The organism is Pseudomonas entomophila, assembly GCF_018417595.1.
Lineage (GTDB): Bacteria > Pseudomonadota > Gammaproteobacteria > Pseudomonadales > Pseudomonadaceae > Aquipseudomonas > Aquipseudomonas entomophila_C.
Window position 1 is genome coordinate 4,932,450 of sequence record NZ_CP070982.1, and the last position, 226,531, is coordinate 5,158,980.

Genomic DNA, 226,531 nt, shown 5'->3' on the forward strand with positions numbered 1-226,531 from the left:
TGATCGACAAGGCCGTGGCCCGCGGGCTGTAAGAGGAACGGATCATGAAACCTTTCAATCGTGATTCTGCCGTGGTGTCGGTGTCGCCGGTGTTGCGAGGGCTGCGCCCTCGATCGCGGCTGAAGGCCGCTCCTACAGAGTCCGCGCCAGCCCTGATCGACTCGATCCCTGTAGGAGCGGCCTTCAGCCGCGATCGGGTGCGCAGCGCCCGTTCGCTGGCCTGGTGTGCCCTGGCCGCCGCCATCACCCTGGCCGGCTGCGCCGGCCTGCCCGACCAGCGCCTGGCCAACGAAGCGCTCAAGCGCGGCGACACCGCCACCGCAGAACGCAACTACAAGGCCCTGGCCGACCTCGGCTACAGCGACGCGCAAGTCGGTTTGGCCGACCTCAACGTCGCCACCCGCGACCCAGCCAAGCTCAAGGAGGCCGAGGCCACCTATCGCGCCGCGGCCGCCACCTCGCCCCGCGCCCAGGCCCGCCTTGGCCGCCTGCTGGTGGCCAAGCCCGACAGCACCCAGGCCGAACGCGAAGAGGCCGAAACACTGCTCAAGCGCGCGGCGCAACAGGGCGAGGGCAACACCCTGATCCCGCTGGCGATGCTCTACCTGCAATACCCGCAGAGCTTCCCCAGCATCAACGCCCAGCAGCAGATCGACCAGTGGCGCGCCGCCGGCAATCCAGAGGCGGGCCTGGCCCAGGTGCTGCTCTATCGCACCCAGGGCACCTACGACCAGCACCTGGGCGAGGTGGAAAAGATCTGCAAGGCAGCCCTGGCCACCACCGACATCTGCTACGTCGAGCTGGCCACCGTCTACCAGAAACGCGCCCAGCCCGACCAGCAGGCCGCGCTATTGGAGCAGCTCAAAGCCGCCCATGCTCGTGGCGCGGTACCAGCCACCCGGGTCGACAGCGTCGCCCGCGTGCTGGCCGACCGCAGCCTGGGGCAGACCGACGAAAAGACCGCGAAAGATCTGCTCGAGCACGTCGCCCCGGCCAACCCGGCCTCCTGGGTCAGCCTGGCCCAGCTGCTTTACGACTTCCCCGAACTGGGCGACACCGACCAACTGATGGCCTACATCGACAAGGGCCGCGAAGCCGAACAACCCCGCGCCGAGCTGCTGCTGGGCCGCCTCTACTACGAAGGCAAGACCGTACCGGCCGACGCGCCGAAGGCCGAGCAGCACCTTCAGGCCGCCGCCGACGCCGGCGAGATCAGCGCCGACTACTACCTCGGCCAGCTCTATCGCCGCGGCTACCTGGGCAATGTCGAACCGCAGAAAGCCGTCGACCACCTGCTCAACGCCGCCCGTGGCGGCCAGCTCAGCGCCGACTACGCCCTGGCCCAGCTGTTCAGCGAAGGCCACGGCATCCGCACCGAGCCGGCCAACGCCTGGGTGTTCGCCCAGCTGGCCCAGGCCAACCCGTCCGAGCAGTCCAGCGCGCTGCTGCAACAGCTCGACCAGCAACTGACGCCCGCCCAGCGCAGCCAGGCGCAAAACCTGCTGGCCCAGGAAAAGCAGGCCCGTGCCGGCATGCTCCAGCGTGCCAGCAGCCCCCTGGCCATCGAAGCGCTGCAAGACGACAACGACGACGTAGACGCCGAGGATTCGCTATGACGCTCAACCCCTTCGTGAAAGCCGGCATCGGCCTGGGCTTCGCCCTGCTGTGGTCGATGCCGACCCTCGCCCAGGAAACCGCGCAGAAGAACTTCGGCCTGGACGTGAAGATCACCGGCCAGTCCGAGGACGACCGCGACCTCGGCACCCGCTCCGGCGGCGACGTCAACGGCCTGGGCCTGGACCTGCGCCCCTGGGTGTACGGCGAGCGCGGCAACTGGAGCGCCTACGCCATGGGCCAGGCGGTGGCCGCCACCGACATCATCGAGACCGACACCCTGCGCGCCTCCGACACCGGCGCCGCCATCGACACCGGCGACGACAGCCGCAAGCCGGACAAGAGCTACCTGGCCATGCGCGAATTCTGGGTCGGCTACAGCGGCTTCACGCCCTACCCCGGCGAACAACTGCGCTTCGGCCGCCAGCGCCTGCGCAGCGACGACGGCATGTGGCGCGACACCAACATCGAAGCGCTGAACTGGACCTTCGACACCACCCTGCTCAAGGCCGACCTGGGCGTGGCCCAGCGCTTCAGCGAGTACCGCACCGACCTCACCGAACTGGCCCCGCAAGACAAGGACCGCACCCATGTCTACGGCAACATCGCCACGCAGTGGACGCCCGGCCACTGGGTCGGTCTGCGCGCCCACCACAGCCACGACGGCGGCAGCCTGAAGAACCCCGGCGAAACCGTCGACGCCCTCGACAAGACCCGCACCGGCGACCTCACCTGGCTGGGCCTGGAAGCCAACAGCGACGCCTACAACTGGCGCAACGACCATACCGTCAACTACTGGGGCAGCGTCACCTGGCTGACCGGTGACCGCGATACGCTGAGCAGCCAGGCCATCGGCAACGAGCAGGTCGCCACCGGCAAGCAGAGTGGCGACGTCAACGCCTGGGGCACCGACCTGGGCATCCGCCTGCGCCTGGACCCGCAATGGCAGGTCGGCGCGGCCTATGCCCGGGGCAGCGGCGGCGGTGGCAGCGATGGTTCGAACAACTTCGAGCAGACGGGCCTGGAGAGCAACCGCTCCAACTTCACCGGCACCCGCTCACGCGTGCACCGCTTCGGCGAAGCCTTCCGCGGCGAGCTGGGCAACCTGCAGGCGGCCACCCTGTTCGCCTCCTGGCAGCTGCGCGACGACTACGACGCCAGCCTCATCTACCACAAGTTCTGGCGTGTCGACGGCAAGCAGAACATCGGCTCCAGCGGCATCAACGCGGTGGTCGACGACGGCGGCGTCACCCGCCCGCTGGTGCAGGGCGAGAAAGACCTCGGCCAGGAAATGGACGTGGTGGTGACCAAGTACTTCAAGCAGGGCCTGCTGCCGGCCTCGCTGAGCCAGTCGATCGACGAACCGTCGGCCCTGGTGCGCCTGCGCGCCGGCGTGTTCAAGCCGGGCGACGCCTATGGCAAAGAGGCCGACTCGTACATGCACCGCGCCTTCGTCGACGTGATCTGGCGCTACTGAGGCCGGGAGAGGAAGCCATGAACCTGCACCCGAACCTTCGCCACAGCCTGCTCGCCAGCGCCCTGCTGCTGGCCGCCGGCCTCGCCCAGGCCGCCGAGCCCGAGATGGCCAAAGGGCTGCAACAGGCCAAGACCTACACCGTCGCCAGCGCGCCGATCGAGCCGCTGCTGATGGACCCACCCAAGCTGCCCGACCTGTCCGGCTACACCGCCCAGGCCGTGCAGCGCAAGATCGACCGCGCCCACAAGGGCAAGGTCAGCGTGCGCCGCATGCTCCAGGAGGACACCCTCAAGGAGTTCGTCGGCGGCGACAACAAGGGCGCCGAATGGGTGCGCCGCCAGCACGGCATTCCCCAGGCGATCTTCATCGACGACGGGCATGTCGACCTGGTCGAACTCAGCAAGCAGGTGCCCGGCCAGTACCTGCGCGAAACCGCGCCAGGCGTCTACCTCGCCCGCCTGCCGATCGTGGTCGGGCACAAGGGCGTGCTGGAGATCGACGGCAAGGTCAAGGAACTGCGCCTGTCCGAGGAAGGCGGTGCGTTCATCGTCAACGACGGCAAGCTGTTCGTCACCGACACCCAGGTGACCGGCTGGCGTGAGCGAGCCAATGGCCCGGCCACCTTCCAGAAGCCCGACGCATTCCGTCCGTTCCTGCTCAGCTGGGGCGGCACCGAGACCTACATCGTCAACAGCAAGATGGCCAGCTTCGGTTACTCGAAGTCCAAGTCCTATGGTGTGAGCATTTCCCAGTACACGCCGAACATGGCCAAGCAGATGGGCCGCGCCGAACCCACCGGCTGGATCCTCGGTTCCGAGTTCAGCGACATGTGGTACGGCTTCTACTGCTACGAAACCCAGGACTTCGTGGTCAAGGATTCGCTGTACCGCGACAACATCGTCTACGGCATCGACCCCCACGACCGTTCGCACCGCCTGATCATCGCCGGCAACACCGTGCACGGCACCAGGAAGAAGCACGGGATCATCGTTTCCCGCGAGGTCAACGACAGCTGGATCATCAACAACAAGAGCTACGACAACAAGCTCTCGGGCGTGGTGATCGACCGCAACAGCGTCAACAACCTGATCGCCTACAACGAGATCTACCGCAACCACACCGACGGCATCACCTTGTACGAGAGCGGCGACAACCTGATCTGGGGCAACAAGCTGATCAACAACCGCCGCCACGGCATCCGCGTGCGCAACAGCGTGAACATCCGCCTGTACGAGAACGTCGCCATGGCCAACGGCCTGGTGGGGGTGTACGGGCACATCAAGGACCTCTCCGACACCGACCGCGACATCGCCCTCGACCCGTTCGACACCAAGGTGTCGCTGATCGTGGTCGGTGGCGAGCTGGCGGCCAACGGCTCCGGCCCGCTGTCGATCGACTCGCCGCTGTCGGTGGAGTTGTACAAGGTGTCGATGCTGATGCCGCGCAAGGCCAACGGCATCAGCTTCAACGGCGTGCTCGGCGAACGCCAGGACGAAATCCTCGACCTGCTGGTGCGCCAGCAGAAAGCCGTGCTGATCGACCCGGTCGAGCGCCAGACCGAAATGATCGACTAAGGAAGCCCAGACCATGACTCCACACCTGATGAAACTGCTGGGCCTGTCCGCCGCCCTCCTGGCCATCAGCCAGGGCGTGCGCGCCGAGGACGCCAAGGCACCGACCTTCACCGCCGAGCCGTGCTGCCAACTGTGCCCCGAGGCCCACGACGCCCGCCGCTACACCACGCGCTATCAACAGAACTTCACCACCCTGGTGCAAGCCCAGGGCGACTGGCTGTTCCGTACCCGCGAAGACCTGCGCACCGAGTTCGACACCACCCCGGGCGGCTACAAGCGCCTGCAGCAGGTACACGACGCGTTCAAGAAGCGCGGCGTCGAGCTGGTGGTGGTGTACCAGCCGACCCGTGGCCTGGTGAACCGCAACATGCTCAAGCCTGAAGAGAAAGCCGCCTTCGATTACCAGAAAGCCCTGGGCAACTACCAGGCCATGCTCCAGCGCTTCGCCAGGATGGGCTACAACGTGCCTGACCTGTCGCCGCTGACCAACGAACAGCTGGCCGCGGCCGACCAGGGCAAGGATTTCTACTTCCGTGGCGACCAGCACTGGACGCCCTACGGCGCCGAGCGCGCGGCGAAGATCGTGGCCGACACCGTGCACAAGATGCCGGCGTTCGCAGGCATCCCACGCAAAGAGTTCGAGACCAGGAAGTCCGGGCGCATGGGCAAGACCGGCACCCTGCACAACGTTGCCGGCCAGCTGTGCGGCACCAGCTACGCGGTGCAGTACATGGACCAGTTCGCCACCGAGCCCAAGGGCGGAGCCAGCGGCGGCGACGACCTGTTCGGCGACTCGGGCAACGCGCAGATCACCCTGGTCGGCACCAGCCACAGCGGCAAGAACTACAACTTCTCGGGTTTCCTGGAGCAGTACATCGGCGCCGACGTGCTCAACGTCGCCTTCCCCGGCGGCGGCCTGGAGGGTTCGATGATCCAGTACCTGGGCAGCGAGGAGTTCCAGAACAACCCGCCGAAGATCCTGATCTGGGAGTTCTCCCCGCTCTACCGCCTCGACCAGGAAACCATCTGGCGGCAGATCCTCGCATTGCTCGACGACGGCTGCGATGGCCGACCTGCGCAGATGAGCGCCAGCGCCACCCTCAAGCCCGGCAAGAACGAGCTGATGGTCAACGGCAAGGGCGGCGTGATCAAGGACCTGGTCAACCGCAACCACCAGTTCGACATCCGTTTCGAGGACACCTCGGTGAAGGTGCTGCAGGCCACCCTCTGGTACCTGAACGGGCGCCACGAGGACCTCAAGATCGAGAAGCCCGAGACCTCCGACACCGACGGGCGCTTCGTCTTCCAGATGCGCGAGGACGAGGACTGGGCCGGGCAGAACCTGCTCGCCCTGGAAGTCCAGGGGCCGGAAAGCGGCACCCAGAAAGTCGAAGCGAAACTGTGCAAACGCAACAACTTCGCCGGCAATGCGCAGCACACCGCGCATGCCGGCCAGTGAGGCGACCATGACCATCATCAACAGCAAGACCGCACCCGCCCTGCTCGCCCTTGCCCTGTTCGGCGGCGCGGCGCAGGCCGCGCTGGTGCCGCCCCAGGGTTACTACGAGGGCATCGAGAAGCTCAAGACCAGCGACGGCGACTTCCGTTGCGAGGCCGCGCCCCGGCCCTACACCGGTTCGTTGCGCTTTCGCAGCAAGTACGAGGGGTCGGACAAGGCCCGGGCGACGCTCAACGTCGCCTCGGAAAAGGCCTTCCGTGCCTCCACCAAGGACATCACCACCCTGGAGAAGGGCGTCAGCAAGATGGTCGGCCAGTACATGCGCGACGGCCGCCCGGCGCAGCTCGACTGCGCGCTGACCTGGCTGGGTACCTGGGCGCGCGCCGATGCGCTGATGTCCACCGACTACAACCACACCGGCAAGTCCATGCGCAAATGGGCGCTGGGCAGCATGAGCGGCTCGTGGCTGCGCCTGAAGTTCTCCAACTCGCAGCCGCTGGCCGCGCACCAGGCCGAGGCCGAGCAGATCGAGAAATGGTTCGCCCGCCTGGCCCAGCAGACCGTGCGCGACTGGAGCGACCTGCCCCTGGACAAGATCAACAACCACAGTTACTGGGCGGCCTGGTCGGTGATGGCCACCGCTGTCGCGACCGACCGCCGCGACCTGTTCGACTGGGCCATCAAGGAATACAAAGTCGGCGCCAACCAGGTCGACGAGCAGGGCTTCCTGCCCAACGAACTCAAGCGCCGCCAGCGCGCCCTGGCCTACCACAACTACGCCCTGCCGCCGCTGGCGATGATCGCCAGCTTCGCCCAGGCCAATGGCGTGGACCTGCGCAAGGAAAACAACTTCGCCCTGCAACGCCTGGGTGAGGGCGTGCTGGCCGGTGCTCGCGACCCGAGCCAGTTCACCGCCCACGCCGGCGTGAAACAGGACCTGCACGACCTGAAGATCGACAGCAAGTACGCCTGGCTCGAACCCTGGTGCGCGCTGTACCACTGCGTCGGCGACACCCTGGAACGCAAGCACGACATGCAGCCGTTCGACAGTTTCAGGCTGGGCGGGGATGTGACCCGGGTCTACGACCCGGGCGCGGAATCGAAGAAGTAAATCAAAACCCTGTAGGAGCGGATTCATCCGCGATGGCGTCGGCAGGCGCACAACGGCTGCCATGACGACCGCAATCGCGGATGAATCCGCGCCTACAGGGGCCAGGTGCCCCCTGCATTTTCGTGGGGGGTTTGGGGGGCGCTTTTGCCCCGGATGCTGTGAACAACAAGGAGAACCGGGATGGTCTTCTCGTCCAATGTGTTCCTGTTCCTGTTCCTGCCGGTTTTCCTCGGCTTGTACTACTTGAGCGGGCAACGCTATCGCAACCTGCTGTTGCTGGTGGCCAGCTACATCTTCTATGCCTGGTGGCGGGTGGACTTCCTCGCCCTGTTCGCCGGGGTCACCCTGTGGAACTACTGGATCGGCCTGAAAGTCGGCGCCGCCGGCGTGCGCACCAAGCCTGCCCAGCGCTGGCTGCTGCTGGGGGTGGCGGTCGACCTGTCGATCCTCGGCTACTTCAAGTACGCCAACTTTGGTGTCGACAGCCTCAACGCCATCATCACCTCGTTCGGGCTGGAGCCGTTCATCCTCACCCACGTGCTGCTGCCGATCGGCATCTCGTTCTACATCTTCGAGTCGATCAGCTACATCATCGACGTGTACCGCGGCGACACCCCGGCCACCCGCAACCTGATCGACTTCGCCGCGTTCGTGGCGATCTTCCCGCACTTGATCGCCGGCCCCGTGCTGCGCTTCAAGGACCTGGTCGATCAGTTCAACAACCGCACCCACACCCTCGACAAGTTCTCCGAAGGCTGCACGCGCTTCATGCAGGGTTTCATCAAGAAGGTGTTCATCGCCGACACCCTGGCGGTGGTGGCCGACCATTGCTTCGCCCTGCAAAACCCGACCACGGGCGATGCCTGGCTCGGCGCGCTGGCCTACACCGCGCAGCTGTACTTCGACTTCTCTGGCTACAGCGACATGGCCATCGGCCTGGGGCTGATGATGGGCTTCCGCTTCATGGAGAACTTCAAGCAGCCGTACATCAGCCAGTCGATCACCGAGTTCTGGCGGCGCTGGCACATCAGCCTGTCGACCTGGCTGCGCGACTACCTGTACATCACCCTGGGTGGCAACCGCAAAGGCACCTTCAACACCTACCGCAACCTGTTCCTGACCATGCTGCTGGGCGGGCTGTGGCACGGCGCCAACTTCACCTACATCCTCTGGGGCGCCTGGCACGGCATGTGGCTGGCCATCGAGCGGGCACTGGGCATCGACACCAACCCGCAGCGCTTCAACCCGGTGAAGTGGGCCTTCACCTTCCTGCTGGTGGTGGTCGGCTGGGTGATCTTCCGCGCCGAGAACCTGCACGTGGCCGCGCGCATGTACGGCGCCATGTTCAGCTTCGGCGACTGGCAGCTGTCGGAGCTCAACCGCGCCAACCTCACCGGCCTGCAAGTGGCCACGCTGGTGGTCGCCTACCTGACCCTGGCGTTCTTCGGCCTGCGCGATTTCTACCGCCATGCCCAGCCGACCCCGAGCGCCACGCCGGTGCAGGTCAACGCCGACGGCTCGGTGGGCCTGGACTGGACGCGGATCTTGACCCGCGCCCTGGTGCTGCTGCTGTTCGTCGCCTCGGTGCTCAAGCTCTCGGCGCAGAGCTACTCGCCGTTCCTCTACTTCCAGTTCTGAGGCCCTGACCATGAACCGGACACTTCGCATCACCTATTCACTGTCGTTCATGGGCCTGCTGGTCGGGCTCGGCGCCTGGTCGGTCGGCGGGCTGGACAGCTTCAGCCGCACCGGGCAGATGACCCTGCTCGACGGCAAGCTGGCCAAGGCCGCCGAAACCCACTACGACGAACAGTTCCCGATCAAGCGCGTCGGCACCAACCTGTGGGCCGCGCTGGACTACAAGCTGTTCAACGAAGGCCGCCCCGGCGTTGTGCTGGGCCGCGACCAGTGGCTGTTCAGCGACGAGGAGTTCAAGCCCACCGCCGGTGCCGAACAACAGATGCAGGACAACCTGGCGCTGGTGCGCGGCATCCGCGACGCTCTGGAGCGCCAGGGCACCGAGCTGGTGCTGGCGATCGTGCCAGCCAAGGCGCGCCTGTATGCCGAGTACCTCGGCAAGCAAACCCCGGCCAGCCTGCACGACCAGCTGTTCAACCAGTTCCACGCCCAGGCGCGCCAGGCCAACGTGTTCGCCCCCGACCTGCTGGCGCCGCTGGAGCAAGCCAAGGCCCGCGGCCAGGTGTTCCTGCGCACCGACACCCACTGGACGCCGATGGGCGCCGAGGTGGTGGCGCAGGCCATCGCCGAAGCGGTCAACCGCCAGCAGCTGCTCAGCGGCGAACCCCAGGCCTTCATCACCGAAGCCGGCGCCACGGCGCCTTACAAAGGCGACCTGACCAACTTCCTGCCGCTCGACCCGCTGTTCAGCAACCTGTTGCCGAGCCCGGACAACCTGCAGCAGCGCAAGACCCACCCGGTAGAGAGCGAAGGCGAAGCCGGCGACGCCCTGTTCGCCGAGAGCCGGATCCCGGTGGCGCTGGTGGGCACCAGCTACAGCGCCAACCCGCACTGGAACTTCCTCGGCGCCCTGCAGCAGGCCCTGCGCAGCGACGTCGCCAACTACGCCGAAGACGGCCACGGCCCGCTGCTGCCGATGCTCAAGTACCTGCAAAGCGACGCCTTCAAGCACACCCCGCCACAAGTCGTGGTGTGGGAATTCCCCGAACGTTATCTGCCAATGAAGAGCGATCTCGGCGCCTTCGATCCGCAGTGGATCGCGCAGCTGAAGAACGCCAGCAAGTCCGAAGCCAACCTGGCCCTGTCGTCCAACCGGACCGACCACTGAAGATAGAGAGGAACACGCACATGACCACCAAGACTCACATTGCCAAAGCCCTCACCCTCGCGGCGGGCCTGTCCCTGGCCTCGCTGCAGGCCTTCGCCGGCGCCGATGCCGCCCTCTACGGCCCGAGCGCACCGAAGGGTTCGACCTTCGTGCGCCTGTACAACGCCTCCGGCGCCCCCGCTGCCGCGTCGGTGGGCAACACTCAGATCAAGCAGGTCGGCGCCCAGGCCAGCAGCGACTTCAGCTTCCTGCCCGGTGGCGACTACACCGCCCAGGTGGGTGGCAAGAGCGTCCCGGTGCAACTTGCCGCCGACAAGTACTACACCCTGGTCAACAGCAGCGGCGGCAACCCGCAACTGATCGAGGAACCGCCGTTCAAGAACAAGCAGAAGGCCCTGGTGCGCGTGCAGAACCTGAGCGACCAGCCACTGACCCTGAAGACCGCCGACGGCAAGACCGAAGTGGTCAGCCCCGTGGCGGCCAAGGGCCGCGGCGAGCGCGAGATCAACCCGGTCAAGGTCAACCTGGCCCTGTACCAAGGCGACAAGAAAGTCGGCGACGTCAAACCCGTCGCCCTGGCGCGCGGCGAAGCCGCCGTGCTGTACGTCACCGGCTCCGGCAGCAGCCTGTCGCCGGTGTGGGTCACCCGTCCCGTAGCCACTAACTGATTCCTGCCTTTCACGACCCTTTTTGGAGAAACGACATGATCCCGGTAATTCTTTCTGGTGGTAGCGGTTCCCGTCTGTGGCCTCTGTCGCGCAAACAGTTCCCCAAGCAGTTCCTGGCCCTGACCGGCGAGCACACGCTGTTCCAGCAGACCATCGAGCGCCTGGTGTTCGAAGGCATGGACACCCCCATCGTGGTCTGCAACAAGGACCACAAGTTCATCGTCCAGGAACAGCTGAACGCGCTGAAGCTGGAAACCCAGGCGATCCTCATGGAGCCGTTCGGCCGCAACACCGCGCCGGCGGTGGCCATGACCGCGATGAAACTGGTCAACGAAGGCCGTGACGAACTGATGCTGGTGCTGCCGGCGGACCACGTGATCGAAGACCAGAAGGCCCTGCAACGCGCCCTGGCCCTGGCCACCGTGGCCGCCGAGCGCGGCGAGATGGTGCTGTTCGGCGTGCCGGCGACCAAGCCCGAAACCGGCTACGGCTACATCCGTTCCAGCCAGGACGCGCTGCTGCCCGAGGGCGTGGCGCGGGTCGCGCAATTCGTCGAGAAGCCTGACGAGAAACGTGCCAACGAGTTCGTCCACGCCGGTGGCTACTTCTGGAACAGCGGCATGTTCCTGTTCCGCGCCAGCCGCTTCCTCGAAGAGCTGAAGAAGCACGACCCGGACATCTACGACACCTGCCTGCTGGCCCTGGAACGCAGCGACGAGGCCGGCGATGTGCTGAGCATCGACGCAGCCACCTTCGCCTGCTGCCCGGACAACTCCATCGACTACGCGGTGATGGAGAAGACCCAGCGCGCCTGCGTGGTGCCGCTGTCCGCCGGCTGGAGCGACGTGGGCTGCTGGTCGTCGCTGTGGGACGTGCACGAAAAAGATGACAACGGCAACGTCACCAAGGGCGACGTAGTGGTGCAGGACAGCCGCAACTGCATGATCCACGGCAACGGCAAGCTGGTGTCGGTGATCGGTTTGGAGAACATCGTGGTGGTCGAGACCAAGGACGCCATGATGATCGCCCACAAAGACAAGGTTCAGGGGGTCAAGCAACTGGTCAGCACCCTCGACGCCCAGGGCCGCACGGAAACCCAGAACCACCTGGAGGTGTACCGCCCGTGGGGCTCGTACGACTCGGTGGACATGGGCGGGCGCTTCCAGGTCAAGCACATCACCGTCAAGCCGGGCGCCAGCCTGTCGCTGCAGATGCACCACCACCGCGCCGAGCACTGGATCGTGGTGAGCGGCACGGCGGAGGTGACCTGCGACGAGAACGTGTTCCTGCTCACCGAGAACCAGTCCACCTACATCCCCATCGCCTCGGTGCACCGCCTGCGCAACCCGGGCAAGATCCCGCTGGAGATCATCGAGGTACAGTCCGGGAGCTACCTGGGCGAGGATGATATCGAGCGCTTCGAGGATGTGTACGGACGCACTTCGACGCCGGTGGAGCGTGGGGTTTCGGTGAAAACCATCGCGCAGTGAGGCATCGGGACCGCCTTGCGGTCCATCGCGGCACAAGGTCGCTCCTACAGGGTATTGCGGCACCTTTGTAGGAGCGGCCTTGTGCCGTGAAAGGAGGGCAAAGCCCTCCTGCTTTTGAGACATCCCCCATTTCCCGCTAGGATGAGCAAATCACTGCCATCAAGGCCTGCCTCACCATGATCATCGGCGCCCTGCTCGTCCTCACCTGGCTGGTCCTGCTGTTGCGCTACCCCTCCAAAGCCCTGCCCATCTCGCTAGCGGCCGTATGCGGCCTGGGCCTGGTGGCCCTCGGGGTGGCCTGGCAGGACACCCGCGAAGCCTCGCAACTGGCGCGCCTGGACATCCGCCTCAGCTACGCCCCCGACCAGTGCCCCGCCGACCGCGCCCTGCAAGTGCACATGAAGAACGGCAACCAGGCCCCGCTCACCGAACTGCGCTGGCGCGTCGGCGCCTACGCGCCGGGCGACACCGTGAACCTCGCCGAGAACGCCTACAGCGCTCCGCGTTATCGCGGGCCGGGCGACCTGCAGCCGGGCGGCGAGTGGCGCGACTGCTTGCCGCTGCCACCGCTGCGTTCAGGGTATCGGCCGCAGAACCTGGAGTTCCGTGCCGAGCACCTGCAAGGTACATTCGCCAATTGATTCGTTGCCTGATCCGGCTTGTTCGCGGGTAACCCCACCCCTACAGGCATCACCACAACCCTGTGGGAGCGGGTTTACCCGCGAAGAGGCCGGCACAAGCGCCCCATTCTTTTTATCGATCACAGGCCTCTCACATGCCCACCGTATTGATCACCGGTTGTTCCAGCGGCATCGGCCGCGCCCTGGCCGACGCCTTCCGCGATGCCGGCCATGAAGTCTGGGCCACCGCCCGCAAAGCACAGGATGTCGAACAACTGGCCGCCGCCGGGTTCAATGCCCGGCAACTGGATGTGAACGACGCCACCGCCCTCGCCTGCCTGGCCGAGGAACTGCAACACCTCGACATCCTGATCAACAATGCCGGCTACGGCGCCATGGGCCCGCTGTTGGACGGTGGTGTCGAAGCCATGCGCCAACAGTTCGAGACCAACGTCTTTGCCTTGGTCGGCGTAACCCGCGCGCTGTTCCCGCTGCTGCGCCGCGCCCGTGGGCTGGTGGTGAACATCGGCAGTGTCTCCGGTGTGCTGGTGACACCGTTCGCCGGCGCCTACTGCGCTTCGAAAGCGGCCGTGCACGGGCTGAGCGACGCCCTGCGCCTGGAGCTGTCGCCGTTTGGCGTCCGGGTGATGGAAGTGCAGCCGGGCGCGATCGCCTCGCAATTCGCCAGCAATGCGCAGCAGCAGGCCGAGCAGGTGCTGGCGGCCGACTCGCCGTGGTGGCCTTTGCGTGAGCAGGTGCAGGCGCGGGCTCGGGCGTCGCAGGATCGGCCGACGCCAGCGGCAGCGTTTGCCCAGGGGTTGCTGGCGGCGACGCGCAAGTCGCCGACGCCTGCTTTGGTGCGGTTGGGCAATGGCAGCACGGCCTTGCCGTTGATGGCCCGGCTGTTGCCGCAGCGCTTGCTGGATTGGGTGTTGCGCAAGCGTTTCGGGTTATTGCGGCCGCTGTGAACAGGACGGCGAACGATCTGTAGGAGCGGCTTCAGCCGCGATGCAGGCAACGCGGTGCCTGGCACCCGTTTCGCAGGTGATCGCGGCTAAAGCCGCTCCTACAGAGGTCGTATCAGGGTTGAGCGGCCCCGCTCAAACCTGGTCGAACGCCTGCCAGCCGCCACCCAGCGCCTTGTAAAGCCCCACCAGCGCCTGCGACACCGCCGCCGAACTGTCGATCCACTGCTCCTCGCTGGCCAGCAGCGCCGACTGCACCGTCAGCACATTGAGAAAGTCCACCGCCCCTTCCACGTACTGACGCTGCGCGGTCTCCAGCGCAATACGGTTCTGCCGCACCGCCTCGGCCAGGTGATCGCGACGCAGCTGGCTGGCGTTGTACAGCCGCAGCACATCATCGATCTCATGCCAGGCACCGAGCACCACCTTGCGGTAGTTCAGCGCTGCCTCCTGCTGCTGCGCCTCGCGCAACTCCAACGTACCCTTGAGCCGCCCCCCTTCGAAGATCGGCAGCGAAAACTGCGGCCCGAAGGCAAACCTTCGCGAGTCCCAGGCACCGAAATCGGACAGTTGCATGGCCTGGAAACCGACGCTGCCGGACAGCCGGATGCTCGGGTAGAAATCAGCCTTGGCCACGCCGATGCTGGCGGTGGCCGCATGCAACCGCGCTTCGGCCTGGCGGATATCCGGCCGGCGTTCGGCCAGTTCCGATGGCACGCCAATGGCGAACCGCTGCCGAGGCGCAGGCAACTCACCGGTCTGCAACAACTCGCCCTGCAAGCTGCGTGGCGGTTCGGCGGCCAGCAGGCTCAACGCGTTGATCAGGTCATCGCGGCGGGCTTCGAGCGTCGGCAGGCGCGCCTCGATCGAGGCCACCTGGGCGCTGGCCTGGGCCACATCCAAACGCGTGGCAACACCTTCGGCCTGACGGTCCTCGGACAGTTTCAAGCTGTGTCGGGCAACGTTGAGGTTGTCCTGTGTCACGTCCAGCGTGTGCTGCACGGCACGCAGCTGGATGTAGTTGCCTGCCGTCTCCGAGAGCAACGCCAGCAGCACGCCACGACGGTCGTTCTCGGCGACCTCGACCGTGGCGTCGGCGGCCTCGACCTGACGGCGCACGCGCCCCCACAGGTCCAGCTCCCAGCCAGCCACCAGGTCGCCCTGCCACAGGTTGTACGCTGACTTGCCGGCCTTGCCGGATGGGTCGTTCAACCCTTCGGCGCTGTTGCGCGCACGGCTGTAGCCGGCGTTCACATCCACCGACGGCGCCTCGTCGGCGGCCACGGTGCTGCGCAGGGCACGGCTCTGCAGCAGGCGCGCGCTGGCCATGCGCAGGTCGAGGTTGCGCTCGGTGACTTTCTGGATCAGCGCGCTCAGCCGTGGGTCGTGAAAACTGTCCCACCAGCGCAACTCCAGAGGTTCGCTCGACGGTTGGCTGGCCGCCGCCTCGCCTTGCAGCGCGGCCCAGTCCTTCGGCGCCTCGCTGTCCGGGCGCTGGAAGTCCGGCCCGAGGGTGCAGCCGGCCAGCAGCACGGCCAGCAACAGGGGGCTCAAACGTGTGACCGATCTCATCGCACAGTCACCTCTTTGCCCGCCAGCCTGTCACCCTGGGTGTCGATGGTCGCCTCCACCGACATGCCCACGCGCAGGCGTTCGAGCAGCGGCTGACCGTCAGCGAAGACAATCTTCACCGGAATGCGCTGCACCACCTTGGTGAAGTTGCCGGTGGCGTTGTCCGGTTTCACCGCGGCGAAGGTCACGCCGGTGGCCGGGGCGATGCTCTCGACATGGCCCTGGAGTTTCTCGCCGGAGAAGGTATCGACCGTGATGCTCACCGGCTGGCCCGGCTGCACATGGGTCAGCTGGGTTTCCTGGAAGTTGCCGACGATGTAGGCATGGGCCAGCGGCACCACCGACAACAGGCGCGCCCCCGGATTGACGTAGGCACCGACGCGCAAGGCGCGCTCGCCGACCATGCCGTCCACCGGTGCGGTGATGCGGGTGTAGGACAGGTCGAGCTGTGCCTTTTCCAGCCCCGCCTCGGCCCGCTTGAGCTGCCCGTCGGCACTGGCCACCTGGGCCTGGAGAATGTCCACCTGCTTGCGCGTGGCCACCAGCGCCGCCTGGGTGTTGGCCAGGCGCGCGCGGGCCTGGTCGACCCGGCTGCGCGCCTGCTGGGCGTTCTGCACGGTGCCGGCGCCCTGCTCGGCCAGGCGGCCGTAGCGGGTCACTTCATGGTCGGCGAAGGCCGCCTCGGCCTGGGCCGCCTTCACCGCGGCCTCGGCCTGGGCGATCAGCGCGGCCTGGCGCTCGAGGGTGGCGCGGGCATCCAGGCTCTGGGCCTTGGCCACCAGCAACTGGGCCTGGGCGGCGTCGAGGGCGGCCTGGTAGTCGCGCGCATCGATGGTTGCCAGCAACTGGCCGGCCTTCACCTGCTGGTTGTCTTCCACCAGCACCTCCTTGACGAAGCCGGCTACCTTCGGCGCGACCACGGTGTAGTCGGCGGTCACGTAGGCGTCATTGGTACGTTGCCGATGATCACTGCCGAACAGCCAGGGCCCGAGGGTGGCGGCCAGCACGGCGACGGCGAGCACCGAGCCGATGAGGAGTGTCTTGCGCTTGTTGGTCATTTTCGGTTTCTCGAATTCAGCCACGGGCTCAGGCCACCGCACGCGGTGGGTAGATCCGGGTAGGCACGAAGGGGATCAGGCAGATCAGGGCGATGGCGAAGCACGCCATCACCAGGTACAGGTCGGCCGAGGTCAGCACCAGGGCCTGTTCATGGATGCGCCTGGCCAGGCCAGCGGCGCTGTCGTCGACCAGGGGCGCGTTGCCCAGGCTGTCGACCAGGTGGTTGGAATGGAAATGCCGGCGCACGGTGCCCAAGGCATCGAGCAGGCCACCGGCGATCACCGCCGACAAACCCTTGACCGTGTTGAACCAGGCGGAGGCGAACGGCCCTTCCTGCGGGGTCATGCCGTTGGTGGAGAGCATCAGCAGCGGCAGCACCGCCATCGGCTGGCCGAACACCTGCAGCAGGTAGAACGGGTAGAAATCGCCACGGATCCACTGCGAGGTCAGCAGGCTGCTGCCCACGCACGAGGCCGCCAGCATCGCCAGGCCGGTGGCCAGTACCCAGCGGCAGTCCACCGCGCGGATGTTGCACAGTGCCGCGGTCAACGGCAAAGCGATCAGTTGCGGCATGGCCACCAGCATCATCAGCGGGCTGGTCTGCGCCGGGCGGTAGCCCTGGATCTGCGCCAGGTACGCCGACGGGATGCTGCCCACGCCCGACAGCACGATCAGCACGCCGGCCAGGGTCAGCAGGGCGAAGCTCAGGTTGCGCCGGGTCAGCATGCGCAGCTGGAAGAACGGCAGTGGCTCGGACCACTCGTTGTACAGGAACAGCACCAGCAACAGCAGGCCACCGCCGAGCAGCCAGCAGATCAATGGTGAATCGAACCAGCCCCAGCGGTCGCCCAGCGACAGCCCGAGGACGATGCCGCTGATCGCCGGCAGGCCGAGCAGCACGCCGCGCCAGTCGAACTGCTTGAAACGCTCCAGGCGCAACGGGTCCTGGGGCAGGCCCCAGCCGACGCAGAAGATCGCCAGCAGCGACGGCAGGATGATCTGCCAGAACGCCCACTGCCAACCGACGTACTCGGTCCACAGGCCCGCCAGCGGCGTGCCGAGGTTGGGCCCGAAGGTGGCGGTCAGGGCATAGCAGGCCAGGCCATAGACCTTGATGCCCGGCGGCAGGAAGCGCAGCGCCACGCTCATCAGCATCGGTGGCAAGGCGCCCGAGGCGAAACCTTGCAGCACGCGCAGCAGCATCAGGCTGTGCAGGTCGGGGGCGAAGGGCTGGATCAGGCCCAGCACGGCGAACAGGCCGACAGCGCTCATGGTGAAGCGGCGCAACGAGAAGGTGGTGGCCAGCCAGGGCGCGAAGGCCATGGCCGAGACCGAGGCGGCGCTGTACACCGCCAGCAGCCAGGCCCCCTCGTCGGCGCCGATGCCCATGGCGCCGCGGATGTCGCCCAGGGAAATCTTGGTCACCGCCTCGTTGAGCCCGGCGCACAGCACCGCCAGCAACACGCCGAACAGCCCCACCACCACCCGCAGGCCGAATGCCGTCTGCGCAGGGGCGGCCGGCGCGGGAGCGGCGGCCAGCGCGGCGGAAGGCGCGGTCAGGGAATTCATGGGTAGACATCTCCAGCAACAAATTCAGGGCTGGGAGAAGTCTAAGAAGGTCGAATGCTGACGAAAACTGACTTGTCGGCAGGTTTATGTTGCGTCAGACGCAATCGTCAGGATATCTGCGGTGCCTGCCTGTAGGAGCGGCTTTAGCCGCGAATGGGCCGCAACGCGGCCCCGGCGATCATTGCATCAACGCTGAAATCCTGGGGCTGCCATGCAGCCCTTTCGCGGCTTAAGCCGCTCCTACAGGGCCCTGCAAGTCTCAAGTGATACTCAAGGCTCACTCGCGCAGCAGGCGCGCATGGTCTGGCGCAACCAGCGGTGCGCCGGGTCGTTGTCGAAGCGTGGGTGCCAGGCCTGCATCACCCGTACTTTCTCCAACGGCACCGGAATTTCGAACGAACGCAGCGGCAGGCCGAACTTCTTCACGCTGCCCAGGATGTTCGCCGGCATCGGCAGGATCAAATCCGATTCGGGCAGCGAGAACATCGCCGAATGGAAACTCGGCGTGATCAACGCCACCCGCCGCTGCACGCCATGGCTGCCCAGTTCCACGTCGATCGGCCCGTTGGCCCGCCCGCGCCGCGACACGCTGATCTGCGGGTACAGGGCAAAACGCTCCGGGGTGATCGCAGCGTCGAAGATCGGGTGGTCCGCCCGCGCCAGCCCGACGAACCAGGTGTCGAACAGGCTCTGCACCTTGATCTCTGGCCCCAGCTCGATGCTCGAGCTGACCACCAGGTCGATCTGCCCATGGCGCAGTACCAGGTCGTCGTCGCCCTGGTGCTCGGGGACGAAGCGCAGCACGGTATTCGGCGCCTGAGCGAGCATCATGTGCAGCAGGCGAGCGCCATAGAGGGCGATGAACAGGTCGTTGGTGCGAATGTTGAAAGCACGGTCGAGGTTCGGCAGGTCGACCTCGTCGCCGCTGCGGAACACCAGCCCGGCCTGTTCCACCAGCGCCCGCACCTGGTCGCGCAGGGCCAGCGCCCGGGGCGTCGGCACCAGGCCACGGCCGGCGCGCACCAGGATCGGGTCGCCCATGGCCTCGCGGATGCGCCCGAGGGTGCGGCTCATGGCTGCCGGGCTCAAGTTCATGCGCTGGGCGGCGCCGACCACGCTGCCCTCATCGAGCAGGGCATCGAGGGCGACGAGCAGGTTCATGTCCGGGAGTTGCATGGCCGTTTTCCGTGACAGCTGTGGGAAACGCGATGGTATCAGGTTGCTGGATTGCGTCAGGCGCAATGGCACCGTGCGTGGGGGGCCATTTATTCGAGCGTGGAATGCATCAAGAATGGCGTGGCCCTCTTCGCGGGCACAGCCAGCACACCCGCCAGCCCTGTTCAAGGAATCCCCATGCCCCGCCCGGTCCTGATCGCCATCGACGCCTCCCCCGCCAGCCACACCCTGCTCGACCTCGCCCGCCGCTACTGCCGCCCGGGCGAACACACCCTGCACGTGCTACTGGCCATCGACCCGACCTTCGCCGTGCACGGCCACCCCAGCGCCTATACCGAAGAAGAGCAGGAAGAGTACCCCGCCGCCTGCGATGAACAGCAACTGGCCGAACGCGCTGTGGCAAGCGCCGTGCACACCCTGCGCGAAGCCGGGTTCGACAGCCTGGGCTGCCTGGTTGCCGATCAGCCGGTGGAGGCCATCATCGCCAAGGCTGGGGAACTGGAGTGCGAGCTGGTCATCATGGGCCACCGCCACCTGTCGCGGCTGGGGCGGCTGCTGGATCCGTCGATCAGTGCCAAGGTGATCGACCGGATCGATGTGCCGGTATTGGTAGGTGCCGCGGTCAGCATCAGCCCTCGCTTGGTTTGACCACCACCGTGCACGTGGTCCCGGCCGCCAGCAGGAACCCCTCCGGCACCTCGTCGATGTGAATCCGCACCGGCACCCGCTGCGCCAGCCGCACCCAGTTGAAGGTCGGGTTCACATCGGCGATCAGCTCGCGGCTTTGCGGGTTGTCGCGGTCGTAGATACCCCGGGCGATGCTCTCCACATGCCCTTTGATGCGCTCGCCGCTCATCATCTGCAACTCGGCCACATCACCCACTTTCACATGGGGCAGCTTGGTCTCCTCGAAGAAGCCATACACCCAGAACGACTGCTCATCCACCACCGCCATCACCGCCTCGCCGGTGCGGGCGTAGTCACCCTTGTGGATATTCAGGTTGGTCACGTAGCCATCGACGGTGGCGACGATCTGCGTGCGTTTGAGGTTCAGCTCGGCGGCGGCCAGCTGGGCCTGGGCGTGCTGGTAGTCGGCCAGCGCCGAGTCGGCGATGTTGCTGGCGTCGTCGCGGTTCTCCTTCGAGATCACCAGGTTGTCCATATCGGCACGGCGCTTGGCGTTGACCTTGCGCATCTCCCAGGTGGCCTTGCGCGAAGCCACCAGTGCCTTGGCCTGGTCCACCGCCAGTTGGTAGTGCTCGGGGTCGATGCGGATCAGCACATCGCCCTTCTTCACCCGCTGGTTATCCTTGACCGGCACATCCACCACATAGCCCGGCACGTCGGCGGCGACGTTGATGATATCGGCGCGCACCCGGCCGTCGCGGGTCCACGGCGTGGTCATGTAGTGCAGCCACAACTGGCGGCCAATCACCACGGCAGCGCTCAGCACCAGCAGGGTGGCGATCAGGCTGAAGAACTTTTTCATCGAAGGATTCTCACCAGTAGAGCGACAGCGCCAGGGCGCCGAACAGGCAGACGAACAGGCTCAGGCGCAGCAGCGCCGGGTGCCAGAAGAAGCGATAACCATCATGGCTGGCGATGAACCGGTCCAGGCCCCAGGCCAGGCCCAGGGCGAACAGGAACATCAAGGTCATGGTGGGCATGTACACGCCATGGAAGGCGATCTCACGGGGCATGGTTTCACGGAACATCGTGCAATCCTTTCGCCGGTACCAAAGGCGACTGTGGGTCAAGCAGGGAGGAACGGATGAAGTGCAAATAGCTCTGCGCCCGGCGCAGCACCGAGGTGTCGAAGTGCCGGGCGAAGGGTTCGTCGGTGGCCTGCACGCGGCTGATGGCGTGGTCCACCGCCACCAGGGCGCGCTCGTGGTTGCTGGCGCTGGGCTGCAGGAACAGCCGCGCCAGGGCCCGGCCCATCACGCGGATGGCCTGGCGCCAGGGCTGCGACTCGGCGTAGGCCGGGTGCACCGGCGCGCGGGCCTGCTCCTTGCGCAGCTCGATGATCGCGTGGCCGATCTCCAGCACGGTGAACATCCAGCCCATCAGTTCGCTCTGCACCTGCGGCTTGCCGGCCGCCAGGCCGTAGGCCTGGTGCAGCAGGTCGCGGGTGCGGCTCTCGAACGCCGAGCCCAACCCGCGCAGACGCCCGCCGATGGCGAACAGCACCTGCTCGCGCAGTTCCTGTTCCAGGCGGCTCCACAGCCAACGGCTGTTGGGCGGCAGGATGATCGCCCCGGCCGCGGCGCAGACGAACATGCCGATGACCATGCCGATGTAGTCGTTGATGAAGGTGTAGGGGTCGTAGACCGTCAGGTTGTTCGGCACCGAACCGATGGCGAAGAACACCAGCAGGCCCAGGCCGTAACCGGCATAGGCAGGGCGCGAGGCGAGGAACGCACCCAGCACGAACACCGGCGCCAGCACCATGCACAGCAGCGGGAAACCGTCGATCCAGGGGAACACGAAGAAGGTCTCGAAGAACCCGATGAACGCGCCGATCGCCGTGCCGCAGGCCATCTGGAACGACATGCGCTTGGGGTTCGGCGAGGCTGCCGACAGGCCCACGGTGACCGTGGCGATCAGGGTCATCATGGCGCCGCTGGGCCAGTCGCTGAGCAGCCAGTAGCTGCCCAGCAGCAACAGCACCGCCGAGGCGCGCACACCGGCGGCCAGCGACACCAGCCAGCTGGTCTGGGCCACGTAGGGCTCGTCCCATTGTTCGCGCTCGTGCTTGTGCACGGCCAGCGAGGCATGGGTCTCGGCGTAGCTGTACATCTCGTCGACGAAGCGATAGAGCAGCTCGAAGGCGGTGTGGAAATCGAGCAGGTCGGACTCGCTGGGGTTGGTCTCCAGGTACTCGGCGCGCAGGCTGCGGACCTGGGCCTGCAGGCCTTCCTTGTAGGTGCCCAGCTCCAACGCCAGGCGCAAGGCGTCGGCATCGGTCAACGCCCGGCCCACGTAAGGCTGCAGCAACTGCGCCAGGGTTTCCAGGCCAGGCTCGATGGCACCGACGATCTGCAACGGACCACGGGCACGTAGGCGCTCCAGCAACCGGTGCAGGGCGTTGAAGCGCGTGGTGATGGCCATGAACTCGCTGTTCATGCGCACCAGCCGGCCCGAGCGCCGGCGCATGTGCGGGTCTTCGAAGGCGGTGACATTGCGCAGGCTCTCCAGGCCCACCGCCTCGGCGACGAAGCGCACGTTGCTGGTTTCGAAGCGGTCGCGCTGGCTGTCACCACGCAAGGCCTCGACCACCACCCCGGCGAACACGCCGAAGCGCTGGTACAGTGCGTTGCGCATGGCGGCACTGGCCGACTGCGGCAGGATCGCGGCGCTGACGAAGGTCGAGACGAGGATCCCCAAGGCGATCTCCAGCACCCGCCACACCGCCGCCATGAACGCCTGGTCGGGGTGCTGCAGCACCGGCAGGCCGATCATCGCCGCCGTATAGCCGGCCAGCACGAAGCCATAGGCGCGGAAGGTGCGGTAGCGCATGGCCCCCGCCGAACACAGGCCGACCCACAGCGCCAGGCTGGGCAGGAACAGCTCGGTGTTCTGCGGGAAGATGGCGATCAGCGCGATCATCATCGCCGAACCGGCCAGCGTCCCCAGCACCCGGTAGAAGCTCTTGGCGAACACATGGCCGCTCTGCGGCTGCATGACGATGAACACGGTGATCATCGCCGTGCGCGGCTGCGGCAGTTCCAGGCGCATGGCCAGCCACAGGGTGATGAACGCGGCGGCCAGCACCTTGAAGATATAGACCCAGGTGACCCCGTCGGTGCGCGCCCAGGCGAAGAAGCCCCGGCGCCATTCCAGGCTCTGCAGCCAGCGCAGGGGCAAGCTCAGTGTGCTCATTCGGCGTGGTCCGGCTGGTCGAAGATGGCCAGGGTGGCCGGCGTTTTCGGTACGGCCTGACGCTCTTCGGCCGGCACATCCTTGCCCGCCTCCAGGCCACCGCCCAGGGCGGTGACCAGTTCGGCGTGGGCGGTCAGGCGTGCGGCCTGCACCTGTTGCTGCACTTGCTGTTGGCGGAACAGCAGGGTCTGGGCATTGAGCACGTTGAGGTAGTCGGTCAGGCCACGCTGGAAGGCGACGGTAGCGATGTCGTAAGTCTTCTGCGCGGCGGCCACGCTTTCAGCGGCGAAGTGCGCCTGCTCCTTCATCGACTCGCGGCGGATCAACTGGTCGGAGATGTTCTTCAGCGCGCCGATCACCGTCTGGTTGTAGCGCGCCACGGCCACGTCATAGCCCGCCGAGGCCATGCCCAGCTGCGAGCGCAGGCGACCGCCGTCGAAGATCGGCAGGCTGATGGCAGGCCCCACGTTGTAGTTGAACTTGCGCCCGGTGAGGAACTCCAGCGGACCGCCACCGGTGGCCATGAAGCCGAGGCTGCCGACCAGGTCAACGTTGGGGAAGAAGCCGGCATGGGCCACATCGATACCCCGGGCCTGAGCCGCCACCTGCCAGCGGCTGGCGACCACGTCGGGGCGCTGGCCGACCAGTTCGGCGGGCAGGTTCGACGGCAGTTTCAGCGGCGCGCCAAGGGTCAGGGTCGGGCGTTGCAGCTTCGCGCCCTCCCCCGGCCCCTTGCCGGCCAGCGCCGCCAGTTGGTTGCGGGCCAGGGCGATCTCTTCGTTGAGGCTGTCGATCTGCCGGTGGGTTTCCGGCAGTGGCGCCTCGGCCTGGCTGACCTCGAAATGAGTGCCGATGCCGCCCTCGAGGCGACGCTTGGCCAGGGCGACGATCTGCTCCTGCTGCGCAAGCTCGGCCTGGACGATATCGCGCCGGGCGTAATGCAGGCTGAGCTGGATGTAGGCGCGCACCACGTTGTTCTCAAGCTCCAGCTGGGCCTGGCGCGCCTCGGCGACGCTCATGTGCGCCTGGTCCACGGCCTGCTCGCTGGCATTGCGCTCGCGGCCCCACAGGTCCAGCGCGTAGCTGAAGCCGATGGCGGCGTTGTTGTCCCAGGTGTTGGCGCCGGACAGCGCGCCGGGGCCGTAGAACTGATCCTCCGGCCAGTTGTGGCGCTTGAGCGTGGCATTGCCATTGGCTTGCAGCTTTTCCGCCGACTCGACCACGCCGGCCATCGCCTTGGCTTCCCGCACCCGCGCGGCGGCCATGGCCATGCTCGGGCTGCCGGCCAGCGCCTGGGCGACCCAGGCGTCGAGCTGCGGGTCGCCATAGGCGCGCCACCACTGCTGGGCCGGCCAGTGGGCGTCGCGCGCGGCCTCGCGGATCGCGTCGTCGGTGGTCAATTGGTTGGCTTGGAGTGTCTTGCTTTGCGGGGCGATGCCCCAGGTTCCGATACAGCCGCTCAAGGTGAGACAAAGGGCACAGGCACTGAACGCATGGAGCGCTCTGATGTGGCGACGCGGCACAGCTGCGATTTCCCGAGGAAGAGGTGGAGGGGCCGGGCAATTCTAGGGGCCGCCCGCACTGGCGATAAGCGCATAATCCTGCGAATCTTTGTTACCAAAACAGCGATAATCCGGCTTTAGTCGGAGGCGAAACTCCGTTACTTCATGTCACAATTTTGTCCTCTAAACCGAGAGTGACCCATGGACACCCTGCAAAACATGCGTGCTTTCAGTTGCGTGGCCCAGCTCGGCAGCTTCACCGCTGCCGCGGCGCAACTGGACACCACCACCGCGAACGTGTCGCGGGCGGTCTCCAACCTGGAAGCCCATCTGCAAACCCGCCTGCTCAACCGCACCACCCGGCGCATCGCGCTGACCGAGGCCGGCAAGCGCTACCTGATGCGCTGCGAACAGATTCTTACCTACGTGGAAGAAGCCGAGGCCGAGGCCAGCGACGCCCACGCCCGCCCTGCCGGGCAGCTGAAGGTGCATTCGATGACCGGGGTCGGCCAGCACTTCGTGGTCGACGCCATCGCCCGCTACCGCGAGTCGCACCCGGACGTCACCTTCGACCTGACCATGGCCAACCGCGTGCCAGACCTGCTGGACGAGGGCTACGACGTATCCATCGTGCTGGCCAGCGAGCTGCCCGACTCAGGCTTCGTCTCCCAGCGCCTGGGCATCACCTACAGCATCGTCTGCGCCTCGCCCGAGTACGTGGCCCGCCACGGCACCGCGCACAAGCCGGCCGACCTGCTCAAGCACGCCTGCCTGCGCATGGTCAGCCCGGTGATCCCGCTGGAGAAGTGGCTGTTCGACGGCCCGGAAGGCCAGGAGATGGTCAACATCACCAGCTCGCCGTTCCAGGTGAACTCGGCGGACGCGATGAAGACCGCGATCCGCAGCAGCATGGGGGTGGGCGTGCTGCCGATCTACTCGGCCATCGATGGCCTGCGCGACGGCAGCCTGGTGCGGATCATGCCGGAGTACCGCCTGCAGGAGCTGAACCTGTACGCGATCTACCCGTCGCGCCAGTACCTGGATGCCAAGATCAAGACCTGGGTCGAGTACCTGCGCAATTCGCTGCCGGAGATTCTTGCCGCCCATGAGGCTGACCTGAAGACCCACCAGGTGCTGATCGCCAACTGAAAAAAGCGGCTGCATTGGGGGTGGGGACAATGGTAGGTTGCTAACCATTGAATCCAGCGTCTGGCAGACAGGGCCATGGGAGGGCTTCGCCCTCCATCGCGGATAAATCCGCTCCTACAGAAAACCTGTGGGAGCGGATTTATCCGCGATGGGCCGCAACGCGGCCCCCTCTGCGCCCGACTCCGTCCTCCCGCCTTGCAGAGAAGCAGCCCGATGAAAAAGACCGTCCTGGCCTTCAGCCGCATCACCCAGGCCATGGCCGAACGCCTGCAGCAAGACTTCAACGTGATCGTGCCGAACCCCAAGCTCGGCGACATCACCGCCCAGTTCAACGAAGCCCTGCCCGAAGCCCACGGCCTGATCGGCGTGGGCCGCAAGCTCGGCCGCGCGCAGCTCGAAGGCGCGGGCAAGCTGGAGGTGGTGTCCAGCGTCTCGGTGGGCTACGACAACTACGACCTGGACTACTTCAACGAACGCGGCATCGCCCTGACCAACACCCCCGACGTGCTCACCGAAAGCACCGCCGACCTGGGCTTCGCCCTGATCATGGGCTGCGCCCGGCGCACCGCCGAGCTGGACGCCTGGACCAAGGCCGGCCAGTGGCAGGCCACCGTGGGCCCGGCGCACTTCGGCAGCGACGTGCACGGCAAGACCCTGGGCATCGTCGGCCTGGGCAACATCGGCGCGGCCATCGCCCGCCGTGGCCGTTTCGGTTTCAACATGCAGGTGCTGTACACCGGCAACAGCCGCAAGGCCGCGCTGGAGCAGGAACTGGGCGCGCAGTTCCGCAGCCTGGACGAGCTGCTGGGCGAAGCTGATTTCGTCTGCCTGGTGGTGCCGCTGTCCGACGCCACCCGCAAGCTGATCGGCGCCCGTGAACTGAAGCTGATGAAGCCCAGTGCGTTCCTGGTCAACGTCGCCCGTGGGCCGGTTGTGGACGAGGCGGCGCTGGTCGAGGCGCTACAGAACGGCACGATTCGCGGTGCCGGGCTGGATGTGTACGAGAAGGAACCGCTGAGCGATTCGCCGCTGTTCAAGCTGCCCAACGCGCTAACCCTGCCGCACATCGGCTCGGCCACCGCCGAGACCCGCGAGGCCATGGCCAACCGGGCGCTGGATAACCTGCGCGCGGCGCTGCTGGGTGAGCGGCCACGGGACCTGGTGAACCCACAGGTGTGGAAGCACTGAAGCGCGTTACCTTGTAGGAGCCAGCCTTGCTGGCGAACCAGGGCTGACGCAGACCTCGGATCTGTGCGCGGCACTGTTCGCCAGCAAAGCTGGCGCCTACAGGGGTATTGCGGTTGACCGGGAGATAGCGATCAGCAGGGATGCCGCCGGTGCTTGGTCTCCTGGTAGATCCGCCCGATGCACTCGTCCAGGGTGCCATCCGTCATTCAACGTGCCAACGCCACGGCCTCAGTCCTGACCTTGGGCTTGCGAAACACCAGCACATTCCCCGCCATCACCGCCACCAACCCCAGCAACGCCGGCGCCGTCCACTGGTACCCCTCGGCCACCGCCGATACGTTCAGCGCCACCAACGGGAACAGCACCGTGCAGTACGCTGCCCGCTCCGGCCCCATGCGCCCGACCAGGGTCAGGTAGGCGGTAAAGGCGATCACCGAGCCCGGGATCACCAGGTACAACAGCGAGCCGATGTAGCGGGCATTCCATTCCATGCCGAACGGAATGCCGTTGACCAGGCAATACACCGCCAGCATCGAGGCGCCGTACACCATGCCCCAGGCATTGGTGGTCATGGGCTTGAGCCCGGCCTTCTGCTGCACCGTGGACAGCATGTTGCCCGCCGAGAAGCACAACGTGCCGAGCAACCCCAGCCCCAGGCCGTACAGGGTCTCGCGGCTGGCGGCGTGGTGCGACAGCTCCGGCCAGAACAGCAAGCCCAACCCCAGCAAGCCCAAAGCCCCGCCGGCCAGCACGTTGGCGGCGATGCGCTGGCCGAAGAAGATCCGCGCGTTGATCGCGTTCCACAAGGTGGCGGTGGAGAACACCACGGCGATCAGACCGGTGGCGACCCACTGGCTGGCGGTGAGGAAGCACATGAAGTTGACGCAGAACAGGCACAACCCCTGGGCCAGGCACACCAGGTGGCCGCGGCGGTTCATCGGTTGCAGGCGGCGGGTGAGCAGCAGGAAGGCGAACAGGATCAGCCCGGCCAGGGCGAAGCGGTAGACGATCGACACCGGGATGGCGACCTCGCCCAGCTGCAGTTTCAGGGCGATCCAGGTGGTGCCCCAGATCAGGACGGTGAGCAGGTAGAGCGACAGGTTCATGCTGAGGTCCTCGGACAGGTTTGACCTGGGGCCGCGGTGCGGCCCATCGCAGGCTTCGCCAGCTCCCACCGCTAACCTTGTGGGAGCTGGCGAAGCCTGCAATCGAGGGCGCCAGCCCTCGCAAGGCAATCAGTCTGCGCGGCTGCAATCATCACCCGCTTGCACAAACTTGCGCTTTTCCACCCCAGGTAGCTGCCAGCCCGTCTCGCGCGCAGTACGATGGGCGCCAGAGGAGTCGCCCATGCCCCCACTCGATCACCTGCAGGTCTTCAACGCCCTCAACGCCTCGCCCCACGCCAAGCTGGAGCTGAGCGCGCACCTGGGCGACGGGCTGGCGGCGGCGTTGTGGAGCAACCGCCACGACGCCCGCGACTACCAGGCCCCCAGCCACCACACCCTGTCGTGCTACATCGCCGAAGGCACAGGCACCTTCCGCCGCCAGCGCCCGGCCGACAAAGGCGCGCCGGACAAACTGTGCGTCATGCCCGCCGGCCATGAGTCGAACTGGGTGATCAACGGCTCGATCCGCCTGGCCCACCTGTACATCAGCGAGGAACAGTTCGCCCTCGGCTGCACCCGCCTGCTCGACCGCGAACCCCGCGAGATGCAACTGCGCGAAGAAACCTTCCTCGACGACCCGCAGCAGGCCCGGCGCTTCCACCAGCTGATTCACCTGGACTGGGCCGAGCCCGGCGAACGCCTGCTGGCCAGCAGCCTGGCCCACGCCATCATCGACCACGCCGTGCTGCACCAGGCCGGGTTGCGCGAGGGGTTGAAGCTCAAGGGCGGGCTGGCGCCGCATCTGCGCCGGCAGTTGGTGGAGTACATCGAGACCCACCTCGACCAGCCGCTGACCCTTGGCGAGCTGGCGTTGCGCTGCAACCTCTCCGAATACCACTTTGCCCGGATGTTCCGCGCCAGTTTCGGCCTGCCGCCGCATCAGTACCTGTTGGCCAGGCGTTTGCACCGGGCCTGCGAATTGCTGCGCCTGGGCGACCTGCCGCTGGGGCAGGTGGCGTTGTTGTGCGGGTTCGCCAGCGCCAGCCATTTCAGCAACCGGTTCAGGCAGGCGCTGGGGGCGACGCCAGGGGACTATCGGGCTGCGTTCGCCAGTTGATCCTGGGGCCGCGTCGCGGCCCTTTCGCGACACAAGGCCGCTCCCACAGGAGATCGCCGTCTTTTGTGGGAGCGGCCTTGTGTCGCGAAAGGACCGCAACGCGGTCCCCGCGATCTAGAACTCGAAGGTACTCGACAGGCTCACCTGCCGCGCATCGCCGATCGCCACGAAATACCGGTTCACCGCCGAGCTGTAGTACACCTTGTCGAACAGGTTCTTCACGTTCAGTTGCAAGCGCACCTTGTGCTCGTCGAGTTGGGTCTCGTAGCTGGCGAAAGCGTCGGCGACGGTGTAGGCCGGCAGGTCGAAGTCGTTGGTCGCGTTCCCTGCACGCTCCCCCACGTAGCGGGCACCGGCCCCCAGGCGCAGGCGATCGCCACCGAACAGGCTGCCGTAGTCGTACACCGCCGACAGCGAGCCGCTGTGGCGGGCAACGTTCTGCAAGCGGTTGCCCTGGAGGTCCGGGTCCTTGGTCACCTCGGCATCGGTGAACGCATAGGCGCCGATCAGGCTCCAGCGCTCGCTGAGCTGGCCGGCCAGGTCCAGCTCGACGCCACGGGAGCTCACCTCACCCGCATTGCTGTACAACGTTTCGCCGGTGTTGGTATCGAAGTTGGACACCAGTACATTGCGCTTGGTGATATCGAACAGCGCCAGGGTGCCGGAGAGCCGCCCGGGCATGTCGAGCTTGGCCCCCAGCTCCCAGGACTTGCCCTCTTCCGGGGCGACTGACGCGTCCAGCACCAGCCCGCCGGTCAATGGCGCAATGCTGGAGTTGGGCTTGAACGACTCGCTGTAGCTGCCATAGAACGACAGCTGCTCGTCCACCTTGTACACCACGCCCGCGTGGGGCACCCAGGCGCGGTCGCGGGTGTCGGTGTTGGCACTGAACGGGCGGCCACGGCCGGCGTACTGGTCGTACTGCTGCAGGCGCGCGCCCGCCACCAGGATCCAGTGCTCGTCCAGGTGCAGGGCATCCTGGAAGAACAGCGCGTCGGTGCGCAGCTTGTCGGTCTGGTCGCTGTCGCTGGCGCGCACGGTGCTGCCTTCGACTTCGCGGCCGTACACCGGGGCGAGATAGCTGAAGGTCGAGCGGCTGGCCTGGCGGATCAAATCGGCGCGGTAGACCTTGCGGTCCTCATGGTCGACACCCACCAGCACGTCATGCTGCATCCCCGCCAGTTGCACGCTGCCGTTGAGGCTGAAGGTGGCGAACTGGTCGCGGCTCATGGCGCCATGGGTGCCGTCGATGCTGCGGGTGAGCGTGCCACGCGCGTCGTTGACGCCGGTCACACGCACCTGGCTGGCGTCATAGGTTTCACGGTTGAAGCTGTAGCCGACATGCAGTTTCCAGTCGTCGGCGAGCTGGTGATCGAGCTCCAGGCGGTACAGGTCGGAGCGCCCTTCCATGTCGTTGAACGGCTCGTCCAGGCGCCGCGTGGCGGGGATGTCCAGCGGGTGGTTGGTGCGGTTGCTGATGGCCGTGCCACGGTCGAACGGCGAGAGGAATTCGCGGTGCTCGTAGGCCAGCACCACCTGCGTGTCCTCGCCGTACCAGGCCAGCGACGGCGCCACCAGCGACTCGCGGTGCACGCCGTAGTTGCGCCAGTAGTCCTCGTCTTCATGGTCGACGATCAGCCGGTAGGCGAACGGGCTGTCGCCCAGCGCGCCGGTGCTGTCGAGGCCGCCACCGCTGCCGTTCTTGCCGCTGCCGTAGGTCGAACCGCGCAGCGTGACGGCGTTGTACTGCTGCAATTGCGGGCGCTTGCTGACCACGTTGATCACCCCGCCTGGGTCCTGGATGCCATACAGCAGCGACGCCGGGCCCTTGAGCACTTCCACCCGCTCGGTGCTGGCATTGAGCGCGCGGCCCTGCACCACTGGCATGCCGTCGCGCATGATCGAGCCGTCGCGGTTGTCGCCGAAGCCGCGCTTCATCACGGTGTCGGCGGTGCCACCGAAGTTGTTGCCCTGGGTGATGCCGCTGACGTTGTACAGCGCGTCATCGAGGTTGCGGGGCGCCTGGTCGCGGATCACCTGGGCGGGGACCACGTTGATCGCCTGGGGGATGTCCAGGGTCGAACCCTGGCCACGCATGATCGAGGCGCTGGCCGGCGGCTGGTAGCTGTAGTCGTCCATCTGCGAGTTGATGGTGGTGGCCTGCAGGTTCAGCGCGCCGGACGTGTCGACAGGTTCCAGGGTCAGGGTGCGGGCGTCGAGGCGGCGCCAGGCCAGGCCAGCATTGCCCAGCAATTGCTGCAGGGCCTGCTCGGCGCTGAACGTGCCATTGAGCGCGGGCGCCTGTTGCTGCGGCAGTTCCAGGGTGTAGACCACGCTTTGCCCGGTGACCCGGCTGAAGGCATTGAGCGCCTGGGCCAGCGGCTGGCTCGGCTGGGCGAAGGCATAGGCCTGGCGCTGCTGCTCGGCCAGGGCCTGGGGTGCCAGGGCCAGGGCGGGCAAGGTGCAAAGGCCGAACCAGAGAGGAACGCAACGCGGGGTGAACTTCATGGACGCTGACCTGTGAGAGGGGTAAACATTTGCGAATGAATCGCACTTCCACTCACTACACGGATGCCGTGGGGGGATACCTCATCACTTTCTCGATTTTTTCTTCACCGGCCTCTTCGCCGGCAAGCCGGCTCCTACAGGTACGGCGCTGCCTTCTGGATTTTTGGATACCGCTCCAACCTTTGGGGGCAGTCCACATTCGTAGGAGCCGGCTTGCCGGCGAAGAGGCCAGAACGATCAACACAAGGCTGTCGCTCCGACAACGTTCAACGCAGCACCGTAACCCGCCCCAGCACCGTCCGCCGCTCGAAGCCCAGCACCTTGCCCAGCGAATCCAACGCCGCCAGCGGCTGCGCCACCGGGAAACTGCCACTGACCTTGCGCTGCGCCAACTCGCCATCGAGCAACAGGATCCGCCCCGGGTAGTAACGCCCCAGGTCCTCGACCACCTGCCCCAGCGGCACCTGGTAGTAATTCAGCCAGCCCTGGCGCCACGCCAGCCGCCCCTCGCTGTCCACCGCCTCGATACCACCCGCCACGCCCTCGGCGTAGGCCAGTTGCTGGTTGGCAGTCAGCTCCCGGGCCTGCTGCCCTTCGCCCGCCGTCACCGCCACCCGCCCACTGCGCACGGTCACCTGGGCCCCGGCGCCCTGCTCGCGGACTTCGAACTGCGTCCCCAGCACACGCACCTCGCCACCAGCGGCCTCGACCAGGAACGGCTGCCCGGTATGGGTCACCTCGAAGAACGCCGCGCCCCGCAATAGCAGCACCCGCCGCTCGCCATGGTCGAAGTCCACGGCCACCGCGCTGCCAGCATCCAGGGTCAGCTCCGAGCGATCCGCCAGGGTCACCTGGCGCGGCTGCTCGCCGCTGCTGTAGTCAGCGCGCAGGTCCTGCAGCCAGGCCTGTGGATGCCACCCCGCCACGCTGCCCACCCCAAGCACCAGGCAGGCAGCCACGGCGAAACGGCGCCAATGGGCAGTACGCTGCGGCCTCTGCATCGCCTCCAGGTACTGGCGCAGGCTGCCCTGCTCTTCGGCGGCCAGGCGTGCCGCCGGGGCTTCGCTCAGGCGCCACAGGGCCTCGGCCTCGGCGTAGGCACGGCGATGGGCGGGGGCCTCCATGAGCCAGCGCTTGAACGCCGCGCTGTGCGCCTGCTCGGCCTGCTGATTGATCCGCCCCAGCCAACGCAGGGCCGCCTGGGACTGCTCGGTGGTGATCGGCTGTTCAACATTCATCGACGGGCGCTCCCTGGCCGGCGCGATGGGGGTGCGGCTTCGGCGACACTTGCCTTGCACGCTTCGAGGGCGCGCATCATATGCTTTTCCACGGCGCTCTGGGACAGCTGCATGGCCTTGGCGATCTCGCCGTAGGTGCAGCCGTGGATGCGGTTGAGCAGGAAGATCTGGCGGGTACGCTCGGGCAAGGCGTGCAGGGCCGACTCGATGCGCTGCAGGTCGTGGACAGCTTCCAGCGCCTGCTCGGGCGCCTGGGTGTCCGGCTTGTCGTCGTTGATATGCAGGCCTTCGGCGGCGCGATCACGCGAGCCTTCGCTGCGCAGGTAGTCGATGGCCAGGTTGCCGGCGCTGCGCAGCAGGTAGGTGTCGAGGGCCTCGACCTTGACCTCGGGGCGGCGCCAGAAGCGCAGGAACAGGTCCTGGACCAGGTCCGAGGCCGTGGCGCAGCAACCGATGCGCCGGCTCACCAGCGCCTCCATGCGCGCCCGCTGGGCCAGGAACACTTGGACGAAGCGCGCCCGGCCAGTGCCATCGGCCTCGGCGTCGATCACCTCCCCCGGCTCGCTCAAGCTGTCACACCGCCAGCAAGGCCAGCACCGGGCCGAGCAGCAGGCTCGCCGCCGCCAGCCCCAGCAACAGGCGAGGTTGATACGGCAGGCCGAACACCCAGACGGTGACCCCGGCCATCAGCACGGCGAGCCACTCCACCAGCCCCAGCGCCCAGCCACGCCCGTGCACGGCCAGCACCAGCGACAACAGCAGCAAGGCCCAGCCACCGAAGCGCAAGGCGCGCAGTTGAACAGCCGTGGGCTTGCGCCCGAGCAGCTCGTTGAAATGCTTTTCCATGGCCAGGCACAGCCCGGCAAAACCGGCGAAACCGATCAGCGCGACACTCAGCATCCGCTCGCCTCCACCGCTTTCGCGGCACGCGGCGCACGCTTGGTCACCGGCATGGGCGCGCGCAACATCTTGCCGGCGGCCCAGGCCAGGAACAGCCCGGTGCCCAGCGCAGTCAGGTCGAAACCAGCCATGGCCCAGTCGCCCACGGCGATGGCATGGTTCAGCCCCTGGCCCGTGGTCAGCGCGTTGAGCAAGGGCAACAGGGCGAATGCCAGCGCACCCAGCGCCAGCTGTTCACCCCAGGCACGGCGCCCGGGGCGCAGCATCGCGTGCAGCAACGACAGACCCCAGGCCAGGAAGAACCCGTTGATCTCCCAGTCGGCGCGCCCTTCCAGCGTCGCCGGTACCAGACGGTTGACCCAGAAGAACGCCGCCACGCCCAGCAGCAGGCCGCTCATGCTGGCGATATTGAGTACTTCGACCAGGCGCAGCTCGCCCGGCATGCGCGCACTCTTGGCGTGCTTGAGCTGGCGCTTGCCCAGCCACATCACCAGGCCCGTGCCGATCACCGCGGTGCCGGCCACGCCAAAGACGAAGTACAGCCAGCGCAGCCAGGGCCCGGCGAAGTTGCCCATGTGCAGGCCGACGAAGGTGAACGAGGTCAACATCGCCGCGCTTTCCGGCGCGCCCTGGGTGAGCAGCGCGCCGCTGACGCCGTCGAAGGTCCAGTTGGCGCTGCGCCGGTAGGCCACGCTGTCGGACGAAGCCCGGTTGAAGGTGACGCGGGCGTTCCGGTCGCCGGGGTTCTGCACCTGGATAAAGCCCAGGCGCGCGCCCGGCGCCTGGGCCTGCAGCTTGCCGTACAGTTCGCCCAACGGCACCAGCGGCGCGGCCTGGGCCGCCGCCTTGGGCACCTCGTCGCGGCCGAACACATCGTTGAAGTAGCGGTTGCTGTCGCCGTAGCTGGCCATGATGCTGGCCGGCATCACCATGTACATGAAGATCACCAGGCTGCTGTAGCTGATCATCAGGTGGAACGGCAGCACCAGCACGCCGATGGCGTTGTGCCCGTCGAGCCAGGAGCGCTGGCCCTTGCCCGGGCGGAAGGTGAAGAACTCCTTGAAGAGCTTCTTGTGGGTGATGATCCCGGTGACCAACCCGAGCAGCATGATGAACGCGCAGAAGGTTGCCAGCCAACGGCCCCAGGGGTGCGGCATCTGCAGTTGGAAGTGGAAACGGTAGAAGAACTCGCCGCCCCGGCTGTCGCGGGCCTCGACCTCCTGGCCGCTGCGGGCATCCAGCGTCTTGCTGACGAAGCCCCGTCGCCCACCGGCCTCGGGGTCGCGCCAGCCGACGCTCAGCGCTGCCTCGCGCTCGCTGGGCAGCCGAATGAACCAGCCGTTGGCATGCCCGGCATTGGCCTCCAGGTAGCGTTGCGCCGCCGCCAGGCTGGCTGCGGGATCGAGCGCGTGGCTGCGGATTTCCGGTTGGGTCCAGTGGCTGATCTCATCCTTGAAGTACGACAGCGTGCCGGTCAGGAAGATCGCGAACAGCAACCAGCCGAAGATCAGGCCGGTCCAGGTGTGCAGCCAGGCCATGGCCTGGCGGAAGCCTTCTTTCATGGCTGTTTCATCCAGTAGGCCAGACCGTTGATCACCCCCAGCAGCACGCTCGGCAGCAACACCCCCAGCCAGGCGCGCCAGGCGCTGCGGCAGGCGAAGCACCAGAGGAAGGCCAGCAGGTAGAACATGAACGACAGCATCATGCCGGTCATGGTCGCGTCCACCTGGCTCATGGGTGCCAACAGGGTGATGCAGACACTGGCCATGGACGCCAGCAGGTAGCCGCCCAGCAGCGCGGCCAGGCTGCGTGAGGTCACGGCCAGGCGGTAGCTCAGGGAGAGGCCGGCGGCTTTGCGGGTCATGATGGAGGTCCGGGGAACGGGGATGCAATAGTAATGATTTCAATTCTCATAAGCAAAACCCCTGTCGGACCTGTAGGAGCGGCTTCAGCCGCGATCACCCGCGAAGCGGGTGCCCTGCACCGTGTTGGCTTGATCGCGGCTGAAGCCGCTCCTACAAGGATCCCACCCGCGCCAACCCTCCTTGCGTCGCCAGCAATTGCCGAACACCGGCCGCATGAATACAATGCGAACAATTCTTACTTCCAGTTGCGCTAGCCAGCGCCGGAGTCGCATCGGTGCCCAGCGCTCTCTCATCCACCGTCGAAGGCCTCTATGTCGCCCACCACAGCTGGTTGACCGGGTGGCTGCGCCGGCGCCTGGGCTGCCCGCAGAGCGCCGCCGACCTGGCCCAGGACACCTACGTGCGCCTGCTCCAGGCCCGCGAGACGCCACAGCTGATCGAGCCCCGCGCATTCCTCACCACCGTGGCCAAGCGCGTGCTGTGCAACCACTTCCGCCGCCAGGAGCTGGAGCGCGCCTACCTCGAGGCCCTGGCCCAGGTGCCCGAGCAAGTGGCGCCGAGCGAAGAGGACAAGGCGATCATCTTCGCCACCCTGCTCGAACTCGACCGCCTGCTCGACGGCCTGGCGCCGCTGGTCAAGCGCGCCTTCCTGCTGGCCCAGGTCGATGGCCTGGGCCAGGGCGAGATCGCCCGCGAGCTGGGCATCTCGCTGGCCACCGTCAAGCGCTACCTGAACAAGGCAGCCCTGCGCTGCTACTTCGCCCTGTGAACACCAGCTTCTCGCCACAAATCGCCGAGCAGGCGGTGCACTGGCTGATCGAATCCCAAGGCGACGCCTTCGACCAGCAGCAGCGCCAGGCCCTGGAGCGCTGGTTGCAGGCCGACAGCGAGCACCAGCGCGCCTGGGCGCATATCCAGCAGGTCAACCAGCGCCTGCGCGGCGTCGCCTCGCCGGTGGTCCACGCCACCCTGCAGGCACCGCCCTCCGCAGCGCGACGCCGGGCGCTCAAGGCCCTGCTGCTGGTGGGCGTGGCCAGCGCCACCGGGCTTGGCCTGCAACAGCACAATCCGCTGCCCGGGCTGATGGCCGACTACCGCAGCCCGGTGGGCCGGCGTCGCCGCCTGACCCTCGACGACGGCAGCCAGTTGCACCTGAATACACGCAGTGCTGCCGACGTGCGCTTCGACAGCCAGCAGCGCCTGGTGCGCCTGCGCGAAGGCGAGTTGTTGCTCGACGTAGTCGAGGAACCCCGACCGCTGCGCGTGCGCACCGCTGAAGGCGAGCTGCACCTGGCCCGTGGTCGTTTCGACGTGCGCCAGTTCGATGGTTTCAGCCTGGTCTCGGTATTCAGCGGCCAAGCCAGCGTCGCCGGCCAACCCTTGCTGGCCGGGCACCAGGCCCGTTTTGCCCGAGGTGGCTGGCAGGCCATCGCGCCCCTGGACCCCAACCGCGCGGCCTGGGTGGACGGCATGCTGGTGGTGTCGCAGATGCGCCTGACGGATTTTCTCGCCGAGTTGTCGCGCTACCGGCTCGGGCAGCTCGCTTGCAGCGAGCGAGTGGCCGACTTGCGGATCTCCGGCTCGTATCCGCTGGAAGACAGCGAGCGGATCCTCGACATGCTCGAAGTGGCGCTGCCGGTACGGGTGCGGCGCTTCACCCGCTACTGGGTGAATATCGAGTCGGCATAAGCCGGTGCTCCTTGGTTTGTCCCCTCCTGTGGGAGCGGGCCTGAGCCCTCCAGCCAAAAACCTGAAACTTTTCTGACCCAACCTGAGCCATTTCCTGACCCTCGCGTGACAGAGAAGGCAGACCCCCTCGTCACAGGACCTCCGCCCCATGCCCCTGCGCCCCAGCCCGCTCGCCTTCGCCCTTATCCTCGCCGCGCCGTTCTCCCTGGCCGGTGAACCCCGCGCCTACCACATCGCCCCCGGCACCCTGGAACAGGCCCTGAACCAGTTCGGCCGCGAAAGCGGCGCGCTGATCTCGTTCAGCCCGGCCATCACCCAGGGCCTGAACAGCCCGGGCCTGGAGGGGCAATACGAGGTCGGCCAGGGCCTCGACGCGCTGCTGCGCGGCAGCGGCCTGCAAGCCCGCCGGGAGACCGACAACGCCTACAGCCTGCAACCGCAGCCCACTGGCGGCAACGGCACGGCCGTCGAGCTGGGCGCCTCGACCGTGGTCGGCGACTGGCTGGCCGAGGCCCGCCAGGACAACGTCTTCGAACACCCCGGCGCCCGCGACGTGGTCCGCCGTGAAGACTTCGAGCGCAGCGGCGCCAGCAGCGCCCGCGAAGTGCTCAACCGCATCCCCGGGGTCAACGCCCCCGAGAACAACGGCACCGGCAGCCATGACCTGGCGCTGAACTTCGGCATCCGCGGCCTCAACCCGCGCCTGGCCTCGCGCTCCACCGTGCTGATGGACGGCATCCCGGTGCCCTTCGCCCCCTACGGCCAGCCGCAGCTGTCGCTGGCCCCCATCAGCCTGGGCAACATGGACGCGGTGGACGTGGTGCGCGGCGGCGGCGCGGTGCGCTACGGCCCGCAGAACGTCGGCGGCATCGTCAACTTCGTCACCCGCGCCATCCCCGAAGAGGCCACCTTCAAGGCGGCGATGCAGAACCAGGTCAGCCCCTCGTCCAGCCAGGATGGCCTGAAGAACAGCGCCAACCTGCTGGTCGGCGGCACCAACGCCAACGGCCTGGGCGGCGCCCTGCTCTACTCCGGCACCCGGGGCAGCGACTGGCGCGAACACAGCGACACGCAGATCGACGACCTGATGCTCAAGGGCAAGCTGCAGCTCGACGACGCCAACAGCCTGCATGCCATGGCCCAGTACTACGAGGGCGAAGCCGAAATGCCTGGTGGCCTGAGCACTGCCGCCTTCGACGCCGACCCGTACCAGTCGACCCGCCTGAAAGACAAGTTCTGGGGCCGCCGCACGCTGTTCAACTTCGGCTACGACTACAAGCAGGACGACCGCCAGTTCAGCGTCAACAGTTTCTTCACCAAGACCCTGCGCAGCGGCTACCTCGACCAGGGCAGCTTCGTCTCGCTGTCGCCGCGCGAGTACTGGGTGCGCGGCATCGAGACCCGCTTCTCGCAGGGCCTGGCCCTGGGCGACAGCTGGCACGAGCTGGGCATCGGCTACCGCTACGTCAACGAAGCCGGCCACGAGCTGCGCTTCCGCGAGCCGGTCAACGGCGCCCTGCCCACCACCGCCAGCCGCAACGACCGCGACACCCGCGGCAGCACCGAAGCCCACGCCATCTACCTGGACGACCGCATCGACATCGGCCGCTGGACCATCACCCCCGGCGTGCGCTACGAGATGATCGACTCCGAGCAGAGCAACAAGCTCAATGGCCAGCGCTACCAGGGCAGCTACAACACCGCGCTGCCGGCGTTGAACGTGATGTACCACCTGACCGACAGCTGGAACCTCTACGCCAACACCGAAGGCTCGTTTGGCAGCGTGCAGTACAGCCAGATGCCCAACCGCGTCAGCAGCGGCGAAGTGAAGCCGGAGAAGGCGCGCACCTGGGAGGTCGGCACCCGCTACGACAATGGCGACCTGCAGGCCGAGATCGGCGCCTTCCTGATCAACTTCGACAACCAGTACGAAAGCAACCAGACCAACGACTCGGTGATCGCCCGCGGCGAAACCCGCCACCAGGGCATCGAGACCAGCGTGCGCTACGCCCTCGACGGCCTGAGCCCGGCGTTGGCAGGTTTCGACGTGCATGCCGGCTATGCCTTCGTCGACGCCACCATCCGTGAGGATGGGCCGAACAAGGGCAACCAGGTGCCGTTCTCGTCGCGCCACAAAGGCACGCTGGGCGTGGGTTACACCGAAGGCCCGTGGCAGTTGAACTTGGACAGCAGCTTCCAGAGCAGCCAGTACGCCGACAACGCCAACACCGCCGCCGAGAGCGCTGATGGCAGCACCGGCCGCATTCCGGGCTACATGCTGGTGAGCACCCGTGCCGGGTACGACTTTGGGCCGCAATTGTCGAACTTGAAGGTGGCGGTGGGGGTGAAGAACCTGTTCAACCGCGAGTACTACACCCGTTCGTTTGATGACAACAACAAGGGCAAGTACGTGGGGGAACCACGGACGTTGTATGTGCAGACGTCGGTTGAGTTCTGAGGGGGATGTGGGATCAGCGGTTGATGATTTCAGCCGCTGGCCTGGTGATGACGAGCAGGTGCCCGCCTGAAGATTTGTAGTGGTGCGCAAATCGAGCGCCGCCCGCGCGGCGCATCGCGGATGAATCCGCTCCTACATCGGTTGCAACGTGGCCATGACCGATAGGCCATGGTTGTTCGCCTTGTGGGCACGACGCGGTTTTTCGGCTGGCGCTGCGGGACTGTCAGATTTTTTGTGTGCGGGCCGGTAACGGCCTGCCGTCAGGCAGGCCCTGATTCTCACCAGGTCGGCCTGATGAACCGATCTCCGTACAGAATCGCAAATTGATTCATCGCGCTTTTCCAATCATGGGCCGGTTTTCCCCAATTGGCTGTTATGTTGCGCAATCCCAGCCAAATCAGTTTGGTCGCTGCGTCATCATTCGGGAAATGCCCGCGAGTCTTGATGACCTTGCGTAGCTGGGCGTTGATGCTCTCGATGGCGTTGGTGGTGTAAATCACCTTTCTGATGGCCGGTGGGAAGACGAAAAATGGAATCACTCGATCCCAGGCGCGTCTCCAGGCAGCCACCACCGTTGGATATTTCTCGCCCCACGGCCCGTTCTCAAACTCATCGAGTGCTTGCTCAGCCGCTTCAGCATTAATGGCTTGGTAAATCGGCTTCAGCTCCTTGGCCAGAGCCCGCCGCTTGTCCCAGGCCGCGAAGTCGAGGCTGTTGCGGATCAGGTGCACGATGCACGTTTGCAACGTCGTCTCTGGAAACACGGCACTGAGAGCCTCTGGCATACCTTTGAGGCCATCGGTCACGGCAATCAGCACATCTTCGACACCGCGCGTCTTGAGATCGTTAAAGACCTTCATCCAAAACTTCGCGCCCTCGGTGTTCTCGATCCAGATGCCCAGGATATCCCGCGTCCCGTCGGGGAGGACGCCCAGGGCCAGGTAAATGGCCTTGTTGCGCACCAGGCCCTCTTCGCGGATCTTCACCCGCAGTGCATCGAAGAAAATGACCGGGTACATCGGCTCCAGTGGCCGCTGTTGCCACGCGCCAATCTCGTCCATGACCTCGTCTGTCACAGAGCTGATGAAGTCGGGTGAGACCTCTGTTCCATACTGCTCGGACAAAAAGGCTCGGATCTCTCTGACCGTCATTCCACGGGCGTACATGGCGATGATCTTGTCATCGAAACCGGTGTACCGCCGCTCGTGCTTGGGGATCAGAATGGGCGAAAAACTGCCGTCTCGATCGCGAGGAATTTCCAGCCGCAGTGGGCCATCCCCCGTTAAAACCGTCTTGCCACTCTTGCCGTTACGCTGGTTGGTTTCATCCTCTGGGCGCTGCGCGCCCGGCGGATAGCCCAGGTGGTGGCCAAGCTCGGCATGCAGAGCGCGTTCGATCAGGGCCTTCTTGAACGCCGCAGAGGCATCCTCGATAGCTTCTGCGGTCATCAGGCCCTCACCGAACTGCTCCAGCAGCTCTTTGGGGATTTTGGGCAGGTCACGCAAGGGTTTCTTTTTGGTTGGCATACATGCACCTCTTACTCATGTTATGCCCGAACACAAAATTTCTGACACCCTCGGCGCTGCCGCCGCCCCGCTCGGCTCACGCCATGCGCCAAGGCAGGCAACCATGGCCTTGCAGGTGCGGCACGTTGCAACAAATGTAGGAGCGGATTCATCCGCGATGCGCCGCGCGGGCGGCGCTCGATCTGATAGGCGCTGAAGATTCTGTGGCTGGCCCTCTCGCCCACAACGCCGATCAAAAATGCCCCCCAAGAACCACCAGAAAATCAGACTAAGCCGATTTCTTGTAGTCCATTTCCCAAACATACTCCCGCCCCCCTCCGAGCCATTGCGGTGTTCCCAGTTGGCCTCTAGTCTCGGCCGGTCGCTGCGAAATCAGTGACCGGCTTTGACAGGCCGACCTAGGTTCATTCCCATGGCTCGCCCTTATGGCGGCTGTGCGTGGGGCACTTCGTGTGCGCCGGGTTTGGTGCAGATGCTCAAGGCACCACAGACGCTGCACTAGCCCGCGCCCGGCCCTGTTCGCCGGCAAGCCGGCTCTTACCGGGGGCTGCGTTTCACCTGTAGGAGCCAGCCTTGCTGGCGAAAGGGCCCGCCCAGGCCCCGAAAAATCCAGGGAGACCAAACAATGACAACAGACGAAACCACCCCCAACACCACCGCAGGCAAAACCAAGTTCTACCAAGGCGAAGGCCAGACCATCCCACTGTTCTGCATCGAACCCGGCATCCCCTGCCAGCACACCCGCGAACAGGCCTCGGAACTGATGGGCTGCGTGCGCGACCTGACCATCACCGGGATCATGGAAGAAAAGCCGCAACTGCTCTGGGCCTCGTATTACCTGAGCGCACTGGCCAAGGCGCTGATGGATGACGCCGAGCTGGGAATGACTCACTGAGTGTCGCGGTGCCTGTGGGTGAATCACACCGGCTCCCAGGCAATCGCGTCAAACGCCATTGGCTTGCTGGTACACCTCGCCTAGCCAAGTTGCAGCGAGCAGAAAGGGGACGGATTTGAATGGCACTTACTTAACATGCTTCGAATGCTCATGTCACAATCGGCGTTAATGGCCGACTGCTTGCCCCGCGAACTGAGTTTCAAGCACAGCCTCCAGCTATGGCTGGCGCTACGACAGCGCAGCTACGGCGAGGGGGAGGATCGGTTGGCAGATTTGCTGATGCTGATTGCTCAAAGGCGTGTAGGCAACCGGCCTGGTCGTGTCGAGCCTCGGGCGATAAAGCGAAGGCCTCAGGCCTACCCCTTGCTGACCAAACCACGTCGATCAGCAAGGGCAGATATCAGGAAACATGGGCATCCGAAGCATGTTAAGTAAGTGCCATTCAAATCCGTCCCCTTTTACTGATTGAAGGCGAAGCTAGTGCACATTCTTTCAATTGCGACCTGTCAAAGCCGCGCCGTCGATGAGCGACGACTCAGCGAGACTAGGGGACAGGGATTGCCGCCGCAATGAAAAGAAGGCGCGCGCATTATCTTTGGGAAATTGACTACAAAAAATCGGAAAAACCAGATAACTCAGAGAAATAAATGGTTCTTGCAAACCAGCTTCGGGCATAAGCCCTTTATAGCAATCTTACAAAGCTCTTGCCAGCCATCCAAAACATGATCCACATAACCTTAAAATACAACTACAGACCCATGCCTTATAACGACCGAGCCGGACAGCTTATACCAAATCAGGTAAAAATTCTCAATGGCAGTCTCTTTTTACCTACATGACACCCTTGGCCTCTATTAATAGACCCTTTAATATCATGGACCCCTCCTAGAGAAGCCCATGCATCAAAAAAAACTACGGACAAGCAACCACTTTGCGCACCCAGTCAACACCCCAAAAAATCTGACACCTTGACCGATAACTCTTCAACACAAAAATCTATAGCATCAGACAGACTGTCAAAATCCCTGCGCAAATAAGTTATATATAAATCAGTGGCATCCTCATATTTATCCAAGTAATGATCAAAACCTACACTAAAGCCAAAATCAGAAACCCTCAGGAAAAGCTCTTTCTTTATAAGCTCTCCCCCCTCCATATACTCTGCATTAATCCATATGCACCCCTTACTTCTAAGGCGAGCATTTATCTCTCTCAAAGTACTTGTCTCAACCATGCACCCTCCTATTTCCGCGGACAGCTAGTGCGGCGCTCTACGAATATATCAGCTCTCTTCCCCTCAGGTGTAATGACGTTCACGTGGGGGATAGTTTTATGTGGATGACCGTCCGGCAGAGATTCGTGCCCATAGAGAACACCGGTGGCAGGGTTAATTTTAAAGTCCATATGGTAAGACGCCAGACCTGATCCATTTTGACGATTCGATTTGAACGACGCCTTGTCTCTTGCAGTTTTACTTGGATCCTTATCACCCGCCCCAGCAGACTTTTGAGCGCCAGGGAAGGCTCCGAACAGAACTGCTGATGCATCCTTGAACGAGCATACCGTAACACTGCGACCCGCTCTCAGTTCAACAACTGCTTTAGCAATTGACTGGGGAGACAGCCCTAACGGGTCGGTCCATTGTGTTGGATTGAATGCATAAGCATAGACGTTTAAACCTCCAATAAAGCTGATGGGATCTTTACCAATGAAACGACCATTAGCAGCGTCATAGTAACGATACCGGTTGTAGTGCAACCCCGTCTCGTGATCGTGATACTGCCCCTGGAAGCGCAGCGGGCTGCCTAGTCCGTGCTGCCTGGCCCAGTCCGAGCGCTCTTCTTTGACTTCACCCCAGGCCTTGTACTGCCCGGCCCAAGCGACATTGCCTTGCTCATCGGTCAGCTCCATCGGCGTGCCAAGGTGGTCGCAGTGGTACCAGGCAATCGCGTCGAATGCCTGTGGTTTCACCTCGGTGTGCCACAACGGATCCTGATCGAAGTCGTATTCGCGCTGGCTCCAGTCCGGTTGCTTGTGCAGGCGGATCGGGCTGTTGCGCAGGGCTTGGGCGACCGGCACGAAACTGTTTGGCTCGTACAGGTAATGCACGGTGCGCCCGGTGTCGCCCTCGTCGCGTGGCGGTGAGCTTTCCCAGGCCAAGGTGTCGCCATCCCAGCCGAACAGGGTGAAGCCACAGCCAAGTTCGCGTTGCCGCTTGGCCCGTTGCAACTGGTTCCAGCCGGTGCCCGCTTCCGGGCGATCCCAGAAATGCGCCACCGAATGCTTGTGCAGACGACGACCCAAGGCGTCATAGCTGTAGTCGACCTTGAGCTGGTCATCGTTGTAAGAGGTCAGCCGATCAAACAGGTCCCAGGTGAAATGGGCGTGGGAGCCGTTGTGCAGGCGGTGAATCAGGTTGCCGCGTTCATCATATTTGTAGTGGGTGCCGGCATACTCGCGCAGCAGGTTATCCATCAGCTTGTTGCGGCGTGGATCGGCTTCCAGCGGGCGGTTCAGCTCCTGGGTCTTCTGGTCCAGCAGGTTGCCCGCCGGGTCGAAAGCGAAGGTTTCCACACCCAGGCGGCTGGTGGCCTGCAGCAGGCGACCGACTGGATCGTACTGGTACTCCAACGGGCCACGACGGCTGTCCTGGATATTGGTGAGCTGACTCGCGGCATCGTAGCGATACTGACGCTTGAGCAGCGTGGACTGGCCATCATGGCTGCCCAGCAGCTGTTCCTGCAAACGCCCGACCGGATCCCACGCCTGGGTTTGCATCAGTTTATTGCCCTGGTGCCGCACCACCTCGCGGTGCAGGTCATCGCGCTCGTAGGCCAGCATCTCGTGCTGATCGAGGGTCATGCCGAGCAGGTGGCCGCTGCCGTAGGTCAGCCAGCTGACTTTGTGACCGTCCGGACGAATCGTTGCAGTACGTTGGTTGAGCGCGTCGTACTCGTGCTGCCACACCGCAACCATCGGCGTGCCGGTGGCCAGGTAGTGCTGGTGCTCGCGGGTCAGGTTGCCCGCTTCGTCACGGAACCATTGCAGCTTGCTGGCGGCGTTGGTGGCCTGGATCAGCTTGCCGTTGCCGTCGTAGGCAAAGGTTTCGGTCTGGCTCTGATCGCCCAGGCGGGCGGTACGCTCGGCCAACCGGCCCATCCGGTCAAGGCGCAATTCGATACGGCGTTGGCCGACCTGAGTGCTCGCCAATCGACCGGTGTGCGGGTCGTACTGATAGCGGGTGACCAGGCCATCGAAACCGGTTTCTTGCAGCAGCCGGCCGACCGGGTCGTAGAGGAAGTTGGCCTTGCTCTCGTTTTCGTTTTCCAACCCGATCAAGCGGCCGAGCTTGTCCCAGCGGTAGCGCAGGGTATGTTCTGCCGCATCGACGCGCTCGGCCAGCAGGCCAACCGCGTTGTAGGTCCAGGTGGTGCAGCGGTCGAGCGCATCGACATGCGCCAACAGGCGGCCTTCGGCGTCGCGCTCGAAGTGTTCTGCGGTCTTGTCGGGGTGGATGACCTTGGCCAGTTGGCCAGCCTTGTATTCATAGGCGGTCTTGTTCCCCGCCGCATCGGCGAACTCGCTCAGTTGGCCGAAGGCGTTGTACGTCCACTGGCTGGTCTTGCCGGAGCAGTCGGTGTACTCAAGCAACTGCCCGGCGTCGTTGTAGGCAAGTTTCTTCTCATTGCCGATAGCATCCTTGATCGCCTTGACCAACCCGGCCGGGGTGTAGGCGAACTCGGTCTTGTTGCCCAGAGGGTCGACGGTCTCGACCAGGTTGCCGCGCTCGTCGTAATCACGCAGCCACAGCCCGCCCTCGGCATCACGGATCTTGATCAACTGGTCGTGGTCGTCATAGGCGTAGTGCACCACGCTGTGGTCGGCACGGATGTGCTTGAGCAGGTTGCTGCGTTCGTCGTAGGCGAAGCGATCCTGGCTGCCGTCGGGGTGGACGTGGCGGATGATGTTCTTGCGATCATCGCGGAACAGCCATTCGGAATTACCGTCCGGATGCTTGATGCGGTAGGTGTAGCCGAGGATGTCGTAATAGTGCTTTGTCTGCTGGCCGTGGGCGTCGGTCACGGTGGTCAGGCGGATGTGCTTGTCCCATTGCAGGCGTGTTTCGAAGCTGCCGTCGTCGGCCCACTCGCGGATGGCTTTGGCATGCGCCCCCGAGCCGTCCCATTCGAGGTTGAAACCGCGCTGGGTGCGGTCGGTGTAACGGGTCACCAGGTGATGCTGGTACTGGTAGTGCCAGGCGGCGCCGTGCTCGTCCTGGGCGATGACCAGGTCGCCCTGGTCGTCGTAGTGATAGGCGCACAGCTGGCGCAGCGGCTTGCCGTCGACCACCTGCCACAGGCCCTGGATATGCCCATGGTCGTCGAGCAGCGTGCCCAATTGCAGGTGCACCTTGGTCGGGTCGTTGTCCTCGTAGGTGTTGATATCGGACAACACCGGTCGGCCGTTGAAATGATGCTCGTAGTGCAGCATCGCGCCAGCGCCGCTGCGCAGGACGATATGAACCAGATAGAACCGATCCCCGACGCGCTCGTAGGTTTCACGCCGCTCCAGCCCTCGGGTGAGGATGATCTGGGTCTCTGTGGTGCGCACCAGGCCACGGTATTCGATCGGGTCATAGTGCGGCTTGCCCTGTTTGGGCATCGGGTACGGGTGGCTACGGCCGTCGACATCGTGGAATACCAGGCCATCGTCCACAACATCGATGCAGGTGGTGAACTCGGTCAGCCAACGGGCGCCCAGGCTGCTGTCGTCGAGTTCTGCCAGCCGTGAGTTGTAGGTCCGCGCCCAAGTGACCGGGAATGGCCCAGGCAGGCTGAAGTCGACGTGCTGCAGCGTCTCACAACCAAGGGCAAAGTTGATGTCGCGTTTGGTGCCGGTACAACTGCCGTTCTTACAGCTGTTGGCCGCATTCTTTGGCGGTGCTTCCTCGCGCTGGGTTTCAAGCTTGCCTTGCGTGGCTTGGTGCTGTGCGGTACTGGTGGAGTTGGGCTTGATGTTGGTGTTCACCAGCTGCGGATTGCGCCTGCGCCACAGTGCCACGCTGCCGGCCAGGATCAGGCGCAGCGCCTCAATCGAGTGCGGGTTGCTGGCAGAACCTAGCTTGAGGATCTCGCTTTTGATCTGAGGTGCCAGCACCCGCAATTTGGCGACTTGCTTGTGGCCGTAGACCTTGGCCTCTTCACTGATCGTCGCGCTGGCGGCCATGTTGGCCATGCCCTTGCCGGCCGCCTTGTAGGCGCTCCAGGCCGCGTCGAAGATGTTGTCGATACTGGCCAGAGGGTCATGCAGAAGCTGGTCGGCCGCCTTGCTCGCTTTCTTGCCTGCCTCGCCGAGGTCTTTGCCGCTATTGAGGTTGGCATCGATCAAGGCATCCAGGCCGTTGCAGATCTCGTTGAGTATTTCTTCGCCCTTGCCACCCGCCGCCGTCAGGGTTTTCTTGAGCTTGCCTTCGGCTTGGCTGACGAAGTCATCCAGGCTACCGACGATGTCGGCGTTCAGGTGCCCGGCAATGATCTCGATCAGCGCGTCACCGAGGATCTGCTTGCCTTCCTGGCGCACCATGAACAGCATCGGCCGCAGGCTCATGCGCGCGGCCGCCATGTTCGGCGGAATAGGTACCACGCCGATCAGGTTGATGCCCAAGCTGACCCAGTCCCACGGGTCGGGCTTTTTACTTTCAGCGAGGGTGACGATATCGCCCAGGGCGTCGACCAGGGCGATGATGTTACCCACCACCGGCAAGGCACCCGCGACGTTCTTGATGCGCTCGAGGGTGACATAGCCATCGCTGACGTCGCGCAGCCAGGCATCGAATACCGCAGCACCACGGCCGACGTCTTCGATGTGGATTTCGTTCAGGGGAACGATGGCGACTTCGCGGCCACCGGGTTGGGAAGTCTGTTCGGTCATGAAATCAGCTCGCCTGGCATCAGGTCAGTCAGGGTGTTCAGGTTCGGTGCCTTGAAGGCGGGGAGTTTGGGTGGCGCCGGCAGCTTCGGCAGGCTGGCCATGCCCCCCTGCACGACGGCACCGGCCTTGCCCGCGACGCCCAGGGTGCTGGAGGCGGCAGGCAGTGCCGAACTGGCGGCGCTCGCCAGTTGCGGCAGGCCGGCGACGCCGCCTTTCAGCGCGCCTTGCACCTGCTGCACACCCTGCAGCGCGCTCTGCCCGGTCTTGAGCAGGCTCATGCCGCTCTTGGCCGCGTCCATGCCACTGCTGGCCAGTTGCTTGATCGTGCCCATCGCCGCGCCACTGCCATCAGGCGTGAGCGTGTCGATCATCGAATCGAGCATCGAGGGCGCGCCCTCTTCAGTCATGGGCAGCTTCAGCCATGGAGCACCTTTGACGAAGCTGCCCAGGCTCCAGGTGTCAGCCGTGTCGAGGCCGAACGCCGCCGTGGCCGGCCCGGGCGCGGCGCCGGACACGGCGTTGAAGCCCTGCCCGTCCAGCGAGCCCTTGAGCACCGTGCCCAGGGCGTCGGTGACTTCGTAGTCGCCGGCCTTGATGCCCTTGGTGTTGGCGTACAGGTTGAACAGCTCCAGCGCGCCTTTGCCGGGCTTCGGTGGCTCGGGGAAGGTGCCGGCCATGCTCGCCGCGCCGATGTGGGCGAACTGCGCCGCATGGGCGGTGTAGTTGGCGCTGGTGACGTGGGTGATGCCGCTGGCGTTGTAGGTGGTGGCACTGCCGCCGCCCTGCACCACCAGTTCGGTCTTGGCCTTGAGGATGATGCGGTCGGCGTTGGCGGTGATGTCCAGCTTGGCCAGCAGGTTGATGCTGTCCTTCAGGGCGCGGATGTCGATGTCGCCGGAGGCCGACACCAGCTTCCAGCCCAGGCTCTGCACGAAGAAGCGCATGCCCTGGCTGGCACTGGCCAGCAGGCGTTTGCCGATCGACATACTGGTGTGGCCGGTACTGCTCAGCGCCAGGTGGCTGCCGCTGGTGAGGTGGTTCGGGCCGGGAGTGGTCAGGGCGATACCGGCCGGGCTCGACACGACCAGGTGCGGCTGGGTGAATTCGGCGAACTCGTTCTTGGTCAGGTCGCCCGGGCCGCTGCCGAGGATGCCCATGTGCTGCTTGTGCAGGTCCTTGGCCACGGCGTCCTGGTCGCCCGGTTCCTGGGCCTGCATCTGCTTGGCCAGCTCCGCCAAGCTGTCCTGCTGCTCGCTGGCGGTGGCCAGGCGTTCGGCGGTTTCCGGCAAGTCCTTGTGGTGCTTGGCTTCGTTGGAGCGGGGTTCAGTGGTGATCAGCAGGCCACCGGCCGCGCGCACCGCGCCGTGGCGGTCGGTGCGCAGCTCGAAGCCTTCGCCGCGAGGCGCGCCGCCACTCGGGCGTGGGTGGGTGAGGTAACCGAGGTTCAGCGCACTGGCGCCGTGGTCACTGCGCAGGGCGATGCTGATTTCGCTGGTGGTGTCGTCGATGCGCAGTTCGTTGCCGCGGCTACCCTTGTATTCCTTGCTCTTGATCGTCGCCAGGGTTTTCAGGTCGGGCAGCTTGTAGTGCGGCATGTTCACGCCGTGGTACAGGCAGCCGGTCACCAGCGGCTGGTCGGGATCACCTTCGAGGAAGCTGACCAGCACTTCCATGCCCACCCGGGGCAGTTGCAGGCCGGCGATGCCCTGCCCGGCCCAGCTGCTGGCCACGCGCATCCACACGCTGGACTTGTCGTCCGAGCGGCCTTCGCGGTCCCAGAAGAACTGCACCTTGATACGGCCGTACTCGTCGCAGTAGATCTCCTCGCCGGCCGGGCCGCTGACCACCGCGCGCTGCTCGCCCAGCACCTTGGGTTTCGGGTGGTTCAGCGGCGGGCGGTACGGTTGCTCCCACGGGGTGACCACGAAGAAGTTGCGGTAGCCCTGCTGGAAGCCGTCGAAGCGTGGGTCGATGTCGCTGGTGATGGCTTCTTCCAGCACCTGCGGCTGGCGGCCCTGGTGCTGGATTTCGGTGAGCAGCCAGAGGTCGTTCCAGCTGGCGTTGGGATGGCTCGCGAGGGTCAGGAAATGCCCGCTGGCCAGCAGTGGCTGGTCACTGTCGCCGCTCGCCTGGCGGTAATCGCTGCGGTGGCGTTCCAGGGCGCGATTGGCCAGGTGCTTACCGCGTGGGCGGTCGAGGAAGCGCCCGGGGTAGTCGTAGTCTTCCAGGGCCGGCTCGTCATGACTGTCGGCCTCGCCTTCGAGCTGGATCAGCGGCTTCTTGAAGTCGTAGTCGCGGCGGGTGACGCTGCTGGTGCGGGTTTCCAGGCGCAGGGCGAAGCGCTTGATCATCGGCGTGTCGGCGACCAGCCCGGAGTCGTGCTGGAACTGCACCGGGGCCAGTTTCGGGAACACCGTCTGGTCATCGCCGAACACCAGCTGGTGGCCGTCGGCGCTGTGGCGGAAGTGGTAGTGGATGCCTTCTTCTTCGCACAGGCGCTGGATGAACTGCAGGTTGGACTCGTCGTACTGCACGCAGTACTCGCGCTGCGGGTACGTCGCGCCCAACTGGAATTGGTAGGCGTTGGCGAGGATGCCGTGTTCCTCGAGCACCTGGGCGATGATCTCCTGCACGGTCTTGTGCTGGAACATACGCTGGTTGATGCGGTGGGCCAGGTAGGCCAGTTGCGGGCGCAGAGTCACCTGGTAGCGGGTCAGGCGCTTGCCGGCCTCGCCTTGCGCGGCGCGGTAGATCAGGCCGTGCAGGCCGCGGCCGTCGTCACCGAGCTGGAGGAACGCGGGCTTGTGCAGCAGGCTCTCCAGGTCCCGCGAGGGGTGCTCGCTGACCAGTTCCAGGTCGATGGCATAAGGTTGGCTGATGGCCTCCTTGCCGTCGAAGGCAAGCACCTGGAAGTCGTGCTCCAGGCCGTCGATGTGCAGGCTGAAATGGGTCTGGTTCGCGGCGGCAAACATCCCTGTCCCTCTGTTGCGAAAATTCGATGGTCAAAACGACCGCAGCCCGCGGCGCGAACGCGGCGGGCTACGGTGGAGTCCAGGCTTAGCCTGCGACTGGCGCGCGCCAGTCGTCGGAACCGGAAGTACCGGACACTTCGTGGGTCCAGGTGATCTTGCGGTAGGTGAAGTGCACGTCTTCCAGGTGGGTGAAGTGGGCGTTGCCCGGGTCCTGGCAGTTGTGCATGTAGTCCTTGATGTCGACGATGATCGCGTCTTCCAGGACGGTGGTGTAGTAGTGCTCCTGAGTGCCCTGGGCCGAGGTGCGGTACCACTTGATCTCGACCTTGGTCATGCGCTCGCCCGAGGTCAGGGCGGCCAGCAGCAGCGGCGAAGCCTTGTCGAAGACCTTGGTGATCTTCACCGGCTTGTGCACGCGCTGGCCGGTCGGCTGGCCGGACTGCGGGTCACGCGGGATGATCACTTCGTGTTCGAAGCCCTGGACCATGACCTGGTCTTCGTGGCCTTCCTGGTAGGTGTTGCCCACCGAGTCGGCGGTGAATGCGCCGGCAGTGATCAGACCTTGTTTTTCGCCGGTGACGGCCATGTAGGCGGGAGTTGCCATGTGTTGCTCTCCTTGCTGGATAAGTGCCTGTTCTGGCAGGAAATTGCCAGTTGGCTAGCAAGAGAGTTATCAAAAGTCGTGCCAGAAAATATTTTCATAGTATTTTCAGTGACTTATAAGAACTAAGCATCCATTTGAATGCCTTCGGAAGAAAAAACCATCCAAAAGTTGCGCAACTTTTTGCGCAGTGGTGGCAAAAAGTTGCGCAGTTGGCTGTAGACCATGGTGCATAAGGCCTACATCAATGTATTCACACACTTATCCACATTTGAGTGCGCAACTTCTTGCGCAGTTGACCCAAGGGTCAGAAATAGAAATTCCCGCCATGATCAAGGTCATGCCACTGTGCTTTTGCAACAGGAAATTTATTTTCAAAAGGGGGTTGAATTCGCTCCGCGGTTGCCTGACCTTAGAGTCAAGAGGCAAAGAAATACCAACGGCCTCAAGGGCCTAGGCACGCCTCCCTGCGAGCAAGCTGAATAAGGATTGAATCATGCAAATCCAGGTCAACAGCAGCAACCATATCGAAGGCAACATCCGGCTCGACGAGTGGGTCCGCAGCACACTGCACGCCTCGCTCGAACGCTTCGAGGACGACCTCACCCGCATCGAGGTGCACCTGCGCGACGAGAACGGCGCAAAGCCCGGACCGCATGACAAACGCTGCCAGATGGAGGCTCGCCCCAAAGGCCACCAACCGATTTCCGTGACCCACACCGCCACCTCGCTGGACCAGGCCGTCGACGGCGCGGCCGGCAAGCTGAACAACGCGCTGGAGCATTTCTACGGCAAGTTGCGCAGCAAGCGCGGCGCCCTGGAGCTGAGTGACCCGGACGCCTGAAACTCAGGTGATGCACACAACCAACGCCCGGCCTTGCGCCGGGCGTTTTCGTCCAGGCCGACCAGCGGGCCTGAACCAACCCCGCCCTGCCCCGGTCAACGCCTGCAGTCATTCAGTGCAGAAGTCGACCATGAACAACCCCTTCGAGCAGATCAGCGCCGCCTTCGCCCCCGAATACCGGGTCAACCTGAGCATCGAGCGCCTGGACGGCAGCATCATGCTGACGCTGTCCGACGACAGCGGCGTGGTCGCCAAGCGCCTGGTCAGCGAGGCCCAGCGCAACGACCCGGTGCGCCTGCAACGGGTCATCGACAGCATCCGCCTGGGCCTGGCCATCGAGCTGGGGCAGAACCCGCTGGAAGTGCTGGCCGCCCTTACCTGCCAACAACGCTTCCCAGCCAGCACGCTGGCCAACTGAGGCTTACTTGCCCTCTTCCACTTCCTTGCCGTTGGCGTCCAGCACCTTGGTCGACGGGTAGCGGTACGAGGCGTAGCGCACCACCAGGATGGCGAACGCCAGCAGCAGGATGCCGCCGCACACGTACAACAGGCCGACATCCGGCGCCTTGTGGTGCGACACGTCGCCGATCAGCAGGCGGGTCAGCGCGGTGATCGCCACGTACAGCAGGAAGCGGATGGGCATGTGGTTGGTCTTGAAGTAGATCCCCACCATCGCCCCCAGCTCCAGGTAGATGAACAGCAGCAGGATGTCATCGACGCTGACCCCGCCCTTGCCGAGCATGTCCATGAAGGTGACCACCGCCGCATAGGCGGTGATCGCGCCGATGCCGAACAGCGCCAGGTAGTGGAAGGCCTCCACGCACAGGTTGCCCAGCGAGTCGGCCGAGCCATGCAGGCCCTTGCGCAGTTTGTCTGCCCATTTGATGTTCACGATGTTCGATTCCCCGATACGGCTGAAGGATGGTGCGCCACCTCTGTGACGCTTGTGCCATGCAGTTAAAGGGCCACGCCCTTGCCTTGGAAGGCGGCCGATTGCCGCAGGGCACCTGTGGGCTACGCTGTTTTTCAGCGCAAAAGGCCATCATCGTGGTTGCGGTCCGGTGGCTTTCGCCTGTACTGTATAAAGATACAGTTATCCGCAACCCCAACCAGCAAAAAGGCACAGAGGTGATGAATGGCCGTCGAAGTGGTGTACCGCAGCAGCCGCGACCCGGAGCGCTTGTTCATGGATAAGGCCGAAGCAGACCGTCACGACAAGATGCTCGAACTGGCCGAACGCCTGGCCGAGGTGCTGCACAAGGCGGTGCCGTCGCTGAGCGAACAGCAGGTCGAGGAAGCCGGGATCTATATGGCCAAGAACCGCGATGTGTTCGCCCGGGCGTTCAAGAGCCAGCCGGATGCGTTGGCGGAGTTGCTCGAGGGTGGCGCTGCGCAGTGATTGCGGCGCAGGCCTCTTCGCGGGCAAGCCCGCGAAGAGGCCGACACTTATCGTCAACCGTACAACAAGCGCTCTGCCAGCATCTGCGCCACCCGCGCCGGCGAGCGCTTCTCCGCCTGGGCATGGGCGAACACATCGGTCAGCCGGGTCGGGATCTTCGCCAAGTGCGCAGTGATGGTACCCAGCTCCTCGCCTCGGTGCTTGAGCACCACGTAGATCAGCCCGCCAGCGTTGATCACATAGTCGGGCGCGTACAGAATCCCTCGGGTTTCCAGCTGATCGGCCACCTGCAAGGTGGTCAGTTGGTTGTTGGCCGAGCCTGCCACCGCCGCGCAACGCAACTGCATCACGCTCTGGCCGGTGAGCACCGGCCCCACCCCGCACGGCGCGAAGATATCGCACGGCGTGCTGATCAACGCATCGTTGACCACCGGATGAGCACCGAACTGCTCCACCGCCAGCCGCACCTTCCCTGGGTCCAGGTCACTGACCAGCAGCTCGGCACCCGCCGCATGCAGCTGTTCGGCCAACGCATAGCCCACATTCCCCAGCCCTTGTACCGCCACCCGCAGCCCTTCCAGGTTGTCGCTGCCCAGGCGGGCCATGGAGGTGGCGCGAATGCCGGCGAACACGCCCATGGCCGCGTGGGGTGACGGGTCGCCCGCGGCTGTGGTGCTGGTCACATGAGGGGTGCTCTGGGCAATGCAGTCCATGTCGAGGGTCGAGGTGCCGCTGTCCACGGCGGTGATGAAACGGCCCTGGAGCGTGTCGACGAAGCGCCCGAAGGCCTCGAACAGCGCAGCGCGGTTTTCCACATGGGGGTTGCGCACGATCACCGCCTTGCCACCGCCCATCGGCAACCCCGCCAGGGCAGCCTTGTAGCTCATGCCCTGAGCCAGGCGGATGGCATCGGTCATGGCGCTTTCGTCATCGGCATAGGGCAGGTAGCGGCAACCGCCGATCGCCGGCCCCAATTGCTCGCTGTGGATCACCACCACGGCCTTGAGGCCCGTGGGCGGGTCGATGAACAGGTGCAGCGACTGGGTGCGGGTACTTTGCATGAGGGCGAACATCAACAGGCTCCCCCGTGAGGTGCTCTCTCCAGTATAGGCAGGCGCAAACCAGCTGCGACGCGGTCGGACCACTGGACGAAAACCGGCGCCAGGGCTACAAGTTAAGCGTAATGGAGAGGTGCCATGAACCCACGCCAAGCCTGCCTGGCCTGCCTGGAACGCGAGCCGGCCGCCCTGCTGGAAGCTGCCCTGTGGATCGCCGCCGAACATGACCGGGCCGTCGAGCCTGAGGTCGGCCTTGCTCGTCTGCAGGAGCTGCAGCGCGAGGTCAGCGCCAGCCTGCCAATGCTGCCGCTCAGCGAATTGGCCCAGCCACTGCTGCGGCAATTGAATGCCTTGGGGTTCCAGCAAGACGAATATCACCCGCTGCGCCCGCAGGTAGCACTCATGGACAAGGTGCTGCAACGCCGCCGTGGCCAGCCGCTGCCCCTGGCCATCCTGGCCCTGGAACTGGCGCGGCGCCTGTCGATACCGCTGGAGGGGGTCAACTTCCCCGGCCATTTCCTGCTGCGCGTACCCGGTGCCGATCACCTGCTCGACCCTTGCGGGGGCCGCCGCCTCTACCCCAACGACTGCCGCGACCTGCTGGCCCGCCAGTTCGGCCCGCAGGTCACGCTGACCGCCGAGCACCTGCGCAGCGCCTCGCCGATGCAGATGCTCCAGCGCCTGTCACGCAACCTGCGCCAGTTGCACAGCAGCAACGACAACGACCTGGCCGCGCTGATCGATGCCGAGCGGGTCATGCAGCTGGGCCCGGTGCAGGTCGGCGACTACCTGGCCCGCGCCACCCTGTACCAGCACCTGGACTGCCCCCAGGCCGAACGCTTCGACCTGGAGCACGCCCTGCTGCTGACCGACGACCCGGTGCAGCGCCTCAAGCTTGGCGAACGGCTCGGCCAACTGCCCAGCGGCAAGCGCTCAATCCATTAGCGCTTCACCCTTGGGCGCCACTTCACGTGAAAGCCGTGGCGCACGCACCTGGCTGACCAGCAGCGCCCCCAGCAACGCCGGGATGGCGCAGAAGAAGAAGATTTGCTCCACCGGCATGTGCAGGGTCAGCAGCAGGCTGCCGATGAGCGGCCCGAGGATCGAGCCGAAACGCCCGACGCCCAGCGCCCAGCCGGTGCCGGTGGCGCGCACCTGGGCCGGATAGAAATTGCTGACGAAGGCATTGAGCGTCAATTGCCCGCCGATGATGCAGAAGCCTGCGGCGAACACGCTGGGCACCAGCCAGCGTGGATCGTCATGGTTCAGGCCAACCAGCACGCTGAACACCGCCGCCCCCAGCAATACGCCGGCCAGCAGGCGGGCCTTGTTCTTCATGCGGTCGGCGCACCAGGCCAGGCACACCGCGCCGAAGGTACCGGCGAACAGGAACAGCGAAGTGACCAGGTTGGCCTGGTTCAGCGCCAGCCCGCTTTCCTGCAACAGCGACGGCAGCCAGCTGATCATGAAATACAGCAGGATCAGGCTGACGAAGAAGGTGCCCCACAGCAGCAAAGTAGGCCGGGCGAAACCGTCGCGGAACAACGCCACCATGGTGAGTTTGCTGTCTGCGGGTTCATCGGTGGCGACCTGTGCCACTGGCACCTGCCAGCCCGGCAGCACGCGGGTGGTAATCCGTTGCAACCGGGCATACGGCGGCGCATCGCGCAGCAGGCGCGGCAGGGACTCGGGCAGGTACAAGGCCAGGAAGGGGAACAACAGCAACGGTGCCACGCCACCGGCGAGGAACACCGCCTGCCAGCCGTGCTGGTCGATGAAGCCCGCCGCGACGAAGCCCCCGGCAGCGCCCCCCAGCGAGAAGCCGCAGGCGGCCAGGGTCACCATCAAGGTGCGCAGGCGCGGTGGCGCGTAGTCGGCCATCAGTGCCATGGCGCTGGGCATGGCGCCGCCCATGCCGATCCCACAGAGGAATCGCGCCAGCATCAGGCTGTCGAGGGAGGTGGCAAACACCATCAGCACGGTCAGGCTGGCGTACAGCAGCACGCAGCACAGCAGCACCCGGCGCACGCCGAAGCGGTCGGCCAGGGGCGTCACCGCCAGCGAACCGACCGTCAGGCCGAACAGGTTGGCGCTGAACACCGGCCCGAAGGCGGCCTTCTCCAGCCCCCAATCCTGGGCCAGCGCCGGAATCACGTAGCCCAGCACCTGGGCGTCATAACCATCGGTGACCAACAGCAGGATCAGCAACAGCAGCAGGCGCCACTGGTAGGGTGACACCGGGCGCGCGTCGAGCGCCGCGCGAAAGCTGGCTATCTGGTTGTGCATCGCAAGGTACCTGTCTTTTGTTGTTATGCCATGGGTCGCGATGGTCATGTAGGAGCCGGCTTTGCCGGCAAGGCCGGCTCCTGCAGGTGAGGTCAGTTGGGGGTATCGGGCTGCCTCGCCGGGTGGGCTTTCTGGAAGGCCGGGTGCTGCTCGGCCAGGGCGGCGACCCGGCGGATGCGCGGGTAGCCGGCGAGGTCGATGTTGAAGCGCTCGGCTGCGTACAGCTGCGGGATCAGGTAGACATCGGCCAGCCCCGGCGTGGCGCCGAAGCAGAAGCCGTCATCACCGATCAGTTGCTCGATCGCCGCCAGCCCCTGGCTGATCCAGTGGCCGATCCACTGGTTGACCTGGTTCTCGTCATGCCCCAGCTGACGCAGCTGGTTGAGCACGCTGACGTTGTGCAGCGGGTGGATGTCGCAACCGATGATCGCCGCCACACCGCGCACCTTGGCCCGGGCCTCGGCAGAGGTCGGCAGCAGTGCAGGCTGTGGATAAGCCTCCTCCAGGTACTCGATGATTGCTGGCGATTGCACCAGCAATTCGCCGTCGTCAGTACGCAGGGCCGGCACGCGGCCTTGCGGGTTGAGCGCCAGGTAAGCCTCGCCACGCTGCTCGCCCTTGAGCAGATTCACCGGCAGGGCCTGGTAATCCAGGCCCTTGAGCGCCAGGGCGATGCGCACGCGGTACGACGAGGTGGAACGGTAGTAGGTGAACAGCTCCATCGCACCGCCCCTCAGTTGGCCGCGACGACGGTGCCGCGGCACTCGCCGAAGCCGATGCTGGCCACACCGTCACGCACGCAACGGGCGCGCAGGATGATCTCGTCGCCGTCCTCGAGGAACTTGCGCACCTCGCCGCTGGCCAGTTCCACCGGGTGCTTGCCGCCCTCGGTGATCTCCAGCAGGCTGCCGAACGAGCCCGGCGCCGCGCCGGACAAGGTGCCCGAACCGAACAGGTCGCCCGCTTGCAACTGGCAGCCATTGACGCTGTGGTGGGCGACCATCTGCGCCACGGTCCAGTACATGCTGCGCGTGTTGCTCAAGGTCAGGCGGTGGGCCGGCAGGTTCTGCTCGCGCATGCCTGCGGTCAGCAGCAGCACTTCCAGCTCGATGTCGAAGGCGCCACCGGCCTGGTCGCGCTTGTCCAGCAGGTACGACAACGGCTGCGGGTCACCTTCCGGGCGCGCCGGCTGGGCGCAGCGGAACGGCTCCAGGGCCTCGGCGGTCACCACCCACGGCGACACCGTGGTGATGAAACTCTTGGACAGGAAAGGGCCCAGCGGCTGGTATTCCCAGGCCTGGATATCACGCGCCGACCAGTCGTTGAGCAGGCAGAAACCGGCAACATGCTCGGCGGCGTCGCCGATCGGGATCGGCTGGCCCATCTCGTTGCCCTGGCCAATCCAGATCCCCAGCTCCAGCTCGTAGTCCAAGCGCGCGCAGGGGCCGAAGCTCGGCTCGGTCTGGCCGGCCGGCAGGGTCTGGCCCTTGGGGCGGCGCACGTCGGTGCCGGACGGGCGGATAGTCGAGGCGCGGCCGTGGTAGCCGATCGGCACATGCTTGTAGTTGGGCAGCAGCGGGTTGTCCGGGCGGAACAGCTTGCCGACGTTCTTGGCGTGCTCGATGCCGACGTAGAAGTCGGTGTAGTCACCGATCTTGGCCGGCAGGTGCAGCTGGCATTCACTGGCTGGATGCAGCGCAGCCTTCAAGGCGGCCTGGTGCTCGCTGCCCTCGCCCAGCAGCGCCAGCAGGCGCTCGCGCAGGGCCACGCGGGCCGGGCGCCCCAGGGCGAAGAAGGCGTTCAGCGCCCCCCCTTGGGTGGCTTCGACGGCAGCCTTGGCCTGGCCGTCGAACAGCCCGGCGGCCAGCACGGCCTCGAGGTCGAGGATGGCGTCGCCGATGGCCACGCCGCAACGCGGCGCCTGCCCAGGGCGGCTGAAGATGCCCAGGGGCAGGTTCTGCAGCGGGAAGTCGCGGTGCCCGTTGGCGTGCTCGACCCAGCTACGGGCGTTGGCGGTCTGGTTCATCGGTTATCTCCGGTTCGGGTTGAAGGTGCTCGGCAGAGTGGCCCAGCAACTATCGTAGTCGGCCTGCAACTGCGGGCTTTCGAGGGCCTGGCGGCTCGGGCGCAGCACTTGGCTGGTCTCGAACATGAAGGCCATGGTGTTGTCGATCTTGTGCGGCGCCAGGTCCACCGAGATCGCCTTGTCGCAGGTCTCGGCGTCCGGACCATGGGCGCTCATCACCCCGTGCAGCGAGGCGCCGCCGGGCAGGAAGCCTTCGGCCTTGGCGTCGTAGGCGCCCTGGATCAGGCCCATGAACTCGTTCATCAGGTTGCGGTGGAACCATGGTGGACGGAAGGTGTTCTCGGCCACCATCCAGCGCGGCGGGAAGATCACGAAGTCCATGTTGGCCATGCCGTGGACACTGGTCGGCGAGGTGAGCACGGTGAAGATCGACGGGTCGGGGTGGTCGAAGCTGACCGTGCCGATGGTGTTGAAACGGCGCAGGTCGTACTTGTACGGCACGTTGCTGCCGTGCCAGGCGACCACGTCCAGCGGCGAGTGCTGCAGCTCGCAGGCCCAATGCTCGCCGAGGAACTTCTGCACCAGCTGCACCGGGCCGCTGGTTTCTTCGTAGTGGGCCACCGGGGTGAGGAAATCACGCGGGTTGGCCAGGCCGTTGCTGCCGATCGGGCCCAGGTCCGGGATGCGCAGCGGCGCACCGTGGTTCTCGGCAATGTAGCCACGGGCCTGGTCGTCGAGCAGTTCGACGCGGAACTTCATGCCACGCGGGATCACCGCGATTTCCAGCGGCTCGACCTCCAGCACGCCCAGCTCGGTAGCGATGCGCAGGCGCCCCTGCTCGGGCACCAGCAGCAGCTCGCCGTCGGCGTTGAAGAAAACCCGCTCCATGGAGCGGTTGGCGCGGTAGATATAGATGCTCACCCCGGCCGGTTTCTCGGAAGCCGAGTTGGCCACCATCGGCAGCCAGCCTTCGATGAAGTCGGTGGGCTCGGCCGGCATCGGCTGGGGGTTCCAGCGCAGGCGGTTGGGGGTGATGGCACCCAGCGCGCCGGTCAGCGGCTGGCGCTCCAGGCGCTCGAAGCGTGGATGCAGCGCCGACGGGCGGATGCGGTACAGCCAGGTACGGCGCAGTTCACTGCGTGTCATGGTGAACGCAGTGCCCGACAGCAATTCGGCGTACAGCCCGTAGGGCGCCTTCTGCGGCGAGTTCTGCCCCACCGGCAAGGCACCGGGTAGGGCTTCGCTGGCGAATTCGTTGCCGAAGCCACTCAGGTACTGGAGTTGGGGGGATGTGTCGCGGGTCATCGGGGCCTCCGGGCTCGCGCGGAGCCGTTGCTGGCAGCTGGCTGCTGGCCCGATCCGGAGACTGGCACGGGGGTGGCAGCGCGTCTGCATTGTTTTTATCGTAATCAGATTACGAATAACGTAATTTGCTCGTGCGCAGGCGTCAAGCTATAAAGGCGCCACCCAATGAAATCTGCGTAGAAGTCCCTCATGGCCAAAGCCAGCACCAGCGCCGACAACGGCAAACAGAAGGTCCGCTCGGCGGAAGTCGGTACCGACATCCTCAAGGCCCTGGCTGAACTGTCCCCCTCCACCTCGCTGTCGCGCCTTGCTGAACATGTGCAGATGCCGGCGAGCAAGGTCCACCGCTACCTGCAGGCTTTGATCGCCAGCGGCTTCGCCGAGCAGGACCCGGCCACCAACCATTACGGCTTGGGCCGCGAGGCGTTGCGGGTGGGGATGGCGGCGCTGGGCAGTATCGATGTGTTGAAGGTGGCGGCATTGCCGCTGTCGCAGTTGCGCGACGAGCTCAACGAAAGCTGCTTCATCGCGGTGTGGGGCAACCAGGGCGCGACGGTGGTCAGCATCGAGCCGGCGGTGCGCGCGGTGACGGTGGTGACACAGATCGGCTCGGTGCTGCCGCTGCTGAGCTCATCCACCGGGCTGGTGTTCGCCGCCCATTTGCCCGAGCGGGAAACCGTCGAGTTGCGCGACCAGGAACTGGCCGCGCGGCAGCAGACTGCCGACGACTATACGGCGCTGCTGGAGCAGATCCGCCAGCGCGGCCTGCACCATGTGCACGGCCTGCTGATGCCCGGGGTGGACGCCCTGTCCGCCCCGGTGTTCAACGCCATGGGCCAGATCGCCGCAGTGATGACCGTGGTCGGGCCGACCTCGATCTTCCACGCCGATGAGCAGGGGCCTGCGGCGCAACGCCTGCTGGCGGCCGCAGGGGCCGTCAGCAGGCGGATGGGACATGACGCGGTACCCTAGTGTCCGGTCTCGACAACAAGCTGTTCACTTTTGGCGGCGTCTTGGGCGCCCGGCCGGGTCGGCAGCCTATCATCGCCGCGCATACCTCACTTCAGCGGGTGAGGTGCTCCGGCTCCTGCTGGCCAACGGACAATTGCGTATACCACGCCAGCTCTTGCTCGAATGTGCCATAAAGCTGCTTGGTCGTGAGCCCCCCGGCCTCCAGGAACATTTCGTGCTTTTCGTACAACGCCTTGAGCAACTGGACTTGCTTCTTGAGCCACAGGCTCAACGCGGATGACGGCCCAGGGAACAGGCTCGACCAAAGTTTGCTGCCCTGGTCGAACAGCCGGGTACCGTAGAACTTCAACACACCGGTAAACCCTGGCAAGTCGACGACGCCTTTGAGCAGGGCGAACAGAGCGGCGGTCTTGTCACCATCGCGCAACGCCACGATGCTTCGGTAGAGCCCGACTCCAGCCTTGATGAAGCCCAGCACGATGCGGGCGGGCGGGAAGGCCAAGGCAACGGCATCCGCCACCAGGCCGACCAGCCAGAACACTTCCTGGGTGATACGCCTCGCCACGCTGTAGGCGTCCCGTTGCGCCTCAGCCAGCAAGCGCTTTATACGTTGGCGCAAAGCGACAGACAGGTCGCGAATGTTGTGCAGCACCTGCAACGACGCGGCGATCCTGTCATTCCCCGTGTCACCCGAGTCATCATTGGCGTCATCGATGCGCACCTCCTCGTACAGCTCGCGGATCAGCCGTTCATCGTCGGTCGCAATGTGTTCGTAGATCCAGTCCTTCATGGCAGCGCCTCGCCATTGCCCGACGAAGTCCCCGATCGTGTACAGATAGCCTCCCTCGGGGCCATCGCTGAGATAGATCAATGTGCCTTGCGCCTGCGAAGATTGCAGCAGATACCCACCGGGCACGCCGGCTCCATTGATTTTCAGCTCGGCCAGCTTGCAGTCATCGACGAAACTGCCCTGGTGAAACTGCATGCACACCGATTTCAGCCAATGGGCATGATCATCACTGAGGCGACCACTTTGCAAGGCCACCAGGCAATCCCGTTGAATTTTCATGCCGGTGATATGGCGATGCAGTTCAAGGGGCCTGGACTGGGCCTCTCCATCCGGGCCGAGGTAACTGCGATGAATCTCAGCGCAATACCGCTCTCCCAACCTTGCAGTCCGGATGTAGCCATCGATGAGCGGGTTACTCAAGTGCGACAAGTCCTGGCCAATGGTGGAAGAGATCCGGGCGAAATCCTTGAAATTGAAGTTGGCGGGATATCCACCTGCCACCACCTGGGTCAAGGATTGGCGAACACCGTCCTCCAACTCGACCTGCACGGTATCGGCATCGATCCAACCGCCCGGATTGCCAGGGTAACGGTTGATGCGCTCGCTCACCTGCTCACGGGCATAGGCCATGAAAGTCGGTACTTCGGCAACTGCCTGGTAATCCGTCATGAGCACGCGTAACTCGTGGTCGATATCCACCACGCGTCGTTGCAAGGCTTCATCCGGCGCATCATACGCCGGCGGCCTGACCGGCTCGAGGTCGTCGAGAATCTTCAGCACCCTCAGGTCAGTCCAGTGCTGGATCAATTGATCCCAGCCATCGATGTTTTTCGCATGCACCTTGATCGTCTCGCGGGACCACTCCTGCGGCAGCCTGGCAATCAGCTTCAGATACCGAGCCAGTGCAGGGCGATGGGCATGCTGGACATGCTCGACAAGGTAGGCGCGCCCCTGCGGCGTGGCAGTCAGTGCACCTAATGCGAAACTCATCTGCCCGGAGGAGTTGAACGCCTGTAGGTCACCCGCCGGTGACCCGGGCGCATAAAGCACATGGATATCATCGTTGTACAAATACAGGTGATCGGTCAGCAGCATTTCACGGTTGATGGACAACAAGGCCACATTGACCGTGCCTTCACTGGAAGGCTGCATGGCCGCCTCGAACAACGCTAGAGCCTTGCGGTCGATGCCTTGGAAATCCGCAGCCTTCCGGGCGAGTTGCAGGCGGGCCCCAAGTACCTTGCCCAACAGGTGGCGAATCCATTCACTCTCATAGAGGCGCTCGACCTGCTCGACATAACCCTGATGCAGTTGCAGTTCATCGGCGACTGTCGATACCCCGGCGCCCCCCAGGGCATCACGCAAGCCCTCATGCTGGACTGTCACAGCCAAACGCTTACCGTGGTAGGCGCCGCCGCAGAACCACTCGAGCAGTGACACCACCTGCACTGGCGCATCTTGGGTGAAGTCATGCCGGATATGCAGTTGCACATCTTCTGCCTCCAAACCGGGGAAACCTTGGTCGGTCAACCAGAGACCGATTCGGTGCCTGGCATAGTCATAGAAATCGGTATGCCCAGATTGCTGGGCGAACTGGACCTCAGCCTCGTTCGCAGCCAGATCAAGCACCGACAGTTGCTCGGTGTCATCTGGCGGCAGGTTTCGCATCCAGTCTGGCGACAGGTCCTTGCGCAAAGAGCGCATGGTTTCAGCCACGCCCCCCTGCAATTGCTCGAACAGGGGTTCGAGGGCCACGGCAGCAGCCCCCGTATCATCCTCGACAGCGAGCGCCTTGAGCGCCAATTGGCGTTGCAACAGGCGCATCTCTTCGAGCAGATAGGCCTCAAGCGAAACCTCCAATGGCGTCAATGTCAGTTCCACGGACGCCGCGTCCCGCAGTGCCGCACGCGATTGCTCAGTGATGAGCTGCTGCCAGCAACCCTCGATTTCCAGGTAGGCAACCAGGGTTTCAACCATACGCTGATGCGTGTCGAACCAGACTACGCTACCCAAGCCGTAGAGAATGAACGGTTCTTCGTCATCGAACTGGCTGTGACTCAGTGCGAGAAAGCCTGGGATAGGCACCTGCTCGCCCGCGTCCGTCATCAGTGAAACGGACGTCACCACCGGATCAGCATCTGGCAGCAGAGCCTCCATGTCCGCCTTGGGGGCACCACGGCGAAGGGCACGGGCACGTACCTGCAATATCAACAATTCGCGCAGTTGTTCACCGAGCCCTGCGGACTGTTCCTCCCACCACTTATCAGCACGTTTCTGCCACTGTTCATCCAACCAAAGCTCGGGGTCGTCGAGAGGCACATCACGCGGTGGAAGGCCGGGGGCCAGGGCCACTTGCGCCTGCAGCATCATGGCGAGTACGACAAAAGCGCTCAGGGTTTCTTGCTCAACGATCGGTGAAACCAAGACAGGGGCAGTGCCGGGGAAATGTGAGCTCATGACTTCTATCTCAATGCAATGTAGGAAATTGCACAGTGCAGAAATCAGAAAAAACATAGCTGAGGGAAAGGTTGGCACAGGAGCCTACACTACCCTACGAAGCATCTACCGAAAGCGCTTCAGTAAATGCCGAAAACGTTGGGGATTATCGCGGGCGATGTAATAGAGAATGTCAGAAGCAGGTATTTTTCCCATGGCAACAAGTGCTTATTCTTACCTCACTGGTCGGCACGAAGCGCTCTCCCCCCCGCCTTTCGGGCCACCATGGTTCACCGACGTTGATTTTGAAGCTCCTTGATCTACGTCTCGATTGGCCGCTGCGGTTGCAGCGGCCTTTTTTATTCCTGCAAGAATCACCGGCTTTTTCATGCCCTTATGGGGGGCGGTAAAAGGCCGGCTCCTTGAGCTGTGCAAAACCCTCTGTAGGAGCGGCTTTAGCCGCGATATATTCAACGCGGTCTGGCCCCAGCTTCGCGGGTGATCGCGGCTCAAGCCGCTCCTACAGAGGTCGCCCCCCCTCAGAGATGTTGCTTACACCAACGGGAACCGCTGCAAGTTCGCCATCATCTGCTGCAACGCCTGCAGGCTGTCCTGCGGATGCACCGCGTTTTCGAAATTGCCGATCTGCTCCCAGTTGTCCGCCACCTGTTCCGGCGTGAAGCCCTCGCGCGGATCGAAGCCCACACCCAGGCTGCGCTCCCAACGCACCTTACCGACCCAGCCACCACCCACCTCGAACAACTGGCCGCTGTCCTGGCACTGCTCGCTGCCCAGGTACACCACCAACGGGCTGATCAGTTCCGGCTTGAGTTGTTCGAACACCTGGGCAGGGATCAGCCCTTCGGTCATGCGGGTCGCGCCGGTTGGCGCAATGGCGTTGACCAGGATGCCATTCTTGCTCCCCTCGATGGCCAGGGTGCGAGTCAGTCCGTAGAGCCCGAGCTTGGCCATGCCGTAGTTGGCCTGGCCGAAATTGCCGTAGATGCCCGACGTGGACGAGGTGAAGATCACCCGCCCCCAGTTCTGCGCGCGCAGGTGCGGCCATGCCGCGTGGGTGAGCTTGTAGGCGCCCTCCACATGCACGCGGTAAACCAACTCCCAGTCGCTGTCCTCCATCTTGTGGAAGGTCTTGTCGCGCAGGATGCCGGCGTTGTTCACCAGCACATCGACCTGGCCGAAGCTGTCCAGGGCCTGCTCGACGATGCGTGCGCCATCGGTGACCGAGTCATGGTTGGCCACCGCCGTGCCACCTGCGGCGCGGATCTCCTCCACCACCCGGTCGGCCGCCGAGGCATTGGCGCCTTCGCCATGGGTGCTGCCGCCCAGGTCGTTGACCACCACCCTGGCCCCCCTGGCGGCGAACAGCAGCGCATGGGCCCGGCCCAGGCCGCCACCGGCCCCCGTGACAATCACCACTCGATCTTGCAGACGTACCGGCTCGCTCATGCTCAGGGCTCCAGGCAATGGATGGATGCAACCAGTCTCCGCCTGCCATGGGCGCCGGGCAATCAAGCCCACCGTGGCGAATGCCGGGCGATAACGCCCGGCGATGTTCGTCCGGTCACGACCAGGCAACCTTCTGCGGGATGAAACTCAACGGCTGTTCACGAAACGCCAGGTAATGGCGCAACACCTGCACCGGCGCCTCGGTGTGCGGGTAGTGGCCGATCCCCTGCAGCACGACGGTGTCCGGATCCGGCACCACCTGCCGGTAACGCTCGACCATGTGCATGCCCGACAACGGGTCTACCGCGCCATTGATGAAGCGTAGCGGCACGCTCGCGCGCTGCAAGGCACTGACCCAGCGTTCACGCTGGGCCCGACGTTCGGGCAGGAAGTTGATGAGTTTGTGCAGGATGCGCGGGCCGTGATTGGCGGCGATCAGGCTCCAGTAGTCATCCAGGGCGCTCTCGCTGGGGTGCGTGCAGGGCCCGTAGACCTGGGTGACATTGCGCACCAGGTCGTCGCGCCCGAACGAGCGCCCGACCAGCCAGCCCAGGCGGCTGAGCAACAGTTTCTGGATCAGCAGCACCCGGCAGCTTTCCGGGAACAGCCCGCTGTTGAGAAACACGCAGCTGGCAATCTCCAGACGCTGCTCATGATGCCGCGCCAGCAGCTCCTGGGCCACGCTGCCGCCGTAGTCGTGGGCCAGCAAGTGCACCGGCTGGTCGATCTGCAGGTGGGCGAGCAGCGCCTGTTGCAGGTCGGCCTGCTCCAGCAGGCTGTAGTCGTGGTCCGGGGGCTTGGCTGAATCACCGAAGCCCAGCATGTCGCAGGCCACCACACGGTAGCGTTGGGTGAGCGGTGCCCACAGGTAGTGCCAATCCCAGCTGGCGGTGGGGAAACCGTGAAGCAATAGCAGCGGCTCTCCTTGCCCTGCCGTCCAGTAGCGGATGCTCTGGCCTCGGAAGCTGAAACTCATGCTCCGGGTACGCCAGACGCACAGTGGTATCTCGGCCAGAGGCATCACGGTCGTCCCGGTGGGTAAGGGTCGGAATAGGGCAAGGCTGCGTTCATTGCAAGTCACCTCGGCACATGCATGTGCTCTCTATGTCGAGGCACAGTCTAGAAGCCCCTACGACGGTGATAGGTCGCCTTGGCAGCCAGCCTGATGACCGTGCGAGTCAGTGGCACGAACGGTCACAGCAGCATGACCAGCAGTGGTGCGGCCAGCAGGTTGAGCAGGCCGGTCAGGACCATGACCAACCCGGCCACCGAACCCTCCTCGCGCCCCACTTCCTGGGCCCGGCTCACACCCGCGCCATGGGCGCCGACCCCGAACAGCGCGCCACGGGCCAGCGGCGTGCGCAACGGCAGCCAGCGCAGCAGCACGCCGCCAAACAGCGCGCCCAGCACCCCGGTGAACATCACGAACACCGCCGTCAGCTCCGGCACGCCGCCCAGGTCCTGGGCCACCGGCATGGCGAACGGCGTGGTGATCGAGCGCGGCAGCAGCGACAGGCTGACCGCCTCGTCCAGCGCCAGCAGATGCGCCAGCACCCACGAACTGCCGATCGACGCCACGCTGCCGGCCAGCATGCCCACCAGCAGCGCCGGCCAGTGCCGGGCCAGCATGGCTCGCTGCTGCCAGATCGGCACGGCGAAAGCCACGGTCACCGGGCCCAGCACACCCATCAGCCAATGGGTGTTGCGCGCGTATTCGGCGTAGGCGGTGTGCAGCGGCACGGCCACCGCCAGCAGCAGGGCCGGCACCAGGATCAACGGCGACAACAGATAGCGCCCGCTGCGCCGGTACAGCCAGCGACTGCCGAGATAGGCCGCCAGGGTCAGCACAAGCCAGAACACCGGCATGGGCTCAAGGCTCATGGCGCAACCTCCAGCGGCACACCAGCTCCACGGTCACGGCGGTGACCACCATCACCAGCAAGGTGCTCACGGCTATTACCAGCAGGATGCGCCAGCCCTCGCTGCGCAGCAGGCTGCCGTAGTCCAGCAGGCTCATCAGCGCCGGGATGAAGAACAACAGCATCTCGGCCATCAGCCACTTGGCGCCCAGCTGCAAGGTGGCAGGCTTGACCACGCCGGTGGCAAACAGCGCCAGCAACAGGGCCAGGCCCATCACGCCACCAGGGATCGGCCAGGCAAGCCAGGCGGCGAGTTGGCCACCGATCAGGAACAGGGCGAGCAACACCGCCAGCTCGGCGAGCAGGCGGAGGGTTTTCTTGAGTATTTCGGCATTCATGGGCGGGGGTTCCTCGACAACGTGCCCATTGTAGAATTCGGCCACCCAGGCCAGAAGCGAATTGTTAGACTGATCGGCATTCCAAAATGGAATGGTGATCATGGAATTCAAACAACTGCGCAGTTTCATCGAGGTTGTCCATCGCGGCGGCTTCACCCAGGCGGCGAGCACCTTGCACATCAGCCAGTCGGCAGTAAGCAAGCAGGTCGCCCAGCTGGAGCAAGCCATCGGCCAGCCCTTGCTGGAGCGACAAGGCTCGCAACTGCACCTGACCGCCGCCGGGCGCATCGTCCTGCAACGCGGCGAAGTGCTGATGCGCCAGCGCCAGGAACTGCTCAATGAACTGGACGACTTGAGCCAGCTGGCCCGTGGTGAGCTGCGCCTCGGCCTGCCGCTGCTGGGCAGCGATGCTCTTTTTGCCGGACTTTTCGCCGAATACCGGCGACGCTACCCGAATATCAGCGTGCATTTGCTCGAAGGCGGCAGCCGCATGGTCGAGCAGGCGGTCAAGAGCGGAGAGCTGGAGCTCGGTGGCAGCCTGACACCAAGCGATCCGGCGTTCGACTACCAGCCGTTCTGCAACGAGGCGTTGGAAGCCTTGCTGCCGGCCGATCATGCCCTGGCGGGGCAGGCCGAGGTCGAACTGGGGCAACTGGCCGATACGCCGTTCCTGCTGTACCAGCGCAGCTTCGTGCTCAACGATCGCTTGCTCAGCGCTTGCCAGCAGGTGGGGTTCACGCCGAAGGAAGGCGGGCGCAGTGGCCAGGCGGACTTTCTCGCCGCGCTGGTGGCGGCGGGCCAAGGCGTGGTGCTGTTGCCGGGCATCGTGGCGCGGGCGCTGGAGCGGCCCGGGGTGGTGCGCCTGCCGTTGCGGGCGCCGGATTACCTGAAGTGGGATATCGCCTTCATCTGGCGGCGGGGGGCGTACCTGTCGCGGGCGGCGAAGGCGTGGCTGGCATTGCTGCGGGAACCCCGTTGATTTGGCTCGAGCCCTGCAGGAGCGGCTTCAGCCGCGATCACCCGCGAAGCGGGTGCCAGACACCGCGTTGCCTGCATCGCGGCTGAAGCCGCTCCTACAGGTGCACCACATCAGCCCTTGAGCGCTGCCGCGAACTCCGCCAACCATGGCTCGGCATCGGTTTCCGGCGTCACCGTCTCACTGGCATCGAGCCTCAGCATCGGCAGCACCTCCCGCACCCCCAACTCGGCGAACAATTCGCGCATCTGCTCGCCGCCCCCGCAATACGTATCGCCATAACTCGAATCGCCCAGGCCGATCACCGCGCCCGGCAAACCACGCCATGCTGCTGGCAGGGTGTCGCGGATGGCGCTGAACAGCGGCATCAGGTTATCGGGCAGCTCGCCCATACCGGTGGTCGAAGTCACCGCCAACAACGCTTCGGGGGCAAAACCCTCGAGATCCTGCAGGGTGGCACGGGAGGCGTGCCAGGCTTCAAGGCCTGCCGCCTTGAGCAGGGACTCGGCGTGACGGGCGACTTCTTCGGCGGTGCCATACACCGAACCGGAAATAATGGCGACTTTCATCGGGTGAGGATTCCGAAACTGAGTGAAAACGTAGGATACTAGCATCCGACAGTGGCAAAAGGCCGCCCCGCCAAAAGTCACAGGCGTCCGTCGGATCGAAGCGCGATCCGACCAGTGGCGTGAACCAAGCCCATGCACCGCTGTCCATCGCCGTGAAGAAATCGCCCATACCGATCGCCCCTTCGAGTTCGACCATGCAAGCAGACGCCCTCCTCTCCCAGGACGAGCTGGATTTCATCCAGGACATGCAGCATTCGCCGCAGTTGAACCTGGCCGACCCCATGTCGAGCCTGCTGGTCAACGGCGACCGTCGTCTCAAGGACTTGCTCACCCGCCTGGTGGCCAACGAACAAGTCACGCTGCAGGCCAGCTTCAACAACCAGCAGTTGAGCTTCCCGCTACAACTGGTCGAGGATGAGTTCCACGCCCTGCACCTGCAACTGGGTTCGCCGGACATCTATGAAGATGGCCCCATGCTGCGGCCTTGGCGCCTGTCGCTGGAACAACCCGCCCCCCTGCTGGACGATCACCACCGACAAAGCGCGCTATGGGTGCGCGACATCTCGTTCAAGGGTGTGCTGCTGGAAGTACGCGACCGCAGTACCGCCCCTGCGCAGTTCGACCTGCACTTCGCCCCCGAGGGCATCCCGGCAATCGGCCTGCACGGCACGCTGCGCCGGCGCATCGGCCCGCGGCTGGCTGCCTATGACTTGTCGCACAGCCCCGCCGAAGAGATCGAGCGCCTGCGCGAATACATCCTGCAGGCCCATCGCCAGGCCCACCCCGAGCTGCACGCCCAGGCGCCCCTCGCGGTCTGACGACCACCCGACGGCTGAAACTGACCGGTCATGATCGATCGGCGATAATCCGTGCCCGATTCTTGCAAGCACGCTTGCGCCGCCCACCACCCCGGGCCGCGCAAGAAAAGGAGCCGGCTACCCGCCAGCCCCGTCGCCAGGAGATACACGATGTCTACCCCCGTCACCCTGATGGTGTCGCGCCGCGCCGCCCACGGCCGCTACCAGGACCTGCTGGCCTGGCTGCACGAAGGCGAGCAGCTGGCCACCGACTTCCCCGGCTATCTCGGCTCGGGCATCCTCGCGCCGCCTGGCGACGGCGATGAGTTCCAGATCATTTTCCGCTTCACCGACGAACACACGCTGCACGCCTGGGAGCATTCCGCCTCGCGCCGCACCTGGCTGCAACGCGGCGACGGCCTGTTCGAACGCCCCAAAGAGAGGCGTGTCAGCGGTATCGACGACTGGTTCGGCACCAACATGGTGCAAAAGCCGCCGCGCTGGAAGCAGGCCACGGCCATCTGGCTGGCGTTCTTTCCGGTCTCGTTGCTGTTCAACCTGCTGTTCGGACACTGGCTGGCGCCGCTCGACCTGCTGCCCCGCGTGCTGATCAGCACCCTGGCCCTGACACCGGTGATGGTGTACCTGTTCATCCCCCTGTCGACCCGCTTGCTGGCCGGCTGGCTGAACCCGGCCCCACGCCCGGAGCAAGAGCGCTCCAGCGGCCTGCGCAGCCGCTGAGGCACGGGCTCGCAAGGCCACGCAGTTCGGGTATGCTGGGGCATCACGCACGGACAGACGAACAGACCGCCCCGCACATGAACAGCCCAATCCTCATCACCGGAGCCAGCCAGCGCGTCGGGCTGGCCCTGGCCATTGAGCTGGCACAGGCCGGCCATATGGTGGTCAGCGCCAGCCGCAGCCTGCACCCGCAGGCGCCGCACCCGAACATCCGGCAGTTCCAGGCCGACCTGACACAAGCCGCCGACCGCCAGGCCCTGATCGACCACCTGCACAGCCACTACGACGGCCTGCGCGCGGTCATCCACAACGCCTCGCTGTGGCTCGACGACGGCCTCGACAACCTCGACACCATGTTCCGCCTGCACGTCGAGGCGCCCTACCATCTCAACCTGGCCCTCGGCGAACTGCTAGGCAAGCTGGACAAGGCCGACATCATCCATATCTGCGACGAAACCTCCTCGCGCGGCAGCAAGAGCCACATCGGCTACGCGGCCACCAAGGCGGCCTTGCAGAACATGGTGCTGTCGTTCGCCGAAAAGTACGCGCCCAAGGTGCGTGTCAACGGTATCCTGCCGGGCCTGCTCATTCTCAAGGAAGGTGGCGACGAGCAGTACCGCCAGCAGACGCTGAAAAAAGCCCTGCTCGAATTCGAACCCGGCGCCCGCCCGCTGATCGATGCCGTGCTGTTCCTGCTCGAAAGCCAGTACAGCACCGGCAGCCAGGTGGTCATCAACGGTGGCCGCCATCTGAAGAACCGCATGACCTGAGAGACGCCCATGACCCCGCAACAACAGCTCGAACTCGAAGCCGCCGCGTTCCGGCGCCTGGTCGACCATCTGCAAAAGCGCACCGACGTGCAGAACATCGACCTGATGAACCTGTCCGGCTTCTGCCGCAACTGCCTGTCGAAATGGCTCAAGGCCGCCGCCGACGATCGCCAGATCGAACTGAGCCTGGACGATGCCCGCGAGCAGGTGTACGGCATGCCCTACAACGATTGGAAAGCCCTTCACCAGAAAGAAGCCAGCGCCGAGCAGCAAGCGGCGTTCGAACAAGGAAAACCCCGTGACTGACCTGAACACCCTGCGCAGCAGCCTCGCCAGCGGCGAACACGTGTTTGCCGACACCCTGGCCTTCGTCGCCGCCCACTACAGCTACCAGCCCCAGGCCTTCGACAACGGCGACGTGCACAATGCCGCCGGGCAGAACGAAGGCTCGTGCAAGACCCTGGGCCTGGCCCTGCTGGAAGGGTTGAGCGACCAGGAAGCACTGCTGGCCTTCGGCGAGCACTACCGCAGCGTGGTGGCCACGCCCGAGGGCAGCGACCATGGCAATATCCGTGCGCTGATCAAGCACGGGCTGGCCGGCGTGAAGTTCGCCGTGCAGCCGCTGACGCGCCTGGCCTGAAATCGCTGACGCTGGCGAAAACGTCCGCGTGATACCTGGCAAGGCTGGCTCTTACAGGAGCCGGCCTGGGGTCTCGGCGGGGAGGCTGGCTTGTTGTAGCCAGCTCAACGCGATCGGCCACAGGCTTTCGCGGAAGCGGTCGTGGAAAAAGGCGAAATGGCCGATCGCCTCGACCGAGATATCCACAGGCGCCAGCCGCAGGTGCCTGCCCACGGCACCGTCCAGATAGCCCAACAGCCGCTCGGTCGCGGCCACCGTGCCGAACGGGTCGTCGGTCAGGCTGATGGCCAGGGTGGCGGCCCGCACCTGGGCGAATGGCAGCGTTTCGAGCAAGCGACCGCTGGGACGCTGCTCGTAACGTGGCGTACGTGTGCTCCAGTCACGCACCACCCCTGCCGGGGTGTCCTCCAGCCAACCAAGGCGCTTGCCCGGGAAGTAGCCGAACACTCGCGTCAGCAGCGGCATCAGCACATGCCATTTGCCGAACAACTGCCAGCGCTGATCCGCCGCGTAGTCGCGCCAGTAGGCGAACTGCGCGCCCACCAGCACCGCGTGCTTCACCTGTGCGGCCGACGGCGCCAGGCCGATCGCCCAACCACCGAAACTGTGCCCGACCACGTGCACCGGCTGGCCGGGGTGCTCGGTGGCGGCCAGTTGCAGCATCGCCTCGAAATCCAACCGCCCCCAATCGCTCCAGCTGGCCTGGAACCCGCGCAGCGAAGCCGGGCGCGACTCGCCGATGCCACGGTAGTCGTAGGTCAGCACATCGAAGCCCTGGGCGAAGAGGTAGTCGGCGAAACGGGAGTAGTAACGGCAGCGCACCGAGGTGGCGGCGTTGACGATCACCAGCGGGCGCTGGCGGTCGGGTGTGGCGTGGCGCCAGCGAAAGCCTCCGAGGCGGTAGCCGTCGGCGGCGGTGTGGCAAAAGGCGGTGGCGGGTTGAGTGAGGCTGCTCATGGCACACATCCTGGTGGCATGTGCCTACGCTAGCAAAAAATGCACGCCTGTAGCGTCCCCTTCGCGGGTAAACCCGCTCCCACAGGAACATCACCAACCTTGAACCAGCGGTGAACCTGTGGGAGCGGGTTTACCCGCGAAGAGGCCCGACGCGATTACAGCTCGACGCAGTCGAACTTCACATCGGTGGCCACGTCTTCGTCATAGTTGACGTCAGCACGCTCGAAGCCGAACAGGTTGAGGAACTGCTTCTTGTAACCGGCGTAGTCGGTCAGTTCGAACAGGTTCTCGGTGGTCACCTTCGGCCACATGGCACGGCAGGCGTCCTGCACGTCATCACGCAGCTCCCAGTCGTCCAGACGCAGACGGCCTTCGTCGTCCAGGGCCGCCGGCGCACCGTCCTCACGGTACATGCGGTCACGGAACATGCGGTCCAGCTGGTGCTGGGTACCTTCGTGGATACCCTTCTCCTGCATGATCTTGAACACCATCGACAGGTACAGCGGCATCACCGGGATCGCCGAACTGGCCTGGGTAACCACCGACTTCAGCACCGCAACGTTGGCACTGCCACCGACTTTCTTGCCCAGGCGCTGGGCGGTTTCGTCCAGGTCCTGCTTGGCCTTGCCCAGCGCGCCGTCCCAATAGATCGGCCAGGTGATGTCGGAGCCGATGTAGCTGAAGGCCACGGTGCGAGCCTGCGGCGCCAGCACGCCAGCGGCGTTCAGGGCATCGATCCACAGCTCCCAGTCCTGGCCACCCATGACAGTGACGGTGTCGGCGATTTCCTGCTCGGTGGCCGGCTCGATGCTGGCCTCGATGATGGTGTCCTTGTTGGTATCGATGGCGGTCGATTTGTACGGCTTGCCGATTGGTTTGAGTGCCGAACGCACCAGCTCACCGGTCTGCGGCAGCTTGCGCACCGGCGAGGCCAGGGAGTAGATGACCAGGTCGACCTTGCCGCCCATTTCGTTCTTGATCAGCTCGATCACTTTGGCGCGGGCTTCGTCGGAGAAGGCGTCACCGTTGATCGACTTGCTGTACAGGCCTTCGGCCTTGGCGAACTTGTCGAAGGCGGCAGCGTTGTACCAGCCGGCGGTACCGGCCTTGGTCTCGGTGCCCGGCTTTTCGAAGAACACGCCCAGGGTGTCGGCCTTGAAGCCGAACGCCGCGGTGATGCGCGCGGCCAGGCCGTAGCCGCTGGAGGCGCCGATCACCAGGACCTTCTTCGGACCATCCTCGCGCACGCCCAGCTTGCGGGTGGCTTCGATCTGGTCACGGACGTTGAGCTCGCAGCCCTTGGGGTGAGTCGTGGTGCAGATGAAACCGCGAACCTTGGGATGAATGATGGCCAATGTCTGTACCTCGTCAGGTTTAGGCTGGGGAAACGCCCACATCAGGGGGCGGCTCCGTTTGATCTAGAGGGTGAGACTACCCTCGTGGGATATCCGACACATATTACGGGGTGATTCGCATTGCTGCATTGTCTGCACGGCCCCATTCGCCGGCAAGGCCGGCTCCTGATCTTGAGGCTGGCGCGGTCCGGTGGGAGCGGCCTTGTGTCGCGAAAGGGCTGCGCGGGAGTGTCAGTTTTTTTGTGTGCGGGCCGGTAACGGCCTGCCGCCAGGCAGGCCTTGATTTCACCAGGTCGGCCTGATGAACCGATCTCCGTACAGAATCGCAAATTGATTCATCGCGCTTTTCCAATCATGGGCCGGTTTTCCCCAATTGGCTGTTATGTTGCGCAATCCCAACCAAATCAGTTTGGTCGCTGCGTCATCATTCGGGAAATGCCCGCGAGTCTTGATGACCTTGCGTAGCTGGGCGTTGATGCTCTCGATGGCGTTGGTGGTGTAAATCACCTTTCTGATGGCCGGTGGGAAGACGAAAAATGGAATCACTCGATCCCAGGCGCGTCTCCAGGCAGCCACCACCGTTGGATATTTCTCGCCCCACGGCCCGTTCTCAAACTCATCGAGTGCTTGCTCAGCCGCTTCAGCATTAATGGCTTGGTAAATCGGCTTCAGCTCCTTGGCCAGAGCCCGCCGCTTGTCCCAGGCCGCGAAGTCGAGGCTGTTGCGGATCAGGTGCACGATGCACGTTTGCAACGTCGTCTCTGGAAACACGGCACTGAGAGCCTCTGGCATACCTTTGAGGCCATCGGTCACGGCAATCAGCACATCTTCGACACCGCGCGTCTTGAGATCGTTAAAGACCTTCATCCAAAACTTCGCGCCCTCGGTGTTCTCGATCCAGATGCCCAGGATATCCCGCGTCCCGTCGGGGAGGACGCCCAGGGCCAGGTAAATGGCCTTGTTGCGCACCAGGCCCTCTTCGCGGATCTTCACCCGCAGTGCATCGAAGAAAATGACCGGGTACATCGGCTCCAGTGGCCGCTGTTGCCACGCGCCAATCTCGTCCATGACCTCGTCTGTCACAGAGCTGATGAAGTCGGGTGAGACCTCTGTTCCATACTGCTCGGACAAAAAGGCTCGGATCTCTCTGACCGTCATTCCACGGGCGTACATGGCGATGATCTTGTCATCGAAACCGGTGTACCGCCGCTCGTGCTTGGGGATCAGAATGGGCGAAAAACTGCCGTCTCGATCGCGAGGAATTTCCAGCCGCAGCGGGCCATCCCCCGTTAAAACCGTCTTGCCACTCTTGCCGTTACGCTGGTTGGTTTCATCCTCTGGGCGCTGCGCGCCCGGCGGATAGCCCAGGTGGTGGCCAAGCTCGGCATGCAGAGCGCGTTCGATCAGGGCCTTCTTGAACGCCGCGGAGGCATCCTCGATAGCTTCTGCGGTCATTAGGCCCTCACCGAACTGCTCCAGCAGCTCTTTGGGGATTTTGGGCAGGTCACGCAAGGGTTTCTTTTTGGTTGGCATACATGCACCTCTTACTCATGTTATGCCCGAACACAAAATTTCTGACACCCTCGGCTGCGCAGCAGCCCCCGGATTCCAGTGTTGACACAAAGATCGCCGGGGCCGCTATGCGGCCCTTTCGCGACACAAGGCCGCTCCCACAAGTCCCATTCCATCAGGCCGACGCTGGCTGCAAGGCTTCACGCAACCACGCCAGGAACTGCCGCGCCAGCGGATCCTCCTGGCTTTCCCAATGCACCAGGCAACTCCACACCGGCCCGCGCACACGCTGCCCGGACAAGGGCCGCAAGCGGCCCTCATCGACCATCCGCCGCGCCAGCAACTGGCTGACCAACGCGATCCCCAGCCCCTCGCCCGCCGCTTCCAGCAGCAACCCCGGGTCGGAGAAGTTCAGCCCTTTGCCCTGCTGCCCCACGTCCTCGCCCCCTTCCAGCTGCCAATGGCTCCAGTCCATCTCCCGCTCGCCGTGCAAGGTGGTGCGCCCAGTCTCGGGCAACGCCGGGTGACAGGCCGGATACAGCTGGTCCTGGTGCAGCACGGTGAAGCTGCATTCAGCCTGCGGCCCGATGTCGTCGCGAATCGCCAGGTCGATGGTCTCGCTGGCCATGTCCGGCACCTCGAAGCTGGTGAACAGCCACAAATCGACGTCCGGGTGACGCAGGTGGAAGTCCGCCAGGCGCGGCAACAACCAGTGCCGCGCAAAGGCCGGCGTGGTGTTGACCACCAACTGGTTGGGCTTGCGGTATTGATCGAGGCGACGAATCCCCACCGCCAGTTGCTGCAGCAGGGCCTGGGTGGTGCTGAGCAAGTCATGCCCGGCATCGGTCAGGCTGACGCTGCGCCCGCTACGGTGGAACAACGGCTGCTCCAGGTAGCTCTCCAGGCTGCGGATCTGCTGGCTGATCGCCGATTGGGTGAGGTTCAGGGCCTCGGCGGCCTTGTGGAAGCTGCCCAGGCGGGCGGCGGCTTCGAAGCCACGCAGGGCGTTTAGCGGGGGCCAGTGTTTGAGCATGCTGATAAGCCTGACTGATCAGTAATCCGCTAAATCTATCGTTTGTCGGCCCGGCTTCCTAGCCATAGCATGGACACCAACACCCGCGACGGCGGGCTTCGTTGATAAAAATCCCTAATAGATCGGAGTTCACTATGACCCTGTCCCTCGACAGCGGCTGGCGCATGCCCGCCGAATGGGCCCGCCACGCCGCCACCTGGATGATCTGGCCTCACAACCAAGCGCTGTGGGAATCGGGCTGGGGCGTGACCCTGGCCGACGTGCAGCGCGACTATGCCCGTGTCGCCGCCACCATCGCCCGCTTCGAGCCGGTGAAGATGGTGGTCGATCCCTCGGCCATCGCCATCGCTCGCGAACTGTGCGGCCCTGGTGTCGAACTGATCGAACTGGCCGTTGACGACAGCTGGTGCCGCGACAGCGGCCCGACCTTCCTGACCCACCCGCAACACGGCGTGGCCGGCCTGAGCTGGCGCTTCAATGCCTGGGGCGGCAAGTCCGAGCACGGCAAGGACCGCAGCCTGGCCCGGCGCATCCTCGACCAGCTCGGTTTCGAGGGCCTGAGCACCCCGCTGTGCAACGAAGGCGGCGCCATCCACGTGGACGGCGAAGGCACGCTGATCACCACCGAGTCGGTGCTGCTCAACCCCAACCGCAACCCGGGCCTGAGCAAGGCCGAGTTCGAGGACTGCTTCGCCCGCCTGCTGGGCATCCGCAAGACCATCTGGCTGCCGGGCGACCCGCAGTACGTCACCGGCGACATGACCGACGGCCATGTCGATGGCGTGTGCGCCTTCGCCCGCCCCGGCGTGCTGCTGGTGGATGCCACCCACGACCAGGGTTCGGTATACGCCGAGGTGGCCCGTGAGAACCGCCGCGCCCTGGAACTGGCCACCGATGCCCAGGGCCGCTCGTTCGAACTGCTCGACCTGTACGAAGCCAGCGCCGCCGTCGACCCGAACGCGGAAGTGTTCTGCGCCTCATACACCAACTTCTACCTGGCCAACGGCGCCGTGATCATGCCCGCCTACGGCATCGACGCCGACCAGGCCGCCGCGCAGCAACTGGCCCTGGCCTTCCCCGGCCGCGAAGTCGTGCCGGTGCGCATCGACCACATCGCCCACGGCGGCGGCGGCATCCACTGCATCACCCAGCAGCAGCCGGCCTGGCAGGGAGCGCGCCCATGAGCACCCTGCGCATCGCCACCACGCAGATGGCCTGCAGCTGGGACCTGGCCGCCAACCTCGAGCGCGCCGAGCAACTGGTGCGCCGGGCCGCCGCCCAGGGCGCCCAGGTGATCCTGCTGCAAGAGCTGTTCGCCACCCCGTACTTCTGCATCGAGCAGTGCCACAGCCACCAGGCCCTGGCTCAGGACTACCACGACAGCCCACTGCTCAAGCGCTTCGCCGCCCTGGCCAAGGAGTTGGGCGTGGTGCTGCCGCTGAGCTGGTACGAACGCGCCGGCAACGCCTTCTTCAACTCGCTGACCGTGGCCGACGCCGACGGCAGCCTGCTGGGCGTTTATCGCAAGACCCACATCCCCAATGCCATCGGCTACCAGGAGAAGGAGTACTTCAGCCCCGGCGACACCGGTTTCAAGGTCTGGGACACCGCCTTCGGCCGCCTGGGCATCGGCATCTGCTGGGACCAGTGGTTCCCCGAGACCGCCCGCTGCCTGGCCCTGATGGGCGCCGAGGTGCTGCTGTTCCCCACCGCCATCGGCTCCGAGCCAGGTGCCGCCGAACTGGATTCGCGCGACCATTGGCAGATGGCCATGCGCGGCCACGCCGCCGCCAACCTGCTGCCGGTGGTCGCGGCCAACCGCGTCGGTCACGAAGTGGCGCGCACGGACGACAACCTGGCGATGCGTTTCTACGGCTCGTCGTTCATCTGCGACCACAAGGGCGCGATGCTGCAAGAGGCCGACCGCGACAGCAGCGGCGTCTGGCTGCACGACCTGGACCTGGAACGCATGCGCGAGGACCGCCTGGCCTGGGGCATCTACCGCGACCGCCGCCCCAGCATGTACGCGCCGCTGCTCACGCTGGACGGCCGCACCCCACAGACCGCGAGGGCCTGAGCCATGCCAAGCCGTCCATCGAAACTGCTCGCCATCGCCGCCCTGGTGGCCTGCGCCGGCGTTGCCCAGGCCGAGCAGGAAGCCCTGCGCCTGTACAACTGGGCCGACTACTTTGCCGAGGACACCCTCAAGCGCTTCACCGCCGAAACCGGCATCCCGGTGATCTACGACGTCATGGACGGCAGCGAGGTGCTCGAGGCCAAGCTGATGTCCGGGCGCAGCGGCTACGACCTGGTGTTCCCCGGCGACACCGTGGCCGAACGGCTGATGCGCGCCGGCAGCCTGCAACCCCTGGACCGCAAGCAACTGACCGCGCTCGACGACATCGAGCCCGGCCTGCGCCAGTTGCACGACCGCTACCCCAAGGCCAGCCAGGCCACCGTGCCCTACACCTGGGGCACCATCGGCCTGACCATGGATGCGAAGAAGATCCGCGAACGCATGCCCGACGCCCCGCTGGACAGCCTCGACCTGCTGTTCAAGCCGGAGCTGGCGGCCAAGTTCGCCGACTGCGGCATCTCGATCATCGACTCGCCCGACGAGGTGCTGGCCGTGGTGCTCCACTACCTGGGCCGCGAACCGCGCAGCGCCAAGCGTGAGGACCTGGCCGCCGCCAGCGAGCTGCTCAAGGGCATCCGCCCCTACGTGCGCAAGCTGCAATCGCAGCCGGTCACCGAGCTGGTCAACGGCAACACCTGCCTGTCGCTGGGCTACAGCGGCGACGTGATCCAGGCCCAACGCACCGCCGAGGCCGCGGGCAAGGCCATCGACTTCCAGTACCGCGTGCCCCGTGAAGGCACCACGGTGTGGATGGACACCATGGCCATCCCCGCCGACGCCAAGCACCCGGAGTACGCCTATCGTTTCATCAACTTCGTCATGCGCCCGGAGAACATGGCCGCGATCAGCAACTTCACCGGCTACCCCACCGCCAGCGCCAAGGCCCGCCCCCTGGTGGACGCGCGCCTGCGTGACAACCCGGACATCTACCTCGGCGATGCCACCTACACCCGGCTGATCCCGGGCAAGGATATCCCCCAGGCCGACATGCGTGCGCGCATGCGCGTCTGGACCCGTTTCAAGACCGCACAGGACTGACCCCATGCCAACACGCCGCACCTTCCTCCAACACCTGAGCGTCGTCGCCGGCCTCGGCGCCGCCGCCAGCTTCGGCCTGCCGTTCGCCAGCAACAGCGCCCGCGCCGCCGAGGCGGGCCGCTGGTTCATGCCCGACGAAGGTGAAAAGCACGCCCGCGCCTACATCGCCTTCGGCGCCCAGGACGCCATCTGGGAAGACTTTACCGAAGACGTCCAGGCCGCGCTCGGGCGCATCGCCCGCGCCATCGCCATATACCAGCCGGTGACGGTGTTCTGCCGCGCCAGCGAGCGCGATATCGCCGAGGAGGAGTGCGGCAGCCACAACATCACCTACGTCGAGACCGAACTGGACGACATCTGGATGCGCGATATCGGCGCCAACTTCGTGGTCGACGACGATGGCGAGCTGGCGGCGGTGGACTTCAACTTCAACGGCTGGGGCGGCAAGCAGCAGCATCGCCAGGACGCCAAGCTCGCCGCCCGTGTCGCCAAGCTGGCCGGTGGCGGGTACCTGCGCAGCGCGCTGGTCGGCGAAGGTGGCGGTATCGAGGTGGATGGCCATGGCACCGGGATCATGACCGAGAGCAGCTGGATCAATAGCAACCGCAACCCCGGCTGGAGCAAGGCCCAGGTCGAGGAGGAACTGAAGGAGCGGCTGGGGCTGCGCAAGATCATCTGGCTGCCGGGCATCAAGGGCAAGGACATCACCGACGCCCACGTGGACTTCTACGCACGCTTCGCGGCACCCGGCGTGGTGGTGGCGAACCTGGACAACGACCCGGACTCCTACGACCACGATGTGACCCGCGAGCACCTGGAGATCCTGCGCAGCGCCACCGATGCCGATGGGCGCAAGCTGGAGATCCACACGATGTCGCCGCCGCTGAAGCCGCGCAACAGCAAGTTCAGCAAGGGCAACCCGGACTTCGCCGCGGGGTACATCAACTACTTCGTGATCAATGGCGCGGTGATCGCGCCGCAGTTCGGCGATCGCAGTGCCGACGAGAAAGCCCGAGCGTTGCTGGAGCAGCTGTATCCGGGGCGGGATGTAGTGCAGCTGGACATCGATGCCATCGCGGCCGGAGGTGGCGGGATTCACTGCGTGACCAACCAGTGCCCGGCGGTGTAGATACGATCATCGCGGGGCAAGCCCGCTCCCACGTCATGAGAGCAACTGTCTTGCAGGGTGTTCGGGATTTACGCATGCCCTGTAGGAGCGGCTTTAGCCGCGATCACCCGCGAAGCGGGTACCCGACACCGCGTCGCCTGCATCGCGGCTAAAGCCGCTCCTGCAGAGGCCCCTGGGCTTGCCCCCGATGGGCCGATTCAGGGCTCATCGGACCGCCGCCGCCCCGTCACCATCGACAACGGCAGGTTCTCGCGCAACCGCACACTCTCCACCAGCGCCGCCAGCAGGTGCACACAGACCAGCGCCAGCACGCCATCGGCCAGCCAGCTATGCAGGGTATCCAGCCATTCGGCGCCCCAGAACGCATCCACCTCCAGCATCATCCAGCCCGTCACGCCCAGGCTGGCGATGCCCAGCATCATCAGCACCATCACCAGCGCGCCGATCGGTGTATGCCCCAGGCGGTGATAACGCTCGCCACGCCACAGCGCCCGGCCATGAGTCATCAGCCGCGCCGGCGTCGGCCAGAAATCCGCCCAGCGCGCGCTGCGCGGCCCGACGAAGCCCCACAGCACGCGCAACAGCAGGCACGCGCAGGCGTAGTAGCCCAGCCACTGGTGCCAGTCGTCACCCACCTCGTTGAAAAAATAGTCGGCGAAGAACACCCCAGCGAGCGACCAGTGGCACACCCGCAGCAACGGGTCCCACAGCCGCACGCTGGCGGTCATTTATGGATCTCGCTCTTGACCGCCTTGCCGCTCACCGGGTCGTGGTAGATCTCGACCTTGCGCCCGTCCTTGTCGAAGCCGTAGATCTCGTAGCAGTTGCCCTTGGTGACCTTGAACTTGCTGATCTTGTAGCCCTCGTCCTTGAGCTTGGCCTGGAACTGGTCGGCGTCCTGCCAGGTGGCCTTGTCGGCGCTGGTGCACTTCGGTTCGGCGGCAAAGGCCGCGGTACTGGCGAGCAGCAGGATCGGGAGGATCAGGGATTGGCGCATGATCGGGATTCCTTGCGGGTTGGGGAGAGAGGCCGGCCTTGCTGGTGAACGGCTGCCAGCAAGCTTAGTTGCCCCTCGCCAACACCACCCATTCATTTGAAATTCGGATCAATGGCAAAGAAAAACAAACTTCCCAAATAAGCGGCGCCCATGGATGCTGTGGCGATCACGCTCGTATCCCGGAGAACAACAATGAACGAAGTCGTCATCGTCGCCGCCACCCGTACTGCCATCGGCAGCTTCCAGGGGGCCCTGGCCAACGTGTCCGCCGTCGAGCTGGGCGCTGCCGTGATCCGCCAGCTGCTGGCCCAGGCCCAGCTGGACCCGGCCCAGGTCGACGAAGTGATCCTCGGCCAGGTGCTCACCGCCGGCGCCGGCCAGAACCCCGCCCGCCAGGCCGCCGTGAAGGCCGGCCTGCCCTACGAAGTCCCGGCCCTGACCCTGAACAAGGTCTGCGGCTCGGGCCTCAAGGCCCTGCACCTGGCCGCCCAGGCCATCCGCTGCGGCGACGCCGAAGTGGTGATCGCCGGTGGCCAGGAAAGCATGAGCCTGGCGCCCTACGTGATGCCCTCGGCGCGCACCGGCCAGCGCATGGGCCACGGTCAGCTGATCGACAGCATGATCACCGACGGCCTGTGGGATGCCTTCAACGACTACCACATGGGCATCACCGCCGAGAACCTGGTGGAAAAATACAGCCTCACCCGCGAGCAGCAGGACGCCTTCGCCGCCGAGTCGCAGCGCAAGGCCGTGGCCGCCATCGAGGCCGGGCGCTTCAAGGACGAGATCACCCCGATCCACATCCCGCAGAAGAAAGGCGAGCCGCTGGTGTTCGACACCGACGAGCAACCCCGCCCCGGCACCAGCGCCGAATCCCTCGGCAAGCTGCGTGCCGCCTTCAAGAAAGACGGCAGCGTCACCGCCGGCAACGCCTCCAGCCTCAACGACGGCGCCGCCGCGGTGCTGCTGATGAGCGCCGGCAAGGCCAAGGCCCTGGGCCTGCCGGTATTGGCGAAGATCGCCGCCTACGCCAGCGCAGGCGTAGACCCGGCGATCATGGGCATCGGCCCGGTGTCGGCCACCCAGCGCTGCCTGGCCAAGGCCGGCTGGCAGTTGGGCGAGCTGGACCTGATCGAAGCCAACGAAGCCTTCGCCGCCCAGGCACTGGCCGTGGGCAAGCAGCTGGAATGGGATGCCGCGAAGGTCAACGTCAACGGCGGCGCGATCGCCCTGGGCCACCCCATCGGCGCCTCGGGGTGCCGGGTGCTGGTGACCTTGCTGCACGAGATGATCAAGCGTGATGCCAAGAAAGGCCTGGCAACCCTGTGCATCGGCGGCGGCCAGGGCGTGGCGCTGGCGATCGAGCGCGGCTGATCCGGTTCGCCGCAAGCCGGCTCCTACGGGGGGTCTACACGATACCTGTAAGAGCCGGCCTTGCCGGCGAATGGGCCACCCGCAGCGCCACCGCCGTCAGGGCATGTCAGAAGCGCTCATCCCGCAGCGCAGGCAGGGTGATGTCGCGCACGTAGCTGGCCGACGACAGGCTCAGCATCATCCGGCACACCTGCACCACATCATGCAGCGGGATCAACGAACCCTCGCCCCGCTGCTCGGCCTGCGCCAGCGGCACGTCCAGCCCGTCTTCGGTATTCAGGTAGCCAAGGTTCAGGCAGCTCACGCCAAGGCCCTGGTCGCGGAAGCCTTCGCGCAGTGTCTCGGCAATGCCACGCAGACCAAACTTGCTGGCGCCGAAGGTGACTTCAGGCCGGCCACTGCCAGGCAGGCCCGACGTGGAGCCGGTGAGGATGATCCGTGGCCGCTCGCTCTTGAGCAGCACCGGCAGCAGGCGCTTGATCAACAGCAGCGGCGCGGTGATGTTGGTGGCGACCATGTGCTCGATCTGCCCCTCGTCATCGTCGAGGAAGCTGTAGCCTTCCTCGAAAGCCCGCTCTTCCCAGATGCCGACGTTGTACACCAGCGCATCCAGCCCGCCGCTGGCCACTGCCTCATGGATGACTGTCGCGGCCTGGCGCGGCTGGCCGAGGTCAGCCTCGATCCAGTGCACCGTGCCCGGCAACGACGCCGGCCGGGTACGCGACACGCCGATCAGCGTATCGCCTGCGTCACCCAGGCCCTCGACCAGTGCCTTACCCAATCCCTTGCTCGCACCCACCACTAGAATTCGCATCGAATCACTCCCTATGGACTGCGCCAGATAGTACCCTGCCCCGCCTAGCAATTCAGTCGAAAAAACCAGGCCACTCGTGGACAGAGATCAACTCGAACGCAATCAGATCCCCCTCTACTTCATCGCCGTGGCGCTCGCCGCCGCCATCGGCCTGCTCGCGCCGGGCGTTGCCCAACCGCTGGAGGCGCTGGTGACCCCGGCCATCGCCGTGCTGATGTATGCGATGTTCCTGCAGATCCCGTTCCTCGACCTGCGCGCGGGCCTGGGCAACCGACGCTTCATGGGCGCGCTGCTGCTGGCCAATTTCGTGCTGGTGCCGCTGCTGGTGTGGGCCGGGACTCGCGGGCTGGTCGAGCATCCCGCCGTGCTGGTCGGAGCCCTGTTGGTGCTGCTGACGCCGTGCATCGACTACGTGGTGGTGTTCACCCATATCGGCAAGGGCGACTCGCGCATGACCCTCGCCGCCACGCCGGTGCTGCTGCTGGTGCAACTGGCGTTGCTGCCGTTGTACCTGGCGCTGATGATCGGAGGCGCCAGCAGCGTGGAAATCTCCGTGGCGCCCTTCATCGAGGCCTTCGTGCTGCTGATCGTGCTGCCACTGCTGCTGGCCGTCGCCACCAGTGCCGGCGCGCGGCGCTCGGCGCTGGTCGCGAAGTGGAACGACGCCTGGGCCTGGCTGCCGGTGCCGGCCATGGCGCTGGTGCTGATCGCGGTGATCGGCTCGCAGATCGGCGTGGTGGCCAGCCGCCTGGACGACCTGCTGCCGGTGGTGCCGGTGTATGTCGGCTTCGCGCTGTTGGCGCCGGTGCTCGGTTTGCTGGCGGCGCGGCTGTTCAAGTTGTCCACAGGCGAAGCACGGGCCGTGACCTTCAGCGCCGCCACGCGCAATTCGCTGGTGGTGCTGCCGCTGGCGTTGGCGCTGCCCGAGTCGGTCCGCGCATTGGCGGCGGCGGCGGTGATCACCCAGACGCTGGTGGAGTTGGTGAGCGAGTTGATCTATGTCCGCGCCGTGCCGGCGCTGGTTCGGCGTTAGGCATGCCATGGGGCCGCTCCGCGCCCCTTTCGCGACACAAGGCCGCTCCCACAGGTGCAGCAGCGCGCTTGAGGGTGGTGCTGTACCTGTGGGAGCGGCCTTGTGTCGCGAATGGGCTGCGAAGCGGCCCCAGCAATAGCAGCCGGTGCACAGTCCTCAGCCCAGTTGCAGCCGCCATTGGCCGTAATGGCTCAAGCGCACACGCGCCAGCGGCGGCACGTCGATGCGATGGAACGACGCGAAAGGCGCGCCCAGCGCATGCAGCATCGCGGCGCGGATGACGAAGGGGTGGGTGACCGCGATCCATTCACCCTCGCCCAGGGCGCTGTCCATCCAACGGGCGACACGCTGGCACAGGGCGGCAATCGATTCGCCACCATGGGGGGCGGCCTGCGGGTCAGTGAGCCACGCCTGGAGCTCACGCTCGTCCAGTTGCTTGAGCGGCTTGCCTTTCCAGGTACCCAGGTCGCAGTCGCGCAGGCCTTCGTCGATGGTCGCGGCCACGCTCTCTGCCGTTTGCCGGGCACGTAGCTCCGGCGCGGTGAGGCAGCAGGCGGTAGTGGATCGTTCGATGAGAGGAGACGGCAGATCGCGCAGCGGATCGTCGTCGAGGGCAAAGCGCCCCACCCGTTGTGCCTCGGTGCGGGCGTGGCAGATGAGGCTGAGGTGGATGGATTTCATGGCCGTACGCTCTGATCACAGTCGAAAGTTCGATGGTGCCTGAACGATCCCGGGGCTGCCATGCAGCCCTTTCGCGGCTCAAGGCCGCTCCTACAGTCGACCGCGATCCCCTGTAGGAGCGGCCTTGAGCCGCGAAAGGGGCGCAAAGCGCCCCCAAACGCTTTCAAACCGTTGCGCGCAACTCGCGGGCCGCCGCCACCATGTTCACCAACGCCGCCTCGGTCTCCGGCCAAGCGCGGGTCTTCAAGCCGCAATCCGGATTGACCCACAACCGCTCGGCCGGAATCCGCTGGGCCGCCTTGCGCAGCAGCTTGACCATCTCCTCCTTGGCCGGCACCCGTGGCGAGTGGATGTCGTAAACGCCAGGCCCGATCTCGTTCGGGTAGGCGAAGCGCTCGAAGGCCTCCAGCAGCTCCATGTCCGAGCGCGAGGTCTCGATGGTGATCACATCGGCATCCATCGCCGCGATCGACTCGATCACGTCATTGAACTCGCTGTAGCACATGTGGGTGTGGATCTGCGTTTCATCACGCACGCCCGAGGCGCACAGGCGAAACGCCTCGGTCGCCCATTCCAGGTAATGCGGCCAGGCACTGCGGCGCAGCGGCAGCCCCTCGCGGAAAGCGGCCTCGTCGATCTGCACGATCTTGATGCCCGCCGCTTCCAGGTCCACCACCTCGTCGCGGATTGCCAGCGCCAGCTGGCGGGCCTGCACTTCGCGGCTCACGTCCTCGCGCGGGAAGGACCACATCAGCATGGTCACCGGGCCCGTCAGCATGCCCTTCATCACCTTGCGGGTCAGGCCCTGGGCATAGGTGATCCACTCCACGGTCATCGGCTTCGGACGGCTCAGGTCACCGAAGATCACCGCCGGCTTCACGCAGCGCGAACCGTAGCTCTGCACCCAACCGAAGCGGGTGAACACATAGCCGTCCAGTTGCTCGGCGAAGTACTCGACCATGTCGTTGCGCTCAGCCTCGCCGTGCACCAAAACGTCCAGGCCCAGGTTCTCCTGGATCTCCACCGCATGGCGGATCTCACTGTGCATCGCCTCGACGTAGTCCGCTTCCGTCAGCTTGCCCTGCTTGAACGACTGACGCGCCAGACGGATCGCCGAGGTTTGCGGGAACGAACCGATGGTGGTGGTCGGAAACGCCGGCAGGTCCAGACCGGCACGCTGCTTGGCGATACGCTGCTCGAAGGCCGATGCACGCTGGCTGTCTGCCGGCTTGATCGCGGCAACACGGGCCTGCACCGCAGGTTTGTGAATGCGTGGCGAGGTAGCGCGCCTGTGTTGCACGGCACGGCTCTGCGCCAGTGCGGCGAGCACATCGTCGGCCTCAGGTTGATTGACCGCCTTGGCCAGCAGCGCCACTTCCTGGCACTTCTGCACGGCAAAGGCCAGCCAGCTCTTCAGCTCGTCATCGAGCTTGTCTTCACGATCCAGGTCCACCGGGCTGTGCAGCAGCGAACACGACGGCGCCACCCACAGGCGATCGCCCAGGCGCTCGTGGGCATGGCGCAGCACGTCCAGCGCCTTCTCCAGGTCGCAGCGCCAGACGTTGCGGCCGTTGACCACGCCCAGCGACAGCACCTTGTAGGCCGGCAGGCGGTCGAGGATGGTCGGGTACTGGTCCGGGGCACGCACCAGGTCGATATGCAGGCCATCGACCGGCAGGTTGGCGGCAAGGCCGAGGTTGTCTTCCAGGCCGCCGAAGTAGGTGGCGATCAGCTTTTTCAGCGGTGCGCGCTGGAGGATGTTGTAGACGCGCTCGTAGGCGTTCTTCCAGTCCTGCGGCAGGTCGAGGGCGAGGATCGGCTCGTCGATCTGCACCCACTCCACCCCCTGGCCGGCCAGGCGGTTGAGGATCTGGTCATACAGCGGCAGCAAGCGGTCGAGCAGTTCCAGCTTGTCGAAGTCGGCGCCCTTGGTCTTGCCCAGCCACAGGTAGGTCAGCGGGCCGATCACCACTGGCTTGACCGCATGGCCCAGGGCCTTGGCTTCCTCGACCTCTTCGAACAGCTGCTCCCAGCTCAGGGCGAACTGCTGGTCGGCGCAGAATTCGGGGACCAGGTAGTGGTAGTTGGTGTCGAACCACTTGGTCATTTCCTGGGCGTGGGCGCCACCGCAGCAGCTGTCACTGACGCCCCGGGCCATGGCGAACAAGGTTTGCAGGGTCGGTTTGGCACCGTCCTTGGCACGGAAGCGCTCCGGGACCACACCGAACGTCAGCGAGTGGGTGAGCACCTGGTCGTACCAGGCGAAGTCGCCCACCGGCAGCAGCTCGATGCCGGCCGCCTTCTGCACCTGCCAGTGCGCGGCGCGCAGGCCACGGCCCACGGCACGCAGGCCGGCTTCGTCCAGCTCGCCCTTCCAGAAGGCCTCCTGGGCTTTCTTCAGCTCACGGTCGCGGCCGATGCGCGGAAACCCCAGGTTGTGTGCCAGTGCCATGTTGTCGTCCCTCGATCCTTAAAAGTGAATGAGGGGATTCTGGGCGCTGGGGCAAGGTGAGACAAACTCATAAAATTTGAGATGAACTCAAGATCTGTTCATGATCGGTGGTCAGACGAAGACCCCTGTAGGAGCGGCTTCAGCCGCGATCACCCGCGAAGCGGGTAACAGGCACCGCGTCGCCTGCATCGCGGCTAAAGCCGCTCCTACAAGAGCCCGGTGAATGTCTCAACCAGCACACTCCCCCGCGCAATCAGACATGCCCCACCCACCAATCTGCCGCACACTGCCACCCTGCCCCACTCCGGTAGCCCGCACCCCATGAGCCTGCTGAAAACGACCCTGGACGCCAACGCCTTCGCCTGCATCCTGGAATTCGTCCCCAAGCCCAGCGCCGAGCGTTTCGCCACCCTCCAAACCCTCATGGCCCGCACCCGGCTGTGCGGCTGGCCGCTGACCGTGGCCATCGGCGACCGCGTCGGCAGCGCCCTGGACATGTCACCGTTGGAGGCCTTCGGCAGCCTCGCGAACCCCGTCCCGGCCCTGCTGCACTTCTCCGGCAAGGACCGCGAGCGCCGCGACCTGCTCGCCCAACTGCAACGCATGGACGCCGCCGGCCTCGACCAGCTCCTGCTGCTCACCGGCGACCGCCTGCCCGGCCACAACCCGGGCGAACGGCCGGTGCGCTACCTGGAATCCGTCGCCGCCCTGCAGACCGTCCGCCAGGCCCGCCCCCACTGGCTGCTGGCCGCCGCGCTCAACCCGTTCAAGTACCAGGAAGCCGAAGGCGGCGCGCAATACTGCAAGGCCGAAAAGAAACTCGCCGCCGGCGCCGACCTGTTCATCCTGCAACTCGGTTTCGACTTCGCGAAACACCAGGAAGCCTACGACTGGATGCAGCGCCAGCCTCGCCCCAAACCGCTGATGGCCTGCATCATGGCGCTGACCGAAGGCCGCGCCGGGATGCTCGAGCATGTCGCCGGGGTGACCGTCACGCCGTCGATGCGCGCACTGCTCGCCGCCGAGACGGCGGTGTCCAAGGCCTACGCCAAGGAGCGCGCCAACCATCGCCTGGCGTTGCAGGTAATCGGCCTGAAGTTGAAGGGCTATGCCGGCGTGCACCTGTCCGGCATCCATGAGGTGGCGCAGTTCGAAGCGCTGGAGCAGGCCATCGACGCGCTGCAGCCGCAGTTCACCTCACTGGAAGATTGGGCCCCGGCTTGGCAAGCCGCCTGGCAGGAACCCGACCTGGCGCCGGTGACCTTCCACCCACCGGGGCACGCCTGGCGCCTCGGGCAGCGGCAGATCACTGCATCGAACAAGGAAAAGGCCCGCTACCACCTGTTTTCGGCGATGCATCATCAGCTGTTCAGCCGCACCACGGCCCTGAGCAAGGCCTTTGGCTGGGCCGTGACCCGACCACTTTGGGCCAACGCCACGGCAGCGCAGTGGCTGCATCAAATGGAACGGAGCATCAAGCGCCCGATGGTGGGCTGCGACACCTGCGGCAGCTGCCGGCTGGAGGACACGCTCTACATCTGCCCCGAGACCTGCCCCAAAGGCCTGGCGAACGGGCCATGCGGCGGCACGAGCCTGGACCGTTGCGAGTTTGGCGACCGGGAGTGCGTGCACAGTGCCAAGTATCGGCTGGCGGTGAGCGTGGGCAGGACCGAGGTGTTACGCGAGCGGTTGATTCCTTGCGTGCAAGTGGAGAGCCGGCATCGCAGTTCGTGGCCGGTGTGGTTCGAAACGGCCACCTCGAAATCGCCCTCCCGGCAGCCCGACGTCGCTCCGGAGTTCAACGAGTAATACGCCTGTCGGTAATCTCGTTGCCACCCTTGCCCAACAGACTGCTTTGGCTCATTGTACAGACCACTGTCATTACAAAGAGACTGCAAGCATGGCGTCCATCAATGTGCGTATCGACGACGAACTCAAGGTCCGCGCCTACCGTGAGCTGGAAAAACTGGGTGTAACCCCTTCCGAGCTGATGCGCCAGGCACTGCAATACGTCGCTGAGCGCGGGCAACTGCCGTTCAAGCCCGTGTTGCTGACCGAAGAGGACGAAGCACTGCTCGCCACGGTACGCGAACGCCTGGCCGCGCCGCAGAGGATAAGGGTAACGCTGGATGACCTATAACCTCGATTTCGATGCGCGCGCACTCAAGGAATGGCAGAAGCTCGGCGACACCATTCGGCAACAACTCAAGAAGAAGCTGGCAACCGTGTTACTCAACCCGAGGGTCGAAGCTAACCGTCTGCATGGATTTGCGGACTGCTACAAGATCAAGCTGCGCAGCAGTGGCTATCGAATGATCTATCAGGTCATCGACCAGGAAGTCGTGGTGTTCGTGATCGCCGTGGATAAACGTGAGCGGGACCAGGTTTACCGCAAAGCGGCCGAGCGATTGGCCAAGTGATTTCAGGCTGGATCAGCGACATCCAGAGACACGAACACCTCGCGTCCTTGCCATTCGCCCGACTGCCCAGAAACAACCAACAGCCGATTCCCGGCCACTGAAGCAGCGGCAACACACCGCCCCTGCTCGTCCCAGAACGCGCTGCGCCCAGCCGCCGCCCAGCCTCCCGTGGTACCGCCATGATTGGCCATGAGCACCGCCATCGCATGTCGCTGCGCATGCCCCTGCAGCAAGGCGCTATCCGCCGGATACCCTCCCTCCCCGATCAGCACACCCGTCGCGTACACCTGCGCGCCACGCTGCGCCGCCTGGGCGGCATGCTCCGGATGGCTGAAATCGGCGCATACCGACAAGGCCACGGACAGCCCAGCGACGGACAACAACTCGCCGCCGCTCCCCGCACTGAAGAACACGTCCTCGCCGGTATGCAGGTGCTGCTTGGTATAGGCCGCAATCGAGCCATCCGGCTGGAGGATGCAGGCCGCAATCTGCGGCTTGTCCTGGCCCGGCACCTTGAGCGGCATCCCGACCACCGTGGTCATGCCCGCTGCCTGGGCGAACTGGCGCAGTGGCGCCAGCAGCGGCGTGTCCAGGTCCTGCGCCAGGCCACTGGACACGGCGGGGGCGTAGCCCGTGAGCGACAGTTCGGGGAAGAGCAACAGGTCCACCCCCTGCTCATGGGCTTGGCGCATGAACGCCAGGTGCAAGGCCAGGTTGGCGGGGATGTCGCCATCACGAATGGCGCATTGGGCGGCGGCGAAAACGGCTGGTGGCATGGACGTCTCCTGACAAGGTAGCCAGACTCTGCTCGACCGCTATCCAAAAGACAACATCGCCATCAACGCTACGAGAACCATGGAGGCCTTTGCGTGGGAGCGGGCTTGCCCCGCGATTGGGCCACAGGGCGCCCCAGCATCCAGCCGGACGTGAGTCCACTCTTCACATAACGCATACCCAGGCAACGCTATGATGCTCCCCTGCACGCAATGAGCCTGACAGGGTGGCCCCATCATGAATCTGAGTGTTCTCTACGCGTTGGTTGCAGCCGCGCTGTTTGGCGCAAGCACGCCGCTCGCCAAGTTGTTGGGTGTCGATACCCCGCCCATCCTGTTGGCCGGGCTGCTCTACCTGGGCAGCGGCGTCGGCCTGACCCTCGTCCGCCTTGTGCGCGATCACGGCTGGCAGCGGCCCGGGCTGCCTGCCGGAGAGTGGCCCTGGTTGCTGGGTGCCATTTTCTTCGGCGGCGTGCTTGCCCCTGTGGCGCTGATGTTCGGCCTCACTCGCACAGCCGGGGCAACCGCATCGTTGATGCTGAACCTCGAGTCGGTCCTCACGGCAGTGCTGGCGTGGGTGGTGTTCAAGGAAAACGCCGACCGCCGGATCGTGATCGGCATGATCGCCATCGTCCTGGGCGGCGTCGTGCTGTCATGGCCACAGGAGACCACGACCGCCCATGACTGGACCGGGCCGCTGGCGGTGGCATTCGCCTGCCTGTGCTGGGCGATCGACAACAACCTGACCCGCAAGGTCTCCGCCTCGGACGCGCTGTTCATCGCCGGCAGCAAAGGCCTGGCGGCGGGCGTGGTCAATGGCGGCCTGGCCCTGGCCATCGGCTCGCAACTGCCAGCCGTGGCAACGTTGGGGTCGATCCTGCTGGTTGGGTTTCTCGGCTATGGCGTCAGCCTGGTGCTGTTCGTCCTGGCCCTTCGCGGGTTGGGGAGCGCTCGCACCGGGGCGTACTTTTCCACGGCGCCGTTCCTGGGCGCGGCGGTCGCAATTCTGATGCTGGGTGAGTCGGTGTCCGTGACGTTCCTGCTCGCCGCGGCGTTGATGGCCTTGGGTGTGTGGATTCACCTGATGGAAAATCATGTTCACGAACATCAGCATGAGCCCCTCGATCACAGCCACCGGCATACGCACGATGAGCACCATCAGCATGAGCACGACTTCGAGTTGGATGGCAGCGAGCCGCACAGTCACCCGCATGTGCATGCGCCGATTCGACATAGCCATGCGCATTTTCCGGATGTTCATCATCGGCATAGGCATTGAGCGAGTCAGGGTGAGGGGACAGGTATTTCTCACCCGTCCGCGGTAGAGAGATTCGTCCCCTTTTCCGTCCGACGAATCGTCACCTGCTAACCCATTTTTTGATTTGTTCACTACTCAGGTTTACATAGCCAACCCAAAGGCGCGGTGCAGACCAATACCTTCAGCGCCAGCACACCCGAGCTGTTCAAACAGGCTCGGCCTTACCTGCGCTCCCCGGTGAAACGTAAAGTCGCAATTTCTGCCGAGCTACCTCTCGGCCACGGCATTTTCCTGGCCGGTGAAACGGCCCGGGCCAACCAAACGCTCCTGGCCGCGCCCGCGCAGCCCGTCTACGGTATGACCAAGCGGCGTCTTGATGCGCTGCTTGCCGATGGCTCGCTGCACCCCAGCCAGTCGATGGACGATACCCTGGATACATCCAGCAACCGTGCCGATGCGGCTTCCCTGTTCCTGAGCCTGGACAACAGCCAGGATGAGTGCGTCCAGATGGCGCTCGATGAACTGAGGGAGCGAGTGGAATGGCTGGGGTCAGGGAGTTAGGGCTTTTCGGGGAGCACTTCAGCCGCTATCGATAGAACTCATCCAGACGTTGATGAGCAACCACCCAGGGCAGCCGACGTGCATTCGCCCGCATCCTTCGATAGGCCTCATGGGCCTGGTCAACAGAGATCACCTCTCCTCGAACAAGCTCCTCAACCACCCAGAGCGTGCCCTTCACCTCAACCTCTTCCAGCAAAGCCGCTTTGCGCAACGCCTTGTCCCCAGATAGCAACGGGCATTTCTCCTGCCTTGCCAGCGCCAACGCGAAGCAATCGTTGCGGCTAGGCCCCCTGACCCGACCAACCAACTCCACGGCATAGAGCATGGTGGCAGGGTTGAGCTCAGCCAGCTCGAGCCCCAGGCCCAGCAGATGCGCATGCTGGGCTTCAAGCTCATCGAAATAGAGGATATCCGGCACAGTGAACTGGTAAGGCAGCGTGAAGAGTTGGGCCAGTAGCTCGCCCTCTTCAAGGTCGATCAGGATGTTGGCATCACTGATGAGCAGCTGCATCCAGTAACTCCAGTTTGCGCGCCTGGTGGAACTGATAGACCGTCATGCCCAGCAGCTCCGCCGCCTTGGACTCGCCGACAATCCCTTCCCCCAACGCGCGGTAGACCAGTTGCTGGAACAGCCGCGTGGTTTCCTGCCGGTACGCCTCCCCAGGCTCCTGCTTACGCCAACCCTGTTTGACGAAGACCATGAACAGCCGCTCACGCACAGCCTGCTGGATGATCTCCAGGTCCCCGGCGCGGTATAGGCAACCCTGCATGCTGAGGCCAAATTCCGCCTTGAGCAGATACAACTCGCGCACCTCCAGCATGTGGCGTTTGTTGCCCAGATGCTGCCGCATGGCGCTGGCCGGCACCAGCAATGCCGAAGCGAAACGGTTACAGGCCTTTTCCTCGTCCAGCCCTTCGGCCAACCGACCGTGCATCAGCAGGTGGCCAAGTTCGTGGGCCAGGGTGAACCGCTGCCGGTCACCCGGCCAGTCCGCCGACACCACAATGACCGGCTGCCCCGCCACGCTGGCCTGCAAGCCATCGAACTTCGCCTGTGCATCGACCTGGGTGATGATCACCAGAATCCCATGTGTCTCCAGCACGTCGATCAAATCGGGAATCGGGCTCGCCCCCAGGCCCCACAGCTGCCGCACCTGATCCGCCAGGTTGTCGACCATCTGCAGCGAATCCAACTGTGCGGGCAGCCCTGCCGGCGCGCTGAACGCCTGCACGGGATAATCCGGCCATAGATTGATCAGCTCCTGCCAACGCTCCGCCTGATCCAGCACATCGGCCTCGATGCGCTTGAGGATCGCCTTGGGCGTGCTGCAACGCTTGCGATATTCGACACCCGCCAGCTCGACCTTGGCAGGGCGAAAAAAGTACTCGGCGCGCACCGACAGCGCCTTGCACAAGCGCACGAGCACGCCGGAACTGGGCATGCTCTGGTCATGTTCATACTTCTTGATCATGTTGGCGCTCACGCCCACCTGATCACCTAGCGCCTGCATCGACAGGCCAGCAGCAGCGCGGGCACGTTTGAGCCGCTCGCCGATCATCAGCTGTCCCCCTCGGTTTACGATTCCATGATATTTCAAAGAAATATAAACCCAATACGCTTACCCGTCGAGACATGGGCGACGACCGCCCCACCCTGTCCAGCTCGGCATCGCGCAACCGGCCGCTGATTCATATGCCTCCCCAAAGCCTGTATAAAGCGCCAACAACCCGCGCCCCGACGTCTGCCAAAGGAAACCGTCCATGCTTCGGCTCTTGCTGCCAGCCCTGCTCCTGCTGCTTGCCGGCTGCGCCACCAAGCCCCCGGCCAACCCCGACAACCTCTGCGAGATCTTCCGCGAGAAGCCGAAATGGCACGAGGCGGCGCTGAAGATGCAGGCGCGCTGGGGTGCGCCGGTGCAGGTGCCGATGGCGATGATGTACCAGGAGTCCTCGTTCAAGCACGACGCCCTGCCGCCGCGCTACTACTTCCTGGGTTTCATCCCCTGGGGCCGGGTCAGCAGCGCCTACGGCTACGCCCAGGCCAAGGACGAGACCTGGGCCGACTACAAGCGCGATGCCGGCGGCTGGGGCGCCGCCCGCGACGACTTCGCCGACGCGATCGACTTCATGGGCTGGTACATGCAGAAGAGCCAGCAGGTCAACGGCGTGTCCAAATGGGACGCTTATGGCCAGTACCTGAATTACCACGAAGGCTGGGGCGGCTACCGCAACCGCAGCTACGACGCCAAGCCGTGGCTGAAGAACGTCTCGCAGAAGGTGCAGGCGCGGGCGTCGGTGTTTGGGGCGCAGTACCGGAGCTGCGAGCAGGAGCTCGCGCGGGGTGGGTGGTTCTGGTAGGGACGCCTGACGATACGTTGCCGCCCCAAAAACCCGCTGCCAGTCAGTTAAGCCCATTGGGGTCGCTCCGCGACCCTTCGCGGGTAAACCCGCTCCTACAGGATTGCGCAAACGCTGAATCGAGCGCTGTACGTGTAGGAGCGGGTTTACCCGCGAAGGGCTGCAAAGCAGCCCCAATAAGTGCGACGAAGCGCTAACTGACTGGCGGCTTTTTCGTTTCCCGCATTGATCGCCCGTTCATGGCATCCACCTGCGGGCTTGGGTGGGCTCACTTCAAATGCACTTTCAGCGCCTCGCCTGCCTGCAGCATTGCAGCGCGTACCGCCGGCACCTGGCTGACCACGTTCAGCAAGCCATAGTCATGGATCATGCCGTTGTAGCGCACCGCCGTGACCGGCACGCCGGCTTGGTCCAGCTTGCGCGCATAGGCTTCCCCTTCATCACGCAGCACATCGGCACTCGCGGTCTGCACCAGCGCTGGCGGCAGGCCTTTCAACTGCTCGGTGGTCGCGCGCAGCGGCGAGGCGTAGATCTCGGCACGTTGCTTGGGGTCGGTGGTGTAGTTGTCCCAGAACCACTTCATCATGTTGCGGGTGAGGAAGTGCCCCTCGGCATACTGGTTGTACGACCCTGTCTCGAAGTTGGCGTCGGTCACCGGCCACAGCAGCACCTGGTACTTGATGGCCGGGGTGCCTTTATCCTTGGCCATCAGGCTGACCACCGCGGCCATGTTGCCGCCGACGCTGTTGCCCGCGACCGCCAGGCGCTTGCCGTCGACATTGATGTCCTTGCCGTGCTCGGCCACCCATCGGGTTGCCGCGTAGGCCTGGTTGATCGCCGTCGGGTAGTGCGCCTCTGGGGACGGGGTGTAGTTGACGAACACCGCCACCGCCCCGGACTCGACGACCAGGTCGCGCACCAGGCGCTCATGGGTCGGGAAGTCGCCGAGCACCCAGCCACCGCCGTGGAAGTACATGAACACCGGCAAGGTCCCCTTCACACCCGCCGGGCGCACGATGGTCAAGCGGATGGCCTGGCCATCGACGGTGATGGTCTTCTCGCTGACATCCGCCTTGGGCAGCGTCAGTTTCACCCCGGCCTGGGCGCCGCTCAGCACCGCACGGGCATCCTTCGGCGAAAGCTGCTCGATGGGTTTGCCACTGCCCGCGTTCAAGGCATCGAGGAATGCCTGGGTGTTGTGCTCGACGCCAGCGTCGGCGAATGCGTTACCGATCGACAAGGCAAGGAGCGAGCCCGCGAGTGCTTTGGTCAAAACGTTCATTTAAAATCCCCTGTTTCTGCTGAGGCGGTAGGTCAGACGGTGACGTGCAGACGGACATCGACGTTGCCACGGGTGGCGTTGGAGTACGGGCACACGTGGTGGGCCGCCTCCACCAACGCTTGCGCATCGGCGTGCTCCAGGCCTGGCAGGTTGATGTGCAGGTCGATATCCAGGCCAAAGCCGCCTGGGATCTGGCCAATGCCGACCTGTGCCGTGATCGAGGCGTCGGCTGGAATGCTGCGTTTGCGCTGGCCGGCGACGAACTTCAGCGCACCGATGAAGCAGGCCGAGTAACCCGCAGCGAACAGTTGCTCAGGGTTGGTGGCATCACCACCGGCACCGCCCAATTCCTTCGGCGTGGCCAGTTTCACGTCGAGGTGCTTGTCGCTGGAGATGGCTCGGCCATCGCGACCACCGGTTGCGGTGGCGACTGCGGTGTAGAGAACGTTCATGGCTTTCCTCACATTTGATGTATTCGGGGAATGCTGTTGGCGATTTCACTGTTTGTACGCCAACAATTCGCAATCACTTATTGCGCAATAATTTAGTGCGCAATATTTTTAGAAATAATCTGTCGCTTTAACAAATTGGTTTGCAAGGGGGTTACACCTCAGGCAATGGCTTGTTGCTGCCAAGCCTTTGGTGTCATGCCTTCAGCCTTCACGAAGGTGCGGCAGAAGTGCGATTGATCGCAGAAGCCGCATTCCAGTGCGATCTCTGCGAGCAACATCGTCGAAGTCTTCAATAGCTCCCTGCTCTTCATCACCCGCTGCTCACGCAACCATTGTTGCGGGGACATCCGGGTACTTTCCTTGAACATGCGTGAGAAGTGACTGCGCGACAAGGCGCACGCTTGGGCGATTTCAGTCACTGATAGGCAGGTATCCAGCCTGTCCAGCATCAGCTGTTTGGCCGTTCTCAACTGCCAGGATTTGAGCTGCCCTGTCGAAGCCAGAGTGAGCGTCGCCAGCACGGTAGAGTTGTCCTTGTTCATACACACCCATCAATCCAGGTAGCAGGATGCGAGCGCCTGACGCGAACAGCGCTGGGCGCTGGAAACCCCAGAGGTTCCAGGCCAGGCTCGTTGATTCGGATCAGCCCACTGCGCACCCTTCGCACGTCAGTGAACAGCCCCCATGGCAGGGGCTGGCAAAGGCTCAGACAGCAGCGACAGGCGCCAAGGTGGGGCCATGCTGAACGCGCTCAGGCGCCTTGTGCACCATGGTGTAGGCGTAGTCGACGCCCATGCCATAGGCACCGGAATGCTCCTTGACCAGCTCCATCACGGCGTCATAGGTGTCGCGGTTCTTCCAGTCCCGCTGCCATTCCAGCAGTACCTGCTGCCAGGTCACCGGCACCACGCCGGCCTGGATCATGCGCTGCATGGCGTAATCGTGGGCTTCCTTGGTGGTGCCGCCGGAGGCGTCGGCGACCATATAGATTTCATAGCCGGCATCGTTCATGGCCGACAGGGCGAAGGTGGCGTTGCAGACCTCGGTCCACAAGCCGGAGACGATGATCTTGTTGCGGCCATTGCGCTTGAGTGCGTCGCGCACCTTCTGGTCATCCCAGGAGTTCATCGAGGTGCGCTCCAGCAGCGGCGCGTCGGGGAACACCGCGAGCAGCTCGGGGTAGGTGTGGCCCGAGAAGCTTTGCGTCTCGACCGTGGTGAAGGTGGTGGGGATATTGAAAATCTTCGCGGCCTTGGCCAGGCCAACGGTGTTGTTCTTCAGCGTTTGCCGGTCGATGCTCTGGACGCCGAAGGCCATCTGCGGCTGCTGATCGATGAAGATCAGCTGGCTGTTGAACGGGGTCAGGACTTCAGTCTTAGGATTGCTCATTGTTGTTTCCTTTCAATTTGATGAAGTTCGATCGCACCCGTTTCGGGGCCCGCACGTTGCGGGCATCACCGTAGCCACGAGTGCTCGCCTCAGCGTCGTTGCTTGAGGACGAGCAAACGATAACGAAACAAAGCGCCTCTCGGTGGCGCACTTTTGCGCCTCTACCGGCTCATTTTTGCGCCATTGAATACGCGGTCGCGCTGCTAGCATTCGCCGTTCCATTCGGATCAAGCCGGTCCGTCATGTGCAGGAGAATGCAATGGCAGCTTCACAACCGTTCAATAAACAGACCGCCTACTGGGGCGTTGCCTGGGAGGAGGCGTATGGCTATCCGCAGGCACGGCGGGTAGGCAACGAGATCTACGTCTCTGGCCAGTTCAACCATGACGAGGCCGGTAATCTGCTGGCCCCGGCGCCGCTGAACGCCGACGGCAAGCCCAGTGATTTCTCGTCGATGGGCGAGCAGATGCAGGTCGCCTACGACAACATCTCAAAGCTGCTCGCCTTGTATGGCGCGACGCTGCAAGACGTTGTCGAGGAAACGCTTTATGTACTGGACATGGACGCTGCCTTCGCGGTGGTCGGCAAAGTGCGCAAGGCGGCCTATGGCACTGAGCGACCTCAGTGCGCGAGCAATATCATTGGGGTGTCGCGGCTTGCCCAGCGCCCGCAGCTGATCGAGATCGCCTGCAAGGCCGTGATTGGCGCCCGGGAAATCTAAGCTGCACTCCCGGTTGCGATCAGCTGACCGGGAGTACCGACTGCCCCTCGACCAAGGGCTTTTGACTGGCCACGGCAGCGGCGCAGAAAGTCATGAATGCTTTGACGCGCCACGACTTGCGAATGTCCTGGTGCGTCAGCAGCCACAATTCGTCCTGAAGCTCTGGCACCACCGGGCCTGCGCGTACCAACCCCGGGGTGATGTCGCCCAACATGCAGGGCAGGAATCCATACCCCAGGCCCGCCGCGATGGCGACACTTGCGGCTGCAACCGAGTCGGTGCGGTAGGCAATGCGCTCCGCGGCGACCCGGCTTTCGACATAGCTTGTCGCCCGCAAACCGCAGAGCGCCGCCGAGTACGACACCCATGCCTGCCCCTCTGCGAACAGGGGCTCGGCAGTCACCTGCTTGACGCTGCAGTACGGTGCCCAGGCAATGTTCGCCAGTTTACGGCCCACCAGGCTTTCCGCAGGTTTTCTCGTCGCTCGAATGGCGATATCCGATTCATCCCGGGCGAGGCTGAGGGTTTCATTGCCCACCAGCACCTCGAGGCTGATCCCCTCGTTCAGGGCCTTGAAGTCCGCGATGATGGGGGTGAAGAAGTACAGCAGCAGCGAGTCGCTGGTGGTGATGCGAAGTTTCCCCAGCGGGCCTTGGCCTGAACGTGAAACACGCCGCGTGACGCTGACAATATCCAGCTCCACGCGCTCGGCGAGTGCGCGCAATTCCGCGCCCTCGGCGGTGAGCAGATAGCCTGATTTGCGGTGGTCGAACAGCGCGATGCCGAGCGTTCGCTCGACCTGGGCAACCCGGCGCGAAACGGTGGAGACATTGATGCCAAGCTTCTTGGCCGTCGCCGCACGATTGCCGCAATCACTGAGCGTCTTGATGATGCGCAAGTCGTCCCACGAGAGCTGATTGACAGCCTCGGCGACGTCCCACTTCGGCCCATCAGCGGCAGTTGGCGCTTTTCCAGTTGGCGATTTCACACAGTTCGTTCCGGATGCGAAGGCGCTGATGATACGAGATGGGGGTGGGTGAAGCAGCCATATTGTTCTGGCGATTGGTTGAAAACCGGGCGGTGCAAGTGGCGCTCGATCAGGGCACGCCACGCAATAGGGCCGCAACGCGGCCCCGATGATGCGCGGCATCAGTCTCTAGAAACACACTCTTCTTTCATCGCCTCCAGCTTGCCGAACTGCTCGCTGGCCAACCGGCTGATGATCCGGATCGCCTGGTGGATGCCCGCTGTGTTGCGGAAGCTCAGTTGCGGGTTGTGTTCGCACTCCAGCACCTCGTCGTGCTGGACCAGCGCCTCGCCTAGCAGTTCGAGGGTCCAGACGTAGCTCTGGAGGGTAGACAGGCGTTCATGGTCAGGCATGGGGCACCTCCCGGTTGGCGCGGGTGGCGAGGGAGTGGCTGTCGATCGGGTAGAAGGTTGGGGATGGGGTGGCCGCGGGGGTTGGGCGGCGGAGAGCGGATGCGAGGATCCTCAGTATCTTGGTGGTCATGCATGAGTTCCTTTCGTTGTGGAACTGCCACCGCTCGCGGCCAAGCAAGTTTAGGTGGCAGCAGTACGCGGGTTGGCCGACCGGGACGAAAGGGGCCCGGCACACCCGAAGGTGTCCCGCGCACCACCGCCATGACGCGACATCGCGGGCACAAAAAAAGCGCCTGCGATGAAGACTGGGCGCTGTTGCGCCTTTCGATTCCGACCGGCCAAGGTCGCGTCGCCGATGCTTCGGCGACGGAGGGAATTTATTCCTTGGGGACTGCTAATGCAAGCTTAGGACGGTTGGGAAAAGGCAATGGAGGCTGCGAGAAATTGCCTACGTCGTAGAGAGTGAGCAGTTGACCTATCACGAGACAGGCCTACCTCACCACATGAAGCTGAATTGGAGAGAGGCAGACAGTGTGGAGACAGGAGTCGAATATAGCCATTTTTTACCAATTATTACTGGGCTTTACGGCATTAACTTCGAAAACGCATCCCTAAATGTATCCCTGAACCAAAACCTGCCTCGTCCATATACGACTTGCGCCCACATGCGCATGACTACGGTGGAGAAGTCTTATACTCTCCTGCCCCACTAGCCAACCATTCATGGAGATGTAAAGGTGCCGACCCTTGCCGATTTACGCGTGGCCCCACCGCGATCATGGGATGAGTTCGAGGAAATAGTCTGCTCTGCGGCAAAGAATCGTTGGGCTAATCCAGATTTCACTCGCCACGGTCGCCAGGGCCAACGTCAAGATGGTGTCGACATCTACGGCAACGATCACGAAGGTCGGCTCGTTGGGATCCAGTGCAAAAATACGTGGTCTGGGATCTCGCCAAAGATAATCAACGAAGAGGTCGAAAAGGCTGAGTCATTCCAACCTCGCTTAGCCTCTCTATTCATCGCAACCTCAGCAGAGTCCGATAAAGCAGTGCAGTATCAGGTGCGGACGATGTCCGAGTCTCGCAAAGCCACAGGAGGATTCGAGGTTGCTGTCCTATTTTGGAATGACGTTTGGTCTGACCTCACACGCGATGAGACGAGGCTGTTTCAACATTACCCTCAGCTCCGTCCAATCAGTTCTGGCGGCAGGACAGAACCAAGCCACGACCAGCGGTTGTTCCAAGAATTTCAGACAGTGCTCCCCTTTGAACCGACGGTACGGCTGCTTCGAGAGCAGGACTTCGGTGATGCCTTTATTGCCGGTGAAATAAAGCCTCTATATCGCTTTTATGAATCGTGGGACCAACCAGAAAAAGAATTTCTCGACCCTACCCTTCAAGCGGAGCTTGTAATCCTATATGAGGCGGCAAAAAGGATGTCCAATCACCTGGTAGGGAAAACAGTTCCCGTTCAAGGTGGAAGTTTTCTATCGGTCTACTCGGACAGAATGCGCGCATCAGGGCCACGCCCGGCATCGGTTCTTGAGGACGCACGAATCCTGAATGAAGAGGCCCGAATGTTCGTGCCTCTCTACGAAAACTTTTTGAGAGTTTGCAAGCGAAAGCTGGAGCGCTAGGGCTCCCTTAAACTCCCCTTGAACGCGAGCCTCGAGCAGTGACAGTTCGATCCATAGGTCGCTGCAATCGACAACGATCGACCAATAGCCGCTGGGGCCCCTACCGTTCCTCCCAGGATACGAGGTCGGAATCCCGCCCCACTAAGCTAGTGTGGTGTTTCAGAAGTACCACTGAAAATTTGGACTAGGCTCTGTAGAAACCAACTCTTCAAGAGATGTGTATCGACATGAGCCGACCAGCAACTGTCATTACCCTTTCTGAAACTGAACATGCGGAGCTACTGCGTCGGGTCAAGCTCCGCAAAGGTGCTCAGGATGCATGCCTACGCGCTGAGATAATCCTTGCCTGTGCCACCGGCGAATCAGGTAACGACATCGCCAAGCGCTTGGGTACCAGCAAGGACGTGGTGTCACGCTGGCGCCAGCGTTTCTCTAAGTTGGGGTTGCTGGGTTTGAACGATGAACCACGCTCTGGCCGGCCGCGCACCATTTCCGATGAGCAAGTTCAGCAAGTGGTAAACCAAGTGCTGCAAGGCAAGCCCGACGATTCCAGTCACTGGAGCACGCGAAGGATGAGTCGTGAGACGGGCTTATCTCCTGCCAGCGTGATGCGTATTTGGCACGCGTTCGGGATCAAGCCGCACTTGGAAAAGACCTTCAAGCTTTCTACCGATCCATTGTTTGTCGACAAGGTGCACGACATCGTTGGGCTCTACTTGAACCCACCTGAACGAGCCTTGGTGCTTTGCGTTGATGAGAAGAGCCAGATCCAAGCGTTGAACCGCACACAGCCGGGCTTACCGCTTTCCCCTGGCAACCCTGCAACCCGCACACATGACTACAAGCGGCATGGAACGACCTCGCTATTTGCTGCCCTGGATATCGCTACCGGCGAGGTAATCGGTCGGCTCAAACGCCAACACCGCAGCACGGAGTTTCTCGCTTTTCTGAGAGAGATCGATGTGTCAGTGCCTGCCGATATGCCAATTCATCTGATCATGGATAACTACGCAACACACAAGACCGACAAAGTCAGAGCCTGGCTTGCAGCGCACCCGCGCTACAACATCCACTTCACGCCCACTTCGGCCTCTTGGCTGAATTTGGTCGAGCGCTTTTTCTCAACATTGAGCGAGAAATGGATCAAGCGACAGGCACATGTAAGCGTCAAAGATCTGGAGGCTTCGATTGAGCACTACCTGGAAACGTACAACCAGAATCCGAAGCCATTCCGGTGGCACAAAAAGGCAGAGGACATCCTCGCCTCAGTCGCTCGTGCAGCACGAGCGCTGGGGTCATGATTTTTCGGCGGTACTTCTGAAACACCACACTAGGATGGCGTACTCTATGGGTCATCATAGCCTAATACAGAACCTAAGCAGCAGACCTCGCCCTACTCATAACAGTTGACTATTGAATTTTGCTCAAGGCTAAAGGACTACAGAATGGCGAAAAATTTTGAAATACCGCCGAAGGACGCGATCACCACAGAAAGTGACGTAGAGCAAAAAATCATCTACCCGCTGCTCGTGTCTTCCGGCGAAGTTGGCCTTTTATTTGAACCCGCCGAAATAATAACCAAAGGTGATATTAGAAAACTTTCTATCGACAAGCTTACAAAAAAGAAAATTTATTACCCCGACTACATGGTTGTTATTGGCGGATTCCCCCTGCTAGTAATTGAAGCAAAAAAGCCTGATGACCTTGATATTGAAGAAGCATTTCGAGAGGCTCGCCTGTACGCCAATGAACTCAATGCTTATTATCCGACTGGGATAAACCCTGTAAGGAAAGTAGTTGCAACGAACGGCATAACACTACTAGCCGGCACCAGCGACAACATCAACCCCAAATTAGTTATAAACATCACAGAGCTGTCAGTCTCATCTCAAAAATATCATGATCTGTTCAAGGATTTTTCTAGGAAATCACTGGAAGTCTTAGTAGAAAAATTTAACCAAGAGCTATCACCAGGGTACCTTTCAAAACCACGAAGACTAGTTGGTGGAAGAGCAGTCCAAGATGAGGAAATAGGACATAACTCTTTCGGTGCAAACATCGCTTCTGACTTGGGGTACATTTTCAACCCCGCAACAATTGAAGACAGAAAATTTATTGCAAAAAACGGTTATATACCTTCAAAAAGGCGCGAACGGTTCATTGAGCCTATTGACCGTTTGATAAGGGCCGCAAAACCTCCAAGCGAAATCAACGCCACAACAATCGAAGATACCTCAGCACCGAGAGAACTAGTTGCCGTGCTTAACAAGCAGAGCAAGCTCCTTGAAAGAAAGATGATTCTTCTTGTCGGCAGTGTTGGGTCTGGCAAGACCACCTTCATCGACTACCTCAAAGAGGTCGCTTTACCGAGAGACGTGCTAGACAGGACCCTATGGATTCGGATCAATATGAACGAATCGCCTGTGTCACCTGACGAAATTTATGATTGGCTCCGCCGTGAGATTATAGAAGGGTGCAAAACAAACACTCCTCAATATGATTTCGACTCGTTAGAAGGGATTAAGAAAGTATACTCTGTCGAGCTAAACAGATTTGACAAAATTTACAAGCCACTATACGAAGGCACGATTGAATACAACATAAATCTTGGCAAGAAAATTGAAGAACTGGAATCAGACTTACATATTTCCGCACTAGCCTACACACGATTCTGCACTACAGAGAGAGGAAAGCTTTTAATTATCGTTCTTGACAACTGCGATAAGCGCACGTTGGATGAGCAACTATTAATGTTCCAGGCAGCTCAATGGTTACAAAAAGAATTTCGCTCTCTAGCGATACTGCCTCTCAGAGAGGAAACATACGACAACCATCGTGACCACCCTCCACTAGACACGGCTCTCAAAGATCTAGTATTTCGGATTGAGCCTCCATTATTTCAAAACGTTCTAGCAAAAAGAGTCCAACTTGCCTTAAGAGCCCTGGATGGCAATGGTGGACAAAACATGTTGACCTATGAACTTCCCAACGGCTACACAGTAGAATATAGCAAAAATGACACATCATACTACTTGACCTGCATTTTGAAATCGATTTTCGAAAATGACAAGTACGTGCGACGTATTATTGTCGGACTTTCAGCTCGAAACATCAGAAGGGCTTTGGAAATATTTCTCGAATTCTGTACCAGCGGACACATCGCAGAGGATGAAATATTTAAAATACGACAAAGCCAAGGAATGCACACCCTACCCCTCCATATAGTATCAAGAGTCCTACTCAGGATGAATAGAAGATATTATGATGGCGACCACTCGCACATTAAAAATTTATTTACAACTTTATCATTTGGAAAAAAGGGCAACTATTTTTCTCGCCTAATGATTTTGAGGTGGTTAAAACAGAAATTTCATAACATTGGACCGTCAGGCGTACAAGGTTATTTCCCAGTGACCGAGTTGAAAGCAGAGCTAATTCCATTGGGCGTAGAGTCCGACGTGATCGTGAGGGATCTCGAGTTTTTGCTCGCCGGTCACTGTGTACTTTCTGAGGACTTCACTATCTCGGATATCTCAGACGATAACTTAATCAAGCTTGCGCCAGCTGGTTTTGTTCATTTGGACCTGCTCACCAATGTAAGTTATCTAGCCGCGCTTGCAGAAGACACTTTATATACTGATGAAAAAACGGCTAGGGCCATTGCCGACCGGATAAAGTCACTAGATGAGCAGTACAATCAACGGACAGCCTATCAGAACGCAATGGATTTTTACAACTACATAAAAAAACAATACGAAGCTTTAATTGCGAGCACCTCAAGCTATTTAGAGGACAGTAATCTTGCCAAGCTAGCATCCGTCTCCGAGATGGAGCCTAGCCTACAAATGTTTAAAAAAAATGCTTTACCGCCCATTTGGCAAGAAGCGGAATCACAATACATTCCAGGCAAGCAATACGTATGCGAAGTAGTTAGATATGCACAACATGGCCTAATAGTAAAAATGCATTTAGGCATGACGGTCTATGTTCATCCAAACCAGCTACCTAAAGACTACAAAGAAAGGCGTTATGTGCGCGGGGATAAAATCGAGTTCATAATAAACTCTATTGACGTATTCAATCAAAAAGTACGACTTGATTTCGCCACTCCGGCGCCAGAGAAGAGTGATCAGTAGACTTTTCAGCTACCACCTGGAAATGAGCATAATCTACCAGGTGAAAATATTTTCCAATATCAAAAATTGGAGACCGATTTATTTTCTCATGTGCCGACGGTACTGCGGAAACTTGGGGGAAAAAGGGGACGGATTTATTTTCTCGTTCTGCAATACATAGGTAAGCGATCGTACGGGTCGATCAGATGCACATGGGCGAGGAGGCACCCCTTGGGGCGACTCGATTGTCCTGAGCCTCCTCCCTTTTTCGAGACAAAAAAAAGGCCTGCATCGCTGCAAGCCTTCTTGATTTCTGGTGCCGGAGACAGGAATCGAACCTGCGACCTTCGCGTTACGAGTGCGCTGCTCTACCGACTGAGCTACACCGGCGTGTTGCGCAACGTACCACTGCCGTGCTCGTTACGCAAACCCCTGTTTCACCTCACTTTCACTGTGCCTTGCAGCCATTCGGCGCGAGGTCTTCCTCCACTGTGGTCACGCAGCTCCACCCGGCCTGGGTGCGGGCCAGGGTCACGGTCTTGCCCAGCACATTGGCCGGTGCGTCGGCCAGGGTGCAGGCGATGCTGGCGGTGCCGTCGGCCGCCGTGCCGCTGGCGGTGATCGCGCAATGGGCGGTGGCGGGCTGGCCGCCGAGGCTGGCGACGTCGGGCACGTCCTTGCCTTCGTTCAGGCGGATGTCCATCGGCGTTTTCAGCGCGGAGATTTCCAGCAGCGCCGCCGCGGCTTTGGCGCGGGCCTGGTGGTTGGTGTACATGGGGATGGCGATGGTCGCCAGGATGCCGATGATCGCGACGACGATCATCAGTTCGATCAGGGTGATACCTCGTTGCCCTTTCATGAACGGTCTTCCTTCGTAATACATGGAGGCGCGGTCGGCGCATTTCATCTTGGGTTGCGCCCCGGCCGGCAGGCGCGCAGTAGGCCTGAACCGACACCTTTTGTCACCCCTGCACGGCAGGGCGTCATCTTCGCTGAACTACTCTAGTGAGCGTCATGGAAACGCGCCCGCCCTCGGGCCCGGCAAGCTGTTACGGGGCTTGTCGCCGCACTGCAAAGGACCTTCGCATGCCACCGTCTACCCGCCTCTACGCCTGGGAGGGCATCGATGCCTCCGGCGCTCGTCAACACGGCCAGCAGCCGGGGCGCAGCCCGGCCTTTGTGCAGGCTTGGCTGCAACGCCAGGGCATTCGGGCCACGCGGGTGAGGTTGGCGGGTGGGTTGCAGTGGCGGTGGCCGCAGCGGGCGGGCAACGCGGATGCGCCGGGGTTCAGTCGGCAGCTGGCGACCTTGCTGACGGCGGGGGTGCCGTTGTTGCAGGCGTTCGAGGTGATGGCGCGCAGCACGGTGGACAGCGGCATGGCGGCGTTGCTGGCGCGGTTGAAACAGGATGTGGCGGCGGGGCTTGGGTTGGCGGAGGCGTTGCAGCGGCATCCGGCGTGGTTCGATGCGCTGTACTGCAACCTGGTGCGGGTGGGCGAGCAGTCGGGCACGCTGGACCGGCAGTTGGAGCAGATGGCGGGGATGCTGGAGAAGCGCCAGGCGCTGCGGCAGAAGGTGCGCAAGGCGATGCTGTATCCGGCGCTGTTGCTGCTGACCGGGCTCGGGGTGGCGGCGTTGTTGCTGCTGGAGGTGGTGCCGCGGTTTCAGGGGCTGTTTGCCAGTTTCGACAAGGCGCTGCCGGCGTTCACCCAGTGGGTGATCGATTTATCCACAGGGCTGGGCAATCACGTGGGGTGGCTGGTGCTGTTGATAACTGTGTTGGGGGTTGGCGTGCGGGAGGTATATCGGCGGCATCTGCCGGCGCGGCTGTGGATGGTGCGCTGGGGGCTGCGGGTGCCGGTGGTCGGCACCTTGCTCGGGCAGGCGGCGTTGGCGCGGTTTGCGCGCAGCCTGGCGACTTCTTATACCGCAGGCGTGGCGTTGCTGGATGCGTTGGCAACGGTGGCGCCGGTCAGTGGCAACTGCCTGCATGAGCGGGCGATCCTGGCGTTGCGCCAGGGCGTGGCCAATGGGGCCAGCCTGCAACAGGCGATGGAGGCGGACGGGCTGTTCCCGCCGCTGCTGCGCCAGCTGGTGGCGGTCGGCGAGGCCAGCGGCACCCTCGACACCATGCTGGACAAGGCCGCGCTACATTACGAAGAGCAGGTGAGCCAGGCGCTGGAGCAGTTGACCACGCTGCTGGAGCCGGCCATCGTGCTGATCCTCGGGCTGCTGGTGGGGGGCCTTGTCGTGGCGATGTACTTGCCGATCTTCCAATTGGGTAGCCTGATCTGAACATGAATGCCTGGGCCGTAATCGTCGATCATCCGCCGTTCTTCTATGCCCTGGCCGCGGTGCTGGGGTTGCTGGTGGGCAGTTTTCTCAATGTGCTGGCGTATCGGCTGCCGGTGATGCTCGAGCGCCAGTGGCAGCGGGAGGCACAGGAGGTGCTGGGGCTGCCGCAGGCCGAGCACGAGCGCTTCGACCTGTGTTTGCCGGCGTCGCGTTGCCCCCACTGCCAGCGCCAGATCCGGGCGTGGGAAAACATTCCGGTGCTGAGTTACCTGGCCTTGCGCGGGCGTTGCTCGGGGTGCAAGGCGCGGATCAGTGCGCGTTATCCACTGGTGGAACTGGCTACTGCCCTGCTGTCGCTGCTGGTGGCGTGGCATTTCGGGCCGGGCGTGGAAGCGCTGGCGGTGATGCTGCTGACCTGGGGGCTGATCGGCTTGAGCCTGATCGATGCCGAGCACCAGTTGCTGCCAGATGTGCTGGTGCTGCCGCTGTTGTGGTTGGGGCTGGTGGTCAATGCCTTCGGGCTGCTGGTACCGCTGGCCGACGCGGTGTGGGGCGCGGTGGCGGGTTACCTGAGCCTGTGGACGGTGTACTGGGTGTTCAAGCTGGTGACCGGCAAGGAGGGCATGGGCTTTGGCGACTTCAAGCTGCTGGCCATGCTCGGCGCCTGGGGCGGTTGGCAGATTTTGCCGCTGACCTTGATGCTGGCCTCGCTGGTGGGGGCGCTGATCGGGCTGGCGCTGGTGCGTTTGAAGCGCACGCAGATGGGCGCTGCGCTGCCTTTCGGGCCTTATCTGGCCATTGCGGGGTGGATCGCATTGCTCTGGGGTGATGAAATAGTCGCTTCTTACCTGCAACTGCTTGGAACCTGATGAGCACAGCGCCTTTCACCCCCTGGATTCTCGGCCTGACCGGCGGCATCGGCAGCGGCAAGAGCGCCGCCGCCGAGCGTTTCGTCGAGCTGGGCGTGCACCTGGTCGATGCCGACCAGGCCGCGCGCTGGGTTGTCGAGCCTGGGCGCCCTGCCCTGGCCCGTATCGTCGAGCGCTTCGGCCCGGGCGTATTGCTCGAAGACGGCCAGCTCGACCGTGGCGCCCTGCGCCAGCAGATCTTCGCGGATCCTGCGCAACGGCAATGGCTGGAGCAGCTGCTGCACCCGCTGATCGGCCAGGAAATCTTCAGCTACCTGGCCAAGGGCGAGACGCCCTATGCGGTGTATGTGTCGCCGCTGTTGATCGAGTCGGGGCAGTTCAGCAAGACCCAGCGCATATTGGTGATCGATGCGCCGACCGAGTTGCAGGTGCAGCGCACCCTGCAGCGGGACAACACCAATCCTGAGCAGGTGCAGGCGATTCTCAAGGCCCAGCTGGCCCGGGAAGAGCGCCTGCGCCATGCCGATGACGTGGTGGTCAACGATCGTGACCTGCAATCGCTGCACGACGAGATCGACCGCCTGCACCACTTTTACCTGACTTTGCGAGGAGGCCAGCCATGAGCCAGCCGATGACCGTTGATTGCCCGACCTGTGGGGCACCCGTGGAATGGGGGGAGAAGAGCCCGTTCCGGCCGTTCTGTTCGGACCGCTGCAAGCTGATCGACCTGGGGGCCTGGGCGGCCGAGGAGCATAAGATCGCGGGGGCGGAAGAGTCGGAGGATGAGCTGTATTCCGGGGATCTGGAGCTGCGGCATTGAGGCTGTCAGCACCACCGCTGAGGCCATTAGGAGCGGCTTCAGCCGCGATGCAGGCGCCTCGGTGTTTGGCACCCGCCATGCGGGTGATCGCGGCTGAAGCCGCTCCTACAAGATAAGAAGTTGTGCCAGCACCACCGTTATCGCCCCGGGAACAGAGGCAAATTGTAGGAGCGGCTTCAGCCGCGATGCAGGCACCTCGGTGTTTGGCACCCGCCTGGCGGGTGATCGCGGCTGAAGCCGCTCCTACAGAGGAGGTTGTGCCAGGTCAATGGGTTATTCGTCCTTCCAGGGCGCTTGCAGGTAACGGCTGCGGTTGAAGGTCTCCAACCACTCGGGGCAGAACACCACCAACGCACTGATCACCGTGCCGTTGATGAACGCCTCGGGGAACATCATCAGCCACAGGTAACCGACAAAGTCGCTGAGCCACTCGGGCATGGCGAACCGCTCGTCCATCCACAACACCCCCAGCCCAGCCGCCAGGCACACCAGCACGGTCAGTGCGGCGGGGAAGAACCCGGAACAGAAGATATACACAAACAGGTTACGCGGCTGTGCGCGCTCGACCAGGATCGCGCACACCTCGGTGACCAGCACCGGCAGGCCTACGATCAGCAGGCCGTTTACACCTATCGCGGCGAGGTCCTGGCGGCCCAGCAGCAACAGGCCGAGCTGAGCCAGGAAGCCGCCGAGCACCGCCAGCGGCCAATCCAGCAGCAGGGTCACGGCAGTCATGCCGATGAAGTGATACGACACACCAGTGTCGAAGTCGCGCCGCACCAGCCACAGCACGAACAGGCAGAACACCGTGCCGAACAAAAGGTGCTGGCGGCGGGTGTCGGTGAACAGCTCCACCCAACGGGTACGACTGGCAGCCCAGATCAGCAGGGGCACGTAACCAAGCCAGCCAAGGGTGAGGCTGGTGCTGGACAAGACCTGTGCGCTGATCACGTAAGCAATATCCCTGTTGATCCTGTGGGCAAGCCTGAGTCTACACCCATTCTCCCTTTCGTCCGGTTGCTATAGGCTGGCACCTCCTTTCGCTGCAGGACGCATCACCAATGACCGAAGGAATCAACCTGCCCTTGCTGCTCGGCGCGCTGTTCAGCGCCATCGCGGGGGTACTGCACCTGATGGTCATCGCCGTGGGGCCACGCTGGTATCGCCTGTTCGGCGCGGGCGAGCGCATGGCCCGCGCCGCCGAACAAGGGCGGGCCTACCCGGCCCTCATCACCGCGGCAATCGCGGCGGTGCTGCTGGTGTGGTCGGCTTACGCGCTGTCGGCGGCCGGCCTAATCACCCCACTGCCGTTGCTGCTGCCGATCATCTGCCTGATCACCCTGGTGTACCTGGCCCGTGGCCTGCTGGGGCCACTGTTGCTGGCCGCTACCGGGCGCAGCCGGCGTTTCATCGCGGTCAGTTCGGCGATCTGCGTGGGCGGCGGGTTGCTGCACTTGTTCGGGGTTGTCCAGCAGTGGCTGGTGCTGGGCTGATTCCCACGCACAAACAGCATCTTACCGTCATCAATTAGCGACTAAGCTTGTCCCCATGGATGACTCAGACTACCTGCGCCTGCTTACCATCCAGGCCGAACAAGCCAATGCGTTCCTGTCCAATGCTCGCAAATGGGAACGCGAGCGTTGGGTCTGCCAGCGCCTGCTGCAAGGGCTGAACATTCCCTACCGCAGCGAGGACTTCACCCCGGCCGGGCAGGAGCCGCCGGACGTGCTGTTCCGCGACGCGGCGTTCGAGGTGTTCTTCGTGCTCGACGAGGGCCGACGGCTCAACGACGAGTGGCGCGAGGAGCTGCAACGGCGGCGCAGCGCGTTTTCCCTGGCCCAGCTGGTGCGCCGCGAGCAGCGGCCACGGCGGATAAGCGCCCAGGAACTGCTGGCGCGCCTGGCGCCCACGCTGCGCAAGAAATCGCACAACTACCGCGAACGCGGGCTCGACCTGGGCGAGCTGGACATCATCGCCTTCGCCAGCCTCAAGCGCGAAGTGCTCGACCTCAACAGCCATTTCCCACCGCCCACCGAATACCTGCGCCAGGGTTGGCGCTCGCTGTCGCTGGTGGGGCCGACCTTCGCCCGGGTGCTGTTCGCCCACCCGGACGCGCCGGATTTCCTGCGCGGCAACCTGGGGCGCAGCATCGTGTTCGACGTCGGGATCAGTCTTTGATCCAGTGCCGGGTGTGTTTGCGATCACGTACACTCGGCGCCAGGGATAGAAAGCATTATCATTCGACCTATGCGTTTGCGTGAGCGCTGTAGCGTTTGCGCATCCACCAACGTCTATCTGACGAGGCCCACCATGACCAGCCGCCTGAATCCTGAAGATCAGCGTCGCGTCGATGAGTACTTGAGTGCCCCCCAGCATCGTGTCGAGCGCAGGCCTTTCCGGCCGTTGCTGCTCCTGTTGCTGGTGGTGGCCGTGACCATCGGTCTGGGCCTGTTGAGCCGCCTGCTGAGTGGACTGGTGCTATGAGCTGCCTTGCGCTCGCCCTCCCCTCCTGCCGGACGCGGCCGGGCCTTGTGCCCACGAATTCCGTAAAACTTGTGAGATATCCCCATGACTCATCGCATCGTGATTGTCGGCGGCGGCGCCGGCGGCCTGGAACTGGCGACCCGCCTGGGTAAAAGCCTGGGCAAGCGCAAACAGGCCGAGATCACCCTGGTTGATGCCAACCTGACGCACATCTGGAAGCCACTGCTGCACGAAGTGGCGGCCGGCTCGCTGAACTCCTCGGAAGACGAACTGAACTACGTGGCCCAGGCCAAGTGGAACCACTTCAACTTCCAGATGGGGCGCATGAGCGGCCTGGATCGTGAAAACAAGCGGATCCAGCTGGCCGCGACCCTTGACGACGAGGGCCGTGAGCTGCTGCCTGCGCGCACCATCGGCTACGACAGCCTGGTAATCGCCGTGGGCAGCAACACCAACGACTTCGGCACCCTGGGCGCTGCGCAGCACTGCCTGTTCCTCGACAGCCGTAAGCAGGCCGAGCGCTTCCACCAGCAACTGCTCAACCACTACCTGCGCGCCCACGCGGGCGATGTAGCCAGCGAGAAGATCAGCGTGGCCATCGTCGGTGCCGGCGCCACGGGTGTCGAGCTGGCGGCCGAGCTGCACAACGCCGCCCACGAGCTGGCGGCCTACGGCCTGGACAAGATCCAGCCGAAAGACATGCACATCACCCTCATCGAGGCCGGCCCGCGGGTGCTGCCGGCGCTGCCGGAGCGCATCAGTGTGCCGGTACACAAGACCCTGGAAAAACTCGGCGTGACGGTGATGACCAACGCCGCGGTCAGCGAAGTGACCGAGGATGGCCTGAAGACGGCGGCCGGCGAAGTGATCCAGGCCAGCCTGAAGGTGTGGGCGGCGGGCATTCGCGCGCCGGGCTTCCTCAAGGATATCGACGGCCTGGAGACCAACCGCATCAACCAGCTGGTGGTGCGCCCGACCCTGCAGACTACCCGCGACGACAATATCTTCGCCTTCGGCGACTGCGCCGCCTGCCCGCAGCCGGGCAGCGACCGCAACGTGCCGCCACGGGCCCAGGCCGCGCACCAGCAGGCTTCGCTGCTGGCCAAGAGCCTGAAGGCGCGCCTGGAGAACAAGGCGCTGCCAACCTACGAGTACAAGGACTACGGCTCGCTGGTGTCGCTGTCGCGGTTCTCGGCGGTGGGCAACCTGATGGGTAACTTGATGGGCAGCGTGAAGCTGGAAGGCTGGCTGGCGCGGATGTTCTATGTGTCGCTGTACCGGATGCACCAGATGGCGCTGTATGGGTTCTTCCGTACGGCGATGATGATGCTGGGCAGCAAGATTGGCCGTGGCACCGAGCCGCGTCTGAAACTGCACTGAGGCTTCAAGATCCTGGGGCTGCTGCGCAGCCCTTTCGCGGCGCAAGGCCGCTCCTACAGACGACCGCGTTCCCCTGTAGGAGCGGCCTTGTGCCGCGAAAGGGCCGCACAGCGGCCCCAGCGATTCAACGGACCACGCGATACGTGCTCTGCACGAACCCACTCTCGTAGCTGGTCGTCCTCATGTGCTGCAACAGCACATCCTTCGCCAACCCGCCGAACAACGGAATCCCCTGCCCCAGCAGCACGGGAATGCGGGTAATGGTCAGTTCATCCACCAACCCCTCGCGCAAGAACCCCTGGATCAGCTTGCCGCCATCCAGGTACAGGCTCTTTGCGCCCGTGGTTTCCAGGTGCTCGAGCAAGGCCGGGATCGGCCCGGGATGCAGCTCGACCCGCTCGGGTGAGTGTTGAGGCAACGCTGGCAGGGTACTGCTGACCACCACGACACGCACATCGGGATAAGGCCACTGGCCGAAGGTCATGACCTTGTCGAAGGTCCCCCGGCCCATCACCAGCGTATCGACCCCCGCCATGAACCCCGCATAGCCATGGTCGTCGGTGGACTGGGTCGCCCCCATCAACCAATCGAGGGCGCCATCTTCACGGGCGATGTAGCCATCCAGGCTGGTGGCGATGAAAACACGAGCTTTGAGGGACATGCGCGGCGCTCCTGCGGGCAGAAGCCACAGGGTAGCAAGGGTGGGGGCATAAATCGCGGGCAAAAGAAAAAGGGCATCTCATTCGAGATGCCCTTTTTACATGGTGGGTCGTGTAGGATTCGAACCTACGACCAATTGGTTAAAAGCCAACTGCTCTACCAACTGAGCTAACGACCCGGAAAATGGTCGGGGTGAGGGGATTCGAACTCCTGACATCCTGCTCCCAAAGCAGGCGCGCTACCGGACTGCGCTACACCCCGAGATTGGCTCCGCGACCTGGACTCGAACCAGGGACCCAATGATTAACAGTCATTTGCTCTACCGACTGAGCTATCGCGGAACTGAACTTCGGTACATCTTTACTGCTTCGAAGCCTGTGTTAGCTTCGAACTCTTTAGCTGCTTCGCTTTCGCGTTGTCGCTGCTGAGGCCGGCTATTCTACATTCTTCGTTTTGCTTGTCAACCACTTTTTTTCGTTCAACTTACTGATTTGTAAGTTGTTTTGCGATCTCCGATGTTGCTGGTGATTCGCTCAGTGCCTGACAGCGGGGCGAATATTAGGGGCACTCTGAATTTTGTGCAAGCATTTTTTTCAAAATTTTCAGCAAGTTATCTGGAAAGCCCGAAAAGGCCCGGTTTTTCTGGGCCTTTTCGGGCCTCATCGCGGGTGAACCCGCTCCTACAGGTCTCAAGGCCTGTGCTGCCCCTGTAGGAGCGGGTTCACCCGCGATGAGGCCAGTACAGGCAAATATGCAAAAAAAGCCCCGCACAGGCGGGGCTCTTCATTGATTGCCGTGATCAGGCAAAGACGATCTCGTCGCCCTCCACCTTCGCCGTGATCGCCGCACCCGGCAGGAACTCGCCAGACAGGATCAACTGCGCCAGCGGGTTCTCGATCCAGCGCTGGATCGCACGCTTGAGCGGCCGTGCGCCATACACCGGGTCGTAACCCACCGCGATCAGCTTGTCCAACGCCTCCGGGCTCAGGCTCAACGACAGCTCGCGCTCGGCCAGGCGGCCGCGCAGGCGACCGAGCTGGATCTCGGTGATGCCGGCGATCTGCTCGCGGCCCAGCGGCTCGAACACCACCACTTCGTCGATACGGTTGATGAACTCCGGACGGAAGTGCGAACCCACCGCATCCATCACCGCCGCACGCTGCGCCTCGCGGTCACCGACCAGTTCCTGGATCTGCGCCGAGCCCAGGTTGGAAGTCATCACGATCACCGTGTTGCGGAAGTCCACGGTGCGGCCATGGCTGTCGGTCAGGCGGCCGTCTTCCAGCACCTGCAACAGCACGTTGAACACATCCGGGTGGGCCTTCTCCACCTCGTCGAGCAGCACCACCGAATACGGCTTGCGACGCACGGCCTCGGTCAGGTAACCGCCCTCTTCATAACCGACATAGCCTGGCGGGGCGCCGATCAGGCGAGCCACGGAGTGTTTCTCCATGAACTCGGACATGTCGATGCGCACCATGGCCTCTTCGGTGTCGAACAGGAACTCGGCCAGCGCCTTGCACAGCTCGGTCTTGCCCACGCCGGTGGGCCCAAGGAACAGGAACGAGCCGCTGGGGCGGTTCGGGTCGGAAAGCCCCGCACGGGAACGGCGCACGGCGTTGGCGACGGCGGTCACCGCCTCGTCCTGGCCGATCACCCGCTCATGCAGCAGGCTTTCCATCTTCAGCAGCTTCTCGCGCTCGCCTTCGAGCATCTTGGCCACGGGGATGCCAGTCCACTTGGACACCACTTCGGCGATTTCTTCCTCGGTGACCTTGTTGCGCAGCAGCTGGTTGTCGGTCTTGCCGTGCTGGTCGACCATCTGCAGGCTGCGCTCCAGGTCCGGGATCACCCCGTACTGCAGCTCGGCCATGCGGCTGAGGTCGCCCTTGCGGCGGGCGGCTTCCAGCTCCTGGCGCGCTTGCTCGATCTTCTGCTGGATCTGCGCCGAGCCCTGCACCTCGGCTTTTTCCGAGGCCCAGATCTCTTCGAGGTCGGCGTACTCGCGCTCCAGGCGGTCGATTTCCTCGGTCAGCTTCTCCAGGCGTTTCTTCGCCGCTTCGTCCTCTTCCTTCTTCAGCGCCTGGGATTCCACCTTCAGCTGGATCAGGCGACGGTCGAGGCGGTCGAGCACTTCCGGCTTGGAGTCGATCTCCATGCGGATGCGGCTGGCCGCTTCGTCGATCAGGTCGATAGCCTTGTCCGGCAGCTGGCGGTCGGTGATGTAGCGATGGCTGAGCTTGGCCGCCGCGATGATCGCGCCGTCGGTGATGGCCACCTTGTGGTGCACTTCATAGCGTTCTTTCAGGCCACGCAGGATGGCGATGGTGTCTTCCTCGCTCGGCTCCTCGACCAGCACCTTCTGGAAGCGGCGCTCGAGGGCGGCGTCCTTCTCGATGAACTGGCGGTACTCGTTGAGCGTGGTGGCGCCGACGCAGTGCAGCTCGCCGCGGGCCAGGGCCGGCTTGAGCATGTTGCCAGCGTCCATGGCGCCCTCGCCCTTGCCAGCGCCGACCATGGTGTGCAGTTCGTCGATGAACAGGATGATCTGGCCTTCCTGCTTGCTCAGCTCGTTGAGCAGGGCTTTGAGGCGTTCTTCGAACTCGCCGCGGTACTTGGCGCCGGCAATCAGTGCGCCCATGTCCAGGGCCAGCAGGCGTTTGCCTTTGAGGCCGTCGGGTACTTCGCCGTTGATGATGCGCTGGGCCAGGCCCTCGGCGATGGCGGTCTTGCCCACGCCGGGTTCGCCGATCAGCACCGGGTTGTTCTTGGTACGCCGTTGCAGCACCTGGATGGTGCGGCGAATCTCGTCGTCACGGCCGATCACCGGGTCCAGCTTGCCCTCTTCGGCGCGCTTGGTGAGGTCGACGGTGTACTTGTCCAGGGCCTGGCGCGATTCCTCGGCGTTGGCGTCGTTCACCGCCGCGCCGCCGCGCAGGTTGTTGATGGCGTTCTCCAGGGCCTTCTTGCTCACGCCCTGGCCGAGCAGCAGCTTGCCGACCTTGCTGTTCTCGTCCATGGCGGCGAGCAGCACCAGCTCGCTGGAGATGAACTGGTCGCCCTTCTGCTGGGCCAGGCGGTCGGCCTGGTTGAGCAGGCGCGCCAAGTCCTGGGACATGTTCACGTCACCGGTGGGGTTCTGGATTTTCGGCAGCTGGTCGAGCTCCTTGGTCAACGCCTTGCGCAGGCTGTTGATGTCGAAGCCGACCTGCATCAGCAGCGGCTTGATCGAGCCGCCCTGCTGGTCGACCAGCGCCTGCAGCAGGTGCAGGGGCTCGATGGCCGGGTGGTCCATGCCCACGGCCAGGGATTGGGAATCGGATAATGCCAGTTGCAGCTTGCTGGTCAGTCGGTCTATTCGCATGGGGGATACCTTCCTTTAAAGGGCAGGCGGAGCGATGGACAGCACCTGTAATGATGAACCTGCCTGAGATGACCAATAGATAAGGGTGATTCTGGAAGATTCAAGCGTAGCGGGGTTGACAGAGGTCAGCAGGCGGGGGCGCTTTGCGCCCCTTTCGCGGCTAAAGCCGCTCCTACAGAGGATTGCGCTCCCCTGTAGGAGCGAAAGGGCTGCAAAGCAGCCCCCGGCGTCCTTACGGCTGCAACCAGACCAACGAAGCGAAACGTCCACCCTGCGGGGTGCGGCGATAAGAGAAGAAGCGCGGTTCGCTGACCGTGCAGAAGCCACCGCCATAAACGGTCGTGACGCCCCGCGCCGCCAGGCGAATGCGCGCCAGCGTGTAGATATCGGCCATCAGCTTGCCCGGGCGCTCGCCCGCTACAAAAGCTTCAGCCGCTTCAGGATGCACGGCCGTAAAGGCATCGCGTACTTCCAGACCGACTTCGAACGCCTGCGGCCCGATCGCTGGCCCCAACCACACCAGTACCTCTTCAGGCGGTGTCGCCAGGCGGTCGAGGGTGGCCTCCAGCACGCCACCGGCCAACCCGCGCCAGCCGGCATGGGCAGCCGCTACACGGGTACCTGCACGGTCGCAGAACAACACCGGCAGGCAGTCGGCGGTCATCACGGTGCAGGCAATGCCGGGCTGGTCGGTCCAGCTGGCGTCTGCTTCGGCGACCACCGCAGGGTCGGCATCCGCCACCACCAGCCCGTGCACCTGCTTGAGCCAGGCGGGCTGGATGGCGAACTCATCGCTGAGGCGGCGACGGTTCTCGGCAACCGCCAGCGGGTCATCGCCCACGTGGTCGCCAAGATTGAAGGATTGGTAGGGCGGCAGGCTGACGCCGCCCTCGCGGGTGGTGACGCAGGCGCGAACCGAGGCCGGGGCCGGCCAGTCGGGGAAGATCAGCGACGGCGTCAGGCCGCTCATCCGATGAAGCTCTCGCGGTCGTCGTTGAGCAGCGACAGCAGCCAGAGGAAATCGTCCGGCAGCGGCGAGGCCCATTCCATGCGTTCACCGGTGGTCGGGTGGTCCAATGCCAGGAAGCGCGCATGCAGGGCCTGGCGCGGGAAGTTCTTCACCGCCTCGACCATGGCCACGCTGGCGGCTGGCGGAATGCGGAAGCGCACGCCATAGGTCTGGTCGCCGACCAACGGATAACCGACATGCGCCATGTGCACGCGGATCTGGTGGGTACGGCCGGTTTCCAGCTTGACCCGCACATGGGTGTGCGAACGGAAACGCTTGAGCACGCGGTAGTGGCTGACGGCCGGCTTGCCACCTTCAGTGACCGCCATGCGCTGGCGCTCGCCACCATGGCGGCCGATCGGGGCGTCGATCTTGCCCCCGGCGATCACCACGCCGACCACGATGCACTCGTAGATGCGGCTGACCGAGCGCTTCTGCAACTGGTCGACCAGGTTGGTTTGCGCCTGCAGGGTCTTGGCCACCACCATCAGGCCGGTGGTGTCCTTGTCCAGGCGGTGCACGATACCGGCGCGCGGCACGTTGATGATGTCCGGCACATGGTGCAGCAGGGCGTTGAGCAGGGTGCCGTCCGGGTGGCCGGCCGCCGGGTGCACAACCAGCCCGGCGGGCTTGTTGATCACCAGGATCTGGTCGTCTTCATAGACGATGTCCAGCTCGATGTCCTGGGCCACCCATTCGCCCTGGGCTTCTTGCTCAGCTTCGAGGGCGAGGATGGAGCCACTGTGGACGGTGTCGCGCGGCCGCAGCACCGCGCCATCGACGGTCAGGCGGCCATCTTTGATCCACGAGGACAGGCGCGAGCGCGAGTACTCGGAGAACAATTGGGCGGCGACCTGGTCGAGGCGTTGGCCGCCCAGTTCGGACGGGACCTCTGCGCTAAGTTGAATGATCTCGGACATGCTCGAATCGACGGGCGTTCAGCCTTTGGTTTCGACTGCGCGCTTGTGGTTAAATACGGCTTCTTTTGCCCCGGGGTTTGGCCGGGGGCGCTCATCATAACAGGACGGCACCGCCCAAGACAGCGGCCGTCAAAGGGACGCAAGCCGCCATGCAAGTGAAACACCTGCTGCTGATCGCCATCCTCGGGCTCACCGCTGCCTGTTCCTCGAACAAGGAAGTCATTGACGAGAACCTCAGCGAGGCCGAGCTGTACCAGCAGGCGCAGGCCGACCTGGACAACTCCAGCTACACCAGCGCCGTGAACAAGCTCAAGGCCCTGGAGTCGCGCTACCCGTTCGGCCGCTACGCCGACCAGGCCCAGCTCGAGCTGATCTACGCCAACTATAAAAACTCCGAGCCCGAGGCCGCCAAGTCCGCCGCCGAGCGCTTCATCCGCCTGCACCCGCAGCACCCGAACGTCGACTACGCCTACTATCTGAAAGGCCTGACCTCGTTCGACCAGGACCGTGGCCTGCTGGCGCGCTTCCTGCCGCTGGACATGACCAAGCGTGACCCGGGCGCGGCCCGCGACTCGTACAACGAATTCGCCCAGCTCACCAGCCGCTTCCCCAACAGCCGCTACGCCCCGGACGCCAAGCAGCGCATGATCTACCTGCGCAACCTGCTGGCCTCCTACGAAATCCACGTGGCCAACTACTACCTCAGCCGTGAAGCTTATGTGGCCGCCGCCAACCGTGGCCGCTACGTGGTCGAGAACTTCCAGGAAACCCCGTCGGTAGGTGATGGCCTGGCGGTGATGGTCGAGTCGTACCAGCACATGCACCTGGACGAGCTGGCCGCCACCAGCCTCGAGACCCTCAAGCTCAACTACCCGGACCACCCGAGCCTGGTCGATGGCCAGTTCGTCGTCAAACAGGACGAGAACGGCAACCGCTCCTGGCTGTCGAAAGCCACTCTTGGCCTGATCGATACCAAGGCCCCGCTGCCGCCGGGCGAGACCCGCGCCAACCAGGACGTGGTCAAGCAGTTCCAGGACGCCCGTTCGGAAATGCCGGAAGAGCTGCTGCCCAAGGACGAGAACGGCGACCCGATCCTGCCGGCAGGCCCGAAAGAAGCCGAACAGGACCGTTCGTGGTTCAGCTACATGACCTTCGGTCTGTTCGACTGATCACACGCGCTAAAAAGAAAGGGAGGCCTGAGGCCTCCCTTTTTTATTGCCTGCGTCCTAGACTGTCGGCTTCTTTTCTCGACAAGCTGGACACCATGGTTCGCCTACTTTTCTGGATCGCCCTGATCGCCGCCGCGTTCTGGCTGTGGCGCAAGTTCAAGACCAGCCAGCAATCCCCCGCCGAACCACGGCTGGAGGACCCGCTGAAGATGGTGCGCTGCGCCCACTGCGGCGTGCATCTGCCCAACGACCGGGCGCTGCAGCAGGGCAAGCAGTGGTATTGCAGCCAGCAGCATTTGCAACAGGGGCCAGGCCAGCAACGCTGACCCGTGAAGCCCACCCAGGCATCCCCCTGTAGGAGCGGGTTTACCCGCGATCACCAGCAAAGCTGGTGCCTGCTTCGCGGCTGAAGCCGCTGCTACACGGCGGCCTCAGCCCAGACGCCCTTCAGGCGCATAGGGTGCCGGATCGATGATCGGCTCACGCCCCAGCAGCAGGTCACTGAACAGCTGGCACGACGCCGGCGCCAGCACCAGGCCATTGCGGTAATGACCGCAGTTCAACCACAGCCCTTGATGCCCCGGCACCGCGCCGATATACGGGATACCTTCAGGCGACCCCGGACGCAAACCCGCCCAGTGCCCGACAACCTCGGCATCGGCCAATGCCGGCAACAGCTCGATGGCCGACGCCTTCAAGCTCTCCAGCGCATCCTCGGTCGGGGTCTTGTCATATCCGGCGTGCTCCAGGGTGCTACCCACCAGGATATGCCCATCGCGTCGAGGGATGGCGTAACGCCCCTTGGCCAGAACCATGCTGGGCAGGAAGTCCTCGGTGCACTTGAACAGGATCATCTGGCCCTTCACCGGCTCCACCGGGAGTTCCAGCCCCAGCGTCTTGAGCAGGTCACCGCTCCAGGCGCCGGCACTGAGCACCACCTCATCGGCGGGCAGCACGCCGTCACCGGTCCGTACGCCCGTGACACGCCCGCCATCCTGCTCGAAACCGGTGACCTGGCAGTGCTCGCGCAGGGTGACGTTGGGCAGCGCTTGCAGCGCGGCCTTGAGCGACTTGACCAGGCGCGGGTTGCGCACATTGGCCACCCCCGCCATGTAGATCGCGTGCCGGTAGCCCGCCCCGAGCACCGGCACCGCATCGTAGGCCGCCGAAATATCCACCGGGCTCAGCGGGCGCTGCTCCCGCGCGGCCCAGGCCAGCGCCTCGGCTTCATCGTCCAGGTCCAGCCAGTAGAGCCCGGTGGTGTGTACTTCGGGGTCGACCCCGGTGCTGGCGAACAGGCGCTCGCCCAGCTGTGGATAAAAGTCCTGCGACCAGTGCGCCAGCGCTGTTACCGCCGGGCTGTAGCGCCATGGGTACAGGGGCGAGACGATGCCACCACCGGCCCAGGACGACTCCCGGCCCACCTCGCCCTGGTCGCACACCACCACCCGGTCGACCTCGGCCGCCAGGTTGAACGCCGTCAGCAGGCCAATGACACCGCCGCCGACAATCACTACTTGCTTGCTCATCGTTCGATCCAACACCTGAAGTAATTCCACGGTGCGCGGGCACCTTCTGATCTTCAGCTTCCCCAGCAGGCCACAGCCTCTTCGCTGCCGCCCGGATTACCGCGCACGCCCGTGTGCTCGAGCTGGAAGTCGCCGCATCGGTCGTGCGCCATCAGGGCATCCGGCAGGCGAATGGCGAGCAACACGAACGCTTCGCTGTCGCGCCGGACCTTTAGCCGGTAATAGCGATTGCCGGCCGGCAGCGGCGTGGCTAACTGCTCGTTGTCGGCGTACTCACCGACGCGCGCACGGTGCTGTTCCAGGCGCAAGGCCGCGTCCTGCAGCAGGCCGACCACCTCGATGCGCGCGGCGCGCCGAAGCTGGTCGCTGTAACTGGGGTAGGCAATGGCTGCCAGCATGCCGGTCAGCGCCACGACAATCAATAATTCGATCAGACCAAGGCCGCGCTGCATCTCATTACTCCATCAAGCGCTGGCGCCAACTGACCTGCCCTGACAGCAACGGGCCGTCCACTGCATACACGGCCTCGAGAAACTGCCGGCCCTGCGATTGTCGGCTGAGAGCCGTCACCCGGAACAAGGTGACCTGCCCCTCCACAGGCCCTCCAATCGCGCGCGCACTCGCCCCAAGGTTCTGCAACAGCACGAACCCGCTCGCTGTACGCAACCAAGGCAGGCCAGGTTCACGCTCGGGAAAATCCGGTGGAAGGCAGGCTCGGCACAAGGAAGGAGGCGTATCGAGCAACATCAAGGCCCCCTCGACCAGGCTCGCCTCAGCCTGCTCGAAGGCGCGCGCTGTGCTCCGCTGCTCGCCCGCCAGGCGCTGCTGCAGCAAGGCCTCCTGCAACGCCATGGCGCTGAGCAGCCCTAGCAACAGGCTCAAGGTCAGCGCCGTCAGCAGGACCACGCCTTGCTGCCCACTCATGCGCCGCTCCATGGATTGCGCACGGCCACGCTCATTTCATGGCGCTGTTCCAGCCTGTGCCGCCTATCGTGCAGGATCAGCCGGATATCCACACGCAGCCCCTCCCCGGTTTTGATTTCACTCACCTCGAACGCCCGCACGTTGTCGATCAGGCTGACATGCTGGGCGTTGGTGGTGAGCATCAGGCTGCCATTGCGCAGGCGATAACCCACTCGGCGAATGGGTATCGCAAGGACCTGCGGGCCTCCGGCGTGGGGCCCTGCCTCGACCCTGGCCCAGGTGCGGCAGTCGGTCAGCACGGTCCAGTCCGCCACCCCGAGCAGGCCAGGCAGCTCGGCACCCACCAGCGTCAGGCTGTCGCCAGTGCTCTCGATCGGCCTGGCAAAGGCCTGGGCGGCAAGCGGGTCGGCAAAATCATCGGGCTCCAGACGCAGGCAACCGAACATGCCGGCCATGCGGACATCCTCCGACAAACGCTGCAGGACAAGCCGGGCATCATCCTGCAGACGCGCTTTCGCACCTTGCAGCAGCCAAGCCTGGTGGGCGGATCCGAACAGCTGACCTGCCGCCGCCAACAGCAGCAGCCCCAATGCAAGGGCCAGCAAGACCTCGATCAGGCCAAGCCCGTCCTGGCGCCTTTTCACGGCAACACCTTGCCCTGCAGGCTTAGCGAGGGACGCTGCGCGCTACCGGGTGCCGACCAGTCAAGCTCCAGCGACAGTACGCCCGACGCCCCATTCACCCGCCCTTCGGCCGACGGGCCCAACACGTCCACCACCTGGGTGCGCCAGGCGGCTTCTTCACCCACCGTCAGCGTACCGACAGCCCTCGCCCGTTCCAGCATGTTCCGGGCAAGCCGTACGGCCTGGCCATCGAGGTGCGCGCTATCGCTTAGCTGCAGGCTGCGCAGTTGCAATGCGGCTGATGCAAACACCCCCAGCGCCAGCACGGCCATCGCCAGCAACACCTCCAGCAGTGTCATCCCTGCTTCCCTCACCTGCATTCCCTGCCCTCCCGGGAGCTTTCCTCGCCATTTGCCTGAACCGGCCGACTGGCGCCCTTGGCCATGCAGCCGGAAGCTTCAGCGAAGCAGGTCCAGGGAGGAATGCACGGTGAGGCAACAGGGAGTAACACTGATACAAATGATGTGCGCACTGGCGGTGGCCGGCCTTCTGACGCAACTTGGCACGTCGGCCTACAGGGCTTTCAGTGAAACACTTCATCAAGCGGCCACGGCCCGGGAACTGGCACAAGCGCTGCATGCCGCTCGCAACCAAGCCATGTTGCGACAACAGGCGGTGCGGGTCAGACCATTGGAAGGGGACTGGAGCAAGGGTTGGCGTGTGTCGCTGGAGCACAACGAGCAACTGCTGCGCGAGCACCGGCTGGCACGGTCACTGAGGATATCCGCAAGTTCAGCCAGGGAGGTGAGGTTCAGCAGGCGCGGCGCACCGCTGGGGGAAGGGTTCGGTGGCACCACGCTGGACATCTGCCAGCGCACCACCCTGCTCAGCCGCCACCAGGTGGTGCTGAGCCCCAGTGGCCGGGTCAGCCTGCGCAGCGACGAAGGCCGCCGCTGCGCAGGCCCCTGAGTCAGATCAGCGAGCGCACCCGCAGCTCCTTGGGCATGGAGAAGGTGATGTTCTCCTCGCGCCCGTCCAGCTCTTCGGCGCCGGTCGCGCCCCAGGCCTTGAGCTGGTCGATCACGCCGCGCACCAACACCTCGGGCGCCGAGGCGCCGGCGGTGATGCCGATGCGCTCGGCCCCGTCGAACCAGCTGCGTTGCAGGTCCTCGGCGCCGTCGATCAGGTAGGCCGGGGTGCTCATGCGCTCGGCCAGCTCGCGCAGGCGGTTGGAGTTGGAGCTGTTGGGGCTGCCGACCACCAGCACCACGTCACACTCGTCGGCCAGTTGCTTGACGGCATCCTGGCGGTTTTGCGTGGCGTAGCAGATGTCGTCCTTGCGCGGGCCGCCGATGTTCGGGAAGCGCTCGCGCAGGGCGTCGATCACCCGGCTGGTGTCATCCATCGACAGGGTGGTCTGGGTGACGAAGGCCAGGTGGTCCGGGTTGCGCACCTGCAGGGCGGCGACGTCCTTCTCGTCCTCGACGAGGTAGATGCTGCCGCCGTTGCTGGCGTCGTACTGGCCCATGGTGCCTTCGACTTCCGGGTGCCCGGCGTGGCCGATGAGGATGCACTCGCGGCCGTCGCGGCTGTACTTGGCGACCTCGATGTGCACCTTGGTCACCAGCGGGCAGGTGGCGTCGAACACCTTCAGGCCACGGCTGGCGGCTTCCTGGCGCACGGCTTGCGACACGCCATGGGCACTGAAGATGACGATGACGTCGTCCGGCACCTGGTCCAGCTCTTCGACGAACACCGCGCCACGGTTGCGCAGGTCTTCGACGACGAACTTGTTGTGCACCACTTCGTGGCGCACGTAGATCGGCGGGCCGAAGACTTCCAGGGCGCGGTTGACGATCTCGATCGCCCGGTCGACCCCCGCGCAGAAGCCGCGCGGGTTGGCGAGTTTGATTTGCATGCTCGGCTCCCGGCTCACAAGGCCTTCACGTCGAGGATCTGCACCTCGAAGTTCAGGGTCTTGCCGGCCAGTGGATGGTTGAAATCGATGGTCACCTGGTTGTCGTCGAACACCTTCACCACGCCTGGCAGCTCGGTGTTGGCGGCGTCGTTGAAGATCACCAGCAGCCCTTCGGACAGCTCCATGCCTTCGAACTGCGAGCGCGGCATCACCTGCACGTTCTGCGGGTTGTGCTGGCCGAAAGCGTTTTCCGGGGCGATGGTCAGCTTGCGCTGGTCACCGGCCTTGAAGCCGAACAGGGCGCTCTCGAAGCCCGGCAGCAGGTTGCCGTCGCCGACCTTGAACGTGGCCGGGGCCTTGTCGAAGGTGCTGTCGACGGTGTCGCCGTTTTCCAGGTGCAGGGCGAAGTGCAGGGTGACTTCGGTGTTCTGGCCGATACGGGTCTCAGTCATGGACGGCTTCCTCGGACTTCTTGCTCTTGAACATGTCCAGCGCCAGCATCACCGCACCCACGGTAATGGCGCTGTCGGCCAGGTTGAAGGCCGGGAAGTAGTGACGGTTCTGCCAGTGCACCAGGATGAAGTCGACCACGTGGCCCAGCACGACACGGTCGTACAGGTTGCCCAGCGCGCCGCCCAGCACCAATGCCAGCGCCACGGCCAGCCAGGTTTCGTTGCGCCCCAGGCGCTTGAGCCAGACCACCAGCACGGCGCTGACCACGACGGCGATCAGCGCGAACAGCCAGCGCTGCCAGCCGGAGCTGTCGGCCAGGAAGCTGAACGCCGCGCCGGTGTTGTAGGCCAGGGTCCAGCTGAAGTAGTCGGGGATGACCACGATCTGCTGGTACAGGCTCAGCGCGCCCTCGAAGTAGACCTTGGTGGCCTGGTCGAGGACCAGGACCACCAGGCTCAGCCAGAGCCAGGCAAGGCGCCCGAAGCGCCCCGCGGAAGCGTTAGGCATAGTGGCGCACCTCGCCGGAGCCGTTCAGGTTGTCGACGCAACGGCCGCAGATTTCCGGGTGCTCCGGGTGGCTGCCGACATCGGCGCGGAAGTGCCAGCAACGACCGCACTTGGCGTGGCCGGACTTGACGACCTTCAGCTTGAGGCCTTCGACTTCGGTTGTCACGGCGTCGGCGGGTGCCTGGACGAACGGCACGACGCTGGCAGCCGAGGTGATCAGCACGAAGCGCAGCTCGTCGCCCAGCTTGTTCAGATCGGCGGTCAGGCCTTCCTCGGCGAACAGGGTGACTTCGGCTTGCAGGTTGCCACCGATGACCTTGGCGGTACGCTGGTTCTCCAGCTCCTTGTTGACCGCCGCCTTGACCGCCATCACGCGGTCCCAGTAGGCGCGATCCAGTTCAGCGTCAGCCGGCAGTTCGCTCAGGCCTTCGTACCAGGTGTTGAGCATCACCGATTCGTTGCGCTCGCCCGGCAGGTACTGCCAGATCTCGTCGGCGGTGAACGCCAGGATCGGCGCGATCCAGCGCACCAGCGCCTCGCTGATGTGGTACAGCGCGGTCTGGCAGGAACGGCGGGCGACACTGTTGGCGCCGGTGGTGTACTGGCGGTCCTTGATGATGTCGAGGTAGAAGCCGCCCAGCTCCTGCACGCAGAAGTTGTGGATCTTCGAGTAGACGTTCCAGAAACGGTACTCGCTGTAGTGCTCTTCCAGCTCACGCTGCAGCAGCAGGGTGCGGTCGACCGCCCAGCGGTCCAGCGCCAGCATGTCTTCGGCCGGCAGCAGGTCGCGGGCCGGGTCGAAGCCGGACAGGTTGGAGAGCAGGAAGCGCGCGGTGTTGCGGATGCGGCGGTAGGCGTCGGCGCTGCGCTGCAGGATCTGCTCGGAAACCGCCATTTCGCCGGAGTAGTCGGTGGCCGATACCCACAGGCGCAGGATGTCGGCACCGAGGGTGTCGTTGACCTTCTGCGGCTCGATGGTGTTGCCCAGCGACTTGGACATCTTGCGGCCGTTCTCGTCCACGGTGAAGCCGTGGGTCAGCAGCTCGCGGTACGGCGCGTGGCCGTCGATGGCGCAACCGGTCAGCAAGGATGAGTGGAACCAGCCGCGGTGCTGGTCGGAGCCTTCCAGGTACAGGTCGGCGCGCGGGCCGGTGGCGTGGCCGATGTCGTGGGAACCGCGCAGCACGTGCCAGTGCGTGGTGCCGGAGTCGAACCACACGTCCAGCGTGTCGGTGATCTTGTCGTACTGGCCGGCTTCGTCACCGAGCAGTTCCTGGGCGTCCAGCTTGAACCAGGCCTCGATGCCTTCCTGCTCGACGCGCTTGGCGACTTCTTCCATCAGCTCGACGGTGCGCGGGTGCAGCTCACCGGTCTGCTTGTCGAGGAAGAACGGGATCGGTACGCCCCAGTTGCGCTGACGCGAGATGCACCAGTCCGGGCGGTTGGCGATCATCGAGTGCAGGCGCGCCTGGCCCCAGGCCGGGACGAACTTGGTCTCTTCGATGGCCTTGAGCGCGCGCTCGCGCAGCGGCTCGCCAGTGGAAGGCTGCTTGTCCATGCCCACGAACCACTGCGCGGTGGCGCGGTAGATCAGCGGGGTCTTGTGGCGCCAGCAGTGCATGTAGCTGTGGCTGATGGTTTCGGTGTGCATCAGCGCGCCGACTTCGCTGAGCTTGTCGACGATGGCCGGGTTGGCTTTCCAGATGAACTGGCCGCCGAAGAATGGCAGCGACTCGACGTACACGCCGTTGCTCTGCACCGGGGTGAGGATGTCGTCGTTGACCATGCCGTAGCGCTTGCAGGTGACGAAGTCGTCTTCACCGTAGGCCGGCGAGGAGTGAACCACACCGGTGCCGGCGCCCAGCTCGACGTATTCGGCCAAGTAGATTGGCGACAGTCGGTCGTAGAACGGGTGGCGGAAGTTGATCAGTTCCAGCGCCGAACCTTGGGCGGTGGCGATGACCGAGCCTTCCAGGTTGTAACGCTTCAGGCACGACTCGACCAACTCTTCGGCCAGCACCAGCAGGCGCTCGCCGGTGTCGACCAGGGCGTACTTGAAGTCCGGGTGGATGTTCAGCGCCTGGTTGGCCGGGATGGTCCACGGGGTGGTGGTCCAGATCACGATGGCGGCCGGCTTGGTCAGCGCGGCCAGGCCGAAGGCGGCGGCCAGTTTGTCCGCATCGGCGACCGGGAAGGCGACGTCGATGGTCTGGGATTTCTTGTCGGCGTACTCGACCTCGGCTTCAGCCAGCGCGGAACCGCAATCGAAGCACCAGTTCACAGGCTTCAGGCCCTTGAACACGAAGCCTTGCTTGACCATTTCAGCGAGGGCGCGGATTTCGCCGGCCTCGTTGGCGAAGTTCATGGTCTTGTAGGGGTTGTCCCAGTCACCCAGCACGCCCAGGCGGATGAACTCGGTCTTCTGCCCTTCGATCTGCTCGGCGGCGTACTCGCGGCACAGCTCGCGGGTGCGGTCGGCGGTCAGGTGCTTGCCATGGGTGACCTCGACCTTGTGCTCGATCGGCAGGCCGTGGCAGTCCCAGCCCGGCACGTACGGCGCGTCGAAGCCCGACAGGGTCTTGGAGCGGACGATCATGTCCTTGAGAATCTTGTTCAGCGCATGACCGATGTGGATCTTGCCGTTGGCATAGGGCGGGCCGTCGTGCAGGACGAACTTCGGACGATCCTTGCCAATCTCGCGCAGCTTCCGGTACAGGCCAATGCTGTCCCAGCGCTGCAGGATCTGCGGTTCGCGCTGAGGCAGGCCGGCCTTCATGGGGAAGGCGGTGTCCGGAAGGTTAAGCGTGGCTTTGTAGTCGGTCATTTCAGGCTCTTCGTTAGCGGTTGAGCGTGCCAGTGGGCACGTGCGGCGGCGATGTCCGCGTCGATCGCCGACTTCAGCGCCTCCAGGGAGGCGAAACGCTGCTCTTCACGCAGCTTGTGGTGGAACTCCACCGTCAGGCGCCGGCCATACAGGTCGCCGGCGTAATCCAGGAGATGAATCTCCAGGTGGGGGCGCCCGTCACCGCTGACGGTGGGACGCACGCCGATGTTGCCGACACCCGGCCAGGCCTTGCCGTCGATCTCGATGCTGGCCAGGTAGACCCCGGACAGCGGCACGCGACGGCGCTTGAGCTGGATGTTGGCAGTGGGTGTTCCGAGCTGGCGAGCCAGCTTCTGGCCGTGCAGTACACGGCCGGTGATGCGATAGGGGCGGCCCAGCAGGTGTTCGGCCAGTTCGAAGTCGCCATCGGCCAGGGCCTTGCGCACTTCGGTGCTGCTGACCCGCAGGCCGTCCTGGATCACGGTGTTGGCGGCCTCGACGGTGAAGCCGTGCTGTTTGCCAGACTCGATCAGGAAGCCGAAGTCGCCGGCGCGGTCGCAGCCGAAACGGAAGTCGTCCCCCACCTCGAGATGGCGCACGCCCAGGCCGTCGACCAGGATCTGCTCGACGAATTCACAGGCGCTGAGCTTGCTCAGGCGCTGGTTGAAGGCCAGGCACAGCACCCGGTCGATGCCTTCGGCGGCCAGCAGCTCGACCTTGTCGCGCAGGCGCGCCAGGCGGGCCGGCGCGGTGTCGGGGGCGAAATACTCGCGCGGTTGTGGCTCGAAGATCACCACGCAGGTGGGCAGGCCCAGCGCCTGGCCACGTTCACGCAGGCGCGCGAGGATCGCCTGGTGACCCCGGTGGACCCCGTCGAAGTTGCCAATGGTGGCGACACAGCCCCGGTGCTCGGGGCGCAGGTTGTGAAGACCTCGAACCAGCTGCATAACGCGCTTCTTGCTCATAAAGTGGCCGATTATAACCACACCCGGGCGCTGACGACAGGCGGCAGCGCCACCGCGGGGCATGGAATGCGAAAAACCGACGCCTGACCCTTTTTACCGCCTCAGTGCATCGCCTTGCGGGCGAAATGCCGTGGGCGGAAACCACACAGGAACAAGCAGCCGAAGTAGGTCACCACGCCAGCCGCGATCAGGCCGCCCAGGCGCAGGAAGCGCGCCAGCATGTCGCCCTGCGCCCAGGCCGGCAAATAATGCATGCCCAGCAGCAGCACGGCTGACATCAAGGTGACCGCCAGCACCAGCTTGAGCAGGAACGCTGTCCAGCCCGGCTGCGGCTGGTACAACCGTTGGCTGCGCAGTTTCCAGAACAGCAAGCCGGCGTTGAGGCAGGCCCCCAGGCTGATCGCCAGGGCCAGGCCAGCGTGGGCCAGCGGGCCGACCAGGGCCAGGTTGAACAGCTGGGTGCAGACCAGGGTGAAGATCGCGATCCTTACCGGCGTGCGGATATTCTGCTGCGCATAGAAGCCAGGTGCCAGTACCTTGACCAGGATGATCGCCAGCAGGCCCACCGAATAGGCGATAAGCGCACGCTGGGTCATGGCGGCGTCGAAGGCGGTGAACTTGCCGTACTGGAACAGCGCCACGGTCAGCGGCTCGGCGAGGATCGCCAGGGCCAGGGTGCAGGGCAGCACCAGCAGGAAGCACAGGCGCAGGCCCCAGTCGAGGATCCGCGAGTACTCTTCACGGTCCTTGTTGGCGTAGGTCTTGGCCAGCGTGGGCAGCAGGATGGTGCCCAACGCTACGCCCAGCACGCCGGAGGGCAGCTCCATCAGGCGGTCGGCGTAGTACATCCACGATACCGACCCCGCCACCAGGAACGAAGCGAAGATGGTGTTGATGATCAGCGAGATCTGGCTCACCGACACACCAAGGATGGCCGGCAGCATCTGCTTGAGCACCCGCCATACGCCGGCATCGCGCAGGCTCAGGCGTGGCAGCACGAGCATGCCGATCTTCTTCAGTGCCGGCAGCTGGTACAGCAACTGCGCCAGGCCACCAGCCAGCACGCCCCAACCCAGGGCCATGATGGGTGGGTCGAAGTAGGGCGTGAGGAACACGGCGAAGGCGATCATCGCCACGTTGAGCAGGGTCGGCGTGAAGGCCGGCACGCTGAAGCGGTTCCAGGTGTTGAGGATGGCGCCGGCCAGCGACGACAGCGAGATCAGCAATATATAAGGAAAGGTCACCCGCAGCAGCGAAGTGGTCAGCGCGTACTTTTCGGTGCTGTCGACGAAACCAGGGGCGGTGGCCCAGACCACCCAGGGGGCAGCGAGGATACCGACCACGGTGACCAGGGCCAGGGCCAGGGTCAGCAAGCCGCTCACATAGGCGATGAAGGTGCGGGTGGCCTCCTCGCCCTGCTGGGTCTTGTACTCGGCCAGGATGGGCACGAACGCCTGGGAGAACGCCCCCTCGGCGAAGATTCGCCGCAGCAGGTTGGGCAGCTTGAAGGCGATGAAGAAGGCGTCGGTGGCGACGCCGGCACCGAAAACCCGTGCCAGGATGGTGTCGCGCACGAAGCCGAGCACCCGGGAAATCATGGTAATCGAGCTGACTGCGGCCAGGAATTTGAGCAGATTCATCGAAAAGTTTCACGCCAAGGGCAGAGGGCGCTGCCAGACAGCGTCCGAATGTGCGATACTCCCGCGCCTTCGCAGGGGAGCCAAAAATTCCCGAGTTTACAGGTCGCGCCGCAGAAAGGAATCTTTCCGCTGATCGACCCACCACTCGGCGGAACCTTGCAGGTGGCCTTGACATCCGTTCGACTCGTCGGCATGATTCGCGGCCTATTTTGTTTGCTATTTACCTAAAGTCTTTCGAGGAGCTCGACGGTGGCCAACACACCTTCCGCCAAGAAACGTGCAAAACAGGCTGAGAAGCGTCGCAGCCACAACGCCAGCCTGCGTTCCATGGTCCGCACCTACATCAAGAATGTAGTCAAAGCCATCGACGCAAAAGACGCCGAAAAAGCGCAAGCCGCTTACGTTCTGGCTGTACCTGTAATCGACCGTATGGCCGACAAGGGCATCATCCACAAGAACAAAGCTGCTCGCCACAAAGGCCGTCTGAATGGCCACATCAAGGCGCTGAAAGAAGCTGCAGCTGCCTAAGCGACGTTCTTGTCGAAAAAACCGACCCTAGGGTCGGTTTTTTTATGCCTGTATTTTTTGCAGCCACATTCTGTAGGAGCGGCTTTAGCCGCGATCACCCGCGAAGCGGGTGCCACAGACCGCGGTGCCTGTTTCGCGGCTGAAGCCGCTCCTACAGATGCCAAGAAAAAGGCCGCTCTAGGCGGCCTTTTCTCGAATCACTTGCCGATCTGAATCTTCGGCGCCCACTCCAACCACGCATCTTCAGGCTTGTCGAACAAGGCAAAGGTCTGCTGCGGCCGCGCCGGGTTACCCATCTGCTCGCCATCCGGAGTGGCGAAAGCAATGCCGCCCGCGATCAACGTTTCCACGGACTCGGTACGCACCGTGGCGCCCTTGAACAGGCCCCAGTCGAAGCCAAACCCGCTACTGTTCCAGAACCGGCTGCCACCGCGCACCAGGCCCGCATAACGCGGCTCGATGAGGATGTGGATAAGTACCCGGTCGGCAGTCTGCCCCAGCTCGAATCCAACGACCTTGCCCACGGCGACCTCGCGATAGGTCACCGGCACGCCCGGCTTGATCGAGCCACGCCGTGGCGCACTCAGGGTCAGCGGCAGGCCGACTTCTTCGCCTTTCACCTCGGGCGCATCGGCCAGGGCAATGAAGTCTCGCTGCGGCCCTTTATCCTTGAGCGCCGGCAACACTTCCAGGTACTGGCCACCAACCAGCGTGTCGAGGTTCTCGGTACGCACCAGACCCAACGCTGGCTTGACCACCCAGAACTGCGTCCCGGCACGGGCTATACGCTCCGCCGACTGTGTAATCCGCGCCCTGAGCAATACAGCCTGCAGGTCGCTCGTCAGGTCGACACTTTCGACACTGCCCACATCGAGGCCGCGGAAACGGATTGGTGTACCGGGCTTGAGACCGTCTGCACGCTCGACGCGGATGGTCACCAGGGTACCGGCACGGTTGGCCGCATCCTGGCTTTCATGCAGGCGGAAACGCGGAATACGACGCTTAAGCGGCACGTCGGGTTTGGGGGTGTCGAAGGCGATACCGCCCGCCATGAGGGTCTGCAACGACTCACTCTTGACCTGGATGCCCGACAGCCCGCCGGTCAGGGTGATACCGCTGGCATTCCAGAAGCGCGTGGAGCCGTTGACCAGGTTGGCATATTCCTTCTCGATGTGTACACCGATCAGGATCCGCTTGCTGTTACGGGCAAACTGATAGCTCTGGACACTACCCACGCGCACTTGGCGATACATGACCGGGCTACCCACTTCCAGCGAACCCAACGTGTCCGCGAACAACACCATGTGCAGGCCCGGGGCCTTCAGGTCCAGCGGTGGCGCCTTGGCGCGCGCCTCGAACTCACGCAGGGGCTTGGCTCCCGGCTCGCCCGGGCGAACGGCGATGTAGTTACCCTTCACCAAGGCCTCGAGGCCCGTGATACCCGCGAGCGAGATGGACGGCTTGACCACCCAGAACTGCGTCCCTTCGACCAGATAATCCTCCGCCAACGGGTCCAGGGTCAGCTCGGCCGTGGCGTTGGAAAGGTCACCTTCAATCTTCAGGTCCTTCAGCGTGCCGACCTGGATACCTTTATAGAGAACCGGTGTACGGCCTTTCTGCAGGCCCTCGAAGTCACTGAGCTTGACCTTCACGCGGATGCCGGCCTGGGCGGCATCGAAATCCTCGTACAAGCGGAACGGCAGGCTCGGGTCGGTGGGCGGGCTGTCCTTGCGATTCTCGGGCGTGGCGAAGGCAATACCGCCGGCTACGATGCTCGACAGCGACTCGGTGCGCACTTTCACGCCGGAAAGGTCGGCGTCGATGCTGACCCCGCTGGCATTCCAGAAACGCGTGTGCTTGCGCACCAGGCTCGCATAGGCCGGGGCGATGAACACCTTGATCTCCACCGTGCCCTGGTCCTCGGACAGGCGATAGCTCTTCACCCGGCCAACCTGGATCTGCTTGTAGAACACCGGGCTTTCGCGGTTGAGCGAACCCAGCCGGTCGGCCTTGAGGGTCAGGTGCAGGCCAGGCTCCTCATCGGACAGGGGCGGCGCCTCTTTCAGCGCGGTATAGCGCTTGGTCAGCTCCCCCTCCCCTGGGTCCACGGCAATGTAGTTGCCGGAGACCAGTGTCTCCAGACCCGAGATACCCGCCAGGCTGACGCTCGGCTTCACCAGCCAGAACCGCGTGCCGGTGGTCAGGTGCGGCCCAGCCTCCTTTCTCATTTCGATGGTGGCGATGACACCGCGGTTGTCGCCTTTGTTGTCCAGCACCAGGGCGGTGACCTTGCCCACCGACATACCCTTGTAGATAACCTCGGTCTTGTTGGCGACGATGCCTTCACCGGTCTCGAAGCGCACCTGGATCTCGATGCCGGCGTCGCGATAGGCCTGCCAGGCCAGCCAGCCACCGATGGCCAGGGCAATCAGCGGCAGGATCCAGATGGCCGACCAGTTTGAAGCGGGGCGGGTTTTAGCCGTAGGCAAGTCACTCATGGTCGTCATCCGACTCCGTGTTGTCCCAGATCAGTCGGGGATCGAAGGTTAAGGCGGCGAGCATCGTCAGGATCACCACGGTGGCGAAGGCGACGGCGCCCAGGTTGGCTTCGACACTGGCGATGCGACCGAAATTCACCACGGCCACGAGGATGGCGATGACGAAGATGTCGAGCATGGACCAGCGGCCGATGAATTCGATGAAGCGGTACATCAGGATGCGCTGGCGCGCCGACAGCGGCTGGTGCCGCTGCACCGAGTACAGCAGCAGGGCGATGCCCACCAGTTTGAACGTCGGCACCAGGATGCTGGCAATGAACACCACCGCAGCGATAGGGAGCATGCCGTGCTTGAGCAGGGTGATGACCCCGGACATGATCGTGTCCGGGCTGCCCTGCCCCAGCGCGCTGACGGTCATGATCGGCAGCACGTTGGCCGGGATGTAGAGCACCATCGCCGTGATCAGCAGCGCCCAGGTGCGCGCGATGCTGTTGGGCCTGCGCGCATGGACCACGGCGCCACAACGGGTGCATGCTTGCGAAGTGCTATCAGGCTCATGCCGGTTGAGCTCATGGCACTCGTTGCAAATCAGGATACCGGCATCAATCGCCCGCATGGACATCTTCCCCGGACAACGCCACCCAGATCTGGTGGGGTGACATCACCACCTCCAGCCATACCTGGACCAGCAATAGGCTAATGAAGCAGAACAACCCGAGGCCGATACTCAGCTCGGCCAGGTCGACCAACTTGACGATGGCCACCAGCACGCCCATGAAGTAGACCTCGAGCATCCCCCACTCACGCAGGTGGTGGTAGATACGATAGATCAGCAGGCCGTAACTACGACCGACATTCAGGCGGATGCTCAGCAGCACAAGCAACTGGCACAGCAGCTTGAGCAATGGGATAGCCATGCTGCAGAGGAATACGACAACGGCAATGCCGCGCATCTGCGAATTGTACAGGCCGAGCACACCACTCCAGACCGTATCGTCGGAGGTCTGGCCCAGCAGGTGCAGTTGCATGATCGGCAGGAAGTTGGCAGGCACGTATAGCAGCAAGGCTGTCAGTACCAGGGCGAGGCTGCGATTGACGACATTGTGGCGGTGAGCGTAGAGCTCATAGCCGCACCGCGGGCAATGGGCCTTCTCGTCATTCTGTAGCGTCGTCTTGCGCATCAGCAGGTCGCACTCGTGGCAGGCCACAAGGTCATCCAGCGGCAATTGCGCGAGCGCTTCGGGATCGGAAGGGTTGGGCATAGGGAGGTTCTGAATGGATACGTCGGCTCTATTCTAGTGTTCCGACTCGAATTATGGGAGACGACCATTGTGAGGAACTGTGCTCGCATTCGAGTCACAGCCTTTGTAGGAGCGGCACAAGGCCGTTCCTACAGGGGGAGGCGGTGCTGGCTTTGGGACGCGGAAAAGACAAAACCCCTACCTGCATACGCAGATAGGGGTTTTGCGAAATGAATCTTGACGATGACCTACTCTCACATGGGGAAACCCCACACTACCATCGGCGATGCATCGTTTCACTGCTGAGTTCGGGATGGGATCAGGTGGTTCCAATGCTCTATGGTCGTCAAGAAATTCTGTTGCCAGAAGATCCAGATGGATACTCCAGCGAATTCGGATATGTGATCTTTGTGGTTCGTTGCGAACTTTCGGTTCGTATCATCTTCACCACCACAATCTGCTTCGTGTGCAGATTGCTTGGGTGTTATATGGTCAAGCCTCACGGGCAATTAGTATTGGTTAGCTCAACGCCTCACAGCGCTTACACACCCAACCTATCAACGTCGTAGTCTTCGACGGCCCTTCAGGGGATTCAAGATCCCAGTGAGATCTCATCTTGAGGCAAGTTTCCCGCTTAGATGCTTTCAGCGGTTATCTCTTCCGAACATAGCTACCCGGCAATGCCACTGGCGTGACAACCGGAACACCAGAGGTTCGTCCACTCCGGTCCTCTCGTACTAGGAGCAGCCCCTCTCAAATCTCAAACGTCCACGGCAGATAGGGACCGAACTGTCTCACGACGTTCTAAACCCAGCTCGCGTACCACTTTAAATGGCGAACAGCCATACCCTTGGGACCGGCTTCAGCCCCAGGATGTGATGAGCCGACATCGAGGTGCCAAACACCGCCGTCGATATGAACTCTTGGGCGGTATCAGCCTGTTATCCCCGGAGTACCTTTTATCCGTTGAGCGATGGCCCTTCCATACAGAACCACCGGATCACTAAGACCTACTTTCGTACCTGCTCGACGTGTTTGTCTCGCAGTCAAGCGCGCTTTTGCCTTTATACTCTACGACCGATTTCCGACCGGTCTGAGCGCACCTTCGTACTCCTCCGTTACTCTTTGGGAGGAGACCGCCCCAGTCAAACTACCCACCATACACTGTCCTCGATCCGGATAACGGACCTGAGTTAGAACCTCAAGGTTGCCAGGGTGGTATTTCAAGGATGGCTCCATGAGAACTGGCGTCCCCACTTCAAAGCCTCCCACCTATCCTACACAAGCAAGCTCAAAGTCCAGTGCAAAGCTATAGTAAAGGTTCACGGGGTCTTTCCGTCTAGCCGCGGATACACTGCATCTTCACAGCGATTTCAATTTCACTGAGTCTCGGGTGGAGACAGCGCCGCCATCGTTACGCCATTCGTGCAGGTCGGAACTTACCCGACAAGGAATTTCGCTACCTTAGGACCGTTATAGTTACGGCCGCCGTTTACCGGGGCTTCGATCAAGAGCTTCGCTTGCGCTAACCCCATCAATTAACCTTCCGGCACCGGGCAGGCGTCACACCCTATACGTCCACTTTCGTGTTTGCAGAGTGCTGTGTTTTTAATAAACAGTCGCAGCGGCCTGGTATCTTCGACCGGCGTGGGCTTACGCAGCAAGTGCTTCACCCTCACCGGCGCACCTTCTCCCGAAGTTACGGTGCCATTTTGCCTAGTTCCTTCACCCGAGTTCTCTCAAGCGCCTTGGTATTCTCTACCTAACCACCTGTGTCGGTTTGGGGTACGGTTCCCAGTTATCTGAAGCTTAGGAGCTTTTCTTGGAAGCATGGCATCAACCACTTCGCGCTCTAATGAGCACTCGTCATCAGCTCTCGGCCTTGAGATCCCGGATTTGCCTAAGATCTCAGCCTACCACCTTAAACTTGGACAACCAACGCCAAGCTGGCCTAGCCTTCTCCGTCCCTCCATCGCAATAACTGGAAGTACAGGAATATTAACCTGTTTTCCATCGACTACGCTTTTCAGCCTCGCCTTAGGGACCGACTAACCCTGCGTCGATTAACGTTGCGCAGGAAACCTTGGTCTTTCGGCGTGCGAGTTTTTCACTCGCATTGTCGTTACTCATGTCAGCATTCGCACTTCTGATACCTCCAGCAAGCTTCTCAACTCACCTTCACAGGCTTACAGAACGCTCCTCTACCGCATCACCAAAGGTGATACCCGTAGCTTCGGTGCATGGTTTGAGCCCCGTTACATCTTCCGCGCAGGCCGACTCGACTAGTGAGCTATTACGCTTTCTTTAAAGGGTGGCTGCTTCTAAGCCAACCTCCTAGCTGTCTAAGCCTTCCCACATCGTTTCCCACTTAACCATGACTTTGGGACCTTAGCTGACGGTCTGGGTTGTTTCCCTTTTCACGACGGACGTTAGCACCCGCCGTGTGTCTCCCATGCTCGGCACTTGTAGGTATTCGGAGTTTGCATCGGTTTGGTAAGTCGGGATGACCCCCTAGCCGAAACAGTGCTCTACCCCCTACAGTGATACATGAGGCGCTACCTAAATAGCTTTCGAGGAGAACCAGCTATCTCCGAGCTTGATTAGCCTTTCACTCCGATCCACAGGTCATCCGCTAACTTTTCAACGGTAGTCGGTTCGGTCCTCCAGTCAGTGTTACCTAACCTTCAACCTGCCCATGGATAGATCGCCCGGTTTCGGGTCTATACCCAGCGACTAAAGCGCCCTATTAAGACTCGCTTTCGCTACGCCTCCCCTATTCGGTTAAGCTCGCCACTGAATATAAGTCGCTGACCCATTATACAAAAGGTACGCAGTCACCTAACAAAGTAGGCTCCCACTGCTTGTACGCATACGGTTTCAGGTTCTATTTCACTCCCCTCTCCGGGGTTCTTTTCGCCTTTCCCTCACGGTACTGGTTCACTATCGGTCAGTCAGTAGTATTTAGCCTTGGAGGATGGTCCCCCCATGTTCAGACAAAGTTTCTCGTGCTCCGTCCTACTCGATTTCACTGGCAAGAGATTTTCGTGTACGGGGCTATCACCCACTATGGCCGCACTTTCCAGAGCGTTCCACTAATCTCAAACCAGCTTAAGGGCTGGTCCCCGTTCGCTCGCCACTACTAAGGGAATCTCGGTTGATTTCTTTTCCTCAGGGTACTTAGATGTTTCAGTTCCCCTGGTTCGCCTCTTGCACCTATGTATTCAGTACAAGATACTCAGCTTATGCTGAGTGGGTTCCCCCATTCAGAGATCTCTGGATCACAGTCTGTTTGCCGACTCCCCAAAGCTTATCGCAGGCTACCACGTCTTTCATCGCCTCTGACTGCCAAGGCATCCACCGTATGCGCTTCTTCACTTGACCATATAACCCCAAGCAATCTGGTTATACTGTGAAGACGACATTCGCCGAAAATTCGCACGTCGCTCTTTCGAGCAGAACTCACAAATTTTACCTTAGCCTGAATAACCAGCAGTGAAACTGGCATTCAGTCTATTTCTATCACATATCCGAATTTTTAAAGAACGATCTGACAAAAGCCAGAAATCAACATTCATCAACGAATGCTCATTTCTAAGTTCTGATCAAGTGACACAACTGCGAAAGTGGTGGAGCCAAGCGGGATCGAACCGCTGACCTCCTGCGTGCAAGGCAGGCGCTCTCCCAGCTGAGCTATGGCCCCGCATATTGGTAGGTCTGGGCAGATTTGAACTGCCGACCTCACCCTTATCAGGGGTGCGCTCTAACCAACTGAGCTACAGACCTATATAGGGTCTTGATCGTCTTTACATCTGAATCAAGCAATTCGTGTGGGAGCTCATCAGCAGGCTGATGTCGTCGATTAAGGAGGTGATCCAGCCGCAGGTTCCCCTACGGCTACCTTGTTACGACTTCACCCCAGTCATGAATCACACCGTGGTAACCGTCCCCCCGAAGGTTAGACTAGCTACTTCTGGTGCAACCCACTCCCATGGTGTGACGGGCGGTGTGTACAAGGCCCGGGAACGTATTCACCGCAACATTCTGATTTGCGATTACTAGCGATTCCGACTTCACGCAGTCGAGTTGCAGACTGCGATCCGGACTACGATCGGTTTTGTGAGATTAGCTCCACCTCGCGGCTTGGCAACCCTCTGTACCGACCATTGTAGCACGTGTGTAGCCCAGGCCGTAAGGGCCATGATGACTTGACGTCATCCCCACCTTCCTCCGGTTTGTCACCGGCAGTCTCCTTAGAGTGCCCACCATAACGTGCTGGTAACTAAGGACAAGGGTTGCGCTCGTTACGGGACTTAACCCAACATCTCACGACACGAGCTGACGACAGCCATGCAGCACCTGTGTCAGAGTTCCCGAAGGCACCAATCCATCTCTGGAAAGTTCTCTGCATGTCAAGGCCTGGTAAGGTTCTTCGCGTTGCTTCGAATTAAACCACATGCTCCACCGCTTGTGCGGGCCCCCGTCAATTCATTTGAGTTTTAACCTTGCGGCCGTACTCCCCAGGCGGTCAACTTAATGCGTTAGCTGCGCCACTAAAATCTCAAGGATTCCAACGGCTAGTTGACATCGTTTACGGCGTGGACTACCAGGGTATCTAATCCTGTTTGCTCCCCACGCTTTCGCACCTCAGTGTCAGTATCAGTCCAGGTGGTCGCCTTCGCCACTGGTGTTCCTTCCTATATCTACGCATTTCACCGCTACACAGGAAATTCCACCACCCTCTACCATACTCTAGCTCGCCAGTTTTGGATGCAGTTCCCAGGTTGAGCCCGGGGCTTTCACATCCAACTTAACGAACCACCTACGCGCGCTTTACGCCCAGTAATTCCGATTAACGCTTGCACCCTCTGTATTACCGCGGCTGCTGGCACAGAGTTAGCCGGTGCTTATTCTGTCGGTAACGTCAAAACAGCAAGGTATTAACTTACTGCCCTTCCTCCCAACTTAAAGTGCTTTACAATCCGAAGACCTTCTTCACACACGCGGCATGGCTGGATCAGGCTTTCGCCCATTGTCCAATATTCCCCACTGCTGCCTCCCGTAGGAGTCTGGACCGTGTCTCAGTTCCAGTGTGACTGATCATCCTCTCAGACCAGTTACGGATCGTCGCCTTGGTGAGCCATTACCCCACCAACTAGCTAATCCGACCTAGGCTCATCTGATAGCGCAAGGCCCGAAGGTCCCCTGCTTTCTCCCGTAGGACGTATGCGGTATTAGCGTTCCTTTCGAAACGTTGTCCCCCACTACCAGGCAGATTCCTAGGCATTACTCACCCGTCCGCCGCTGAATCAAGGAGCAAGCTCCCGTCATCCGCTCGACTTGCATGTGTTAGGCCTGCCGCCAGCGTTCAATCTGAGCCATGATCAAACTCTTCAGTTCAATACTGCTTGGGTTTTTAAGAAACCCTAAACTTGGCTCAGCAATCTCAAATGACTATGTGATTTCTCGCATGGCCACTTGTGATGCTGATAATCTTGTTGACTATCAGTCCGTACTCACAAGCACCCACACGAATTGCTTGATTCAATTTGTTAAAGAGCGATTGGTTAAGAGCTTTTCATCTCAACCGAGGCGCGCATTCTACGCTAACCTCATTTCGTGTCAAGCGTTATTTTCGAAGTTTTTCGTTCAACTTCAAACACTTGACTCGCTGCGATCTCTCGTAGCGGGAGGCGAATCATACAGCATTATAACCTGCTGTCAACTACCTTTTTCACCGCTTTCGATCTGAAACCGAAGCCCTTCCAGCATCTTCGAACTCGCTTAACTCGTTGATTCTCAAGGAGTTTCGCGTTCCGTTGTCGCTGGAAGTGGGCGCATTATAAGGAGATCTGAAACCCCGTCAACCTTTAATTTCAATAATTTCAAATAATTAGCGAAAAGGCCGCATGAAGGCCGCCAGGCGTGCGCTCAGCACCTGCACCGCCGTTGGGATCGAGCGCCGCCGCGCGGCGCATCGCGGATGAATCCGCTCCTACAGGTTTTGCACGATACGGCATGTCGCCGGGCGCCAAGGCGAGCGACCATGGCCTTACAGGAGCGGCACGTTGCAACAGATGTAGGAGCGGATTCATCCGCGATGCGCCGCGCGGGCGGCGCTCGATCTTGTAGGCGCCGCGACTTCAAGACAGGCATCTTTCAACACCAATACAATCCAAAGACAGGCCCTCTGCAAACTCAACCAACCTTACGCCGCCCTCCCCCTCCCCCCCATCAACCTCGGCACCCGCCGCCAAACAGGTGGAATCCTCATTACCAACAACACCCCACCAATCCCCGCATAGATCGCCCACTCCTTCAGATCCGAACGCACGATCCACAGGAAATGCAGCAACCCCAACCCGAGAATCACATAAACCAGCCGATGCAGCTTCTTCCACCGCGCCCCCAGCCGTCGCTGGCTATACCGATTGGACGTGACCGCCAGCGCCAACAACCCAAGAAAACCGAGCGCCCCCACAATAATGTAGGGCCGCTTGCGCAACTCCACTCCGAACTGCCCCCAGTCCAACCCCAGGATGAACACCATGTAGGCAGTCAGGTGCAGCACTATATAAGCAAAGCACCACAGCCCCAGCTGCCGACGCACCACGATCCACCCGGACCAACCGGTAAGTCGCTGCAGCGGCGTCATGCTCAGGGTAATCAGCAGAAACACCAGCGCCCCCAACCCAAGCCGGTCCATCATGATCTTCCCGGGATCCGGCCCAAGCAGCCCCATGGCAGCTTCATAGAACCACCACAGTGGAAACAGGCACCCCACCACGAAGATCGCCAGGCGAAACCAGGGATAACGCATCAGTAGTTCTTCCGCAGATCGAGCCCGGTATACAGCGACGCCACTTCATCGGCGTAGCCATTGAACATCAGGGTGTCACGCACATTTGGACTGAACAGGCCACTGGGCAGCCGACGCTCCCGAGCCTGAGTCCAGCGCGGATGGTCGACCGTCGGGTTGACGTTGGCATAGAAGCCATACTCGTCCGGCGCCAGGCCCTGCCAGGTGGTACGCGGCTGCTCCGCCACCAGGCTGATGCGCACGATCGACTTGATGCTCTTGAAACCGTACTTCCACGGCACGACCAGCCGCAGCGGTGCACCGTTCTGGTTGGCCAACTCTCGTCCATACATGCCCACCGCCAGCATCGCCAGTGGATTCATCGCCTCGTCCAGGCGCAAACCTTCCACATAAGGCCAATCAATCAGGGCGAATCCTGATCGCTGCCCAGGCATGCTCTTGGGGTCCTGCAGGGTTTCGAACCGGATATAGCGCGCCTTCGAAGTGGGTTCGACCTGCTTGAGCACCTCGGATAAGGGAAAGCCCAGCCACGGTATGACCATCGACCAGGCCTCAACACAGCGCAACCGATAGATGCGCTCCTCGAGCTGGTAGGGTTTGACGAAGTCTTCCAGCGCATAACGGCCAGGCTTGGCCACTTCGCCATCGACCACCAGGCTCCAGGGTTCGGTCTTGAGGCTGCCGGCATTGGCCGCCGGGTCGCCCTTGTCGGGCCCGAACTCGTAGAAGTTGTTGTAGTGGGTGGCATCCTTGAACGGCGTAATCGCCTCGCCGCTTACGGTCACGGCCTGCCAGCGAGTCGTCGCCAGCTTGTCGGTGAACCAGGCAGGCGCATTGCCGGCGGCGGCATCGGCATAACGCGAGGGCTCGGCTGCCGCACTCAGGCGCGGAAGTGCGCCCAGGGCCAAGCCGGCCGCGGCACCACCCAGCAGGGTACGACGTGAAAGGTAGATGTCTTCGGGGGTGACGTCCGACGACTTGCACTCGGAAGCGCGAGATAGCTTGATGAGCATGGCGGCTCCACAGTATGGGCAACAGATGTACCCATAAGACTATGGAGCCGGCAGGTTATTCCGCGATTAAATCATTCAGACTTTGCGACGACGGCCACGCAACAGGTACTGCACCGGGCCGGAAATCGCGTAACCGAGGAAGATCAGCAGCAGGATGCGCGGCGGGTCGCTGAACACTACGGCGAACACCAGCACCACGGCGAGGATCGCAACGAACGGCACGCGGCCCTTGAGATCCAGCTCCTTGAAGCTGTTGTACTTGATGTTGCTGACCATCAGCATGCCCGCAGCCGCCACCAGCAGCGCCACCAGGAACGACAGTTTGGAGCCCTGGATGCCGTAATCGCTGAACGCCCACACGGTGCCGGCCACCACACCGGCCGCGGCCGGGCTGGCCAAACCGATGAAGTAGCGCTTGTCGGCGGTGCCGACCTGGGTGTTGAAGCGCGCCAGGCGCAGCGCAGCGCCCGCCACATAGATGAAGGCGACCATCCAGCCGACCTTGCCCATGTCGCCCAGTGCCCAACCGAAAGCCAGCAACGCCGGCGCCACACCAAAGGCGACCATGTCCGACAGCGAGTCGTACTCGGCGCCGAAGGCACTTTGGGTGTTGGTCATGCGTGCCACGCGACCATCAAGACTATCGAGCACCATGGCAACGAAGATCGCGATCGCGGCGAAGGCGAAATACTTGCTCGCCTCGCGCGGGTCGCCGGCGCTCTGCGCGCTCATCGAGCTGATGATGGAATAGAAGCCGGCGAACAGGTTCGCGGTGGTGAACAGGTTGGGCAGCAGGTAGATACCGCGGTGGCGGACCTTGCGCCCTTCGGCATCGTGGCCTTCTTCGACATGCTCATCGACAGGTAGCAGGCTTTCGGCGTCGGAGGGCTTGTTCGGCTCTTCGGGACGTTCGCTCATGAAAAGTACCTTGCAACAGGGTGGAATATGTTCGACATGGGCTCGCGAAACAGGTGCTGACGGCGAGCCACTGGTCGCTTTATACCAGAAGCTGGCCGCGCAAACGAAAAAACGCGGCCGAAGCCGCGTTTTTCATTTATCGAAGCAGGACCTTAGTTCTTGGTCTTGTCGACGATCTTGTTGGCCGAGATCCACGGCATCATCGAGCGCAGCTGCTCGCCGATGATTTCGATGCCGTGGGCGGCGTTGTTGCGACGCTTGGCGGTCATCGATGGGTAGTTGGTGGCGCCTTCGGAGATGAACATCTTCGCGTACTCGCCGTCCTGGATGCGCTTCAGAGCATTGCGCATGGCCTTGCGGGATTCTTCGTTGATGACTTCTGGGCCGGTGACGTACTCACCGTACTCGGCGTTGTTGGAGATCGAGTAGTTCATGTTGGCGATACCGCCTTCGTACATGAGGTCGACGATCAGCTTCAGCTCGTGCAGGCACTCGAAGTAGGCCATTTCCGGGGCATAGCCCGCTTCGACCAGGGTTTCGAAACCGGCCTTGACCAGCTCGACGGTACCGCCGCAGAGAACGGCCTGCTCACCGAACAGGTCGGTTTCGGTCTCGTCCTTGAAGGTGGTTTCGATGATGCCGGTACGGCCGCCACCCACGCCCGAAGCGTAGGACAGGGCGACGTTCTTGGCGTTGCCCGAGGCGTCCTGGTAGATGGCGATCAGGTCAGGGATGCCGCCGCCTTTGACGAACTCGGAGCGCACGGTGTGGCCCGGGGCCTTTGGCGCGATCATGATCACGTCGAGGTCGGCACGTGGAACGACCTGGTTGTAGTGGATCGAGAAGCCGTGGGAGAAGGCCAGGGTGGCGCCTTTCTTGATGTTCGGCTCGATCTCTTGCTTGTACAGCTGGCCCTGGAATTCGTCCGGGGTGAGGATCATGACCAGGTCGGCGGCAGCGACGGCAGTGGCAACGTCGGTCACTTTCAGGCCGTGGGCTTCGGCCTTGGCCACGGTGGCCGAACCTTTACGCAGACCGATGGTGACATCCACACCGGAGTCTTTCAGGTTGCACGCCTGGGCGTGGCCTTGGGAGCCGTAGCCGATGATGGCGACTTTCTTGCCCTGGATGATGGAGAGGTCGCAGTCTTTGTCGTAGAAAACTTTCATGAAAATACCCCTGGTTATATCTCGGCCCCTGCGGAGCCATCGCTAATTTTTGAAGTTAGATGCTGAGCACTTTGTCGCCACGGGCAATGCCGGTGACGCCACTGCGCACGGTTTCGAGAATCGATGCGGTGCCGATGGCCTGGATGAAGCTGTCCAGTTTGTCGCTGGTGCCGCTCAGCTGCACGGTGTACACGCTGGCGGTCACGTCGACGATCTGGCCACGGAAGATATCCGTGGTGCGCTTGATTTCGGCACGCTGGGCACCGGTGGCCTTGACCTTGACCAGCATCAGTTCACGCTCGATGTGAGCGCTTTCCGACAGGTCGACAAGCTTGACCACTTCGACCAGCTTGTTCAGGTTCTTGGTGATCTGTTCGATCACTTCGTCATGGCCAACGGTGGTCAGCGTCAGACGCGACAGGGTCGGGTCTTCGGTCGGTGCCACGGTCAGGCTTTCAATGTTGTAGTTGCGCTGGGAGAACAGGCCGACCACGCGAGACAAGGCACCGGGTTCGTTTTCCAGCAGCAAGGAGATGATGTGCCGCATATCAGGTACGCTCCGTCTTGCTCAGCCACATGTCACGCATCGAGCCGTCCTTGATCTGCATCGGATAGACGTGCTCGGTCCGGTCGACCGCGATGTCGATGAACACCAGGCGGTCCTTCATCGCGAAAGCCTCTTCCAGTTTCGGTTTGAGGTCTTTCAGGCTGGTGATGCGGATGCCCACATGGCCATAGGCCTCGGCCAGCTTGACGAAGTCCGGCAGCGACTCGACGTAGGAGTGCGAGTGGCGACCGTTGTAGGACATGTCCTGCCATTGGCGGACCATGCCCAGCACACCGTTGTTCAGGTTGACGATCTTCACCGGCAAGCCGTACTGCATACAGGTGGACAGCTCCTGGATGTTCATCTGGATGCTGCCTTCACCGGTGACGCAGGCCACGTCCTGGTCGGGGAAGTTGAGCTTGACGCCCATGGCCGCGGGGAAACCGAAGCCCATGGTGCCCAGGCCACCGGAGTTGATCCAGCGGTTGGGTTTGTTGAAGCGGTAGTACTGCGCCGCGAACATCTGGTGCTGGCCCACGTCGGAGGTGACGAAGGCATCGCCTTTCGTGACTTCGCACAGGGTCTCGATCACTTGCTGCGGCTTGATGATGTTGCCGTCGCCCTTGTCGTAGGGGAACAGCTCACCGTCACCGCGCCATTCGTCGATCTGCTTCCACCAGGCGTCGATCGCGGCCTTGTCGGGCTGCTCGCCGATCTCTTTCAGGATGGTGAGCATTTCGCTGAGCACGCTTTCGACCGGGCCGACGATTGGCACGTCGGCCTTGATCATCTTGGAGATCGACGCCGGGTCGATGTCGATGTGGATGATCTTGGCGTTCGGGCAGAACTTGGCCGGGCCGTTGACCACGCGGTCGTCGAAACGCGCACCGACGGCGAAGATCACGTCGGCATGGTGCATGGCCATGTTGGCGGTGTAGCTGCCGTGCATGCCGAGCATGCCGAGGAACTGGCGATCGGTGCCGGGGAAGCCACCGAGCCCCATCAGGGTGTTGGTGACCGGCAGGTTGAGCGACTTGGCGATTTCGGTGAGGGCTTCGGAGCCGCCACCCAGAATGACGCCGCCGCCGGAGTAGACGATCGGGCGCTTGGCCGCGAGGAGCATTTCGGCCGCCTTGCGGATCTGGCCGGAGTGGCCGCGCACGGCTGGGCTATACGAACGCAGCTTGACCTTTTTCGGGTAGATGTACTCGAACTTCTCGGCCGGGTTGGTCATATCTTTTGGAATGTCGACCACGACCGGGCCGGGACGGCCGGACTGCGCAAGATAGAACGCTTTTTTCAGGACTTCAGGGATTTCCGAAGCGTGCTTGATCATGAAGCTGTGCTTCACGATCGGCCGGGAAATACCGATCATGTCGGTTTCCTGGAACGCATCGGTACCCACCATGGTGCTGGGCACCTGGCCAGACAGGATGACCATCGGAATGGAATCCATGTAGGCGGTGGCAATGCCGGTGATGGCATTGGTCGCGCCCGGGCCGGAAGTCACCAGCACCACGCCGGCCTTGCCGGTGGCACGGGCGTAACCGTCCGCCATATGGGTGGCAGCCTGCTCGTGACGAACCAGGATGTGCTGGACTTCCGGTTCCTTGAACAGGGCATCGTAAACATGAAGGAGAGCACCACCAGGGTACCCGTAGATGTGCTTAACGCCTTCGTCACGCAAGAAGCGGACGACCATCTCAGCGCCAGATAAAAGCTCCACGTTGTTCACCTCTAAAACGCCAGAATACCGCCCTCACTGAGCGGGTCTTAATAGGTTTACTGCCAAGCAGAGCATGAGCGAACGTCAGCACTGACTGAGCAAGTATTGGGACTGCCCTGGTGTGTTGCGGGCCTTCCCACCCAGCGCGAGGTAACGCGTTGCGGGGTGTTACAAGTCGGCGCGGGTGTGCGCCTCATGATCTGCTTAGCGGGTCTGCTTCTGGCAGTCCCTCTACAGCGGAATCTGGATTCTTGTGATTCGGCGCGCACAAGTCAAGAGAAATTATTGCCAAATTTTCGGCAAGATGAATTCCTGCAACCACTAAAAAGGCGAGCAGCAGCAGAATAAATAAGATTTCCATAAAAAAGGGCCACAATCTGCGGCCCTTAAAGGAAAAAGAGAAGAAATCAGGCTGATGGGCTGATCAATTGGTCGAATTCTGCCAGCAGCCGCCGTAGTTCGCGGCTTTGTTCCGGACGATCGACAAAGACCGTTTCCGCCATCACCAGGATGCCCGAGGCATTGGGCAGTGGGTGGCCGTGCTCGAGGATCAGCTTCATGCGTGGCAGGAAGATCCACTGCAACCACTGCTCGAAGGCCATGCTGTCGACCGCGAACGGCACCACGCTGGCCAGTGCTTCTGCGCTGGGCGTGGCGTCGCTCCACCAACCCTGGACCTTGAGCTCGCGCTCGATCAGCAGCAGGTGGTCGGCGATGTCGAGGATGCGCGGTTCCATCACAGGTTGACCCGCGCCTTCTGCCGCGCCAGGGCCGCGCCAGCGCTGTCACCCTGCTTCTCGCGGGACTGGGCGATGGTGTTCCACAGCTGCGCCTGCAGGTCGGGGCGACCGTTGGCGTAGGTCAGGGCACGGCGGGCCAATTGCTCCGATTGCGCCGCGTCACCTTGCGACAGGCGCACCTGGGCCAGGCGGAACAACACCTGCGGCTCACGCGGGGCAATGCGCTGGGCACGCTCCAGGCTCGAGGCGGCGCCATTGAAGTCGCCACTGCCCTGTTGCTGCTGGGCAGTGGTCAGCAATGCCAGTACCGGGCCGTCGAGCTGTTCGTCGGCGGACAGGCCACCGCCGGAGACATTACCGCGCGGAATGCCGGTCGGCGCGCTGGTGACCGGCGTCGGGTTGCTCATCGAGGCGATGTCGAAGGGCTCGTCGGCGACCGGGTTGGGGTTGGTCGCGATCGGGGCGCTGCTGACCGGGCCGGGTGTGATCGGGCCGCTGCTGATCGGTGCCGCACCGTTGCCGGCCGGGAACGACTGGATCGGCGCGCCGCCGGTGCCCTGCGGGATCATCACGGTCACGCCGGAGTCCTCGGGCAACGCCTGCGCCTGGCTGCTGCCGCCGCTGGTCGGGTAGGCCGAGGTGCGGTTGGCCGCAATGCGCTCGCTGTTCGAAACCCGGGTGCTCGAATCGACCACCGGAATGTTGCCACGCGGGACGCTGGTACAGCCGTGCAGCACGCTGACTGCCGCCAGGGCAGGTATCCACCACTTGTTCACTTCACACCCTCTTCAGAAGCTCGTGCTCAATTCATCCAGCCCTTGACCCAGTCCATCACCGACTCGGCAGGGTTCTGCTCGCCACCACAGGTGGCGCCAGCGGCTGGTTCACTGCCGCGAATATACGGCATCTGCACCGCTCCCGGACAGCTGCCGTCGGAACCTTGGCCGCTGTAAGGGTCGATCCACGACTTCACGACGTTATCCGGCTGCGGCATGTCCAGCGGCAGCGGGTCGGCTTTCTTCATGAAGCTGGTCCACACCTGCAATGCGCCGGTGGCGCCGGTGAACGGGGTCTTGCCGTTGTCATCGCGGCCGAGCCAGACCACCGCCAGCAGGTCCTGGCTGAAGCCGGAGAACCAGCTGTCGCGCGAGTCGTTACTGGTGCCGGTCTTGCCCGCCAGGGTCAGCGAACTGGGCAGCACGCTGTACACCGAACGCCCGGTACCCTCGCGCATCACCCGCTGCATGGCGTTCTGCACCAGGTAGATGGCGCCCGGGTCGAAGGTCTGCTGGATCTGGAACGGGTAGCGCTTGAGCGGCTCGCCTTCGGCGGTGAGCACGCTGCGGATACCGCGCATCGGGGTGTTGAAGCCACCGTTGGCGATGGTCTGGTACATGGTCGCGACCTGCATCGGCGACATGCCGCCGGCGCCCAGCAGCATCGACGGGAATGCCGGCCAGTCGACCTGCACACCCAGCCGGCCGATGGTCTTGATCACATTGGGCACGCCCACTTCCAGGCCGAGCTTGGCGGTCGACAGGTTGTAGGAGTTGGCCAGGCCCTGGTAGAGGTAAATGGTGCCGTGCGGGCGGCGGTCGTAGTTCTGCGGGCGCCACACCTGGCCGTCGGCGCCCTTGACCGAGAACGGCTCGTCCTGCACCCAGGTGGTCAGGGTGAACTTGCTCGGTTGCTCCAGGGCGGTGAGATAGACGGCCGGCTTGACCAGCGAGCCGATCGGTCGCACCGCGTCGATGGCGCGGTTGAAGCCGGCGAAGCCCGACTGGCGGCTGCCGATCAGCGCCTGGACTTCACCGGTTTCGGGGTTGGTGACGACCATCGCCGACTCCACCTCGTCGGCGCCCTTGCGTCCGGCCAGGCGCTTGAACGTCTCGCTCATGGCGGTCTCGGCCTTCATCTGCAGGATCGGGTCGAAACTGGTGAAGATGCGCAGGCCTTCTTCGGTCAAGTCTTCGTCACGGTAGTCCTGGCGCAGCTGACGCTTGACCAGGTCGAGGAAGGCCGGGAACGAGCTGTCGGCCAGGCTGCCGCGCTTGGTTACGCCCAGCGGCATCTTCTTCGCCGCGTCGACCACGTCCTGGCCGACCACGCCCTGTTCGGCGAGCAGGTCGAGCACCAGGTTGCGGCGCTGCAGGGCGCGCTCGGGGTAACGGCGCGGGTTGTAGTAGGACGGGCCTTTGACCATGCCCACCAGCAAGGCGATCTGGTGCAGCTTGAGTTCCTGCAGCGGCTGGCTGAAGAAGAACTGGCTGGCCAGGCCGAAGCCGTGCACCGCGCGCTGGCCGTCCTGGCCGACAAACACTTCGTTCAGGTACGCCTCGAGGATCTCACGCTTGTCGTAGTGTATTTCCAGCAGCACGGCCATCATGGCTTCGGTCAGCTTGCGGCTGAGGCTGCGCTCGTTGGTGAGGAAGAAGTTCTTCACCAGCTGTTGCGTGAGGGTACTGCCGCCCTGGCGCATGGCGCCGGAGGAGGTGTTGACCCAGACGGCCCGGGCGATGGACTTGGGCGAGACACCGAAGTGGCTGTAGAAATCGCGGTCTTCCGTGGCGATCAGGGTTTCCAGCAGGTACGGCGGCACCTGGTCGATCTTGATCAGGATGCGGTCTTCGAGGTTCTTCGGGTAGATGCCGCCGATCATCAGCGGCTCGAGCCGCACCACATCGAGCTTGCCGCCGTTGGCGCCGCTGAGGCCCGCGACGTAGTCGCCGGAGAAGCGCACGCGCACGTACTGCGCCGGCTCCATGCCCTCGTAGAACTGGAAGCCACGGGTATTGAGCTCGACATCGTTACCATTGACCGATGCCGCACCCGGGCCGTTGGCCGCGCTTTCGCGGCGATAACCCAGGGCGTCGAGCTCGGTGAGGAAGTCGTTGCGGCTGAGCTTCTGGCCGACGAACAGCTCCAGCGGCCGCGCATACACCTTGGCTGGGATGGTCCAGCGCTTGCCGGAGAACTTCTCCTGCACGGTGGCATCGAGATAAACCGCGAAGCCGGCGATCACCACCAGGCCAACCAGGCTGAGCTTGAGCGCCCAGCCCAGCCAGGCGCGGGTGCGGCCGGTCGGGCGTTGTTTGTTGGTGCGAGGATTTCGGGTACGTGTCATGGCGGCGGATTATACGCACTTTGGAAAAGGGAGGCAGACGCCCCGCGGCGGTTTGCAGGGACGGCACCATTGACCATAATGGCGGTTTCGAATTCCCTGCCCCCCAGAAAAGGAACCTCCGTGAGCCAAGCCCTGATCAGCGCGCTGCAGAACCCCGCCCTCTATCCGCACCCCGTCGAGGGCTTCCAGCTCATCGAGACGCACATTTCCTGGGTCCTGCTCACGGGCGAGTTCGCCTACAAGATCAAGAAGCCGATGAACTTCGGCTTCCTCGACTTCACCGGCCTGGACCAGCGCGGGCATTTCTGCAACGAAGAGCTGCGCCTTAACCAGCGTCTGACCGACGGCCTGTACCTGGAAGTGTTGCCGATCACCGGCAGCGCCGAGGCGCCACAGCTGGGCGGCGAAGGCGCGCCGATCGAGTATGCGCTGAAGATGCGCCAGTTCCCCCAGGGGCAGATGCTCAACACCCTGCAGGCCAATGGCGAGCTGAATGCCGGCCACATCGACCAGATGGCTGCGCAGATTGCCGCCTTCCACCTGCAGGCGCCGAAAGTGCCGGTCGAGCACGCACTGGGCACCCCGGACGCGGTCATGGCGCCGGTGGAGCAGAACTTCGAGCAGATCCGCCCCTTCCTCACCGACAAGGCCGACCTGCAACAGCTCGACAACCTGCAAGCCTGGGCCCAGGACAGCTTCAAGCGCCTGCATGGCCTGCTCGAGGCGCGCAAGGCCAACGGTTTCATCCGTGAATGCCACGGCGATATCCACCTGGGCAACGCCACCCTGATCGACGGCAAGGTAGTGATCTTCGACTGCATCGAGTTCAACGAGCCGTTCCGCCTGACCGACGTCTACGCGGATATCGGCTTCCTCGCCATGGACCTCGAAGACCGTGGCCTGAAGTGCCTGTCGCGCCGCTTCATCAGCCAGTACCTGGAGCTGACCGGCGACTACGAAGGCCTGGAGCTGCTGAACTTCTACAAGGCCTACCGCGCCCTGGTGCGGGCCAAGGTCGCCCTGTTCAGCATGCCGGCCGAGGCCGACGGCGTGCAGCGCGCCACCACCCTGCGCACCTACCGCAACTATGCCAACCTGGCTGAAAGCTACAGCGCCATCCCGTCGCGCCTGCTGGCCATCACCCACGGGGTCTCGGCCGTGGGCAAAAGCCATGTAGCCATGCGCCTGGTCGAGGCGCTGGGTGCGGTGCGCGTGCGTTCCGATGTCGAACGCAAGCGCCTGTTCGGTGAGCAGCAGCCAACCAACGCCGGCCAGTTGCAGGCGGGCATCTACGACAAGGACGCCAGCGTGGCCACCTACCAGCGCCTGCATGCCCTGGCGGCGACCATCCTGCGCGCCGGCTTCCCGGTGGTGCTCGATGCCACCTACCTCAAGCACGACCAGCGCAAGGCCGCGGCCGAGGTGGCCAGCGAGACCGGCGTGCCGTTCCTGATCCTCGACTGCCAGGCGCCCGAGGCCGTCATCGCCAGTTGGCTGGCGCAGCGCCAGGCCGAGAACGTCGACCCCTCGGATGCCACCCTGGAAGTGGTCCAGGCGCAACAGGCCAGCCGCGAGCCACTGGATGCGCAAGAGCTCAAGCGCAGCAAGCGTGTCGACACCCAGGAAAGCGCCAGCATGGACCAGCTGATCGAGCAGATTCGCCAGTACCTGCCCGGCCTCTGATGCATCAGGCGTGAAGCAGTCGACAGTTCACGCCTGAAGTTCGGCGCCCCTTCAGTGATGTCATTACAATATCATCACACCCACGAGGAGGCGCCGCCATGAACCAACCCCGCCAGCTGGACAACGTCCTGTACACCATGGTGCGCGACGAGAAGATCGCGGCCTTCAACCGCGAAAAGCCCGTGGACACACCCATCGACTTTCGTGGTGGCGATTTCCGTGGCCTCGACCTGCGTGACCTGGATGTGCGCGGCATCGACTTCACCGACGCGTACTTCCGCGCCGCCGACCTGCGTGGGCTCGACTTGCGGGAGAACGGGATGGAAGGGGCGAGCCTTGCCCATGCGCAGATCTCCGGGACGTATTTCCCCAGCGAACTGAGTGCCGATGAGATCCTGATGTCGGTGAAGTTCGGTACGCGCATGCGTTATCGCACCACCCGCTGACCCCCGAGGTTTCCTGTAGGAGCCAGCCTTGCCGGCGAACCGTCTCTGCGCCTGCCGTCAGCGGGGCGGCGATCCGCCAGCAAGGCTGGCTCCTACGGTACACCCACGCCGCTGGCAGCCTGTCGGCGGCAGATGGCAAAAGGCCGCGCAATTTCCAACCCCCGCTACACTCCACGTTGACCTGCTCGCGATTTATCCCCACGACCCGTTCAGCCATCGCAAGGAGGCTCGATGAACGATGAATTGCAGCATCTGAAAAACCTTGGCAAGACCTCCGCGCAATGGCTGCACGCCGTCGGTATCCACAGTGCATCGGACCTTCGCCGCCTGGGCGCGGTGGGGGCCTATCACGCCGTGAGAACGCGAGGATTCCGGGCTTCGAAGGTGTTGTTGTATGCCATCGAGGGTGCCCTGCTGGACATGCACTGGAACGACCTGCCCGCCGAACGCAAGCAGGCGCTCAACCAACAACTGGATGCGAAAAGCCACCCGCAGAAAATCGAAAAATAATAGAACGAGGGCATTGACTCCGAAATGAGAATCGTTATGATTATCACAACTGGTCGCGAGACCGGTTGGGTAACCTGAAAGCTCCCTGGTTCGGACTCTCAGATTATCTCCTCATCAGGCTAATCACGGTTATTGACCCGGCAACTTGCCGGGTCTTTTTTTGCCTGCGATTCAGTGGGCCTTGCGTAGCTGAGCGCAGTAGTCCTGCTCGGGAAGCGCCGCCGTGTACCAGACGAAGTCGGCCATGCCCGGCTCGACCGCCTCGCCGACCTCCGTCAGCAACAGCACGGTGCTCTGCCCTTTCGCGCCCAGGTCGGCGAGGTGCAACGGTACGCCCAGGTCCTTGCGCGCGTGATAGCTACCAGTGAACAGCAGAGCGGGTTCCGGCGCGGCCAAAAGGCGTTCGGCAATACGCCGGTCGCGCTGCTGCTGCACGCTGAGCATGGCCGGTAGCTGGCTTTCAGGCAGTAGATCGCAGTGGCCGGCGCGCACCTGTTCGCGTAGTGCCTGTACCACTACAGGAGCGTTCGAGCGCTCTCCCGCAGGTGCTGCTGGCTTGCGATAAGCCTGGCGGATCTCTTCCGGCGACAGGTTGGCCGACAACAATGGATAGGGCTGAGCCAGCGCCTCGCGGACAATCGGTCCGTACAAGGCCCAGTCCCAGCCTTCCTGCCAGCCGAGCGCCTTGGGCAAGTCCTGCGCTGGCTGTGCCATGCCCTTTTGCGCATCGACCAGCGGCTGCTGCCCGGGCTCTAGCATCTCGAGCAGCAGGCTGCCCTGCGGTCGACGGCTTTCCAAGGCACGCAGCAACCAGAGCTGCAAGGCATGGTGATCGGGGTTGTCGTGCTTTTCGCCAACCAGCACCCGGGGTGCGCTTTGCAACCGTTGCACCAATTGCTCTGGAGTCAGCGTCCGCCCGCTGGCCAGGTCGACAATCTGCCCAAGCTGCGCGCTGTCGCGCCCCTCACTGCTCTGCCAGGCTGGCAGGGGCCTCAGTTGCGCCTGACAGCCTGCCAATGCCAGCGCCAGGCAGATCGACAAGCCGGACAGCAAAGGATGGCGCATGGTTCAGGCTCCTAGCGAGTGATGATCAACGGGTGACCGCGCTCCGGGTGCGGCTGCACCAGCACATCGATACCGAACACGGCGTTGAGTGCCGTCGGGGTCAGCACCCGTTGCGGTGTATCCAGGGCATGGCAGCGGCCGTGCTCCAGCAGCAGGATATGGTCACAGTAGCGTGCCGCCAGGTTGAGGTCATGCAGGATCACCAGCACCGCCGCGCCGCGGTCGGCGAAACTGCGCACCGCCTGCAGCGTGGTGTGCTGGTGCAAGGGGTCGAGGGCGGAGGTCGGCTCGTCCAGCAACAGCGTGGTGCCCGCCTCGCCCGGCCACAGCTGGGCGAGCACACGGGCCAGGTGCACACGCTGGCGCTCGCCGCCGGACAAGGCCAGGTAGCTGCGGCTGGCCAGATGGCCGGCGTCCGCCGCCGCCAACGCGGCCTCGACAATCTCGCGGTCGCGTTGGCGACCACTGGCATGGGGCAGTCGACCCAGGCCGACCACTTCATCGACACTGAAGGCGAACCCCAGGCTGGACGCCTGCGGCAGCACGGCCAGGCGCCGGGCACGCTCCTGCCCGGGCCAGGCGTCCAGTTCGCGTCCGTCCAGGCGCACTTGCCCGGCACTCGGCGCAAGCTCGCCGCACAGCGCGCCCAGCAGGCTGCTCTTGCCGGCGCCATTGGGGCCAAGGACCCCCAGTATCTGGCCAGGGCGCAGTTGCAGGCTGATATCGCTCAGCACTTCGCTGTTGCCGCGCTTGAGGTGGAGCCCTTCGACGTCGAGCATCAATGACGTACCTTCACCAGCAGGAACAGAAAGAACGGCGCGCCGATGAACGCGGTGACGATGCCGATCGGCAGCTCCGCAGGCGCCAAGGCCAGACGTGCGATCAAGTCGGCAAACAGTAACAGCGTGCCGCCTGCCAGCAGCGATGCAGGCAGCAGCACCCGGTGGTCCGGTCCCGCTACCAGGCGCACCAGGTGCGGAACCACCAACCCGATGAAGCCGATCAGCCCGGCGGCGGCCACTGCCGCGCCGACGCCCAAGGCGGTACAGAACACCAGTTCGCGCTTCAGACGCTCGACCTCGACGCCAAGGTGGCGTGCTTCGGACTCGCCCAGCAACAACGCATTGAGCGCCTGGGCCCGCCTCGGTAGCCACAATGCCACCAACGCGGCCACCAGCAGCAGCGGCCACAATCGCTCATAGCTAGCGCCGTTGAGGCTGCCAAGGTTCCAGAAGGTCAAGGTACGCAGGGTGGCGTCATCGGCCAGGTAGGTGAACAGGCCAACGGCCGAGCCACCCAGGGCGGTCATCGCGATACCGGCCAGGAGCATGGTGGCCACGTTGGTCTGCCCGTCACGCCGCCCCAGGCGGTAGACCATGGCTGTCACCCCTAGGCCACCGATGAAGGCACACAGCGACAACAGGTACGGCGCGAACCACTCGGGCATGCCGCCCAGCCAGCTGCCGCCCACGATCGCCACCGCCGCCCCAAGGGCAGCGCCACTGGCAACGCCCACCAACCCCGGGTCGGCCAGCGGGTTGCGGAACAAGCCCTGCATGGCGACACCGGACAGCGCCAGCACTGCGCCGACCGCCAGGCCCAGCAAAGTGCGTGGCAAACGGATCTGGCCCAGAATCATCTCGGCCTGCTCCAGCCCGTCACCGGCAAGCGGCAGGCCCATCAAGCGCAGGCCGCCGCGCACGGTGTCGAGCAACGGCAGGCTGACCGGGCCCAGGGCCAGCGACAGCCAGACCGCCAGCAGGCACAGCAATGCCAGACAAATGAACAAAGTACGAGGCGCGACCCGCTGTCTCATTGGCCAAGGCTGTCCTTGGCCGCTGGGTAGAAGCTTGCCGCCAGGTCATGCAACGTGGCGGGCAGGCGCGGCCCCAGGCCACCGACCAGCAAGGTAGGGTCGAGCGACACAAGACGCTTGTCACGCACCGCCCGCGAAGCGGCCAGGGCTGGGTTCTCTTTCAGCAGTGCCTGCAAGGCCTGCTCGCCACTGAGGGTGCGATCGGAGAACACCACTACGTCCGGGTCCAGGGCGGCCAGGGCCTCCACCGAGAAGTTCTTGTACCCTTGGTGATCGGCGAGGTTGCGCGCGCCGGCCTGGCGCAGCACCCAGTCGCCGGAGGTGCCCTGCCCCGCGATCAGCGGCTTGGCACCGGCATGCCCGACCAACAGCAACACCCCCGGCGCCTTCTGGCTGGCCTGGGCCTGTTTGATCTGGTTTTGCAGGGTGTCCAACTGCTGGTGGTAGTCAGCGGCCAGCGCGGTGGCCTTCTGCTCGCTCCCCAACAGCACACCCAGCTGCTTGAGGTTCTGGTCCACCGCGCCCAGTTCGGCCTTGCTGGAGAGCAGTTCGACGCGCACACCCGCCTTGCGGATCTGCGCCAGCACCGGCGGTGGCCCCATCTCCTCGGTACCGACCAGCACATCCGGGCGCAGGCTGAGAATGCCTTCAGCCGACAACTGGCGCTGGTAACCGATACTGGGCAGCGCCTTGAGGGATTCGGGGTGCTGGCTGGTGGTGTCGACGCCGACCAGGCGCTGTTCGCCGCCCAGGGCGCTGATCCACTCGCTCAGCGCGCCCCCCGCGCTGACCAGGCGTTGCGGCAGTTCGGCGGCCAGTGCCTGGGTGGAAAGAGCAAGACCGGCGCACAGGGCGAGCAGGGCAACGGGACGGCGCATCTTCGGGTTCCTTTGCAGGTGGCGAGCCGCGCGCCTTGTGGCGGGCGACGCAAGTGCGCACCATAGGCAGCCTGGCGCGGCGAATGCGGGCAATTTGATAATTATTCGCATTGAAGCGTCAAGCCATCCCTTTGTCACACGGCTTAACCGGAAGAAATTACCTTCGATGCATTTTGTATGTGCCTCCACTGACCTCGCCGAAGGCCACAGCCGCGCCTTCAGCGTAGCTGGCGTGTCACTGTTCGGGGTGCGCCGCCAGGGCAAGGTCCACCTCTACCGCAACCGCTGCCCGCATCGCGGCATCCCGCTGAACTGGGAGGCGGACCGCTTTCTCGATGACAGTGCCAGCCTGATCCACTGCGCCCACCATGGCGCGCTGTTCGTGATCGACAGCGGCGAGTGCGTGGCCGGCCCCTGCGAAGGCGAGTGGCTGGAGGCCCTGGACTGCCTGGAAGACAGCCAGGGTATCTGGCTCACGGATTGAGCAACACCGGCAATCGCCGGTCGATGACGATCCCACGGGCATCCAGGCGCGTGCCGTAGGCCAGCACTTCGACGCCTTCCGCCACCGCGGCGCGCAGGGCCTGGGCGTAGGCGGCGTCGATTTCCTCTGCCGGGCGCACCGCTTCGATGCCGGTCAGGTTCACGCAATACAGTTGCACCGCGCGAATCCCTTGCCGTGCCAGCGCCGCCAGCTCGCGCAGGTGCTTGGCCCCGCGCTGGGTGACGGCATCCGGGAAGGCCGCCACGGGCGTATCCGGGAAACCTAGCGTGACACTCTTGACCTCGACGTAGGCCGGGCGGCCCTCGGCGAACTCCAGATAGAAGTCGATACGGCTGCGCTCCTCGCCATATGCCACTTCGCGCTTGAGCCGCTCGAACCCGGCCAGTTCGCTGATGGTGCCCGCACGCAGCGCTTCCTCGACCAGGGCATTGGCGCGCCCGGTGTTGACGCAGGCCAGCCGGCCCTGGGGCGTTTCGCTGATTTCCCACGTGCCGGGCAGTTTGCGCTTGGGGTCGTTGGAGCGGCTGAACCATACTTGCCCACCTTCGCGCATGCAGTTGAGCATGGAGCCGGTGTTTGGGCAGTGGACAGTGAGTTGCTCACCATTGGCCAGCTCGATGTCGGCCAGGAAGCGCTTGTAGCGGCGCAGCAGGCGCGCCTCTTCGAGTTCCGGGAAAAACACCATCAGCCCTGCCAGCTCCGCAGGCCCCGGGCAATGCGCTGTACCGCCTCTTCCAGGCGCGGCAGGCTCTGGGTGTAGGCGAAACGCACATGATGCCCGGCCTGGTGGCGGCCGAAATCCAGGCCCGGCGTGAAAGCCAGGTGCTCGGTTTCCAGGAAGTGCCGGCAGAAGGCGAAGGCATCACCGCCGAATTTGCTGATATCGGCGTACAGATAGAAGGCGCCCTGTGGCTCGACGGCGATGCCGAAGCCCAATTCGCGCAGCGCCGGCAGCAGGTAGTCACGGCGGCGGGCGAACTCGGCGCGGCGCTCTTCGAGAATGGCCAGGGTTTCCGGCTGGAAGCACGCCAGCGCGGCATGCTGGGCCATGCTGGGGGCACTGATGTAGAGGTTCTGTGCCAGCTTCTCGAGGTCGCCCACCGCCGAAGGTGGGGCAACCAGCCAGCCCAGGCGCCAGCCGGTCATGCCGAAGTATTTCGAGAAACTGTTCAGGACGAAAGCCTCGTCGTCCACTTCCAGCACGCTGGGTGCATCCATGCCGTAGGTCAGGCCGTGGTAGATCTCGTCCACCACCAGATGGCCATGGCGCTCGCGGGTGGCCTTGGACAGGCTGGCCAGCTCGTCGCGGTCGAGCACCGTGCCGGTCGGGTTGGCCGGCGAGGCCACCAGGGCACCCACGGTATCCTTGTCCCAGTAACGCTCGACCAGATCGGCGGTGAGTTGGTAATTCACTTCCGGCCCCACCGGCACCAACTGCGCGCCGCCTTCGACCAGGCGCAGGAAGTGGCGGTTGCACGGGTAGCCCGGGTCCGCCAGCAGCCAGTGCTTGCCTGGGTCGACCAGCAGGCTGCTGGCCAGCAGCAGCGCGCCGGAACCGCCCGGCGTGATCAGCACGCGCTCCGGGTCCAGGTTCACACCGTAGCGCTGGCCATAGAACCCGGCGATCGCCTCGCGCAGTTGTGGCAGGCCGCGAGCCGCGGTGTAGCGGGTGTGGCCCGCCGCCAGGGCCGCCTGGCCAGCGGCGACGATCGGCGCGGCGGTGGTGAAGTCCGGCTCGCCGATCTCGAGGTGGATCACGTCGTGGCCTGCGGCCTGCAGCTCGTTGGCGCGGGCCAGCAGGGCCATGACGTGGAAGGGTTCGATGGCGCGACTGCGCGCACTGTGTGGCTGAGCCATGGGCCTTCTCTCAATTGGGTCTAAACTGGTGATTCTACCTGTGCACACGACCGAACGCGCCGGCCAGGCCACTGTCAAAAGCAGGCATAGAGCGGGGTAGCGCACCCCGGATCTATCTGGTAAGTTCGGCGGCTCGCAGTCGCAGGGCCGGCGGGCGCCGGAGATGGAAGCAAGCCTGCGCATTGGATCAGATGAGTGAGAGGCGGTCTATTCATGTCCACCGTAGAAAAGCAAAAAGTCCAGACCATGTACGGTGTCGAGCCCTACGTAGAGACCAAGGGCGAAGAGTACATGGGCAAACCCATGAAAGCGCACTTCACCAAGCTCCTCAATGCCTGGAAAGGCGAGCTGATGGTCAGTGTGGATCGCACCGTGGACCACATGAAGGATGAAGCTGCCAACTTCCCCGACCCGGCAGACCGCGCCAGCCAGGAAGAAGAGTTCGCCCTGGAACTGCGCAACCGTGACCGTGAGCGCAAGTTGATCAAGAAGATCGACAAGACCCTGCAGAAGATCCAGGACAACGATTACGGCTGGTGTGAGTCCTGTGGCATCGAGATCGGCCTGCGCCGCCTGGAAGCCCGCCCGACTGCCGACCTGTGCTTCGACTGCAAGGAAATTTCCGAGAAAAAGGAAAAGACGGTCGGCAAAGGCTGATCCCTCTCCCTTTCAGACGGGGCGCATCATGCGCCCCGTTTTCATTTATACAGCCTGCACAGCCCATGAACGACTCCCGCTACATCGGCCGCTTCGCCCCCACCCCCAGCGGCTTCCTGCATTTCGGTTCGCTGGTGGCCGCCCTCGCCTCCTGGCTCGATGCCCGCGCTGTGAACGGCCGCTGGCTGCTGCGCATGGAAGACACCGACCCGCCCCGGGAAATGCCCGGTGCCCGTGACGCTATCTTGCAGACGCTTGAGCGCTACGGCCTGGAATGGGACGGCGAGGTGGTGTTCCAGAGCCAGCGCCACGAGGCCTACGCCGCCGTCGTCGACCGCCTGTTCAACATGGGCCTGGCCTACGCCTGCACCTGCTCGCGCAAGCAACTGGAAGGCTACGACGGTGTCTACCCGGGGTTTTGCCGCAATGCCGGGCATGCTCGCGAAGGTGCGGCGATCCGCCTGCGGGTGCCAGAGCTGATCTACCGGTTCAGCGACCGGGTCCAGGGCGGGTTCGAGCAGCACCTGGGCCGTGAGGTGGGTGATTTCGTGATCCAGCGCCGAGATGGGCTGTACGCGTATCAGCTGGCGGTGGTGCTGGACGATGCCTGGCAGGGTGTCACCGACATCGTGCGGGGCGCGGACCTGCTGGACAACACGCCGCGCCAGCTGTACCTGCAGGAGTTGCTGGGCTTTTCGCAGCCGCGTTACCTGCATATCCCGCTGATCGTCCAGCCGGATGGCCACAAGCTGGGCAAGTCGTACCGTTCGCCACCGCTGGAGGCGGAGCAGGCGACGCCATTGCTGTTGCGTGCCCTGCGCGCGCTCGGGCAGCAGACGGATTCGGCGCTGGAGGGCGCCAGCCCGGCCGAAGTGCTTGCCGTGGCGCGTCAGCAGTGGCAGCCGGAAAATATTGCACGGCAAATGACGGTGCCCGAGGCCGAATTGCGCTGAGGCAGTGATGGCCCTTTCGCGGGTAAAACCGCTCCCACAGGTAAAGCGCCAGACTTGAGGGCAGCGCAATCCCTGTAGGAGCGGGTTTACCCGCGAAGAGGCCAATACGGGCAACCTCTATCACCAATATAAAAACCCAACAATTTCAAATCCTTGGCGAACCCTCCCGATTCCGGCTAGCATCGCCCCAGCCATTTGCGCCAATAATAAGTCCAAGCCCGCAGCGCCCAACCCATCGAGGCCAGCATGTACATCTATCGTTTGGTCCTGCTTCTGGTCGTGGGGATCTACCTGTTCTCCCCGGCCATCATGGACTGGTGGATCGAACCGACCGGTGCCTGGTACCGCCCTTACCTGCTCTGGCTGATCCTGATCGTCGTCACCTTCATCCTGCAGAGCCAACGAGATGCCGATGAGCTTTAGCCTGACCCAGATGATCCTGATCAGCGCCGCCTACCTGCTGGTGCTGTTCGGCGTGGCCTGGATCAGCGAACGCGGGCTGATCCCGCGGGCGGTCATCCGCCACCCCCTGACCTACACCTTGTCGCTGGGCGTCTATGCCAGTGCCTGGGCCTTCTATGGCTCGGTCGGCCTGGCCTACCAGTACGGCTATGGGTTCCTCGCCTGCTATCTCGGGGTGTCCGGAGCCTTCCTGCTGGCGCCGGTGCTGCTCTACCCCATCCTCAAGATCACCCGCACCTACCAACTGTCTTCACTGGCCGACCTGCTGGCGTTTCGCTTTCGCAGCACCTGGGCCGGTGCACTGACCACGGTGATCATGCTGATCGGCGTGCTGCCGTTGCTGGCCTTGCAGATCCAGGCGGTGGCCGACTCGATCAGCATTCTCACCGGCGAGCCGGTCAAGGCACGGGTAGCGTTCGCCTTCTGCGTGCTGATCATCCTGTTCACCATCTTCTTCGGCTCACGGCATATCGCCACCCGCGAAAAACACGAAGGCCTGGTGTTCGCCATCGCCTTCGAATCGGTAATCAAGCTGGTGGCGCTGGGCGGTATCGGCCTGTACGCGCTGTATGGCGTGTTCGGCGGCCCTCACGGGCTGGAGGTCTGGCTGCTGCAGAACCAGACCGCCCTCGCGGCCCTGCACACCCCGCTGCAGGAAGGCCCGTGGCGCACCCTGCTGCTGGTGTTCTTCGCCTCGGCGATCGTCATGCCGCACATGTACCACATGGCCTTCACCGAGAACTTGAGCCCGCGCTCGCTGGTCAGCGCCAGCTGGGGCCTGCCGCTGTTCCTGCTGCTGATGAGCCTGGCCGTGCCGCTGGTGCTGTGGGCCGGCCTGCGCCTGGGCGCCAGCACCAACCCCGAGTACTTCACCCTCGGCCTGGGTATTGCCGCCAACAACGAGGCGCTGGCCTTGCTTGCCTACGTCGGCGGGCTGTCGGCCGCCAGCGGGCTGATCATCGTCACCACCCTGGCGCTGTCGGGCATGGCGCTGAACCACCTGGTGCTGCCGCTTTACCAACCGCCGGCCGAAGGCAATATCTACCGCTGGCTGAAATGGACCCGCCGAGCGCTGATCGTCGCCATCATCACCGCCGGCTTCGTCTTCTACCTCACCCAGAACAACCACCAGAGCCTGGCCAACCTGGGCATCGTCGCCTTCGTCGCCACCCTGCAGTTCCTGCCCGGGGTGCTCTCGGTGCTGTACTGGCCGACCGCCAACCGCCGCGGCTTCATCGCCGGCCTGGTGGCGGGCACGCTGGTGTGGATGGTGACCATGCTGCTGCCGCTGCTGGGCAACCTGCAGGGCTTCTACATCCCCCTGCTGGACATGATCTACGTGCTGGACGACACCAGCTGGCACATGGCGGCCATCGCCTCGCTGGCGGCCAACGTCCTGCTGTTCACGCTGATCTCGCTGTTCACCAACGCCAGCAGCGAGGAAGTCAGCGCCGCCGAGGCCTGCGCGGTGGACAATGTGCGCCGCCCGCAACGCCGGGAACTGCACGCCGCCTCGCCCCAGGAGTTCGCCACGCAACTGGCCAAACCGCTGGGAGCAAAGGCTGCGCAGAAGGAAGTGGAGCAGGCCCTGCGCGACCTCTACCTGCCGTTCGACGAGCGCCGCCCCTATGCCCTGCGGCGCCTGCGCGACCGCATCGAGGCCAACCTCTCGGGGTTGATGGGCCCGAGCGTGGCCCAGGACATGGTCGAGACCTTCCTGCCGTACAAGTCGGGCAATGAGAACTATGTCACCGAGGACATCCACTTCATCGAAAGCCGCCTCGAGGACTACCACTCGCGCCTGACCGGCCTTGCCGCCGAGCTTGACGCCCTGCGCCGCTACCACCGCCAGACCCTCCAGGAACTGCCCATGGGCGTGTGCTCGCTGGCCAAGGACCAGGAGATCCTGATGTGGAACAAGGCGATGGAGGAACTGACCGGTATTGCCGCCAAGCATGTGGTCGGCTCGCGCCTGGTGACCATCGACGAACCCTGGCGCGGCCTGCTGCAAGGCTTCATCAACGTGCCCGACGAACACCTGCACAAGCAGCGCCTGGCCCTCGATGGCCAGCCGCGCTGGCTCAACCTGCACAAGGCGGCCATCGACGAGCCGCTGGCCCCAGGCAACAGCGGCCTGGTGCTGCTGGTCGAGGACCTGACCGAGACGCAAGCGCTGGAAGAGAAGCTGGTGCACTCCGAACGCCTGGCCAGCATCGGCCGCCTGGCCGCTGGCGTGGCCCACGAGATCGGCAACCCGATCACCGGCATTGCCTGCCTGGCGCAGAACCTGCGCGAGGAACGCGAGGGCGATGGCGAGATCATCGAGCTGTCCAGCCAGATCCTCGAGCAGACCAAGCGTGTGTCGCGCATCGTCCAGTCGCTGATGAGCTTCGCCCACGCCGGCGGCAGCCAGCAGAACAGCGAGGAGCCGGTGTGCCTGGCCGAAGTGGCGCAGGATGCCATTGGTCTGCTGGCGTTGAACCGGCGCAACTTCGAAGTACAGTTCTTCAACCTCTGCGACCCGGACCATTGGGTCGAGGGCGATCCGCAGCGCCTGGCCCAGGTGCTGATCAACCTGCTCTCCAACGCCCGCGACGCCTCGCCACCCGGCAGCGCCGTGCGGGTGCGCAGCGAAGTCAGCGAGCACACCGTCGACCTGGTGGTCGAGGACGAGGGCAGCGGCATCCCCAAAAGCATCATGGATCGGCTGTTCGAACCCTTCTTCACCACCAAGGACCCGGGCGAGGGAACCGGACTGGGGCTTGCTCTGGTCTATTCCATCGTGGAAGAGCATTATGGGCAAATCACCATCGACAGCCCGGCCGACATCGAGCGCCAACGTGGTACCCGGATCCGCGTGACCCTGCCCCGGCATGTCGTAGCGACGTCCCCTGAAATTCGAGACCGTCGAGAGAATTGAATCAATGCCGCACATTCTGATCGTCGAAGACGAAACCATCATCCGTTCGGCCCTGCGTCGCCTGCTCGAGCGGAACCAGTACCAGGTCAGCGAGGCCGGCTCGGTGCAGGAAGCCCAGGAACGCTTCAGCATTGCCACCTTCGACCTGATCGTCAGCGACCTGCGCCTGCCGGGCGCCCCGGGCACCGAGCTGATCAAGCTTGGCCAGGGTACCCCGGTGCTGATCATGACCAGTTACGCCAGCCTGCGCTCGGCGGTGGACTCGATGAAGATGGGCGCGGTGGATTACATCGCCAAGCCCTTCGACCACGACGAGATGCTTCAGGCCGTGGCCCGCATCCTGCGTGACCGGCAGAACACACCGGCCGCCGCGCCAGCCGCCGAACCACGCGCCGGCAACGGCAAGGCCGCCGGCGACAAGGCCGGCAGCGCGCCTGCCAACGGCGAGATCGGCATCATCGGCTCCTGCCCACCGATGCAGGACATGTACGTCAAGATTCGCAAGGTCGCCCCGACCGACTCCAATGTATTGATCCAGGGTGAGTCCGGCACCGGCAAGGAACTGGTCGCCCGTGCCCTGCACAACCTCTCGCGCCGGGCCAAGGCACCGATGATCTCGGTGAACTGCGCGGCGATTCCGGAGACACTCATCGAGTCGGAACTGTTCGGCCATGAAAAAGGTGCCTTCACCGGCGCCAGCGCCGGCCGCGCCGGCCTGGTCGAAGCGGCCGACGGCGGCACGCTGTTCCTCGACGAGATCGGCGAGTTGCCGCTGGAAGCCCAGGCTCGCCTGCTGCGCGTGTTGCAGGAAGGCGAGATCCGCCGGGTCGGCTCGGTGCAGTCGCAGAAGGTCGATGTGCGCCTGATCGCCGCCACCCACCGCGACCTGAAAAACCTGGCCAAGGCCGGGCAGTTCCGCGAAGACCTGTATTACCGCCTGCACGTCATCGCCCTGAAACTACCCGCGCTGCGCGAACGTGGCAGCGACGTCAACGAAATCGCCAATGCCTTCCTCGCCCGCCAGAGCGCCCGCATCGGCCGCGACGACCTGCACTTCTCCCACGAAGCCGAGCAAGCCATCCGTCACTACAGCTGGCCGGGCAACGTGCGCGAGCTGGAGAACGCCGTTGAGCGCGCGGTGATTCTCAGCGAGAGCGCGGAGATTTCCGCCGACCTGCTGGGGATCGACATCGAGCTTGGCGATCTGGAAGACGACGACACACTGGACAACCTACCAACGCTCGTCAGTGCCAACAACGCCAGCCACGAGCCGACCGAGGACCTGTCTCTGGAGGACTACTTCCAGCATTTCGTCCTCGAGCACCAGGACCACATGACCGAGACGGAATTGGCCCGCAAGCTGGGGGTCAGCCGCAAATGCCTGTGGGAACGCCGCCAGCGCCTGGGCATCCCGCGGCGCAAGAGCAACGCCACCAGCGAGTAACGCCACTCGTCAATCGAGGCCTCGACCGGCCATTCGCGGGCAAGCCCGCTCCCACAGGTACAGCGCCACTCCTGTGGGAGCGGGCTTGCCCGCGAATGGGCCTACCCCGGCCTTCCTGGTAACACATCAGTTCCCACAAAAATCTGTTACCCCTGCCCGATGGCGTAACAGCTCCCGAGGCGTACGGTAACGAATTTTCTATATTTGCCCGCCCCTCGCACTCCGCTCGACCCGCCAACCCCCCGGTTTCATTGGGTTTTCAAAAGTTGGCACGGCACCTGCTATATCTTTCGTACAAGAACAATAACAAGCACTGCAACTCAGAATAAGAACAAGACGAAACGGCTCACGCACAATAAGAACAAGACGGCGGAGGCGCAGCTAACTGATTCTTTTGGAGAGGAGTTGTGTTTGGGGCTTGCCCCACGATCAGGCAGAGAACAACAAAAACTGCACTCAAAAGCAGCACCTGAACTGATTGGATCGAAAGATCAGCATCATCTCGGCGACCAAAGCAATCCGTTTGCTCTTCACCCCCAGGTTTGGGGGTCGTTCACAAGCTTCGAGATTTGTGGACAGGGCACTCAACAAAAACAAGAAGCCCAGCAGAAAAATAATAAGAGCACACAACGACTTGGTGGGGAGCTTCGGCTCCCCATGTCGTTTCTCCCGCTCCGGCATCACCGTCCACACAGCGCCTACACCATTCCCCCAGTAAATGCTAGAATCCCCGGCCATCATGCGGCCATTCTCCTATCCTTGGCCGAACATTCCTTCAAACAGTGCATCCCATGCTGAAGAAGCTGTTCCAGTCGTTCCGCCCCCCCGTCCATGGCCAGCACCACAGGCGCACCACGCCTGAAGTGATCAACAAGAGCCAGCACTCGCTGCAGCGCAGCCAGTTCAGCCGCCATGCCGTGGGCATCGTCGAGCGCCTGCAGGCGGCCGGCTACCAGGCCTATCTCGTCGGTGGCTGCGTGCGCGACCTGCTGCTGGGCATCACGCCCAAGGACTTCGACGTCGCCACCAGCGCCACCCCTGAACAGGTACGCGCCGAGTTCCGCAACGCGCGCATCATTGGCCGGCGCTTCAAGTTGGTCCACGTGCATTTCGGCCGCGAAATCATCGAAGTCGCCACCTTCCGCGCCCCTCACTCGGATGAAGACCAGGCCGACAGCCACCGCTCGTCGCACAACGCCAGTGGTCGCATCCTGCGTGACAACGTGTACGGCACCCTGGAAGAAGACGCGCAGCGCCGCGACTTCACCATCAACGCCCTGTACTACGATCCGGTCAGCGAGCGCATCCTCGACTACGCCAACGGTGTGCACGATATCCGCAACCGCCTGCTGCGCTTGATCGGCGACCCCACCCACCGTTACCAGGAAGACCCGGTGCGCATGCTGCGGGCCGTGCGCTTCGCCGCCAAGCTGGACTTCGGTATCGAGAAACACACCGTGGCGCCGATTCGCAAGCTCGCACCGATGCTGCGCGACATCCCGCCGGCCCGCCTGTTCGAGGAAAGCCTCAAGCTGTTCCTCAACGGCCAGGGTGCGATAACCTTCGAGATGCTGGTCGACCTGGAGCTGTTCGAGCCCCTGTTCCCGGCCAGCAGCCACGCGCTGGAAGAACGCCCGACGTATACCCACACCCTGATCAGCCAGGCACTGACCAACACCGACCTGCGCGTCAAGCAGGGCAAACCGGTAACGCCTGCGTTCCTGTTCGCCGCACTGCTCTGGCCAGCCCTGCCGGGCCGCGTGCTGTACCTGCAGAGCCAAGGCGTGCCGCCGATCCCGGCCATGAACGGTGCGGCCCACGACCTGATCGCCGAACAATGCCAGCGCATTGCGATCCCGAAACGCTTCACCCTGCCGATCCGCGAGATCTGGGACATGCAGGAGCGCCTGCCACGGCGCAGCGGCAAGCGCGCCGACATGATGCTGGACAACCCACGCTTCCGCGCCGGCTACGACTTCCTGCTGCTGCGTGAAAGCGCGGGCGAGGAAACCGACGGCCTGGGCCAGTGGTGGACCGACTACCAGGACGCCAACGACAGCCAGCGCCGCGACATGATCCGCGAGCTGGGCAGCCGTGACGAAGGCGCCAGCGCCGGTGCCGGCCCGCGCAAGCGCAAACGCAGCGGTTCGAAGCGCAAGCGTGACGACGAGCAGGCCTGGGACTGAGCATGGCCACCCGTGCGTTCATCGGCCTGGGCAGCAACCTCGACCAGCCCATCGAGCAGTTGCGCAGCGCCTTCCAGGCACTGGACCTGATCGCCGACACCCGCCTGACGGCGGCGTCGGCGCTCTATACCAGTGACTCGCTGCTGCCCGGCCAGCCACGCTACACCAATGCCGTGGCGGCCATCGACACGACGCTGCCCCCCCTTGAACTGCTCGACGCCCTGCAAGCCATCGAGAACGACCAGGGCCGTGTGCGCAAGGAGCGCTGGGGCCCACGTACCCTCGACCTCGACGTGCTGCTGTTCGGCGATCAGGTCATCGACGTACCGCGCCTTAAAGTGCCGCACTACCACATGCACGCACGCCCGTTCGTGCTCTACCCGCTCGCCGAGCTGGTACCTGCCGACTTCCGCCTCGCCGATGGCCGTCACCTGGCGCACTTGCTCCAGGATTGCCCGTTCGTCGGCCTGGAACGCCTGTAATCCGGGCGTTCCAGAGGACGGTAACGCCAGTAACACCCACGGCGTAACAATGCGGTAACACGGGTCATTGACTTCCCCCACCTCGCTCACGACTATAGGCGTCCCGCGGCGCCACTATGCCGCAATCACCCATTTAGGCTCGGACGGACCTGCGCCCGAACATCACGACCGATGATGTGCCGCTCCGGAAGATGAATGCACGCGTTGTACGCAGTTGTTGTTCACAGCGCCTGAACGAGGATGCCCCTACATGCCTGAAGTAACCCTGACCACCCTGAACGGCCTCAAGGCCAAGGGTGAGAAAATCACCATGCTGACCTGCTACGACGCGACCTTCGCCAAGGCCGCGAGCGAAGCCGGCGTCGAAGTGCTGCTGGTAGGCGACTCCCTGGGCATGGTCCTGCAGGGCCATGACAGCACCCTGCCCGTCAGCAACGACGACATGGCCTACCACACCGCCAGCGTCAAGCGCGGCAACAATGGTGCGCTGATCCTCACCGACCTGCCCTTCATGGCCCACGCCACCCCCGAACTGGCCTTCACCAACGCCGCCCAGCTGATGCGCGCCGGCGCCCACATGGTCAAGATCGAGGGCGCCGCCTGGCTGGCCGAAACCATTCGCCTGCTGGCCGAACGCGGCGTGCCGGTGTGTGCGCACATGGGCCTGACCCCGCAGACGGTCAACGTGCTCGGTGGCTACAAGGTCCAGGGCCGCCAGGAAGCCCAGGCGCGGCAGATGCGCGCCGATGCGATCGCCCTGGAGCAGGCCGGCGCCGCCATGCTGCTGCTCGAATGCGTGCCCAGCGAACTGGCCGCCGAGATCACCCAGGCCGTCGGCATTCCGGTGATTGGCATCGGTGCCGGTAGCGCCACCGATGGCCAGGTGCTGGTGCTGCACGACATGCTGGGCCTGTCGCTCAGCGGCCGTGTGCCGAAGTTCGTGAAGAACTTCATGGCCGGCCAGCCGGACATCCAGAGCGCCCTGGCCGCTTACGTCGAGGCCGTGAAAGCGGTCAGCTTCCCCGCCAGCGAACATGGGTTCAGCGCATGAATACCGTCAAGACCGTCCGTGAACTGCGCGCCGCCGTGGCCCGCGCCCGTGGCGAAGGCAAGCGCATCGCCTTCGTCCCGACCATGGGCAACCTGCACAGCGGCCACGCCGCGCTGGTGACCAAGGCCGCCCAGCGCGCCGACTTCGTGGTTGCCAGCATCTTCGTCAACCCGCTGCAGTTCGGTGTCGGCGAAGACCTGGACAAGTACCCACGCACCCTCGCCGCCGACCAGGAGAAGCTGCTCCAGGCTGGTTGCCACCTACTGTTCGCCCCCTCGGTCGAAGAAATGTACCCCGACGGCATGGCGGTGCAGACCCGGGTAAGCGTGCCGCAATTGTCCGAAGGCCTGTGCGGCGCCAGCCGCCCCGGGCACTTCGAAGGCGTGGCGACGGTGGTCAGCAAGCTGTTCAACATGGTTCAGCCCGACCTGGCCGTGTTCGGCGAGAAGGACTTCCAGCAACTGGCGGTGATCCGCGCCATGGTGCGCGACCTGAACATGCCCATCCAGATCATCGGCGAGCCGACCGTGCGTGCCGAGGATGGCCTGGCGCTGTCGTCGCGCAATGGCTACCTGAGCCCTGAACAGCGCGCCGCCGCGCCGGCGCTGTACCGCACGCTGAGCGGCATGGCCGAGGCCATTCGCCGGGGCCAGCGGGACTTTTCGGCGTTGGTCGCCGAAGGGCAGGCGCAACTGGACGCTGCAGGGTTTCGCAAGGATTACCTGGAGGTACGCCACGCCGTGACGCTACGTCCGGCGCAGGTCGACGACCGTGACCTGGTGGTGATCGTGGCTGCTTATATGGGTAATACCCGGTTGATCGACAATATCTACCTGCACCTGGAAGAGCAGACCGCCTGAATGGCCTTGTTCGCCGGATAACCTGTTGATTTAGGTTGTCCCTGTGGGAGCGGGCTTGCCCGCTCCCACAGGGCTGGGCGAGCCCGCTGTCTGCGCAAAAAATTCATCGTTCCCCCGTCCCTCCCCCATTCCCGCCAAACGACCAATGCCTATAATGGGCGACTTGCAACTGGCAAAGGTTGCCGGTGTCGAACCCTGACAATGCATCAAGGAAATCATTCGCAATGGCGTATTACCGTACTCCCCACGATGTGACGGCGCTGCCCGCCTGGCAGGCGCTTCAGCAACACCGCGACGCCATGCAGGGCTTCAGCATGCGCGAAGCCTTCGCCGCCGACGGCAAGCGCTTCGAAGAATTTTCCCTGAGCAGCTGCGGGCTGTTCCTCGACTACTCGAAGAACCTGATCAACGAGCAGACCCGTGATCTGCTGGTCGGCCTGGCCAACCAAGTGGGGCTGGCCGACGCCATCAAGTCGATGTTCAGCGGCGAGATCATCAACGCCTCGGAAGGCCGCCCGGTGCTGCACACCGCGCTGCGCCGTCCGGTGGGCGACAAGCTGAGCGTGAACGGCGTCAACGTGATGCCCGAAGTGCACAAGGTGCTGAACCAGATCACCGAGCTGGTCGGCCGCATCCATGACGGCCTATGGCGCGGCTACAGCGAAAAGCCGATCACCGACGTGGTGAATATCGGCATCGGCGGCTCGTTCCTCGGCCCCGAGCTGGTTTCCGAAGCCCTGCTGCCCTACGCCCAGCGCGGCGTGCGTTGCCACTACCTGGCGAACATCGACGGCAGTGAGTTCCACGAGCTGTCGGCCAACCTGCGCGCCGAGACCACCCTGTTCATCGTCTCGTCGAAGTCGTTCAACACCCTCGAAACGCTGAAAAACGCCACCGCCGCGCGCACCTGGTACCTCGCCCAGGGCGGCTCGGAAGCCGAGCTGTACCGCCACTTCATCGCCGTGTCGAGCAACAAGGCCGCCGCCGTGGCCTTCGGCATGCGCGAAGAGAACATCTTCCCGATGTGGGACTGGGTGGGCGGGCGCTACTCGCTGTGGTCGGCCATCGGCCTGCCCATCGCCCTGGCCATCGGCACCGCCAACTTCAAGGAACTGCTGTCCGGCGCCTACACCATGGACCAGCACTTCCAGACTGCGCCGTTCGACAAGAACATGCCGGTGCTGCTGGCCCTGCTGGGGGTGTGGTACGGCAACTTCTGGGGTGCCCAGGCCCACGCGATCCTGCCGTACGACCACTACCTGCGCAACATCACCAAGCACCTGCAGCAGTTGGACATGGAATCCAACGGCAAGAGCGTGCTGCAGGACGGCAGCCCGGTGAAGACCGATACCGGCCCGGTAATCTGGGGCGGCGTCGGCTGCAACGGCCAGCACGCCTACCACCAGTTGCTGCACCAGGGCACCCAGCTGATCCCGGCGGACTTCATCGTCCCGGTGGTGAGTTTCAACCCGGTCGCCGACCATCACCAGTGGCTGTACGCCAACTGCCTGTCGCAGAGCCAGGCACTGATGCTCGGCAAGACCCGCGACGAAGCCGAAGCCGAACTGCGCGCCAAGGGCATGAATGAAGACGACATCGCCAAGCTGGCGCCGCACAAGGTGATCCCGGGCAACCGCCCGAGCAACACCCTGGTGGTCGAACGCATCAGCCCGCGTCGTCTCGGCGCGCTGGTGGCGATGTACGAGCACAAGGTGTTCGTGCAGAGCGTGATCTGGGGTATCAACGCCTTCGACCAGTGGGGCGTGGAGCTGGGCAAGGAGCTGGGCAAGGGTGTTTACCAGCGCCTCGTCGGAAGCCTGGAAGACAGCGCCGAGGATGGCTCCACCCAAGGCCTGATCAACTACTTCCGCGGCCGTCACCGCGGCTGATCCGCTTCCTGCACTGGCCTTTTCGCGGGTAAACCCGCTCCCACAGGGATCGCACGGCTTTTGAGGCCTGTGCAGTACCTGTGGGAGCGGTTTTACCCGTGAAGAGGCCGGCATAGGTTGAACACCCCTTCCAGCTACACTGTCCTATCGAATAGCCGCCGCAGTTCCTCGCCTCCACAAGAGCAGGACCACCCGCCATGTTCGATATCCGCGACTACCCCCAGGCCCTGGCCACCAGCCAGGCCGCACAACTCTCCGACGACGACTACCGCCGTCTCTATCGCCAGTCGATCGACGACCCCGACACTTTCTGGTCTGAACAGGCCAAGCGCCTGGACTGGATCAAGCCCTGGTCGAGCGTGCAGCAATGCGACCTCAAGACCGGCAAGGCCCGCTGGTTCGATGGCGCTCAACTGAACGTCAGCCACAACTGCATCGACCGCCACCTGGCGCAACGGGGCGAACAGACCGCCCTGCTGTGGGAAGGCGACGATCCCGGCGACAGCAAGGCGATCAGCTACCGCGAACTGCACCGCCAGGTCTGCCGCCTGGCCAACGCACTCAAGGCGCGCGGCGTGAAGAAAGGCGAGCGGGTGTGCATCTACATGCCGATGATCCCCGAGGCCGCCTACGCCATGCTCGCCTGCACACGCATCGGCGCCATCCATTCCGTGGTATTCGGCGGTTTCTCGCCCGATGCCCTGCGCGACCGCATTCTCGATGCCGACTGCCGCACCGTGATCACCGCCGACGAAGGCGTGCGCGGCGGCAAGCGTATTGCGCTCAAGCAGAACGTCGACAAGGCGCTCGCCAGTTGCCCGGCAGTCAGCAGCGTGCTGGTGGTCAAGCGCACGGGGACTGAAGTGGACTGGAACCAGGGGCGTGACCTCTGGTATCACGAGGCGACCGAAAACGCGGGCGACGATTGCCCGGCCGAACCCATGGAGGCCGAGGATCCACTGTTCATCCTCTATACCTCCGGCAGCACCGGCAAGCCCAAGGGCGTGCTGCACACCACGGGCGGCTACCTGCTGCAGGCCACCCTGACCTTCAAGGTGGTGTTCGACTACCGCGACGGCGAGGTGTTCTGGTGCACCGCCGATGTCGGCTGGGTCACCGGCCACAGCTATATCGTCTACGGCCCGTTGGCCAACGGCGCGACCTCGCTGATGTTCGAGGGCGTACCCAACTATCCCGACACCTCGCGTTTCTGGCAGGTGGTGGACAAACACAAGGTGAACATCTTCTATACCGCGCCCACGGCGTTGCGGGCACTGATGCGCGAAGGCCCAGGTCCCTTGCAGAACACCTCACGCCAGAGCCTGCGCCTGCTCGGCAGTGTCGGCGAGCCGATCAACCCGGAAGCCTGGGAGTGGTATTTCGAGGCCGTCGGGCAGCAGCGCTGCCCCATCGTCGACACCTGGTGGCAGACCGAGACCGGCGGCATCATGCTCACCCCCTTGCCCGGCACCCCCAGGCTCAAGCCCGGCTGCGCGACCCAGCCCATGTTCGGCGTGCAGCCGGTACTGCTGGATGAAAAAGGCAAGCTCATCGAAGGCCCCGGCGCCGGGCTGCTGGCGATCAAGGCCAGCTGGCCGGGGCAGATCCGCAGCGTCTACGGCGACCACCAGCGCATGGTCGACACCTACTTCAAGCCCCTGCCCGGCTACTACTTCACCGGTGACGGCGCGCGCCGCGACGCCGACGGCGACTACTGGATCACCGGGCGCATCGACGATGTGATCAACGTCTCCGGCCACCGCATCGGCACCGCCGAGGTGGAGAGCGCCCTGGTGCTGCACGACAGCGTCGCCGAGGCCGCCGTGGTAGGCTACCCCCACGACCTCAAGGGCCAGGGCATCTATGCCTTCGTCACGCCCATGAGCGGCGTCACCCCGGACGATGCGCTCAAGCAAGCACTGCTGGCGCTGGTCAGCAAAGAGATCGGCAGCTTCGCCAGGCCTGAGCTGATCCAGTGGGCACCGGCCTTGCCCAAGACGCGCTCGGGCAAGATCATGCGGCGTATACTGCGCAAGATCGCCTGCAACGAACTGGACAACCTGGGAGACACCTCCACCCTCGCCGACCCGAGCGTGGTCCAGGGCTTGATCGACAAGCGTCTCAACCAATAGCCCGCGGCCCGGGTGGGCCGCCTTGAAGCAAAGGCCGCCATGGAAACCCTCCGCCGTCGCATCGAAACCCAGGTCATGAGCCTCACCGGGGTGGCCCTCGGCCAGCTCGACCTGGAGTCGCCCAAGGGTGACCCGGGCCTGTTCGGGCCGCAGAGCGTCAGCTGGCAGGTGCACGGCGACTTCCCCAGCATGCTGGTGGGCGGCATCAGCGCGCTGATGCTGCAAGTGCTGCACCCCCTGGCCCTGGCCGGCGTGTGGGACCATTCGAACTTTCGCCAGGACCTGCTCGGCCGCCTGCGCCGCACCAGCCAGTTCATCTCCGGCACCACCTTCGGTTCGACCCGCGACGCCGAATGGCTGATCGACAAAGTGCGCACCATCCACCTCAAGGTGACCGGCATCGCGCCGGACGGGCGCCCCTACGCCGCCAGCGACCCCGACCTGCTGACCTGGGTGCATGTGGCCGAAGTCAGCAGCTTCCTCGCCGCCCACCTGCGCTACCGCAACCCCGCCCTGCCCCGCGCCGCCCAGGACCAGTACTACGACGAGATCGCCCTGATCGCCGAGCGCCTGGGCGCCCGCGACGTGCCGCGCTCTTGCACTCAGGTCGATGAATACCTGCGCCGCATGCGCCCACATCTGCAATGCAGCGCCCGCAGCCTGGAAGTGGTCGACATCCTGCTCAAGGCGCCCGCGCCCAGCCGCCTGGCGCAACCGGTGGGCAAGCTGATGCTCAATGCGGGTATCGACCTGTTGCCGGGCTGGGCCAGCGACATGCTCGGCTTGCACCAGGGTGAACTGTCCAGGCGCATGATCCGCCTGGGTCTGAAAAACACCGCCCCGGTATTGCGCTGGGCCATGCGCAATGGCTCGGCGCATCGCGCCAGGCGGCGCATGGGGATCGAGTAAGGTTTTCGGCCGGCTCAGCGGAACCGATTTAACGTGCCATACTCCAACCACTCCAGCCTGATACAGACGAAGCGACACATGCCCAAAGGATTGACCCGCGCCGTCGGCGCCCTGCTGGCCCTGGTGGCCCTGTACAGCCTGCTCGGCTTCCTGATTCTTCCCGGTATCGCCCTGCGTGTCGCCAACCAGCAGCTGGCCCAGTACGCCACGCTGCCGGCCCACCTGCAACGCATCGAGCTCAACCCGTTCAGCCTCGAACTGACCCTGTGGGGGCTGCAGATCGGCGAGCCCGGCAAAGAGCAGGTGGGCTTCGAGCGCCTGTACGCCAACCTGTCCCTCGACAGCCTGTGGACCAAGGCCCTGCACCTGGAAGCGGTGGCGCTGGACAAGCCGCGCACCGAGCTGCTGTTCGCCAAGGACGGCAGCCTCAACCTCACGCAGCTGTTCAAGCTGCCGCCCAGTGAAGCCAAGCCTGACGAGCCGCCCAGCGACCCGTTCCCGCTGCGCATCGGCAGCATCAAGCTCAGCGAAGGTTACCTGCACTTCCAGGACCTGCGCCCCAGCGAGCCGATCGAATTCCTCTACGACTCGATGAACCTGGAGCTGAAGCACCTCAGCACCCTGCCCGACGACAACGCCGACATGACCCTGGTGGCCAACGGCCCGGCCGGTGGCCGGATCGACTGGAGCGGCACCCTGAGCCTGGCGCCGATCGCCTCCGAAGGCACGCTCAAGGTCACCGAGGGCAAGATGAAGGCGTTCTGGCCCTACGTGCGCGATGCCGTGCCATTGGTGCTCGAAGAAGGCGTGGTCAGCCTCGATACCCACTACAAGCTCAACCTGTCTAAAGAAACCGAGCTGCTGCTGGACAACACCTCGGTACGTGTCGCGCCGTTCGCCATCAAGGCGCCGGATGGCCGGCCACTGGCGCGCCTGGCCAGCCTGGAGGTGAGCGAAACCTCCATCGACCTGGCCAAGCAGCTGGTCACCGTCGGCAAGATTCGCAGTGAAAAGCTCGAAACCTGGGCGGCCCTGGAAAGCGACGGCCAGCTCGACTGGCAGAAGCTGTTCGCCAGCCAGCCGGCAAAAGCCACGCCCAAGGAAAAAGCCGAACCTGCCACCGCCGAACCGACCGAACAGGAAAAGGCCACCAAAGAGCCAGGCAAGCCCTGGCAGGTGCTGCTCAAGGATGTGCAGGCGCGCAATTACCTGGTCCACCTGGCCGACCGCAGCCAGAAGGAACCGGTGGCGCTCGACGTCGGCCCGCTCAACCTCGACCTGCAGAACTTCGACAGCCTCAACCAGTCGCCCTTCACCCTCAAGCTCGATACCGGCGTGGGCAAGCAAGGCAAGCTGCAGGCGGCCGGCCAGGTCAACCTGGCGCCGGTCAGCGCCAGGCTGGACGTCGCCACCCGTGACATCGACCTGCGCGTGGCCCAGGCCTACATCAGCCCGTTCATCCGCCTTGAGCTGCGCAGCGGCATGCTCTCCAGCGACCTCAAGGTCGACCTCAAGAGCACCGAGCCACTGGCCTTCACCATTGGCGGCAAGGCCCAGGTCGACCAACTGCACACCCTCGACACCATCAAGAACCGCGACTTCGTCAAATGGCAGCAAGTGAATGTCGATGGCTTGAGCTACGTGCATGGCGACGCCCTGTCGATCGACAAGGTGACCCTGCTGCAGCCCTATGCGCGCTTCATCATCAACGAAGACCGCACCACCAACGTCGATGACCTGCTGATCCCGCAACCAGCCGGTGCACCGGCAGCTTCACAGGCCAAGCCGGCCAGTGGCGGCAACACCAAGCCCCTGGGTATCCATGTCGGCCAGATCAGCATCAATGACGGTTCGGCCAACTTCGCCGACCTCACCCTCACGCCCAACTTCGCCACCGCCGTGCAGCAGCTCAACGGCCAGATCGGCACCCTCGACAACCGCAAGCCGCAACCGGCCAAGGTGGACATCAAGGGCAAGGTCGACCGTTATGCGCCGGTGACCATCAAGGGCGCGCTCAACCCGTTCAACCCGCTGGCCAGCCTGGACATAGCCACCAGTTTCAAGCGTGTCGAGCTGACCACCCTGACGCCCTACTCCGGCAAGTTCGCCGGGTTCCGCATCCGCAAGGGCCGCCTGAACCTCGACCTGCACTACCTGATCACCAATGGCCAGCTCAAGGCCGAGAACAAGGTGGTGGTCGAGCAACTGCAGTTGGGCGAGAAGGTCGACAGCCCCGACGCCGTGGACCTGCCCATCCGCCTGGCGGTGGCGCTGCTCAAGGATACCGACGGCAAGATCTCCATCGAGCTGCCGGTCTCCGGCGACCTGAACAACCCGCAGTTCAGCGTGATGCCGATCGTCTGGCAGACCCTGCGCAACCTGGTACTGCGCGCGGCCCAGGCGCCGTTCAAGTTCATCGGCGGGCTGGTCTCGGGCGGCGGTGCCGAGGATCTCGGTACCGTGGCCTTCGCCGCAGGCTCGAGCGATCTGACCCCTGACGCCCAGTCCGCCCTGGACAAGCTGGCGTCCGCGCTCAAGGAGCGCCCGGAGCTGCGCCTGGAGATCGAAGGCACGGCGGCCCAGAACAGCGATGGCCCGCTGATCGCCCAGCAGCGCCTGGAGCGCGAGTACCAGGCCACCTGGTACAAGATCCTCCAGCGCCGTGGCGACAAGGTCCCGGCCAATGCGTCCCTGCTGGTGGTCGACGACGACGACAAGCCGGCGATGCTCGAGGGCATCTACCGCACGCGCCTGAAGCAGCAGCCACCGGCCGAGTGGGAGAAGCTCGGGCGTGACGAACGCAGCGCGAAACTGCGCGAGGCGGTGATCAAGTCCTGGGCCGAAAGCGCCCCGCTGCTGCGCACCCTCGGCCAGGAACGGGCCGCCAGCATCAAGGACTACCTGGTCGACAAGGGGCAGCTGGCCGATGACCGGGTGTACTTCATCGATACCACCCTGGGTCAGGCCGAGAGCGATGGCCGGGTGATCACGCCACTGCACCTGGACGCCGAGTAAGCGCTCGGCGCGTTGCCTGTAGGAGCGGCTTCAGCCGCGATGCGGGCGCCGCGGTGCATGGCACCCGCAGCGCGGGTGATCGCGGCTGAAGCCGCTCCTACAAAAGCCGCTGCCCCGACACCGCCGGGTGATACAGCGGCTGCACCTTGTTCCCCGCCGGGTCCAGCAGATGGAAACTGCGTGCGCCGTCACCATGGTTGAACGGACGATCCAGCAGGGTCACACCATGGGCCTTGAAGTATTGGTACCAGGCTTCCAGTTCTTCCACGCTGTCGACGATGAACCCGTAGTGATCCAGGGTCTGCAAACCATTGGCGGCACCTGCGCCGCGCCCCAGCGAAAGGTTGTCGTTGCCGCAGGTGAGGTACACCAGGTCTTCGTTGGCACGGTTGAGCACCTCCATGCCCAGCACGTCGACGTAGAAGCGTTCGCACTCCTCCAGGTTCGGCACCAGCAGGGCGATGTGGCGTAGGCCGTTGAGGCGACCGGGACGGGCAGGTAGATCGGACATGGTCATGGCTCCACTTTTGTATACAATTCGTAAGCGAATTTAAAACAAAAGGAGCCGCCTGTGTATAGCCTGTTCATCAAGACCCGTGTCAAGCCCGGTACGGCCGATGCCTTCCTCAGTGCCATCCAGCTCAATGCCGCCGCCTCGGTGGCCAACGAGCCCGGCTGCCTGGTGTTCGATGTGTCACAGGATCGCCAGGACCCGGAGGTGATCTACCTGTACGAGATCTACCGCGATGACGCGGCGTATGAGGCGCACACGCAAACCGCGCACTTTCGCGACAGCCGCCCGCTGGTGGAGCCGCTGATCGTCGAGCAGGTGTGCTTCGAGAGCGAGGTGGTGGCGCGCAACCCGGTGAGCTGAAGGAGCGGCTTCAGCCGCGATGCAGGCAACGCGGTGCCCGGCACCCGCTTCGCGGGTGATCGCGGCTGAAGCCGCTCCTACAAAGGTCGCGCCCAATCAGTGAGCGCCGGTTGCTGCAGCAACCACTGCGCAATAACTTGGCTGCCTTCGCGGCCAGGATGCAGGTGATCGCCAGAATCGTGGCAAGCCTGCAGACGGTCCGGGTCGTGCGGGTCCCTCAGCAGCGCATCCAGGTCCAGCACACCGTCAAACCCGCTGTCCTCGCGCATCCATCGGTTGAGCCGATGGCGCAAGAGGTCTTTGCCTGGCTGGTGGAAAGCCTCGAATGGGGTCCCGGCGAACGCGCCTTTGAACGGAGTCAGCGTCATGCCCAGCACGCTGACGCCACGTTCATGGGCCGCCGCGATAAGTGCGCTGTAACCGGCCGTCAACGCTTCGAACGTGGGTAGCGCGCCTTCAGGGTCGACGACCGACTCGGCCCACCCCAGGTCGTTCAACCCCACCTGCACGATGACCATGGCCACCCCCGGCTGACTCAGCACATCCCGCTCGAATCGATTGAGCACACTGATACCCAACCGGTCACGCAACAACCGACCACCGGACTGCCCGGCATTGATCACGGCGATCCCCTGCGGTGCGAGTTGGCAGGCCAACAGGTCGGCCCAACAGCCATGGCTGTTCTTTTCCAGGCCATGACCATTGACCAGCGAATCGCCGATCACCGCCAGTGTCACGCCTTGCTCCAGCACCTCGACCGCATTGACCAGCACCCGCACGTTCAATGGTTGCGCATCAGGCAACGCGGCCTGATTGCCAGTGCGGTCACCGGGCTCGATGCTGCCGGTCTGGCGGGCGTCCCAGTGAAAGGTCGTGGGGGTGAAGTCATTCGGCAGGTAGACAGCCAGCTCAAGGTCGGCCAGATCGGGTACCGGCAGCTCCAGCGGGTCACTGTGCAGGCGTTCGCCGGCAGCCAGGGTGACGCGATGGCTACCGCCAAAGGTGAGGTCTGCCCAGGCACTGACCTGCCCTTGTTCGTGTAGAGCCACCCGACACAGGCCGAGGGTCAGCGGGGTATCGCCATATTCATTGGAAAACACCAGTCGCAACATCTGCCCGCCTCGGCTGATGCGCAGGGGCTGGCGCACGGTACACGCACCGGCCATCGACGGCAGTTGGGTGGGGAATGGCAGTTCAGTGCCCCAGGCCGGTTGGGCCGGTGCCGTCCAGGTGGAGATCCAGGCGGCGCCCACCGAGGGCAAGAAATCGGAGGAGGAAACAGACACGCGGAAAATCCCTTTTCGCAGTAGCTGGCACACAGGCCAACGGTGGCAGATGCGACCGCCGCCAGAGGCTACTGCAGGCGCCCTTAAAACGCCACCAACTGAAACAGGAATGCCCACAGGGTTGATCAAACCCCGCGGGCAAAGCCCCCGATCAGGCGATCAGCGCCTTCACCACATCATCGTCGGCGGCGGCGGCGATGGACGCCAGGTATTGGCCATAGCTGGTTTTCTTCAGCGCCGAAGCACGCGCCAGCAACTGCGCCTGGTTGATCCAGCCGTTCTGGAAGGCGATCTCTTCCAGGCAGGCGACTTTCAAACCCTGACGGTTCTCGATGGCCTGGACGAAGTTGCCGGCTTCGAGCAACGAGTCGTGGGTACCGGTGTCGAGCCAGGCGAAGCCACGGCCCAGCACGTTGACGTTCAGCGTGCCACGCTCGAGGTAGGCGTTGTTGATGTCGGTGATTTCCAGTTCGCCACGAGCCGACGGTTTGACCTGCGCCGCGATGTCGAGCACCTGGTTGTCATAGAAATACAACCCGGTGACCGCGTAGTTGGACTTGGGCGCCTTGGGTTTCTCCTCGATGCTGATCGCCTTGCCCTGGGCATCGAACTCCACCACACCGAACGCCTGCGGGTCGGCCACGTAGTAGCCGAACACGGTGGCGCCGCTGTCACGGCTGGCGGCCTGGCGCAGGGTGTCGCTGAACTGGGTGCCATAGAAGATGTTGTCCCCCAGCACGAGGCAGACGTTGTCGTCGCCGACGAACTCCTTGCCGATGATGAACGCCTGGGCCAGGCCATCCGGGCTCGGTTGCTCGGCGTAGCTGAGCTTGATACCGAACTGGCTGCCGTCGCCGAGCATGCGCTGGAAGCCCGGCAGATCGGTCGGGGTGGAGATCACCAGGATCTCGCTGATGCCGGCCAGCATCAGCACCGACAGCGGGTAGTAGATCATCGGCTTGTCGTAGATCGGCAAGGATTGCTTCGACACGCCCAGGGTGATCGGGTGCAGGCGAGTACCCGAACCGCCGGCCAGCAGAATGCCCTTGTATTGGGTCTTTTTCATGAAACAGCTCCCTTGAAACATGAATGAGGTAGAGGTTCAGGCGGCGTTGCCCAGGCGTTCCAGGCGGTAGGCGCCATTGAGCACGCGCTGCCACCAGCCACGGTTGTCGAGGTACCACTGCACGGTCTTGCGCAGCCCGCTCTCGAAGGTCTCCTGCGGGGTCCAACCCAGCTCGTCGGCGATCTTGCTGGCATCGATCGCATAGCGCAGGTCGTGCCCCGGGCGGTCGCTGACGAACTCGATCAGGTCGCTGTAGGCCTGGACGCCCTCAGGCTTGTTCGGCTGCAGCTCTTCGAGCAATGCACAGATGCCTTGCACCACGTCCAGGTTGCGGCGCTCGTTGTGGCCACCGATGTTGTAGGTCTGCCCCACTTCGCCGCGGGTCAGCACGGTGTACAGGGCACGGGCGTGGTCCTCGACGTGCAGCCAGTCGCGGACCTGCGCGCCATTGCCATACACCGGTAGCGGCTTGCCGTGCAGGGCGTTGAGGATCACGTGCGGGATCAGCTTCTCGGGGAAGTGGTGCGGGCCGTAGTTGTTCGAGCAGTTGGTCACCAGCACCGGCAGCCCGTAGGTGCGGCCCCAGGCGCGGACCAGGTGGTCGCTGCCAGCCTTGCTCGCCGAGTAGGGCGAGCTGGGCGCATAAGGGGTCTGTTCGGTGAAGAAGTCGTCGGTACCTTCCAGGTCGCCGAACACTTCGTCGGTGGAGATGTGATGGAAACGGAACGCCGCGCGGGCTTCCGGCGCCAGGCCGTTCCAGTAGCCACGGGCCACTTCCAGCAGCGTTGCGGTGCCCAGCACGTTGGTGCGGATGAAGGCGTCCGGGCCTTCGATCGAGCGGTCGACGTGCGATTCAGCCGCCAGGTGCATCACCGCCTGGGGCTGGAACTCGGCGAAGATCCGCTGCAGGTGCGCCTTGTCGCAGATATCGGCCTGGTAGAAGCGGTAGCGCTCGGAGTCGGCCACGCTGGCCAGCGACTCGAGGTTGCCGGCATAGGTCAGGACGTCGACGTTGGCCACGTGGCAGTCGGTGTTTTGAATCAGGTGGCGGACCACGGCCGAGCCGATGAAGCCCGCACCGCCGGTAATCAAGATGTTCACGCAAGTACTCCTGTAATGGGTGTGGTGAATCCGTTCACGCTTTTTTAGTTGACCAGGGCGACCCAGTACTTGCTGAGCGCGCCTTTGAGGATCAGCAACGACTGGATGCAGGTGAAGCTTTCATCGGTGGTGGCCGAGGTGGTGTTCAGCGGGCCGAATCCGCCATCTTGCTTCTGGTGACGGGCAATCCAGTCCGTCACGCCTTGCTTGTCCCGAGGCTCGGCATCGAGCAGGTACAAGCCAGCCACCGCCATGTAGCTACCGACCAGGCTGACCGCCTTGCCCGGGCGATAGAGGAACGGCCCGTCGGCTTGCTGCAGCCCTTGCAGCCAGGCCACGGTGGCCTGGGCATCCACCAGCTCACGGTCCAGCGCATGCAACAGCGACAGGGCACGGTAGGTGGAGAAGGTGTCGGGTGGGTTGCCCGGCCGGTTACCGAAACCGCCATCGGCATGCCGGCAGGCCAGGATGAAGTCCAGCAGCGCCTGGGGCTGGTTCGCCTGCGCACCCAGCACATGCAGTGACAGTGCCGCCAGGTTGCTGTGCCAGATGTCCGACTGGTAGCCCGGCACATTGCCGAAACCGCCATCGGCTTGCTGGCACTGGCGCAGGTAGGCGACGCAGGCCTGCCCGTTGCGTGGCGCGCTGCCCAGCAGGCGCAGGGAAATCACCGCGCAGTAAGTGGCGAATACGTCACTGAGCTGGCCGGGCTGCTCGGAGAAACCACCGTCGGGGTTCTGCGAGGCCTGGATGCAGGCCACCAGGCTGGCGCTGTCCTCGATGTCCGCCTTCAACGCATACAGGTCGGAAATCACGTGCAGCGCGGAGAACACCTGCCAGCAGCGGTCGGCGCGGAAGCCTTGCGGCGCAAGCTCGGCGGTCAGGCCGTAGGGCACCGCGAGGGAGGCACGCGACTGGCTCAGCCAGTCGTAGTAGGCCGGCAGATTGACGTCCAGGTTCGGCATCTGGCCCAGGTGGGGTTGCTCCAGCGGTCGACGATTGTCCACCACGCGCAGGGCGCTGCCATCGGCCGGAGCCCAGGCTTGCGGCACCGGCAAGGACGCGGTGTGGGCTGCCAGGGCCTTGAGACAGGCCAGCTGGCCCTCCAGGCTCTTGATGTGCAACGGCAGGTACGACAGGTTGCCGATGTGGAACACGCCCAGTTGCCGCGGCGGTGCCCAGAACTGGCGGATGAAAGGTACTGTCGGGTCGACCGGGGTCGACCAGAAGTAACCTTTGCCCAGGAAGAACCCACCGTGGTGGCTGTCGTGGAAATCCCCCAGCGCCTTGAGTAGCTGATCGCGGCGTTCAGCGGCATCGTGTGGCTGCGCCAGTGCCAGTGCATCGAGCAGCAACGCCACGTCCAGGCTGGTCTTGATCGGGAACGGCGACTCGTTGCGCTTGAACGAGGTGAGCCAGTCCGCGCCGACACGCTGATCGTAGCGCAGGCGATCCCAGAAGCCGCCGTAGGTGTTGTCGTGCAGACGCTCGAAGGTATCCTCGAGCAGCTTGCGCGCCAGTTGCAGCATCTCCTGGTGGCTGTTGGCCCGTGCCCAGCGGGCCAGGGCTGCCGCGGCGCGCGCCCGGCTGGCGGTGTTGCGCAGGGTGCCTGCGCCCAGGCCATCGAGTTCGGCGCGCACTTCGTCCTCGAGCTTCCAGACGTGCTGCTGCAGGTGGGTGAGCAGTGCCTGGTCCCCCTTGCAGGCGCACAGGCTGCACAGCAAGTTGACCGCGCCAATGTCCAGCTCGATCGGCATGTGCCCATCGATCACCGCGCTCCAGTCGCTGCTGAGCACACCCCCGAACAGGCGGTTGTCATAGACCTGCTGCAGGCGCTGGCTCAAGCCTGCGGTCACGCCCTTGAGCTGCGCATCGTCACGCCGCAGGCGACGGAACTCGAGCACCGCGCGCAGGGCATCGAACTGGCTCGCCAGGGTCCGGCAACGCCCGGAGCCGTGCGGGTTCCAGAAGCGATCGCCCAACTCGATGAAGCCATCCTGGCTGGCATCGTGCAGCGCCAGCAGGCCTGCCAACGCGAACTCGGCCTGCTCGGCCTCGCCATGGGCGGCGAAGAACAGCGTCGCCGCCACCTGGTCCTCCAGGCGCTTGTCGCTGCTGATGCGTACCGCACCGGTAGCGTCGGTGACTGCCAGAAAGCCACCCTCTTCCCTGTCCATCAAGGCGTCGGCCATGAAGGTGTATGAGGCGCTGTGCATTGCCCTCTCCCTGAATAATGCTGTGGATGATGTTGCTTACTGAGCCAGGCTGAGAATCCGGCTGGCGGCACGGTGGGCACCCAGTCCGTCGGGCGCGGCGACCCGCTGGTGGGCACCGAAATAGGTCGGCGCCGCGGTATCCTTGTCCAGCTCGGCGCCAATCAGCTCGGCGATCCGCCCGGCCTCGCAACCCAGGTAGGTCGGGAAGCCCAGGCGCCCCAGGCGGTCAAGCGCCTCGGCCTCGTGGTACTCGGATTTCGACGGCAGCACGAACAGGGTCGGGATGTTCAACGCGGCGATCTCGGTCACGGTGATCCAGCCCGGCGCCGACACCAGCAGGCTGGCTTCGCGCAGCAGGCCCATCCAGTCCGGGTAGTACGGCACGCTGATGACGCCTTCACGTGGGGCGATGTCCTGGCGGCCGAGCAGCACCATCTTCAGCTCCGGGCGCTCGGCGCGCAGGCGCTCGAAGGCTTCCAGGTAGCCGTTGAGCAGGTTCTGTTTGCTCTCGGCGAACATGGTGGTGCCGCTGATCGAGGCGACGACGAAAGGCCCGTCACCCAAGCCCAGGTCGGCGCGCACGGTAGAGGCGTTGGTCTGGGTAAAATCGCGGATCATCGGCCCGACGAAATGCGCCTTGCCCGAGTGCAGTGCGCTGGCCACCGGCGTGCCGTTGTCCATTTCCGGAATGTAGGGCTTGTCGGTCAACACCAGCTGGCTCTGCTCGATCATCCACGAGAACTGCTTGTGCAAGGCCAGGCGCGCCCGGTTCAGGTCTTCGGCGTTGAGTTCGAACCCCCCTTCGCTCAGGTCCTCGTCGGTCAGCTGGCACAGGGTGAAGTCGTAGCGCTCGGTGACGAACACCAGGGGCGTGCGGCTGAAGATAGCCGCCAGGCAAGCCGCCATGTTGAAGTCGGAAATCACCACGCGAGGCTTGTGTTCCTCGATGATCGCCAGGTAGGCCAGCATGCGTTCGCTGGACAGGAACGTGTTGGAGATGTAGCCGGCGATATAGCTGCCCCAGTCGAGCTGGCGCGACAGGTTGCTCTTTTTCGAATAGTCCATCAGTTGCCCGGCGACATCGATCACTTCGATGCCCGAGCCTTCGAACATCGGGGTGAACACGTCCTGCAGCGAGGCCAGGGCCACCTTCAGGTCGATGTCGGGGTTGCGATCCTTCAGGGCACGGCCGATCGACAGCACGCGCATGTTGTGACCGGAACCGGTGGGTGCGGGGGCGAACAGAATCATGCGACTTCCTCCTTGAGTTGAATGATGCCTTTGACTACCGAGTGTGCAGGTACATCGCGAATGACCACGGCGTAGGGTTCGACCACCACGTCGTCGCCAAGGGAAACCGGGCCGACGATCAATGCGCCGGTACCGATGCGGCAACGCTTGCCGATGTGGATGGGGGCGGCTTTCCAGGGCAGCGAGCGGTAGCCGTGGTCATGGGAGGACGACACCAGGGTGACCTGGTCGTCGAGCTGGCTGTGCTCGCCGATGGCGACACCACCGGCCCCTTCGATGACCACGCCACGGCCCAGAGCGACGTGCTCGCCCAAGCCGATACCGCCTTGCTCGTGCATGCCACCGCGCCGGGTGCTGCGGCCGATCAGCACGCAGTCCTCACCGATGTGCACCGAGGCGCCGCCGGACAGTTCGGCGTCGATCAGCGCGCTGTCGGCGATACGCCAGGCACTGAGCAGGGGATTCTGTTGATGCACGAGGTGCAATGCGCAGGAAGCACGATCGAGGAAAGAAGGCAGGCCTTCACGCTGACGCTTGAGCACTTTCTGCAGAACCGGCGCCGGGTCGGGCCAGCCATCCTCGCTGACCTGGCGACGGGCGATCACCCGTGCCGGGCGGCCGACGACGATGCAGTCCTGCTCGACGTCTTCAGTGACCAGGGCGCCAGCCGCCACCACGGCCCCGGCACCAATATGCACGCCGGGCAAAAGGGTTGCCCGGGCACCGATCCAGGCACCACGACCAACACGGATGGGGTGCTCCTTGCTACCGCGGGCGACGACACCGGTGGCCAGCATGCCGCGATCGGCGACATCCAGGTGCTCTAGGCGGCATTTGAAACCGATGAAGCACCCTTGCCCCAGGGTCACGCCCTGGAGGTGGTTGCCGGCACGAACCCAGCTGGCATCACCAATCTGCGTGTCGGACGAAACGCGCGTCCCGACTTCGACAAGCCATGTTGTCTGCATCACACAATCCCTTGCCTGTTCGGATGCAGCGCGTGGTTTCGCCGTGGCGAAAATCAGACGTGCATCCCGGTTGCGAATCCTTGCATGGGGTGTCGCCACTCTGGCGCGACCTGCTGTCCAGGCCTGCCGATTTCGACGGGCTCGAGCCACCCTGCGAAGCCAATAATGTACTAGTCAATTAGTACTGTTCGCATATCCTAGTACAGACAAAATGCCTAGGCAACACGTTTTCTGTGCTGGTCGTTAGAAAATTTCCGGGCAATCAAGATGCACAAAAAGGTTCCGATCGCGTGAAAAAATGCTGAATTTATCGTGGGATCTGCACATAAATCCACAGGAACGAAAAAACGCATCCGGCCACTCATGTGACTGGATGCGTTGAGACAAACACAAGGACTGGCCAAAGGCCAGCTAGCGGAGGGATCAGTGCGTGAGAGGATCCGGGACGATGGTGTCCCAATTGCCCATGGCGTGGTCCGCCACTTTTTCCAGTGCATCGCGCGGCGAACCATCGCGCGCCACCATGGCCATGCCGCGCTGTACCACGCCGTAGTAGTTGGCCAGGCTTTCGCAGTCGACATGCTCACCGATCTCGCGGCTGGCCTGCCCGAGGCGCAAGCGGTTCTTCAGCATCTCGAAGGGCTTGCAGCGCAGCACCTTGAGCCCGACCCTGAGGTTGGGCAAGGGGGAATTGAGGTCGGTCTGGGTGACGAAACAACCGTGGGGACGGTCTTCACGGGTGAGGATCCTGGCGGTTGCCAGCAGGACGGCCTGGATCGAGTCCTGCGCCCGTTCATACTTGTACAGCTCGCTCCAGATTTCCTCACCAACCGTGGACCAGTAAAGCTCCAGCGCTTCGAGGAACAGGTCCTCCTTGGAGCCAAAAGCGGCATAGAGGCTCGGTGACTTGATCTTCATCACCCCCATCAGTTCGCTCAGCGAAGTGCCATCGTAGCCCTTGTCCCAGAACAGCAGCATGGCCTTGACCAGCGCCTCGTGACGATCGAACTCCCGGGGTCTTCCACGACCACTCATATCTACTTCTCCCTTCTAACAACGGGTGGATTGCAACCTAGACTGTCGCAACCCGGATCCCACTGCGCCGTCCAGGCCACCCATGACCTGCTGGCCTTGTGCGGCAAGGCTTGCAGCAGCAATACGTGAACGGCGTTACAAAAAGAATTGTATTGTACTAATACATCCGTACAATCGGCGGTATGCGAATGATATGCGGCCGCCAGCGGGTTACGTCAACCCCGGCTTACAAACAATAAGTCATGGCGTACATGCATGATCGCCAAAGCTTTTTTAGCGAAGATCAGTCACCAAAGGAGCGTTTCAGCAATGGATGTTGCAACCTACAGAAATGCCATGGCCCGGCTCGGCGGCGCCGTCTCGATCATCAGCACCGATGGCCCCAGCGGCCGCCATGGCTTCACCGCATCCGCCGTGTGCAGCGTCACCGACACCCCGCCCACCCTGCTGGTGTGCATGAACAACCAGTCGCGCCAGCGCAGCAGCTTCGAAGAAAACGGCGTGCTCTGCGTGAACGTACTGCGTGGTGACCATCAGCATTTGTCGGGCATCTTCGCCAACAAGCACCTGGACATGGAGCAACGTTTCCAGGCGACCCCTTGGTCCGTCGGCCACAGCGGCGCGCCAACCATGAACGAGGCGCTGGTCTGCTTCGACTGCCGGATCAGCGAAATCCACACGGTCGGCAGCCACAGCATCTTCTACTGCCAGGTGCTGAACATCGACAGCGCCCAGCATCCGGAAGGGCTGATCTACTTCGACCGTGCCTATCATCGCGTCGCCGCGCCCAACCAGTCTGCGGCCTGAAGATTTCCGGAGAACATGCATCATGGACAACCTCTGGACTTCGCTGCCGCTACCTGGCCTGAGCGACGATCAACGCCACTGGCTGTTCGCCCCAGGCTCGCTGACCTTGCGCCTCAAGGCGCTGGGCCGGTTCAGCCTGGAGGTGGCCCAGCAGCGGATCGATTTCCCCGAACCCAGTGAAGCCCATGCCCTGGGCTGCACCACCGGCAGCCCTGCCTGGATCCGTGAAGTGGCCTTGAAAGTCGACGACCAGGTGATGGTCTGCGCCCGCAGCCTGACACCCATGCGCGAGCGCCGGCCGGCCTGGCCGGAGCTCGCCGGCTACGGCGGCGAGCCGTTGGGCAGCATGCTGTACAACACGCCGGATATTCACCGCGGCGCTTTCGAATGCCAGCGCCCGCAAGCCGATGATCCACTGTCGCGCCTGGCCACGTCACTTGGCCAGCCAGGCGGCAAGCTGCTGGCCCGCCGCTCGCGCTTCACGCGCGACGGTCAGCCGCTACTGATCGCAGAGTGTTTCGTCGAGGATTTCTGGGCGTTGCTGCAGGAGCGGAGCGCGCCGCTGAAACTGGCTATCTGAGCCAAGGGCGCGCTCGCGGGGGAAGGCGACTCAGCCTTCTTCCAGGCGGGCTTCGTTGTCGCGAATGACCTGCGAGGTGTGCGGGTCTTTGTCGACCGCGTCGAGCAGGGAGCTGAGCAGGCCTGGGAAGCGGGCTTCCAGGTCATCCCGACGGATCGACAGCAGGTTCTCACGGCCATAAGGGCGTTGCCAGATCACGCCGCTGTCGCGCAGCACGCGCCAGTGGTGGGTCATGGTCGATTTGGAGGCACCTTTGAGGATGCGCCCGCAAGGGTGCTCTTCGCCATCGGAAAGCACCTTCAGCACGGTCAGGCGCAACGGGTTGCCAAGTGCTGTCAGGACGTTTTCCAGGCGGATCTGCTCGATGCTGGGGTGGTTGGCAGTGTACATGCAATAACCTCAATAGCCTTACAAGGATCACCACGCCCCGGATCGCCTGCGCGGTACCGTCCGTGGTTTCCCCGTATTGATCAGGCGCGATTCCATGTCGCGCTCCTGGGAAGCCGAGTCCGAACCTGGCAATACCTCGTGGGGACAGCATGTTCCCAACTACCTAGGGCCATCAGTCGATGGCTGCCTGCCTCTGGAATCACGACTGTTTGTTAGTACGAACAGTGTAGGACTATACACCATTGTTACAACCGTTCGCGAGCCAATTGCGTTCCATGTGCTACCTGGAAGCATCAGGGTGCAACCAATTTAGCCTTGCGAAACAGGACGTTGTGCGAGATGGCGGATTTAAGAATGGGTGTGTTTCAAGGTGTAAAGTGCGGGGTTTTCGTCGCAAGAGTTGTGCCGCGCTCGAGATCGAGCGCCGCCCGCGCGGCGCATCGCGGATGAATCCGCTCCTACATCGGTTGCAACGTGCCGCACCTGTGAGACCATGGTTGCCCGCCGTGGCGCCTTTGGCGAACTGGCCCGAAACAAACCTGTAGGAGCGGATTCATCCGCGAGCGGCGCTCGATCTGATAGGCGTTGCAACTCTCCAGGCGAACACTTGAAAGCCGGCGCCAGGTGCAACCCCGGCGCCGGCTGAACCAGCATTCAACGAACAGCGCTTGGCTCAGGCTGGTAACCACCCCCCAACGCAGTAACCAGGCTCACCGCCGAGTCGATCTGCTTGCTGCTGAGCAACGCCAGGCGCATTTCATCCTCGATCAACTGCTCTTCGATGTTCAGCGAATCGAGGAAATTGTTTTCCCCGACCTCGAAGCGCTCCACGGCCAGGTCGAAGGACGACTGCGCCGTATCCCGCGCGGTACGTTGCAGGCCGATCTGCCGGTTCACCGCCTGCAACTCGGTCACCGACGTCGCCACCTGGTGCAGTGCCGTGTTCAGGGTCGAGTTGTAACCGGCGATCGCCAGGTCCAGGTCGGCGTTGCTCTGCTTGAGCTCGGAGCGCAAGCGCCCGGCATCGAACAAAGGCAAGGTCACAGTCGGCGCGATGTTCCAGAAACGGCTGACGCTGTCGTTGAAACTGTCGCCGGACATGGCATGGATGCCGCCCCCCGCACGCAGGTTGATGTTGGGGTAGAAACGGGTCTTCACCGAGGCGACCGTCTGAGTCTGCGCCTCGACCCGCCAGCGCGCCGCGACGATGTCGGGGCGCCGCCCGAGCAGTTCGGCGGGCAGGTTTTCCGGCAACGCGGCTTCGTCGCTCTTGAGCGGCTTGGGCCGGGCGATGTCATGGGCGCCATCAACCCCCGCACCCAGCAACGCCGAGAGCTGCAGACGAGCCACCTGCACATCGCTCCTGGCCCCCAACAGGCTGGCCTCGGCACGTGCCACCAGGCCATCGACCCGCTGCAGCTGGGACTTGTTGTCCAGGCCGTTGCGGTAGCGATCGCCGGTCAGGCTCTGCAGGTTGCGCAGGCGCTTGAGGTCGCGCTCGCTGAGGTCGACCACATCCCAGGCGTAGGTCAGCTGGTTGTAGGCCTTGACCACGTTGGCCGCCAGCAGCAGACGCGCCGACTGCAACTCGACCTCCGCCGCCCGCGCCTGGCTGACCGAGGCCTCCCAGGCACTGCGCTTGCCGCCCCACAGGTCGAGGTCGTAGTCGAAGGTCACGCCCAGGCTGCGCACGGTGACATAGCGGTTGCCCTGCCCGGCGTAGTCCTCGCTGCGCGACAGCCGCGAACGCTTCACGTCGCCGAAGGCGTCCACCTGCGGCGCCCGGTCGGCGCCGTAGTATTCCTGGTAGGCATTGGCCTTGTCGGCCCGCGCCCGTACTTCCTGCAGCCCGGGGTTGTTCTGCCAGGCCTTGGCCACCAGCCCGTCCAGCTGGGCGTCACCGTAGCGCTGCCACCACTGCCCTTGCGGCCAGGGTGCGGCCGGCAGGCGGGCGTCGGCCAGGGTGCCCGAAGGCGCGCCTTCGGGGGTCAACAGGGTTTGACGGTGGTCGATGCCGGCGTGGTTGACGCAACCGCTCAGGGCCACCAGGGCCGCCAGCGACAGCGGCCATGCACAACGTGTGATTTTCAACATGCGATTATCCCCGTGCCGGCGCATCGATGGCCTGGCCTTCAGTGCTGTCGGCAGGCGTTGCCTTGGGCTGCCTGGCGGTGCTGAGCAGGCTGTAGACCGTCGGCAGGATGAACAGGGTGAACAAGGTGCCGATCAGCATCCCGACCACGATCACCAGGCCCAGGCCGAAGCGGCTGTTGGCCCCGGCACCGGTGGCGAAGATCAGCGGCGCCAGGCCCACGACCATCGCCGCGGTGGTCATCAGGATCGGCCGCAGGCGCACTTCGGCGGCGTGGCGGATCGCTTGCAGCTTGCCCATGCCGTGATGCATCTGCAGTTCGTTGGCGAACGCCACCATCAGGATGCCGTGCTTGCTGATCAGACCGATCAGCGTGATCAGGCCGATCTGCGTGTAGATGTTCAGCGAGGTGTAACCCAGCGCCAGCGGCAGCAGTGCCCCGCAGATCGACAGCGGCACGCTGATCAGGATGATGAACGGGTCGATGAAGCTTTCGTACTGCACCGCCAGCACCAAATAGATGATCACCAGGGCGAAGGCGAAGGTCAGCACCAGGGTGTTGCCCTCCTGCACGAACTGGCGGGTATCCGACTGCCAGTCGTAGGTGTAGCCGGCCGGGAACTGCCTGGCCTGTTCGGTGAGGAAGGCCACGGCATCGCCCAGGGTCACGCCCGGCAGGGGGATGGCCTGGAAGGTCGCGGCGTTCTGCTGGTTGAACTGCGGGCGCAGGTTCGGCTCGACCTTGACCTTGATGGTGGCCAGGGTCGACAGCGGCACCAGATTGCCGTGCTGGTCCTTGACGTAGTAGCGGTTCAGCGCCTCGGGGGTCAGGCGATCCTGCGGCACCGACTGCGGAATCACGTCGTAGGAGCGGCCGTGGTAGGCGAAGCGGTTGACGTACTTCTCGCCGATCAGGCTGTTGAGGGTCTTGCCGATGTCGCTCATGCGAATGCCCATGGCGTTGGCCTTGGCCCTGTCGACCTGCACCTCGACCACCGGGTTGTTGAAGTCCAGGTCACTGTCGACCACGGCGAACAGGCCACTGCTGCGGGCGCTGGCCTTGAGCTTGTCCATCACGTCGAACAGCGATTGGTAGTCCTGGTCGCTGCGCACCACCATCTGCACCGGCAGGCCGCCCGTGGAGCCCGGCAGCGGCGGCATCTGGAAGACGAAGATACTGGTGCCTTCGATCTGGCTGACGCGTTGCTGCAGCAGGGGCTGGATCTGGTTGGCGCTGCGTTCGCGCTTGTCCCAGTCCACCAGGTTGATGCCGCCGACACTGTTCGACAGGCCGTCGGTGCCGTTGGCCACCCAGTCGCTGTAGCCTTCCGGGAACTCCTTGAACACTTCGTGGAGCTTTTCCGAGAACGCCTCGACGTAATTGATGTTGGCGTGTTGCGGTGCCTTGATCGCGGTGAGCAGGATGTTCTGGTCCTCAAGCGGCGCCAGCTCGCTCTGCGCCGACTTGTACAGCACCGGCAGGCTGAAGAAGATCACCAGCGCGATGGCCAGGCTGATCCAACGTTTGGACAAGGACACGCCCAGCAACTTGCCATAGCGCTCGGCCAGCCAGTTGAAGAAGGCCTCGGCCTTGTGCGCCATGTAGCCTTCGCTCGACTTGGCGTCGAGCAAGCGGGTGCTCATGATCGGCGACAGGGTCAGGGCGACGATGCCGGACACCACCACCGAGCCGGCCAGGGTCAGCGCGAACTCCTTGAACAGGGTGCCGGTCAGGCCGCCCATCAGGCCGATCGGCGCGTACACCGCGGCGAGGGTGAAGGTCATCGCCACCACCGGCCCCGCCACTTCGCGAGCACCGAGCAAGGCGGCTTCGAACGGCGTCTTGCCATCCTCGATATGACGGTGGACGTTCTCCACCACGACGATCGCGTCATCCACCACCAGGCCGATCGCCAGCACCATCGCCAGCAGCGTCAGCAGGTTCAGGCTGAAGCCGAACATCTGCATCAGCACCGCGGCCCCCAGCATCGACAGCGGGATGGTCACCAGCGGGATCAGCACGGTGCGGAAGGTGCCCAGGCACAGGTAGATCACCAGGACCACGATCACCAGCGCCTCGATCAGGGTGTGGGTCACCTCGTCGATGGACGACTGGATGAAGTGCGCCACCTCGAACGGGATCTGCACCTTCACGCCTGGTGGCAGGGTCTTCTCGATCTCCGGGATCAGCGCCTTGACCGCGTTGACGATGGTCAGCGGGTTGCCGGTGGGCGCGGCGTCGAGGCCGAGGAACATCGCCGGGACCGCGCTCATCGCGCCGCTGGTGTCGAACGACGCGGCATTGAGCTCGACAGTGCCGACATCGCGCACGCGAATGATGTTGCCGTTGTCGTTGCGCAGGACCATGTCCTTGAAGTCTTCGACGCTGGTCAGGTCGGTGTTGATACGCAGGTTGCTGACCACGTACAGGCCCTTGACCTGGCCGGGCGCGGCCTGGAAGTTGTTCTCCTTGATCGCGTCGGCCACGTCCTGGCCGGTGATGCCGTAGCCGGCCAGCAGGTCAGGGTCCAGCCACAGGCGCATGGACAGGGTCTGCCCGCCCAGCACGTTGATCTTGGCCACGCCGTCGATGCCCGAGAACATCGGTTCGACCACCCGCGAGATGTAGTCGGCCACTTCCGGCATCGACAGCTGCTCGCTGGAGAACGCCACGTAGGCGACGCTGGTGAAGCCGCCGGAGGTGCGCTCGATCACCGGGTCATAGGCTTCGGCGGGCAGCTTGTAGCGGATCTGGTTGACCTTGGCCATCACCTCGGTGAGGGCGTTGATCGAGTTGCTGTTGAGCTGCATGCGCACGGTGACCAGGCTCTTGCCCTGGGTCGAGCTGGACGACAGGTAGTCGATACCCTCGACCGAGGCCACGGCCTGGCTGATCGGCTGGGTCACAAAACCCTGCATCAGCTCCGAGGAGGCGCCGGGGTACTGGGTGGTGATGGTGATGGTGGAGGTTTCCAGCATCGGGTACTGGCGCACCGGCAGCTTGGTGAACGCCATGATCCCGAACAGCAGGATCAGCGTGCTGACCACCAGCGCCAGCACGGGCCGGCGCAGGAATATATCGGTGAAATGCATGATCGCTCCTCAGCGCTGGACGTTGAGCCGCACGGTGTCGGCCACAGGCTCGATGGCGACGCCGTCCTGCAGCTTGATCTGCCCGGAGGTCACCACTTCGTCGCCCGCCTGCAGGCCCTTGGCGACCACCGCCAGGCCATCGCGGCGTTCGCCGACGCTGATGTTCTGCCGGCGAACCTTCTTCAGGCCGTTCTCTTCGTAGGTGACGAACACGCTTTCGCCATAGGCGTTGTAGGTGATCGCGGTTTCCGGCACCACCAGCTCATCCTTGCCCGGCAGTTGCACCTTGACCTTGGCGTACATGCCCGGGCGCAACTTGCCCTGGTGCTCCTTGAGCAGCGCCTGGACCTTGATCACGTGGGAGTTGTTCACCTGCGGGTCGATGGCGCTGACCGTGCCTTCGAACTTCATGCCGTTCCACGCATCGACAGCCAACTCGACGGCCTGGCCCTTGACGATGTTGGCGCTGTCACGCTCGGAGACGGTGAAGTTGACCCGCAGGCCATTGAGGTCGGTGAGCGTGGCCAGTGGCCGACCGGCCTGCACGTAGTCACCCAGGTGAACCTGGCGAATGCCCAGCTCGCCGGAGAACGGCGCGCGGATGGTCTTCTGCGCGATCTGCGCCTGGATGTTCTCGAGGTTGCCCTTAGCCGCGTCGAACTGCGCCCGCGCGCTGTCCAGCGCGCGCTGGCTCTCGGCGCCGTTGCGCGCCAGGGCCTGCAAACGCCCGTAATGGGTCTTGGCGGCTTCGAACTCACCGCGCAGGCGGGTCAGCTCACCCTCTTCCGGCGAGGTGTTGAGCCTGACCACCACGTTGCCGGCCTTGACCTTGTCGCCCGAGTCGAAGGCCAGGGCCACCACCTGGCCGCTGACTTCGGCCGACAGCAGCACCTGCTGGCGGGCCTCGATCTGACCGATGGCAACCTGGTAATAGGTGTACGGCACCTGCTTGACCTTGGCCAGGGCCGCGGGTACCAGAACGGGGGCGGGCGCCGGCTCTTCTCCATGAGCCACGTAACGCAGTGACAAGCCCCCGAGTACCGCAAGCGTGATCACTGACGCCGTTACCTTCCCTAGATAGTGTTTCGCCCGCATGACTTACCCCCTGTCGCCTGGATCGGCAACCTTCTGGAAATTCAACATTTAGAAAACTCCAACCTGCACGCTGCTGGCCCGGTCGGGCCGACCGGGATTGCATCGGCTGAATGTCGGTGACTGGCGAAACTCGCCAGGTCAATAGATCTTGCTGGTCTGCGCCTTGCCCAGGTACAGCTTGCCCAGGCCGAACAGGTTCAACGGCGACAGGACGAAGTGCTTGGAACCAACATGGATGTCGCGCAGGCTGCGCTCCAGGGCGCAGGTCTTGTAGACCGCCTTGGAGCCGGTCAGCCCGTGCAACTGGTTGACGGCATTGAGCGCCTGCTCGTTGAGCAGCGAGCCGGCCAGCCCGACGCGCACGTTCATGCCGTCGCCATCGGCCAGCTGGGCCTGGGTGATGGCGTCTTCCAGCAGCAGCTGGGCGCTGTGCAGTTGCGCCAGGACGATGCCGGTCTTCTCGCTGGTCAACGCGGCCACGCCCTCGTCGGCCGGCACGGTGCGCTCGTCGCGGAAGTACTCCAGCGCGGCCTTTGCCACACCCAGCACGGTACCCATCGCGGCGATGGTGCCGAAGTCGTAGTAACCCACCTTGTAGGCCAGCGAGGCACGTGGCGGCGGGGCTTTCTTCAGCGATTCGGGGTCGACGCTGTACTGCGCCGGGACAAAGACATTGCTGCATTCGAAGTGGTTGCTGCCGGTGCCGCGCATGCCCATCACATCCCAGGTCTTGAGGATGCGGCATTCGCTGCGTGGCACGAAGAGCATGCGCACCTGCGGCTGCGAGCCATCGGCGACTTCCTGCTTGAGGGTGGCGGTGCACACCAGCCAGTCGGCGTGGGCCGAACCACTGGCGAAGCCCCACTTGCCGCTGACGCGGTAGCCACCTTCGACGGCAATGGCTTCGCCGCCGGAGTGGATCGCACCGACCACGAAGCCGTTGCACCCGCTATAGATCTCTTGTGCGGCCTGCTCGGGGAGGTAATCGGCCAGGCGGCCCATGGCGACCTGCACCATCACCTGCCAGGACACCGACGCGTCGAGGGCGGCGAGGCGCTGGACGATCTGCGAGATCACCCGCATGTCCAGTTGCTGGCCACCGAAGGCCTTGCTCACGCAAAGACGGGAAAAGCCCAGCTTGAACAGCTCGGCCATGACTTCAGGGTGGGTTTCGCCGTGCTCTTCGGCGTAGTCGCGGTGCCGCAGGATCAGCGGCCTGACCGCCTCGATACGGGCCATCCATTCTTCTGCCTCGGCAGGCAGGTCACGCCACTGCATCAATGTCTTCATGTTCAGCTCCTTGCTGTGTGGGATGAGTCCTGGGGTCCGTGTCGACATCGAACGAGGCCAATGTACGCATACAGTCGTACTGTTGCAACCCCCTCGTACAATCTTTCTGTAAAGCGTGCTTGGAAACTCCGAAGACGAGCAATCAGACGCGAGCGCCGGCAAACATCAGGCAACGGCAGTGATCGGTGGGATATCTGTAAGGCACCCGACAGAAAGGCACGGCGCCCCGCGCCGTGCCCAGGGGCAGGTTTCAACGTTCGTCGAAGGGGATGCCGCCCTTGGCCTTGTCACCGGGTGGAGCCTCGACGATCTGCACCACCACGTGTTCACGGGCGATCTCGAAACTGTTGGCCACCGCCTCGGTCACCGAGCGCAGCAGTTTCTTCTTCTGCAGGTCGGAACGGCCGGCGGTTGCGTAGACGATCACTTCTGGCATGTCGCTTCTCCTTAAGCGTGGGAGTCCAGGGGGCGCCAGCAGGTTGCCGGCGACAGGACGATCATACGCCGAGGAAAAGGAGTTGAACAGTTCGCGTACATGCGTACAATCGCGACATTCGTCACACTCCAGGAGGCAAGGATGCAATTCGGAATCTACAGCGTCGGCGACGTCACCCGCGACCCGACCACAGGCCGTATCCCCAGCGAGGCCGAGCGCCTGTCTGCAATGGTGCGCATAGCCCTCAAGGCCGAAGAAGTCGGCCTGGACGTGTTCGCCACCGGCGAGCACCACAACCCACCCTTCGTGACCTCGTCGCCCACCACCCTGCTGGCGTTCATCGCCGCGCAGACCTCACGCCTGATCCTCTCCACCTCGACCACGCTGATCACCACCAACGACCCGGTGCGCCTGGCCGAGGAATACGCGGTGCTGCAGCACCTGTCGGGCGGGCGCATGGACCTGATGCTCGGGCGCGGCAACACCGCGCCGGTCTACCCCTGGTTCGGCAAGGACATCATGCAGGGCCTGCCGCTGGCGCTGGACAACTACGACCTGTTGCACCGCCTGTGGCGCGAAGAGAACATCAACTGGGAAGGCCGCTTCCGCACCCCGCTGCACCGCTTCACGTCGATTCCCCGGCCACTGGACAACCTGCCGCCCTTCGTCTGGCATGGCTCGATCCGCACCCCGGAGATCGCCGAGCAGGCGGCGCGCCATGGTGATGGTTTCTTCGCCAGCCACATCCTCTGGCCCAAGGGGCACTTCCAGCGCATGGTGGCGTTCTACCGCTCGCGCTTCGCCCACTACGGCCACGGCACCCCGCAACAGGCCATGGTCGGGCTGGGCGGGCACATCTACGTCAACCGCCAGTCCCAAGTCGCCCGCGAGCGCTTCCGCCCGTTCTTCGACAACGCGCCGGTGTATGGCCATGGCCCTTCGCTGGAAGAGTTCATGCGCGAGACTCCGCTGTCGGTGGGTAGCCCCCAGGAGATCATCGACAAGACCCTGACCTTCCGCGAGCAGTTCGGCGACTACCAGCGCCAGCTGTTCCTGTTCGACCATGCCGGCATCCCTTTGCCGGAGGTGCTGGACATGCTGGAGCTGTTCGGCAGCGAGATCCTGCCGGTGCTGCGCCGGGAAACCGCCAAGGGGCGCAACCCCGGCGCAGCCGAGCCACCGACCCACGCCGGGCGCCTCGCCCAACGCGAACAACGCGCGGAGTGAACAGCCCCGGGCGTCTTACTCGAACAACGCATCCAGCGCCTGTTCAAGGCGGGTCACGGCGATCACCTGCAGGCCCGCCGGCGCTTCCTTCGGGGCGTTGCCCTTGGGCACGATGGCGCGCTTGAAGCCATGCTTGGCCGCTTCCTTCAGGCGTTCCTGGCCACTGGGGACCGGGCGTACCTCGCCCGACAGGCCGATCTCGCCGAACACCAGCAGGCCATGGGCCAGCGGGCGGTTGCGCAGGCTCGACATCACTGCCGCCAGCAACGCCAGGTCGGAGGCGGTCTCCAGCACCTTGACCCCGCCGACCACGTTGAGGAACACGTCCTGGTCGTGGGTGGGGATGCCGCCATGCCGGTGCAGCACCGCCAGCAGCATGGCCAGGCGGTTCTGGTCCAGGCCCAGCGTGACCCGGCGCGGGTTGGCCAGGTGGCTGTCGTCGACCAATGCCTGCACCTCCACCAGCATCGGCCGGGTCCCCTCCCACGTGGCCATGACCACACTGCCTGGCACTTCTTCCTGGGTGCGGTTGAGGAAGATCGCCGAAGGGTTCGAGACTTCTTTCAAGCCCCGGTCGGTCATGCCGAACACGCCCAGTTCGTTGACCGCGCCGAAGCGGTTCTTCACCGCCCGCAGCAGGCGCAGGCGGCCATCGGACTCACCCTCGAAATACAGCACGGTGTCGACCATGTGCTCCAGCACCCGTGGGCCGGCCAACGAGCCTTCCTTGGTGACATGGCCGACCAGGAAGATCGCCGTGCCGCTCTGCTTGGCGTAGCGCACCAGCAGCGCCGTGCTCTCGCGCACCTGGGCCACGCCGCCGGGGGCCGACTGCAACTGCTCGGTGAAGATGGTCTGGATCGAGTCGATCACCATCACCCGCGGTTTCTCCACACGGGCAGTGGCGATGATGGTTTCGATGCAGGTCTCGGTCATCACCTTGAGCTGGTCCTGGGGCAGGCCCAGGCGCCGCGAACGCATGGCCACCTGTTGCTGCGACTCCTCGCCGGTGACGTACAGCGCGGGCATCTGCACGGCGATGTTGCACAAGGTCTGCAGGAGGATGGTCGACTTGCCGATGCCGGGGTCGCCACCGATCAGCACCACGGAGCCGTCCACCAGGCCGCCCCCCAGCACCCGGTCGAGCTCGGTGCTGCTGGTGGTGAAGCGCGGGATCTCCTCGACGCTCACCTCGGCCAGGGTCTTGATCTGCGCCTGCTGCCCGGTCCAGCCGGCACGGCCGCTCGGCGCGGCAGCGCCGCCGCTCTCGATCATGGTTTCGACCAGGGTGTTCCAGGCACCGCAGTCGCCGCACTGGCCGGCCCACTTGGGGAAGGTCGCGCCGCACTCGGTGCAGCCATACAAGCGCTTGGCCTTGGCCATGGGCGGGGTCTCCTGGAAAAAACCGCCATGATAGCCGAACACGGACGTGTCCCGGAGGCCTCGAAGGGCGACAAAACTATTCGCGCTAAGCACAGTCATTAGCTGCGAACGTCACGCATGAAGCGTTTTAGTGGCTTACACTGCGTTTACCTCTCCATTCGTAACAAAGGAATACAGCATGGGCATGCTCAGTGAATTCAAGGCCTTCGCGGTCAAGGGAAATGTCGTCGACATGGCGGTGGGTATCATCATCGGCGCGGCCTTCGGCAAGATCGTGTCGTCCTTCGTCGGTGACGTGATCATGCCCCCCATCGGCCTGCTGATCGGCGGCGTGGACTTCAGCGACCTGGCCATCACGCTCAAGGCCGCCGAAGGCGATGTGCCGGCCGTGGTGCTGGCTTATGGCAAGTTCATCCAGACCATCCTCGACTTCATCATCGTCGCCTTCGCCATTTTCATGGGGGTGAAGGTGATCAACCGCCTCAAGCGCGAAGAAGCCGTGGCCCCGACCGCACCGCCAGTGCCCACCGCCGAAGAAACCCTGCTGACCGAGATTCGCGACCTGCTCAAGGCGCAGAACCGCCAGCCCTGACGAAAACGGCGCAACCGCTGTAGGCCCAGCGTTGCTGGCGCCTACAGGGGGATATCGCGCTTTACCAGTAGTTCTCCACCGCCACCTGGCCAGGGCGCTTGCTCAGGCTCAGTTGCAGGTCGCGAGCCTTCAGCACCTTGCGCGTCTCGTCGATCATGTCCGGGTTGCCGCACAGCATGATCCGCGAATGCTCCGGCGACAGTGCCAGCCCCGCGGCGTTCTCCAGCTCGCCATTTTCGATCAGCGTGGTGATGCGCGCGTTCAATGCGCCAGGATGCTGCTCACGGGTTACCACCGGAATGAATTGCAGCTTGCCGGCGAACTCCGCCAGATAGTCGCGTTGCTCCAGGCCAGCGATTTCCTCCAGATAAGCCAGCTCCTTCGCCTCGCGCACCGAGTACACCAGCTTGATGTTGTCGAAACGTTCCCAGGCCTCGAAATCCTGGAGTATCGACATGAAGGGCGCGATGCCAGTCCCCGTGGCAAGCAGCCACAGGTCGCGACCGCCGACGAACCTATCGAGTGTCAGGTAGCCGAAGGCCTGGCGGTCGATCAGCAGGCTGTCGCCCTCGGCCAGCCGGCTGAGCTCACTGGTGAATTCGCCACCGGGCACCACGATGGAGAAGAAGTCGAGAAACTCGTCATGGGGCGCGCTGACCATGGAATAGGCACGCCAGACCACGCTGCCGTCAGCCTTGGTCACCCCCAGGCGAGCGAACTGCCCGGCGCGGAAGCGAAACCCCGTATCACGGCTGACCCGCAGGCTGAACAGGTTGGGCGTCAGAGGCTGGACATCGAGCAGGGTCTGGCGGGTGAACTTGTCGGCACTGGCGGACATGACGGGCTCCATTGAACAATTGCGCCTAGTGTCGCGCAATGCGGGCGGGATAAACACCGTCGGTTTGTAGGGTATCGTCGATTGACTACAGCAAACTGCTTAGAAAACAGCACAGCTATAGCAAAAAAACCGAGCACAAAACGAGGACATTTCCTACACTTCGTCCCGTGCGGCGCAGTAATTGGATCCAAGGCGAAACAATGGAGCTTCACCGATGCCTTACTGGAAGAGCGAAGATGCCCAACGTCTGCTGGTAGAGAGCGATCCTCAGCGGATGTTCGAAATTGCCGTGACGATGGCCCAGGCACTGTGAATGGAATATCTCGGCCTGAGCCTGCACCTGCACATCGCCGCCCATAATCCGCAGGTGATTCTCTACAACAATTATCCGCGCGAGTGGAACGAACGCTACCGACAGGGAAACTTCCTCACGATAGACCCAGTAGTATCAATGTGCCATAAATCTACCAAGCCGCAAGTCTGGAGCGACGAACTGTTCCGCGAGGTTCCACATTTTCGCGAAGCGGCCATGGGATTCGGGATCACCCACGGCTGGACCCAGTCGGTCTTCGATCACCGACACAATGAAAGTCAGCTGAGCGTGTGTCGGGGCAAACGCCCAATCAAGGTGAAGGAAATCCATGACAAAGCTTGCCTGGTGATGTGGCTGTGCAACACATTGCACGCGGCACTCAGTGAGCACCATCTGGAAAAACTCAGCCCGACACCCAATCTGAGCGAGCGTGAGCTGGAAGTGCTGAAGTGGTCCGCGGCCGGCAAGACTGCGGCGGACGTGGCGACCATCCTGTCGCTGTCGACCAGCACGGTGAACTTCCATATTCGCAGCGTGATCGACAAGACCAACGCCAACAACAAGGCCGGAGCCATTGCCATCGCTGCCCTGCGCGGCCTGCTCTGACAGCCCGTCCCCCGTCGATGGGTAAAGCCCTGTAGAATCGCCCACCGCAAGCCTGCCGCACAGCGCGCCAGGCAGATTCGCAGCTGAGCCCATGTCATGCCCCTGTTCAACAGCCCCTTCGCCGACCTCGACCTGATCCGCCAGCCGGAGCAGGCCAATGACCCGCTGCTGGCCTTCGACGCCGCCGACCAGTATCTGCTGGAATACCTGGCCGCCCAGGCGCCGACCGCCAACGGCAAGGTGCTGGTGCTCAACGACAGCTTCGGCGCCCTGGCGGCCAGCCTGGCCGGACAGGTGGCGGTGATCAGCAGCGGCGACTCGCACCTGGCGCGCATGGCGCTGGAGAAAAACCTGGCACGTAACGGCAAGGGCTTTGACAGCGTGCCGTTCATTCCTGCCAACCAAGCCTGGCAAGGCCCGTTCGACCGGGTGCTGGTGCGGGTGCCCAAGACCCTGGCCTTGCTCGAGGAACAGTTGATCCGCCTGCAAGGCCAGCTTGCCCCGGGCGCCCAGGTGATCGCCGGCGCCATGATCAAGCACCTGCCACGCGCCGCGGGCGACCTGATGGAGAAGTACATCGGCCCGGTCCAGGCTTCACTGGCACAAAAGAAGGCCCGCCTGCTCACCGCCACCGTCGCCGAACGGCCACAGGCATGCTCGCCCTACCCTAGCCGCTACCGCCTGGACAGCCCTGCGCTGGAGCTGCTCAACCATGCCAACGTGTTCTGCCGCGAAGGACTGGACATTGGCACCCGGGCCTTCCTGCCCCACCTGCCGCGCGACCTGGGCCAGGCGCGGGTCGCGGACCTGGGCTGCGGCAACGGCGTGCTGGCCATCGCCAGCGCCCTGGCCAACCCCGATGCCCACTACACGCTGGTGGACGAGTCGTACATGGCAGTGCAATCGGCCCGGGACAACTGGCAGGCGGCGCTGGGCGAACGCGCAGTCGAGATTCACGCGGCCGACGGCTTGGCCGGGCAAGAAAAGCAGTCGCTGGATGTGGTGCTGTGCAACCCGCCGTTCCACCAGCAGCAAGTGGTCGGCGACTTCCTCGCCTGGCGGATGTTCCAGCAAGCCCGTGAGGCGCTGGTGGTCGGGGGGGCGTTGTATATCGTCGGCAACCGGCACCTGGGCTATCACAGCAAATTGGCGCGGTTGTTCCGAGGTGTCGAGCAGGTGGCGGCGACGCCGAAGTTCGTGGTGCTCAAAGCGCGTAAATGAAGAGGACCGCGCCGACCTCAAGATCAGCGCGGTCCCTGCAGGAGCGGGTTCACCCGCGATGGGCTGCATGGCAGCCCGCCTTGCAGATCAGTGGGTACTCAACCCCGCCGCGCTCATGAACATGCGCATGCCATAGGCCACCACCCCCAGCGCCGCGACACTCAGCGCCCAGATCAGCACCAGCCAACCCACACGTTGCCACAGCGGTTTCTTTTCTTCGACGTTCATCACGACGCGCTCCTAGTGATAGCCATCTTCATGGGTCACCTTGCCGCGGAACACGTAGTAGCTCCAGTAGGTGTAACCCAGAATGAACGGCAGGATGAACAACGTGCCCACCAGCATGAAGCCCTGGCTCTGCGGTGGTGCCGCGGCGTCCCAGATGCTGATCGACGGCGGGATGATGTTCGGCCACAGGCTGATGCCCAACCCGCTGTAGCCCAGGAAGATCAGCACCAGGGTCAGCAGGAACGGCGTGTAGTGCGCGTTTCGCGCCACCGCCCGCAGCAAGCCGTAGAAGGTCACCAGCACCAGGATCGGCACCGGCATGAACCAGACCAGGTTGGGCATGCTGAACCAGCGTTCGGCGATCTGCGGGTAGGCGATCGGTGTCCACAGGCTGACAATACCGATAACCGCCAGCAGCACCAGCGCCAGGGGCCGGGCGATGTCATGCATCTTCTGCTGCAGCGGCCCTTCGGTCTTCATGATCAACCAGGTGCAACCCAGCAAGGTGTAGGCCACGATCAGGCCCAGGCCGCAGAACAGCGTGAACGGGGTCAGCCAGTCCAGGGTGCCGCCGGCGAACTTGCGGTCGACCACCTTGAAGCCTTCGATGAAGGCGCCCAGGGCCACGCCCTGGAAGAAGGTCGCCACCAGCGAGCCCCAGATGAACGCCTTGTCCCATATATGCCGTTTGTTCGCTCTGGCCTTGAAGCGGAACTCGAAGGCCACGCCACGGAAGATCAGGCCCACCAGCATCAGGATCAACGGCAGGTACAGCGCCTCGAGCACCACCGAATAGGCCAGCGGGAAGGCACCGAACAGCGCCGCGCCCCCCAGCACCAGCCAGGTTTCATTGCCGTCCCATACCGGGGCGACGGTGTTCATCATCACATCGCGGTCACGCTCGCCCTTCACGAAGGGGAAAAGCATGCCGATCCCCAGGTCGAAACCATCCATCACCACGTACATCATGACGCCGAAGATGATGATCACGGCCCAGATCAGCGGAAGATCGATACCCATCTCAGTTCCCCTCGCTCAGGCTGGTGGAGTCGGCCTCGTGGCCTTCATCGGCGGCGGACAACGGCCGTGCCGGCGTGCGTTTCTGGCCGGGGCCACCAGGGGTGTGCTCCTCGCCTTCGCCGGTTTTCGGCCCTTTGCGCACCAGGCGCATCATGTAGCCGATACCGGTGCCGAACAGGGCGAAGTAGACCACCACGAACATCACCAGGGTGAAGCCCAGCTGCGCGTAGCTGTGGTTGGATACCCCATCGGCGGTGCGCATCAACCCGTAGACCACCCACGGCTGGCGGCCAACCTCGGTGGTGAACCAGCCGGCGAGGATGGCGATCAGCCCCGATGGCCCCATCCACAGGGTGAGGTAGAGGAACGGCCGCGAGCTGTACAGCGTGCCACGCTTGCGCAGCCACAGGCTCCACAGGCCGACCAGGATCATCAGCATGCCCAGCCCGACCATGATCCGGAACGACCAGAACACGATGGTGGAGTTAGGCCGGTCCTCGGGTGGAAACTCCTTCATGGCCGGGACCTGCTTGTCCAGGCTATGGGTGAGGATCAGGCTGCCCAGTGCCGGGATCTCGACCTTGAAGCGCGTGGTCTCGGCTTTCATGTCGGGGATGCCGAACAGGATCAGTGGGGTCGGCTCGCCGGGCTTGTTTTCCCAGTGCCCCTCGATGGCGGCGATCTTCACCGGCTGGTGCTTGAGGGTATTGAGCCCGTGGAAGTCACCGATCACCGCCTGCACCGGCGCGACGATCAGCGCCATCCACATGGCCATCGACAGCATCTTGCGCACCGCTGGGTTGTCACGCCCGCGCAGCAGGTGCCAGGCCGCCGACGAACCGACGAAGAACGCGGTGGCGACGAACGCCGCGGTGGCCATGTGCATCAGGCGATAGGGGAACGACGGGTTGAAGATCACGGCGAACCAGTCCACCGGGATCACCTGGCCATTGACGATCTCGTAGCCCTGGGGGGTCTGCATCCAGCTGTTGGAGGCCAGGATCCAGAACGTCGACACCAGCGTGCCGAGCGCCACCATGCAGGTGGCGAAGAAATGCAGGCCGCGGCCGACACGGTTCCAGCCGAACAGCATGACACCGAGGAAACCGGCCTCCAGGAAGAAGGCGGTCAGCACCTCGTAGGTGAGCAACGGGCCGGTGATGGAGCCAGCGAAATCGGAAAACTGGCTCCAGTTCGTACCGAATTGATAGGCCATGACCAGGCCGGAGACCACGCCCATGCCGAAGTTGACGGCGAAGATCTTCGACCAGAAGTGGTACAGGTCACGGTAGGTGTTGTCGCCGGTCTTCAGCCAAAGACCTTCGAGGACTGCCAGGTAGCTCGCCAGGCCAATGGTGATGGCCGGGAACAGGATGTGAAAGGACACGGTAAAGGCAAACTGGATTCGGGCGAGCTCTAGGGCTTCTAATCCGAACATGGTGCTTCCTCTTCAGATAATCCGGCGGCCGGGCCCACGGCCCTGTCGCCCACTGCCCCCACGGGATGTCGAGTGTGGCCTGTTCTTTTTGTTCTGTTCGATCGCAGGGATTCCGGCCCGGAGGCCAAATCGTTGCTTCTGGAACGATTGATCCAGATCAACGACTGTTTGGAAGCATAGTCCTGAATGACCTATCCGGATGTGTGGTTGATTGCCGCGTGACCCGATGTCTCACCCTCTTTTGCGATGCCTGCGGAGTTGATCCACGCGGTTTTCAGCAACCAATTGTTACAAACAGATGTTACGCTTCAGCCCCCTCCAGCACCGAGGTCGCAGGCTCCCCGATGTCCGATTCCGCCCCGCAACTGCTGCGCCATCACCGCCCCTTCATCGCTTTCTGGCTGGCCCGGGTGTTCACCGCCAGTGGCTTCCAGATGCTCACCGTGGCCATCGGCTGGCACCTCTACCAACTGACCGGCAATGTCCTCGACCTGGGCCTGGTCGGCCTGGTCGAGTTCGCCCCCCGTGTGCTGTTCATGCTGCACACCGGCCACGTCGCCGACCGCCATGACCGGCGCAAGGTTGCCGCCCTGTGCCAGACCCTGCAGGCGCTGATCGCCCTGGTACTGGCCCTGGGCAGTTTTACCGACAACGTCAGCCGCGAGTTGATCTTTGCGCTGGCCTTCCTGCTGGGGGCCGCCCGTTCGTTCGAAATGCCAGCGACCCAGGCCCTGTTGCCCAACGTCGTGCCACCCGGGCTTTTCCCCCGTGCGGTGGCAGCCTCGGCTTCCGCTTCGCAGGCGGCGACCATCGTCGCCCCGGCGGTGGGCGGCCTGCTGTATGCCTTCGGCAGTACCTGGGTGTATGGCCCGACTGTGGCCCTGTATGTCATCGCCTGCCTGCTCACCCTGAACCTGGACGCCCGCCAGCAACTCCCACAACGCGGCCGCGCCAGCCTCGACTCGCTGCTGGCCGGGATCCGCTTCATCCGCAGCCGCCCGGACATCCTCGGCGCCATCTCGCTGGACCTGTTCGCCGTGCTGCTGGGCGGCGCCACCGCGCTGTTGCCGGTGTTCGCCAAGGACATCCTGCTCACCGGCGCCTGGGGCCTGGGCCTGCTGCGTTCGGCGCCCGCCGTCGGTGCGTTGCTGATGTCGCTGTGGTTGGCGCGCTTCCCGGTGGAGCGCAAGGTGGGGTTGACCATGTTCACCGCAGTGGGCGTGTTCGGCGTGGCGACCATCGCCTTCGGCCTCTCGACCTCCTTCTGGTTCTCCCTGGCGGTGCTGGTGGTGCTGGGCGCGGCGGACATGATCAGCATGGTCATCCGCAGCGCCTTCGTGCAGCTGGAGACGCCGGACGAGATGCGCGGCCGGGTGAGCGCCGTGAATGGGTTGTTCATCGGTGCCTCGAATCAGCTCGGCGAGTTCGAATCGGGCGTGACCGCGCACTGGTTTGGCACAGTGCCGGCAGTGGTGCTCGGTGGCGTGGGCACGCTGGTGGTGACCGGGGTGTGGATGAAGCTGTTCCCGACGCTGACCCATCGGGACCGGATGCATGACGGCTGACCGGTTGCCTGTGCCGGCCCTTTCGCGGGTAAACCCGCTCCCACAGGGATCGCGCCGCCCTCAGGCCCTGTGGAATGCCTGTGGGAGCAGGTTTACCCGCGAAGAGGCCGGTGCAAGCAAAAGAAAACCTACGCCCCAACGGCAATAGGCCCCCGCCATCCATGCTGGTATGATGCGCGGCTTTTTTCCGCCCCACACAAAACCACGGCATCCGGTACGGTCTGTGCTTTGCTGTTGGGGTCGATACATTCACGGCGCGAGGGCGCCCTGGGGAGCAGGCATGCTGGAAAGGCTGTTTCAACTAAGAGCACACAACACCAACGTGCGCACCGAGATTCTCGCGGGCGTCACCACCTTCCTGGCCATGGCCTACATCCTGTTCGTCAACCCGAGCATCCTCGGCGAGACCGGCATGGACAAGGGCGCGATCTTCGTCGCCACCTGCCTGGCCGCGGCCATCGGCTCGGTGACCATGGGCATCATCGCCAACTACCCGATCGCCCTGGCGCCGGGCATGGGCCTGAACGCCTTCTTCACCTACACCGTGGTCCTGCACATGGGCCACACCTGGCAGGTGGCATTGGGCGCGGTGTTCCTCTCCGCGGTGCTGTTCTTCCTGCTGTCGATCTTCCGCATCCGCGAGTGGATCGTGAACAGCATCCCGCTGCCGCTGCGCTCGGCCATTGCCGCCGGTATCGGCCTGTTCCTGGCGCTGATCGCCCTGCATAACGCCGGCATCGTCGTCGATAACCAGGCGACCCTGGTGGGCCTTGGCGACCTCAAGCAACCGGCGCCGATCCTCGCCACCCTGGGCTTCTTCCTGATCGTCGCCCTCGAGGCGATGAAGGTGCGTGGCGCCGTGCTGATCGGCATCCTCGCCGTGACCGTCGCCTCGATTGCCCTGGGCGTCACCCCGTTCGGCGGCGTGGTGTCGATGCCACCATCGCTGGCCCCGACCTTCCTGCAACTGGACATCGCCGGCGCCCTCGACGTGGGCCTGATCAGCGTGATCTTCGCCTTCCTGTTCGTCGACCTGTTCGACAACTCCGGCACCCTGATCGGCGTGGCCAAGCGCGCCGGCCTGATGGGCAAGGACGGCCACATGCCGAAAATGGGCCGCGCCCTGATCGCCGACAGCACCGCCGCCATGGCCGGCTCGCTGCTGGGCACCTCGACCACCACCAGCTACATCGAATCGGCCGCGGGCGTGAGCGCCGGAGGCCGCACCGGCCTGACCGCCATCGTGGTCGCGATCCTGTTCCTGCTGGCGCTGTTCTTCGCCCCGCTGGCCGGCAGCGTGCCGGCCTTCGCCACCGCCCCGGCGCTGCTGTTCGTCGCCGTGCTGATGGCCTCGGGCCTGGCCGAGATCAACTGGGACGATGTCACCGAAGCCGCGCCGGTGGTGGTGACCGCCCTGGCCATGCCGCTGACCTACTCGATCGCCAACGGCATCGCCTTCGGTTTCATCGCCTGGACCGCCATCAAGCTGATCTCCGGTCGTCACCGCGACCTGAACCCGGCGTTGGTGATCCTGTCGATCCTGTTCGTCATCAAGCTGGGCTGGTTCAACGCATGAGTGCTGTCTTCGATCCCTCGCAATATGACGCGCAGCTGGCGGCCAAGGCCGCCCGCCTGCGCGAGCTGCTGGCACCGTTCGGCGCGCCGGAGCCGGCAGTGTTCGACTCGCCGCGCGAACACTACCGCCTGCGCGCCGAGTTTCGCCTGTGGCGCGAGGGTGGCCAGCGCCACTATGCGATGTTCGCCCCGGGCGAAAAGCACAAGGCGATCCTGATCGACGACTTCCCCATTGCCAGCCAGCGCATCAATGACCTGATGCCGCGCCTGAAAGCCGCTTGGCAGGGCAACGAGGACCTGAACAACCGCCTGTTCCAGGTGGAGTTCCTCACCACCCTGGCCGGTGATGCGATGGTCACCTTGTGCTACCACCGCCCGCTGGACGACGCCTGGGAAGCCGCCGCGCAGCACCTGGCCAGCGACCTGAACGTCAGTGTGATCGGCCGTTCCAAGGGCAAGCGCGTGGTGATCGGCCGTGACTACGCGGTGGAGAGCCTCGACATCGCCGGCCGTACCTTCAGCTACCGCCAGCCCGAAGGCGCCTTCACCCAGCCCAACGGCGCGGTGAACCAGAAGATGCTCGGCTGGGCCTTCGAGGCCATGGGCACGCGTGACGACGACCTGCTCGAGCTGTACTGCGGCAACGGCAACTTCACCCTGCCGCTGGCCACCCGTGCGCGCCAGGTGCTGGCCACCGAGATCAGCAAGACCTCGGTCAACGCAGCCCTGCACAACCTCGACGAGAACGGTATCGACAACGTGCGCCTGGTGCGCCTGTCGGCCGAGGAACTGACCCAGGCGCTGAACGAGGTTCGCCCGTTCCGCCGCCTGGAAGGCATCGACCTGAAAAGCTACGACTTCGGCACCGTGTTCGTCGACCCGCCGCGCGCCGGCATGGACCCGGACACCTGCGAGCTGACCCGGCGCTTCGAGCGCATCCTGTACATCTCCTGCAACCCGCAGACCCTGGCGCAGAACATCGCCCAGCTGCAGGATACCCACCGTATCGAGCGCTGCGCCCTGTTCGACCAGTTCCCCTACACCCACCACATGGAAAGCGGGGTGCTGCTGGTTCGGCGCTGACCCGCGACCGGGCGGGGCCGCAACGGCCCCGCCGCTCGCTGCAAGGAGTGATGTGCCGATGGACCAGTTCAGTGCCATGCAGACCTTCCGCCGGGTCGTCGACCTCGGTAGTTTCAGCGCCGCCGCCACGCAGGCGGGGCTATCCCACACCGTGCTGTCGCGCCAGGTCAAGAACCTCGAGCGCCACCTCGGCACGCAACTGCTCAACCGCACCACCCGGCGCCTGCAACTGACCGAAGCCGGCGCGCTGTTCTATCGCCACTGCGTGCAGATCCTCGAGCAGATGCAGGCGATGACCCTGGAGTTGTCCGAGCACCAGCAACAACCCACCGGCACCCTGCGCCTGGGTGTGGCGACCGCGTTCGGTGAACTGGAGCTGGGCCGTTGGCTGCCGGACTTCGTCGAGCGTCACCAGCGCCTGCAGATCGAGCTCAACTGCAGCGATCGTTTTGTCGACCTGCTGGAAGAGGACATCGATGTCTGCCTGCGCGTGACCGGCCACCTGCCCGACTCCAGCCTGGTGGCACGCAAGCTCGCCACCAGCGAGGTACTGCTGGTGGCCGCACCCGCCTACCTTGAACGCCACGGCTACCCCAGCACGCCCGACGCCCTCGCTGCGCATCCACTGCTTGGCTACAGCCAACTGCTGCATCCGCAGCGCCTGCAACTTCGCGGGCCAGATGGGGAGACGGCTGATGTGGTCATGCCCCGGCGACTGAGCGCCAACTCGCCGATGGCCCTGCGCGCAGCCGCCATCGGTGGCCTGGGGATCGCCAGCTTCGACCGTTTCATCGTGCACGACGCCCTGCGCGACGGGCGCCTGATACCGGTACTTGAAGGGTGGTCACTCCCCTCGCGCGCACTGTATGCCCTCTATCCGCAAAGCCGTTACCTGGCGCCGAAGGTGCGCGCCCTGCTCGACTTTGTGCAGGCTTACTACGACACGCCACGCTGGCAAACTTGATATGTGCTTTTATTGCACAAGTCATGGCATTAGATTGGCGTATTTGTGCTTTCAATGATTGACTAACCTTCGCTCCACCTTTTACCTGGCGAAGGAGCCTCCCATGAAAGCACTGAAACTGATGATCGCAGGCCTGACCCTGGCTGGCCTTGCCGGCACCGCTATCGCGGCAGGCGAACATCGCGTCTCGGTACCCGACAGCGCCACCCTGCAATGGCAGGAAGTCTCGGGCACGCAAGGCGCGGTGCGCTACGCCAATGTCGAAGGCGACCTGTTCGGCAAAGGCCCGTACTCGGCCTATGTGCAGTTCCGCAAGGGCACCGACAATGGCCTGCACACCCACAGCCAGACACTGCCGACCGTGGTGTTGAGCGGCACGTTCTATGCGGTGATCGATGGTAAGCGCGTCGAGTACCCGGCCGGTGCCTACTACAAGTTGCCGGCGAACCTGGTCCATGAGAGTGGCTGCACGGCGGCGGCCGACTGCTTGTTGTTCCAATACCAGGCGGACGCCTTCGACCTGAAGCCGGTCAAAGGCTGAGTGTTCCCGTAGGAGCCGGCTTGCCGGCGAACCATGCCCCCCCGGCGAAGGTTCGCCAGCTAGCTGGCTCCTGCAGGGATCGGGGCTGCATCAGAAGTCGAAGAACACCGTCTCGCCTTCCCCTTGAATACGGATATCGAACCGATACGCCGTCTTCCCCTCCACTTCGCAACGCCGAGCGATCAATGTCTCCCGCCGCTGTGGCTGCTCGATCAGGTTGAGCACCGGGCACCTGGCGTTCGCCTCGCCCTCATCGTCGAAGTACAACCGTGTGTGCAGGTGGATGTTGATCCCCCGGGCGAACAGGCTGATGTTGACGTGAGGCGCCATGGGCACGCCCGCGGCATTGTTCACCACGCCCGGCTTCACCGTGTGCAGGGTCCACTCCCCGGCGTCGAACGTGGTGGCGGTGCGGCCGAAGCTGTTGAAAGCGCTCTCGTGGTTGTACGCGTCCTGGTAGAGGCCATCGGCATCGGCCTGCCACACTTCCAGGAACGAATCGCGCACCAGGTGGCCGTTACCGTCGTAGACCTGGCCGACCAGCACGATGTGCTCGCCCGGCGCATCGGGCTTGGCCAGGCGACTCCAGATCTCCTGGTCGCGGGTCGGGTTGCCGGCCGCCTCCAGGGCGAGGCCGATGTGCACGTAGGGGCCGGCGGTCTGCGAGGGCGTTTCCGGCAGCAATTCGATAGGCATGGCGGAACTCCTCAGCGGTTTTCGAAGTGGGTCTGGCGCTGGCCGCGCAGGACGATGTCGAAGCGGTAGGCCAGGCAATCCATCGGGTTGGCGTTGCTCATGTCGAGCTTGGCGATCAGCCGCTCGACCGCATCGGGGTTGGCGATCGACTTGACGATCGGGCACAGCGGAATCAACGGATCACCCTCGAAGTACAGCTGGGTGACCAGCTTGGTGGCGATCGACGGCCCGCTGATGGAGAAGTGGATATGTGCCGGGCGCCAGTCGTTGGGGCCGTTGCGCCATGGGTAAGGGCCGGGCTTGATGGTGCGGAAGCTGTAGTAGCCGTCGCGATCCGTCAGGCAACGGCCGACGCCACCGAAGTTCGGGTCCAGCGGGGCCAGGTAGCGATCGTTCTTGTGGCGATAGCGGCCACCGGCATTGGCCTGCCACATTTCCACCAGCGTATGGGGGACCGGCTTGCCGTACTGGTCGACCACCCGCCCGGCCACGATGATGCGCTCACCCACCGGCAAGCCGCCATGATTGAAGTTCAGCAGCAGATCGTGGTCATGTTCGCCGAAACGCAGGTGGGAAAAGTCCGGGCCGGTGGTTTCACTGATCGACTGCGGGATGCTGACCAGCGCCTGGCGCGGGGAACGTGCCACCGAGGTCTTGTAGTCGGGGGTGAAGGCTTTGGGGTGCCAGTTGCGATCACGGATCACGAAGCGGCTGGTGTCCTGGGCGGGCATGCCGGTTTCCTCTCTTGGAATTGTCGAACGCCTGGGTGTGGCAGGCGGACTTGCAGTTTCCGGCAGGCTCGTGGTGATGAATATTGATTTTCAGGGTCATAGGCATAACCATTTGGTTATGCCTGATCATGCAAAGCACCAGCCTGTGCGGCGCTGGGCTAATCTTTGACTTCATGTTTCACAAACCGGAGAGCAGTACATGGAATGGCGAAAAGGTCGACGCAGCGACAACGTGGTCGATGCCCGCGGCGAAGGGGGTGGCGGCGGCGGAATGCGCTTCGGTGGCGGCAAGGGCCTGGGGTTGGGCGCCATCCTGCTGATCGTCGGTATCGGCTGGCTGACCGGGCAGGACCCCTTGCAGATCCTCGGCCAACTCGCCGGGCAGATGGACCAGCAGCAGAGCGCGCCGGCCAATGTAGGCAGCAAGGCGCCACCGGCCAACGACGAGCAGGCCGAGTTCGTCGCCTCGATCCTCGGCGACACCGAGGACACCTGGAAAGCCCTGTTCGCCCAGGCTGGCAAGCAATACCGCGACCCCAAGCTGGTGCTGTTCAGCGGCCAGGTCAACTCTGCCTGCGGCTTCGCCTCATCGGCGGTCGGGCCGTTCTACTGCCCGGGTGACCAGCGCGTGTACCTGGACATGACCTTCTTCCGTGAGATGGAGACCCGCTTCCGCGCCGCCGGCGACTTCGCCCAGGCCTATGTGATCGCCCACGAGATCGGCCACCACGTTCAGACGTTGCTCGGGGTTTCGGCCAAGGTCGACGCGGCCCGACGCAATGGCCAGCGCATGGAGGGTGACAACGGCTTGCTGGTGCGCCAGGAGCTACAGGCCGACTGCCTGGCTGGCGTCTGGGCCTACCAGGCGCAAAAGCGCCTGAACTGGCTCGAGCCCGGGGATGTGGAAGAGGCACTCAATGCCGCCAACGCCATTGGCGATGATCGCCTGCAGCAGCAGGGCCAGGGCCGCGTGGTGCCGGACTCGTTCACCCATGGCACCTCGCAGCAGCGGGTGCGCTGGTTCAAGGCGGGGTTCTCCAGTGGCGACCTGAACCAGTGCGACACCTTCAGCGCGCGTAGCCTTTAAGCTCCGGGGGCCGCTTCGCGGCCCATTCGCGGATGAATCCGCTCCTACAGCAGGCCTTGTTTTTTAGGCAATAGCCGCTACTTGCACATTTCTTCCTTCAAGCCCGCTGGCTGTTCCGGTGCCTTGCGCCACTGCGGCAAGCCGATCAGCACCACCGCGCCGATGATCACCGCCATCGCCACGCACTCCTCGGCGCCAATCTGCTCGCCCGCGAAGACAATCCCCAGCAGCACCGCCACGGCCGGGTTGACGTAGGCATAGCTGGTAGCCGCCGCCGGGCGTACGTGCTTGAGCAGGTACATGTACGCGCTGAACGCCAGGATCGAACCGAAGAACACCAGGTAGGCCAACGCACCCCAACCGGCGGCGGTGGGCATTTGCGTCATGCGCTCACCGCTCAGGGCGCTGGCGATCAGCAGCACGACACCCCCTACCAGCATCTCGGCAGCACTGGCCATGGCCCCTTGGGGCAGGGGCAGGTTCTTGCTCCACACCGAGCCAAAAGCCCAGGCCGCCGCCGCGAACAGGATCAGCGCCGCGCCCATGGGGCTGGCCTGCAGGTTCGACCCCATGTTCAACATGCCGATACCGACCAGCCCAAGGGCGATCCCCGCCCATTCCAGACGCGAGTTGCGGTGGCCGAACATCAACCCGAACACCAGGGTAAACAGCGGCACGGTCGCCACCGCCAGGGCCGCCACGCCCGAGGCCACACCCGCGTGCTCGGCCAGGGTCACGCCACCGTTGCCGCAGCTGAGCAGCAAAAAGCCGATCGCCCCCGCCGCCCGCCATTGCGGCCAGGTCGGTGCGGGCACGCCACGCCAGCGCAGGAAGCCATACAGCAAGCAGCCCGCGATAACGAAGCGCACACCCGCCATCAGCATCGGTGGCCACGACTCCACACCAATGCGGATGACCAGGTAGGTCGAACCCCAGACCAGGTACAGGGCAAGGAAGGCACCGACAAGCAACAGCGGGAAACGACGGGAGGCAGGCATGGTGTTGGGCTCGAAATCCGTTTACAGGTGGCCTAGTTTAGAAAGGGCACCGGCCAAACATAAGTTACAAAACACGTTTAATTCACCCGAACACTTTGCTATGAACGGTATTTCGCAACCCTCACCGTTGATTGCAAAGCCACCAGGAAACGCCATGGACAAGTACGACCGCATGCTGCTCGCCGCCTTACTGGAGAACGGCCGCGCCACCTACGCCCAGCTGGCGCGTCAGGTGAATCTTTCCGCCCCCGCAGTCGCCGAGCGGGTTGCCAAACTTGAGGCCAGCGGAGTGATCAGTGGCTACACGGCCAAGGTCGACCTGGAGAAGATCGGCCTGCCGATCCAATGCGTGATCGAGCTGCGCCTGGCCAGCCATGGCAACCAGCAGGCCTACGACGCCCTGACCCGCATCCCCGAACTGATCGAATGCCACCGGGTCACCGGCGACCCCTGCGTGATCATGCAGGCGGCGGTGGCCTCGATGGGGGAGCTGGAGGCGCTGATCAATCGGGTGTCGCAGTTGGGGTTCAGCAAGACCTCGATCGTGTTGTCGAGCGCAGTGGAGCGCCGGGTGCCGCTGGCACACCTGGAAGCCAACCCCAGAAAACCCTGACAACGCGCGTCAGTGACGCAGAAGCAACTTGCCCTCGATAGGCACATAGCGACTGGCCGAGCGAATCAACGACAGCGCCGTGAGCCCCGGCACGCCATACACCACGGTCTCGACCCCATGACGCTTTGCCGCCCGCTCCAGCAACAGGTCGAAATCGCCGTCACCCGAGGCCAGCACCACCTGGTCGACCCGCTCCGCCGCTTCGATCACATCAAGGGTGATGCCCACATCCCAGTCGCCCTTGGCCGAGCCATCGGCGCGCTGAATATAGGGTTTGAGGCGCACCTCGAAACCGAGGTTGCGCAGGATCTGCTGGAACTGTTGCTGCTTGCTGTCGCCGCGGTCGATCGCATAAGCCACTGCCTCGACGATCTGGCCTTCGCGGCTGACTTCGGCCCACAGCGTGGTGTAGTTGAAGTGGCAACCGTGGACCTGGCGCACGGTGTAGTAGAGGTTCTGCACATCGGCGAACAGCGCGATCTTCTTCAAGCCAGGGCACCTCGTTGAATGCGTGAGAGGGGCTGCTGCTCAGCCCATCGCGGCACAAGGCCGCTCCTACACAGGCGGTGTGATGCCTGCAGGAGCGGCCTTGCGCCGTGAACGGGGCGCAACGCGCCCCTGGATGCCAACGAGTATGCCAGACCGTTCAGACGAAGGTGTCGTCGTCCGAGAAGAAGCCGCCATCGTCGTTGCCGTAGTCGGTGTCGGCATCCCCCCCCTGGTCGTTGCCCCAACCGCTGTTGTCGGCCACCTGGCGCTGGCCGTCCTGGTCGTTCCAGCCGCCGTGGTCGCTGGCCGGTTCTTCCTTGATCACCTCGACGATCTGCTCAGGCTGCGAGTTGTGATTGAACAGGCTGCTGATGCCCTGGGCCAGCAACACGCCCCCGGCAACACCGGCAGCGGTCTGCATCGCGCCACCGAGGAAACTGCTGGCACCGCTGCGGGCCGGCGCAGGCGCCGCGCCGAAGCCAGGTTGCGACTGGGGCTGGGCATAGGCCTGTGGCGCCGGTTCGCGCCAACCACCGCCGGAAGATGGCGGCGGCGCGACCGAGCGTTGAGGCTCCGGCGCCGGGTTGCGTGCGCCTGCACCGAAGATGCTGGAGAGAAAACCGCCACCGCCGCTGTTGCTGCTCGAACGGGTCGCCTCGAGCTGCGCGCGGGCCTGCTTGAGGTCGGCCTCCAGCTGTTTGTTCTGCTCGTCCAGGCGCTTGATCGCCGCTTCCTGAACCAGGATCGCCTGGGCCATGTAGTACGGCGCCGCCGGTTGCTGGCGCAGGCGCTCCTCGATATGCGCCTGGGCCTGGGCATCACGTGGCTGGGCGGGATCCTCGGCTTGCTTGAGACGGCTGAACAGGCCGTCGATCAGGGTTTGTTCTTCAGTGTTCATCAGGGCAACCTCGTGCGCGGAACAGGACATCGGACAGCGTCAAAGATGGGGGGCCGGGCGCTGCGATTCAATTAACGGGGCCATGAAACTTTTTTCAGCAAGCGGGCGGTCTGGGCTAAAGTGATGCCCTGCTTTTTCTGCCATGCGATGTTGACCGATGAATCCGCTGAGCGTTCTGCGCGACTCCCTGTACTTCTTCCGCCGTCACCTGACGAGCATCCTCCAGCTGTGCCTGCCATTGGTGGTGCTCGAGGCCCTGTGCACCCAACTGCTCTACCACCAACTGGGCGAACAGGCCTCACCCGCCTACGGCATGCTGGTCAGCCTGCTGTTCTACCCGCTGTACAGCGCCGCGCTGATCCTCTACCTCGACACCCGCAGCAACGGCCAGGCGATCGCCAAGCGCGACCTGTTCGCCCGCGCCGTGCAACTGTGGCCGGCCTTGGCCCTGCTGATCCTGATCAGCTCGCTGCTGATCATGGCGGGCCTGGCGCTGTTCATCTTCCCGGGTGTGTGGATCATGGTGAACCTGGTGTTCGCCGAGTACCTGCTGGTACTGCGCGGCCTGCCGGTGATCGAGTCGATGCGCACCAGCGCACGCATGACCACCGGGCACTTCCTGCGCATCATGGTCTGCATGCTCTCGGTGCTGGCCCCGCTGTGGCTGATCGACGGCCTGCTGCTGACCGCGTTCCCCGAGCCGCAGCCGGGTGTACAGCTGGTGCTGGACAGCTTGAGCGGTTTCCTCCAGCTGTTCAGTACCGTGGTGCTGTATCGCCTGTTCATGTTGCTCGAAGGCGAAGCCGGCGCCTGAGCGGCATCAGGTGCCCCTCGGCTTGGCCCGCGCCGTGGCCTCGGCCACCAGCGGGTCGTCCGGCCAGTAGTGCTTGGGGTAGCGTCCCTTCAAGTCCTTCTTCACCTCGGCATACGTCGTGCGCCAGAAGTTGGCCAGGTCCTGGGTGACCTGCACAGGCCGGCGCGCCGGCGACAGCAGGTGCAGCTTGACCTGCTGGCGGCCATTGGCGATGCGCGGCGTGTCGGCCAGGCCGAACAGTTCCTGCAGGCGCACGGCGAGGATTGGCGGCTGCTCGCTGTAGTCCAGACGGATGCTCGAGCCCGACGGGACCGCCAAGTGCGAGGGGGCGAGCTCCTCCAGGCGCTGGGGCAGCGGCCAGGGCAGCAGGTTGCGCAGCAGCGACGGCAGGTCCAGGGCGGCGAAATGGCTCAGTCGCGAGACCTTGCCCAGGTACGGCTGCAGCCAGTCTTCAAGGCTGGCCAGCAGCGCTTCGTCGCCAAGGTCCGGCCATTCGCTCACGCCCTGCTGTTGCAGGTCGAGCTGGCGCAACAGGGCAACACGGGCCTGCCACTGGCGCAGTTCGGGCGTCCAGGTCAGCAGGTTCAGGCCTTTGCGCCGCACCAGCCCCAGCAACGCCTTCGCGCGGGTGTCATCGTCCAGGCCAGTCAGGGGTTCGCGGCTGAGCACCAGTTCGCCAACCTTGCGCTGGCGTTCGGCGCGCAGTACCTGTTCGCGCTCGTCCCAATCGAGCAGGTCGAGGCATTCGACCTGCTCGGACAGCACATCTTCGAACAGCAATGGATCGAAGTCGGCGGCCAGGTAGATGCGCTCCTCGCGCTGGCCCTGGCGGCTGCCCAGGTCGGCGATCACCAACCATGGGCATTTCATCAACGCATCGACTTCGCTGAACATCGCCGCGCGGCCGTTGGCCAGGCGGTATTCGGCGCCACCCTCGCGGCGTTGCTGCGCCACGCGGTCCGGATAGGCCAGCGCCAGCAGCGCGCCAAGCCAGCGCGGGTGGTCGGGATCAGCCACCGTCGCTCGCGGTTTGCCGCGCAATTGCCCGCGATACTGGCGCGCCAACTGGCGGGCGCGTTGCACACCACCCTGGCCGCCGCGGCTAGCGCGGGTTTCGCCACTCAGCAGGGCGAGGCGAGTGTGCAGGTCGGCACCGCCGCCGCGCAGGATATCGCGCTCGCCAAGCAAGGCAGCCACGTCACAGGCCATGTCGGCCAGCCCCAGGTCCTGGCCGCGTAGCAACAGGTGGGCGATACGCGGGTGCGCGGGCAAGCCGGCCATGGCCTGGCCATGCTCGTTCAGGTTATCGCGGCTGCCGGGCTTGAAAGCACCGAGCCGCGCCAACAGGTCCTGGGCCTGGGCGTAGGCGGCAGCCGGTGGTTGATCGAGCCAGCTCAGCTGTTCCGGTGGCACGCCCCAGCGCGCCAGTTGCAAGGCCAGCCCGGCCAGGTCGGCCTGGAGGATCTCGGCGCTACCGTGCGCAGCCAGCTGTTCGTGTTGCGCCTCGGACCACAGGCGGTAGCACACGCCCGGTTCCAGGCGCCCCGCCCGGCCGGCACGCTGGGTGGCGCTGGCGCGAGAAATACGCTGGGTGTCCAGGCGGGTCATGCCACTGCCCGGGTCGAAGCGTGGCACCCGGGCGAGACCGGCATCGATCACCACGCGCACACCGTCGATGGTCAGGCTGGTCTCGGCGATGTTGGTGGCCAGCACAACCTTGCGCTGCCCCTTGGGCGCCGGCTCGATGGCGGCGCGCTGGGCATTCAGGTCGAGCTCGCCGTGCAACGGGCAAAGCAGGATGCCGGGGCGATCGCCCAAAGCCTCCTGCAGGGACTGCTGAACACGGCGAATCTCGGCCTGGCCTGGGAGGAACACCAGCAAGCTGCCGCTTTCATCCGCCAGCGTTTGCAGTACGCAATCGACCACCCGCGGTTCGATGAATTCGCCAGGCTGGAATGGCCGGCTCCAGCGGATATCCACCGGATGCATGCGCCCCTGGCTGCAGACCACCGGGGCCTCGTCGAGCAGCCGCGACAAGCGCTCGCCCTCCAGCGTCGCCGACATCAGCAGGATCTTCAGCGGCGGCTCGTCACGCAGCAGCGCGCGGCCATTGAGGCTCAGGGCCAGGGCCAGATCGGCGTCGAGGCTACGCTCATGGAATTCATCGAAGATCAGCAGCCCGACCCCCTCCAGGGCAGGGTCGGCCTGCAAGCGACGGGTGAGAATGCCCTCGGTCACCACCTCGATGCGGGTGTTCGGCCCGACCTTGCTGTCCAATCTGATGCGGTAGCCAACTGTGTCGCCCACGGCCTCACCCAGCTCGCTAGCCAGCCGCTCGGCCGCAGCGCGCGCGGCCAGGCGGCGCGGTTCGAGCATGAGGATGGTCTGCCCGGCGAGCCATGGCTCGTCCAGCAGCGCCAGGGGTACGCGGGTGGTCTTGCCGGCGCCGGGCGGCGCCTCGAGCACCGCCTCGTCGTGCAGGCGCAGGGCCTGGCGCAGTTCGGGCAGTACTGCATCGATCGGTAATGAATTCATGGTGGTCCTCGAACAATCGTCCGAGTATAACGGCGAACCGAGCCTGCCCTATCATGGTCTTAGCTTCAGGTGATGGCGCGAGCCTTCGCCCCTTGTAGTGCCTACTTTTCCGGAGATTCACATGCGCATCCCTTCCCGCGTCATTGGTGGCGTGCTCATCGCCACGTTGCTGACCCAGCTGACGGCCTGCGGCACCCTGTTCTACCCCGACCGCCGCGGCCAGATCGAAGGCAAGATCGACCCGGTGGTCGCGGCTCTGGACGCCATCGGCATTCTCTTCTACGTCATCCCCGGCCTGATCGCCTTCGGCATCGACTTCGCCAGCGGCGCCATCTACTACCCCGGTGGCCAGACCGCGCACATCGACCCGATAAAGCTCAAGCCCGCCATCAACGCCAATGGCCAGGTCGACAAGGTCAAGCTGCAGGCCATACTCGAGAGCGAGCTGGGCCAGCGCCTGCCGTTGAACGACCCGCGCTTGATCCAGCACCGTGGCAGTGTCGAGCAACTGGCCGCCTACGGCCTGGTTCCGACTGCCTGATTTTTTCAAGGACGCACACACGCGCATGACCGCGACCGCCGAACACAAGCGCCTGCTGCGCCTGGCCACCCGCGCTTCGCTGACAGTGGCCAGCCTGCTGGTACTGGCCAAGGCCGTGGCCTGGTGGCTGAGCGGCTCGGTGAGCCTGCTGGCCGGGCTGACCGACTCCGCACTGGATGCCGTGGCCTCGTTCCTCAACCTGCTCGCCGTGCACTACGCGTTGCGCCCGGCCGACGACGACCACCGTTTCGGCCACGGCAAGGCCGAAGCCCTGGCCGGCATGGCCCAGGCACTGTTCATCGCGGTCAGCGCGGTGTTGATCGGGGTGCAGGCAGTGGAACGCCTGCAAACGCCACAGCCGCTGGGCGACACCGCCGCCGGCATCGTGGTCATGCTGCTGTCGCTGGTGCTGACCCTGGCGCTGCTGGCCTTCCAGCGCAAAGTCATCCGCCTCACCGGCTCCACGGCGGTGCGCGCCGACTCCCTGCACTACCGCTCCGACCTGCTGCTCAACGGCAGCATCCTCCTGGCGCTGTTGCTGGCGCGCTTCGGCTGGCCGCAGTTGGATGCGCTGTTCGGCCTGGGCATCGCCCTTTACATCCTCTGGAGCGCGATCCAGATCGCCCGCGAGAGCACGGCGATCCTGATGGACCAGGAGCTGCCAGCTGATATCGGCGAACGCA

At 63.9% G+C, this 226,531-nt stretch carries 202 protein-coding genes, 6 tRNA genes, 3 rRNA genes and 2 pseudogenes (2 of these 213 only partly in view); 94 read left to right on the forward strand and 119 right to left on the reverse strand.

Annotation, left to right across the window (positions count from 1 at the left end):
* The 12 genes from JYG34_RS21560 to JYG34_RS21615 all read left to right on the forward strand — a co-directional run.
* Positions 1-32 carry the 3' end of an alginate biosynthesis protein Alg44 gene (locus JYG34_RS21560; protein WP_213658249.1) on the forward strand. It extends 1,135 nt beyond the left edge of the window, so only the last 32 of its 1,167 coding nucleotides appear in the window; its start codon lies beyond the left edge, outside the window; it ends in the stop codon at positions 30-32.
* A 12-nt stretch (positions 33-44) separates the two neighbouring features.
* Positions 45-1,616: an alginate biosynthesis TPR repeat lipoprotein AlgK gene (gene algK / locus JYG34_RS21565; RefSeq protein ID WP_249746190.1), complete on the forward strand. Its 1,572-nt coding sequence runs from the start codon at positions 45-47 to the stop codon at positions 1,614-1,616.
* On the forward strand, positions 1,613-3,091 hold the full coding sequence (locus JYG34_RS21570; RefSeq protein ID WP_213658250.1) for an alginate export family protein: 1,479 nt from the start codon (positions 1,613-1,615) through the stop codon (positions 3,089-3,091). Before algK ends, JYG34_RS21570 begins: the two co-directional genes overlap by 4 nt.
* 17 nt (positions 3,092-3,108) lie before the next feature.
* Positions 3,109-4,665: a mannuronan 5-epimerase AlgG gene (gene algG, locus JYG34_RS21575; RefSeq protein ID WP_213658251.1), complete on the forward strand. Its 1,557-nt coding sequence runs from the start codon at positions 3,109-3,111 to the stop codon at positions 4,663-4,665.
* Positions 4,666-4,678: 13 nt separating this feature from the next.
* Entirely contained in the window at positions 4,679-6,124 is a 1,446-nt protein-coding gene (locus JYG34_RS21580; RefSeq protein ID WP_213658252.1) for an alginate O-acetyltransferase, read from the forward strand.
* Positions 6,125-6,131: 7 nt separating this feature from the next.
* Positions 6,132-7,235, forward strand: coding sequence for a mannuronate-specific alginate lyase (locus JYG34_RS21585; RefSeq protein WP_213658253.1), 1,104 nt, complete (start codon positions 6,132-6,134; stop codon positions 7,233-7,235).
* Positions 7,236-7,415: 180 nt separating this feature from the next.
* Complete coding sequence (locus JYG34_RS21590) at positions 7,416-8,873, forward strand: MBOAT family O-acyltransferase (protein WP_213658254.1); 1,458 nt, start codon at positions 7,416-7,418, stop codon at positions 8,871-8,873.
* A gap of 10 nt (positions 8,874-8,883) precedes the next feature.
* Positions 8,884-10,041, forward strand: a complete 1,158-nt coding sequence (locus JYG34_RS21595) for an alginate O-acetyltransferase (protein WP_213658255.1) — start codon at positions 8,884-8,886, stop codon at positions 10,039-10,041.
* 20 nt (positions 10,042-10,061) lie between these two features.
* Positions 10,062-10,709 (forward strand): alginate O-acetyltransferase AlgF, encoded by a 648-nt coding sequence (locus JYG34_RS21600; RefSeq protein WP_213658256.1) that lies wholly within the window; start codon positions 10,062-10,064, stop codon positions 10,707-10,709.
* A gap of 35 nt (positions 10,710-10,744) precedes the next feature.
* Positions 10,745-12,199 (forward strand): mannose-1-phosphate guanylyltransferase/mannose-6-phosphate isomerase, encoded by a 1,455-nt coding sequence (locus JYG34_RS21605; RefSeq protein ID WP_213658257.1) that lies wholly within the window; start codon positions 10,745-10,747, stop codon positions 12,197-12,199.
* Between the two features lie 176 nt (positions 12,200-12,375).
* Positions 12,376-12,840: a hypothetical protein gene (locus JYG34_RS21610; RefSeq protein ID WP_011535595.1), complete on the forward strand. Its 465-nt coding sequence runs from the start codon at positions 12,376-12,378 to the stop codon at positions 12,838-12,840.
* 134 nt (positions 12,841-12,974) lie between these two features.
* Positions 12,975-13,787, forward strand: coding sequence for an SDR family oxidoreductase (locus JYG34_RS21615; protein WP_213658258.1), 813 nt, complete (start codon positions 12,975-12,977; stop codon positions 13,785-13,787).
* 132 nt (positions 13,788-13,919) lie between these two features.
* Here JYG34_RS21615 and JYG34_RS21620 read toward each other — a convergent pair whose 3' ends face one another.
* From JYG34_RS21620 to JYG34_RS21635, 4 genes are all read right to left on the reverse strand, one after another.
* Positions 13,920-15,356: an efflux transporter outer membrane subunit gene (locus JYG34_RS21620; RefSeq protein ID WP_213658259.1), complete on the reverse strand. Its 1,437-nt coding sequence runs from the start codon at positions 15,354-15,356 to the stop codon at positions 13,920-13,922.
* Positions 15,353-16,414 (reverse strand): HlyD family secretion protein, encoded by a 1,062-nt coding sequence (locus JYG34_RS21625; RefSeq protein ID WP_213658260.1) that lies wholly within the window; start codon positions 16,412-16,414, stop codon positions 15,353-15,355. The genes JYG34_RS21620 and JYG34_RS21625 overlap by 4 nt, the downstream gene beginning before the upstream one ends.
* Positions 16,415-16,442: 28 nt before the next feature.
* On the reverse strand, positions 16,443-17,984 hold the full coding sequence (locus JYG34_RS21630; protein ID WP_213658261.1) for an MFS transporter: 1,542 nt from the start codon (positions 17,982-17,984) through the stop codon (positions 16,443-16,445).
* A 270-nt stretch (positions 17,985-18,254) separates the two neighbouring features.
* The gene (locus JYG34_RS21635) at positions 18,255-19,160 is read right to left on the reverse strand and encodes a LysR family transcriptional regulator (protein ID WP_213658262.1); all 906 of its coding nucleotides are present in this window, start codon (positions 19,158-19,160) and stop codon (positions 18,255-18,257) included.
* A gap of 177 nt (positions 19,161-19,337) precedes the next feature.
* Here JYG34_RS21635 and JYG34_RS21640 point away from each other — a divergent pair, with 177 nt between their 5' ends.
* Positions 19,338-19,808: a universal stress protein gene (locus JYG34_RS21640; RefSeq protein WP_213658263.1), complete on the forward strand. Its 471-nt coding sequence runs from the start codon at positions 19,338-19,340 to the stop codon at positions 19,806-19,808.
* Here the strand turns inward: JYG34_RS21640 and JYG34_RS21645 are convergent.
* From JYG34_RS21645 to JYG34_RS21660, 4 genes are read right to left on the reverse strand one after another with little or no spacing between them, the layout of a single operon-like run.
* Positions 19,789-20,649 (reverse strand): efflux RND transporter periplasmic adaptor subunit, encoded by an 861-nt coding sequence (locus JYG34_RS21645; protein WP_213658264.1) that lies wholly within the window; start codon positions 20,647-20,649, stop codon positions 19,789-19,791. The genes JYG34_RS21640 and JYG34_RS21645 overlap by 20 nt on opposite strands.
* Positions 20,650-20,659: 10 nt before the next feature.
* Complete coding sequence (locus JYG34_RS21650; RefSeq protein WP_008097766.1) at positions 20,660-20,860, reverse strand: DUF1656 domain-containing protein; 201 nt, start codon at positions 20,858-20,860, stop codon at positions 20,660-20,662.
* A gap of 4 nt (positions 20,861-20,864) precedes the next feature.
* Positions 20,865-23,042, reverse strand: a complete 2,178-nt coding sequence (locus tag JYG34_RS21655; RefSeq protein ID WP_213658265.1) for an FUSC family protein — start codon at positions 23,040-23,042, stop codon at positions 20,865-20,867.
* The gene (locus JYG34_RS21660; RefSeq protein WP_213658266.1) at positions 23,039-24,565 is read right to left on the reverse strand and encodes an efflux transporter outer membrane subunit; all 1,527 of its coding nucleotides are present in this window, start codon (positions 24,563-24,565) and stop codon (positions 23,039-23,041) included. The genes JYG34_RS21655 and JYG34_RS21660 overlap by 4 nt, the downstream gene beginning before the upstream one ends.
* Before the next feature lie 180 nt (positions 24,566-24,745).
* Between JYG34_RS21660 and JYG34_RS21665 the strand changes: the two genes are divergently transcribed.
* Positions 24,746-25,693 carry a LysR family transcriptional regulator gene (locus JYG34_RS21665; protein ID WP_011535608.1) on the forward strand — a complete coding sequence of 316 codons (948 nt, stop codon included), beginning with the start codon at positions 24,746-24,748 and terminating at the stop codon, positions 25,691-25,693.
* A 213-nt stretch (positions 25,694-25,906) separates the two neighbouring features.
* Positions 25,907-26,881, forward strand: coding sequence for a 2-hydroxyacid dehydrogenase (locus JYG34_RS21670; protein ID WP_213658267.1), 975 nt, complete (start codon positions 25,907-25,909; stop codon positions 26,879-26,881).
* A 206-nt stretch (positions 26,882-27,087) separates the two neighbouring features.
* Here JYG34_RS21670 and JYG34_RS21675 read toward each other — a convergent pair whose 3' ends face one another.
* Entirely contained in the window at positions 27,088-27,987 is a 900-nt protein-coding gene (locus tag JYG34_RS21675) for a DMT family transporter (RefSeq protein ID WP_213658268.1), read from the reverse strand.
* A 241-nt stretch (positions 27,988-28,228) separates the two neighbouring features.
* Here JYG34_RS21675 and JYG34_RS21680 point away from each other — a divergent pair, with 241 nt between their 5' ends.
* Positions 28,229-29,104 carry a helix-turn-helix domain-containing protein gene (locus tag JYG34_RS21680; RefSeq protein WP_213658269.1) on the forward strand — a complete coding sequence of 292 codons (876 nt, stop codon included), beginning with the start codon at positions 28,229-28,231 and terminating at the stop codon, positions 29,102-29,104.
* 114 nt (positions 29,105-29,218) lie between these two features.
* On the opposite strand, the gene JYG34_RS21685 is transcribed toward JYG34_RS21680, so the two are convergent.
* The 6 genes from JYG34_RS21685 to JYG34_RS21710 form a co-directional block, all read right to left on the reverse strand.
* Positions 29,219-31,612, reverse strand: a complete 2,394-nt coding sequence (locus JYG34_RS21685) for a TonB-dependent siderophore receptor (protein ID WP_213658270.1) — start codon at positions 31,610-31,612, stop codon at positions 29,219-29,221.
* A gap of 266 nt (positions 31,613-31,878) precedes the next feature.
* Positions 31,879-32,850: a FecR family protein gene (locus tag JYG34_RS21690; protein ID WP_213658271.1), complete on the reverse strand. Its 972-nt coding sequence runs from the start codon at positions 32,848-32,850 to the stop codon at positions 31,879-31,881.
* Complete coding sequence (locus tag JYG34_RS21695; RefSeq protein WP_213658272.1) at positions 32,847-33,419, reverse strand: RNA polymerase sigma factor; 573 nt, start codon at positions 33,417-33,419, stop codon at positions 32,847-32,849. Before JYG34_RS21695 ends, JYG34_RS21690 begins: the two co-directional genes overlap by 4 nt.
* Before the next feature lie 4 nt (positions 33,420-33,423).
* A complete protein-coding gene (locus JYG34_RS21700) occupies positions 33,424-33,750 on the reverse strand; it encodes a DUF3325 domain-containing protein (RefSeq protein ID WP_213658273.1) in 327 nt (108 codons plus the stop codon).
* The gene (locus tag JYG34_RS21705; RefSeq protein WP_213658274.1) at positions 33,744-35,312 is read right to left on the reverse strand and encodes a PepSY-associated TM helix domain-containing protein; all 1,569 of its coding nucleotides are present in this window, start codon (positions 35,310-35,312) and stop codon (positions 33,744-33,746) included. The genes JYG34_RS21700 and JYG34_RS21705 overlap by 7 nt, the downstream gene beginning before the upstream one ends.
* Positions 35,309-35,614 (reverse strand): DUF3649 domain-containing protein, encoded by a 306-nt coding sequence (locus JYG34_RS21710; RefSeq protein ID WP_213658275.1) that lies wholly within the window; start codon positions 35,612-35,614, stop codon positions 35,309-35,311. The genes JYG34_RS21705 and JYG34_RS21710 overlap by 4 nt, the downstream gene beginning before the upstream one ends.
* A 275-nt stretch (positions 35,615-35,889) precedes the next feature.
* On the opposite strand from JYG34_RS21710, the gene JYG34_RS21715 reads away from it, so the two are divergent.
* The 3 genes from JYG34_RS21715 (at position 35,890) to fecA (ending at position 39,762) form a co-directional block, all read left to right on the forward strand.
* Positions 35,890-36,384 (forward strand): sigma-70 family RNA polymerase sigma factor, encoded by a 495-nt coding sequence (locus tag JYG34_RS21715; protein ID WP_011535618.1) that lies wholly within the window; start codon positions 35,890-35,892, stop codon positions 36,382-36,384.
* Positions 36,381-37,304, forward strand: a complete 924-nt coding sequence (locus JYG34_RS21720; RefSeq protein WP_213658276.1) for a FecR domain-containing protein — start codon at positions 36,381-36,383, stop codon at positions 37,302-37,304. Before JYG34_RS21715 ends, JYG34_RS21720 begins: the two co-directional genes overlap by 4 nt.
* 148 nt (positions 37,305-37,452) lie before the next feature.
* Entirely contained in the window at positions 37,453-39,762 is a 2,310-nt protein-coding gene (fecA, locus tag JYG34_RS21725; RefSeq protein ID WP_213658277.1) for a TonB-dependent Fe(3+) dicitrate receptor FecA, read from the forward strand.
* Between the two features lie 278 nt (positions 39,763-40,040).
* Here the strand turns inward: fecA and JYG34_RS21730 are convergent, their stop codons facing one another.
* Positions 40,041-41,288: an IS256 family transposase gene (locus JYG34_RS21730; protein WP_213657248.1), complete on the reverse strand. Its 1,248-nt coding sequence runs from the start codon at positions 41,286-41,288 to the stop codon at positions 40,041-40,043.
* Positions 41,289-41,913: 625 nt separating this feature from the next.
* Between JYG34_RS21730 and JYG34_RS21735 the strand changes: the two genes are divergently transcribed.
* Together JYG34_RS21735 and JYG34_RS21740 are read left to right on the forward strand one after the other, a co-directional pair.
* On the forward strand, positions 41,914-42,183 hold the full coding sequence (locus JYG34_RS21735) for a DUF3077 domain-containing protein (protein ID WP_213658278.1): 270 nt from the start codon (positions 41,914-41,916) through the stop codon (positions 42,181-42,183).
* A gap of 132 nt (positions 42,184-42,315) precedes the next feature.
* Positions 42,316-42,618: pseudogene (locus JYG34_RS21740) on the forward strand (IS4 family transposase); the annotation flags it as partial.
* 508 nt (positions 42,619-43,126) lie between these two features.
* Here the strand turns inward: JYG34_RS21740 and JYG34_RS21745 are convergent.
* The 4 genes from JYG34_RS21745 to JYG34_RS21760 form a co-directional block, all read right to left on the reverse strand.
* Positions 43,127-43,417 carry a hypothetical protein gene (locus JYG34_RS21745; RefSeq protein WP_213658279.1) on the reverse strand — a complete coding sequence of 97 codons (291 nt, stop codon included), beginning with the start codon at positions 43,415-43,417 and terminating at the stop codon, positions 43,127-43,129.
* A gap of 8 nt (positions 43,418-43,425) precedes the next feature.
* Positions 43,426-48,114 (reverse strand): RHS repeat-associated core domain-containing protein, encoded by a 4,689-nt coding sequence (locus JYG34_RS21750; RefSeq protein ID WP_213658280.1) that lies wholly within the window; start codon positions 48,112-48,114, stop codon positions 43,426-43,428.
* The gene (locus JYG34_RS21755; RefSeq protein WP_213658281.1) at positions 48,111-51,086 is read right to left on the reverse strand and encodes a type VI secretion system tip protein VgrG; all 2,976 of its coding nucleotides are present in this window, start codon (positions 51,084-51,086) and stop codon (positions 48,111-48,113) included. The genes JYG34_RS21750 and JYG34_RS21755 overlap by 4 nt, the downstream gene beginning before the upstream one ends.
* A gap of 85 nt (positions 51,087-51,171) precedes the next feature.
* Positions 51,172-51,690: an Hcp family type VI secretion system effector gene (locus tag JYG34_RS21760; RefSeq protein ID WP_011536257.1), complete on the reverse strand. Its 519-nt coding sequence runs from the start codon at positions 51,688-51,690 to the stop codon at positions 51,172-51,174.
* A 493-nt stretch (positions 51,691-52,183) separates the two neighbouring features.
* Here JYG34_RS21760 and JYG34_RS21765 point away from each other — a divergent pair, with 493 nt between their 5' ends.
* A complete protein-coding gene (locus tag JYG34_RS21765; RefSeq protein WP_011535642.1) occupies positions 52,184-52,531 on the forward strand; it encodes an HPF/RaiA family ribosome-associated protein in 348 nt (115 codons plus the stop codon).
* Between the two features lie 130 nt (positions 52,532-52,661).
* Complete coding sequence (locus JYG34_RS21770; protein ID WP_213658282.1) at positions 52,662-52,949, forward strand: DUF3509 domain-containing protein; 288 nt, start codon at positions 52,662-52,664, stop codon at positions 52,947-52,949.
* A 3-nt stretch (positions 52,950-52,952) separates the two neighbouring features.
* Here the strand turns inward: JYG34_RS21770 and JYG34_RS21775 are convergent, their stop codons facing one another.
* On the reverse strand, positions 52,953-53,423 hold the full coding sequence (locus JYG34_RS21775) for a phosphate-starvation-inducible protein PsiE (protein WP_011535644.1): 471 nt from the start codon (positions 53,421-53,423) through the stop codon (positions 52,953-52,955).
* 243 nt (positions 53,424-53,666) lie between these two features.
* Between JYG34_RS21775 and JYG34_RS21780 the strand changes: the two genes are divergently transcribed.
* Positions 53,667-53,930, forward strand: a complete 264-nt coding sequence (locus JYG34_RS21780; protein ID WP_213658283.1) for a YebG family protein — start codon at positions 53,667-53,669, stop codon at positions 53,928-53,930.
* Positions 53,931-53,983: 53 nt separating this feature from the next.
* Here JYG34_RS21780 and JYG34_RS21785 read toward each other — a convergent pair whose 3' ends face one another.
* A complete protein-coding gene (locus JYG34_RS21785) occupies positions 53,984-55,003 on the reverse strand; it encodes a Leu/Phe/Val dehydrogenase (RefSeq protein ID WP_213658284.1) in 1,020 nt (339 codons plus the stop codon).
* Positions 55,004-55,126: 123 nt separating this feature from the next.
* Between JYG34_RS21785 and JYG34_RS21790 the strand changes: the two genes are divergently transcribed.
* A complete protein-coding gene (locus JYG34_RS21790) occupies positions 55,127-55,933 on the forward strand; it encodes a SirB1 family protein (protein ID WP_213658285.1) in 807 nt (268 codons plus the stop codon).
* Here the strand turns inward: JYG34_RS21790 and JYG34_RS21795 are convergent.
* From JYG34_RS21795 to hmgA, 4 genes are all read right to left on the reverse strand, one after another.
* Positions 55,922-57,274, reverse strand: coding sequence for an MFS transporter (locus JYG34_RS21795; RefSeq protein ID WP_213658286.1), 1,353 nt, complete (start codon positions 57,272-57,274; stop codon positions 55,922-55,924). The genes JYG34_RS21790 and JYG34_RS21795 overlap by 12 nt on opposite strands.
* Positions 57,275-57,366: 92 nt before the next feature.
* Positions 57,367-57,996, reverse strand: coding sequence for a maleylacetoacetate isomerase (gene maiA / locus JYG34_RS21800; RefSeq protein ID WP_213658287.1), 630 nt, complete (start codon positions 57,994-57,996; stop codon positions 57,367-57,369).
* A gap of 11 nt (positions 57,997-58,007) precedes the next feature.
* The gene (fahA, locus tag JYG34_RS21805; RefSeq protein WP_213658288.1) at positions 58,008-59,300 is read right to left on the reverse strand and encodes a fumarylacetoacetase; all 1,293 of its coding nucleotides are present in this window, start codon (positions 59,298-59,300) and stop codon (positions 58,008-58,010) included.
* Between the two features lie 3 nt (positions 59,301-59,303).
* The gene (gene hmgA, locus JYG34_RS21810; RefSeq protein ID WP_213658289.1) at positions 59,304-60,605 is read right to left on the reverse strand and encodes a homogentisate 1,2-dioxygenase; all 1,302 of its coding nucleotides are present in this window, start codon (positions 60,603-60,605) and stop codon (positions 59,304-59,306) included.
* Between the two features lie 189 nt (positions 60,606-60,794).
* Between hmgA and JYG34_RS21815 the strand changes: the two genes are divergently transcribed.
* Positions 60,795-61,577, forward strand: coding sequence for an IclR family transcriptional regulator (locus JYG34_RS21815; RefSeq protein ID WP_213658290.1), 783 nt, complete (start codon positions 60,795-60,797; stop codon positions 61,575-61,577).
* Between the two features lie 91 nt (positions 61,578-61,668).
* On the opposite strand, the gene JYG34_RS21820 is transcribed toward JYG34_RS21815, so the two are convergent.
* The 5 genes from JYG34_RS21820 to JYG34_RS21840 form a co-directional block, all read right to left on the reverse strand.
* Positions 61,669-64,824, reverse strand: a complete 3,156-nt coding sequence (locus JYG34_RS21820) for a dermonecrotic toxin domain-containing protein (RefSeq protein ID WP_213658291.1) — start codon at positions 64,822-64,824, stop codon at positions 61,669-61,671.
* 531 nt (positions 64,825-65,355) lie between these two features.
* Positions 65,356-66,270: an SDR family oxidoreductase gene (locus JYG34_RS21825; protein ID WP_213658292.1), complete on the reverse strand. Its 915-nt coding sequence runs from the start codon at positions 66,268-66,270 to the stop codon at positions 65,356-65,358.
* 115 nt (positions 66,271-66,385) lie between these two features.
* Positions 66,386-67,291 (reverse strand): alpha/beta fold hydrolase, encoded by a 906-nt coding sequence (locus tag JYG34_RS21830; protein WP_186660153.1) that lies wholly within the window; start codon positions 67,289-67,291, stop codon positions 66,386-66,388.
* Between the two features lie 173 nt (positions 67,292-67,464).
* The gene (locus JYG34_RS21835) at positions 67,465-68,151 is read right to left on the reverse strand and encodes an LrgB family protein (protein ID WP_213658293.1); all 687 of its coding nucleotides are present in this window, start codon (positions 68,149-68,151) and stop codon (positions 67,465-67,467) included.
* Positions 68,141-68,527, reverse strand: coding sequence for a CidA/LrgA family protein (locus tag JYG34_RS21840; RefSeq protein WP_213658294.1), 387 nt, complete (start codon positions 68,525-68,527; stop codon positions 68,141-68,143). The genes JYG34_RS21835 and JYG34_RS21840 overlap by 11 nt, the downstream gene beginning before the upstream one ends.
* Before the next feature lie 100 nt (positions 68,528-68,627).
* Between JYG34_RS21840 and JYG34_RS21845 the strand changes: the two genes are divergently transcribed.
* Positions 68,628-69,506: a LysR family transcriptional regulator gene (locus tag JYG34_RS21845; RefSeq protein WP_213658295.1), complete on the forward strand. Its 879-nt coding sequence runs from the start codon at positions 68,628-68,630 to the stop codon at positions 69,504-69,506.
* A gap of 110 nt (positions 69,507-69,616) precedes the next feature.
* Here JYG34_RS21845 and JYG34_RS21850 read toward each other — a convergent pair whose 3' ends face one another.
* Entirely contained in the window at positions 69,617-70,072 is a 456-nt protein-coding gene (locus JYG34_RS21850) for a flavodoxin (RefSeq protein WP_213658296.1), read from the reverse strand.
* Positions 70,073-70,266: 194 nt separating this feature from the next.
* Here JYG34_RS21850 and JYG34_RS21855 point away from each other — a divergent pair, with 194 nt between their 5' ends.
* From JYG34_RS21855 to JYG34_RS21875, 5 genes are all read left to right on the forward strand, one after another.
* On the forward strand, positions 70,267-70,890 hold the full coding sequence (locus tag JYG34_RS21855) for a hypothetical protein (RefSeq protein WP_213658297.1): 624 nt from the start codon (positions 70,267-70,269) through the stop codon (positions 70,888-70,890).
* Between the two features lie 150 nt (positions 70,891-71,040).
* On the forward strand, positions 71,041-71,610 hold the full coding sequence (locus JYG34_RS21860) for an antibiotic biosynthesis monooxygenase (protein WP_213658298.1): 570 nt from the start codon (positions 71,041-71,043) through the stop codon (positions 71,608-71,610).
* A 32-nt stretch (positions 71,611-71,642) separates the two neighbouring features.
* On the forward strand, positions 71,643-72,380 hold the full coding sequence (gene folM / locus JYG34_RS21865; protein WP_213658299.1) for a dihydromonapterin reductase: 738 nt from the start codon (positions 71,643-71,645) through the stop codon (positions 72,378-72,380).
* A gap of 9 nt (positions 72,381-72,389) precedes the next feature.
* Positions 72,390-72,686, forward strand: a complete 297-nt coding sequence (locus tag JYG34_RS21870) for a DUF1244 domain-containing protein (protein ID WP_011535663.1) — start codon at positions 72,390-72,392, stop codon at positions 72,684-72,686.
* Positions 72,679-73,020: a HopJ type III effector protein gene (locus JYG34_RS21875; RefSeq protein WP_213658300.1), complete on the forward strand. Its 342-nt coding sequence runs from the start codon at positions 72,679-72,681 to the stop codon at positions 73,018-73,020. The genes JYG34_RS21870 and JYG34_RS21875 overlap by 8 nt, the downstream gene beginning before the upstream one ends.
* A 51-nt stretch (positions 73,021-73,071) precedes the next feature.
* On the opposite strand, the gene JYG34_RS21880 is transcribed toward JYG34_RS21875, so the two are convergent.
* The 4 genes from JYG34_RS21880 to JYG34_RS21895 form a co-directional block, all read right to left on the reverse strand.
* Entirely contained in the window at positions 73,072-73,977 is a 906-nt protein-coding gene (locus JYG34_RS21880; RefSeq protein WP_213658301.1) for an alpha/beta hydrolase family protein, read from the reverse strand.
* A gap of 155 nt (positions 73,978-74,132) precedes the next feature.
* Positions 74,133-75,332, reverse strand: coding sequence for an enoyl-ACP reductase FabV (gene fabV / locus JYG34_RS21885; protein ID WP_213658302.1), 1,200 nt, complete (start codon positions 75,330-75,332; stop codon positions 74,133-74,135).
* Between the two features lie 285 nt (positions 75,333-75,617).
* Complete coding sequence (locus JYG34_RS21890; protein ID WP_213657248.1) at positions 75,618-76,865, reverse strand: IS256 family transposase; 1,248 nt, start codon at positions 76,863-76,865, stop codon at positions 75,618-75,620.
* A gap of 154 nt (positions 76,866-77,019) precedes the next feature.
* Entirely contained in the window at positions 77,020-77,877 is an 858-nt protein-coding gene (locus JYG34_RS21895) for a LysR substrate-binding domain-containing protein (RefSeq protein WP_213658303.1), read from the reverse strand.
* A gap of 134 nt (positions 77,878-78,011) precedes the next feature.
* Here JYG34_RS21895 and JYG34_RS21900 point away from each other — a divergent pair, with 134 nt between their 5' ends.
* From JYG34_RS21900 to JYG34_RS21915, 4 genes are read left to right on the forward strand one after another with little or no spacing between them, the layout of a single operon-like run.
* Complete coding sequence (locus JYG34_RS21900) at positions 78,012-79,061, forward strand: agmatine deiminase family protein (protein WP_213658304.1); 1,050 nt, start codon at positions 78,012-78,014, stop codon at positions 79,059-79,061.
* The gene (gene aguB / locus JYG34_RS21905) at positions 79,058-79,954 is read left to right on the forward strand and encodes an N-carbamoylputrescine amidase (RefSeq protein WP_213658305.1); all 897 of its coding nucleotides are present in this window, start codon (positions 79,058-79,060) and stop codon (positions 79,952-79,954) included. The genes JYG34_RS21900 and aguB overlap by 4 nt, the downstream gene beginning before the upstream one ends.
* A 3-nt stretch (positions 79,955-79,957) precedes the next feature.
* The gene (locus tag JYG34_RS21910; RefSeq protein ID WP_213658306.1) at positions 79,958-81,052 is read left to right on the forward strand and encodes an extracellular solute-binding protein; all 1,095 of its coding nucleotides are present in this window, start codon (positions 79,958-79,960) and stop codon (positions 81,050-81,052) included.
* Between the two features lie 4 nt (positions 81,053-81,056).
* Positions 81,057-82,181, forward strand: coding sequence for an agmatine deiminase family protein (locus tag JYG34_RS21915; RefSeq protein ID WP_213658307.1), 1,125 nt, complete (start codon positions 81,057-81,059; stop codon positions 82,179-82,181).
* A gap of 197 nt (positions 82,182-82,378) precedes the next feature.
* On the opposite strand, the gene JYG34_RS21920 is transcribed toward JYG34_RS21915, so the two are convergent.
* Together JYG34_RS21920 and JYG34_RS21925 are read right to left on the reverse strand one after the other, a co-directional pair.
* The gene (locus JYG34_RS21920; RefSeq protein ID WP_213658308.1) at positions 82,379-82,909 is read right to left on the reverse strand and encodes a cytochrome b/b6 domain-containing protein; all 531 of its coding nucleotides are present in this window, start codon (positions 82,907-82,909) and stop codon (positions 82,379-82,381) included.
* Entirely contained in the window at positions 82,906-83,178 is a 273-nt protein-coding gene (locus JYG34_RS21925; RefSeq protein ID WP_213658309.1) for a PepSY domain-containing protein, read from the reverse strand. Before JYG34_RS21925 ends, JYG34_RS21920 begins: the two co-directional genes overlap by 4 nt.
* Positions 83,179-83,370: 192 nt before the next feature.
* Between JYG34_RS21925 and JYG34_RS21930 the strand changes: the two genes are divergently transcribed.
* Positions 83,371-84,552 (forward strand): acetyl-CoA C-acetyltransferase, encoded by a 1,182-nt coding sequence (locus JYG34_RS21930; RefSeq protein WP_213658310.1) that lies wholly within the window; start codon positions 83,371-83,373, stop codon positions 84,550-84,552.
* A gap of 106 nt (positions 84,553-84,658) precedes the next feature.
* Here JYG34_RS21930 and JYG34_RS21935 read toward each other — a convergent pair whose 3' ends face one another.
* Positions 84,659-85,366: an SDR family oxidoreductase gene (locus JYG34_RS21935; protein ID WP_213658311.1), complete on the reverse strand. Its 708-nt coding sequence runs from the start codon at positions 85,364-85,366 to the stop codon at positions 84,659-84,661.
* Positions 85,367-85,442: 76 nt separating this feature from the next.
* Between JYG34_RS21935 and JYG34_RS21940 the strand changes: the two genes are divergently transcribed.
* Positions 85,443-86,399 carry an arsenic resistance protein gene (locus JYG34_RS21940; RefSeq protein WP_213658312.1) on the forward strand — a complete coding sequence of 319 codons (957 nt, stop codon included), beginning with the start codon at positions 85,443-85,445 and terminating at the stop codon, positions 86,397-86,399.
* Between the two features lie 156 nt (positions 86,400-86,555).
* On the opposite strand, the gene JYG34_RS21945 is transcribed toward JYG34_RS21940, so the two are convergent.
* Together JYG34_RS21945 and metE are read right to left on the reverse strand one after the other, a co-directional pair.
* Entirely contained in the window at positions 86,556-87,080 is a 525-nt protein-coding gene (locus tag JYG34_RS21945) for a histidine phosphatase family protein (protein WP_213658313.1), read from the reverse strand.
* 163 nt (positions 87,081-87,243) lie between these two features.
* Positions 87,244-89,532, reverse strand: a complete 2,289-nt coding sequence (metE, locus tag JYG34_RS21950; RefSeq protein WP_213658314.1) for a 5-methyltetrahydropteroyltriglutamate--homocysteine S-methyltransferase — start codon at positions 89,530-89,532, stop codon at positions 87,244-87,246.
* Positions 89,533-89,853: 321 nt separating this feature from the next.
* Here metE and JYG34_RS21955 point away from each other — a divergent pair, with 321 nt between their 5' ends.
* From JYG34_RS21955 to JYG34_RS21965, 3 genes are all read left to right on the forward strand, one after another.
* A complete protein-coding gene (locus tag JYG34_RS21955; RefSeq protein ID WP_213658315.1) occupies positions 89,854-91,341 on the forward strand; it encodes a methylenetetrahydrofolate reductase C-terminal domain-containing protein in 1,488 nt (495 codons plus the stop codon).
* Positions 91,342-91,432: 91 nt separating this feature from the next.
* Positions 91,433-91,672: a type II toxin-antitoxin system RelB/DinJ family antitoxin gene (locus JYG34_RS21960; RefSeq protein ID WP_213658316.1), complete on the forward strand. Its 240-nt coding sequence runs from the start codon at positions 91,433-91,435 to the stop codon at positions 91,670-91,672.
* The gene (locus JYG34_RS21965; protein WP_213658317.1) at positions 91,662-91,952 is read left to right on the forward strand and encodes a type II toxin-antitoxin system RelE family toxin; all 291 of its coding nucleotides are present in this window, start codon (positions 91,662-91,664) and stop codon (positions 91,950-91,952) included. The genes JYG34_RS21960 and JYG34_RS21965 overlap by 11 nt, the downstream gene beginning before the upstream one ends.
* Before the next feature lie 2 nt (positions 91,953-91,954).
* Here JYG34_RS21965 and JYG34_RS21970 read toward each other — a convergent pair whose 3' ends face one another.
* On the reverse strand, positions 91,955-92,728 hold the full coding sequence (locus JYG34_RS21970; protein ID WP_213658318.1) for a carbon-nitrogen hydrolase family protein: 774 nt from the start codon (positions 92,726-92,728) through the stop codon (positions 91,955-91,957).
* Between the two features lie 235 nt (positions 92,729-92,963).
* Here JYG34_RS21970 and JYG34_RS21975 point away from each other — a divergent pair, with 235 nt between their 5' ends.
* Both JYG34_RS21975 and JYG34_RS21980 read left to right on the forward strand, forming a co-directional pair.
* Positions 92,964-94,004, forward strand: coding sequence for a DMT family transporter (locus JYG34_RS21975; RefSeq protein ID WP_213658319.1), 1,041 nt, complete (start codon positions 92,964-92,966; stop codon positions 94,002-94,004).
* 144 nt (positions 94,005-94,148) lie between these two features.
* Entirely contained in the window at positions 94,149-94,544 is a 396-nt protein-coding gene (locus tag JYG34_RS21980; RefSeq protein WP_213658320.1) for a hypothetical protein, read from the forward strand.
* Between the two features lie 25 nt (positions 94,545-94,569).
* Here JYG34_RS21980 and JYG34_RS21985 read toward each other — a convergent pair whose 3' ends face one another.
* Both JYG34_RS21985 and JYG34_RS21990 read right to left on the reverse strand, forming a co-directional pair.
* Positions 94,570-95,055: a PIN domain-containing protein gene (locus tag JYG34_RS21985; RefSeq protein WP_213658321.1), complete on the reverse strand. Its 486-nt coding sequence runs from the start codon at positions 95,053-95,055 to the stop codon at positions 94,570-94,572.
* A complete protein-coding gene (locus JYG34_RS21990; protein WP_213658322.1) occupies positions 95,036-96,103 on the reverse strand; it encodes a helix-turn-helix domain-containing protein in 1,068 nt (355 codons plus the stop codon). The genes JYG34_RS21985 and JYG34_RS21990 overlap by 20 nt, the downstream gene beginning before the upstream one ends.
* 202 nt (positions 96,104-96,305) lie before the next feature.
* Here JYG34_RS21990 and JYG34_RS21995 point away from each other — a divergent pair, with 202 nt between their 5' ends.
* Positions 96,306-96,902, forward strand: a complete 597-nt coding sequence (locus JYG34_RS21995) for a hypothetical protein (RefSeq protein WP_213658323.1) — start codon at positions 96,306-96,308, stop codon at positions 96,900-96,902.
* A 268-nt stretch (positions 96,903-97,170) separates the two neighbouring features.
* Here JYG34_RS21995 and JYG34_RS22000 read toward each other — a convergent pair whose 3' ends face one another.
* From JYG34_RS22000 to JYG34_RS22015, 4 genes are all read right to left on the reverse strand, one after another.
* Positions 97,171-98,184: an alpha/beta hydrolase gene (locus JYG34_RS22000; RefSeq protein WP_213658324.1), complete on the reverse strand. Its 1,014-nt coding sequence runs from the start codon at positions 98,182-98,184 to the stop codon at positions 97,171-97,173.
* A 32-nt stretch (positions 98,185-98,216) separates the two neighbouring features.
* Complete coding sequence (locus JYG34_RS22005) at positions 98,217-98,636, reverse strand: organic hydroperoxide resistance protein (protein ID WP_213658325.1); 420 nt, start codon at positions 98,634-98,636, stop codon at positions 98,217-98,219.
* Between the two features lie 158 nt (positions 98,637-98,794).
* Positions 98,795-99,178: a helix-turn-helix domain-containing protein gene (locus tag JYG34_RS22010; RefSeq protein ID WP_213658326.1), complete on the reverse strand. Its 384-nt coding sequence runs from the start codon at positions 99,176-99,178 to the stop codon at positions 98,795-98,797.
* A gap of 163 nt (positions 99,179-99,341) precedes the next feature.
* A complete protein-coding gene (locus JYG34_RS22015) occupies positions 99,342-100,025 on the reverse strand; it encodes a hydrolase (RefSeq protein ID WP_028689876.1) in 684 nt (227 codons plus the stop codon).
* 259 nt (positions 100,026-100,284) lie between these two features.
* Between JYG34_RS22015 and JYG34_RS22020 the strand changes: the two genes are divergently transcribed.
* Positions 100,285-100,746: a Rid family hydrolase gene (locus tag JYG34_RS22020; protein ID WP_028689877.1), complete on the forward strand. Its 462-nt coding sequence runs from the start codon at positions 100,285-100,287 to the stop codon at positions 100,744-100,746.
* Positions 100,747-100,765: 19 nt separating this feature from the next.
* Here JYG34_RS22020 and JYG34_RS22025 read toward each other — a convergent pair whose 3' ends face one another.
* Complete coding sequence (locus JYG34_RS22025) at positions 100,766-101,734, reverse strand: LysR family transcriptional regulator (RefSeq protein WP_213658327.1); 969 nt, start codon at positions 101,732-101,734, stop codon at positions 100,766-100,768.
* A 161-nt stretch (positions 101,735-101,895) separates the two neighbouring features.
* The gene (locus JYG34_RS22030; RefSeq protein WP_186594201.1) at positions 101,896-102,126 is read right to left on the reverse strand and encodes a hypothetical protein; all 231 of its coding nucleotides are present in this window, start codon (positions 102,124-102,126) and stop codon (positions 101,896-101,898) included.
* Between the two features lie 737 nt (positions 102,127-102,863).
* On the opposite strand from JYG34_RS22030, the gene JYG34_RS22035 reads away from it, so the two are divergent.
* The 3 genes from JYG34_RS22035 to JYG34_RS22045 all read left to right on the forward strand — a co-directional run bounded on the left by JYG34_RS22035 (position 102,864) and on the right by JYG34_RS22045 (position 107,899).
* Positions 102,864-103,763, forward strand: coding sequence for a hypothetical protein (locus JYG34_RS22035; RefSeq protein ID WP_213658328.1), 900 nt, complete (start codon positions 102,864-102,866; stop codon positions 103,761-103,763).
* A 227-nt stretch (positions 103,764-103,990) separates the two neighbouring features.
* Positions 103,991-105,064, forward strand: coding sequence for an IS630 family transposase (locus tag JYG34_RS22040; RefSeq protein WP_213658329.1), 1,074 nt, complete (start codon positions 103,991-103,993; stop codon positions 105,062-105,064).
* 144 nt (positions 105,065-105,208) lie between these two features.
* A complete protein-coding gene (locus tag JYG34_RS22045) occupies positions 105,209-107,899 on the forward strand; it encodes a type I restriction endonuclease (RefSeq protein WP_213658330.1) in 2,691 nt (896 codons plus the stop codon).
* Between the two features lie 293 nt (positions 107,900-108,192).
* On the opposite strand, the gene JYG34_RS22050 is transcribed toward JYG34_RS22045, so the two are convergent.
* Together JYG34_RS22050 and JYG34_RS22055 are read right to left on the reverse strand one after the other, a co-directional pair.
* A tRNA-Thr gene (locus tag JYG34_RS22050) sits at positions 108,193-108,268 on the reverse strand.
* Between the two features lie 58 nt (positions 108,269-108,326).
* Positions 108,327-108,737 (reverse strand): pilin, encoded by a 411-nt coding sequence (locus JYG34_RS22055; RefSeq protein ID WP_213658331.1) that lies wholly within the window; start codon positions 108,735-108,737, stop codon positions 108,327-108,329.
* Between the two features lie 227 nt (positions 108,738-108,964).
* On the opposite strand from JYG34_RS22055, the gene JYG34_RS22060 reads away from it, so the two are divergent.
* The 4 genes from JYG34_RS22060 to yacG are packed head-to-tail and all read left to right on the forward strand — an operon-like array spanning position 108,965 to position 111,862.
* Positions 108,965-110,173 (forward strand): type II secretion system F family protein, encoded by a 1,209-nt coding sequence (locus JYG34_RS22060; RefSeq protein WP_213658332.1) that lies wholly within the window; start codon positions 108,965-108,967, stop codon positions 110,171-110,173.
* A 2-nt stretch (positions 110,174-110,175) separates the two neighbouring features.
* Positions 110,176-111,042: a prepilin peptidase gene (locus tag JYG34_RS22065; RefSeq protein ID WP_213658333.1), complete on the forward strand. Its 867-nt coding sequence runs from the start codon at positions 110,176-110,178 to the stop codon at positions 111,040-111,042.
* Complete coding sequence (coaE, locus tag JYG34_RS22070; RefSeq protein WP_213658334.1) at positions 111,042-111,665, forward strand: dephospho-CoA kinase; 624 nt, start codon at positions 111,042-111,044, stop codon at positions 111,663-111,665. Before JYG34_RS22065 ends, coaE begins: the two co-directional genes overlap by 1 nt.
* A complete protein-coding gene (yacG, locus tag JYG34_RS22075; RefSeq protein WP_213658335.1) occupies positions 111,662-111,862 on the forward strand; it encodes a DNA gyrase inhibitor YacG in 201 nt (66 codons plus the stop codon). Before coaE ends, yacG begins: the two co-directional genes overlap by 4 nt.
* Before the next feature lie 273 nt (positions 111,863-112,135).
* Here the strand turns inward: yacG and JYG34_RS22080 are convergent, their stop codons facing one another.
* A complete protein-coding gene (locus tag JYG34_RS22080) occupies positions 112,136-112,813 on the reverse strand; it encodes an energy-coupling factor ABC transporter permease (RefSeq protein ID WP_213658336.1) in 678 nt (225 codons plus the stop codon).
* 110 nt (positions 112,814-112,923) lie between these two features.
* Between JYG34_RS22080 and JYG34_RS22085 the strand changes: the two genes are divergently transcribed.
* From JYG34_RS22085 to JYG34_RS22100, 4 genes are all read left to right on the forward strand, one after another.
* Entirely contained in the window at positions 112,924-113,355 is a 432-nt protein-coding gene (locus tag JYG34_RS22085; protein WP_213658337.1) for a hypothetical protein, read from the forward strand.
* Positions 113,356-113,410: 55 nt separating this feature from the next.
* On the forward strand, positions 113,411-114,040 hold the full coding sequence (locus JYG34_RS22090) for a DUF1780 domain-containing protein (RefSeq protein ID WP_028689889.1): 630 nt from the start codon (positions 113,411-113,413) through the stop codon (positions 114,038-114,040).
* Positions 114,041-114,172: 132 nt separating this feature from the next.
* On the forward strand, positions 114,173-114,346 hold the full coding sequence (locus tag JYG34_RS22095) for a DUF3094 family protein (protein WP_110991747.1): 174 nt from the start codon (positions 114,173-114,175) through the stop codon (positions 114,344-114,346).
* 84 nt (positions 114,347-114,430) lie between these two features.
* Positions 114,431-115,726, forward strand: coding sequence for an NAD(P)/FAD-dependent oxidoreductase (locus tag JYG34_RS22100; RefSeq protein ID WP_213658338.1), 1,296 nt, complete (start codon positions 114,431-114,433; stop codon positions 115,724-115,726).
* 124 nt (positions 115,727-115,850) lie between these two features.
* Here the strand turns inward: JYG34_RS22100 and JYG34_RS22105 are convergent, their stop codons facing one another.
* The 7 genes from JYG34_RS22105 to rluD form a co-directional block, all read right to left on the reverse strand.
* Positions 115,851-116,387: a dihydrofolate reductase family protein gene (locus tag JYG34_RS22105; RefSeq protein WP_213658339.1), complete on the reverse strand. Its 537-nt coding sequence runs from the start codon at positions 116,385-116,387 to the stop codon at positions 115,851-115,853.
* A 101-nt stretch (positions 116,388-116,488) separates the two neighbouring features.
* A tRNA-Lys gene (locus tag JYG34_RS22110) sits at positions 116,489-116,564 on the reverse strand.
* A gap of 6 nt (positions 116,565-116,570) precedes the next feature.
* Positions 116,571-116,647, reverse strand: a tRNA-Pro gene (locus tag JYG34_RS22115).
* A 4-nt stretch (positions 116,648-116,651) separates the two neighbouring features.
* Positions 116,652-116,727, reverse strand: a tRNA-Asn gene (locus JYG34_RS22120).
* Between the two features lie 458 nt (positions 116,728-117,185).
* Positions 117,186-119,750 (reverse strand): ATP-dependent chaperone ClpB, encoded by a 2,565-nt coding sequence (gene clpB, locus JYG34_RS22125; protein WP_213658340.1) that lies wholly within the window; start codon positions 119,748-119,750, stop codon positions 117,186-117,188.
* A gap of 232 nt (positions 119,751-119,982) precedes the next feature.
* A complete protein-coding gene (gene pgeF / locus JYG34_RS22130; protein ID WP_213658341.1) occupies positions 119,983-120,720 on the reverse strand; it encodes a peptidoglycan editing factor PgeF in 738 nt (245 codons plus the stop codon).
* Positions 120,717-121,679 carry a 23S rRNA pseudouridine(1911/1915/1917) synthase RluD gene (gene rluD, locus JYG34_RS22135; RefSeq protein WP_213658342.1) on the reverse strand — a complete coding sequence of 321 codons (963 nt, stop codon included), beginning with the start codon at positions 121,677-121,679 and terminating at the stop codon, positions 120,717-120,719. Before rluD ends, pgeF begins: the two co-directional genes overlap by 4 nt.
* Positions 121,680-121,828: 149 nt before the next feature.
* Here rluD and JYG34_RS22140 point away from each other — a divergent pair, with 149 nt between their 5' ends.
* Positions 121,829-122,848, forward strand: a complete 1,020-nt coding sequence (locus JYG34_RS22140; protein ID WP_213658343.1) for an outer membrane protein assembly factor BamD — start codon at positions 121,829-121,831, stop codon at positions 122,846-122,848.
* A gap of 95 nt (positions 122,849-122,943) precedes the next feature.
* Entirely contained in the window at positions 122,944-123,174 is a 231-nt protein-coding gene (locus tag JYG34_RS22145) for a PP0621 family protein (RefSeq protein WP_213658344.1), read from the forward strand.
* Between the two features lie 105 nt (positions 123,175-123,279).
* On the opposite strand, the gene thiO is transcribed toward JYG34_RS22145, so the two are convergent.
* From thiO to pilV, 5 genes are read right to left on the reverse strand one after another with little or no spacing between them, the layout of a single operon-like run.
* A complete protein-coding gene (gene thiO / locus JYG34_RS22150) occupies positions 123,280-124,377 on the reverse strand; it encodes a glycine oxidase ThiO (protein WP_213658345.1) in 1,098 nt (365 codons plus the stop codon).
* A 53-nt stretch (positions 124,378-124,430) separates the two neighbouring features.
* Positions 124,431-124,829 (reverse strand): type IV pilin protein, encoded by a 399-nt coding sequence (locus tag JYG34_RS22155; protein ID WP_213658346.1) that lies wholly within the window; start codon positions 124,827-124,829, stop codon positions 124,431-124,433.
* 4 nt (positions 124,830-124,833) lie between these two features.
* Entirely contained in the window at positions 124,834-125,301 is a 468-nt protein-coding gene (locus JYG34_RS22160; RefSeq protein ID WP_213658347.1) for a hypothetical protein, read from the reverse strand.
* Positions 125,298-125,945 carry a PilW family protein gene (locus JYG34_RS22165; RefSeq protein WP_213658348.1) on the reverse strand — a complete coding sequence of 216 codons (648 nt, stop codon included), beginning with the start codon at positions 125,943-125,945 and terminating at the stop codon, positions 125,298-125,300. The genes JYG34_RS22160 and JYG34_RS22165 overlap by 4 nt, the downstream gene beginning before the upstream one ends.
* Positions 125,942-126,304, reverse strand: coding sequence for a type IV pilus modification protein PilV (gene pilV, locus JYG34_RS26485; protein WP_213658349.1), 363 nt, complete (start codon positions 126,302-126,304; stop codon positions 125,942-125,944). Before pilV ends, JYG34_RS22165 begins: the two co-directional genes overlap by 4 nt.
* 109 nt (positions 126,305-126,413) lie before the next feature.
* On the opposite strand from pilV, the gene JYG34_RS22175 reads away from it, so the two are divergent.
* Positions 126,414-126,893 (forward strand): GspH/FimT family pseudopilin, encoded by a 480-nt coding sequence (locus JYG34_RS22175; protein ID WP_213658350.1) that lies wholly within the window; start codon positions 126,414-126,416, stop codon positions 126,891-126,893.
* A gap of 1 nt (position 126,894) precedes the next feature.
* Here JYG34_RS22175 and ispH read toward each other — a convergent pair whose 3' ends face one another.
* From ispH to murJ, 6 genes are all read right to left on the reverse strand, one after another.
* On the reverse strand, positions 126,895-127,842 hold the full coding sequence (gene ispH, locus JYG34_RS22180) for a 4-hydroxy-3-methylbut-2-enyl diphosphate reductase (RefSeq protein WP_213658351.1): 948 nt from the start codon (positions 127,840-127,842) through the stop codon (positions 126,895-126,897).
* Between the two features lie 14 nt (positions 127,843-127,856).
* A complete protein-coding gene (locus JYG34_RS22185) occupies positions 127,857-128,294 on the reverse strand; it encodes an FKBP-type peptidyl-prolyl cis-trans isomerase (RefSeq protein ID WP_011535724.1) in 438 nt (145 codons plus the stop codon).
* Positions 128,287-128,802 carry a signal peptidase II gene (gene lspA / locus JYG34_RS22190; protein WP_023629752.1) on the reverse strand — a complete coding sequence of 172 codons (516 nt, stop codon included), beginning with the start codon at positions 128,800-128,802 and terminating at the stop codon, positions 128,287-128,289. Before lspA ends, JYG34_RS22185 begins: the two co-directional genes overlap by 8 nt.
* Positions 128,795-131,626, reverse strand: a complete 2,832-nt coding sequence (gene ileS / locus JYG34_RS22195) for an isoleucine--tRNA ligase (RefSeq protein ID WP_213658352.1) — start codon at positions 131,624-131,626, stop codon at positions 128,795-128,797. The genes lspA and ileS overlap by 8 nt, the downstream gene beginning before the upstream one ends.
* On the reverse strand, positions 131,623-132,573 hold the full coding sequence (ribF, locus tag JYG34_RS22200; protein WP_213658353.1) for a bifunctional riboflavin kinase/FAD synthetase: 951 nt from the start codon (positions 132,571-132,573) through the stop codon (positions 131,623-131,625). Before ribF ends, ileS begins: the two co-directional genes overlap by 4 nt.
* Positions 132,574-132,692: 119 nt before the next feature.
* On the reverse strand, positions 132,693-134,231 hold the full coding sequence (murJ, locus tag JYG34_RS22205) for a murein biosynthesis integral membrane protein MurJ (protein ID WP_213658354.1): 1,539 nt from the start codon (positions 134,229-134,231) through the stop codon (positions 132,693-132,695).
* Positions 134,232-134,480: 249 nt separating this feature from the next.
* Here murJ and rpsT point away from each other — a divergent pair, with 249 nt between their 5' ends.
* Complete coding sequence (rpsT, locus tag JYG34_RS22210) at positions 134,481-134,759, forward strand: 30S ribosomal protein S20 (RefSeq protein WP_003247625.1); 279 nt, start codon at positions 134,481-134,483, stop codon at positions 134,757-134,759.
* 197 nt (positions 134,760-134,956) lie between these two features.
* Here rpsT and JYG34_RS22215 read toward each other — a convergent pair whose 3' ends face one another.
* The 17 genes from JYG34_RS22215 to mrcB form a co-directional block, all read right to left on the reverse strand.
* Entirely contained in the window at positions 134,957-137,257 is a 2,301-nt protein-coding gene (locus tag JYG34_RS22215; RefSeq protein ID WP_213658355.1) for a PqiB family protein, read from the reverse strand.
* Positions 137,250-137,873: a paraquat-inducible protein A gene (locus JYG34_RS22220; protein WP_011535730.1), complete on the reverse strand. Its 624-nt coding sequence runs from the start codon at positions 137,871-137,873 to the stop codon at positions 137,250-137,252. Before JYG34_RS22220 ends, JYG34_RS22215 begins: the two co-directional genes overlap by 8 nt.
* Positions 137,860-138,519: a paraquat-inducible protein A gene (locus JYG34_RS22225; protein WP_213658356.1), complete on the reverse strand. Its 660-nt coding sequence runs from the start codon at positions 138,517-138,519 to the stop codon at positions 137,860-137,862. Before JYG34_RS22225 ends, JYG34_RS22220 begins: the two co-directional genes overlap by 14 nt.
* Before the next feature lie 214 nt (positions 138,520-138,733).
* Positions 138,734-138,849 (reverse strand): 5S ribosomal RNA (rrf, locus tag JYG34_RS22230).
* A gap of 137 nt (positions 138,850-138,986) precedes the next feature.
* Positions 138,987-141,879, reverse strand: a 23S ribosomal RNA gene (locus JYG34_RS22235).
* A 243-nt stretch (positions 141,880-142,122) separates the two neighbouring features.
* Positions 142,123-142,198, reverse strand: a tRNA-Ala gene (locus tag JYG34_RS22240).
* A gap of 6 nt (positions 142,199-142,204) precedes the next feature.
* Positions 142,205-142,281: transfer RNA gene (locus tag JYG34_RS22245), tRNA-Ile, on the reverse strand.
* A 77-nt stretch (positions 142,282-142,358) separates the two neighbouring features.
* Positions 142,359-143,895, reverse strand: a 16S ribosomal RNA gene (locus JYG34_RS22250).
* The 16S, 23S and 5S rRNA genes sit together here with 2 tRNA genes alongside, the layout of an rRNA operon.
* Positions 143,896-144,703: 808 nt before the next feature.
* Positions 144,704-145,315, reverse strand: a complete 612-nt coding sequence (gene msrQ / locus JYG34_RS22255) for a protein-methionine-sulfoxide reductase heme-binding subunit MsrQ (RefSeq protein WP_213658357.1) — start codon at positions 145,313-145,315, stop codon at positions 144,704-144,706.
* The gene (gene msrP / locus JYG34_RS22260) at positions 145,315-146,328 is read right to left on the reverse strand and encodes a protein-methionine-sulfoxide reductase catalytic subunit MsrP (RefSeq protein WP_213658358.1); all 1,014 of its coding nucleotides are present in this window, start codon (positions 146,326-146,328) and stop codon (positions 145,315-145,317) included. Before msrP ends, msrQ begins: the two co-directional genes overlap by 1 nt.
* A 75-nt stretch (positions 146,329-146,403) precedes the next feature.
* On the reverse strand, positions 146,404-147,246 hold the full coding sequence (gene pssA, locus JYG34_RS22265; RefSeq protein WP_011535734.1) for a CDP-diacylglycerol--serine O-phosphatidyltransferase: 843 nt from the start codon (positions 147,244-147,246) through the stop codon (positions 146,404-146,406).
* A 152-nt stretch (positions 147,247-147,398) separates the two neighbouring features.
* Entirely contained in the window at positions 147,399-148,415 is a 1,017-nt protein-coding gene (gene ilvC / locus JYG34_RS22270; protein WP_213658359.1) for a ketol-acid reductoisomerase, read from the reverse strand.
* 55 nt (positions 148,416-148,470) lie between these two features.
* A complete protein-coding gene (gene ilvN / locus JYG34_RS22275) occupies positions 148,471-148,962 on the reverse strand; it encodes an acetolactate synthase small subunit (protein WP_003250040.1) in 492 nt (163 codons plus the stop codon).
* A gap of 1 nt (position 148,963) precedes the next feature.
* Entirely contained in the window at positions 148,964-150,688 is a 1,725-nt protein-coding gene (locus JYG34_RS22280) for an acetolactate synthase 3 large subunit (protein WP_213658360.1), read from the reverse strand.
* Between the two features lie 407 nt (positions 150,689-151,095).
* Positions 151,096-151,428 carry a YqcC family protein gene (locus JYG34_RS22285; RefSeq protein ID WP_213658361.1) on the reverse strand — a complete coding sequence of 111 codons (333 nt, stop codon included), beginning with the start codon at positions 151,426-151,428 and terminating at the stop codon, positions 151,096-151,098.
* Positions 151,425-152,204, reverse strand: coding sequence for a tetratricopeptide repeat protein (locus JYG34_RS22290; protein WP_213658362.1), 780 nt, complete (start codon positions 152,202-152,204; stop codon positions 151,425-151,427). The genes JYG34_RS22285 and JYG34_RS22290 overlap by 4 nt, the downstream gene beginning before the upstream one ends.
* A gap of 26 nt (positions 152,205-152,230) precedes the next feature.
* Positions 152,231-154,552 carry a penicillin-binding protein 1B gene (gene mrcB, locus JYG34_RS22295; RefSeq protein ID WP_213658363.1) on the reverse strand — a complete coding sequence of 774 codons (2,322 nt, stop codon included), beginning with the start codon at positions 154,550-154,552 and terminating at the stop codon, positions 152,231-152,233.
* 120 nt (positions 154,553-154,672) lie between these two features.
* Between mrcB and JYG34_RS22300 the strand changes: the two genes are divergently transcribed.
* From JYG34_RS22300 to JYG34_RS22310, 3 genes are all read left to right on the forward strand, one after another.
* Positions 154,673-156,235, forward strand: coding sequence for an AAA family ATPase (locus JYG34_RS22300; protein WP_213658364.1), 1,563 nt, complete (start codon positions 154,673-154,675; stop codon positions 156,233-156,235).
* A 98-nt stretch (positions 156,236-156,333) separates the two neighbouring features.
* Positions 156,334-156,681: a pentapeptide repeat-containing protein gene (locus tag JYG34_RS22305; RefSeq protein ID WP_011535741.1), complete on the forward strand. Its 348-nt coding sequence runs from the start codon at positions 156,334-156,336 to the stop codon at positions 156,679-156,681.
* A gap of 231 nt (positions 156,682-156,912) precedes the next feature.
* Positions 156,913-157,191 (forward strand): TfoX/Sxy family protein, encoded by a 279-nt coding sequence (locus tag JYG34_RS22310; protein ID WP_011535742.1) that lies wholly within the window; start codon positions 156,913-156,915, stop codon positions 157,189-157,191.
* A gap of 171 nt (positions 157,192-157,362) precedes the next feature.
* Here JYG34_RS22310 and JYG34_RS22315 read toward each other — a convergent pair whose 3' ends face one another.
* Genes JYG34_RS22315 through JYG34_RS22330 form a run of 4 tightly spaced genes read right to left on the reverse strand, consistent with a single transcriptional unit; the run spans position 157,363 to position 160,950 of the window.
* Positions 157,363-158,256 carry a ChaN family lipoprotein gene (locus JYG34_RS22315; protein WP_213658365.1) on the reverse strand — a complete coding sequence of 298 codons (894 nt, stop codon included), beginning with the start codon at positions 158,254-158,256 and terminating at the stop codon, positions 157,363-157,365.
* An 11-nt stretch (positions 158,257-158,267) separates the two neighbouring features.
* Entirely contained in the window at positions 158,268-158,990 is a 723-nt protein-coding gene (locus JYG34_RS22320) for a heme ABC transporter ATP-binding protein (RefSeq protein WP_434011781.1), read from the reverse strand.
* A 44-nt stretch (positions 158,991-159,034) separates the two neighbouring features.
* The gene (locus JYG34_RS22325; RefSeq protein WP_213661243.1) at positions 159,035-160,018 is read right to left on the reverse strand and encodes a FecCD family ABC transporter permease; all 984 of its coding nucleotides are present in this window, start codon (positions 160,016-160,018) and stop codon (positions 159,035-159,037) included.
* A gap of 50 nt (positions 160,019-160,068) precedes the next feature.
* Positions 160,069-160,950 carry a heme/hemin ABC transporter substrate-binding protein gene (locus JYG34_RS22330; RefSeq protein ID WP_213658367.1) on the reverse strand — a complete coding sequence of 294 codons (882 nt, stop codon included), beginning with the start codon at positions 160,948-160,950 and terminating at the stop codon, positions 160,069-160,071.
* Positions 160,951-161,116: 166 nt separating this feature from the next.
* Here JYG34_RS22330 and JYG34_RS22335 point away from each other — a divergent pair, with 166 nt between their 5' ends.
* Positions 161,117-161,434 carry a Rieske (2Fe-2S) protein gene (locus JYG34_RS22335; protein WP_213658368.1) on the forward strand — a complete coding sequence of 106 codons (318 nt, stop codon included), beginning with the start codon at positions 161,117-161,119 and terminating at the stop codon, positions 161,432-161,434.
* Here the strand turns inward: JYG34_RS22335 and sfsA are convergent.
* Positions 161,424-162,140 (reverse strand): DNA/RNA nuclease SfsA, encoded by a 717-nt coding sequence (gene sfsA / locus JYG34_RS22340; protein ID WP_213658369.1) that lies wholly within the window; start codon positions 162,138-162,140, stop codon positions 161,424-161,426. The two genes, JYG34_RS22335 and sfsA, sit on opposite strands and share 11 nt — an antisense overlap.
* Positions 162,140-163,312: a pyridoxal phosphate-dependent aminotransferase gene (locus JYG34_RS22345; protein WP_213658370.1), complete on the reverse strand. Its 1,173-nt coding sequence runs from the start codon at positions 163,310-163,312 to the stop codon at positions 162,140-162,142. The genes sfsA and JYG34_RS22345 overlap by 1 nt, the downstream gene beginning before the upstream one ends.
* 213 nt (positions 163,313-163,525) lie before the next feature.
* On the opposite strand from JYG34_RS22345, the gene dksA reads away from it, so the two are divergent.
* The 13 genes from dksA (at position 163,526) to JYG34_RS22410 (ending at position 182,272) form a co-directional block, all read left to right on the forward strand.
* The gene (gene dksA, locus JYG34_RS22350; protein WP_213658371.1) at positions 163,526-163,969 is read left to right on the forward strand and encodes an RNA polymerase-binding protein DksA; all 444 of its coding nucleotides are present in this window, start codon (positions 163,526-163,528) and stop codon (positions 163,967-163,969) included.
* A gap of 65 nt (positions 163,970-164,034) precedes the next feature.
* The gene (gene gluQRS / locus JYG34_RS22355) at positions 164,035-164,922 is read left to right on the forward strand and encodes a tRNA glutamyl-Q(34) synthetase GluQRS (protein WP_213658372.1); all 888 of its coding nucleotides are present in this window, start codon (positions 164,035-164,037) and stop codon (positions 164,920-164,922) included.
* A 246-nt stretch (positions 164,923-165,168) separates the two neighbouring features.
* The gene (locus JYG34_RS22360) at positions 165,169-165,345 is read left to right on the forward strand and encodes a hypothetical protein (RefSeq protein WP_003250005.1); all 177 of its coding nucleotides are present in this window, start codon (positions 165,169-165,171) and stop codon (positions 165,343-165,345) included.
* Positions 165,329-168,304 (forward strand): sensor histidine kinase, encoded by a 2,976-nt coding sequence (locus tag JYG34_RS22365; RefSeq protein WP_213658373.1) that lies wholly within the window; start codon positions 165,329-165,331, stop codon positions 168,302-168,304. Before JYG34_RS22360 ends, JYG34_RS22365 begins: the two co-directional genes overlap by 17 nt.
* A 4-nt stretch (positions 168,305-168,308) precedes the next feature.
* Complete coding sequence (locus JYG34_RS22370; protein ID WP_213658374.1) at positions 168,309-169,748, forward strand: sigma-54-dependent transcriptional regulator; 1,440 nt, start codon at positions 168,309-168,311, stop codon at positions 169,746-169,748.
* Positions 169,749-170,539: 791 nt separating this feature from the next.
* Entirely contained in the window at positions 170,540-171,934 is a 1,395-nt protein-coding gene (locus tag JYG34_RS22375; RefSeq protein ID WP_213658375.1) for a polynucleotide adenylyltransferase PcnB, read from the forward strand.
* Positions 171,935-171,936: 2 nt separating this feature from the next.
* A complete protein-coding gene (folK, locus tag JYG34_RS22380) occupies positions 171,937-172,416 on the forward strand; it encodes a 2-amino-4-hydroxy-6-hydroxymethyldihydropteridine diphosphokinase (RefSeq protein WP_213658376.1) in 480 nt (159 codons plus the stop codon).
* A 250-nt stretch (positions 172,417-172,666) separates the two neighbouring features.
* Positions 172,667-173,467, forward strand: coding sequence for a 3-methyl-2-oxobutanoate hydroxymethyltransferase (gene panB, locus JYG34_RS22385; protein WP_213658377.1), 801 nt, complete (start codon positions 172,667-172,669; stop codon positions 173,465-173,467).
* Positions 173,464-174,327 (forward strand): pantoate--beta-alanine ligase, encoded by an 864-nt coding sequence (panC, locus tag JYG34_RS22390; protein WP_213658378.1) that lies wholly within the window; start codon positions 173,464-173,466, stop codon positions 174,325-174,327. Before panB ends, panC begins: the two co-directional genes overlap by 4 nt.
* A gap of 224 nt (positions 174,328-174,551) precedes the next feature.
* Positions 174,552-176,216 (forward strand): glucose-6-phosphate isomerase, encoded by a 1,665-nt coding sequence (pgi, locus tag JYG34_RS22395; protein WP_213658379.1) that lies wholly within the window; start codon positions 174,552-174,554, stop codon positions 176,214-176,216.
* A 197-nt stretch (positions 176,217-176,413) separates the two neighbouring features.
* On the forward strand, positions 176,414-178,348 hold the full coding sequence (gene acs, locus JYG34_RS22400; protein ID WP_213658380.1) for an acetate--CoA ligase: 1,935 nt from the start codon (positions 176,414-176,416) through the stop codon (positions 178,346-178,348).
* 39 nt (positions 178,349-178,387) lie between these two features.
* On the forward strand, positions 178,388-179,257 hold the full coding sequence (locus JYG34_RS22405; RefSeq protein ID WP_213658381.1) for an oxygenase MpaB family protein: 870 nt from the start codon (positions 178,388-178,390) through the stop codon (positions 179,255-179,257).
* A gap of 78 nt (positions 179,258-179,335) precedes the next feature.
* Positions 179,336-182,272 carry a DUF748 domain-containing protein gene (locus tag JYG34_RS22410; protein ID WP_213658382.1) on the forward strand — a complete coding sequence of 979 codons (2,937 nt, stop codon included), beginning with the start codon at positions 179,336-179,338 and terminating at the stop codon, positions 182,270-182,272.
* Between the two features lie 97 nt (positions 182,273-182,369).
* Here JYG34_RS22410 and JYG34_RS22415 read toward each other — a convergent pair whose 3' ends face one another.
* Positions 182,370-182,783, reverse strand: coding sequence for a VOC family protein (locus JYG34_RS22415; RefSeq protein ID WP_213658383.1), 414 nt, complete (start codon positions 182,781-182,783; stop codon positions 182,370-182,372).
* Positions 182,784-182,843: 60 nt separating this feature from the next.
* Between JYG34_RS22415 and JYG34_RS22420 the strand changes: the two genes are divergently transcribed.
* On the forward strand, positions 182,844-183,146 hold the full coding sequence (locus JYG34_RS22420; protein WP_213658384.1) for a putative quinol monooxygenase: 303 nt from the start codon (positions 182,844-182,846) through the stop codon (positions 183,144-183,146).
* A 77-nt stretch (positions 183,147-183,223) separates the two neighbouring features.
* On the opposite strand, the gene JYG34_RS22425 is transcribed toward JYG34_RS22420, so the two are convergent.
* From JYG34_RS22425 to JYG34_RS26495, 7 genes are all read right to left on the reverse strand, one after another.
* Complete coding sequence (locus JYG34_RS22425) at positions 183,224-184,432, reverse strand: SGNH/GDSL hydrolase family protein (protein WP_213658385.1); 1,209 nt, start codon at positions 184,430-184,432, stop codon at positions 183,224-183,226.
* 151 nt (positions 184,433-184,583) lie between these two features.
* The gene (rfbA, locus tag JYG34_RS22430; RefSeq protein ID WP_213658386.1) at positions 184,584-185,498 is read right to left on the reverse strand and encodes a glucose-1-phosphate thymidylyltransferase RfbA; all 915 of its coding nucleotides are present in this window, start codon (positions 185,496-185,498) and stop codon (positions 184,584-184,586) included.
* Positions 185,499-185,534: 36 nt separating this feature from the next.
* Positions 185,535-186,599 (reverse strand): dTDP-glucose 4,6-dehydratase, encoded by a 1,065-nt coding sequence (gene rfbB / locus JYG34_RS22435; RefSeq protein WP_213658387.1) that lies wholly within the window; start codon positions 186,597-186,599, stop codon positions 185,535-185,537.
* Between the two features lie 44 nt (positions 186,600-186,643).
* Entirely contained in the window at positions 186,644-188,815 is a 2,172-nt protein-coding gene (locus tag JYG34_RS22440; RefSeq protein ID WP_213658388.1) for a prenyltransferase/squalene oxidase repeat-containing protein, read from the reverse strand.
* Positions 188,816-188,851: 36 nt separating this feature from the next.
* On the reverse strand, positions 188,852-190,066 hold the full coding sequence (locus JYG34_RS22445) for a hypothetical protein (protein ID WP_213658389.1): 1,215 nt from the start codon (positions 190,064-190,066) through the stop codon (positions 188,852-188,854).
* Positions 190,063-191,034 (reverse strand): DapH/DapD/GlmU-related protein, encoded by a 972-nt coding sequence (locus JYG34_RS26490; protein WP_213658390.1) that lies wholly within the window; start codon positions 191,032-191,034, stop codon positions 190,063-190,065. The genes JYG34_RS22445 and JYG34_RS26490 overlap by 4 nt, the downstream gene beginning before the upstream one ends.
* Positions 191,035-191,457: 423 nt before the next feature.
* Positions 191,458-192,069 carry a TetR/AcrR family transcriptional regulator gene (locus tag JYG34_RS26495; protein WP_213658391.1) on the reverse strand — a complete coding sequence of 204 codons (612 nt, stop codon included), beginning with the start codon at positions 192,067-192,069 and terminating at the stop codon, positions 191,458-191,460.
* 309 nt (positions 192,070-192,378) lie between these two features.
* On the opposite strand from JYG34_RS26495, the gene JYG34_RS22460 reads away from it, so the two are divergent.
* Both JYG34_RS22460 and JYG34_RS22465 read left to right on the forward strand, forming a co-directional pair.
* Complete coding sequence (locus JYG34_RS22460) at positions 192,379-192,876, forward strand: flavin reductase (RefSeq protein ID WP_213658392.1); 498 nt, start codon at positions 192,379-192,381, stop codon at positions 192,874-192,876.
* A gap of 22 nt (positions 192,877-192,898) precedes the next feature.
* Positions 192,899-193,456, forward strand: coding sequence for a chorismate--pyruvate lyase family protein (locus tag JYG34_RS22465; RefSeq protein WP_213658393.1), 558 nt, complete (start codon positions 192,899-192,901; stop codon positions 193,454-193,456).
* 30 nt (positions 193,457-193,486) lie between these two features.
* Here the strand turns inward: JYG34_RS22465 and JYG34_RS22470 are convergent, their stop codons facing one another.
* From JYG34_RS22470 to JYG34_RS26525, 6 genes are all read right to left on the reverse strand, one after another.
* Complete coding sequence (locus JYG34_RS22470) at positions 193,487-193,846, reverse strand: ArsR/SmtB family transcription factor (RefSeq protein WP_213658394.1); 360 nt, start codon at positions 193,844-193,846, stop codon at positions 193,487-193,489.
* A 654-nt stretch (positions 193,847-194,500) separates the two neighbouring features.
* Positions 194,501-195,940: an efflux transporter outer membrane subunit gene (locus tag JYG34_RS22475; protein ID WP_213658395.1), complete on the reverse strand. Its 1,440-nt coding sequence runs from the start codon at positions 195,938-195,940 to the stop codon at positions 194,501-194,503.
* 4 nt (positions 195,941-195,944) lie between these two features.
* A complete protein-coding gene (locus tag JYG34_RS22480) occupies positions 195,945-199,031 on the reverse strand; it encodes a MexW/MexI family multidrug efflux RND transporter permease subunit (RefSeq protein WP_213658396.1) in 3,087 nt (1,028 codons plus the stop codon).
* Positions 199,032-199,040: 9 nt separating this feature from the next.
* Complete coding sequence (locus JYG34_RS22485) at positions 199,041-200,060, reverse strand: efflux RND transporter periplasmic adaptor subunit (protein ID WP_249746191.1); 1,020 nt, start codon at positions 200,058-200,060, stop codon at positions 199,041-199,043.
* Positions 200,061-200,264: 204 nt separating this feature from the next.
* Positions 200,265-201,416, reverse strand: coding sequence for an acyl-CoA dehydrogenase family protein (locus tag JYG34_RS22490; RefSeq protein WP_213658398.1), 1,152 nt, complete (start codon positions 201,414-201,416; stop codon positions 200,265-200,267).
* Between the two features lie 250 nt (positions 201,417-201,666).
* Complete coding sequence (locus JYG34_RS26525; protein ID WP_011535780.1) at positions 201,667-201,852, reverse strand: tautomerase family protein; 186 nt, start codon at positions 201,850-201,852, stop codon at positions 201,667-201,669.
* A gap of 141 nt (positions 201,853-201,993) precedes the next feature.
* On the opposite strand from JYG34_RS26525, the gene JYG34_RS22500 reads away from it, so the two are divergent.
* Positions 201,994-203,079, forward strand: a complete 1,086-nt coding sequence (locus tag JYG34_RS22500) for an LLM class flavin-dependent oxidoreductase (protein WP_213658399.1) — start codon at positions 201,994-201,996, stop codon at positions 203,077-203,079.
* A 15-nt stretch (positions 203,080-203,094) separates the two neighbouring features.
* Here the strand turns inward: JYG34_RS22500 and radA are convergent, their stop codons facing one another.
* Complete coding sequence (radA, locus tag JYG34_RS22505) at positions 203,095-204,462, reverse strand: DNA repair protein RadA (protein ID WP_011535790.1); 1,368 nt, start codon at positions 204,460-204,462, stop codon at positions 203,095-203,097.
* Between the two features lie 178 nt (positions 204,463-204,640).
* Between radA and mscL the strand changes: the two genes are divergently transcribed.
* Entirely contained in the window at positions 204,641-205,054 is a 414-nt protein-coding gene (gene mscL / locus JYG34_RS22510; RefSeq protein WP_213658400.1) for a large-conductance mechanosensitive channel protein MscL, read from the forward strand.
* Between the two features lie 61 nt (positions 205,055-205,115).
* On the opposite strand, the gene JYG34_RS22515 is transcribed toward mscL, so the two are convergent.
* Positions 205,116-205,892: a ferredoxin--NADP reductase gene (locus tag JYG34_RS22515; RefSeq protein ID WP_213658401.1), complete on the reverse strand. Its 777-nt coding sequence runs from the start codon at positions 205,890-205,892 to the stop codon at positions 205,116-205,118.
* 214 nt (positions 205,893-206,106) lie between these two features.
* On the opposite strand from JYG34_RS22515, the pseudogene JYG34_RS22520 reads away from it, so the two are divergent.
* Positions 206,107-206,811: pseudogene (locus tag JYG34_RS22520) on the forward strand (autoinducer binding domain-containing protein).
* 96 nt (positions 206,812-206,907) lie between these two features.
* Positions 206,908-208,032: a methyltransferase gene (locus JYG34_RS22525; RefSeq protein ID WP_213658402.1), complete on the forward strand. Its 1,125-nt coding sequence runs from the start codon at positions 206,908-206,910 to the stop codon at positions 208,030-208,032.
* An 87-nt stretch (positions 208,033-208,119) separates the two neighbouring features.
* Here JYG34_RS22525 and JYG34_RS22530 read toward each other — a convergent pair whose 3' ends face one another.
* From JYG34_RS22530 to JYG34_RS22540, 3 genes are read right to left on the reverse strand one after another with little or no spacing between them, the layout of a single operon-like run.
* Positions 208,120-208,260, reverse strand: coding sequence for a DUF2474 domain-containing protein (locus tag JYG34_RS22530; RefSeq protein WP_213658403.1), 141 nt, complete (start codon positions 208,258-208,260; stop codon positions 208,120-208,122).
* Between the two features lie 12 nt (positions 208,261-208,272).
* Positions 208,273-209,280, reverse strand: a complete 1,008-nt coding sequence (cydB, locus tag JYG34_RS22535) for a cytochrome d ubiquinol oxidase subunit II (protein ID WP_213658404.1) — start codon at positions 209,278-209,280, stop codon at positions 208,273-208,275.
* A 1-nt stretch (position 209,281) separates the two neighbouring features.
* Entirely contained in the window at positions 209,282-210,718 is a 1,437-nt protein-coding gene (locus tag JYG34_RS22540) for a cytochrome ubiquinol oxidase subunit I (protein ID WP_213658405.1), read from the reverse strand.
* 344 nt (positions 210,719-211,062) lie between these two features.
* Here JYG34_RS22540 and JYG34_RS22545 point away from each other — a divergent pair, with 344 nt between their 5' ends.
* From JYG34_RS22545 to JYG34_RS22565, 5 genes are all read left to right on the forward strand, one after another.
* Positions 211,063-212,283: an MFS transporter gene (locus JYG34_RS22545; RefSeq protein WP_213658406.1), complete on the forward strand. Its 1,221-nt coding sequence runs from the start codon at positions 211,063-211,065 to the stop codon at positions 212,281-212,283.
* A gap of 280 nt (positions 212,284-212,563) precedes the next feature.
* Positions 212,564-213,859, forward strand: a complete 1,296-nt coding sequence (locus tag JYG34_RS22550; protein WP_213658407.1) for an NCS2 family permease — start codon at positions 212,564-212,566, stop codon at positions 213,857-213,859.
* Positions 213,856-214,941 carry a tRNA (uridine(54)-C5)-methyltransferase TrmA gene (trmA, locus tag JYG34_RS22555; RefSeq protein WP_213658408.1) on the forward strand — a complete coding sequence of 362 codons (1,086 nt, stop codon included), beginning with the start codon at positions 213,856-213,858 and terminating at the stop codon, positions 214,939-214,941. The genes JYG34_RS22550 and trmA overlap by 4 nt, the downstream gene beginning before the upstream one ends.
* A gap of 58 nt (positions 214,942-214,999) precedes the next feature.
* Positions 215,000-215,905, forward strand: coding sequence for a LysR family transcriptional regulator (locus tag JYG34_RS22560; RefSeq protein WP_213658409.1), 906 nt, complete (start codon positions 215,000-215,002; stop codon positions 215,903-215,905).
* Between the two features lie 103 nt (positions 215,906-216,008).
* Entirely contained in the window at positions 216,009-216,446 is a 438-nt protein-coding gene (locus tag JYG34_RS22565) for a cupin domain-containing protein (RefSeq protein WP_213658410.1), read from the forward strand.
* Positions 216,447-216,536: 90 nt separating this feature from the next.
* Here JYG34_RS22565 and pcaG read toward each other — a convergent pair whose 3' ends face one another.
* Both pcaG and pcaH read right to left on the reverse strand, forming a co-directional pair.
* Positions 216,537-217,142 carry a protocatechuate 3,4-dioxygenase subunit alpha gene (gene pcaG, locus JYG34_RS22570; RefSeq protein ID WP_213658411.1) on the reverse strand — a complete coding sequence of 202 codons (606 nt, stop codon included), beginning with the start codon at positions 217,140-217,142 and terminating at the stop codon, positions 216,537-216,539.
* An 11-nt stretch (positions 217,143-217,153) separates the two neighbouring features.
* Positions 217,154-217,873, reverse strand: coding sequence for a protocatechuate 3,4-dioxygenase subunit beta (gene pcaH, locus JYG34_RS22575; protein WP_213658412.1), 720 nt, complete (start codon positions 217,871-217,873; stop codon positions 217,154-217,156).
* Between the two features lie 199 nt (positions 217,874-218,072).
* On the opposite strand from pcaH, the gene ypfJ reads away from it, so the two are divergent.
* Positions 218,073-218,960, forward strand: coding sequence for a KPN_02809 family neutral zinc metallopeptidase (gene ypfJ, locus JYG34_RS22580; RefSeq protein WP_213658413.1), 888 nt, complete (start codon positions 218,073-218,075; stop codon positions 218,958-218,960).
* A 77-nt stretch (positions 218,961-219,037) separates the two neighbouring features.
* On the opposite strand, the gene yedA is transcribed toward ypfJ, so the two are convergent.
* Positions 219,038-219,958: a drug/metabolite exporter YedA gene (gene yedA, locus JYG34_RS22585; RefSeq protein ID WP_213658414.1), complete on the reverse strand. Its 921-nt coding sequence runs from the start codon at positions 219,956-219,958 to the stop codon at positions 219,038-219,040.
* Positions 219,959-220,112: 154 nt separating this feature from the next.
* Here yedA and JYG34_RS22590 point away from each other — a divergent pair, with 154 nt between their 5' ends.
* Positions 220,113-220,571: an Lrp/AsnC family transcriptional regulator gene (locus tag JYG34_RS22590; RefSeq protein WP_213658415.1), complete on the forward strand. Its 459-nt coding sequence runs from the start codon at positions 220,113-220,115 to the stop codon at positions 220,569-220,571.
* A 9-nt stretch (positions 220,572-220,580) separates the two neighbouring features.
* Here the strand turns inward: JYG34_RS22590 and JYG34_RS22595 are convergent, their stop codons facing one another.
* Both JYG34_RS22595 and JYG34_RS22600 read right to left on the reverse strand, forming a co-directional pair.
* On the reverse strand, positions 220,581-221,060 hold the full coding sequence (locus JYG34_RS22595) for an NYN domain-containing protein (protein ID WP_044488490.1): 480 nt from the start codon (positions 221,058-221,060) through the stop codon (positions 220,581-220,583).
* 157 nt (positions 221,061-221,217) lie between these two features.
* Positions 221,218-221,958, reverse strand: coding sequence for a DUF2076 domain-containing protein (locus JYG34_RS22600; RefSeq protein WP_213658416.1), 741 nt, complete (start codon positions 221,956-221,958; stop codon positions 221,218-221,220).
* Positions 221,959-222,115: 157 nt separating this feature from the next.
* Here JYG34_RS22600 and JYG34_RS22605 point away from each other — a divergent pair, with 157 nt between their 5' ends.
* Positions 222,116-222,772 carry a YciC family protein gene (locus tag JYG34_RS22605; protein WP_213658417.1) on the forward strand — a complete coding sequence of 219 codons (657 nt, stop codon included), beginning with the start codon at positions 222,116-222,118 and terminating at the stop codon, positions 222,770-222,772.
* A gap of 6 nt (positions 222,773-222,778) precedes the next feature.
* Here the strand turns inward: JYG34_RS22605 and hrpB are convergent, their stop codons facing one another.
* A complete protein-coding gene (gene hrpB, locus JYG34_RS22610; RefSeq protein WP_213658418.1) occupies positions 222,779-225,307 on the reverse strand; it encodes an ATP-dependent helicase HrpB in 2,529 nt (842 codons plus the stop codon).
* Between the two features lie 121 nt (positions 225,308-225,428).
* Between hrpB and JYG34_RS22615 the strand changes: the two genes are divergently transcribed.
* Together JYG34_RS22615 and JYG34_RS22620 are read left to right on the forward strand one after the other, a co-directional pair.
* Entirely contained in the window at positions 225,429-225,848 is a 420-nt protein-coding gene (locus tag JYG34_RS22615; protein ID WP_213658419.1) for a polyribonucleotide nucleotidyltransferase, read from the forward strand.
* 25 nt (positions 225,849-225,873) lie between these two features.
* Positions 225,874-226,531: the 5' portion of a cation diffusion facilitator family transporter gene (locus tag JYG34_RS22620; RefSeq protein ID WP_213658420.1), read on the forward strand. 212 nt of this gene lie beyond the right edge of the window; 658 of the gene's 870 nt are visible here — the first part of the coding sequence; it begins with the start codon at positions 225,874-225,876; its stop codon lies beyond the right edge, outside the window.

Coding starts and splice junctions, on each gene's coding strand:
- JYG34_RS21635 (WP_213658262.1), bottom strand. CDS start 19,160: ATGCAACTCCCGGACATGAACCTGCTCGTCGCCCTCGATGCCCTGCTC.
- JYG34_RS21960 (WP_213658316.1), top strand. CDS start 91,433: ATGGCGTCCATCAATGTGCGTATCGACGACGAACTCAAGGTCCGCGCC.
- pgi (WP_213658379.1), top strand. CDS start 174,552: ATGGCGTATTACCGTACTCCCCACGATGTGACGGCGCTGCCCGCCTGG.
- JYG34_RS22065 (WP_213658333.1), top strand. CDS start 110,176: ATGAATGCCTGGGCCGTAATCGTCGATCATCCGCCGTTCTTCTATGCC.
- thiO (WP_213658345.1), bottom strand. CDS start 124,377: ATGAGCAAGCAAGTAGTGATTGTCGGCGGCGGTGTCATTGGCCTGCTG.
- JYG34_RS22155 (WP_213658346.1), bottom strand. CDS start 124,829: ATGCAGCGCGGCCTTGGTCTGATCGAATTATTGATTGTCGTGGCGCTG.
- JYG34_RS22410 (WP_213658382.1), top strand. CDS start 179,336: ATGCCCAAAGGATTGACCCGCGCCGTCGGCGCCCTGCTGGCCCTGGTG.
- JYG34_RS21975 (WP_213658319.1), top strand. CDS start 92,964: ATGAATCTGAGTGTTCTCTACGCGTTGGTTGCAGCCGCGCTGTTTGGC.
- JYG34_RS22545 (WP_213658406.1), top strand. CDS start 211,063: ATGTCCGATTCCGCCCCGCAACTGCTGCGCCATCACCGCCCCTTCATC.
- JYG34_RS21825 (WP_213658292.1), bottom strand. CDS start 66,270: ATGAGCGAGCCGGTACGTCTGCAAGATCGAGTGGTGATTGTCACGGGG.
- algG (WP_213658251.1), top strand. CDS start 3,109: ATGAACCTGCACCCGAACCTTCGCCACAGCCTGCTCGCCAGCGCCCTG.
- coaE (WP_213658334.1), top strand. CDS start 111,042: ATGAGCACAGCGCCTTTCACCCCCTGGATTCTCGGCCTGACCGGCGGC.
- JYG34_RS21585 (WP_213658253.1), top strand. CDS start 6,132: ATGACCATCATCAACAGCAAGACCGCACCCGCCCTGCTCGCCCTTGCC.
- lspA (WP_023629752.1), bottom strand. CDS start 128,802: ATGCCTAACGCTTCCGCGGGGCGCTTCGGGCGCCTTGCCTGGCTCTGG.
- JYG34_RS21785 (WP_213658284.1), bottom strand. CDS start 55,003: ATGTTCGCCCTCATGCAAAGTACCCGCACCCAGTCGCTGCACCTGTTC.
- JYG34_RS21755 (WP_213658281.1), bottom strand. CDS start 51,086: ATGTTTGCCGCCGCGAACCAGACCCATTTCAGCCTGCACATCGACGGC.
- JYG34_RS22530 (WP_213658403.1), bottom strand. CDS start 208,260: ATGAACGTCGAAGAAAAGAAACCGCTGTGGCAACGTGTGGGTTGGCTG.
- JYG34_RS21615 (WP_213658258.1), top strand. CDS start 12,975: ATGCCCACCGTATTGATCACCGGTTGTTCCAGCGGCATCGGCCGCGCC.
- JYG34_RS22215 (WP_213658355.1), bottom strand. CDS start 137,257: ATGAGTGACTTGCCTACGGCTAAAACCCGCCCCGCTTCAAACTGGTCG.
- yedA (WP_213658414.1), bottom strand. CDS start 219,958: ATGCCTGCCTCCCGTCGTTTCCCGCTGTTGCTTGTCGGTGCCTTCCTT.
- JYG34_RS22005 (WP_213658325.1), bottom strand. CDS start 98,636: ATGAACGTTCTCTACACCGCAGTCGCCACCGCAACCGGTGGTCGCGAT.
- JYG34_RS21690 (WP_213658271.1), bottom strand. CDS start 32,850: ATGAATGTTGAACAGCCGATCACCACCGAGCAGTCCCAGGCGGCCCTG.
- JYG34_RS21955 (WP_213658315.1), top strand. CDS start 89,854: ATGAGCCTGCTGAAAACGACCCTGGACGCCAACGCCTTCGCCTGCATC.
- JYG34_RS22220 (WP_011535730.1), bottom strand. CDS start 137,873: ATGCGGGCGATTGATGCCGGTATCCTGATTTGCAACGAGTGCCATGAG.
- JYG34_RS21650 (WP_008097766.1), bottom strand. CDS start 20,860: ATGCCCCGTGAGATCGCCTTCCATGGCGTGTACATGCCCACCATGACC.
- ribF (WP_213658353.1), bottom strand. CDS start 132,573: ATGCAGCTGGTTCGAGGTCTTCACAACCTGCGCCCCGAGCACCGGGGC.
- JYG34_RS21765 (WP_011535642.1), top strand. CDS start 52,184: ATGCAAATCCAGGTCAACAGCAGCAACCATATCGAAGGCAACATCCGG.
- JYG34_RS26495 (WP_213658391.1), bottom strand. CDS start 192,069: ATGAGTGGTCGTGGAAGACCCCGGGAGTTCGATCGTCACGAGGCGCTG.
- JYG34_RS21835 (WP_213658293.1), bottom strand. CDS start 68,151: ATGAGCCTTGAGCCCATGCCGGTGTTCTGGCTTGTGCTGACCCTGGCG.
- JYG34_RS21895 (WP_213658303.1), bottom strand. CDS start 77,877: ATGCTCAAACACTGGCCCCCGCTAAACGCCCTGCGTGGCTTCGAAGCC.
- JYG34_RS21705 (WP_213658274.1), bottom strand. CDS start 35,312: ATGAAAGAAGGCTTCCGCCAGGCCATGGCCTGGCTGCACACCTGGACC.
- JYG34_RS21935 (WP_213658311.1), bottom strand. CDS start 85,366: ATGCGAATTCTAGTGGTGGGTGCGAGCAAGGGATTGGGTAAGGCACTG.
- JYG34_RS22565 (WP_213658410.1), top strand. CDS start 216,009: ATGAAAGCACTGAAACTGATGATCGCAGGCCTGACCCTGGCTGGCCTT.
- fahA (WP_213658288.1), bottom strand. CDS start 59,300: ATGAACCAGACCGCCAACGCCCGTAGCTGGGTCGAGCACGCCAACGGG.
- JYG34_RS21870 (WP_011535663.1), top strand. CDS start 72,390: ATGACCCCGCAACAACAGCTCGAACTCGAAGCCGCCGCGTTCCGGCGC.
- JYG34_RS21985 (WP_213658321.1), bottom strand. CDS start 95,055: ATGCAGCTGCTCATCAGTGATGCCAACATCCTGATCGACCTTGAAGAG.
- JYG34_RS22440 (WP_213658388.1), bottom strand. CDS start 188,815: ATGCACAGCGCCTCATACACCTTCATGGCCGACGCCTTGATGGACAGG.
- JYG34_RS22045 (WP_213658330.1), top strand. CDS start 105,209: ATGGCGAAAAATTTTGAAATACCGCCGAAGGACGCGATCACCACAGAA.
- panB (WP_213658377.1), top strand. CDS start 172,667: ATGCCTGAAGTAACCCTGACCACCCTGAACGGCCTCAAGGCCAAGGGT.
- JYG34_RS22600 (WP_213658416.1), bottom strand. CDS start 221,958: ATGAACACTGAAGAACAAACCCTGATCGACGGCCTGTTCAGCCGTCTC.
- pssA (WP_011535734.1), bottom strand. CDS start 147,246: ATGAGCGAACGTCCCGAAGAGCCGAACAAGCCCTCCGACGCCGAAAGC.
- JYG34_RS22465 (WP_213658393.1), top strand. CDS start 192,899: ATGGACAACCTCTGGACTTCGCTGCCGCTACCTGGCCTGAGCGACGAT.
- panC (WP_213658378.1), top strand. CDS start 173,464: ATGAATACCGTCAAGACCGTCCGTGAACTGCGCGCCGCCGTGGCCCGC.
- JYG34_RS21845 (WP_213658295.1), top strand. CDS start 68,628: ATGGAATTCAAACAACTGCGCAGTTTCATCGAGGTTGTCCATCGCGGC.
- JYG34_RS21925 (WP_213658309.1), bottom strand. CDS start 83,178: ATGCGCCAATCCCTGATCCTCCCGATCCTGCTGCTCGCCAGTACCGCG.
- mrcB (WP_213658363.1), bottom strand. CDS start 154,552: ATGACACGTACCCGAAATCCTCGCACCAACAAACAACGCCCGACCGGC.
- JYG34_RS21915 (WP_213658307.1), top strand. CDS start 81,057: ATGCCAACACGCCGCACCTTCCTCCAACACCTGAGCGTCGTCGCCGGC.
- JYG34_RS22225 (WP_213658356.1), bottom strand. CDS start 138,519: ATGCCCAACCCTTCCGATCCCGAAGCGCTCGCGCAATTGCCGCTGGAT.
- gluQRS (WP_213658372.1), top strand. CDS start 164,035: ATGAACGACTCCCGCTACATCGGCCGCTTCGCCCCCACCCCCAGCGGC.
- JYG34_RS26525 (WP_011535780.1), bottom strand. CDS start 201,852: ATGCCAGAAGTGATCGTCTACGCAACCGCCGGCCGTTCCGACCTGCAG.
- ileS (WP_213658352.1), bottom strand. CDS start 131,626: ATGACCGACTACAAAGCCACGCTTAACCTTCCGGACACCGCCTTCCCC.
- JYG34_RS21570 (WP_213658250.1), top strand. CDS start 1,613: ATGACGCTCAACCCCTTCGTGAAAGCCGGCATCGGCCTGGGCTTCGCC.
- JYG34_RS21945 (WP_213658313.1), bottom strand. CDS start 87,080: ATGAAATCCATCCACCTCAGCCTCATCTGCCACGCCCGCACCGAGGCA.
- JYG34_RS21910 (WP_213658306.1), top strand. CDS start 79,958: ATGCCAAGCCGTCCATCGAAACTGCTCGCCATCGCCGCCCTGGTGGCC.
- pcaG (WP_213658411.1), bottom strand. CDS start 217,142: ATGCCTATCGAATTGCTGCCGGAAACGCCCTCGCAGACCGCCGGCCCC.
- JYG34_RS22470 (WP_213658394.1), bottom strand. CDS start 193,846: ATGTACACTGCCAACCACCCCAGCATCGAGCAGATCCGCCTGGAAAAC.
- ispH (WP_213658351.1), bottom strand. CDS start 127,842: ATGCAAATCAAACTCGCCAACCCGCGCGGCTTCTGCGCGGGGGTCGAC.
- JYG34_RS22020 (WP_028689877.1), top strand. CDS start 100,285: ATGGCAGCTTCACAACCGTTCAATAAACAGACCGCCTACTGGGGCGTT.
- JYG34_RS22370 (WP_213658374.1), top strand. CDS start 168,309: ATGCCGCACATTCTGATCGTCGAAGACGAAACCATCATCCGTTCGGCC.
- JYG34_RS22185 (WP_011535724.1), bottom strand. CDS start 128,294: ATGACTGAGACCCGTATCGGCCAGAACACCGAAGTCACCCTGCACTTC.
- JYG34_RS21580 (WP_213658252.1), top strand. CDS start 4,679: ATGACTCCACACCTGATGAAACTGCTGGGCCTGTCCGCCGCCCTCCTG.
- hmgA (WP_213658289.1), bottom strand. CDS start 60,605: ATGACCCGCGACACATCCCCCCAACTCCAGTACCTGAGTGGCTTCGGC.
- JYG34_RS21630 (WP_213658261.1), bottom strand. CDS start 17,984: ATGAATTCCCTGACCGCGCCTTCCGCCGCGCTGGCCGCCGCTCCCGCG.
- JYG34_RS21625 (WP_213658260.1), bottom strand. CDS start 16,414: ATGACCAACAAGCGCAAGACACTCCTCATCGGCTCGGTGCTCGCCGTC.
- yacG (WP_213658335.1), top strand. CDS start 111,662: ATGAGCCAGCCGATGACCGTTGATTGCCCGACCTGTGGGGCACCCGTG.
- hrpB (WP_213658418.1), bottom strand. CDS start 225,307: ATGAATTCATTACCGATCGATGCAGTACTGCCCGAACTGCGCCAGGCC.
- JYG34_RS22500 (WP_213658399.1), top strand. CDS start 201,994: ATGCAATTCGGAATCTACAGCGTCGGCGACGTCACCCGCGACCCGACC.
- JYG34_RS21665 (WP_011535608.1), top strand. CDS start 24,746: ATGGACACCCTGCAAAACATGCGTGCTTTCAGTTGCGTGGCCCAGCTC.
- dksA (WP_213658371.1), top strand. CDS start 163,526: ATGTCCACCGTAGAAAAGCAAAAAGTCCAGACCATGTACGGTGTCGAG.
- JYG34_RS22335 (WP_213658368.1), top strand. CDS start 161,117: ATGCATTTTGTATGTGCCTCCACTGACCTCGCCGAAGGCCACAGCCGC.
- pcaH (WP_213658412.1), bottom strand. CDS start 217,873: ATGCCCGCCCAGGACACCAGCCGCTTCGTGATCCGTGATCGCAACTGG.
- murJ (WP_213658354.1), bottom strand. CDS start 134,231: ATGAATCTGCTCAAATTCCTGGCCGCAGTCAGCTCGATTACCATGATT.
- JYG34_RS21655 (WP_213658265.1), bottom strand. CDS start 23,042: ATGAGCACACTGAGCTTGCCCCTGCGCTGGCTGCAGAGCCTGGAATGG.
- aguB (WP_213658305.1), top strand. CDS start 79,058: ATGAGCACCCTGCGCATCGCCACCACGCAGATGGCCTGCAGCTGGGAC.
- JYG34_RS21880 (WP_213658301.1), bottom strand. CDS start 73,977: ATGAGCAGCCTCACTCAACCCGCCACCGCCTTTTGCCACACCGCCGCC.
- JYG34_RS22010 (WP_213658326.1), bottom strand. CDS start 99,178: ATGAACAAGGACAACTCTACCGTGCTGGCGACGCTCACTCTGGCTTCG.
- JYG34_RS22055 (WP_213658331.1), bottom strand. CDS start 108,737: ATGAAAGGGCAACGAGGTATCACCCTGATCGAACTGATGATCGTCGTC.
- JYG34_RS22040 (WP_213658329.1), top strand. CDS start 103,991: ATGAGCCGACCAGCAACTGTCATTACCCTTTCTGAAACTGAACATGCG.
- JYG34_RS21605 (WP_213658257.1), top strand. CDS start 10,745: ATGATCCCGGTAATTCTTTCTGGTGGTAGCGGTTCCCGTCTGTGGCCT.
- JYG34_RS21860 (WP_213658298.1), top strand. CDS start 71,041: ATGTCTACCCCCGTCACCCTGATGGTGTCGCGCCGCGCCGCCCACGGC.
- JYG34_RS21890 (WP_213657248.1), bottom strand. CDS start 76,865: ATGCCAACCAAAAAGAAACCCTTGCGTGACCTGCCCAAAATCCCCAAA.
- JYG34_RS22365 (WP_213658373.1), top strand. CDS start 165,329: ATGCCGATGAGCTTTAGCCTGACCCAGATGATCCTGATCAGCGCCGCC.
- JYG34_RS22345 (WP_213658370.1), bottom strand. CDS start 163,312: ATGGCTCAGCCACACAGTGCGCGCAGTCGCGCCATCGAACCCTTCCAC.
- JYG34_RS21685 (WP_213658270.1), bottom strand. CDS start 31,612: ATGAAGTTCACCCCGCGTTGCGTTCCTCTCTGGTTCGGCCTTTGCACC.
- metE (WP_213658314.1), bottom strand. CDS start 89,532: ATGGCACTGGCACACAACCTGGGGTTTCCGCGCATCGGCCGCGACCGT.
- JYG34_RS22095 (WP_110991747.1), top strand. CDS start 114,173: ATGACCAGCCGCCTGAATCCTGAAGATCAGCGTCGCGTCGATGAGTAC.
- JYG34_RS21820 (WP_213658291.1), bottom strand. CDS start 64,824: ATGAGCTCACATTTCCCCGGCACTGCCCCTGTCTTGGTTTCACCGATC.
- JYG34_RS21710 (WP_213658275.1), bottom strand. CDS start 35,614: ATGACCCGCAAAGCCGCCGGCCTCTCCCTGAGCTACCGCCTGGCCGTG.
- JYG34_RS22310 (WP_011535742.1), top strand. CDS start 156,913: ATGAACGATGAATTGCAGCATCTGAAAAACCTTGGCAAGACCTCCGCG.
- fecA (WP_213658277.1), top strand. CDS start 37,453: ATGCCCCTGCGCCCCAGCCCGCTCGCCTTCGCCCTTATCCTCGCCGCG.
- maiA (WP_213658287.1), bottom strand. CDS start 57,996: ATGGAGCTGTTCACCTACTACCGTTCCACCTCGTCGTACCGCGTGCGC.
- JYG34_RS21680 (WP_213658269.1), top strand. CDS start 28,229: ATGCCCCCACTCGATCACCTGCAGGTCTTCAACGCCCTCAACGCCTCG.
- JYG34_RS21930 (WP_213658310.1), top strand. CDS start 83,371: ATGAACGAAGTCGTCATCGTCGCCGCCACCCGTACTGCCATCGGCAGC.
- JYG34_RS21970 (WP_213658318.1), bottom strand. CDS start 92,728: ATGCCACCAGCCGTTTTCGCCGCCGCCCAATGCGCCATTCGTGATGGC.
- JYG34_RS22525 (WP_213658402.1), top strand. CDS start 206,908: ATGCCCCTGTTCAACAGCCCCTTCGCCGACCTCGACCTGATCCGCCAG.
- JYG34_RS22085 (WP_213658337.1), top strand. CDS start 112,924: ATGACCGAAGGAATCAACCTGCCCTTGCTGCTCGGCGCGCTGTTCAGC.
- JYG34_RS21700 (WP_213658273.1), bottom strand. CDS start 33,750: ATGCTGAGTGTCGCGCTGATCGGTTTCGCCGGTTTTGCCGGGCTGTGC.
- radA (WP_011535790.1), bottom strand. CDS start 204,462: ATGGCCAAGGCCAAGCGCTTGTATGGCTGCACCGAGTGCGGCGCGACC.
- clpB (WP_213658340.1), bottom strand. CDS start 119,750: ATGCGAATAGACCGACTGACCAGCAAGCTGCAACTGGCATTATCCGAT.
- JYG34_RS22140 (WP_213658343.1), top strand. CDS start 121,829: ATGCAAGTGAAACACCTGCTGCTGATCGCCATCCTCGGGCTCACCGCT.
- JYG34_RS22360 (WP_003250005.1), top strand. CDS start 165,169: ATGTACATCTATCGTTTGGTCCTGCTTCTGGTCGTGGGGATCTACCTG.
- JYG34_RS21735 (WP_213658278.1), top strand. CDS start 41,914: ATGACAACAGACGAAACCACCCCCAACACCACCGCAGGCAAAACCAAG.
- JYG34_RS22030 (WP_186594201.1), bottom strand. CDS start 102,126: ATGCCTGACCATGAACGCCTGTCTACCCTCCAGAGCTACGTCTGGACC.
- rfbA (WP_213658386.1), bottom strand. CDS start 185,498: ATGAAAAAGACCCAATACAAGGGCATTCTGCTGGCCGGCGGTTCGGGT.
- JYG34_RS21675 (WP_213658268.1), bottom strand. CDS start 27,987: ATGAACCTGTCGCTCTACCTGCTCACCGTCCTGATCTGGGGCACCACC.
- ypfJ (WP_213658413.1), top strand. CDS start 218,073: ATGGAATGGCGAAAAGGTCGACGCAGCGACAACGTGGTCGATGCCCGC.
- JYG34_RS21760 (WP_011536257.1), bottom strand. CDS start 51,690: ATGGCAACTCCCGCCTACATGGCCGTCACCGGCGAAAAACAAGGTCTG.
- JYG34_RS22060 (WP_213658332.1), top strand. CDS start 108,965: ATGCCACCGTCTACCCGCCTCTACGCCTGGGAGGGCATCGATGCCTCC.
- cydB (WP_213658404.1), bottom strand. CDS start 209,280: ATGGGTATCGATCTTCCGCTGATCTGGGCCGTGATCATCATCTTCGGC.
- JYG34_RS21620 (WP_213658259.1), bottom strand. CDS start 15,356: ATGAGATCGGTCACACGTTTGAGCCCCCTGTTGCTGGCCGTGCTGCTG.
- JYG34_RS21840 (WP_213658294.1), bottom strand. CDS start 68,527: ATGAATGCCGAAATACTCAAGAAAACCCTCCGCCTGCTCGCCGAGCTG.
- folM (WP_213658299.1), top strand. CDS start 71,643: ATGCTGGGGCATCACGCACGGACAGACGAACAGACCGCCCCGCACATG.
- mscL (WP_213658400.1), top strand. CDS start 204,641: ATGGGCATGCTCAGTGAATTCAAGGCCTTCGCGGTCAAGGGAAATGTC.
- JYG34_RS22460 (WP_213658392.1), top strand. CDS start 192,379: ATGGATGTTGCAACCTACAGAAATGCCATGGCCCGGCTCGGCGGCGCC.
- JYG34_RS21640 (WP_213658263.1), top strand. CDS start 19,338: ATGCCCCGCCCGGTCCTGATCGCCATCGACGCCTCCCCCGCCAGCCAC.
- JYG34_RS22540 (WP_213658405.1), bottom strand. CDS start 210,718: ATGTTCGGATTAGAAGCCCTAGAGCTCGCCCGAATCCAGTTTGCCTTT.
- JYG34_RS22590 (WP_213658415.1), top strand. CDS start 220,113: ATGGACAAGTACGACCGCATGCTGCTCGCCGCCTTACTGGAGAACGGC.
- algK (WP_249746190.1), top strand. CDS start 45: ATGAAACCTTTCAATCGTGATTCTGCCGTGGTGTCGGTGTCGCCGGTG.
- JYG34_RS22605 (WP_213658417.1), top strand. CDS start 222,116: ATGAATCCGCTGAGCGTTCTGCGCGACTCCCTGTACTTCTTCCGCCGT.
- JYG34_RS21610 (WP_011535595.1), top strand. CDS start 12,376: ATGATCATCGGCGCCCTGCTCGTCCTCACCTGGCTGGTCCTGCTGTTG.
- JYG34_RS21590 (WP_213658254.1), top strand. CDS start 7,416: ATGGTCTTCTCGTCCAATGTGTTCCTGTTCCTGTTCCTGCCGGTTTTC.
- pilV (WP_213658349.1), bottom strand. CDS start 126,304: ATGCAGGTGAGGGAAGCAGGGATGACACTGCTGGAGGTGTTGCTGGCG.
- JYG34_RS22305 (WP_011535741.1), top strand. CDS start 156,334: ATGAACCAACCCCGCCAGCTGGACAACGTCCTGTACACCATGGTGCGC.
- sfsA (WP_213658369.1), bottom strand. CDS start 162,140: ATGGTGTTTTTCCCGGAACTCGAAGAGGCGCGCCTGCTGCGCCGCTAC.
- JYG34_RS22515 (WP_213658401.1), bottom strand. CDS start 205,892: ATGTCCGCCAGTGCCGACAAGTTCACCCGCCAGACCCTGCTCGATGTC.
- JYG34_RS22405 (WP_213658381.1), top strand. CDS start 178,388: ATGGAAACCCTCCGCCGTCGCATCGAAACCCAGGTCATGAGCCTCACC.
- JYG34_RS21855 (WP_213658297.1), top strand. CDS start 70,267: ATGCAAGCAGACGCCCTCCTCTCCCAGGACGAGCTGGATTTCATCCAG.
- JYG34_RS22475 (WP_213658395.1), bottom strand. CDS start 195,940: ATGTTGAAAATCACACGTTGTGCATGGCCGCTGTCGCTGGCGGCCCTG.
- ilvC (WP_213658359.1), bottom strand. CDS start 148,415: ATGAAAGTTTTCTACGACAAAGACTGCGACCTCTCCATCATCCAGGGC.
- JYG34_RS21750 (WP_213658280.1), bottom strand. CDS start 48,114: ATGACCGAACAGACTTCCCAACCCGGTGGCCGCGAAGTCGCCATCGTT.
- JYG34_RS21850 (WP_213658296.1), bottom strand. CDS start 70,072: ATGAAAGTCGCCATTATTTCCGGTTCGGTGTATGGCACCGCCGAAGAA.
- msrQ (WP_213658357.1), bottom strand. CDS start 145,315: ATGCGTTATCCCTGGTTTCGCCTGGCGATCTTCGTGGTGGGGTGCCTG.
- JYG34_RS22330 (WP_213658367.1), bottom strand. CDS start 160,950: ATGCGCCGTCCCGTTGCCCTGCTCGCCCTGTGCGCCGGTCTTGCTCTT.
- folK (WP_213658376.1), top strand. CDS start 171,937: ATGGCCACCCGTGCGTTCATCGGCCTGGGCAGCAACCTCGACCAGCCC.
- JYG34_RS21990 (WP_213658322.1), bottom strand. CDS start 96,103: ATGATCGGCGAGCGGCTCAAACGTGCCCGCGCTGCTGCTGGCCTGTCG.
- JYG34_RS22315 (WP_213658365.1), bottom strand. CDS start 158,256: ATGCGCCATCCTTTGCTGTCCGGCTTGTCGATCTGCCTGGCGCTGGCA.
- JYG34_RS21745 (WP_213658279.1), bottom strand. CDS start 43,417: ATGGTTGAGACAAGTACTTTGAGAGAGATAAATGCTCGCCTTAGAAGT.
- JYG34_RS21965 (WP_213658317.1), top strand. CDS start 91,662: ATGACCTATAACCTCGATTTCGATGCGCGCGCACTCAAGGAATGGCAG.
- JYG34_RS21595 (WP_213658255.1), top strand. CDS start 8,884: ATGAACCGGACACTTCGCATCACCTATTCACTGTCGTTCATGGGCCTG.
- JYG34_RS22490 (WP_213658398.1), bottom strand. CDS start 201,416: ATGAAGACATTGATGCAGTGGCGTGACCTGCCTGCCGAGGCAGAAGAA.
- msrP (WP_213658358.1), bottom strand. CDS start 146,328: ATGCTCATCAAGCTATCTCGCGCTTCCGAGTGCAAGTCGTCGGACGTC.
- JYG34_RS21670 (WP_213658267.1), top strand. CDS start 25,907: ATGAAAAAGACCGTCCTGGCCTTCAGCCGCATCACCCAGGCCATGGCC.
- JYG34_RS22145 (WP_213658344.1), top strand. CDS start 122,944: ATGGTTCGCCTACTTTTCTGGATCGCCCTGATCGCCGCCGCGTTCTGG.
- JYG34_RS21900 (WP_213658304.1), top strand. CDS start 78,012: ATGACCCTGTCCCTCGACAGCGGCTGGCGCATGCCCGCCGAATGGGCC.
- JYG34_RS21730 (WP_213657248.1), bottom strand. CDS start 41,288: ATGCCAACCAAAAAGAAACCCTTGCGTGACCTGCCCAAAATCCCCAAA.
- JYG34_RS22550 (WP_213658407.1), top strand. CDS start 212,564: ATGCTGGAAAGGCTGTTTCAACTAAGAGCACACAACACCAACGTGCGC.
- JYG34_RS22160 (WP_213658347.1), bottom strand. CDS start 125,301: ATGAGTGGGCAGCAAGGCGTGGTCCTGCTGACGGCGCTGACCTTGAGC.
- JYG34_RS21995 (WP_213658323.1), top strand. CDS start 96,306: ATGCTTCGGCTCTTGCTGCCAGCCCTGCTCCTGCTGCTTGCCGGCTGC.
- JYG34_RS22375 (WP_213658375.1), top strand. CDS start 170,540: ATGCTGAAGAAGCTGTTCCAGTCGTTCCGCCCCCCCGTCCATGGCCAG.
- JYG34_RS22615 (WP_213658419.1), top strand. CDS start 225,429: ATGCGCATCCCTTCCCGCGTCATTGGTGGCGTGCTCATCGCCACGTTG.
- trmA (WP_213658408.1), top strand. CDS start 213,856: ATGAGTGCTGTCTTCGATCCCTCGCAATATGACGCGCAGCTGGCGGCC.
- JYG34_RS22105 (WP_213658339.1), bottom strand. CDS start 116,387: ATGTCCCTCAAAGCTCGTGTTTTCATCGCCACCAGCCTGGATGGCTAC.
- JYG34_RS21815 (WP_213658290.1), top strand. CDS start 60,795: ATGGCCAAAGCCAGCACCAGCGCCGACAACGGCAAACAGAAGGTCCGC.
- rluD (WP_213658342.1), bottom strand. CDS start 121,679: ATGTCCGAGATCATTCAACTTAGCGCAGAGGTCCCGTCCGAACTGGGC.
- JYG34_RS22445 (WP_213658389.1), bottom strand. CDS start 190,066: ATGATTCTGTTCGCCCCCGCACCCACCGGTTCCGGTCACAACATGCGC.
- pgeF (WP_213658341.1), bottom strand. CDS start 120,720: ATGAGCGGCCTGACGCCGTCGCTGATCTTCCCCGACTGGCCGGCCCCG.
- JYG34_RS22480 (WP_213658396.1), bottom strand. CDS start 199,031: ATGCATTTCACCGATATATTCCTGCGCCGGCCCGTGCTGGCGCTGGTG.
- JYG34_RS21600 (WP_213658256.1), top strand. CDS start 10,062: ATGACCACCAAGACTCACATTGCCAAAGCCCTCACCCTCGCGGCGGGC.
- JYG34_RS22560 (WP_213658409.1), top strand. CDS start 215,000: ATGGACCAGTTCAGTGCCATGCAGACCTTCCGCCGGGTCGTCGACCTC.
- JYG34_RS21795 (WP_213658286.1), bottom strand. CDS start 57,274: ATGCACAACCAGATAGCCAGCTTTCGCGCGGCGCTCGACGCGCGCCCG.
- JYG34_RS22015 (WP_028689876.1), bottom strand. CDS start 100,025: ATGAGCAATCCTAAGACTGAAGTCCTGACCCCGTTCAACAGCCAGCTG.
- JYG34_RS21920 (WP_213658308.1), bottom strand. CDS start 82,909: ATGACCGCCAGCGTGCGGCTGTGGGACCCGTTGCTGCGGGTGTGCCAC.
- JYG34_RS21830 (WP_186660153.1), bottom strand. CDS start 67,291: ATGCCTCTGGCCGAGATACCACTGTGCGTCTGGCGTACCCGGAGCATG.
- JYG34_RS22000 (WP_213658324.1), bottom strand. CDS start 98,184: ATGAACGTTTTGACCAAAGCACTCGCGGGCTCGCTCCTTGCCTTGTCG.
- ilvN (WP_003250040.1), bottom strand. CDS start 148,962: ATGCGGCACATCATCTCCTTGCTGCTGGAAAACGAACCCGGTGCCTTG.
- JYG34_RS22100 (WP_213658338.1), top strand. CDS start 114,431: ATGACTCATCGCATCGTGATTGTCGGCGGCGGCGCCGGCGGCCTGGAA.
- JYG34_RS22090 (WP_028689889.1), top strand. CDS start 113,411: ATGGATGACTCAGACTACCTGCGCCTGCTTACCATCCAGGCCGAACAA.
- JYG34_RS21780 (WP_213658283.1), top strand. CDS start 53,667: ATGGCCGTCGAAGTGGTGTACCGCAGCAGCCGCGACCCGGAGCGCTTG.
- JYG34_RS21770 (WP_213658282.1), top strand. CDS start 52,662: ATGAACAACCCCTTCGAGCAGATCAGCGCCGCCTTCGCCCCCGAATAC.
- JYG34_RS26490 (WP_213658390.1), bottom strand. CDS start 191,034: ATGCAGACAACATGGCTTGTCGAAGTCGGGACGCGCGTTTCGTCCGAC.
- acs (WP_213658380.1), top strand. CDS start 176,414: ATGTTCGATATCCGCGACTACCCCCAGGCCCTGGCCACCAGCCAGGCC.
- JYG34_RS21645 (WP_213658264.1), bottom strand. CDS start 20,649: ATGAAAAAGTTCTTCAGCCTGATCGCCACCCTGCTGGTGCTGAGCGCT.
- JYG34_RS22415 (WP_213658383.1), bottom strand. CDS start 182,783: ATGTCCGATCTACCTGCCCGTCCCGGTCGCCTCAACGGCCTACGCCAC.
- JYG34_RS21790 (WP_213658285.1), top strand. CDS start 55,127: ATGAACCCACGCCAAGCCTGCCTGGCCTGCCTGGAACGCGAGCCGGCC.